This is a genomic window from Vibrio profundi (assembly GCF_005281835.1).
In the GTDB taxonomy this organism is placed as follows: Bacteria; Pseudomonadota; Gammaproteobacteria; order Enterobacterales; family Vibrionaceae; genus Vibrio; species Vibrio profundi.
Genome location: NZ_RZIS01000005.1, coordinates 1 through 230,686, shown reverse-complemented (window position 1 = coordinate 230,686; position 230,686 = coordinate 1). Strand labels below are relative to the sequence as shown.

Here is a 230,686-nt window from a genome sequence, read left to right as displayed (position 1 = left end):
AAGGGCTACCCGACTCCCTCAGTTATGAAAATATCCCTTTGGAAGCCCGGATTGTTACCCTAGCGGATGTGTTTGATGCCCTATTGAGCCAGCGGGCTTATAAGCAAGCTTGGCCTACATCGAAAGTAATGAACTACGTGGAAGAAAACTCAGGGCTTTTGTTTGACCCTGATTGCGTGAAAGCATTACAAGATAATTTACCGATGTTCTTAGATATTCGTAGCCAATACCTTGATGCGGAAGATAAACCAAACTCAATGGCGTGCTAGCTATTAAGATAGTTTTCCAGCACTAAAACTAAAAGTGACTTTTAACATCAAGATTGTATACAATAGTAAAAACAATCATAAGTAAGGATACACAATGCTCTGGAAAGTTTATTTAAGTGGTGAGATTCACACAGATTGGCGCGACCAAATTATTCAAGGTTCTAAACGCCTTGGTTTGAATATTGAATTTTACTCGGCTAACACCGACCATGAATCAAGTGATGCTGCTGGTGACTTATTGCGTGAAAACAGTGAGAGTTTTTGGCGAGATCACCAATCTTCAAAAGTGAATGCCATTCGCACTAAAACTCTGATTAAACAGTGTGATATCGGGGTGGTACGCTTCGGAGAGAAGTACCGCCAATGGAATGCTGCGTTCGATGCCGGTGTTCTATCAGCTATGGATAAACCTTTCATCTCTCTACACGATGAAACCCTGATTCACCCGCTTAAAGAAGTCGATGCTGCAGCAATGGCTTGGGCAGAAACACCGCAGCAGGTGGTTGAGCTGCTAAGCTACGTTGTCAATAAATAGGCGACATCGCGAATAAGTCAGTACGTCTTATAGCGAAGCCTTTCAGGCGCACCTTTCAATACCCACATTACGGCGTATTTAAGGTGCGTTTTTTATTTCCATACTGCCTAAAGCTAACTAAATCGACTGAATTTCTTCCGATACTGGCTCGGAGTTTGACGCTTATAATCTTTGAACAGACGATTGAAGTTAGCCTGATTCCGGTAGCCTACTTTCTCTGCCACTATATTGATGGGTAAACTTGTATTGGTCAGTAAATCTGACGCATGATTCAGCCTCAGTTTTTTAAGGTATTGGCTAAAACTCTCACTAAAATGTAACTCAAATAATCGGTGGATCGAACTTTCACTGATGCACATTTCTTGAGCCAGTTCAGCTAAGGTCAGCGGCAGGTGATAATTGGACTCAATATAATGAGTCAGCTTATCGATCTTCTCCACCTCAACCCGATTATTCACATCCCCACTATGACGAGCATAAGATTGTAGTGTATGGCTGTTTTTATCCATCGCCACCAATGAAAACGCCTTAAGTAGATCCGCTAAGTGTAAAATCGACGATTGATGTTGGAACTGGCCGCCAAACATATGTTTTATCAGTGTAAAAAGCTGTTCTCCGGTTTCAGAGGAGAACGCAACGCCTTTTTCAGCCTTTTTAAGAAGCTCTTCTAGTTTCCTTAGCTCAATGCAGGTAAACATCATGTTGGCAATCCAGTCCTTTTTGAACCAGATACTATGACGCTGGGCTTGCTCCCCTTCTGCAACTTTTTCCACTTCAAAAGCATGAGGGGTATTTGGCGCAATTAACCAAAGGGTGTTGTGCTCGACTGGACCTTCATAGTGGCCAATATATCCTTTGCCGCTGTAATGACGATGAAGCACCAATTCAAATTCATGATGGTAATGCCAATCCGCTTCAACAGTGCAATTCAATTCCTTTAAATAGCGCCAAGATGAGCCTAGTCGCTGAGGAACTTTTTCGAGTGTTGCCGTAATCATCATTCCCCTAAGTTCTGTGTCTAACTTGAAAAGCATTATTAATTGACAGGATAGTACTATAAATATGCACAAGTCCTACAAAATGATGGGAAAGTACTAAAAGTCGACGAATCAGTATTAAAAACTCCGGCTAGTAAACTTAATCTACCCCTGTCGCCAAAGAGGGTTAAGTCATGAAAACACTAACGAAACCAATCAAACAACTTATTATCCGAAATCGAATCGATTGGGTTGCTTTAATGACCCAAGGCTACGGCGTTAACTATGCTGGGTTATGGAAAACGTTAGGCTACCAATGCCAACAAGAGTTTGAGTCCGACTATCAAGCAAGCCTTTTACACTTACCCAACGCTGATATCAAAAAGTAAGGCACCACCACTTCCCCTATCTAGTGGCTCTGTCTAGTCAACAGAGTCGCTAGAACCTCAAACTTCTTAGTTAAAACCCTAATTCTCCGCTTCAAGAATCGCTTAAACATTAACTTTTAAAACTATCGTTAAATCACGAAAGAAGAGTAATGAAGATCACCGAATCAGTTTTTTTGATATCAATTTAGGTTAATTTTTAACCCGTAATGAGATACTAAAAACGTTGAAGGAAGACACCGTTTAGGGGGCAATATGAACACCAAATTAGGTCATGTTATGTCATCAAGTCGGCTCATCTGCTTTGTCGCTTTTCTTGCCGCTACCTTTGCGTGGGTACTCAGCATGCCAGCGCTCTTTTCTGTATCGGTACTGTTTCTCATCGTTAGTGCTGTAGTCTACGTGATGGACATAGTGAAAAATAACGCAAAAGAAAAAGACGCCTAAACTACCCTATTTCGATGAACTAACCACAGGTACAAAAAAAGGATGCCAATTGGCATCCTTTTTAATATTTAATACTGAATCGAACGAACGATTATACGTCGTAAGTTGTCGAAGCCGTATCGCCGCCTGTACCAGTCCAGTTTGTGTGGAAGAATTCACCACGTGGACGGTCAGTACGCTCATAAGTATGAGCACCGAAGTAGTCACGCTGAGCTTGAAGCAGGTTAGCTGGTAGACGAGCAGTTGTGTAACCGTCTAGGAAAGATAGCGCAGAAATCGTACATGGCATTGGGATACCAGACTCTAGAGATTTCGCTGCTACTTTACGCCATGCTACTAGGCTGCTTTGTAGGATGTTTTTGAAGTAATCATCAGAACCTAAGAATGCGATTTCAGGGTTCGCTTCATATGCATCACGGATGTTGCCTAGGAAAGCAGAACGGATGATACAACCGCCACGCCACATTAGAGCAACGTTACCGTAGTTTAGATCCCAACCGTTTTCGTTTGACGCTTCACGCATTAGCATGAAACCTTGAGCGTAAGAGATGATCTTAGAAGCTAGTAGAGCTTGACGTAGTGCGTCAACCCACTCTTGCTTGTCACCTTCAACTGGCGTGATTGTCTTCTCAAACAACGCTTCCGCTTCAACACGTTGGTCTTTAAGTGCAGACAAGCAACGAGAGAATACAGACTCAGAGATAAGCGTTAGAGGAATGCCTAGGTCTAGTGCGTTGATACCCGTCCACTTACCAGTACCTTTTTGGCCTGCAGTGTCTAGGATTTTCTCAACTAGCGCTTCACCGTCTTCATCTTTGTAGCCAAGGATGTCAGCAGTGATTTCAACAAGGTAGCTGTCTAGCTCTGTCTTGTTCCAATCAGCGAATACTGCTTGCATCTCATCTGCAGACATACCAAGACCATCTTTCATGAACTGGTAAGCTTCAGTGATAAGCTGCATGTCACCGTATTCGATGCCGTTGTGTACCATCTTAACGAAGTGACCCGCACCGTCGTTACCAACCCAGTCACAACAAGGTTCGCCAGCGTCAGTTTTTGCAGAGATACCTTGGAATATTGGCTTAACCGCTTCCCAAGCTTCTGGAGCGCCACCTGGCATGATTGAAGGACCGAAACGAGCACCTTCTTCACCACCAGATACACCAGTACCGATGAAGTGGATGCCTTTTTCACGGCAATGTACCACACGACGGTTAGTATCTGGGTAGTTAGTGTTACCACCATCAATGATAATGTCGCCTTCGTCTAGAAGTGGGATTAGGTTGTCGATGAACGTATCTACAACGTCACCAGCACGAACCATAAGCATCACTTTACGTGGCGCTTCTAGCTTCTCAACTAGCTCTTCTAGAGAGTAAGCACCAACAATGTTAGTACCTTTAGCTGGGCCTTCTAGGAACTCGTCTACTTTTGCAGCAGTACGGTTGTGAGCAACAACTTTGAAGCCGTTGTCGTTCATGTTTAGGATAAGGTTTTGACCCATTACTGCTAGGCCAATTACACCGATATCACCTTTCATTATTTATATCTCCTTGCGGCTATTCGCACTTATGCGATAGCACTTGCTGCATTTGAATCTAGGAACCACTCTGTTTCACCAGTTTTAGACTGGATCTTCGCTGCCGGGTAAGGCAACTCTGAAGCAGGAGTAGTGTGAATTTCTTTAACGATTTCAACTTTACCCGCGCCTAGCACTAGGTAGCTGATTCGTTTTGCTGCCTCTAAAACTTTTGCTGTTTTAGAAACGCGGATCTGACCTGACTCAGGGTGAGAAGCTAATACTGATAGGTTCTCATCTTGGTAGTTCGTTGCACCTGGGAATAGAGAAGCCGTGTGGCCATCAGCGCCAACACCAAGCAAGATCCAATCGAAAACAGGCGTGCCATTTTCAGATGGGATTACGTCAGCCATCTCTTTAGCGAAACGCTCCGCTTCTGCTTTCGGCTCATCTTCACCACGAATACGGTGAATGTTTTCTGCTGGTAAGTTTACCTGGCTGAAAAGAAGTGCGTTTGCTTCACCATAGTTGCTTTCTGCATCATCCGGTGCAACACAACGCTCATCACCCCACCAAAAGTGAAGGTTGTTCCATTGAATGCCTTCTGCATATGGTGCCTGAGCTAGTAGCTTGAAAAGCATTTTTGGCGTGCTGCCACCAGACAATGAAATATGAACGGGTTTGCCCTGCTCACTGTACGCTTTCATTTCGTTAGCAAGGTTTTCAACAACTAACTCTGGTGTCTCAAAGATCTTGTGGTTGATCATAATTCGCAGTAATCCGTGTCTGTTAAGTTTTTGCATGGGAAACGCCATGCGCGGCCATCACGTTGAAGCAGTTCGTCCGCTTCTTGTGGGCCCCAAGTACCACAAGCATAACCAAACAGCGCTTGAGGATCTTGTTTGAAATCTAAAATTGGTTGGACGTACTTCCAACATGCTTCTACTGCATCAGTACGTGCAAACAGAGTTGCGTCACCGTTTAGTGCATCAAGAAGAAGACGCTCATAAGCGGTTAGCATTTGAGTTTCTGGCAAGTCAGAGTAAGAGAAGTTCATTTTCACTTCTTTTGCTTTGAAGCCTGCACCTGGCTCTTTAAGGCCAAAGCTCATCTGAATACCTTCATCCGGTTGGATACGGATGATCAGTTTATTTTCTGGCGCGTCTTGGCCGAAAACAGGATGAGGCGTGTTCTTAAAGTGAATCACAATTTCTGTTACGCGAGTCGGCAAACGCTTACCAGTACGTACGTAGAACGGCACGCCATTCCAACGCCAGTTATTGATGTGCGCTTTTAAGCCAATGTAAGTTTCAGTACGAGAGTCATCAGCTACACCGTTCTCTTCACGGTAACCTAAAAGATGTTGACCGCGAACATCAGACGCCGTGTACTGACCTAACACTAGGTCTTTACGTAGGTCATCTTCTTCAAGAGGCTTCAGACATTGAAGTACTTTAACCACTTCATCACGGATTGAATCCGCATTGATTTGTGCAGGCGGCTCCATACCAACCATTGCCAATACTTGTAGCAAGTGGTTTTGGAACATATCTCGCACTGCGCCAGAACCGTCGTAGTAGCCGCCGCGTTCTTCAACGCCTAGGAATTCAGCACCTGTGATTTCAACGTAATCAATAAAGTTACGGTTCCACAGTGGTTCAAACATCGCGTTAGAGAAACGAAGCACAAGAAGGTTTTGTACAGTTTCTTTACCTAGGTAATGGTCGATACGGTAGATTTGGTGTTCTTGGAAGTGATGATGGATTTCTTCATCTAACTGCTGAGCTGAAGCTAAATCGTAGCCGAACGGCTTTTCGATGATAAGGCGACGCCAACCGTTTGATTCATCATTCAATCCATGGGCAGCAAGGTTTGCCGGGATAACGCCATATAGGCTCGGCGGTGTTGCTAGATAGAATAACGTGTTGTGGTTTTCAAATTGATAATCTTTTTCAATTTTATCCAAACGAGTAGCTAAACGAGCGTAATCATCGACATCAGACGTATTGATTGCCTGGTAATGCAGGTGGTCAATAAAAGCATTCAGAATCTCAGGTTCAGTTTTTTCCATATCCTGAAGTGATTGCTTTAATTTTTCGCGGTAAGACTCGTCACTGTAATCAGTACGACTCACACCCAAAATCGCGAAGGATTTTGGCATCTGATTGTTCGCGTATAGGTGATATAAAGCAGGGATCAGCTTACGGTAGGTTAAATCTCCCGATGCACCGAAGATTACGATGCTGCTGTTTTCAGGTATTACCATCATCTTTCCTATAAAAACAAGGTCTTTAGTATCCGCCAACGGTATCAGCGAGATACAAAAATAGATAATAGGTCTTAACTATTACATTAATAGTTAACCCCTATAACTCTAGAAATGTGTTTGGTAAATGAAAGTGATCAATATCACTTTCGATACGGGTGCGTATTGTCTATGACAATTTGATTGACATCAACCACTGTGAAGGCAATCGATTAAATATTGACTAATTTATTCACTAAAAAGGGAATATTTTAAGAGAAAAAGTGAAGTGATTATGAAAGGAGGTGAGCAGAACTCGCTGCTCACTAATAAGTATACTATCTGGTCAGCTTAGCGTAACAGCGTTCAGGTCGACCGACCGTGCCGTAATTCAGATCCGCTTCTAATTCACCAGCGGTAATGAGGTACTCAAGATAGCGCCTCGCGGTTGTTCGACTGGCGCCAATTTTCTCACCCGCTTCATCAGCGGTGATCCGTAAATCACCTTGAAACAAGGCTCGAATCTTATCTAAGGTTACGCCATCAATCCCTTTAGGCAGTCGATTTGAGGCTGGCGTGTCTGAGTTGCTCGATGCTTGCAGCATTTTGTCGACCAAGCCCTGGTCTAGATCCGAAACATTATCGATTTCTTCTCGTTGTGACTGATACTTTTTCAGTGCCGTTTCTAAACGAGGGAACATCACCGGCTTTAACAGGTAGTCAACTACCCCGCCACGCATGGCTTGCTGTAGCGTATCCACATCTCGCGCGGCAGTGATAAGAATCACATCGCAACCTTGATTGCTTCCACGAACTTTGGTCAAAATATCCAGCCCGGAGCCATCCGGCAAATAGACATCAAGCAGCACCAAGTCTGGTTTGAGGACATCTAATTGCATTTCAGCCTCGCTCTGCGTCGTGGCTATTCCTATTACTTCAAACCCGCCCATTTGAGTTAAGTAGCGATGATGAAGCTCTGCGATTGCAATATCATCTTCGATTATCATAACTCGGGTTAGCGTGCTCATTCTGATTTATCCTTCAACACATCTTTTCCCTTTAATACAAGCTCTTCCTTCGGTAGGTATACCGTCATTCTTGTTCCATAGTCCTTATTACCAACCATTTCTAATTGGCCATGGTAGCGATCGGCAAGCTGTTTAATCAGATAAAGCCCGACTCCTCGGTTAGCTTTAGCTTTGCTCGACACCCCTTTTTCCGTCAGGGACTCAATAGCCAAGTTTTGTGGTAAACCACAGCCTTTATCGTCAACTTCCAGAATGATCTCGTTCCCGTAATCACTCACCGAAACCTCAATAATACGACGTGATTGAGCGATATGGCCTTCCTGTTTAATCGAAGACATAATCGCGTCAAATGCATTATCAATAAGGTTGCCTAAAATGGTCACTACATCATCAGAGTTTAGCCACTCTGGCAAAGGTTCTAAACGTGAGCCTTCTTCGACTTTCAGTTCCAGTCCAATTTCACGAGCGCGCTCTGTTTTCCCCAACAGCATGCCTGCAATCAACGGATCTTTTACGGTTTCACGTAAGAACTCAATCAGTACTTGATAGTGCGCGGTTTCTTGTCCAATCAGCTGTTGTACTGATTCCAATTCACCCATTTGAACCAAGCCACTGATCGTATTGAGCTTATTTCTGTGCTCATGAGTCTGAGAACGTAGTAAGTCTGCATACTCACGAGTTTGAGACAATTGCTCGGTAAGATCATTGATCTCATCACGTAATCTAAAACTCGACACCGCTCCAACCACTTCACCATTGACCACGATCGGGCTTCGGTTAGCAATTAAACGCTTATTATTTAGGAACAATTCAATATCATGATCGGATTCACCACTACTCAGTAGCTCTTCCAAATCACTCCCAGGCAGTACATCCACCAAGCGATTATTCAGTGCTTTGTCTCGGTCTATGGCTAATATTTGGCAAGCACTTTTATTGATTGAACGAAGTAACCCGTTCGAGTCTATACTGAGTATCCCTTCTTTAATGGTACTCATGGTGACGTCTAGCTCAACGTACAAACGGCCAATTTCTTCAGGTTCAAAACCCAAAATCGCTTTTTGAAATCGGCGCGAGGCATAATTGGAAATCACCGCATTAACGCCAACCACCAGCAATGCCATCAAAATCAAGAACGCCAAATAAGGTTCAATGCGATCTTGCAAGCGCTCCAGTAGATAGCCAACGGAAACTACGCCAATGATTTCACCTTGAGCATTTTTAACTGCGGTTTTTCCTCGAACAGAAATACCCAGTGAGCCCTGCGCCACAGACACATAGGACTCACCATAAACCAAGGCTTTTTGGTTATCTCCACCTCGCATCGGTTTACCAATGCGCTTATCAATCGGGTGAACGATACGGATACCGTTTTCATCACCGATCACAATAAAGGCAGCGCCGATAAGTTCGGTTAAGTTGCGAAAGCGTACTTGTATATTTTCGGTATCATTACCTTCAATAATGTTAATTACAGCAGGTGAAGACGCTAAAAACTCGGCAACGCCAAGTGCCTTCAAGCCCATTTCTTTTTCTTGAGAATCTTTTATATACGCAAAACCAGCAGCTGACAGAATCAACAACTCGACCAATCCGGTCACTGTCATAATGATCAGTAATCGCTTACGAAAACTGATATTGCGCCATCTCATAAAAATATCCCTTAGAATCAACGCGTTTAAATTAACACTTAGTTAACAGGCGTACCTTAAACCCGTTAGATATTTGTGAACCCTATATTGAAATATAACTGAGTGATATGTAATTAGCGCGGTAAGTGAGCAAATGAGTAGCAGACAACAGGAAGATCTGACAACTAGACTTTTAGAGTTTATGAGTATTGAAGCATAATAATTTGTCTATTTATTGACCTAGATCACTCCGTTTTTAGGTTAAATTTAGGCCAATTTTTTGATTTCACTTTATACTAAATTCAGTCTTTGAAATTAGTGTTTCAGTGGTTAGCGAGGCTAACGGCAACAAAGCTCTACCCTCGCTTCAAGACTGCTTTGAAAAACTTACGAATGCTATCTAACAACGTCAGGCATAAAAATAGGCTCTATATAAACTGAGCAGGCATCTAAAGCCTGTTACTCCATAACTCTAATAGCCACATAACAATCCATCTCTTGTAATGATACATAGCTAAGTTTCCGTACCAAATTGCTTCAATTTACGTATTAACATTGTTAATAAGGAAACCAACAATGGAACGCGACGCTTTCGGAATCTGCCTTTCTAAGGCCATGCTGTTTGACAACTTACACTCCACCTTTACTCATGTTCGGGCATACGAGAAAAGTGAAGCCTCTACACCAGACTTGAAAGTGCTACTCGCCTTTCCACAAATGTCTGGCAGGGACTTACTTCAAACGATGCAAGGCTCTCGTCAATTGGTTTGGCGTGCAGACCATCATTGCCCTAGCCTAAAGTAAACAGAGTTAACTGATAAAAGAGCGCCTCGGCGCTCTTTTTATTTTGCTCACACTTCTTCGATACCATTCCAACCTGTCTTATTTTTGAACAAACACTAATCTATTAAAGACAAGGGTATTCGCATGCGTTAACATTAGAGTTAATACTCTAATGTTAATTATGTGCTCATGAAATTTTCAAGATCGACTGTCTCAAAACACATAGCGGTTTGCCTAGTTGCTGGTTTCAGCGCCTTTTCTAGTGTTGCTGCGCCAATCTCATTTAACGATGCGTGGCAGCTACTACAAGAAAACAACAATTCATTGGCCGCTCAACAAGCCAATCTGGACCGCTACCAACACTTACAAAGTGCCACTAGCAGTCTTAATTTACCGGCGGTAACCATTGGAGCTAATTACACACGTTTAGATACTGATGTAACAGTTAGCGGAGAGCAGCTTGTAGAAAGCACTGGCAGTTCGATTACTGTTCCACCAGCCTTTGCGGGCATCGTTGATGGATTGCTTTCTACGACCTCAACCATCACAGAGCGCGATGTGTTCTCTTCTTCAATTCGAGCAATTTGGCCAATATTTACTGGTGGACGCATCACCGCGGCACAAACTGCTGCTGAAGGGAAAACCGAGGAAGCGAAAAGCCAATTTGCGATGGAAAGACAAGCTCGCTATGAAGACCTCAGCAAATACTACTTTTCGGTATTACTTGCTAAAGACGTATTAGAAACTCGCCAAGCGGTTGAAGCTGGCTTGACTCAGCATCGCGACTTTTCCTTAAAGCTTGAGCAACAAGGGCAGATTGCAAAAGTAGAAAGACTACAGGCTGAAGCCTCTTTAGATAAAGCGCGCGTAGAGCGCAACAAAGCACAACGCGACCTCAATATCGCGCAACTCGCCCTGAGCGAGATTTTGGGTCAGTCGAGCAGTGTTGAACCATCAGAGCATTTGTTTATTAATCAAAACCTGCCACAAATGCAGACGTTTATTGATCAAACACTCTCAACCTACCCAGGGTTAGATCTGCTTACCGCAAAGGAAAAGCAAGCAAGTAGCCTGATAAAGGCGGAAAAAGGCAAATACTACCCAGAGGTGTATTTATACGGCGACTACAGCCTACATGAAGACGATTCGTTGGCGAGCCAAATGAAACCAGATTGGCTAGTAGGAATCGGTGTCAATATTCCGCTTGTCGATACATCAGGCAGATCGGAAAAAGTATCTGCAGCGCACAGCGCAGTCTCACAGGTTCAATTCCTTAAGGCTCAAGCAAAACAAGATCTTACTGTCTTAGTACAGAAAACTTATTTAGAAGCCCAACAATCTGTGGAAGAAGTGATCGGTCTCGATTCCAGTATTTCTCTGGCACAAGAAAACTTATCGCTTCGTAAAAAGGCGTTTAACCAAGGTTTATCAAACTCGTTAGAAGTCGTCGACGCTGAACTGTATCTTGCGAGTATCAAAACCCAACAGTCAGTCGCTCGTTTCCAATATCTAATTTCACTGAACAAGTTGCTAGCGCTAAGCAGCGAGATGGACACATTTCCAAGCTACAAAAACAACGCCATCACAGCTCAAAATCTGCCAGTTCAACACCAGCAAAAGGATCCATCATGAAATCCATCAAACCAATTTTACTTTCGACTTTAGCCATAAGCGCAATTGGTTGGGTGGGCTACAGCTTTTACCAAGCTTATCAACCTCAACCAATCAAGCTACAAGGCCAAATTGAAGCACAGCAGTACAGCATTTCATCCAAGGTGCCGGGCCGAATTGACCAAGTATTGGTCCGCAAAGGCGATACGATTGAAAAAGGTGATTTGATTTTCACTCTACATAGCCCAGAGATCGACGCTAAGTTAGAGCAAGCGATGGCTGGGCAAGTTGCCGCTGGAGCATTAGCTCAAGAGGCCGAAAAAGGCGCACGCGTACAGCAAATTCAAGCAGCCAAAGACCAATGGCAAAAAGCAAAAGCTGCTGCTGATCTAATGGAAAAGACGTATAAACGTGTGAACAACCTTTACAACGATGGTGTTGTTGCCGAGCAGAAACGCGACGAAGCGAACACGCAGTGGCAAGCGGCCAAATATACAGAAAGCGCTGCATTTCAAATGTACCAAATGGCTAAAGAAGGCGTAAGAGATGAAACTAAACTCGCAGCTGCCCAAAAAGCTAGAATGGCTGCAGGCGCTGTAGCAGAAGTGGAAGCTTATGCAGCAGATACTCAAATCGAGAGTTGGTTTAACGGAGAAGTTGCACAAGTTTTACTGAACAGCGGCGAACTTGCTCCACAAGGCTTCCCTGTTGTTACGGTCGTTGATACCAAAGACTCATGGGCGATTCTAAATGTACGTGAAGACCTGCTTAGCCACTTTGAAAAAGGCAGTGTATTTAAAGCCTACGTTCCAGCATTAGACAAAAGCGTTGAATTCAAAGTCAGCCATATTGCGGTCATGGGAGACTTTGCAACGTGGCGTTCAACCGATGCGGCTCAAGGCTTTGATTTACGCACATTTGAAGTAGAAGCACGTCCAACTCAACAAACTGACAAGCTACGTATGGGCATGAGTTTAGTGGTTGAACTATAGGACACATTAATGAGTTCAATCTATAAACAACAATGGCAACTTATAAAGCATGACAAGTGGTTATTGTCTTGCCTCACTTGGTTGCCAGTCATATTTGCACTATCGATATGGTGGATTTTTTCGCAAGGCATTGCGCGCGATCTACCGATTGGCGTGGTAGACCTACAACATAGTCAGCTTTCTCGGACACTGACGCAAAACTTAGATGCCTCACCCACCCTTGCGGTAGTCAATACATTCAGTGATGTCAGCGAAGCAAAGCGTGCCATGATCAAACAAGATATCTACGGTTACGTTATTATCCCTACAGGGTTTGATAAAGCTATCTATCAAAAGCTTAACCCTCAGGTGTCCGCTTTTTACAACAGCCAATTTATTTTAATCGGTAAGCTTTTCCACTCAGCCGTACTTCAAGTTCAAGGCACCTTTGCCGCTGAGTTAGAAGTCATGAAAGTGCTAAGCCATGGTGATACCACAACTCTTTCTGCACTTGGGCAAGCAGTGACGGTTCAAAGCCAAATTACCCCTTTATTCAATAAGAACACCAATTACGCTCAATTTTTAATTTCAGCAGTCGTCCCTGCACTTTGGCAAATAATGATGGTAGTCAGCACCATTCTAGTGCTCAATGCCAACCATAAATCACTAGGCCTAAGCCTTTGGCTTGGTCACAAGCCTCTCACTTCACTTTGTCGCACAATGCTTCCCTATATCGGCCTGTTTAGCCTGTTAGGTACCAGTTTTTTACTTTGGTTTTATCTCGCACTGCAATGGCCAATGAATGGTAGTTTTACGGTGTTGATCATAGCTCAAATTATTACGGCTATCGCGTGTGTCATTATGGGAAGCTTGTTCTTTTTCCTTACTTTAGACCCAGCTAGAGCAATGAGTTTCGCAGGAGCATTCACCGCACCTAGCTTCGCATTTATGGGGATCACTTTCCCTGTTAGCCAAATGAATGAACTGGCTCAAATGTGGCGAAGTTTACTGCCCATTAGTCATTACATTGAAGTGCAGGTCGAACAATCAAGTTACGGCGTAACTGCTATTCATTCACTGCACCATATGATTCCTATGCTGGGCTACCTGTTTCCCGTATTTGTCGTGCTGCTTTTAACCCGGAAACACTTACGAATTGAACAAGGAGGGCAAATATGAAAACTCCTTCGCTACTTTCTTTGATCAAGCACGAGTTACTTGCCGTTCTTACCAACCCCGTTGTTAACCTAACTGTGTTTGGCGGCGTGCTGTTTTATTCGTTCCTTTATCCATTACCCTATGCTAATCAGGTTTCGCAAGAGCTACCTATCTCTATCGTCAATTTAGATAACAGTAAAACTAGCTATCAACTAGAGCGAATGGTGGATGCAACACCGCAAGTACGTGTGATTCAACGAGATCACAGTATCGCAGTAGCTAAAGATGCGTTATTGAAGCAAACCATCGGGGGCTTTTTGGTCATACCTGAACATTTCTATAAAGATTTGTTATTGGGGAAAAGCCCAACCTTATCGTATGCGGGTGATGCCTCTTATTTTCTGGTCTACGGAACAGTTGTTGAAGGGCTAGCAAAAGCTGGAGGAACTCTCGCAGCACAAGCTAAGATCACGCACTTACTTACGGAAGGCAGCCCACTGTCTTTGGCATCGAACCAATACAGCGCATTTACTGCCAACATGAAACCGACATTCAATAGCAGAATGGGCTACGTCGATTATGTCGTACCAGCGGTTTTTGTTTTAATTTTGCAGCAAACTCTCGTTATGGCAGCAGGCCTGATTGGGGGTACGCAAAAACAATCATCTGGCTATTGGGAGCATACGCCAACCTTGACTCTGCTATTAGTTAGGCTCTCCGTTCTCATTGCGATTTATTACTTGTTGTCGATGTATTATTTCGGTGCGAGTTTTGAAATGCATGATATCAATCGCCTTGCATCCATCAGTACTTTACTGACCTTACTGTTGCCATTTCTTTTAACAAGCGGGTTGATCGGCGCTGTATTGGGCCAAGTTCTACCGAGAAGAGAACTAGTCACCGTCGTGGTACTGATCAGCTCAATGCCACTGATCTTTTCAGCGGGATTTATTTGGCCAGTACAAATGATTCCTGAACCTCTAGTGATGCTTTCTAAGCTCTTTCCAAGTACACCGGCTATTCAAGCTTTCCTTGCAACCAATCAAATGGGGGCTGGCTGGGCAGATATAGCAGATAAATGGAGTCTAATGTGGGGGCAAGTTTTGCTGTGGAGCGGAGTTTGTTGGCTAGTATTTAGAAAACGCATCGATTAGATACAACAAAGGCTCCCAATAGGAGCCTTTTTTCTCAAACACGAACAACGTCGTTACAAAGAGAATGGAATCAACTACAGCCCCATATCTTCGATCAAGGCTTTAATCTGTTTTAGATCCATACGATGAACGGCAATCATTTGTCGAATATCGCTGAGTCGAGAATTAGCCGCATCATGTTTGTCACACGCGTCTGACTTCGCATCCCATGACGTGCCTTCTAAGAACACATCACACTCTTTTTTCAATGGTTCTAAGTTTGGCAAAATTGAGTCACGTTCTTGTTCTAATTTCTCTAGCGCTTGAGAAATCTCTAGTTCTTTACGGAAAAGCTCTCTAGAACGTTCAAACATTGTCGCTTGCATGTCTGCCTGGCGATTCAACTTAGTGTTAGTTTGTTGAGATTCAGTGAGCACTTTCTTTTGTTCACTCAACTGATGTTCAAGTGACAAATTCGCTTTCTCAAGTTCTATTGAGGCATCTTGCAGCGCGTCGAGTTCTTGTTTATGAACTTCCGCCTGTTTATTCAAAGCCTCTTCAATTTTAGCGTCGATTTCGGTATCGACTTTGGCAACCTTCTCTTCTACACGCGTAACCAATTGCTTTTTGCTATCACTCAGTTCTTGGTAACGCTGTTCCAGTACATTGTAAGACGATTCCCACTTGCTCGCAGTTACGGTAGAGCCGACCAAACCACCTAACGCCAATCCGATTACGGCGGCGATACCAATGTAAAGCTGACTTCGCTTATCGCGTTCTTCAATCACGACAACTTCATCTTGCTCGCTCTGTTCTGGGTTTTGGTTCACTGTAAGAAACTCCCATCAAATATGTAGTTAGGTTTATTCAAAAGGCTACCGAGATAGTTCAGAGATCATTAAGCTAGCGGTATAAACTAAAAAGCTCCCCACTACTGCAATCACTACCCCTTTTTGAACTTTTTCATTAGTCCTATAGCGAAAAAGAAAAAAAGCCAGCGCAATCAAAAAGACAATTGCTATCAATCGAGTCATAAATCCTCCTTGTTACTCCTATTTTATACCATTTAAATCGGTTATTTACGTCAGAGTTTGGTTGTTTAATCGTTTACATGAACAAGATTTACACAAACAGTTTTTTTGGGGCTGACATCACATTTTCATTTCTATAGGATACACATACAGATTATCTATAAATTAGATAATTGTTCCGATGAAGACTGCAGGAGAGTGGTTTTTAACCAAATATTAGCATTTGGTTAGATTGACCCGCCGAAGAAGTAAATCTTTCAGGTGCTTTATGCTGATGAAAATCAGAAAAGCGAGGACTGTTGTTGGAGGAACCTCTGGAGAGAGCCGTACTACTTTGTTGTAGAAAGCGGCCGCCGAAGGAGCAAGCTTAGTCAATTTTACGTACCTATACGCAAACCGCTAAGTGAAACTCTCAGGCAAAAGGACAGAGGAGTGAAAAGCTACAACCTTAATTACCAAAAGAGTTCTATCTAGAAATCCGTATGTATTAAGTAGTGCTATCGATCTTATGATCGCACTGCCCTTTCACTCTTCTCCTTAAATTTTTTATTTATTAAGGGGAAATCAATGTTTGACCTATACACCACATTACAAGCCATCGACAGCCTAGTTTGGGGACCACCACTCCTAATTTTACTCGTCGGTACAGGTATCTACTTCACTTTTCGCTTAGGCCTACCTCAGTTTAGACACCTACCGACAGCACTAAAAATGGTATTTCGCAAAGACAAGTCAGGCGCAGGTGATGTGTCGAGCTTTGCTGCGTTGTGTACAGCCCTATCTGCAACTATCGGTACAGGTAATATCGTTGGTGTTGCAACCGCTATAAAGCTGGGTGGCCCAGGTGCGTTATTTTGGATGTGGTTAGCGGCCGTGTTTGGCATGGCAACCAAATACGCAGAATGCTTACTTGCCGTAAAGTATCGAAAGCTCGACAGCAATGGCCAAATGGTAGGTGGGCCGATGTACTACCTGCAATATGGCGTTGGTTCCAAGGTACTCGCGGTCGTGTTTGCTGTCTTCGCACTTGGTGTGGCTTGCTTTGGTATCGGAACCTTCCCGCAAGTTAATGCCATCATTGATGCAACCGAAATTTCGTTCGGCGTATCTCGTGAGATCTCAGCAGTAGTACTCACAGCTTTAGTCGCTTTCGTGACCTTAGGTGGAATTCAATCTATCGCGAAAGTTGCGGGTAAAGTCGTCCCTACCATGGCTTTATTCTATGTTGTTGCTTGTTTAAGTGTGCTGATTAGTAATGCAGACCAACTCGTAAATGCGCTGGAACTGGTGATCAGTTCAGCCTTCACCAATACTGCTGCTTCTGGTGGCTTCTTAGGTGCAAGCATGATGCTAGCGATCCAATCAGGTATCGCCCGAGGTGTATTCTCTAACGAGTCTGGCTTAGGCAGTGCGCCTATGGCAGCCGCCGCGGCAAAAACGGACTCGTGCGTTAAACAAGGTCTGGTTTCGATGACGGGCACGTTCTTTGACACCATCATCATTTGTACGATGACGGGTCTGGCCTTAATCCTAACGGGTGCATGGCAAACCGATTTAGCGGGCGCAGCGATGACGACTCACGCATTCGCAGTTGGACTAAATGCCGATACGCTTGGCCCTATGCTCGTTTCTATCGGGCTTATCTTCTTCGCATTTACCACGATTTTAGGCTGGAACTATTACGGCGAACGCTGCGTAGTATTCCTATTTGGAACAAAAGGTGTGCTGCCGTACAAAATCGTTTTCTTAGTGTTGGTTTCATCAGGCGCTTTCCTTAAACTCGACATGATTTGGCTAATTGCCGATATCGTGAATGGCTTAATGGCTTTCCCTAACCTCATCGGTTTGATCTTGTTGCGACACGTCGTTATTGAAGAAACTAAGCTTTTCTTTAATAGCGCCACTCAAACCACTTCGAAAGACACGGTTAGTGCTTAATAGTCTGTGAACGTGAATATTCAGCTGTTTTCGTTTGAACAGGCGCTAACTGCTTAGCGAATCAAGCTCAGTTCACTTAATATCTTCAATTCATGCCCTTAGTTTTTAACTGAGGGCATTTTCGTTTTGGCCTGCCCTAGAGTCCCAAAGATAAAAAAACCATCAATAATGTCCTATGCTAATACTTGACCCCGCTACAAGGATATTACGACATGCCGAGTAATAATCATGAGCACACTTCTCTTCGACTGCTCTTGCTGTTCCTTGCCTTTATATTGATGTCTTGGCCTACCGTAATGGCCACCAGCTTTACGGTTACAACGATCACATTTACGATTTTGTCCATCTGGCTAGTTGTCATTATTGCCTTGGTCATACTGGCGCGGTAACCACACATGATCAGTGCCACCACACTCATCATCCTCATTCTCGCCTATATCGGGATGCTATTTTTCATTGCGAATTGGGCGGAATCCAAAAGCCCGACGGCAAAAAAGATCTCCTCCAGTTCAATGGTGTACGTTCTGTCACTGGCGGTGTTTTGTACGAGTTGGACATTTTATGGAAGTGTTGGGCTGGCTTCTCGGGCGGGCGTACTGGTTTACACCATCTACTTAGGGCCAACATTATTGATGCTTGTATTATGGCCGTTGATGAAACGGATCTTGTTGGTTAAGCAAACCTATCACGTAAACAGCATCGCTGATTTTCTTTCTGCACGATATAACCGAAGCCTTTACTTAGCAGGCATCACTTCCGTTGTGGCGATGATCGGCATCGTTCCATATTTGGCCTTGCAGCTTAAAGCCATTAACAATTCATTCGCAGTGGTCATGAGCGCCGAGTCGTCCAACGATATGGTCACGTGGGTTATTTGGTTTGGTGTTGCGATGTTCACCATTGCATTTGGTATTCGGCATATTGATCCCACTGAGCGCCACCCTGGCATGATGCTCGCTCTCGCAGTTGAAGGCGTAGTGAAGTTAGTGGCGATGTTATGTGTGGGAATTTTCGTATGCTTTTTTATGTTCGATAGCCCGCAAGCCATATTGCAAGAACTAACTGAAAAACTCCCTGATACAGCCAAAACAATGGCGAAAACACCAAACGTCATGACTTGGGTGAGCTTCCTACTGCTAGCTGGTTCTGCCTTTTTTATGTTGCCTCGTCAATTCCACGTGATGGTAGTTGAAAACCCGCAAACCAGCTACATCAAAAAAGCTCAGTGGCAACTGCCCATTTACCTCATTTTAATGACGGTGTTTGTTATGCCTATTTCTGCAGCTGGCGTGTTAGTGATGGGCCCCGATAAACCGGACACCTACATGCTTACGTTGCCGCTAAGTGCCGAACAATTTTCACTAACATTGCTTGTATTCATTGGAGGATTTTCTGCTTCGATGGCGATGTTAATGGTATCTGGGATGACTCTCGCCACGATGTTCAGTAACCATTTAGCGCTGCCTGTATTAAGGAAAGTGATTCCTGATAAGAATTTTGGTCAACACCTACTACAAATACGCTGGCTTGCAATTTTCTTGGTGTTTGGTGCGGGGCAAGCGTTCTACATGTTTTTGGGCGACTCCTATATGCTCGTCAATATGGGGATGATTTCGTTCTGCGCCGTATTGCAGTTTTTACCTTTGGTAGTCTTAGGCTTGTATTGGAAAAACGTAACGGCACGCGGCGCTATTTTAGGCATCTCCTTTGGCTTCTTTATTTGGGCTTACTGTTTATTCTTACCTGCCATCATGAAAAGTGGCTGGATTGACGACAGCATTCTAATTGCAGGACCTTGGGCCATCGAGTGGTTACACCCTGAACGCTTATTTGGCTCAAACATGGATAAAGTCAGCCACGGTGCTTTTTGGTCTTTAATCGCGAACTTATCTGGCATCGTTTTAGGTAGCTTATTTTCCAAAGAGTCGGATAACGAGTCACGCTATAACGCTGAGTTCATCGATATCATGACTCAAAGCTCCTCATCAGATTACGAAGGCTCACTAGACTTACCTTGTAACATTGTTCTTGCGAGTAAACTGCCAATCTTACATGACCTCTTTAATTCGTATTTCTCCGCCAAAGAAACCGAAGATAAAGTCGACTTATGCTTAAAAGAAACCAACCTTGCCGATCGTGAACATATCAATACGCAAGAATTAGCCAACCTCGAAAAAGCAGCGGAAAGGCGTTTAAGTGGTGCGACTGGAGCAGCAATGGCCCATGTACTCATCATGGATTCAGGGCTGTTTACTCAGGAGGAGACGCAAGCGCTTGAACAAAGCTATAGTCAAATTCTCAGCCAACTCAAAATTAGCCCTACTCAACTTCGTAAACAACTTAACTACGCCAAAGAGAAAGAAAACCTTGCGCAGCAATACAGTGAGCAATTAGAAGGTTTAGTCGACAACCGTACTCAAGAGCTTCAAGAAACCATGGAGCAACTTAAAAACGCTCAGCACCAACTCATCGAAACCGAGAAGCAAGCTTCATTAAGTAAGCTCGTCGCAGGTGTTGCGCATGAAATCAATACACCTATTGGTGTATGTGTGACAGCTGTCTCTAACCTCAAAGATGAGGTGAAGTTCGTGCGTGACGCTTATGACACTGAAAAATTAAGCGAAAAAGATTTAGAAGAGTTTTTCGACCTGTGTGACGAGTCTTCGCAAATCATACTTAAAAATAATGAGCGAGCCTCTAGCTTGATTCGCAGTTTCAAACGTATCGCCGTCGATCAAACATCTGACGACCTCCGTCAAATCAATATTCGCGAATATCTTGATGAAATTCTGTTATCACTTCGCCCTGAGCTCAAACGGGTTCAGCATCAGGTGGAAATTGAGTGTGACGACTCTCTGACTTGTACCTGTTATGCAGGATCGCTTTCTCAAATACTAACGAACTTGATCATGAATAGCCTTATTCATGCATTTGAACCCGAGCAGAAGGGAAAGATGCTCATCAAAGTCGAATCACATAGAGGCTCTATCATCATCACTTATAAAGATGACGGCGTTGGATTGGATGAAGAGAGTGCGAAGTGCATTTTCGACCCTTTTTATACAACCAAACGAAACCTAGGCGGGAGCGGTTTAGGCGCGCACCTTATTCATAATTTGGTCACGCAAAACCTAGCGGGGACGATAAAAATTGATACCGCCGTTGGGCAAGGGCTCACGTATACCATCGCCTTCCCTAGCAAGCCGAAAGAAGCATAGTACCAAATGTTCAGGCTTAATTAGGCACTTGTGAACCTTTAAGGTCCACATAATCAGAATGTGCAATAACTTGTATAGCTGAGCATTTGAACCTATACCCTATATACAACTATGAAAATCGTCAGTCGCTAAGGATCCAATTTTTCGATAGGGAGATACTCTAATGCCGCTAAAACTTCTTCGGGAATTAGACGAAGCTGCGCCACCACCTTGGAAGATCCTGATCGTTGACGATGAACCCGATGTCCATCAAGTCACAGTACTCGTACTCAAGCGCTTCAAACTCGATGACCGTTCGCTAGAATTTATTCATGCCCATTCGGGTGCAGAAGCGAAAGAAAAACTCTCCACCATTCCAGATATCGCCCTGATTTTTCTTGATGTCGTAATGGAAACCGATGACGCAGGGTTAGAGGTCGCACGCTGGGTAAGGCAAGATCTGGGGAATCACTACTCGCGTATCGTCTTGAGAACTGGTCAGCCAGGGCAAGCCCCAGAACAAGATGTAATTACCCAATACGACATCAACGACTACAAAGAAAAAACCGAACTAAATAGCCAGAAATTGTTCACTACCGTTTATTCAGCAATCCGCTCTTATCGCGATATCATGAACATTGAAAGTAGCCGTGAAATCGAGAAAAACTACCGCCAAGGGTTAGAACGGGTTATTCAATCAACATCCATCATTTTCCAAAAACACACCTTGAATGCTTTTTCTGACGGTATTTTGCAGCAAGTGCTTTCTCTACTGCGTATGAATGATCAAAGCATGTTGGTCAGTGTACGTGGATTAACCACGCTTCAAGAGCCCCACAACGATTATCGCGTACTCGCCCAAATTGGCGATACTGGCGATAAAACTGAAGTCGATGAGAGCATAAAACGCTATTTACAAAAGGCCATTGATGCCAAGACCAGTATTATCGAAGACGATATCTTCGTTGGGTACTTTTCTACCAGTTCTGGGGCGGTTAGCCTTTTGTATTTAAAAGGTGTAAGAAAGATCACCGAACTGGAAAGCCAACTCCTAACCATATTTTCTTACAGTGTCAGCTTAGCTTTCGAGAATCTATTTCTCAGCCAAGAGATCATTGATACGCAAGGCGAACTCATTTATCGCTTGGGCGACGTGGTAGAGTCACGTTCGCATGAAGCTGGTAACCACGTTCGTCGAATCTCTGAACTGAGCTATCAACTTTGTATTCTAATGGGGCACTCAGAAGAGCAAGCAGAGTTGATCCGACAAGCAGCACCTATGCATGACATTGGTAAAATCGCTACCCCCGACTCCGTATTATTGAAGCCCGGAAAGCTCGACGCCGAAGAATGGGAAGTAATGAAGCAGCACTCCGAAATCGGTCACAATATTTTGGCCGGTTCCAAGCGCCAAATTTTGCAAACCGCAGCCACCATTGCGCATGAGCATCATGAAAAAGTCGACGGTTCCGGATACCCGCAAGGGCTTAAAGGGGACGAAATTAGCTTAGAAGCTCGGATTATCGCAGTGGCTGATGTGTTCGATGCGCTCACTCATGAACGTTGCTACAAACCAGCTTGGCCTTTAGAAGATGTGATTAAATTGATGAAAGAATCGAGTGGTACTCATCTCGATGCGCACATTGTTGATACTTTATTAGATAACATTGACGTTGCTTTGCAGATCAATCAAACCTACAGCCAAGAAAGTTGAGCGAAATAAAAAAGCCGTTAGCAATTTCATTACTAACGGCTTTAGCATGTCTACACTCGTTGTCCTCAATTACTCAGGTAAATTTGAGTACTCGCAACGTCTTAAGCAGCGCTTGTCGGTGGTTCTTCCAGTAACAACTTAATACCAAGTGAAATCAGTACCGCACCGGTAACCCCTTCCATCCAGCTTACCACTGAAGAATTCTTAAATAGCTGTTTAGCCGAGTTAATCGCCCCAGCAATACCACACTGCCATACCATCGCAATAATAAAATGAACGCTCGCCATAAACATCGATTGCCAAAACGGCGAACCGTTCGGATCAATAAATTGAGGAAGAAAAGCCAAATAGAAAACAGCGGTTTTAGGGTTCAATACATTCGATAAAAAGCCTTCTCTCAACGAACGCTTAGAATCAAACTGGGCAGTTACCGTTCCTTCTAACTGAATTCCTTGCTGGCCTTTCAGCAATCCATACAAGCTCGAAGCGCCAAGCCAAATTAGATAAGCTGCACCGATCATTTTGACGAATTGAAATAGCTCTGCAGATTGAAGTAACAACGCAGAAATACCAATCGCCGAGAAAGTCGCATGGACGAACAGCCCTAAACACACTCCGATACTTGTAACGTAACCATCCTTAACGCCAGCTCTGGTGGTGTTACGAATAACCAAGGCAGTATCGAGCCCAGGTGTCAGGGTGAGGATCACAATCGCCACCAGAAACGCTTCAAAATTTAGGATGTCCATATTTTCCTAACTCCATTTTTATAATTAACGTCGAAAACTCGTAAAAATTGCGAGCCACCGCACTCTAGCTACTTTCTCATAAAATGAGAAAGGATTTGAGCCTCAAACTAAATTATTTACATAGTAAAAAATATAAATTCTGCATCTCTTATAACACCTGAGTATTTAAAGCATGAAATTTATAACTATCGAATACAAGATTATGGGCATTGGTAATTGGATTTCAGCTCAAGTTAGCCCTGAAGTGGCTAAACAACTCGCCACTGAGTACCAAGGCTACGGGTGGCCAGTAAAAGTCTCTTAGCTCAGTAATGAGTGGTTACTTTAAATATTAGAATTAGCAATATTATGCGACTAAAACTCCATATCTGATAACACTTTCAGATATTTGCCCTATGCAACAACATTAGACGTTTGTTGAATCATTAATCGGTTGTTAGACTTAACCTTTTACGATCAGGGAAGTCGCATGAGCGCATTCAAAAAACTAGTCGAACATTCTCAAAAGTGTTCCCACTTTAAACACTTAGGCTCCATTTGTGGTTGGGACCAAGCTTCAATGATGCCAGCGGGCGGTAACCAAGCTCGAAGCGAAGCAATGGCAGAATTATCTGTTCATATCCATAATTTGATGACTCAGCCACAGTTAGCCGAATGGTTCGATAGCGCAGAAAACGAATCGTTAACCGTTGACGAACAATCTAGCCTACGTGAGTTAAAACGTCAGTGGCAGCAATCTAACCTACTACCTGAAAAGCTTGTTCAAGCAAAATCTTTGGCAGGATCTAAGTGTGAGCATGCTTGGCGTACTCAACGCGGAAACGACGATTGGCAAGGCTTCGAAAAAAACTGGCGTGAGGTAGTAGAGCTATCTAAAGAAGAAGCGCAGATTCGTGCCGAGGCCGCTAATTTAACACCCTACGATGCCATGCTGGATATCTATGAACCAGGTACCAGTTCAGCTTCACTAGATACTCTATTTTCTGATGTAAAAACTTGGCTACCAGATCTCATCAATAGCGCGATTGAAAAACAATCAAGCGAAAGCTTTACGGCACCATCAGGCACCTACTCTACCGACAAGCAAAAAGCGCTTGGCCTTGAAGTCATGAAGTTACTTCAGTTTGATTTTGAGCATGGTCGCCTAGATGAAAGTGTTCACCCATTCTGTGGGGGTGTGCCTTCTGACGTTCGTATTACCACTCGCTACGATGAAAATGAGTTCGTTCAATCCTTAATGGGGATCGTTCATGAAACAGGCCATGCCCGTTACGAACAAGGTTTGCCTAAGTCATTAGCTGGCTTACCAGCTGGCGAAGCCCGCTCAATGGGTATTCATGAGTCTCAATCTCTTTTCTTTGAAATGCAGGTTGGCCGCAGCGACCCATTTATTGGCCACCTTGCTCGTCTCGCTGGACAGCAATTTACTGGCCCAGAGTTCGAGAAAGACAATTTCCAGAAGATCTATACTCGCGTTGAAAAAGGGTTCATTCGCGTAGATGCCGATGAGTTAACCTACCCTGCTCACGTTATCTTACGTTACGAAATTGAACGTGATTTGATCAATGGAAAAATCAAACATACTGACGTTCCAGAGCTTTGGAATCAAAAAATGCAGCAGTATCTTGGCCTACGGACTGAAGGTAATTTCAAGAATGGTTGTATGCAAGACATCCACTGGACGGACGGCGCATTTGGCTACTTCCCTAGCTATACACTCGGCGCGATGTACGCCGCGCAATTCATGGCTGCAATGAAGCAAACAGTAGATGTGGATAGCGCGATCGAATCTGGTGATCTAACGCCAATCTTTAACTGGCTTGGTGATAAAATTTGGAGCAAAGGTAGCTTATTGACCACTGATGAATTAGTGAAACAAGCAACCGGTGACATCTTAAACCCAGAGCACTTCAAAAAGCACCTAATCGAACGTTATCTTTAATTAGCTAGCGGCCTCACTTCTAATCTCGATTAGGAGTGAGGTAATTCTTACCCATCACAACACAAACGTTTCACACCAGCACCTAACCTCTAGCACAACTCTCGCTCGACAAACAATATCAACCAAGTACCACTTTTCGCCAACGAGCAAAAGCACCCATTGATGCTAAATAGTCTATTATGTTTTGAAATTATACGTGATGACGGTCACATTTATTTTGTTGATAATCTCTTCGTCGAATGATGAGGGAGTGTTGATTCCTCTGACTACATTCATTTTTAAACGTATTTTGAGAGAATTATTATGAAAAAATTAACTATCCTTGCCGCTACTTTACTAATCAGTTCAACAGCATTCGCTGGTAACCAAACTAGCTATAACAGCACAAGCCAAACAACAGGCACATTTGCTACTAAAGCAGAAGCTTATGATGCGGGCTTTAACTACGTAGACTCACTCGCTAACGCGACAAATGCACAGCTTAATTTTCAACTGCTGCCAGTATCTGCGAATCCAATTTCAAAAATCACTGTAGACAACACTCAGGTGACTATCGAAGAGTTTGCAAAAACACGTGGCGAGATCGCTTATCGCGCAGTCGTTAATGTTGATTACCACTTCGTTGAACGTACTAAGCGTAACGACTAATTTGAATATTTGAATCTAAGCCAACAATAGTTTGTTGGCTTTTTAGTATGGTTTCTTCACCTCGATTTCGCCCGACACCGCCAAAAGAACGCAATCCAATCTCATTGTTGTCTAAATCGCAATAATGAAATGACATATCGTATGTTTTTTCTATTTCTGCGATGACCTACAATCCTTGCTAATTTTCCTTTGCTAACGTTCTCCCGCCTGCTTCGTTATCCCATTATTAACGGGAGCTGGTAACTGACGACTTTCTTTGTGATACCTATGATAAATTTTTTAAAACAATACACCTCTTGCCTGATCACTAAAGAACTCGCCAGAAAAACTGTTCCTATGATTGGCGGCATGATAGCAATCATGAGTTTTCAGCTTATCGACAGCGCCTTCATCAGCCAGCTTGGCGTCGTGCCACTTGCCGCACAAGCAGTCACCATCCCTTTTACTATGGTGACAATTGGCATCCAAGTTGGGCTTGGTATCGCTTGCACGGCTTTGATTTCCCGTAACTTGGGTGCGAAGCAACACCGTCACGCCAAACAAACGGCCACTATTACCCTGTTGTTAGGTATGGTGAGCATGGCGTTGATAAGCGTATTGCTGTGGATTTTTCGGTTCCCGCTTCTCGGACTTTTCGATATTTCAGAGCCTGTCGCAGAAATGGCAAACAGTTATTGGCCAATGTGGCTAGTAAGCAACTGGTTTGGGGCTACTCTGTATTTTCTTTCAAGCGTATTCAGAGCAAATGGCAACACCAAACACCCTGGTTTGGCATTAATTTTTTCCAGTTTGATTAACATCGTGCTCGATCCTATTTTCATCTTCACGTTTGATTTAGGTTTGGTTGGTGCCGCCCTAGCAACATTAATCTCTTTCGCTATTTGCTTATTTTGGTTGGGTTACTGTACCAACAATGAAAATTGGTTTGAGATACCTAAAGCATGGGCGCAATGGCGCAACAGTTTTCAATCACTCATGAAAATTATGCTTCCAGCGACACTCAACCAACTGTTACCACCTGTCGTTGCTGTACTTACAACCATGCTGATGGCGAAGTTTGGTACCGAAGCGGTTGCATCATGGGCACTAATCTCTAGATTTGAGATGTTTAGCTTGCTGGTCATTTTATCTTTAACCATGTCCATGCCTCCTATGATTGGTCATTTCCTCGGCGCTAAAGAACTGGAGAAAGTTGATCGCTTAGTTAAAAGTGCAATAGTCTTTGTTCTAGGGTTCCAAATGCTTATCGCACTCGCATCACTGATGTTAGCCACCCCTTTAAGCACTCTGATGTCTAACGATGTTCAAGTACAATTCACCCTTCTAACCTTCTTGCAGTTCGTGCCCTTTTGCTATGGTGCATTAGGCGTGTGCATGATCATTGTCTCAGTGTCCAACGCTTTAGGTCAGCCCAAGATCGCATTATTGCTATCAATCTGTCGGTTGTTCGTGCTGTATTTACCAGCAGTATGGATTGGAGCTCAAGTGGGCAATATTGAAGCCGTATTCGCGGCTATCTTTATCGCTAATACACTTACAGGAGTAGTTGCATGGCAGATGTATCTTAAGTGCATGCGCGCTACTAAGGGGGCTTTAGTCCTACAGCTGTCAAATTAGAAGCTCTATATATGACTTCGAGCATTACATTTAAAGCGTGATTTACATCAATTCATTAATGCCAAAAATGCACGATTCAAAACCATGACATTCGTTATACTGCGCTATATTCAAGAAAAGATACACCAAGTGTATATATGATTAGCAAAGGAAAATGAGATGGATATCGCGACAAGACTTGAGCTTCTATTAGAGGTATCTGAGCACGGATCTTTTGCGAAAGCCGCAGATGCGAGAAATATCGATCGCTCAGTGTTGTCGAAGCAAATAAAGAACCTCGAAGACACATTAGGGCTTAGACTCCTGAATCGATCCACTCGTTCTTTATCTCTAACGACCGCAGGCTATGAAATCGTAAAGCAAGCTGAAAAAGTACGTGACGTATTGGATCAAACTCGCCGTTTGGCCGATACGTTTCACCATGAGCCTAAAGGTCACCTAAGAATATCTAGCTCTACCATGTTTGGTCGCTACTACATTCAAAAAGCGATTAATGTTTTCATGCAAAAGTATCCACAAGTAAGCGTCGAGCTAGTGCTTGATGATCGCAAAGTGGACATTATTGGCGAGCGTTTCGATGTCGTGTTTCGTATCGGCCCGCCAAAGGACTCAAATCTGATTGCACGAAAACTAGCAGACAATCACTTTGCACTTTTAGCGTCTGAAGACTTTATCAGTCAGCATGGGTACCCGGAAACACCAGAGCAACTTGCGGCGCTACCTTCGGTGATCTACTCAAATGGCGCGTTTACTACCAACAAACTAAACATAGCCACCTCACCTGCAGATAATGAGATTAAAACGCTGTCCACTTCGGGGCGCTATAAAGTCAATGAAGCAGAACTAATTTTAGATGGCGTTCAACAGGGCTTGGGCTGGGCTCAAGTTGCCATGTTCATGTTGACAAAAAACATCAAAGAAATGGGACTAGTACCGCTGCTAACCGATCATATGCTTCCACTGAGCCATGGCGGTGTATATGCAGTTTACTCTCATCGTAACCAACCACCGTTAACTAAATTCTTTATTGATACCGTTCAACAAGTCATAGGTACCCCACCAGTATGGGAAAGCTATATTGATGATTTCTTTTCTTTGTATCAGTAACTTGGGGAAAACTACCCGCTAAATAGCCTAACCATAAAAATTGAATTTCCCCTACAATTTGTCCTTGCCTTAATGATTCGTGAGCGATTCATTCAAGGCATTGGCTCTCTTCTACAAAGACTTTCTGATTGTAAACTTCCCCATACAATTAATTTCTATTTTTAAATCTTATAGGGAACGGTGAGTCACCTCTGCATACCTTTGCTATATTTCATTGTCTAAAAAACAATCTGACCAATACAGAGTAAATAACGAAATGTAAACCTAACGTAGTTTGACCAACTATTTTTTTAAGAAAAGCAAGTCAGAAAATTATTACAACAACTACCCTAGTATAATTTTACACCACATAAAGTTATAAGTTAGAACAAATAACACTCGTGCAAAAACAACATTTATAAATGGGTAATTAGCAACTTTTTCAACACATTGTAAATTTGTATATTTACCACCTCAACAACACACAGTGGTAATAAAAATGAAAAAAAGCACAATTGCTCTATCTATATTCTCTGCACTTCTAGTCAATACAACTAACGCAGCGGAAGTCTTTAATGATGGTGAAAATACACTAAACGTTCACGGTCGAGTACAAGGTATGTACTACGTATCAGACGACAAAGAAATAGACGGCGATAACAGTTACCTTCGTGTTGGCCTGGATGGTGAGTCTAAAATCAATGACGATGTATACGCCTTCGGCCTCTACGAATTACAACTAAAATCAAACACACACCGCGATGAAGCAGGCCGTGAGGATGATGACCTAGACGTGCGTAAAGCCTATGTAGGGCTTGGTTCTGACATGGGCACAGTAAGTTACGGGCGTCAATTTGGCGCAGTTACCTTAGTGTCTGATTACACAGATATTTTTCCAGAATTCGGAAATGAAGCCGCAGGTGTAAGCGCAGATCTATTCGGAACAGGCCGTTCTGACAGCGTATTAAAAGTAACAAGTAAATTCAGTGAATTGAATGTACACGCGAACTATCAAGCCGAAAATGAAGAAGTCAGTACGGACGCTCGTTCTTACGGTATCGCGGCGGATTACGCATTCCCTATGGGATTCAAACTTGCTGCTGGCTATAACGAAGGTGAAGGCGCGACTGGTGGTGACGACGCTAAGTTACTGACAACTGCATTGTCTTACCAATTTGAAAAGTTCTACGCTGCAGCTCTTTACAGTACAGGTGAGAACTTTGTTAAAGCAGATGGTACTGAAAGTGGTACGGATTACGTAGGTATCGAAGCCGTTGCAACTTACAAATTTACTGACAACCTACTCGTACTCGCAGGTTACAACAATCTTGAGCAGGACAAACAGTCTGAGGTAGATGTTGTCGATTCTTACTCTTTAGGTGTTGAATATAATCTAAACGATAATTTCAAAACACTGGCGGAATATAAATTCACTGATATCGATTCAGAAGAAGATATTCTAGCTCTAGCGATACGATACGCGTTCTAAACGTTATCACCCACTCTACTGCCTTTTGAATCGATTTTTTCGTGCCTGTAGCAAGAGTACTACAGGCCTTTTTTTCATTTGAATTTTTGGTTATAAAAGCAATGGAGATACAAGGTTTATCGGGCACCTCATAAATACACTAAACATACAAAGATTCATTAATTAAAATTAGGTTAACATTAAAGGTTTATATATAAACCGCACATATAACCCCGTTATTTGTGGATATAGCCCTTGCGTGGTCAACTCGATATTCGTCTAATAGAACGAAGCATTTATTTTTTAATAACAAATTTGTATCGGGCAACTGCTCTACACATTTGTCTGCCCCGAAATCATGCTATCAAACTCAATAATCCGAGTAAGAAACGACGCTTTATCCTCTTCCGGAATCGATGTGGCTAAGGGTAGGTCTGCTTTCATCGCATCCACCGCTCTGTTTCTAACTAGCACCTCAAAGTGCAAGTGCGGCCCTGTTAACCTACCCGTTGCACCAGAAATCGCAATTTTCTGACCACGTTTAACGTAATCCCCTTTCTTAACTAAGAACCGATCTAAGTGCAAATAGCGTGTTTTATAAACGCTGTTATGCTCTATGACTAAGTATTTCCCCGCATAAGGGTGGTTTCTTACCCCGATAACCTTGCCATCTCCAGTCGAATAGACGGCTGCTCCAACAGGGGTAGCGAAGTCCGTACCGTTATGTGGTGTCACTCTCCCTGTAACTGGATGTTTTCGCTTTGGATTAAACGGAGAAGTAATGCGGCGATATTTCTCGTCGACTGGATACCGATTAAATGCTCGCTCTAGGCTATTGCCATCTCGATCATAAAACCGACCATCACTAGCCAAGAAAGCCGCAACTTCTCCTGTCACTAATTTAAACGAAATCCCTTGAATTTCACTGTTCCCTGTCGCGTGTTCACCGAGAAATTGGTGATTAACCAATACATCAAAACGGTCACCAGCCCTAAGTGAACGCGAGAAGTCGAGTTTGTCTCGTAAGATTCGAGTGATTTGAGCGATCTGTTTCGAAGATAAGCCCAACTGATGTGCCGACATCGAAAAACTGCCATTGATAGTGCCGGAGTACAATTCTTCTCGCCACTCCCCTTGCTCTTCTTTGAATTCATAGTGAAACTTCTCATCGCTTTCTTTCGTATAAATCGCTTTCTCGACCAAGCTGATATGGAAAGTCAGGCTCAACAGTTCTCTATCACGATCTACCATCAGTTCAAGATGGTCGCCAGGCTTAAGTGTATCTAACTGCAGTGGTATCTGGTCTGCACCCAGGATTTCATTCAAGGCTTTATATGAGAGCCCCAAAGATGAAAAAATCCCGCTTAGCGTGTCACCAACTTTAACGATGTAGTCAACTCGGGTAACTAATGGTTCCGGTTGCGGTAAAGGCTCAGATGGAAGTGGTTTTAAAACAATGTGACTTTTTGGCGGATGCTCTAACTCAATTTTGTTGGCCGACAAATCAGAGGCTTGTTCAGTTGGAATTAGGATAGCTAACGTAAAAGCGAGGACTGCAATTACAAATACGATAGGTCTAAAAGATTTCATGTTCACATATGTAGACTAAAGAGTAATGTTATAACATAACAATTTAAGAGCGAAATCTCTAGTGAATACTAATATGCGGTGTTACATAACGCGTGTAGCTAGGGTTTCTCAGGAGGTTATGTCAGGTATTAATCGATAAAATCAGTATGTCTCTTTGCCAACTGTGCCGCGCGTCTATAAGAGGTTTGTATACGATAGCTGGTCTAGGAGCATCACCATAAAGATTCAACCATAGTGATGTCAGCACCCACAAACGGTGTGATTTTTCAGCCGCACTGCAACGTTTAAAGCCAATGTCTATGCAATACATTGATACACTGTACAGACTCTTCCAGCGAGTAAACAGCCTAAGCCCCCTTCCTGTACTGAACTTCTACATGACCTTTAGAACATGTCGTAAAAGCAATGAACCTTATTTCTTTTCGATGTAGAGGATTATCTCACCAACTTTAAAGCCAAACTTCGACATCTCGGTTTTATTGAATAAGCGTTTCTCGTCCAGCAAATACATCCAGTCATCCAATGTAACGTTATAGAGGGTTCCATCAACGTCGATTTCCAGCTCATACTGCCAATAAAGCGCTGAGCCTTCAGTACGCCCTTTAGCAACCCCGATGACATCAGCCGCTTGACCTTGGTATTGGTTATCTCCGGTCTTTTCTAGCGCCCAGATTCGAGTCGATTTCTCCCCATCATTAAACCGAAACCATTCTGAGATCTCTCCACGATCTCCTTGCCAAGAAGCAACAAGGTCGACTTCAAAACGACGAAGTAGATTTCCAGAACGATCTAAAACCATTCCATAAGCAACCAATTCGCCGTTGAAAAATGTTTCCAGTTTTAACTCAGGCAAAGTTCCTTTATGTTGTTCAAGGCTTGCTGAACCACATGCCGTTAGCAATACCAATATTAAAGCCGCGAAAATTTTCATTGTTTTAGCCCTAGAAGTTGGTTGCGAAGCGCTGGTTCTGACGTCTGTTCAGACAACCAAATAGACAAAAACGCCGGCCCAAACGTCGGGTCTTTGATTTTCCCTATAAGTGCATCACCATAGTAGAACTCGCTATTCGCTTCTGATGTCACCAAAAGTGTTAACTGATCGCCTGATTCCACATCGGGCCATATTTTTTGCAATGGCTGTAGCCAGCGCTGAATGTTTTCTGGGTTATACCCTAACTGTTGCCATTGCTCAGAAGTCGCTTCAATTAAAGCTTGGCTGGAGATCGATTTATAATAAGTTATCTTGAGTGCCGTATTCCGTTGAAAATCACCCACGTTGCCCTGTGGTAGCTGATAGAGCTCAGCTAAATACAGATTCCAAAATAGGTAATTCATCTCCCCTTCCCCAGTTTTGGTTAGGTGAGCAATAGGGGCAGCATTAACAGAAAACCCGAGGAAAACTAGTAATAGATATTTAGACATCTTCTAACTCGATAAACTCATGTTAAAAGTTCTCTTTATATAACGGCAACAGAACATCAATACAGGGAAAAGAATGGCCCAAGATAACGCTAGGCTAATTACAAGCTGACTTGTTGGTAACGCAGAGCCTAACGCCCCAGCTTTTATTCCCCCCAAATAACTTAACGTGCCACCCACACCACCAAAGCCAATTAATACGATTAAGTGCTTCTCATAGAACCAGCTTAAGCTATGGTTGAAGCTCACAACGAACATCAACCACAATAGAACTAACCACAATGGGAAAGCGCCTGAATCCGCCGAAAAAGTTCCGAACAACAGGTGTGTTTGGTCGACAACAATTCCAATAAGCGCCAACGGCATAATTTTTAAGTCTTCACTTCGGCTTGGCGAAAGGTAAAAGTGCAAAACCAGTAAACATGCAATCACAAGGCTGGCGTATTCAGTAGCAAAAGCTGCACAAAACCAGCTAGCCTGAAACAGCACTAGGTTAATAAGCCAAAACGCTTTCATCTTCTGGCCCTCTATAACGAGGTTTTCTTGCAACAATATGATGAGTGCTAATCACTCGCTCTAGGAACGCCCCTTCGCAGTAGCAAAAGTAAAACAGCCATAGTCGTTTAAACTCATCGTTGTAACCGAGCGCTTTCAAACTGTTCCAATTGTTTTCAAAACCATCTCGCCAATCTTTCAGTGTTCGCGCGTAATGAAGACCAATATCATGAACTTGATGAACAACCATGTCTGTACTTGCCGAAAAATGTTTAGACATTTCAGCAATAGAAGGTAGGCAGCCGCCTGGGAAAATATGCTTTTGGATAAAGTCCGTCCCTTTTCGGTACTGCTCATAGCGCTGGTCAGCAATCGTGATGGACTGTATCAACATCTTGCCATCTTCCTTCAACAAGCCTGAACAAACCGTAAAGAAGGTAGACAAATATTCATGCCCGACAGCCTCTATCATCTCGATTGAAACGAGCTTGTCATATTCTCCAGTGAGCGTTCGGTAATCCTTTTTGAGCAACGTAATTTGATCTTGTAATCCAAGTTCAGACACTCGGTTATGGGCAAATTCGTACTGAGCATCTGAAATGGTTGTGGTGGTCACTTTACAGCCATAATTCTGCGCCATAAAAATCGCTAACCCACCCCAACCGGTTCCGATTTCAACAACATGATCATCTTCAGACAAACTAAGTCGTTCACAAATTGTGCGCATTTTGTTTTGCTGAGCTTGCGCAAGACTTTGGGAATCTGAGCCATAAATCGCAGATGAATACTGCATTGAATCGTCAAGGAACCTTTGATACAACTCGTTGCCGATATCGTAATGAGCCAGAATGTTTTTCTTTGCCCCTTTGGCGGTGTTCAAGTTTGATCTACGTATAAAGGCATTTTTTAACTTGGATAACCACTGCGTTTTACGTTCAATTTTATCCAGCTGAGACTGATTTCTGGCCATAATTTGAATAACACAAGTAAGATTAGGGCTTCCCCACTTGCCCGCAATAAATGCCTCGGATGCTCCAATGCTGCCTTCTAAAACGATGTCCTTATAAAAACTCTGATCGTGAACGACAATCTGCCCCGTGAGGTCCGCTTCTTTGTCACCAAACCACGTAGACTGATTTCCTTCTTTTATCTCTAGAGCGCCTCCTTCAATTTGTGAAAGGATATTGAAGGTAAGATGACGATATTGACTGAAGCTCTTAGTGACTGAAGTAATGGCATCATAGCTTTCGGTATTGGTCAGAATGTCCTTGGCGATATGTCCCATGTAAACCTCTCTGTATTACGTCCTATAAGTTTTTAGAATTGGATCCCGGATGAGCAACAAACGGTACTCGTTTAAGAAATAGTTTTAATGCCTCCCAATAAATCCCTAGGACAATTTTAACTGTCATCATGGGAATAGAAGTCAACGTTCTAGCGAGTTGACGAGTCCCGATAACGTGTTTTTTTAGCGCTAATGTCGCGTCAAAAACTTTGCTCGTATTGTGGTTTTCTATATGAACCATTAATGAGGTATCAGGTGGCGAAATTTTCCAGTTATACATCATGTCCATGTTCATAAAAGGCGACACATGGAACTCCTTTTTCACTTCCATTTTGTCGCCGATAGTGATCAGGTAATAATGCTTTTCTTGCCAAGGGGTATTGCTCACTTCCGCCAACATGTATTGGCACTCTTGCGCTTGGTCGTAGCAAAAATAGAAATTAACCGGACTAAAATAAACCCCTAAACAACGGCACTGAGCAACTAACATGACTTTACCTGTCTCATCCCAACTACCGCCCAACGTCTTTACTTTCTTACTTATACGTTCGCGCAGCGTTCCTGGTTCACTTTTAATGTAATCTTTTTCGTAAAAGCGAATTGGGTTAAACCATTTCTGACCAAATAGCAGGCTACGGGCGGTCACATCGTTAACTTCATCGATGTCTATCCCCATCATAAATAAGGCATAGCTAAAATGATGCGGTACGTCACCGTATCTTCGGTGCCGGACTACGCCTCGATATATTCCGCTGTTGGTCGTCATAAATCTTCACCAAATCGACGAGTGACATCCAAGGCACTTCTGACTCCATCTTCATGAAAACCGTTGTACCAATATGCCCCTGCAAAATGAGTATGATTCTTGCCGCAGATAAGTGTTCTACAATTTTGTGCCGCTACGCTGTCTGAATTTAAGACAGGATGATGATAAACGAAGGATCTTAGAATCTTGCTTGGATCGATTTCTCCGCTTTGATTCAGCGTCACGCAGAAAGTTGTCGGGCTGTTTAGCCCTTGTAGAATATTCATGTTGTACGTAACGCAAGCTGGACGTGAGTTATTTCCATCCAACCTGTAATTCCAACTCGCCCATGCTAGCTTTCGGTCTGGCAAAAGGCTGATATCGGTATGTAACACCACTTCGTTTCTACTGTATGGTATTTTCCCAAGTACATCGGATTCAGCCTGTGTAGCATCACCAAGGAGCTTAAGCGCCTGATCTGAATGGCAAGCAAATATAACTTCATCAAAACAATGCGACTCTCCATTGGCTAGTTCTATCGTCGCGCCTTCACTATTCCTCGTCACTTGTTCAATTGTGCAGTTGGTAACAACGGGCTTTTTCAGAGTGTCTGTAATTTTTCTCACGTAGCTGCGCGAGCCTTTTTCGACTACATACCATTGCGGCCTATCGACGATGTTCAAAAGTCCATGGTTGTAAAAGAACTGAATAAAAAACTTAAGTTCGAACTCTTGCATGTCTTCCAAACTGGTAGACCAAATAGCCGCCCCCATTGGGAGAATGTAGTGTTCACGGAAAAATGCTGAAAAGCGGTGAGTTTCTAAGAACTCGCCAAGCGTGTGGCGCTCTTCGAACCGTTCTTGGCGGTAAAGTGTTTTACACAAGCGATTGAATTTGACTATCTCGATGATGAGTCGCCAAAACCTTGCGCTTAATAGATTTCTTCTTTGGGCAAAGAGCGCATTGATGCCATGGCCGTTGTACTCAAACGCAGTAAGTCGGTTATGTACACTGAAACTCATTTCTGTTTTTTGACGTGCGATACCGAGCTTGGACAGTAGCTTAATAAAATTGGGATAAGTACGGTCGTTGAACACAATAAACCCCGTGTCTATGACCCACGACTGGTTATCATGTTCGACATCAACGGTTGCTGTGTGCCCGCCAACATAATCATTTTTCTCAAAGACCGTCACATCGTGCTTGGGATCTAAAAGGTGCGCACACGTTAGCCCCGAAATCCCCGAACCGATAATGGCTATTTTTTTCATTATGAGGTCATCCTTGTCGCGATTTTTAACCAGAGTGAATTTGGTAACCAGCTTAAACATTTCAACACAGCGACAAACGACATCGGAAAGCTTATCTCTGATTTACCTTTAGCAATTCCTCTCTGCATCTTTTCTGCAGCTTGCTTTGCGCTGATGAGCATAGGCATCGGAAAATTATTGCGCTGAGTTAAAGGCGTATCGACAAAGCCAGGGTGCACCACTGTCACGCCAATTCCGTATTGATGTAAAGTGACCGACAACGTTTTAGCTAGGTAAGTGACGGCCGATTTTGACGCGCCATAAGCTTCCGCTCTTGGGAGAGGTAATAAGCTCGCACTCGAACTTACAAACACCACTCTTCCACCTTTTCTTATGCTCTTAAGCCAACGCTCAAGGCCATGCCCTATAGAGATAAGGTTAATATTGATGATTTTTTCAAACAGAGAGCCATCGAATTCAACCGGGTTATCGATATATTGGCAATCGCCGGCGTTAAAAATCAGAAGGTCAATGTCATCGTCAACCTCGGGGTATTGAGAGAAGTCAGTCAGTTCGAAGCAGAGAGGAGAAATCTTGCTACTTTGGCTGGCCAATTGGGTCAATTTTTCCGTATTTCTGCCACAAGCAATAACTTCGGCTCCGCTGTCTGCATAGAGCAATGAAAGCTCCTTACCAATCCCTGAAGTTGCTCCAGTAATCATCACTTTCATACTTGGCTCGCTCTTCGTTTAATTGTCTTAACAACGGAGCCAATAAGCGGTATGTGTTCATATAACATAGCGCCCACATCAAGATAATCGCGATGAAACACTACTCTGTCATCTTTCATTCTGATGTGAGAATGCCCCTGAACCTCAATGGGTTGCTTGCCATTTAATCGCTCATGTTCATAGGTCATTGTCCAGTAAACAGCGGCTTGATCGCCATCATGAAAGACACGCTCAATATCAAAATCACAACGTGTAACGTGGCTATACATATGGTCGAAATAATCAAGAAGCGCCCAAATACCCTCTACTCGATGCATTGGATCGCAAAATACGACGTTTGCGTGATAGACATCTTTTAGTAAGTGCAGATTATCTGTTCCTAGCTGGCTGTAGGCTTGAACAAATCTCTCTACCCAAAATGCATCTTTCATATTTTCCTCTCTATTTATAGAAATCTAGAGCCCTCAAACGCGCGAACTTGTGCTCAACTATCGGAGGCCAGTAACTCGCAGTACTGGGGTGCTGAACCAGATAGTCATGAGGGAAGTGAATATCTTTGTCGGGCACATTCTTAAGCTCTGGTATATATCTACGTATGAAGTCGCCATTTGGATCAAACTTTTTACTCTGAGTGATGGGATTAAATATTCGAAAGTAAGGTTGAGCGTCACAACCAGTGCCAGATGCCCACTGCCACCCGCCGTTATTGGCACTCAAATCTCCATCGATCAGGTGCGACATAAAAAACTGTTCTCCCCATCTCCAGTCAATCAATAAATGCTTGGTTAAGAAACTGGCTACAATCATCCGTAATCGATTGTGCATCCAGCCTGTTGTTTTCAGCTGTCTCATTGCAGCATCGACAATTGGGTAACCTGTTGTTCCATTGCACCAAGCTTGAAAGCTGTCTTTATCATTGAACCACTGTAAACGCTGGTATTTTTTATGATAATCAACACCTTTTGAAAGCTCAGGAAAATGATGCAATTGGTGCTTATAGAAATCTCGCCATATCAATTCATTGAGCCAGCTAAAAGCCGGATGAGTCATATCAAAAATCACATTAGGGTATTGCTGAATAAGCTGAGTGGCCAACCACCGCGAACTGATGGCACCAATAGCCAAATAAGGTGAGAGCCCCGACGTTCCTTTTACTGAAGGTATATCCCTGCAATCACTGTAATCGTTGATTTTTTCATTCAAAAAATGAGGAATAACGTTAGTCATTACCTCATCGCTCAAAGGCCATTTGGACGAGTCAGATTTGGGGTAGTGAAAGTTAAACGCTTGCCGTGACTGTGCTTCGCTCTTTTCATCGTTCTGGTGATTTGCATGGCTTTCAACACTAGGTTTGGGGGTGGCGTAGCACTCGACCCCAAACTGTCTTACATAATCTAGCCACTTAGCCTTAAATGGCGTGAAGACTTGGAACATCGACCCCTGCTTATTGAGCAGCGCGCCTTTAGGCACTACCGTATCAGCGTGGAACAGATGCAAATTGATCCCAGACTCTATCAAAGCTTTGTCGCGACGTATTTCATTCAGCTCGGGCTCGCTGTTAGCAAATATATGCTTGCAGTCATATCGCTTTAAGATTTCGATTTGATCAGAAAACCGCTCTGAACGCACATGCTCTAAGTGGATTCCTAACTCTGCAAGCCATTGTTTCATTGCAAATAAATGTCTTTCTAACAGATCCACTTGCCAAGGCGAAACATGATGTTCACTCCACTGATGTGGAGTGGAAATATATACGGCGTCTTTAACGCCAACTTTCATTGCCTCTGCCAAGGCTGGATTATCATGAATTCTAAGATCGCGCCTTAGCCATAATAATGTTTTCAATATCCGTACCTTAATCGAAGTGATTTTGGATGAGGGTTTAAATACACCTGAGTATTTAAGTATTCATTCGGAAACTCTCTCAAATGATGGTTAATAAGGGTCAGTGGTACGAGCAATGGTGTTAACCCCGAACGATAAGCGGATATCTCACTGGTTAGCTCCTCTCGCATACTCTTAGTCAGGTTGCGCTTAAAATAGCCCTGGATATGTTGCAGAGTATTTGTGTGAGAACGGCGCGTCGCCAAGTGCTGCAAAGCCTGCATTAAGCCGTTAATGTACTGCTCACCAAGCTCATCAATAGTAAGTTGGTTAGTTTCCCCTAATAATTTACCTAACGCTTTATAGCTTTCTACATGATGGCTCATTACGAGGTACTTATTGGCACTGTGAAACTGAATTAGCGCGTGTTTTGTTAATCCTTTTTCTTTTAACACCAGCCATTTATGGTACGTAAATACCCGCGTAATAAAGTTTTCCCTGAGAATGGGATCATTAAGCCGACCGCTCTCTTCGACGGGTAGGCACGGATTACCTTCCATGATCTGCTTAGCGAACAAACCGACACCGTTGGATATCGATCCTTTGCCATGCTCGTAATGCACTTTAACTCGCTCCATTCCACAACTTGGGCTCATGGCACAAAAGATAAAGCCACTTAAGTCAGTTTCAGTTTGGGATATCTTTTTGCCGAAATCCGTTAATGCTTGGGTTACATCACCTGTTCCGTCGGGTCTTGATACGGTAATAACATCGCCTGTTTTTATTTGGCGTATCGTTGGTCTTGGTACCGGCAACCCAACACCAACTTCAGGGCAAATTGGTTTAAAATCAGCAAACTCTTGAAGTTCTTCAGTACAAAACCCTGACCTTTTGTGTCCCCCGTCAAATCGAACCTTTTGTCCGAGTACACATGCGCTAATCCCTATTTTTAGTTTTTGTTCCATGAGGACTCCTCATCATCTTTCTAATCGAATCTCATCCATTAGTAGATAAACTTCCCCAACGGGTTAAGTATTTGCGTAAGGCCTTGTGTAAATTGCATCGCATCACTAGAAACCGTAAGGCAAACACAACCTTCATGGCTGACAGGTTGATGGGTATGCTCGTTATCCAGCCACAAGAAGTCGCCCGCTGAATAATGGCCTAACTCGTCTTCAAAGCTTCCTTGAAGCAACAAGGTAATTTCAAAGCCTTTATGGGTATGAGTAGGAACACTTCCCCCTTCAGCAATATGCAGTAAACTCATTTTTCGCTGTTCATCTTGGAAATCGAGACGCGATCGCGAGATTTTCCCCATGCGCTGCCACTCTTTCAACGATATAGATTTCATCGCCCTTGGTAGTGAGATCCTCTCTCCCCCCAAGTCAATTTCAGTAATCGTTTGTGGGGACACAAATTCTGGCTCGCTTGGCTGTGAGGTAATGGCATCAATCATGGCTAAATCCGAGTCTTGGCTAGAATAGTCATATGTGTTTTCAAACCAATCTGGATCATCAATTTGATTACCCTCACTAAAGCAATGCGTAGAAGCAACCTCTGTGAGCTCTTCAACCCTTTTCTGACATTCGCTACACATTTCAATATGGCTAGACACCAGAATCGAAACGGATGGGCTTAATTCACCGTCTACAAAGTCTTTTAATACAGCCGGATCAGGATGGTATTTAATCATGACGTAGCCCTCCCATTTGTTGCTGTAAGTGTTTCAGGGCTAATCTAAGGCGAGACTTAACCGTTCCTATTGGAATATTAAGCTGCTTAGCAAGCTGTTCTTGAGATAGGTCTTGAAAGTAGATGCCTTTAACGATCGTTTGTTGAGCCCTAGATAACCTTTCAATATGCTGTAAAACAGCCTTATTCATCAGGTGATCTTTAAAATCTTCATCTTGAATTGCTGCCTCTGTACAACTGCCTTCCACTGGCCAAATGTCATCCGCTAGTAGCGTAGGGTTTGAGCTACTTTTTCTCAGCATGTCAAAACAAGTATTTCTCATTACGGTATAAACCCAAGTCGTGGCAGCTCCCTTGCTCGGGTTATAAAGGTGCGCCTTTTTCCAAACGCTGGCCATGGTTTCTTGAACCAACTCGTTGGCCATCGCTTCATCATTCAGTTTTTTCACACCAAAACGTCTGATTTTGGGAGCAAAAAACTTAAACAGCTGAGTAAAAGCGTGTTTGTCTCGATCACTGGCAACTAAGAAAAGCCAGTCAGATAGTTCTAAGGGTACTTGTGGGTCAACTCGAATTGGGCCGCACTTGCCATCCCCAAAATTATTCATGCTTACCTGCATATCAAACCAACCATATTTATTACTTATAGCCCAATACGCCTACAGATAAAAAATGGATCACTCTTTCTGATAAATAGTTTATGGTTCAAATAACAAAGTACTTTGGTGAACCACTTAGTAAGAAAGGAAAAGCCTAACAAAACGAACCATTCCAGCGTCTGCTCTATGCTAGAGCACGATAAATCATGACAAAGCTAAATTGGAAAACGTAATTACGCTAGTTGATAGGAAGACGGAGAACCAGGCCCCACCAATAAGCTAGAATGATACTTTACAGATATTTATTGACGCATTAGATTTGGCATTTGGCTCAATCGATATGATTGCCATTTTTAGAAAGGAATGATTTTGAAGTCGATACTTATTCGCATATTTTACACCGCTGTCATTTTGGCACTCTTCGCCCTACTACTTTTCCTCATAATTACAAATATCCATGAGACTATATCTGGTGAAGCATGGCACGAAACCGGTATTCGTTTATTGCTGATAGTGACAGTTGTTGTGACGACCCTAATTTATGCAAAATGTCTATTCACAATTCCGACCAAGCATTTCAATTCTGCCATCGGAGCAGGCGTAGTGATCATTAGCGCGTCAGCCATACTGGTTGTGGCAAGTCACTGGCATGCGCTTGGAGAAGGAAATCGTAGTCAACTTGCAAGCACAACTGGTAGCACACTTACCTTTGACAATGGCTATGTGACGCTTACCACTGTGGTATCCATGGAATATCAACTCGCGACACAAACAATTGACGAAGTACGGGTAACAGGCCCAGGAGGAAACACGACTTCGGCCGCTTACATAAAGTGGCGACTTCAAGATAAAGGCTTAACGACTACCGCTTATGGGCAATATTGCTACTCCGCTTGTACCATTATTTGGACGGCTGGAGAAAATAAAGTGGTAGAACCTAAAACCCTTTTAGGTTTTCATCGTTCTTGTCTAACGGAAAACCTGTGTGAGGTTAATGCTTACCTTTATGACGGTTTTCTAACACCCTCGTTAATCAAGACAATCGCCAACCCAGGAAATGACGCGGCATGCCCTCTATTCGATAGAGATGTCGAAATACTAAGTCGCCCAACTCACACTGCGTATTCAGCGTTGGTTAAAGAAGTTCAAACGGTTTGTAAAGACGGGGTGAAGTGGAAAAGCGATTTTCTACAGTTTGGCGGTTATGAAGCGAGCAATTCAGTCAGGGAAAGTCAGGAGAAAACGATTCTTTCTAATGAGTTGAAGCAGGACACCACGGGCTAGCGATATAACGGCACCACGCATGGGCTGTCGCAGCACATAGATTTAAGGCTGACCACTTAGCGAATATTGTTTAGCTACTCGTTAAGTTATCAGCCTTAAATTTTATTAAGAATATTCTTACATGATGCGTTACGCGATCAGGTTAATTATAAGCCCTCGCGAGCATCCCCTTCCCTTGATATTTGTACATACCAGCATCGTTGCTAATAAATACCGACTCCCCAGAACGAAGTACTAACTCACGCTCATTGGTAGAGATCGTTACCTCACCATCGACACAGAACAAGATCTCTGCACTGCGCAAATATTGCTGGTTGCTGAACTCATCAACTGACAAGATATCAAATCCGAAATCGTCCACCGGGATCGGGAAACTCAGTTTATCTTCTTTCACGATGGGCTTGAGCTTAATGCCTTCTATATCCGTGGTTTCAAAACGAGTATTATCAATTAACTCAGGGACATCGATAAATTTTGGAGTCAGGCCAGCGCGTAATACGTTGTCCGAATTCGCCATAATTTCCAGTCCAGTTCCCTCAATATAAGCATGTGGCGTTTCAGCGTGTAAAAACATCGCTTCTCCCGGAGCAAGCTCGACCGTATTTAGCATCAGTGGCGAAAACAAACCGATGTCATCCGCGTAGTGCTGTTTAAAACCTTTGCTGTACTGCAACGCTTCTCGCCCCATCGCGGTTTTTGGCCTACGTTCATGAGCAGAATACAACTGCTCAAGGGCCAACTGCTTACGTTCACCTTCAAGAGTCATTACTGCGGTAAAAAACGTTTTCAAGCCTTTGCGGTTTGGGTTGCTTTCCAAAGCTGAAATTTCTGTATCTATAACCGTAATTTCGGCTTCTTTAAACAGCTCAACAATTTGAGATACCGGACGAAAGCCATTCATCGCTTTGTAAAAAGTAAGCGCGTAAACAAGCTCAGGCTTATGGTTTGGATCTTTATAGTTACGATTAGACGCATCAAGACTAATGCCTAATTGGTTTTCTCGTTCAAAGCCAAGTTGAGCTTTCTTCTTACTAGGGTGCACTTGTATCGATAGCGGAGTTTCTGCAGCCAACACTTTAAACAAGTATGGCAATTCTCCAAACCTTGCTTGTGTGTACTCCCCAAACATTCCTTTGCTGTTCTGACTTAATACGTCAGAAAGCAACTGCCCGGTTTCCGCCACTCTTGAGCAGCCTCTCGGGTGTGCGCCCATCCAAATTTCTGCTTGAGGTTGAGCATCAGGGTTTTGAATACCAAACAGTTCAGAAATAGACTGCTTGCTGCCCCATGGGTAATGTTGAATCACATTATCTAATTTAAATAACGACATAATATTTCTTTGCATTACTGACAAGTAACTAAACGCTGTAATCACCAGACACGGCAACCACCAGATGCGGTCAGCTACTTGGTATTAATGGTGGCACCCAACTTAAGGGTCGCGGCGATGTTTCTAGCGGTTCGAGTCACGTTGCTATTGGCTTCGCTCAGCACCTGTTCAAGGCTTTGTGGGGAGCGAACAGTGGCAAAAGTGCTATCAATTGTGTTGTACAAGTCTTCAACTTCCGTCCCTAACGAGCCTGCTATACCAATGACTGGAATCGACTTCGCCTTGGCACGTTTTGCAATGCCAAATGGGGTTTTGCCTTGCAAGGTTTGATTGTCCATTTGACCTTCACCTGTGATCACCAAATCCGCTTGTTCAATGACTTTGTCGGCATCTAACGCATCTAAAATCATCTCAATGCCCGGCTTAATTTGAACATCAAATAACAGCGATAGTCCCAGCGGAGTTCCGCCAGCCGCGCCAAAGCCAATGCTCTCGCTGCGGTCGAAACCTGTGGTTAAGCAAGCCACCTTGGCAAAGTGAGCTAAACAGCGATCCAGCTCTGTAACTAAGCTTGGGGACGCGCCTTTCTGAGGTCCAAAAATCGCGCTTGCTCCGTTTTCACCAATCAAAGGATTCGCAACATCGCACGCTACTATGAACTCCACTTGCATGCAACGCGGGTGAATTTGTGACAAGTCGATACGATCTAGGCAGGAAAGTGCAGCTCCACCTTTCGGCAGCTCATTACCCTCTCGGTCCAGCAACCGTCCTCCCAAAGCTTGGACAATACCTGCCCCGCCATCGTTGGTTGCACTGCCACCTAAACCCAGAAGAATCTTACTTACGCCCAGATCTAACGCTTCTCGGATCAACTCGCCAGTTCCATAGGTGGTCGTCACCGCAGGATCGCGCTCACCAGAATCAAGCAAATCTAGGCCCGATGCTGCCGCCACTTCAATCAGAGCGGTATTCCCGTTATCGAGCAGCGCCCACTGTGCACTAGCCCTAGAATCGACATCGATTCGCTCTAATGGGCCAGTGACAGGCGAGATTCGCATCTCACCATCTAACCCTTGCATCAGCACCTCAACGGTTCCCTCGCCACCATCGGCGAGAGGAAGATGCACATATTCTGCGTTGGGGAAAACTTGAGAGAAGCCTTGCTCAATGCACTCGCAAACCTGTTTGGCTGTCAGCGACTCTTTAAATGAATCAGGAGCAATCACTATTTTCATCGACGATATTCACTCTAAAGCAGTAAGAACAAAAACGCTGAAATAAGTAAGCCGACTCCAAGTACCACTGGATAAGCTATTTGACTGATGTCTTTAGCCATTTCTGGTTCTTCTTGCTGTGGTTTCGCATCTGAAGCCGTGTCGCTTTCCGTATTGTTACCTTCATTGGTCTCTGCTTGCTGGGCATTCGCACTTTGAGCACTGTCGTCGTCCGCACCAAACAATGTCATGATTTGTTGAGTCGAATTCGCGGCTAATAGTTCATCACGGAAATCATCGTCAACAAGTGATGACGTGAGCGTCGTCAATACTTCCATATGCGTTGAACCGGCTTCTGCTGGCGGGATCGCTATCAAGAAGATCATATTGACGGGCTCATCTCCGTCGATGCCTTGCCACATCAGTTCGTCTTTTACAAAAGCGCAAGCAAACACAGGCTCAATGACCGCTGGAGATTTACCATGAGGTACCGCTAAATATTCACCTAAAGCCGTCGGGCCCTCTTCTTCGCGCAGTAATACAGCATCTAAGAACTGCTGTTTATTGGTCAATTTTCCTGCTTGGTCGATCTTGTCTGTCAGTGCATTAATTGCTGCAAATCGGTCGTCGAACACTGCATCTAACAGGATTAAGTTTTCAGACGTTAAGTTAGATAATTTCATGTGTGATTCCTTATTGCGCTTTAGCGATCTGACTTTGCTCTTGAGAAGAACAAGCTTGCTGCTTCAGCCAAACAAATTGATACGGTTTTAATGTAAATACGTTCTCTAGTGGCTCATTACTGATCAGGTCATGTCCGCTCTCTTCTAGACGCACGGTTTGCGAAGATTCACTTAAGTTCACTGCAAATCGAATCGACTCCGCGCCTTCGCCGCGCTGGAGTGCAAATACCTTATCGCCAAGATCTAAGATCGCTTGGCTAGAAAGCGGTGAAAACGCGGATTGAGTCTTACGCAGCTTCACCAATTCATTCATCTGGCTATACACTTGTTGACGTAACGAACCTGCCTCAGCCAGCTCAGCTTCCAACTCATCTAGGTCGAACTTCTCGCGGTTTATTCTGCGGTTAATGCCCGACTCCAGCATGCCCTGAATGTAGTTTTCACTCCCCAATAGGCTGTGATAATAAATCGCTGGTACGCCAATAAACGACAGCAAAATAGATTGCGCTGCTAAGAACTTCTTCGCTTTAAAATCATCGCTGTCTTCTGCATCAGTTAGAGCACTTAAGTAATTGATGTTCAATTCATAAGGCGATTGCGTACCGTCACCATTATTCTTGTAATTTACACGTCCGCCTTTTCGCTCAACTTGCTCACACATCAATAGGCGATCTTCGTTGCTAAGAATGCCTTCTGTTGGGCGAACCCCCACGCCATCGTGGCTGGCAAGGAAGTTAAAGTAGGTCGTCTTGCTTCCTTGATTTAACGACGTCATAGCTTCTTCAGTTAAACCTTTCGCCCATTTGGTTAGTACAGAGCTGTTCTGGCTCATGAAAGCGTGCAGAGTTAAAGGCGGTAGCGGGAACTGATACACCATGTGCGCTTCATTTCCCTGACCAAAGTACGAAATATTTTCTTTGTGTGGCACGTTCGTTTCAGTGATCAGCAGCGCCCCTGGGATCGTTTCATCAAAGATGATTCTCCACAGTTGAATAATTTGGTGCGCTTCAGGAAGGTGGATACAAGTGCTATTAAGCACTTTCCAAATAAAGCCAATCGCATCCAAACGAATTGAACGACCACCGTTTGCGGCGTACATCAGCAAGATATCAATACTTTCCAACAGCACTTTAGGGCTACGGAAATTGATATCAATTTGATCATCCGAGAACGTCGTCCATACATGTGTGGTCTCACCCGAAGCCTTACTAAACGGTGTCAGGAGCGGTAATGCGCGGGGGCGCGTAACACTCGAGTAGTCTAGGCTTGGGTCAGACTCAACAAAGTAATCTTGGTATTGCTCATCCCCAGCTAAATACGCTTGAAACCAATCACTGCTTTTAGAGATATGATTGATAACGCAGTCGTACATCAAATCGAAGTTTTCAGACAAGGCGTTGAGATGCTCCCAATCACCGAGTTTTTCGTCGACTTTACGGTAATCCACCACGCTGAACCCATCATCAGAGGTATAGGGAAACATTGGCAGAATATGAATATTGCTGATTGAGTCTTTCAGGTATTTATCCGCGAACGACTTCATGCTACTCAAGGTTTTTTCGCCACTACGAGAAAAGCTGTCACCGTAAGTGATCAAGTATGACGTCGTCTCATCGACCCACTGCGAATACTGCGGTGCACTTGGCTTCCATTTCTCAATCAAGACTAAGATTTCTTGAGTAATCGAATGCGCATCCTCTTCGCCATAAATATCGGCAACTTTATTGAAGATTGTTTTTTCAATCATGTCTCTGTCCTTATTGAGCAACGGAAAACGTTACACGTAAATCGATGCTGTTGTTTGGCTTAACCACAGCGTTAGCGGAGCTCTCATCATTTGTTGACTCGGCGTACACTTTCGGTTGTTCTCTGTAGTCCACCAGCTCGACTTGAGAAAATTGTTTGAACGCAGCCAGATCGAGCTCGATAGTTGAAAGCGTTGGGTTGAACAATCGAACGATCACGGCGTCTTTGTTGTAGAAAGAGTGCCCGATACTTGATAGCTCAAGCGGCTGCTCTAGCGAAAGCAGGCTGAATGACGCCAAACGCTCACGTAAATCAAATCGAACTTGGAAGCGCTCTAATCGGTTTTCAAAACTATTTAGCGTTTGCTTTTGGTAACTGAACGGCGCATCGAGGTACTCTCGCTCTAGCTGACGAACTGTGTCGTGCTTAGCATCCTCTGTTAACGCTAAAGCAAAGCTAAATTGCATAGACTTTTGCAGCTGCGCATCTGGAGTGTGTACTACGGTATTGTTAATGCCAGAAGCTCGGCCCGGTCGCCACTCTAAGTCATCTTTACCCAGCACTCCGGTTGACTTGAATAGAGTTAATGCCACCTTATCTGAGTGCTCACCTTTGATGATTTGGAATTCTTTAAGGCCACTACCGTTAATCACTAACGCTTTATTTGGCTCAGCTAGCGCTACAGCCCCTTCAGTGGTTTCGATATCGATTGGACATTCACGGAACTTCTGCTGCCAACCTTCAATTGACGGCTCAATTGGGCGTTCCATCAATGCAAATGGCTGAGTACTGATTGAAGTATTGGATTGAACGTCAGAGTTAACCAGAACACGCACTCGGTGATCTTTAGCTTGGTTGATCGTTGCGATGTTCACTACTAGCTGCTCACGACCTTGGCTAAGCGTTAGACTTACCTCAAATACCGCCTGATGATCGTTCTGGTTTGTTGTACGAGCGCTGAGATCGACAGGAATATCGAGCGTCGCACGTACCGTCATCACTTGCTCTGTTTCACCAACCTGAGTTTCGACAAGCTCGATAGATTGGTTATATACTGGAGTGTCACCTTGTAACGGTGAGAAATCATACGAGTCGCCATCATCTGCTTGTTCTTCAAACGTAAGAAGTTGAGGAATAATACGGCTAGCCTTTTTATCAACTAACTGAAGCTGGCCGCCTTCGCACGTCAACATAAGCGATTCGTTTTCAATCGCGGTTTGCTTACGCACTTCCATTTGACGATTGCTCACATCGCTTGGCTGCACTTCAAATACCTGATAGCCCATTGCAGGTAAGTCGTTCACTGAAATGTTCAGTTCAAAACGGTAGTACGGCGGAACCGCAACCTCTTTTTCACCATCTTTCGTGACTTCAATGACTTTACCGCCATCTAACGTTTCACGCGTAATCACTTCGATAGCGCAGTGTTCATTGCCATCTGAGATTGTAATGTTTTCATGTGAACTGAATACCACAGCCTTCACTAGGCCGGTGTAAGGTTGAAGTTGACCATTGAACAACATTAGCTCGTCGTCATGACAGCTACTCGCGATTTCTTTGATCACAAGGTTATACAAACCATGACAGATTTCTTGGGCTTGCTTTAGACGATGCATAATATCGGCGTTAGTGGCATCGCTATTACAACCACCAATGCTATCGTGAGCATGACATTCAAGGATCTTCTTCCAAGCGATATCAATAAGTTCGATGTGCACGGTAATGCCTTGCGCTTTAGCAATTGCAATCACCACTTCAAGCTTCTTAATCAAGAACTGTTCTATATCGAAGTTGAGCTTTTTGATGTCGTATCGGACTGAGCCAATCGTCTTATGAATTCGTGCGTAACGCGGCGCTTTAAATTCACCGTGATAAGTTTCAAAGCTATCGCTGTTGTCGCGCAATACATCCACAAACGCTTCCATCGATGAAATGGCGTACACGTCTTGTTCAGGTGAACGCTGGGTTGCGGTTTGGAGTGTTTTTGGAAGCTCGGGATCAATATTCACTTGATCGCCACCCGATGGAATAAGCACCTCATCTAAGCCAGAAAGCGCTTTGATCTTCTCGACCATAGGGAAGATTTTCTTATCCAAATGGGCCGCTGTCGCTACCATGTTTTTAGCAGCGCCATAACCGTGAACAAGGTTATATGCGTAAATCTCGTCTCCGCCTGCCGAGCACCAATTAAAGTTAGATCGCTCTACCTGTTGGTCGTAATCAATCCCGCGCCAGAAGATGATGTTGTCGATCCCCATGCCTTTAAATAGAGTTGGCATTTGTGCGTTATGACCAAATGTATCGGGTAAGTAACCCACTTTCATACTGTGGCCCAAACCTTCAGCAATGTGCATACCGTACTTAAGGTTTCGGATGATCGACTCGCCCGCAACATTGTAAGTATCGGTTTGAGTGTACCAAGGGCCAATAAACAACTTCTTATCAGAAACCAGCGCTGCTAGACGTTCACGCATATGTGGTAGGACTTTGAGATAATCCTCAACGATGGATGATTGTCCATCTAGGTGATAGCAGCTGTACTCTGGTTGAGTTTCCAACGTTTCGATAACTTTGGTGAAGTTATACGTCGCTAAGACGTCACTGTCTTGTTGGGTAAAATACCACTCACGATCCCAGTGTGTATGTGGAATTACATGAACTTTAGCCATTGATTTATCTCGACTTGTCTTAATTTTTTGATCAAGGGGAAGTAATCACTCCCCCCTATAATTTTCGAATAAAGCGCTAACCTAATTAGGCATTGCTCGGTTGAGGTTTAGTGCATAGCAGTAGTGCGACTGCGATAAACCCTGAACCAACGAACACAGATAAGGTGTAGCTAATTGGGTCTGATGATAGGAACCAACCCCAAACGGCTGGGAGCGGTAGACTTTGGAAAACGTTCAGGACAACCGCAAGTTGAGTACCAATGATTGAACCAAGGATCATAATTGGGATCATCTTAGGGTTCTTTAGAATGAACGGGATTGCACCTTCTGAAATACCAATCATGCCAAGCATCAAAGAAGTTTTACCTACGGTTTGCTCTTCTGGTGTAAATACGCGCTTACGGAATTTGCCGTCTAACATTGCCGCCAAACCAACACCAATTGGTGGAATAACAATACCCAGTTCACGTGCAATAAGATCGAAGCCTTCGCTCATGCCGTTAAGACCCAACGCTACCGAGCCAGCTGCTTTGTTAATTGGGCCACCCAAGTCAAAAGCGGTACCCGCAGCAATCACCATCGAATAGATGCCTCGGCCTGCGTCGCCTGCTTCAGTGAACAAGTTGATCATCGCAAGGTTCAAAGCGCCAAAGAACGGGTTAATCACGTACTCCATGGTCAGTACCATCACCACACCGGTTACGGCTGGTACTAGCAACATGGTTTTTAGAGTCGTCAGATCGGTTCTTACACGAATCACATCGTTGAGATAGCGAACCAAGTAACCTACGAGGAAACCAATCGCGATAGCGCCGAAGAACCCAGATGGTGCCCACCCTTCTAAATCGAAAAACCTCTTGTACGGCTCGTCTGTCATCAAACCGCCGATAAAGGCTGGAATTAGAGCAGGTTTGCCCGCAATAGAATAAGCTAGGTATCCGGCGAAGATTGGATACATAAACTTGATTGTCATGAAACCAAGCTTATCGAGGGTTTCAATTGGCGTGCCCGAAATATCAATAAACTCGCCAGTAATTTTTGCCACCGCCATTAGCAAGCCACCAAGAACAACCACGGGCAGCATATAGCTGATACCTGTCATGATGTGGCCGATCGCAACTTGGTAAGCGGAGCGCTTTTCGTCATGTACTTCAACATCAGAGTCAGACTTTTCTTTACCGCGCAGAAAAACCGTCGGAAGCAAATCGTCGACTCGTTTAATCAATTCTTGGGTACGAACTTGCAGTGGGTTCGCGTTGTCAAAACGTTCCATGTCCATAATTGGTACGTCGACGGCCAATACGACGCCGTCTGCAGTAGCGATATCGTGCGCAGTAAGTTTATTCTTAACACCATCACTACCTTGTGTTTCAACCTTAACTTCATAGCCTTGCTTTTCAGCCCAGCTTTGAATTTTTTTAGCTGCCATGAAGGTGTGCGCAATGCCTGTAGGGCAGGCGGTCACTGCAACCAGTTTTTTCTTACTCATGGTTTGGTACCTTGTTATTATCAACTGCGGCTAGTATATGAAGCGTGAATGTGTGCCGACACAGTTTCATCGTACAACTTACGTATCACGGTACATCTGTGATTGAGGTCATGGTAATTAGCCTCATTTTCGCGCGTAATATTGATAGTTTCTTCAATAATAGCTGAGAGCAATGAACACATTTCAAGGTATAGAACGCGCGATTTACGAATATTTGATCGGCCACGCCAGTGAGCTTCACGATATTTCCGCTAAGACCATTGCAAATAAGGCTTTAACAACAACGACATCGGTAAACCGAGTCTGTAAAAAGATGGGCTATGCGAGCTATACAGAGCTACGCTACAAATTAGCAAATGAGCTAAAACAACAAGTTAGCGCCCCATCTAACGAAACGAACCTGCAACAAATCATTGGTGTCGCGAATACTTTGAAGTCTTCACCTGTGGTGTATTTGTACTCTCGCGGCGCATCCATCGTGAGCGTGAACTACCTATCTCGTTTCTTATCACTGGCTAACGTCCCTCACTTAGTGATCACAGATATTCACCAGCTCACACGTGCTGAGCTCGGTACTCTGCTATTAATCAGTAAATCAGGTGAAACCAACGCTGTCATTGAAATGGCACAAAATGCGAAACGTAAAGGACTCAAGGTACTCGGAATAAGCCACAAAGGCTCGACGCTCGATCAAGTTTGTCACTTAAACGTCGCGTTAGAAGAACAAGTGGATGGTATCTCTTTGTATGGCAGGGAATCTCAAATTCACACATTGCAAATCGTCGACCAAATTGGCAAAGAACTGCTGACCTTTTAAATCCCCTCTTTTCAGTTCTACAAATAAGAAAGAGCAGCGAATAACGCTGCTCTTTTATTTGCTACTATATTATGGACAAGTAATACGTAGTGAATTCATACCGTTAAAGATTCATCACGAACCCTAAACGCACTGCATAATCGTTTTCTCGATTGCCATTGGCGTCCACGTAAGTTTCATCGACAGATACGAGCTCCATGTATGGCGTCCAAGTCTCATTAATCTTGTAGTTAACCATCACTGTGTGTTCCCAGTAGTCGTCACGACCTGTACCTTGATCGACACCATCTTGGTAACGGTATCTCGGGTTATACATCAAACCTACATCACCAAAGCTTTTCGATAACCAAATATCAAATTGATTAGAGGCACCACGCGTGGTTCCACTGCCGTCTAAATAGTCTTTTCCATTCGCATCGTTAGACCAGTTATAACGGTAGCGACCCGTTAGAGATACACCATTTTCAAAGCTGGTACCAAGTTTCAAATAAGGACGGTATTCCGTCCAATTTGGAGCTGTTACCGTCACAAGACCTGGTGCCCAATACCATTGTTCATTGATGTCGAACTTGTACGTGGCTTCAAACTCTTGAGCTGCCGCTTTTAGGCCATTCTTGTCTTCATCGTTCGAATCGTTACCTGCAAAGTAACCATCGTTGTGAATCTGAGCGGCCTCGGCACTAAAGTAGAAACCTGTATCAAATGTATGCATAAACTTAACTCGGCTATCACGAATATCCGATGCCGTGTTATGTCCAAAACGCACGTCTAGCTTAGTTTCTCCAGCAAAAGTGGGCATAGAAGAAAGGGCAATAAGAGTAGAACAAAGTAGAACTTGGCTTTTCATTTTTTACCTTTTTATATTTTATTAGGACAGGAGCTTTCGCTTCGCCGCCACTATAAAACTCAGGCATTTCGCCAGTAAAAAGTATCGTGATACTTTCGCTGTTTCTACATACGAGTTGAACATTAGTCACACTAAACGCATGGTTAATAAATAAACCTCATTAATCCTTATTGAGAAACCATACAACCCAGTTACTCACCTGCTCCACCGCACGATCATTAACGGTTTGCTACACTTAACCACAACCTTTTTGAGTCAATTATCATTAAAGAGTTTTCGGTTTGAGAAACACAATACTTGGCGTATGTTTCGCCTTAATCACCTCTTATTCTTGGCCCAGCTATGCTGAAGCGTTGAAAGCGTGTTTTACCCGCTGGGAGCCATATTCTTATGCCGACACCAACAACATCGCCCAAGGGTTTTCGATTGATATTTACAAAGAAGCGCTTAAACGTGCGGGGCTAACAGCGACCTTTACAGAAATGCCATGGGAACGCTGTTTACGTAACCTTGAGCAAGGAGTTAACGACATCGCGGTTGATGGGAATGAAAGCATTAAAAACTCTATCGTAAGTCAGCTAAAACCGATCCCTTGGGTGCTCGCAATATGGACCAATCAGCCTTCGAACGATAAAACGTTTACCCATTACAGTCAGTTAGAGGGAGAAGTCGTAGGGCACGTCAGAGGGTTTGCTTACCCTAAGGAGTTTACCGACAATCCAAGAATCAAATTTCACGCCGTTATTGACGATACACAAGGGCTGAGAATGCTTCACCACAAGCGCTATGATTATTACTTTGGCGATTTGGTCAATAATCAGTATTTAAGAAAGAAATACGATTATTCTGTTTCCCCTATGCTTCCCCCAGCGAAAATCGAATATCTAGACCTGACTTTCCATCAATCGCTACCTGAGGAGCAAAAGAGATATGAGATCGCTCTAAAGTCCCTTTTTGAAGATGGCACCGTGCAAGCAGCGTACAAACGCTACCTTGGTGTAGAGTTTGAGCAGTTCATCAGTAATAACGAACTGGCCAAACAAACTGATCCATAGACCACATTTCCAAAGTGCCACACACACTTACGTCACAGGTATCATCGCTCTACTGCAATAACAGTGAGTATCCGCTGCTATACTTGAAAAAAACCAGCATTTGAGCCTTGCCTATGAAGACTCCCATAAGACTGTTTGTTTGCTTTTTTTTATCATTCCAAGTTTTTGCTACTGAAATTGCGCTATTTGTTCCGCGTAGTGAAACAGCCGCATGGCAATCACAAATACAGTTTGCCCAAGCAGCGGCAGATGATTTGGGGATTACGCTTACTATTTATGATGCGGATGACAACTCCAAAACCATGCTTCGCCAAGTCAAGAAGGCCTGTAAACAAGGAGTAGATGGCATTGTCTTCATGAACTATGAACAAATTGGTGAACAGGTTTTAACGATAGCGGAGCACTACAAAACGCCGAGCATTTTGTACAACACTGGTTTTGTGGCAAGCGACATGCTTCCCCGCTCTAAGTTCCGATACTGGATAGGCAGCATCACCCCTAACGATAAAAAAGCTGGCGCATTACTGGCTGAACAACTGTTGATAAAGGCTGAAAAGCGACAAGTCAACGACATAAAAATGTTGGTCATTAATGGCAACATAAAAGAACTATCTGCGCAGCACCGTAATGAAGGGCTCTATCAGTTCATCAAACACCATCCCGATGTAACCGTGGTAGCAGAAGGTGATTCCGGAGTACATTGGAGCCGTGACGAAGCAAAAGAAATTTTCAAAACGCAATTCCAGCAACACCCGGATATCAATATGGTTTGGGGCGCTTCTGACTCTGTCGCCTTAGGGGCAAGGGATGCAATGAAAGAGCTCTCATTACCCATGGACTCGATTATTGTTGGTGGGATAGATTGGTTACCTGAGGCCCTACAAGTTATCAAAAGCGATGAGCCTTATATCTCTATCGGCGGTCATTTTACTGAAGCCGCATGGGCACTGATTTTGTTGGCTGACTACATAAAGGGTAACGATTTCGCGGCGGAATCGACGCAGTTTCATTCCAAAATGTATTCAATCAACCATCAAAATATAAAGATGTTTCAAAGCTTTATTGGTGACAATTGGCAACGCATCGATTTCGAGGCGCTTTCCAAAGCTCAGAATAGTGAAGATTTTTACAATTTCAGCATCAAGTACCTACTCGATAGTTATTATCAAAATACCAAGGCCATACAGTTAACCGATGAAGAAGCAGATTGGCTCAAGCAAAACCAAACGCTCAAGCTTGCTATCGATATCGACTGGCCGCCCTTCGAATACGTAGACGATAACGATATCTACCAGGGCATTGCTGCAGACTACATAAAGCTGATCGCTAATCGCCTTGGGATAGATTTAATACCGAGTATTGATATGGGCTGGGCGGATGTCGTAGAAGCATCGAAGCGACGAGAGCTGGATATCTACCCTGCTTTAGCGATTACTCCCAACCGAAAAGAATACCTCAACTTTACCCGCCCTTATCTAAGCTTCCCGATGATGATCATCACCAATCAAGAACTGCCCTATGTTTCTGATCTCAATTCGTTAAACGGTAAAGAAGTCGCTGTAGTTAAGGGCTACGCATCCCACGAATTATTGCTTGTTAACCACCCTAAAATACAACTATTTGAAGCACAAAATGTATCCGATGCGTTGCAAGCCGTATCATCTGGCAGAGTGACCGCTTACGTCGGCAATATTGCGACTGCCAACTATGTTATGACGCGCGAAGGGTTAACCAATTTGAAAGTGTCTGGTGCCACACCTTATCGCTTTGAACTGAGTATGGCGGTACGTAGCGATTGGCCTATATTCCACAGCATCTTACAAAAGTCGCTAGACTCACTCACCGAGGAAGAAAAGAACGCGATCTACTCTCGCTGGGTTACCCTGCGCTATGAACATGGCGTCGACTACAACTTAGTATGGAAAATCGTCTTGGTGTCATTTCTAGTGCTAGCGTTACTCAGCTACTGGACTCGCAAGCTATCGAACCTAAACGGTAAGCTGAACAATGAAGTGTCTGAGCGGAAACAAATAGAACAAGAGTTACGCCAAGAGAAAAATAAGATAGAAAAACTCTCGATCACAGATCCACTCACAGGGTTATTTAATCGACGTCATTACAATGAAGTACTGCCCAATGAAATGCGCCGAGCACAACGCAGCAAAGATTGGCTGAGTTTCGTTATTCTCGACGTCGACTACTTTAAACAATATAACGACAATTACGGCCACCATAATGGCGACCATCAACTGATTTCTCTTGCCAACACCTTAAAGTTACATTGTCACCGAGCATCGGATTACTGCTTCCGTTTAGGTGGTGAAGAATTCGGTATTATCTTTTCAGGTTTGTCTCCTGACGAAGCCACTGCCTTTGTAGAAGAATTCAGGCAGGCCATTGAAGACTTACAACTAGAGCACAAATATAGCCTCGCCGCTCCCGTTCTAACCGCATCGTTTGGGTTAGTCACCACCAACAAGGCCAAGTATAAAATGGAACAGCTTTATGAAGCGGCTGACGAAGCCCTATATCTAGCCAAAGAGCAAGGCCGTAATCGTGTTGAGTCAGTGACATTGGGATAGAAACTCGCAATCGAGTTTGGGCGTAAACCAGCTAGCTAAGTCAAAGGTTGGCATATTTCCGTATTGCTGTTCGGTTTACATTCTGGATCTTTAGCACTTTCTTTCGCTCATTTATCGACTTAACACTTTTCCATTCTAGGAGTTCGCTCATATTGATTTATCTGGTTTGACCAGTTAATGTTAATTTACAATTCGATAACAAATTTCAACTATGCATATTGATCAACTCCTCAAACAAGCAGAAGAATGCGTCAACAATGATACGACAATGACATTCCCAGAAAGCTGGGCACAAGGCCGCACTGCTTTTGGCGGCATCTCGGCGGCGCTTCTGTACACTGCGATGAAAGCCAAGGTTGCCGCGAATCGCCCCCTGAGATCACTGACGACTAATTTTGTTGGCCCATTACTCTCTGATACCCCTTTTTCTTTTGAAGTTGAGATTCTTCGCGAAGGTAAAAACGCCTCTCAGTTAACCGCGAGGCTCATCCAAAACGGCGATGTTGCGGTTATCCAACAAGCCAGCTTTGGCGTCGATCGATTTTCAGATATCGAAGTAACTAACTTAGATCAACACGGGCTGCGTGAACCTGAAGCACTGCCACTTGTACCGTTCGTTCCCTCTGTAACTCCGAGCTTTATTGGCAATATGGATTTGGCAATTGAAGAAGGCGCCATGCCCTACACTGCTCAGCCACAATCCCACTTAAATGGTTGGATGCGATTTAAAGAGGCTCCCTCGCACATTTCCGATGCGCACCTTATTTGTTTGGTAGACGCATGGCCACCAGCCGTATTACAGATGATGAAAGGTCCAGCTCCTGCAAGCACTATGATGTGGAACCTCGAGTTTATTCACCCTCATAAACCCGTCGACCCAACAAGCTGGTTCGCTTACAAGGCCATTACACGACAAGCCGGTAACGGTTACGCCCACTTAGAAGCTGATATTTGGAACGATGCAGGTGAGCTGGTCGCGATTAGCCGCCAAAGCGTCGCCGTATTTAGCTAGTCGATTGGCATAAATGAATTTTTCGGCGAGCCCTCCTCGCCGAATATGGCAACAAGAGTAACGTAGACCTGCCCTAAGCCTAGACCGCTTGAACTCTCTAGCGTATTCCCACACTCGCTCACCACTTCGTATGACCTGTCCATTCTCGGTTCCTTGAACTATGGTTTATTTGGTTGTTTATAAAGCCCGCACTATGTTGCTAAGCTCAGCAACATTACGATAGCCGGCAGAACAAGCCACTTAACGTCATGGTGAATTAAACCTTTTAAGTTTTACAAAGGACATTCTATGAACTGGATGGGGAATGGCGTTAAGTTCGTACAGCTAGTCTTCACTGTTGTTCTATCAACTGGATTTGCGTCAGCGGAGGACGACAGAATACACGTAGTTCTGTTAAACCCTGATAAACCTAATACTTGGTTTTGGGAAATGACCACAGACTTTATGCACTCTGCCGCCAAAGATTTAGACATTGAACTAGAGATTCTTTACTCGAACCGCAATCATATGTTGACCGTACGTCAGGCAGTGGAAGTTACCAGTCGTGAAACCCCTCCAGATTACATACTGACAGGAAACGAAAAAGGCAGCGCAGGAGGCGTCATTCAGGCCGCCCAACACGCAGGTGTAAAAGTGTTTTTGTTCAACAATGCGTTCGTTAATGATCAGGACATTATGCATTTTGGAAAGCCTCGAACCACATACCCTATGTGGATAGGGCAATACCTTCCCGATAACTTTTCTGCTGGCTACAAAATGGGAAAAGTTTTAATAGAACAAGGCAAAGCTAAAGGCCTGGCTGCACCAGATGGAACTTTGCAAATTTTAGCTATAGCCGGTGCTTTTAATACTCACGCTTCCTCAGCCAGAGTAGAAGGCTTAAAAGCAGCCGTGAATGAACATTCTGACCAGGCCACGTTAATCCAAGTTGTTTCAGGTGATTGGTCTGAACAAACTGCCTATGAAAAATCTCTTGGATTAATCGCTCGTTATGAGCATCTCGGAGCAATTTGGGGAGCGAACGATAGCACAGCATTTGGTGCCATGAGAGTCGCGCAAGAAATCGGGAAAATACCAGGAAAAGACATTCTATTCGCAGGATGCGGATGGTCATCTCTAGGAATAAATAAGGTTAAGGATGGTACGCTGGCAACAACCGTCGGCGGTCACTTTATGGACGGCGCTTGGTCACTCGTCATGCTATATGACTATCACCATGGTAAAGATTTCAATAATGACTCATATACACCAGCAATGTACTCGATTGACCGTCACAATATTGATCAATATATGAATAACTTAGGCCCTATGGAGTGGGACGCTATCGACTTTACTCAGTTCTCTAAAACGCTCAACCCTTCTCTAGAGTCATACGATTTCAGTTTGGATGCGGTACTAAAACAGTTTGAATAACCTTAAGGGTTAACCAAATGCTTCACATTACCAACCCGTGACGTTTTCGTAGCTGGAGTTTGAACTGACTTTTACACCCAGAATCTACTACCGCCCATGAAAATCCCAGTAGCCACTGAATCTGTTATTGCAGGGGTTTGCCAATGAACGATACTATATAACCTCTGTTACCCGTAAAGATCTTAATATGTCAGATGAAGAACTGGCGCTAGAGTGGATGCGCCAACAAGCTTGTAAAATTGATCCATACCTCGAAGAACCAACATTTGATGAATGCGTTGAACTGCTTAACCCTGCTTTTAAAAAGGGAAAGAGTATGTCTCAACTAAGATTTCTACTGGGTGAAGCCGACCGCCGTGCAGGAGCCGCTGAACGCAAGCATGCCGCTTTAAAGTACGCGAAGGAAAAGAGCCCCAATGCTGGTCAAATCCTGCGCCTGCAAAGTAAACTTCAGCAAGTTCAGTTGGCGCTGAAGTTGGCCACTGGCGACAACAACATGACTATCTCTCAGTTTTGTTCCGAATATGAAGTTACCAAGCGCGATGGCAATGCTGCATGGAACGAGAAATTAGTACAACAGGGTAAAAGAAAGTAACACTCAACTATCATTTCAAATGATGTTCATCTTTCAGCGTGAAAGATGAACATCCCCTACTGTGTTTACGTCGCGTTGCAATATTAGTGATGTAAAAGCTATCCTCAACCCATTGGGTTCTAACCATATACCTCAACTTTTAGAAAACACCATTTGAATTTGCAATATCGCCACCGGTAAGCAACGAGTACATTCTCATCGAAAAATCAAGCGCTTGAATTGAGTCCCAATGCTCGACAATCCTTCCATCTTCAATACGCCAAGTATCAATAATATTCATGCCTTTTTGGTCATTCCCTCTATCCAATATATCTAAAGTGGCGTGTGAATGAAAAATCACATAATCACCATCAGCATAAATATGTTTTACGTCATAAGTGTAATCTGGGTAGTCCTCTACAAACTCCGTGAGAAAACCAACCAACCCCGACACTTTGTCGGGTAAGTTACGATTGTGCTGTATATAAGAACTATCGTTATAGTGTTCAAGTACATAGTCAAAGTTGTGGTTATTCATTAAATTTTGAACAAAATCAGTGATTAACTCAACATTATCTAGCTCTTGTTCCGTCCAGTTTTCTTTTTTGTGGGCGTCTAAGTTAATAACAAGTATATCGTCAGATTGTGCGAATACCGTAGTGCTAGCTAACAGTAGAACAAACGCGGTAAGTGCTTTGAACATAGGGAATCCTTTCAGTTACGTTTAACAATTAAGTATCAATTGATAACCATAGTAATTAATAGTAACTTACATCACAAGAAGGCACCAAATGCTTAGCTAGGCACCTTTTGGTAACTAGAGTGCCGATATTAAGTTAAGAAGGAACCCTTAAATGGCAGTAGAAACCAAATCAGAAAGACGTACTTTTCACAATAATGAAGATTGTCCCGTACGCAACGTTGTGGCACAAATTGGTGACAAGTGGTCAATGCTTATCCTCTTCGCTCTTGTCGATGGCCCAGAGCGATTTAATGCATTGAAATCAAGAATTGAGGGAATTTCACAACGAATGTTAACCCAAACCCTGCGCGATCTAGAGCGTGATGGTTACGTTAATAGAACTGTATTCCCTGAGGTTCCGGTGCGCGTCGAGTATGCTTTGACAAACTTGGGGACAGATCTGGTTAAGCCTTTATACGATCTCGTTTGTTGGGCGGATAACCACCAAGTTGAAATTAATAGTGCTCGTAAGAAGTATGACAAAAGCCGTTAGTGCTCTTGGGCTTGTAGCATGTCAAACTGATTCTAGTTACAACCCCTGACAAGCTTATTGGCTATTAGCTCATTAGAACACCGTATTTTGTGGTAGAATGCCGCGCTTGGGATTGAGCAAAAGCCATTATTCATACCTTTATCAGGTTTGTTTATATGTTGCGAATCGCTAATCAATTTATCAATGGATATGGAGTTGGTCCTTATACTCGTTTGTACGAGTATGTGAACATCATAATTTATGAGTTTTAAATCAAAGAAGTACAGTATTGAATCTACTGATTATCAAGTTGGTCAAGATAACGTCAGTAAATGGGGCATGGATGTCCATAACACAGTTTTTCTAGCCTCCGTTGGCTTATCTCTTCTCTTCATCGTCACTCTTCTTGTTCTTCCTCCCGCAGACGCTAAAGCTGCAATTGATTCTATTAAAGGTGCTGTTTTATCAAAGTTTGACTTCCTGTTTATGTGGGGAGCCAACATCATGCTAATTCTTGCTATTGCTCTAGCGTTTTCGCCGTTAGGTAAAATTCGTTTAGGCGGTGAACAAGCGACACCGGATTATTCAAAAGCATCTTGGATTGCGATGTTATTCGCAGCGGGTATGGGTATTGGACTTATTTTCTGGGGTGTTGCTGAGCCAACCGCGTTCTTTACCAACTGGTTTGGTACTCCGTTGAACGCAGAACCTTTTACAGAAGCGGGTCGTGAGTTAGCGCTGGGTGCAACCGTATTCCACTGGGGCTTCCATGCGTGGGCTATCTACGGCATGACTGCACTTTGCCTAGCGTATTTTGTTTACAACAAAGGTCTACCGCTATCTATGCGCTCAGTGTTTTACCCAATCTTGGGCGACCGCGTTTGGGGTAAAACTGGTGATGTGATCGATGTACTAACGGTACTGGTGACTTTGTTTGGTTTGGCAACTTCGTTAGGCTTAGGTGGTACACAAGCAGCAAGTGGTATTAGCCACGTGTTTGGCTTGGAAAACAATATCCTACTTCAGCAATCTATTATTGTTCTGATCATGGGCCTAGCGATCATCTCTGTACTTCGTGGTATGGACGGTGGTGTTAAGTTCCTAAGTAACCTAAACATGGTTATTGCGTTCGTATTCCTTGGCCTGATTGCTCTGCTGAACTTCACAACCGTGCTTGATTCTGTGGCGACTGCAGCAACGGGTTATGTAAAGAACATCGTAGCATTGAGCCAGAGTTCTGGTCGTGAAGACACCACATGGTTGCATGGCTGGACTGTGTTCTACTGGGCATGGTGGGTAGCGTATGCACCTTTCTTCGGCATGTTCGTAGCGCGTATTTCTAAAGGCCGTACGGTTCGCGAGTTTTTGTTCTGCGTGCTCATCATTCCGACGCTAGTAACGTCAGCATGGATGTCTGTCTTTGGTGGCGTAGCCATTGAACAAGTGATTGATAAGGTTGGCCAGCTTGGCCTCGACCAAGGCATTGCCGATGTTTCTTTGAGCTTGTTCCATATGTTAGATGCTTACTCATTTGGCAGTATTCTGTCTGTTATTGCAGTAGCACTGATCATCGTATTCTTCGTGACTACATTGGATTCTGGTTCTATCGTAATCGATGGAATGACAGCGGGCGGTAAACTTGAAGTGCCAGTGAAGCAGAAAGTTGTTTGGGCAGTTATCTCAGGTGCAATCGCAATGGTGATGCTATGGATTGGCGGAACCCAATCTATTCAAGCACTGCAATCCATCACTATTATTGCCGCAATGCCGTTTACCATTATTCTTCTACTTGGTTGCGTGAGCTTAATTAAAGGCTTGTTGACTGAGGTGAATACAATACAAGTATCGACTAGCCAACCTCGATAGTAAGCTAGAAGAGCAACGCTAAATTCAAACTCCCTAGTACTGAGTGCTAGGGAGTTTTTGTTTTTGGGAGAGTGCAAATGGCTGATTTATCTCGGAAACAGCGCTCACTGCAAGCGAATTTAGCGGCAACACATCCAACTTTCCACTTTCCACTTTCCACTTTCCACGATGAAATCAAGATTTCGTATATAGAAGATCAACGCTACAAATCATTTACTTCTGATCAGCTCAAGCATATAGCGCTCCCACAAACCATCTAGCTCACCTTCTTTTTGCATCGTTTCCATCACTTTCGTTAACTTAGGCACCAATGCTTTGTGTTTTATATTAATGTAGTGATAGAGGAGTTTTTTACTCAAAGGTTGGCCAAACGGCACCACATTTTCAATGTTTTCACTTTTTATGAGATACATCCCGCTCGCCCTATCGGTAATTGCCGTGTCCGCTCGGCCTAACCTAACAAAATGAAGCAATTGGCTGGCATTGGTTAGCTCCGTTACGTGTGGATAACCTTTCCCTTTTGTCAGATCATGAGATATTTTTATGCCCCTTCCGATGACAATCGAATAGTCCCCGAGCTTATCCAAAGATAAGTCTCTCCCAGGTTGGGTAAAAATTTGCGATTCTACATAGCCAATCGGTATCGGTATCAAAACAAGGTTCGGGTGCATTTTTCCGTAAGATTCAATCCGAACTAATTCACCATCCAGTTGGCCTTGATCGGCTTTATAAGACGCTCTAGATGCAGGCATGTCCTCTATCGAAATTTCTATTTCCGCCCGGAAATAAACTTCTCGAAGAATTCTCGCTCCTACGGTTTGGTTGGGTAAACCTTCGATGCTCGCGAAATGCAATTTCTCATAAGCCGATACGAATGTAGGCATCAAGCAAAGACATAAACTAAGCAACAAACGGCGAACATGTACCCTACTCTTCAGCATAGTTTCGCCTCTCGTTTAAGATTTAAGTCCGTTGTCATAAGTCAGCAGCGCCACTCACGCATCTTTTTTATAAGCTTGAAAACCCAGTCGCGCTCAATGTTTTGGTTCTTCCCAGAATCATTGAGTGACGATTTTCGTAGTGCTCATTTGAAGTGTAGGATCAATTACAGCGTAGAGAGGTGCTCAACACTCATGATGTGTTGAGCTCTACTCGCATCATGAAATTGAGATTAACCATTTACTACAAAGCTTTACAACAATCCAAGGCTAAAGACTTGTTATTAAACAGTAGAATAGTGATGATAGCTCTAGCAAGATTCTGGGGAGATAGCTCAGGGGTTAAAGGACAGTTTTCCTGTGAGTACCTACTACAAATAAATACGGAAAAGCCACAAATAGGAAATTATGAAAATATCTGAGCTGCAAAACCATATTAAAGAATTTGATTATGCTCCTGAACTACCAGAGCACTACTTTCTCAAATTAATTGAAGAGGTTGGTGAACTATCTGAATCAATTCGAGACGGAAAAAGTGGCCAGCCACCTTTAGAAGAACTCAAAGGCTCTATCGCCGAGGAGTTATACGACGTTCTCTACTATGTTTGTGCTTTAGCGAATATTCATAACGTGGACTTAGAAAAAACTCATGAGCTTAAAGAAATATTAAACAAGGCCAAATACAACCGTTAGTCCCCTTTTCTCTACATTCAAATTAGATAGGAAACTAAAATGATGACTCCTGTAGCCGTTCTTGTTCATGTCCCGGATATGGCAAAAGGTTTAGAGTGGTATCAAAAGGCCTTTCCTGATGCTATTCCTACCTATCATCCAGAGTTCGACTTTACGGTTCTAAACCTAAATGGGTTCTCGTTAGAAATCGTTCAGGCTGATACAAAGGTGGGTACAGGCAAGAAAGGGACCGTCATCTATTGGTCTGTCAGTAGCCTTTCGATGGCGTTAGCTCATTTTGAAAGCATTGGAGCATTTCTTTATCGAGGCCCAATGGAAATCGAAAATGAGTTATACATGTGCCAGGTGGAAGACCCATTTGGAAATCTAATAGGCCTACGCGGAGCTATGGGGTAAGTCATGAGCAACATAAATTAAGCTTAGACGCCACTTGTTCGTATCCCTCAAATCCCCCTGCTCGGTCTCCCAAAAACTTAGAGAAGAACTGAGGCCATAGCGAACATCTTCTCGATTCAATGTTCGTTTCGGTAGGCTGGATGAACCAACCTCTACGAACCCTTTAATCTTCAGAAATAAAGCAATTTGCGATTTGGGCTTCTTGCTTAATCATCAATTGATGAGCCGTTAGCATGTGCTGCTGCATAATCTGTTTCGCCTTGACGGCATCGCCTTGCCTTAAGGCTTCAATCAAGCTGCGCTGACTTTCTATTCCGGTATGCCATAGCTTATGATTCTCTGGTTCATAAAGTTTGCGATAGATAGTCAATTCAGTCAGCATTTGCGCAGTAAAACGTACGACAAACTTCAATAACTGATTTTGAGAATAACTCGCCAACAAGCTATGAAACTCTAAGGAAGCAATATGGTGATCTCGCTCTTGATAAATATCTTCTGGGGGCTGCTGATATTTATCTATCTGCTGAGAAAGCGCTTCTAACTGCGATTCATCTAATGTGCCCGCCAACGACGCTGCAATCTCAGGCTCCAGCGACAAACGCATCTGGTACAGATCAGATATTGAAATATCTTTAAAGAACAAATAATTACTTAGCAATGATTGAGCTTTATTTTCACTCATCTCACTAACAAACACACCACCGTTGGGGCCTGTCTTTGTGGAAAGAATGCCTTGCGCTTCCAAAATACGCATGCTCTCGCGAACCGTTCCTTTCGAAACATCAAACGTCTCTATTACTTCTAATTCATTTGGTAAACGATCCCCCGGTTGAAGAGCTTGCTCGACGATCCAGTTCTTAATCGATTCCGCCAATTGTTGAGTTCTTCGTCTTTTCGCGCTTTTTGTCACATTATCCTCGCTGCATCATTACCCTAGCCTTTGAATTTTGACGGAATTCTATCGAATGTCACTCATTTTTTGTGCTCGGAAGATCCAAAGATCAATTCCATTTTGTTATGAAACCATCCGATTATCGATCAAATAGCGCTCACATAAGTGGCAATTTATCATGATAAATAGGTTAATTTTTATATTTATCATGATAAATTGATTTAACACATGGTCAAAATAGAGCTAATGTAGGATGAACAAAATTGCAGAAACTGCCAGCCTAGCCTGGGAATGGCTTGAATCAATTGCTCAGTGCAGCCAAACAACAGACCCTGATAAAGAAGGAGTCACCCGTTTATGCGCGTCTAAAGAACACGCACAGGCAAACGAAAAATTACGCGGTTGGATGACAGAGTCTGGTATGGAAGTACGTATGGACAATGCGGCAAACCTGATTGGACGTTACCAAAGCGGAAAACCAGATGCGCCGACCCTCATTTTTGGCTCACATCAAGATACGGTTCCAAACGGTGGGAAATACGATGGAATCTTGGGCGTTATATTGCCCGTCGCACTGATTAACTATTTCAATCAGAATCAAATAGAGTTTCCATTCAATATTGATGTCATTGCTTTTAGTGACGAAGAAGGAACACGCTTTCAATCTACCCTACTAGGCTCTAAATCGGTTTCTGGCACCTTTGATCCGACAATGCTCAATGCCCAAGATGCAAACGGCGTTAGTATGCGGGAAGCCTTAATCTCTTTTGGTTGTGACCCAGATTTAATTAGCCAAGACGCGTACAACAAAGACAATGTGATTGGATTTGTTGAATTGCACATTGAACAAGGCCCTCAGCTTGAGCAAGCCGAATTACCTGTTGGCGTAGTCACTGCGATAACAGGAATAGAGCGTCATAGTTTGTCAATTCTAGGTAAAGCAAGCCACGCTGGTACTGTACCAATGAACTCTCGTCAAGATGCGTTAGTTGGAGCAGCTCAAATCATTCATATGTTCGATCAGCTATGTAAACGCGAAGAGGATTTGGTTGGCGTTGTAGGGAAAATTGCTAACTACCCAAATGGCGTAAACGTCATTCCTCAGCAAACAGATATTACTATCGAATTGCGCTCACCCAATGATGCATCGCGAATTGCAGCCCGCCAAGAAATGCTAGCGGGCATTCAAAAGATAATGAATGAATACAACTTAGCGTACCGCCACGAACAAACCTATGAACAGTCGGCTGTGCAATGTTCAGATAAATTGTCATCCGTCTTAAGCAATGCAATTCATGGTTCTGGTATTGAACCAAAACACATCTTTAGTGGTGCAGGACATGATGGCCTCGCCATGTGCAAGCTCACTGACATAGCCATGCTGTTTATGCGTTGTACCGATGGTATCAGTCACCATCCAGATGAAGCCATCCTACAACAAGATTTGATTGCCGTTGTAGAGGTGCTCAACCACTTCTGCTTGCTAATGAAAGAACAACACTGACAGTAACCCGTCACTGTTATTGGTTAGATCGTAGTTTGTGATTAAGAATGCTCAACTCGCTGACCATCATCCCTATACTAAGGAGAGACGTTATTATGGATATAACAAAGAAAATGGATTCAGCCCAAAAAAGGCCATGGTACAAGAACATGCCAGATCCAATGGTATTGATCTTTATGATCTTGGTTGCGACCTACGTATTAACTTTTATTGTGCCTGCCGGGGAATTCGAGCGTGTGATGACGAATGGGCGTACATCTGTTGTCGCTGACTCGTTTACCTATCTAAACGATGTGCCTTCGGTACATATGTTCGATATTTTCGTAGCAATCCCTAAAGGCCTAATTAGTGCCGCACCCTACTTGTTTATCGTATTCATAGCCGGAGGTTTATTCCACATTTTGCAGCGTACAGGCGCTCTGGAAAATGCTATCGGTGTTGCAGTTAACAAGGCTGGCGTGAAAAACCGAAACCTTATCATTACTGTCGGTACATTTATTTACGGATTTTTTGGGGTAGCCGTTGGCTTTGAAAATAACATCGCTTTAGTACCTGTTGCGGTTCTTATCTCCGCTGCGGTAGGTTATTCCAGCCTAGTTGGCACGGTAATGGCCGTAGGTGGAATCGGTGTTGGCTTTGCTTTGTCACCAATTAACCCATATACCGTTGGTGTCGCACAGGGTATAGCTGAACTGCCAACCTTTTCTGGCGCCTGGCTACGTACGGCTATGGTGGTCGCCTCTTTAGCACTGCTTGCTTATTACATTTGTACGCGTGTGACCAAGATGGAATTTAAAGAGCCAGATTCAGCTGATGGCCTAAGTAAAGACTTGTCTGAATATCAACTAGATCGCAAGGACAAACTAACACTAGGTGTATTTTTAGCTGGCCTAGTTGGAATGCTCTATGGCGTGTTTGCGAATGGTTGGTACATCAATGAAATTGCCGGATTGTTCTTATTGATGGCAATTGTGATTGGTGCAGTAAATGGATTAAATGCCAACGGCATCGTAAAACAGATGATGGAAGGCGCTTCTGGAGTGACCGCTGGAGCATTAATCATCGGTGTTGCAGCATCAATCCAAGTAATTTTAGATCAAGCCCAAATCATCGACACCATCGTTCATGCGCTCAGCGCACTCATTCAAGACATGCCAATTGCCATTTCTGCGATTGTTGCCAGCTTAGTTCAAGGCGTGATCAACCTATTTGTACCATCAGGTTCTGGCCAAGCGATGGTGACCATGCCTATCTTAATTCCAGTAGCAGATTTAGTCGGAATGAGCCGACAGCTTATGATTACCGCTTTCCAAGTCGGTGACGGCCTAACCAACCTAATTGTCCCAACGTCTGGTGGCACTTTGGCGATGTTAGCGCTTGGCCGAGTCTCTTACGAGCAATGGTTAAAAGCTATCATGCCATTCATGTTGTTTGTTTACGCGCTATGCTGGTTTGCGTTGTTCGTTGGACAAATGGTCGGCTACTAATTCGATTTTACATTGAGAATCTATGACGATTTCACTTATTCACTTTAATCCAGAAACTGGATTATCAGCATCTATCTCGGCAACTGGAGGCGTAGCCGTCGGTGGCTACGTCAATCACAGCTGGCGAGGTATCGGTGCATGTGCAACCCAAGGATTGTTTACTAACCCTTGGTATGCTGAAAAATCAAAGCTGAGCCTTGAACAAGGGATGACCGCAGCGCAAGCTGTTGAATCCCTAGAACTTAACGACGAGCACTACTCTAAACGACAATGTGTAGTAATGGATCGCTTTGGTGACTGCGCGTTTATTCAAGGCGATGAGAATATTCCGATTGTCGGGTCTATTGCATACCCTACGATTGCGGTTACAGGCAACATGCTAGAAAGTCATGAAGTATTAGATGCATTTTCAAGTAGCTTTATAAGACAAACCGTCTTAAACCCAGAGTCTCTATTAGATGGCAAAAAGCCACTCTACAAAGAAGACTATGAAAATACGCTACCCGAAACATTGGTCAATGCACTGGAAGAAGCTTTGAATGCTGGCGGAGACAAAAGAGGAACATTCTCAGCTTCTTTACGCGTAGAAAGCCTTACTCAAGCGCCCATAGACATTCGAGTCGATTGGGCTGAGGAGAACCTTATCCTTGCATTAAGAAAGGTTCTCAGCCGGGTAAGGGAAGCTGAGTTTCAAGATTTTCTCAATCAACTACCTAATCAATAATTACAAATTAACTAAGCCACAAAATACCACAAGCCACCTACAACTTAGGTGGCTTGAAGTCCCCAAATCATCCACCAAAAACGAATACGTCTCTACCTATTGGTGCAATCACACACTTCGCTAAATTAATCGCTACTTACGATTACAAATACATTTTCCAGATTACAAATTTGACCAAATGTTTCGTTATTTAATGCAGCCCTCTCAAACTAGGGTACATTATATCTCGTTTAACTTTCTCTGAACTGAAGTGATATTATTTAGTAACACACGAAAATAAATAGAACACCACTTAGATTTCACACATAAATAAATCAAATACCACCATCCACATTATTTGCCAGGCAAATAAATAACTAATAGCTATTAGGTTAGAATCTTCTCCATTTACATCCTGTTACTATGCGTTTTAACTACCAGAATTCACCTATAAACGGCATTCATAGTAAATCAAATCTTCATTCGAATATTTCTATAGTCATAGTAACTGCTTAATAAAATAATATTTTAAAACTCCTGTTTAGGCATGCCAAATTCCTTAAACTATTGGTAACATCTCGTCACCTTTAATATGAAACAGAACACTCATGAGATATAAATCAGCGCCAGTTAGTCCAGAAGAAAGACAAGAAACAGCAAGAGAGCGTTCAGCACGTCAACGCCAAGAACGTAGAACAGAATTAAAGTACTCTGAAACCGATGAGCAACGGTGGGCTTACTACCGAGAGTGTACTGTTGCAAATCGCCAGCTAGAAAATAACCCGGCTACTGATGATTCACAAATTAGCGAATTAACAAACAAACCCACCGCTAATGATTCGAAGAACAGCGAATTAGAAAACAACCCCGCTACTAATGATCCTAAGACTAGCGAGTTAAAGAACAAACCCACCATTAATTATTCGAAGATTCGCGAATTACAGGCATCTAAAATAAAACTAGAATGTACTCGGTGCGCTGTTAGAACAATGAAATATCTTGTATCTGGAAAAACAAAATATCTATCACTGCCCATTTTTTCAAAAAAAGAAGGTCGAAGTACAAATGAGGTCATTATCGACTGTAACAAGGACAACTTTTTATCTAAACATAATAAGAAAGTGGAAATCATTAATAGTGGATACTTTAGCATTAAAGCGTTTGAGAGTAAGTTTAGTGCCTCTTCGGTAGGAACAATTGCCTTTTTATTTGGAGGACTGAGAATAGAGGGAGAACGTGACCTTGTGGGTCATACTTTGATTGCATATCAAACTGAAGAAGGAATTAAGTATTTGGATTCGACGACTCCAGATCATTTTGATTTAGCTTTTAACTCTCCCCAAATTTACTTTAAAGATGGATTTTTTAGCGTATCAAGGCAAAAGCAAGCAGTGTGGGTAGAATCGGGCTTTGAGGGAATGATTGTTAGTGATCAAGTCTAAAAGAACTAAGTGTACTAAGGCACAATTCCAAGCTACCGACTATCCAGAACCGTCATAAATCTCTCACTGGTAATGTTTCACCTCCGGAACCATTTACTACCTTGTAACCAATTAGACGACAAAGCCCATTCGCCAGAAGGCTTCGTAATGACAAGGCCTATGTAACACTAGGCCTTTTTTAATCGACATTCCCAAACCAACACAATCCGCGCTAGGTTCTACTCGGTAACGATGCCTACCCTCTTTAGCAATAAACTTATTTGACTCAAGCCCTCATTCGTCCGGATATCACTCACTTTGGTATAAAGACTATGCTCATATAAGTTGATCGTTGTAACTATCTTGGAAGTGCAGATCGCTGCACGTGTCACAAAACAACCTCAATGGTATTGTATTGGTATTATCATTTGAAATACCATCGTTCGCGTACCCTACAGTACTAAAGGACATAATAATGAAATCGAATAACTTCAAACTGTCTTCAATGATGTTCATTGAATGGTTTATCTGGGGAGCCTGGTTCGTTCCCTTGTGGCAAATACTCAATACTAATGGTTTTACACCCACTGAGATCGCTTGGTCTTACGCATGTAGTGCTATTGCTGCGATCATTTCACCGATCCTAGTTGGATCCATTACCGACCGATTCTTTGCAGCGCAGAAGGTACTTTCTGTAATACTTTTAGCAGGTGCAGGCTTAATGTACCTAGCGGCTCAGCAAACCGAATTTTCGACCTTTTTCCCTCTACTGTTACTTTACTGCCTGACTTACATGCCGACGATCGCTCTGACTAACAGCATTGCTTTCTCGAACGTAGAAGACGTAGAACGCGACTTCCCACGTATCCGCGTAATGGGCACTATCGGTTGGATTGCTTCAGGTATTGCTATTGGTTTCTTACCAGGTTGGTTGGGCTACGGCGATATTTCATCAAGTAATATCCCACTAATCCTAACTGCTTTAGCATCAGCAGCATTAGGTATCTTCGCACTGACTTTGCCAGACACACCACCAAAGAGCACTGGTAAATTAAGCTTAAAAGTAATGCTTGGCCTAGACGCTATCGTGTTATTGAAAGACAAAAACTTCTTAGCATTCTTCGTGTGTTCTTTCATGTTCAGTATGCCATTGGCGTTCTACTACATCTTTGCAAACGGCTACCTAACCGAAGTGGGTATGAGCAATGCGACAGGCTGGATGACGCTGGGTCAGTTCTCTGAAATCTTCTTTATGTTAGCACTGCCTTTCTTTACCAAACGATTTGGTATTAAGAAGGTATTACTACTTGGTCTGTTTACAGCAGCTGTTCGTTACGGTTTCTTCGTCTACGGTAGTGCTGAGACTTGGTACCTATACTCGCTACTATTCGCAGGTATCTTGTTACACGGTGTGAGCTACGACTTCTACTTCGTAACGGCATATATCTACGTAGACAAAAAAGCCCCTAAACACATGCGTACCGCAGCGCAAGGTCTGATCACTCTGGGTTGTCAAGGTATTGGTAGCTTGCTGGGTTACCGTTTAGGTGGTGTGTTAATGGAGAAGATGTTCGCTTATGACGAGCCACAAAATGGCCTGACATTTGACTGGGCTGGTATGTGGGGCTTTGGCGCCATCATGATTGCCGTCATCTTAGCGATTTTCATGTACTTCTTCCGTGAGCCTGACGGCGAGATTAAAGAGATTCAAATCGATAACAAACACGATGGAAACCCATCAGAGCAGACTCAAGCAGAAAAAGCTCAAGCGTAATTTTATACCTGCTCAGTCTTTCTCCTAATTTCTGACTGAGCAGCTTTTAGATAACCTATTTTTGGTGAAGTAAGATGAACATTTCAAAACAAGACAGAATTTTAGGCACGTTTTATGGTCAAGCACTGGGTGATTCAATGGGGATGCCTTCTGAGCTTTGGCCAAGAAGCCGAGTGAAAGCACACTTCGGTTGGATTGACTCTTTCCTACCAGGGCCTGCTGAAAACAACGCCGCTTGTTACTTCGATGCTTGCCAGTTTACGGATGACACCTCAATGGCACTGGCTCTGGCAGACGCTATCATTGAGTGCGACGGTGAAATCTCGCCTAAGATCATCGCTCGTAACGTATTAAGTTGGGCTGAAGGTTTTGATGCATTCAATAAAAATATTTTCGGTCCAAGCTCAAAAGCCGCGATGCGCGCCATTAAAGAAGGCACGTCGATTGATGAGCTTGAAAACAACGGGGTAACTAATGGCGCTGCAATGCGTGTATCACCAATGGGCTGCCTTGTACCAACCAACAACCTAGACACGTTCATCGACCAAGTCGCGCTGGCTTCTAGCCCTACACACAAATCCGATGTAGCGATCGCGGGTGCCGTTGCGATTGCATGGTCGGTGTCCAAAGCGATTGAAGGACACAGCTGGAACGCAATCAAAGACCAACTTCCTGCGATTGCTAACGCCGCGCAAACCAAGAACATTACGACGTTCAGTGCTTCGATGGGAGCTCGTATTGAGCTCGCACTGATGGTGGCATCGGAAAACAGCGGCATTGAAGAGCGCATGGAAAAGATCTACAACTTAGTAGGTGCTGGCGTAAGTACGATTGAGTCGGTTCCGGCTGCAATCGCAATGGTAGAACTGGCACAGACCGACCCTAACCGCTGCGCGATTTTGTGCGCAAACTTGGGTGGAGATACCGATACAATTGGCGCTATGGCTACGGCTATTTGTGGTGCGCTAAATGGCATTCAATCCATTGATTCTGAGTTGAAAAAGCAGCTTGATGATGAAAACCAACTGGACTTTGCTGGTTATGCAGCAACCTTCCTTCGCTTAAGAGAGATTAAGGAGCAAGGCCATGCCTCATAGTTCTTTGATAACACTGATCCCAAGCCTGAAAAACAAGCGACAGTTATGCCTAATTGGTGCGGCTGTGGTTGATATTGTGACCGAAACGCCCTCCCTACCAAAGCGTGGTACCGATGTGGAGCTGACCGAAAAAGGTATTCACGTTGGTGGCTGTGCATTAAATATCGCTATTGCGTTGAAAAGGCTCGGCGTTGAATCTGTTAACGCCCTACCAATTGGTCAGGGTAAATGGGCTGACATCATCACGGCTGCGATGGCTGAGAAAGGCCTTTCAAGTAACCTAAAAGATCCCAGTGGCGATAATGGCTGGTGTTTAGCATTAGTAGAACCAGATGGCGAACGCACATTCCTTTCAGTGAGCGGTGTAGAGAACAATTGGAATCAACAAGCACTAGAGCAGTTGGATCTTCAAGACGATGCGATCATCTACCTATCAGGATATCAATTGTCTTCAAATTGTGGAGAACAGATCGTCAGCTGGCTTGAAACACTACCCACTGGAATTGAACTGTTCATCGATTTTGGCCCTCGCATTGGTGATATTCCCAAACCAGTGTTTGACCGCCTAATCAAGCTAAAGCCAATCGTATCTTTAAATCGTCAAGAAGCCGAAGTGCTGGGCATGCAAGACATCAACACCTTTGTTGAGCAATGGTATAACCGTTATGCCTGTCCACTTATTTTACGTATCGATAGCGATGGCGCCTTGTTCGCGACTCAAGATGGCTACGGAAATATCGCACCATTTAAAGCGACTGTGGTTGACACTATTGGCGCTGGTGATACTCACGCAGGCGGTGTATTAGCGGGCTTAGCTTCTGGCTGGGAACTGCCTGATGCGATCTTGCTAGGCAATGCGGTGGCTTCTTATGTGGTTAGCCATGTAGGCGGCGACTGCGCTCCGAATGTTAATGAGATAACTCACTACCTCAACCAATACTAACCCTTACCAATCTTGGACACACTAGGCTCAGTATTACTGGGCCTTTTTGTTACGCCTATCTTTCTTTTACCTAGCTTTTTGGCCTTTCGATTATGAATAATTCTTCTGCTGTGAACAGGTTTTCTGCTTCAAACAATAAAGCGACCAAGATTCTGCTTGCGAGCTGTGGCATCAACCTCTGCATCGGTGTTCTCTATACCTGGAGCGTATTTAAAAACGCGCTTCTAGAGATAGGCTGGAACAATACTCAGGCTTCAATGCCCTACACTATTACCATTATCACTCTTTCATTGGCGCTACTTATTGCAGGCCGTATACAAGACAAAATTGGCCCGCAAAAAGTATTGATGGTTGGCTCCTTGATGGCTGGTTTAGGGATGATACTAGCGAGCCTCTCCTTAACCCCTTGGAATCTTAATGTCAGCTTTGGTTTAGTCACCGGCGCCGGTATCGGATTCGCTTATGCCTGCTTAAATCCAACCGCAATGAAATGGTTTCACTCTTCACAAAAAGGGATGGTGAATGGCTTACTCGCCACTGCATTCGGTCTTGCTGCTATCTACTTAGCCCCACTTACTAGCTATTTAATATCTGCTATTGGGCTGGAGCAAAGCTTACGCGCTTTAGGGACTGGATTAGTACTGATTGCTTTCCCATTAGCGTGTTCTATCAAAAACCCACCCGCAGGATATGAACCTAAAGCTAGCTCATCAGAATCGGATTCCTCCAAGCCTGTGTCAAAGCCAATCCGCGACTATATGTGGAAAGAGATGCTTGCAACCAAACAGTTCTACTTGCTGTGGTTTACATACGCTTTTGGTGCGGCCGCTGGTTTGATGATCATCGCCAACATCACTTCAATTGCCGCTGAACAAGCCAATATCCTAGAGGGGGCTTATTTGATCGTGACCTTATCGATATTTAACTCCGCAGGTCGACTGGTATCTGGGTTATTGAGTGACAAGATTGGTGCCTTAAAAACGTTAGCTATCTCCCTAGGGCTACAAACCATCAATATGTTGTTGTTCAGTCAGTTCGTTTCTAGCCCTACTCTGATGGTTGGTGCGGCGTTGGCTGGTATTGGATACGGCACATTATTAGCCGTGTTTCCTTCTATCATGGCGGACTTATACGGTCTCAAAAACTTCGGAGCCAACTACGGCGTGCTTTACACGGCTTGGGGCATTGGAGGCTTTATCGGCCCTATCCTTGCGGCAATATCGGTCGATTGGTATGGCAATTACTCCATTGCCTATTGGATATGTGCTTTACTGGTCAGCATAGCAACTGTACTGACCTTTCGAGTTAAACCCGTAGCAACAGAACCATGCTGCAGCAAGAGCACAGCACAACCTCAAGGTCTCAGTTAAAACGTTCAAACTGGCTCAATGAAATATCTGAGTGGTGGAATCTTTGTTTCACCCTCAGATTTCACATTTCTATTAAGTGTGGGCTTAGACTTCGGGTATACTTCGGTTAAATATAAAAGCTAAAACAGACCTTTATGAGCGCTTATCAACCACTGCTTACTCTGATTCAAGAGCGAATCGACCAGAAAGATAAATCACCTCTATATCTCAAGATTGCTGATTCAGTAAAGTTAGCAACCGAGCAACAAATGCTCAAAGGTGGGGATTTCATTCCTACCGAGCGCGAATTCAGTGACAAGCTTGGCGTCTCTCGCATTACGGTTCGTAAGGCGTTGGATATATTAGATAAAGAAGGAGTGATTGTACGTTCTCGTGGTTTAGGGACAATGATCAGTGACACGGTAGAATACTCAAGTAAAGAGGCGACAGGCTTCTCTCAACAGGTGGTTCTAAAAGGTAAAAAGCCCGACACACTGTGGATTAAGAAAGATGTGGTGGCTTGTTCTTTAGAAATCGCCAAGATGCTCAAAATCGCAGAAAGCGATCAGGTTTTTCTGTTAAAGCGCGTTCGATACATCGACGAGCAAGCCGTTTCGATTGAAGAGTCTTACGTCCCGGCGCATTTGATCCATGACCCAGATGAAATTCAGCTGTCCCTTTATGACTACTTCCGCAGCCAAGATATCTCGCCGACAAAAACCCAGAGTCGAGTGTCCGCTAAGATGCCAACAGAAGAGTTTCTAGAGAAACTCAACATCGACGAAACTGTGCCAGTTCTGTTGATCGAACAAACGGCTTACGACAAAAAAGGCGTGCCGATTGAATACAGCATCAACCACTGTCGTGGGGATATGTATGTTTTCGTAAGTGAGGATTAGTTCAGACCTAAACGGTGAATCTAAATTTGTCCCCTCAACAAAAAAATAACGTTAACGATCCCAATTGCTCCTAACACCTTCAAGAATCTAAGGTCTGGTTAGCTCCAGACCTTGTCTAATTAACTGGCATCTTTACGTTCTAATATAATGTTTTTATTGAAAAATGTTAGAAGCACACTAAAGAGCGCATAGATTTGTCAATTCACCTTTACACAGCTTTACCATTCATCGTATCGAAAACAACATTCTTCTTGGCTATATTATGACCATTCATTCGGCACGGTTATAAAATAATGAACAACAAGCTATCGAAACCAACCATTGCTCTACACTGGGTCACAGGGCTGCTATTTCTTGGCGTATTAGTATTAGGGCTATACCTAGAAGGGTTACCTAGATCGCCAGAAAAATCCGAACTTATTGGCCTACACAAATCTTTTGGTTTCATCATTTTATTTGTAGCCTGCATTCGACTGTTTTGGCGCATCAAAGAAGGCGCAATATCAAGTATTTCTAAGCTTACAAGACTTCAAGAAATCATGGCAAAGAGTGTCCACCACCTGCTTCTAGTTGGAACATTATTAATGCCAATATCTGGTTTGATGATGAGCATTGGTGGTGGCAGAGCAATCGAGGTTTTCGGTTTAGTAGTATTCGCTGCTGGTGAAAAAGTTGAATGGTTAAGCGCACTAGGTAGTAACATTCACGGCATTGCGGCAGATGTACTTATCGTTGTATTAGTTTTACACGTTGCCGGTGCAATCAAGCACCAAATCATAGATAAAGACCGAACCTTAAGTAGAATGCTTGGCCGCTAATTTCTAAAACGACCAACCCTACATAAGCAAAAGTTGAGCGCTTGGCATCACCACTTTCAAAAGTGTATAGTCAAGCGCTCACGCTATTTACTGAACAGTAAGGAAAGTCTCATGCTATTGGTCGGCAGCTTCCTATTAGTATTTATAGGCTTAGTCCATTCTTACCTTGGAGAGAAATATCTCCTAATCCGTTTATTCAAACGAACTAACCTTCCGAAATTGTTAGGGAGCGATTGGTTTACCAAACGAGTTTTACGGTTTGCTTGGCATTTAACCACCATAGCGTGGTGGGGGTTTGCTGGCATTTTATACGTGTTGTACCAACCCAGCGCCAATATCAGAGCAGAGATACTCACCACCATTGCCATCGTATTTGTACTCAGTGGGATCACTTCATTGTATTTTTCTCGTGGTAAACATTTATCGTGGTTGTTCTTTTTCCTAATTGCGGGCATTAGTCTAGCCGCCGCGGTATAGGCGCAATAGATTAGAAATAACCTAAACCACTTGGGTACACCTTTGAAAGTACTCATGACACGGCAAAAAAACTTCCCCCAGCCTACATTATTGCTCCTGTATTTCTAACCCACACCGCTATCGCTATCCCGCATACTATTCCTAAGAAAGGTCGCTTGATGACAATAGCACCAAACGCGGTAATGGTAAGCGCGACTTTTGCACCAATATCCCCCCAAATGAACATTGGCGTTATCATCGCTATCAGCACCGAACCAGACATAGCTTGAATAAACCGTCGAACATGAGGATTCAGTGGCACGTAAGACATGACAAAGATCCCTCCCCAACGAGTAATAACGGTAACAGCGACCATAATCGCAATCAGCACTAGGGTTCCGGATTCACTGGTACTAATGTTCATCATCAGCCTCCCCTAAAATCACGCCCATGGTTCCTCCCACCAGCGTCCCTACAATCACATGACTATTTTCTGGCAGAAATTGATAAGCTAGCAGAGAGGCTACCGCTGCCGATCCCCAAATAATCGCAACGTTATTTTCCTTACTGCCTCCCAATACCATAGTGAGTAAGAAGCAGCCCATCACAAGATCTAAGCCGACTTCCTTCGGGTTATGAATAGCGTTCGCGAAGTTGAAACCAATCCAAGTTCCGATCCCCCAAAACAACCAAATAGCGACTCCACCACCAAATAACAGCCCTACACCTTTTACCGACGACTCTCTTACATTGAACTCCCGCATGGATAACGCCCAATTAGCATCAGATGCCACCAGCATAATACTGTAACGCTTAGCAGGACTTAGGTGCTGAATATGGGGAAAAAGCGTTGCGCCAATAAGTAAATGACGCGCGTTAATGGCAAATACCGTGACCACCAAAGGTAAGATCGGTACTTCTGCTCCCCATAGATCCAACGCACCAAACTGAGCAGCACCAGCAAACACCAACACGCTCATTAACACCGTTGAAGTTTGGTTAAGCCCTTGTTCAAAAGCCGCCAGGCCAAAAGCTGCGCCAAACGCGATAATAAATAGCGCTAATGGAAAAATGCTAGTAAAGCCATCTTTTAGCGCTATGCGTTCCAATTTCATATCACTGGTACTCATTCCTACACCATGATTAAGATTCAAAAGATGTCGAAACAATAGACTGGCAAGTTCAAATCGAAAAGCGCATAATTTGATAAATCACCATTCGAAAATCGAATACATGAATTATCAAGATCTCCAAATTGATTGGCTAAAAAGCTTTGTCGCTATCGTCGATTGTGGCTCGCTCTCCAATGCCACGGTATCGGTTCACCGTTCGCAATCTGCTGTCAGCATGCATTTGAAAAAGCTCGAGTCCGCTATTGGGCATAAACTGCTTGTTCGTGGCGCTCGACATCTTGAGCTGACTTCAGAAGGACAAGTCCTACTGGGATACGCACGTCGCTTACTCGATTTACATTCAGAGGCGCAAGCCGCGTTTCACGGAGAAGAATTAGCTGGGCAAATCAGGCTGGGCGTTCCAGAAGATTACGCAGCCAAGTACCTGACGCCAGTGTTAAGGAACTTCGCCTCTCGATTCAGTGGTGTGAAAATCGAGCTAACTTGCGAACAGTCCACTTCTTTGATCCCCAAAGTCGAAAACAACGAGTTAGATTTAGCCTTAGTTTCTAGAGATCACCCAAACCAAGGCACGTTTCTGTTCCATGAACCTATGGTTTGGGTTGGAACACCACAGTTTGAAGTGTGGCGACGCGATACCTTGCCAATAGCGGTGTATGAAAGCAGCAGCTTAGCGCGTAAAGGGGCGATTCGATCATTAGCACTACAAGGTAAGCCATACACGGTTGTTTATCACAGCTCTAGCTTAGCAGGGCAAATAGCGGCTGTTGAAAGCGGTCTAGCTGTCGCTGTGTTCACTCAATGCAGTGTCCCGCCTCAACTGGAGATTTTGGGCAGAGAACAAGGACTCGGGCCATTAGAACCGATGGAAGTAACGGTTTATCGAGGCTCTGAATCAAAAACATCGAAAGCGGCAGAGTACCTTCACGATCTATTAATCAAAACTCTGAGAAGTTCTTCAATCCAATAAAGGCACATGAGATAAGGTGGAGTTTCTGATAACGCACGTTTTCCACGATGCCGTTACGCCCAACTAACTTCTAACATTTTGGTTTTTGATCACCAAAGGCCTTATCACACAAAACACCCTATTAAGGGCTAAACAGTAGGTAAGCAATTTTTATCGATAACGACTCTGCTTTTAACCTGAACAATGCTCATGGTTTCCTATGAAAGTGACAGACATGTTCATTATCTAAGCGTGTGAGTTACAGATATTTGGAATGGCTACGGTATTCCTTGACACAAGCGGTAGTTATTAGTAATTCATAGGTAAACAAAAATGTAAGGAAACTCCATGAACTCACCAACCATTCTCTCCAACGATCTGATCGTTAGTGGGCGCGACATTCCTTTGAAAGAACTTTTATTCGCTAAAAAAGTCGTTCACAACTACATGTTAGTAGCGAAATCAGGTAGCCCTGTTGAATTGCTGCCTGAAATTAACAGCGCTATTGAGGGAATTGAATACTTCAAAACCGAAGCCGACCCGTGCCAAGCAAGAAACGTTATTTCTACAATGCTTAGCAAGGTAGACACTGGCTCATTCGAGCAATTTCATGGTTCAGCATCTACGCCTTCTCAAGCACTAGATGAGTTGATTGAAGATAGAGTTCAGTTGATTAAGAAAGAACGCCAGATCCTATTTGAAGCAGGCTACGACGTATCTAAGATCTAGTTAGCCCCAATCGCCATCGAGTGTTTCAGCTACGCATTAGATCCAAACGATATCCTACGGGCAACTTTACGATTTGCCCGTTTTCTTTACCTGGCGCAGTGACTTCCTGAATTTCGCTCACCTCATTAAACTCGCACTCACATAAGGCATATCATGGACAGAACAAGCAACACTGAAGAGCTATTTCTTGCTGGCGGATGCCTATGGGGAGTTCAAGAGTTTATTAAATATGTACCGGGTGTATTGTCCACAGAGGCAGGGCGAGCCAACGGAACATCCAATACAACCGCTTGTGATTATGATGGCTATGCAGAATGTGTTCGAATCGAATTCAATCCAGAGCTGGCGTCGGTGGCTAAACTTCTTGACCATTTATTTGAGATCATCGATCCGTATAGCGTCAACCAACAAGGGATGGATATTGGCACTAAATATCGCACTGGGCTCTACAGCCAAATACCCGCCCACTTAAACGCCGCAAAGCAATACATTTCAGCTCGACCTGATGCAGACAAGATAGCGCTGGAGGTTTTACCGTTAACCAATTTTGTCGCAAGTGATGACGAGCATCAACACCACCTCTCTCGCTTCCCAGAAGACCATCATTTGTGTCATATCCCATGGGATCTTCTAAAAAAATACAAAAGCAATCACGATCAATAAGAGCACTCAGCCAATAAGGCGGCATACTTTGGCTTACTTGCTAAATGCTCGATACTAACCTGCGCCAATAGCTCACTAAACGGAGATTCATTTAAAAAGTCGACAATCTTGCTATGCTCCACTTCGTCAAATAACGAACCATGCCGAAACTGAACGTAATCTAATGCAACATGAAGATATAAAGTCGCTAGATTTTCCGCCAGATAGCTTTCTATCCCATCGTTTCTAAGCTGTTGATTAAGTTGCTGTAACGCTTCAATAATCCCTTCCTTGCCTCTTTTTATGAGCTCATTATCTTTTTCGGTATAACGCGCCAACGCTGCGCTGCGAAATGCAATTTCCATAAGAGTTTTAGCAAACCCCAATTGCTGGGTTTCTTTAGTTCGACTATTCGCAACTTGAGATATGGCCTGAGGTTGATAGGTGTCGATTAGATACTGACAAATACACAAGCTTTCGGTCAACGAACTACCATCTTCTAACTCTATCGTAGGAATCAAACAAAACGGATTCACCTTCTTTAGGTTTGTAGGAGAGCTCCAAGGATCAACCCACACCAATGTCAGTGGCGCGCAACGAGACAACAAAGCCGTCGCCACCACCACCCGAGAAAAAGGAGAAGTATCGTTAAGGTACAAATGCATAGTCGTGTTCCTTTCTTTTATTAGGCCGATTGAGAGACAGGTTCAGAAGCTTGATGATTCGATGTCAATGCAATACAAATCACTGAGAGAATTAGTGCCAACGCACTTAATGCAAACACAAAATTATACGAAGCATAGCTGCTCAGAGCATAAGCCATCAGAAAGCCCATCGCTCCTTGGGAAACAGCAAAAGACAGAGTCATCGCACTCCACGCCTTGGTATGCAGTTCATACCCCACACACTCTAAGGTATATGTCGATACCAACGTCACTACTCCGGGTGTGAAAATGCCAACCAACAAGGAAGATATCAATAAGACCGGTATAGAAGAACTTATAAGGGGTAAAACTACTCCTATAGCTTTAAAACTGAACGCTATACAAAGTGAACGCTTGACCCCAAACCTATCCCCTAAACTACCCGTGATTAAAGGGCCGATCGCGGCACCAATACCAAAAACCGCCCAAAATAGACCACCATTGGAAAGTGACATGCCAAGCTCACGAACTATGTAATCCACCCAAAATAAGGTATGTGGTAAGTAGCCAATAGCATCTAATGTATACGCCAATAAAATCAGAATCATACTGCGAGATTGAAGTTTAGATAACTGAGAAAAGGAGGCCTTGATATAAGAAGCATGAGACGTACGAGAAGCGCTACCCCATGCATTCCACGTGAGTATCGTGGTCAATATTGCGATAGCCCCCATACCGAGCCAAGCAGACACCACACTAAAATAGATAAGAACCGGTATCAAAGTGCCCGATAACATAGCACCCAGCCCTATTCCAGAGAAAATCACCCCGCTGATCCTCGCTTTTACATCGGCGCTATATTTACGAACAATCACCGGAGGCGCGACGACCATTAGCAACGCACCCGCAGCGCCAGCAAGCGTGCGCCAAGTGTAGAACCAGATAAGTGGCGCATCTTGCCAAGCGCACCCCAGATAACTAAAACTGCTTAGCAACATTGCTGCACGTATTAATTGGCCCGCACTAAAATAACGTAATAAAACATTTGCAGCTGGTGCACCCAATATATAGCCCAATAGAGTGGCTACCCCTAAATACGATGCATCGCTTTCACTAAACCATCCACTTTGAATGAGCGCGGGCATCAGAGCTATGTAAGCAAACCGCCCTATGCCATTACCAATCAGTGTCGCACCTAAACCAGCAAGACTATCTTGATTAAATAATTGCGTGTTCTTCATGGAACATTCTCTGACTGAATGGTTTGCGTTAATAGTCAGCCTAATTAATCACCTCTATTTATAAAAGCATTTAAGCGTTAAATTGAGATACTGACACCAAGGAGAAATAGTCTAATTAGTTCTTTAGTAACATGAACTTAAATTATCTCAATGTATTCCTTTAGGAGACTATGTTTGAATATCATCACTACGAATAGAGCGGGTAGAGTCCTACCGGAAACTAAACTGTTTGAATTAAGATAAGCTGCTCAATAAAGCTAATAGGCACAAATTGAATCAGAAGTGTTGAGCCATAAAACAGCTGAGCTATCAAAACGGATATCGCCCAATACATTTCAACTCACAAATAAACTTAATCGTTTCCACCGCTCCATAAACAAAAAGGCCAGCTCACATGGCTGGCTATCGATAGCACCTATCATTCAAAAACCTTTGCTGATGGGTTGCCAAATAAAATTGTTTAAAATAAAGCTGGCATTTTGCGCAATTAGGCGTATAGTCCGCTTCCTGGCTCGATTATTGAGCTGTTAATGTTACATTTAGTCCAAGTTCCACAAAGAAAGTCTCGATATCCTCGTTACACCCTCTCTGCGTTAGCTTTACCTCAATCTGTTCATTCAATAGTTTCACAATCATCGCCAATTCTATCAGTGCCTCTGCGTTTCTGTATTTCTATACATAGGCTCAATAAGCGCTGCAATTAAATCAAACTGTAATAAAACTAAGGCACATTTATGTCACGTAGAACAACACGACAAATTCACTGGTACCAATTATCACGCGAAAAAACACTGACCAAAACACAAGGTAATAAATGCTTAAAATTGAAATAAATCTATTAAAAGAAGACCTTTCATGGGTCGCAGAAATACGCCAGCTTAATAGCGACATATTACATCGCCACATTTTGCCAAAGCTTCAACATTCCAGCTATCTCATCGACTTCGAATTTAGCGAACGCGAAAACTCTGGAATTATCTTATCGGAAACCGGTGGCAAATTAGGACATTTCACAATCCTATAGCGATAGAGACCACGCCACGTCTCACATGAACACAATCAAAGAATCAAACCTAGTCACCTGCATTTCACTTCGCGGATCACGCTAACTAGGTTGTACTTCTCTTGCGTTTCTTCCTACGTTGCAATAAGCACAATAGTGCACATTTCCGCATCTAAAGATTAGATAATTTCTAAGCTCATTACTTATCGGTTTCTACAATTCTGACACGTCGGCAAAGATTTTATATTGATGGATCAAACCACTTTTAAACGTTAGAAATGTGGCAAATTTGGCATTGCAAGTACTGCCGTTTAACCTTACGTAATCCACTTGTCCTTCACACGCTACGGTTTGCCCAAGTTCGTAGATCCCAGAAAAGCTGTGCTTCATAGATTCAATCGAATTAAAGAAGCTTTGATTCACTGCTTCAACCGCTGATTTACCGACGATCGGCTCAGCATTTGAAAAATGAAACGATACCTCATCGTGAAGCAGTTCCATTAAAGCGAATGTATCCTTGCGATCAACAATTTCATACAAATGTTTAGTCGTTTGAGTTAATGATGACATTGATTTGATTCCTTTTGGTTTGAAGCTAACAAAGTTAAGAGTGACGACGATTAAACAAATAGAGGCTGACTAAGAGTAAAAAAACGGCGCCCATTAATTGCCCAGTTACAGGATCCCCATACCAAGCAACACCAATCGAGACTCCGACCACAGTGACGACATTACCTACTTGGCTAAACCCAACCCCATCCGTCATTTTTTGAAAACGAAAAGTCAGTAAATAACTCAATGCGGATAAACTGGCCATCCCGATAAATATCGTTAAAGCATCCACAGTCAGCGTCCCACCAGCCTGTATTGAAAGTGGCAACCAGATAACGCTTTGAAGAGTTAACATACCTGCTGCTAATACTTCTGGGTTCGCTCCTGATGGGTAAGCCTGACTCCGATACACATTACCTGCAGCTAAGCATATTGGGACCAGCAGCGCGATGATTAGCGAAAAAAGCGGGAAAGAGATATCGAGTTCGGGAGACAAGGTAACAAGTAAGGCAGCCCCCACTCCCATCAATATCCCGAGGACTTTGCTCCCATTGAGCGGTTCACCTTGAAAGGGACGATTAAAAATCAGCGTAAAGATAGGTGACAGCGTCACTAAAACACTAAATGTGCTCGCGGTGAGATATTGAAGCGCGTAAGTAGACGCTAAGTTAGGCAACGCGACTCCCAATAAGCCAGCCCAAAAATAATAGCGATAATGTTTAAAAACAATTCGGTTTAACTGTCCGCTAAACAGTAGTTTGCCGACTAGCAATAAAGCCGCACCAACCATTGGCAAGATTGCAGCATCAATTGGTGAGGCCCCACCCGACACCACATGTTTGCTAAGCGCGAAATTCACAGCCACTAAACTACCAATGCTGATAACGTAAAAAGGTGACTGGAGGTGTGCCCCTAAACGGCTCCATCTTTCCTTGCCTACACTAGGGCTTACAAGTGTTTTCATCTGCTGTCCCACCTCATATAAATTCGATGTAAAACAGCATAAGTGACCTCGATTGATTATAGAATAGACTCTATACTCACCACACTGTATCCAATTAGGCGACAATCATGCAGCATTTAGATGCTATCCCTTACTTCCTCGCGGTAGTGAAACACTCTAGTTTTGCAGGAGCGGCGCGAGAGCTTGGCGTGTCACGTTCCGCAGTAAACAAACGCGTAATACAGTTGGAATCGAGCTTAGGCGTTCGCCTACTCCACCGCACCACTCGTCAAGTATCACTCACTGAACCAGGTGAGCAATTTAATGAGCACCTAACCAAAGCCAACTATTGGTTAACTAAAGCGGAAGACGCAGCCACCAGCCAGCAAAATGAAGCTATTGGCACATTACGTGTCAACGCGCCAATGTCGTTTGGCCGTATTGTCTTAGCACCACTTATTCCACAATTTCTTAAGCGCTACCCTCATATTCATGTTGATATGACAATGGATGATAGCTATGTCGATATTGTTCAAGGTGGATACGACGTTGCGATTCGTGCTGGAGATTTAAATGATTCCAGCTTAGTCGCAAAAAGGCTGGCCAGCGTGCGCAGCATAGTTTGTGCTTCACCAGATTATTTCAAAGACAACCAGCTCCCAATGCCAACCACCCCCTTTGACTTAGCAAGCTACAACGCTTTGCTTTATCGACATATGTCAGAAAGTAGCGAATGGTTTTTTGCCAAACACGATCAGTTATCAAGCGTAGTAGTGAAAGGGAACTATCGTGTCAATAATAGTGAAGCTTTATTGACGGCAACTGTAGCAGGGGCTGGTGTCGCTAGATTGCCAGATTTTGTCGCTAACGAACCAATTCGCTTGGGTAAGCTAATTTCCTTACTTGATGACTACCAAATGCCAGAAAAAAACGTCTACGCTCTATTTCCAAAGAGAGAGCAAATGCCACTCAAGCTTAGGCTGTTCATTGATTTTCTTGCGCAGTCACTTAATGCAGAAAGCGGTAATGAGTAAATAGGTAAACCCGTTCAGTCCAAACAACGCAAAAATATCAGTTCTAAGTGAACGCCCTCCGCACTCACTTGGCACTGATTCGATGACGGTACGGCATTAACATCGTCAGCCTACATTAGAATGTAAAAAGTTAGCTCACGATCCTCACCTCTTAAAGCGCCCACCTTCGTACCATGGCCATACAAAACCACTCTTCTCTGATCATATATCGGCCTAAACTTAATGATTCGACAATTCTAGTTAAACCTTATCTCGCTTAAAACTCAGCGAGTTATCCGCCACTCCAACAAGCCTAATTAGCCCAGCAAAATCACAATAAACAGCTGATTTATTTAAATTTATTATGTCATTCCACAAAAGAAATCATCATATTGATAGCGCGAAACACCTGCTAACAAATACAGTAAGATAACCAATGAAATATGAAACAAGTTTCAATATTATCCAGAGGTTGTTGAGCGTCAGCTTCGCTTGCGCTTACAGTGATAACAAGAAAACTCAAAGAGGTATTCGTGAAAAGATTAACTGAAAAAGATATGGAATCTTACAACGCCTGTATGACCTTAGCCTTTGTGGCTGATCCTACAGTGCGCTTTATGTGGCCCTGTTCAAAAGAGTATCAGCGATTTTTCCCTAAGTTCGCGGATTTGTTCCAAGGAAACGCAATTGCCAACGGCACTTCTTGGGGAACCGAAGATATGAAAGGGATAATTACTTGGGTTGCTCCGGGTGAAACCCACGAATCTGATGAACTACTGGATTATTGTTTAACTAACTGCGAGCCAGGCATCAGGGATGAGCTAGCCACAATATTCGAGCAAATGGCCAAATACTTCCCAGAAACTCCATGCTGGTACTTACCAATGTTTGGTGTCGACCTAGCGCATTCAAACCAAGGGATCGGGAGTAATCTCATGAAGCATAGCTTAGAGATTATCGATGCCAAAAACGAAGCAGCTTACCTGACCTCTTCTAACCCTAAAAATGTCACCATATACGAATCGTTTGGCTTTAAAGCGCTAGGGAGAATCCATTTCGGAAAAGATAGCTTCGTAACTCCTATGTATCGTGAACCAGTAAATGGTTAATCACTGCAACCCAAGGTAATAAAAAACACATGGGTACAAAAAAAGCGAATACGGACCACGTGCAACTGACTTATAGCCCTCACTCTTAACTGGTTCTGTTCGTTTTTTTCACCAAGCTTGTATCACTATACAGTGTTGTTTAACAGCCGACATTCGTACGTCGGCTTCATGCCTTTCCGACCGCAATTTCTCTTTCCATTCGATTTCATAGCGTTGGAGTAACATCGCTACCCGCCACTATTTCCTACTACCAAATAACATTGTTGACAGATAGGTTACAAACCTTAGGAAAAACTCGCTACTATTCAAAGTAACTCGCGTATTTCTATCTGACACATTATATGTATTTCCGTCGCTTCATTTTTTTACTGTTAAGCGTTACCTCTTGGCACTTATATGCAGCCCAAGTGCAAGACCAATGGCAGCAACTCTACCAACAAAGTTGGGAAGCCGTTCCACTCATTTTATCGCAGCAAGAGTTATCCAAGTACCCTACTGAGCTCATCCAATCTAATGTGCAATTCCCAGGTTTTGAGCGCTATAGTTGGCAAGACATCAAGCAGTTGCATCAAGTGCGTATTGCATGTGCTCTCCCTAGCGAGCCGATTGCCCATTTAAAAGATGCGATAGAGTTCGAGCTCAAGCTGTGTCGGCAACAACCTATCAATGATTCGTGGTTTTTAAACAAAGACAACCGCCATCCTGCTGGTGGCAGCTTTGTAGAACGGTATCTGTCAGAAAGCTACGTCAAACAATCCGAGCTGGTTAACGTTTCACCTGAAGTTCTGGCCCGGCTCACTGCAGGACATTCCCAGCACCCTTTATCTGATGTATTTAGTCAGCTTTCGAATACTGGCCGTGACGCTTTGATTTCTGGCTACCGAGCTTGGTTAACATCCGACGCTTTATGGCTAAACGGTGAACAGGGTTGGAAAAGGGTCTCTAACGGCATTTGGCAGCCTCTTGCAAAGCAGTTAGAAATCGACCTAAACGCCGAACAATGTGATTTTCGCTACAGCAACCTATGCATCGCACAACAAACAAGACGGACAGAAATCGCATTCATCGCACTCATAATACTGTCGACGACACTCTTGTTTTTGTTCACAAGAGCTCTATATCAAAAACGCCAGCAAAGCCAATCTAAACGCTTTGTATTACAGCTATTAACTCATGAACTTCGAACGCCTATTGCTAGCCTTGGCTTAACCGTAGAACAGTTTAAAGCAGAGTTTGACCACTTAAATGAAAACTCAAAGCTCGCTATGTGGCGACTCCTAGAAGACTACCAGCGTCTCACTCGACTCACAGAGGCAAGCAAAGGATATTTGAACAATGATCAACGACGTCAATACCAATCTGCAAAACTAGAAGATTGGCTCGATCATATTTGCACCCCACATGATGTAAGTTTCGAATTAGACCAAAACCAAGAGCTAAAACTGCCTTACTACTGGTTGTCTATTTGCGTGAACAATTTAATCATCAACGCCAAACGACACGGAGCTGAGCCCATTCATATCAAAGTCACCACCAAGAAAGCTCTAATCATCCGAGTTTACGACGATGGGCACTTTCCGACGTTGATTCAAAGGTGGAGACAAGATAAGACATCACCTAACCACGATAATATGGGGATAGGATTAAACATCGTTAGACATTTAATGCACCAGCTTGGTGGCAAATTAAAAATACAAAAGCGCCCTACTTGCTTAACTCTGGAGCTACCACTTTGAACTCGATCTTAATCATTGAAGACGACCAACTCGTTGGGCAAGGGCTACACAACTTTCTAACCGAAAGTGGATACAAATGCCACTGGGTCACTAAAGTCGACGAGGTTGAAAAGAATTGGTTTAACGCTGACCTCGCAGTGCTTGATCGCCAACTTCAAGAGCACGATAGCCTGACATTTTTACCAGATTGGCTATTACTTAAAGCAATTCCTGTGATTGTTCTAACCGCGAAAGTCGATATCGAGCAGCGCGTTGAAGGCTTGATGTGTGGTGCAAAAGACTACATGACAAAACCGTTCGCTCAAGAAGAGCTACTTGCGCGCATCATTACTCACTTAAGACCGCTTGGCTCCAATCGCCTTGAATACAAATCTGTCACTATTGACGTGTCTAAACGTACTATTGAAAGCGAAGACCAAGCCATAACCTTGAAGCCCAAAGAGTTTCAATTACTGCTACTCCTTATACAAAACCAAGGGCGTGTGTTTCATCGCGAAGAGCTACTCAATAAAATTTGGGGCTACCAAGCTTTCCCAACCACCCGAACCGTAGACAACCATATCTTAAGGCTTCGACAGGCATTACCTTGCCTGAATATCGAAACCCACCGCGGTATTGGCTATCGACTTCTGGAGGATAACTAATGCGCGCTCTACTCATACTTTTGGCCGCGAGTACGTCCTTTAGTGTTCAGGCTCTTGATTCGTCAACTAGCTCAACGTGGTTCCCTCAAACAGCTTTACAAGCAACACTAGCTGCTCTAATAAATGAACAACCTCAACAGGCGTGGCAAGAGCTAGAACTGGCTTTGCGTGAGCAACCAATCTCTGCACAGCATTGGCAACCACTTAAGAGTGAAATATTGTCGGCATTAGACTGCGGACAAGCCCTAGATATTGGCTCCGATACAGGCTTAGCGCCTTTCACGCTATCTATCATTAGCCGAACTGGTCTCTCAAATAGTGGCTATCAACTCAAGCTATCAACTGAACGACGTCAATTGCAAGGTGTCGTGACGCTTCTATCACCGAATAATAAAGTCTTGCTCACGGGAAAATTAAGCGAAGGGAAAGCCTACCAAGAATGGGAATTAAGTGAGTTACTTTCTAAGCCTGAATCAGGCTTCTACACCTTAAAAATCGGTGATAATGAATGGCCAATCTTGGTGTCGGATTACAATAGTAAAAGTTGGTTACAACGAAAAAGCACTACGATAAACGAACTGAAATCCGACTTACCAGATTTAACTGAAACTTGTGGTTTCCCAAACTACAGTCTGCAATGGTTTGATAGCGACTACCAACAAATTGGAGCTAAACAAGCGATCGCGTCTAACGGTAATTCAATCCATTTAGGCACTTTAAATCCACCGAAAAATGCAGAGTTTTTGAGCGCTTCCGTCGCTATTTTTGAGTATCAAGCAAAAATTCGAGTGGAATACATTCATCGGGTCTCCATTCCCTTCTCCCCCAATAAATAAACCACAGCGATAGAGACATATAGGTGACAAACCCAGTTAGCTTTAAAGTTGTAATTAGGACATTGTTAAAAATCAGGAAAGTACAATGTCCGCTCGACCAATATCAACCTTAATACCTCTGTCTACCTTACTGGGAACGCTCGCGATCGCAGCTTCCCCCGCAAGTGCCGAAACCGTTTCATTAAGCAACAATGATAACCACCAACTAAAAATCGACCTTTCAACGCTTAACATGCATTGGAATGAAATGGAGTTCAATCAAGCCGCCTTAAAAGTAGATGGCCAGCTTCAACATACAAGTCATGTTAAACGCGTCTCCCCATCCACTATCACTTGGCGCTTAACACCAAGTAATATTCAAGTTAAAGCAACATTTGACAGGGCTCTTGTCCTAGATTTCACCCTGCTTCAGCCAAGTAGCGTTAGCCGTTCACAACCTAAGACGCTGACATGGTTTAATCTGCAAGAGCAGAACACGCAAGAGCTTTATCTACCGTATAGTGAAGGAATGCGTGTACCTACCGATCATCCTCAATGGATTGATTACCTAATCGAAAGTCGTAATAACAGCAACACAACGCAAGATCTAAAAATGCCTTTCTGGACCGCAAAACAAGGCCAAAAGTTTGTTAGTTGGCAACTCCTTACTCCAACAAACAATTCGCTGCGCTACACTGAATCTAACTCCAAACTAGACATGTTCGCCTCACATCAGTTCACTCAGTTAAATGCTAGACAACCCTTTTCAGTCTCTATCAGCTTAGGGAAAGATATGCTTGATGGCGCAAAACAGTATCGCCAATGGCGAATCGATAATGGCTATGCGACACCTTTAACGACCAAGTTGAAGCACAACCCGAATATCACCAAATTAATAGGTGCTAGTCAGGTCTATCTATTTGGTTCTGATGGTATTAGCCCTCAAGACGTGCGTAATTGGTGGGGGTTACACCGTTGGTATTTCAATCACTCAGGTCTATCGATTAGCAAGCAAGCACGAAAAGAACTCGCCTCTTTAATAAAAGGTGAAGATTGGCTAACTAAGTATCATAAACAGGTTCTTGTTGATGCGATTAACCAATCCCTAAATAGTAAGTTTCCCGCTCCTACGCCTTCATTAGCCAACAACGGGATTGAAACACAATATCTGGCTGCTCAAAACAAGAAAAACTGGCTAGAGCAACAAGCTTCCTCCTATCTCATCGATTCTTCATTGTGGGGGCAGGCTATATCGAAACCATTAATTGATAGCCTTCAATCTGCAGGGATTAGTAGATTATGGTTAGGGTTGGACAACTGGATGCCCGCTTTCTATCAACCTGATGCCGTAAAGCAAGCAAAACAAGCCGGTTACTTAGTCGGTACCTACGATTCATACAATACTGCTATCCCAGTGGGCGTTAATGACAATTGGCTCACCGCTCAATTACCAGAAGAGCTAAGAACGAGCTGCGCGATTGAGCAAGCCGATGGCTCCAAGAAAAAAGGGTTTCGAAATAATGGCTTTTATCTAAACCCTGAATGCCACCAAGATTACGTACAGGAAAGGATTGCAGACATTGTGAAATTCGGTGGTTTCGATAGCCTGTTTCTTGATGTTGACGCAACGGCAATGGCCCGTGAAGACTACCATTTAGGCAGTAATGAATCACAAATGCTGGCTAGCTTTAATCACCGAATGAACAAAACAGCAGCGAGCAACGGTATTGTGCTTGGCTCTGAAGATGGAAACTCGCTCACCACTGCTGGTATCGCTTTCGCGCACGGTTTGGAAACCATAGGTTTTGGTTGGAGCGACAAAGAGATGAAATCAGATACCTCTTCACCTTATTTCTTAGGTCGTTGGTATCCAGACCACAAACCAGACTTTTTCTTTAAATCAGCACAGGTCAAAGAGCCATACAAAACCTTACTCTTTTCGCCAGAGTTTCGTGTGCCTTTATATCAAACCGTTTTTCACGATGAAGTCATCAATAGTCACCATTGGCATTCCGATAGCCTTAAGTTCAGTGACGTAAAAGTCGCGCGAGATTTGACTGCAATGCTTTACAACGTACCGGCTATGGTTCACCTAAGTCGTGATGAGGCCGAAACACCAAATAGCCCAAGAATCAAAGAACTGAAACATTATGAATTAGGATACAAACCGATACACCAACAACTATGGGATAAGCAGTTGGTCGGCTTTACTTGGCTTGATACTAAGGGAGAAGTGCAGCGTACAGAATTCAGTGATGGTAGCAAGATCATCGCTAATTTTTCGGCAACCCCATACCAATACACCAGCCAGACTATTGCGCCCCATTCGATTCTGGGATTAATGGAAGGCCAAGAAACGCTGATATGGAAACCACTTGCAGCCCAAAATTAATAGAGCGCAAGTCCACATCGCCCACAATACTACTCGGATTGCGGGCGATGAATCCAATAACTACTGGTTTTCCAATTCGTAGCAGCGTTTTAAAGCATGATTGAATTCAGGCAACAGCTGCGGCATTTTTGCAAGCGAACGTTTCGTCAGATAAAGATACAAAGGTTTGTCTTTCACTAAAGCAGAGTCAATCATGTCTGACATCCCGTGAGTTTCAATCAGCTTGGCGGCAACTAAATTGTTGGCTATGAAGACATCGATCCGGTTGTTTTTAAGCTGCAAAAGCAACTGCTCTGTTGTAGTTGGTCGACTATAGATAGGATAACCATTGTCTTCTAACCACTTAGACATATTTGAACCTTGAAAGGCACCTATGCGAGTCATAGAGTCAAAATTTTCGACATTCTGCGGGTTCGACTTTAGCCAGTACCATTGCCATTTTTGCTCTGCAATCACATCCGTTTTACTGGCATAAGTATCACGGTACTTATTTTGTGAACCAGCAAAGAAGCCATCAACCTCATCACTTTCTGCCATGATTTGCGCTCTAGACCAAGGAACGACCAATATTTGTACTCCGACCTCCATCGTTTTAAATGCGCAGCGAACCCTGTCTACCGCAAAACCAGTAAAATCTTCAGTGGCTATTTTCTTTACGGGTGATCCCACAGGAAAGCTGCCATAAGGTGAGAGATTGTGGGTAGCAATCACAACTTGTTGGCTATAGGTAAAGGTAGAAAAGAAGATAAACAATGCATAACAAAGAAGCTTCATCATAAAACCATTTAGTAACAAACGTATCTAATCACTATAGACGCATACTGATAGTTCTATCGATTTACTCACCTAAACCCATCTCTTTTTCGTCGAATATTAAGCACATTACACAATATGCACTACAATTCATAAAATATATAATAAATGGCTAGGCTTACTCTATGAATGAACAACTCAACGATTACCTAAGGGCAGTGTCTCTAAGAAGAAACTTAGAACATGAATATTCGATCCTAGACAGTAATGTTCAGCTACTCAATCATAACTGTTTTGAAAACTTACGATTGGCAGTCGCGGATTTAGTGAATTACGGTGTCGCAATTAATGGATGGACGAATCAACACCACTCCTTGTATTTGCTCGAAGCCTCCTTTCAATTCGACCAAGAGAAGTTCCATTTTCTGACATCCGTTTCGAAGTATCTAGCTGGTGAGTTTGATGCTTGTGTGCTTGAAGAAGCCTACGACAAACATCATGAGTCGATTTTATTGGACAAAGAATCAGCAGCAAAATACGTGCGAATTACACTCAGGGTTGTAGAAGAATTAGTTAACCGTCAAAGCTCTGATTTTAAGAAAATCTTGGGGATCACAGGCAATTGCGATCTATTCAGCTCCCACCACCAAGAGGCAATCAAAGCATTTCTGAAAGCAGAAGTTAAAGACGCTATTAATACCTGTAAGCACTTTGAAGAGGTATTGAATACCAACTTCTTAGTTAATGATCGCAAGATTGCAATGACAGAGATGCTTGATCAAGTCGACCAAGCTGCCAATGCATATTAGAAATAAAGTCGGTCGAATTTTGTCTTGTTTAAGGCAAACTAAGTGCGAATATCCATCCTAATACTCCTTGTATTAATGGTTATTCGTGCTGTTTAGCTAGCACTTAAGTTATCGACCTATGTATTAACAGCACGAAGAAAAAATTAAACCAGAATCACTTCTTCAATAAAAAAACAATTAAATCATAGCCATACCGATAACTTATCACTATAGTTAAAATACTTGATAACATACGATTAAAGAGAGCCTGTTTGGATAATTCACTCTATTCTAAATACGGTGGCTTTGCATGCGTACATCAAATAGTTGAACGTTTTCATGACAAGGTCTTAGAATCAAAAATTTTAGCGCCCTACTTTTCTGGCATCAACTTTGACGCCTTAGTGGATCACCAAGTGAATTTCGTCACCACTATTATGGGTGGCCCAAATTGCTATGACGACAATTTGTTGCTCGCGGCTCACCAACACCTATCTATTGACCAAGATGCATGGAACGAAGTGGTTCGCATCCTAAGTGAAGTATTGAACGAATTTAATGTGGAAAGTACAGACATTGAATATTTGATGAATGTCATCGCCAGTAAAAAGCAGTTAATTTTTGACTAGGTCGCGTGAGAATCATGGAAAAAGACTTCGAGCTATTCAACCTAATCTCTGAACCTATCGCGGTAATATCTGCTGATAATAACTTATTGTTTTCTAATGAAAGCTTTAATGAATTATTCGGTTTGGATTACAGCCCTTATGACGTATCTAAACACTATCAAGATTTCTTTTCATCTTTCGAAAAGCATCAGGCTTCAAGCTCCACTTTTGTTCTTGAGATCGCACTAGACCACCGCCGTTATTTGTATGAATTTAAGTGGAAAAGCTCTACGCAAGCGAACATTGCAGTGATTCATGGACAAGACATTACGCAGCTAAGAAAGACGCAGCAACTTCTTCGTAGTTCAACTTCCAACCTAGAAAAATACAGCCAAAAAATGCATGAACTCGCGCATTTAGACCAGCTAACCGGAATCGCTAACCGCCGTTCACTCTTCAGCCAATTTAACGAGATAAGCATCAAACAACCCAATGGAAATTGGGCTGTCAGCATTTTGGACATCGATTACTTTAAACGGTGTAATGACCACTACGGCCACAGTTTTGGTGATGATGTATTAAGAGTATTCAGTGAAGAGATTCAAAGCCGTCTACCTGACGCTTGTATTTTTGCTCGATTGGGTGGTGAGGAATTCTGTTTATTGCAGCCTGATGCAAATTCCGAGGTTTTTACAGAGTTACTTACCCAACTGCTCAATTCAATTCAAAAACTGGAGATTGGCACGCCTTGCCAATCAAGCCTAACGCTTTCTTTTAGTGCTGGATTCACGCAAAGTGGTACTCAGCACCAACCACTAGATGAGCTGCTAAAACAAGCGGATCGAGCTCTGTATTTTGCTAAAGAAAACGGCCGATCACGAATCGTACCGTTTACAGAGTTGCAGTCTCAATACCGAGCTAATTGCCCAACCACGCATTTTACTCTATAAGCCAAACGGCTCGTTTAATGTGTGATTGATTGAAACTAAGCTTAATTACCGTTAACTAAGCCTTGAATGACTCTAATTTCTTCATCTAGGTCAATCCCATTATATTGAGGCGCAATGGTGAGGTCATCAATGGAAACCGTTGTAGCACACTGGGTTTGATCAAGCTCTACTAACACTTCGCCTTGGGGGGTGAACACTTTACTTAAGCCGCAATATTGAGCGGTAAACTCTTCGGTCACGTCTTGACCAACACGGTTGCATGTCACGATATGGCAACCAGTCTCCATTGCCCGCGCTTGGGCTATGCTGAAACTGTGCTGCCCGCCAAAGTTCGCAGGATGAAGCAAAACGTCAACTCCTTGATATTCTCTAGTCAATTCAGGGAACCAAATATCGAAACATACAGCAACGCCGAACTTCAAGCCGCCTTGCTCAAAGATAAGAGGTTGTGTACCTCTTGAAAAATAACGCTTATCAATTTTATTTTGGCTGATTTTACGATATTGGTGGCGAACGCCATCACCATCAATTACAGCAACACTATTGTAATACTGCTCTTGGTCTCGCTCCGCGATACCTGCGACAATCACTGTATTATAAGTTGTTGCGAGCTCTGTAAGTGCACGAACCGTTTCACTTTGATCAAACTCTTCGCTCAAGCTGTGTATTTCGTCAGGATCATCAAAAATGTAACCTGTCGAGAACATTTCAGGGAGTATAGTTACTTCACCAACACAATCGACTTTCGCTAGTAGCTCAGATACTGCTGCTATATTTTGGGCTTTATTTTTGTACTCTACGCTCAGCTGAACAATCGTAATATTCATGCAAACCTACTTATTCGACATTAAGTTCAACAGCTTACTTTAAATATTCGCTTACTTGTATCATTTAGCCTTAATGATGGTAAGAACAAAAACCGCTGAACAATCAAGAACAGATACTCGCAATAACCGAAGATTGAGTAGTCCAACACCACCGATACAGAACTGGTAGCTGTAGCGCTTAGTTTGCCACCCTCTGTGACCTCTTATGTCGTATTCAATAACAGAAATGACAGTTTTCGCTGTCTAGTCCTGCCAAATTTCGCAACGCAAGTAAGTGGTTTTCACCAGCTTCAACACCCAAATCATAACCAGTGAACAGTTTATTTTTGTCCATGGTAAGCCTTTTCACTGAGTAGTTTTCAGGCGGCGCAATTACTCGAATAGTCGCATCTTTAGGTGGATGACGAATGAATTCAATAGACGCGTTGTATATCTTTGCTCTTAGCAACATAGCTTGAACCAACCTCGGATTTTTCTTAAATATCGCTTTGACCAATCTAGGGTATTTGACCGATTTCATTTCAAAGCTCAGTGGGCGTGAAAGTACCACAGTGATATCTCGGTAGCCTTGTCGATAGGCTTCAGCAACAGGGATCGAATCCGCAACCCCACCATCGGTATAGCAACTATTGTCGAAGCAAGGCGTATCTTTATAGAACAATGGAAGTGCCGTCGTTGCTTCAATGACGTTATCAATATTCTCTGGTGTCACTTGATGGTATTCAGCCTGACCATTTGTGATATTGGTAATCGATACAAAAAATGGTACTGAAGAAAATAGCTGATCAAAGTCAATTGGGTATTTCTCTTTAGACTTTTCCCATAACCACTTTACGTCTGCTAGATTACCACCTGATAGCGCTCGCTTAATATTAAAGAAATCTGAAGTCGTAGCCATCTGAGTGATCACGTCAATACTTCGCCCTGGTTGCTTAGCCAAATAGCCAATTAAATTGCTCGCTCCTGCTGATACACCAAATACCGCTTGATAAGGTTGGTGGTCTTTCTCTATAAATGCATCCAATACGCCACTTGCAAACACACCACGCATCGCACCACCTTCAACCACCAATGCTTTTCTATTATTCATACTATTCTCCTGTTACGAAGGAGAATACTGGCTTTGGCTAACTGTTTTAAATTGGTTATATCTCTTTATCAAATAGGAAAAAGCTATCGAAAAGGCCAACGCTCCCCATTTACTCGCCTTTATCGCTAAGTAAACGTAGAATGCGCTCGTCATTCGATTTTTAGGAAGGTAAAAGCTTGCACACTCTAGAACAACTTCGCTCTGGTCAACTCCAAGGCATTAAACGTGTTCAAATTTCTGAGCAATTGACTGAATTTCCAATGGAAATTTTGGACTTAGCCGAGTCACTAGAAATTTTGGACTTGTCGAATAACTTGCTAACGGATATTCCAAGTGACATTACCAAGCTTACAAACCTAAAAATCCTCTTTGCTTCAAGCAACAAGTTTACTCACCTACCACGCTCAATTGGTGCATGTAAAAACCTCGAAATGGTTGGCTTCAAAAGTAATCAGATCGTTGATGTGGCGGAAGATTCACTACCAGAACAATTACGCTGGCTTATTCTGACTGATAACGACATTGTGAAACTGCCGGACTCATTAGGGGAAAGGCCGCGACTGCAAAAATTAGCGCTAGCAGGCAACAAAATACAAGAGCTGCCAGAATCTATGGCAAAGCTCGGTAATCTAGAGCTTATTCGCTTGTCAGCAAACCAACTGACCAAGTTTCCAAGCCTGTTGTTAGAGCTCCCAAAACTCGCATGGTTAGCCTTTGCGGGGAACCCTTTCTGCCAACACACGACGACTGAAGATGGTGTACCAAAAGTATCTTCGACTGATTACTCGCTGAATCATGTTCTCGGACAAGGCGCATCTGGCGTTATTTCTCACGCAAACTGGAATAACACCCATTACTCTTTCCCTAATGAGGTAGCGGTAAAAGTGTTCAAAGGTGAAGTCACGAGCGACGGCTACCCGCATGATGAGTTGGAAGCGTGTCTGCAAGCCGGGTTACACAACAATCTTGTAAAGTCGATTGCTCAGGTAGATGAACCAGACTATTTATCGTTAGTCATGGAGCTTATCCCCTCTCACTATTTCAACTTAGGCCTGCCGCCAACATTGGAAAGCTGTACTCGCGATACGTTTAAAGACGGCTTCAGTTTATCCATTGAAGAAATTGAAAATATCGTTACCCAGATGATCGATGTATTCGAACACTTACATTCACACAAAGTGTGTCACGGTGATTTGTACGCCCACAACGTACTGGTGAATATCGAAAGCGATATGATTTTTGGAGATTTTGGCGCTGCGTCTATTTACGGTTACTTGCCGACACAACAGCAAGAAAAGATAAAAGCGATTGAAGCTCGTGCATTACGCTACTTCATCGACGATCTATTATCGGTATGCCAACCAAGTGATATTGAAAGCGAGCAGTACCTTAAGTTAAAAGCGCTATCTGTTTAACTAGGCCTACCGTTTCAAGTACAAGCATCACTATCAATGCCTAGCATTTTACTAGGCATTTTTACTAAGAAACTAAGCCTTAACTTGCGCTAACTTTAAGTAAGAGTGCAATTCATCGTTTTTGTATTCGATGGCTGAGTGAATATTTAGATCAGCATTGCCTACAACATTAAAGCGATACTGATTGTCGCCTTTCACAATACTGACTTTTAAAACCCCATTTTGAAGTTCCCAACTTCCGGTTGTTTCAAACCTGTCAAACAATCGAAATTCCGTTAGGCTACCACCCGCATCAAAATGCACTTCAGTAATGTAGCCACCAGTACAGGTTTTGAGCCAAGTTGTATTAACAACATCCGAATTCACAAGTGATCGCTTTGATTCTCGCCACATCAAATAAGCATCGTTGAGCTCTACAGAAGCATCAATGTCTCCAATCTCAACAAGCTGTTGTTTTCCGCTCTCTCTAACGTAAAGCTGTAACATGATGTTTTTATTCACCCGCTTTCTACTCCTATCGATCAATACTCACATAAGAAGGAAAAACGAAAAGCCTTCGCTTCAATCTGTATACTTTCCTTATAGCATTGTGATTCAACCCTTTCATCAAACAGGCGTTATGATTTGGACTCAGGCTTCATTTATCTCGATGAGGTTCAATTAAGGTAGTTCTATATCGTATTTATCGGCAGAAAGGATTCTAATAGTTGCAAGAGTTAACGATTTGAATTTATCTGTCATCACTAACGCGTCTAGCAGCGCAGCGTTGAAGTATTTTTTCTTTCTCTACTATGGTGGAGGCATTCCAGACCAAAATTTCATCATAAGTCCGAAAACACCCTAAACAAACATCGTTATCATCCAAGCAGCAATTTCTAATACAGGGATTAGGAACTGACTTAGATCCAATATCAGAAAACTCAGTATCGCGACTATCCATTTTTAATACCTCTATAAAAAGGCTAGAAGCTATACGCACTAGAGTCTAGGTGTACCTACATAGTAGATTACAGAAAACAAGTTTGCCGTTTTGATTACAAACCACCAGTTGTATCGATAAAGCTGCCAGTGACAAATGAAGATTTACCAGATGCGAGCCAAACTATGGCTTCAGCCACCTCGATTGCTTGACCACCTCTCTGTAATGGGATTTTAGAGCTTAATCGCGTAACACGCTCAGCTTCCCCACCCGACGCGTGCATATCCGTGTATATAAGCGCAGGCCTAACCCCATTAACTCTGATCCCTTCTACTGCGACCTCTAAAGCTAAACCACGTGTAAGTGTGTCCATTGCCCCCTTAGACGCGGCATAATCTACGTATTCGTTAGGAGAGCCACTTTTAGCGGCACCAGAAGAAACATTGACAATAGTGCCGCCAAAACCGCCCAACTTAGTCGACATACGTTTCACTGCGGCTTTACTGCATAAGAAACAGCTCATCACGTTCACTTGTAGAATAGTTGAGAAGCGCTCTGCTGATATATCGACCATTCGTGATTGCTGTTTCAGGATCCCTGCATTATTCACCAAAAGGCTAATGCGCCCTAAACTCTCATCAATCGTGTTAAAGAGTCGCTCTACATCTTCTTCAACTGAAACATCAGCTTGAACAGCAATACACTTTGTACCGATAGATTCCACTTCATGCTCTAAAGCCTCGGCTGAAGCCCTATCTGAGACATAATTGATACATATCGAGTAACCTTCGCGAGCCAATAGTCTTACAGTCTCGGCTCCAATTCCTCTTCCTCCACCAGTAACTAAAGCCACTCTGGTTTCATTCATATTACATCCTTAATTTTCAGTTTAGGGCGAGTGCCGCTCATCCTTTATAAAATAACCTTAACGAGTCAAAACATGCAACGCATTGATCATGTCAATCTCTGTAAATCGTCGAATATTCAGATACATATTCACTATTGGCGTAGCTTAATCTCTCAATAATAATCGAATCAAAGTTAACGTAAGGATCCATTATGTATCGTCTAAAACAAGTAATTTTGAGCACGCTAGCGCTTTTTAGTGCTGTCACTTATGCAGCTAATCAGCAGCAAGTTGACAAAATCTTAGATCTAAATTCTGCCCCGGCCGGAGTCGCTTTCGAAATCATGGAAGGTTCACAAGATACTCTGGCGCCTCTACTAAAAGAAGTGGAGTTGTATAATCAACAACTCAAAGAAAAGTTTCCAGAAATCAAAACTGCGGTATTAACACATGGAAGTGAACAGTTCGCACTATTAAAGGAACAGCCAAATCAGCAAGCCGTAGAGCAATCTTTGTCATTAACCAATAACGATATTGAGGTTCATGTTTGTGGAACTCATGCTTCCTGGTATGGCAAAACTGAAGATGACTTTTTAGGACACGTAAATGTTGCTAAGTCTGCAGTAGAGCAGGTTGCTGAGTTTAAAGCGCTGGGATATGAAGTGATCAGGCTGAGATATAACTATTGATATCAAGTGAAAGAGTTTTCTGAGAGTTTCCGTCCTTACGAACAACTAGTAGGACAAATTTCGGATATAAAAAAGGAGAGCCGAAGCTCTCCTTTTCTTAAACCTTGTAAAGCTTTAATCTCCGAAGAGAATCTCTAATTAAAGAGCAGCTTTCGCTTTTTCAACTAGAACTGCGAATGCAGCCTTGTCGAATACTGCGATGTCAGCAAGAATCTTACGATCGATCTCGATAGATGCTTTCTTAAGACCGTTGATGAAACGGCTGTAAGATAGACCATTTTGACGAGATGCCGCGTTGATACGTGCAATCCAAAGTTGACGGAATTGACGTTTCTTGTTACGACGGTCACGGTAAGCGTATTGACCAGCTTTGGTAACTGCTTGGAAAGCTACGCGGTAAACACGTGAACGTGCTCCGTAGTAACCTTTAGCTTGTTTTAGAACTTTCTTATGACGTGCACGAGCTTGTACACCACGTTTTACGCGAGGCATTATGCTTCTCCTAAACTAAACGATTATTAAACTAAAAAGAATTAAGCGTATGGCATCATACGTAGAACTTGAGCCACTTCACATTTAGGAAGGATCGCGTTCGGACGTAGTTGACGCTTGTTCTTAGTAGTACGCTTAGTCAGGATGTGACGTTTACCAGCGTGCTTAAACTTAATACCACCAGCAGTTTTCTTGAAACGCTTAGCAGCACCTTTGTTGGTTTTCATCTTAGGCATGATGAATAACTCCGCATTGTTGAGTTGTTAATAAACATAGTAATTAGGGCGAATAAAACGCCTCTGCTGTAAAACAGCAGAGGCGCTATTATTACTTGTAAAGCCTTTAATTACTTCTTCTTCGGCGCCAATACCATGATCATCTGGCGACCTTCAATTCTCGTTGGGAAAGATTCGACTACTGCAAATTCTTCAGTATCCGCTTTCAAACGATTTAGAACGTCAACACCGATGCTCTGGTGGGCCATTTCGCGGCCACGGAAGCGAATTGTTACCTTCACTTTGTTGCCGTCTTCTAGGAAACCTGTCAGGTTGCGTAGTTTTACCTGATAGTCACCAATATCAGTTCCAGGACGGAATTTAATTTCCTTAATCTGAACCTGTTTTTGCTTCTTCTTCTGCTCTTTCGCAGCTTTGCTCTTCTCGAAGAGGAACTTACCGTAGTCCATCACACGACAAACTGGCGGCTCGGCGTTAGGGCTGATCTCTACAAGATCCATACCAGCTTCATTAGCTGCTTCTAGTGCTTCATTGATTGAAACAACACCAACAGCTTCACCATCAGCGCCAGTTAGACGAACTTCACGTACGCCACGAATATCACCGTTTAAACGGTGCTGGTTTTGTTTGGCCGGTTGTTGGCCACGTCTTCCGCCTTTAATAGCTATTCCTCCAGATTGAGCTTACGGCTTGAAACCTCAGCTTGGATGTATGAGATAAAGTCATCCACTTTAAACTTGCCAAGGTCTTTACCTTTACGTGTACGTACTGCAATTTCGCCGGCTTCCATTTCTTGGTCACCACATACGAGCATAAACGGTACACGTTTCAAAGTATGTTCGCGGATTTTAAAGCCTATCTTCTCATTTCTCAAGTCCGCTTTGACTCTAAATCCACTTTTTTGCAGTTTTTTTGTAATTTCTTGAACATATTCAGACTGTTTGTCGGTAATGCCCATTACAACTGCTTGTTCTGGCGCCAACCACGTTGGGAAGAAGCCAGCATATTCTTCAATTAGAATGCCGATAAAGCGCTCTAATGAACCTAAAATCGCACGGTGAATCATCACTGGCGTGTGACGCTCGTTATTTTCGCCTACATAAGTAGCACCTAAACGCTCAGGTAGTGCAAAGTCTAGCTGAACTGTACCACATTGCCACGCACGATCTAAGCAATCATGTAGAGTGAACTCAATCTTAGGGCCGTAGAATGCGCCCTCGCCTTCTTGAACTTCATATGGGATGTCCATAGATTCAAGCGCTAACTTAAGGTCAGCTTCAGCGCGATCCCACATCTCATCAGAACCAACACGTTGCTCTGGACGAGTAGATAGCTTAACAACAATATTTTCGAAACCGAATGTTGTGTAAGTATCGTAAACCATTTCAATACAAGCTTTTACTTCTTGCTGAACTTGGTCTTCAGTACAGAATACGTGAGCATCATCTTGAGTGAAGCCACGAACACGCATGATACCGTGAAGTGCACCTGATGGCTCGTTACGGTGACATGAGCCGAACTCAGCCATACGTAGTGGTAAATCACGGTAAGATTTCAGACCTTGGTTGAAGATCTGTACGTGACCTGGGCAGTTCATTGGTTTAATCGCGTATTCACGGTTCTCTGAAGACGTAGTGAACATCGCTTCAGCGTACTTGTCCCAGTGACCAGAACGTTCCCAAAGTACGCGGTCCATCATTAATGGGCCTTTTACTTCTTGGTAATCGTACTGAGTAAGTTTCTCACGAACGAATACTTCAAGTTCACGGAAGATAGTCCAGCCATTGTGGTGCCAGAACACCATGCCCGGAGCTTCTTGCTGCATGTGGAACAAATCTAAATGCTTACCGATTTTACGGTGATCACGCTTAGCCGCTTCTTCAAGACGAGTTAAGTGAGCCTTAAGCGCTTTCTTATCATGGAAAGCTGTACCGTAGATACGTTGAAGCATCTTATTGTCGCTGTTACCACGCCAGTAAGCACCTGCTACGTTTAGTAGAGTAAAGTGCTGACAGAAACCCATATGAGGTACGTGAGGGCCACGACACATATCGATGTATTCTTCATGGTGGTAAAGACCTGGACGATCGTCTTTAGAAACATTTTCGTCTAGGATTTCCATTTTGTATGTTTCGCCACGAGCTTCGAATGCGTCGCGCGCTTCCTGCCAGCTAACTTTCTTCTTAACAACCTGATATTTGGTTTTCGCTAGCTCTTTCATACGCTTTTCGATTTTTTCGATATCTTCTTGCGTTAAAGAGTGCTCTAGATCGATGTCGTAGTAGAAACCGTTATCGATTGTTGGGCCAATCGCCATTTTTGCTTCTGGGTAAAGCTGTTTAATCGCATGACCAAGTAAGTGCGCACATGAGTGACGAACGATCTCAAGGCCATCAACTTCATCTTTAGCTGTGATGATTTCTAGGCTTGCATCATTTTCAATCAGGTCACATGCATCTACACGGTTACCATCAACGCGGCCAGCGATGGTTGCTTTTGCAAGACCAGGACCGATAGATAAAGCTACGTCTAGAGTAGAAACTGGGTTGTCAAATTGACGCTGACTGCCGTCAGGAAGAGTAATAATTGGCATTATTTGTCCTTTACAGTGGTGTTGCATACCAAGCAACACATGAAAATTATTTAATATATTAAGTTCAATCGGTTAGAGAACCGATTGGGATATATCTAAGATTTTGCTCAAATTCGGGTACAAATACAGATGCACCTTATTAAGTACCGGCACATTGTAACGAATTAGTATGAAATAACAATGATGAAGGGAATCTGACAATTATTACGTGTCTTCTTCGCACTTATCGGCTCTCAAATCACCTTTCTAGAGAACAAATTCAACATAGCTATTTCGATTTAGTCATTTAGAGCTAAGCTATAGATAAGTAATGGAATTTGAACGAGGTGCATATGGCGAAACGAGGGACTTTTCTATCATTCATACCCGCTTTTCTGTTTATCATAACTACTTTAGTTTCTTCACCAGCTTCGTATGCCAATAAAGATTACGGCCCTTTGATCAGCTATACCCAAGCACCATTACAATCCATTCGCCTCACACCATCGCTCCGTTCAGGTTTTCCACTCGAAGAAGATAAAATTGAGCTATTCACCACTTATAGCGCCGCAAGTATCTGGGCCCATTCCCACGACTATCACGTGGATTATTATCAGAACCAACTCCAAACAGGATTTCGATGGCAATTAGATACAGCCTGGTTAGTAGAATTTAATTACAGGTGGTTATACGCCACCAACAATCACCTCGACAAAATCACCATCAACTTTCATGATCTATTCAACATCGACCAAGCAGGACGAGACCTTAAAGACAGACACCAATTTGACATCTATGCACCTGCTCATGACATCAACATTAGATTCTTCGCTGGCGACACCCTGACTAGCGCTTTCACACTCTATACTCAATATCAGCTCATAGACCTAGAGGAACACGGATTATCTTTCGGTGTTTCCCTTTATCACAACAACGTCAATAGTGGTGCATTTGAAGGAAGCAGCACGGAACAAAGCGCTCAATTCAACTATGCATACCAACTCGACATCAATACCTTTTATACAAGCTTAGGGTTAGCGAATCAGTCTAATCGAGAGGTAGATAGTGGCTTTCTACACAAGAAAACAACATGGTCATGGATGGGCGGCTATCAACTCACCTTGATTGAAAACCATGAGTTGCACATTGAATACCGTTGGTATGAAGGCGCTGAAGTTGGTGACACCGAGTTTTCACAAGCGGCTAATGAAATAATGTTAGGCTACCGCTACCAGATGGAAAGTTCAGCCATCGAACTATCAATCTTCGAGAATATTTTCAATATGGACAACTCTACCGACGTCGCATTTCAATTAGCCTATCGACACCAATGGTAGAAAACAAAAAAGCTGAACCAAAGTTCAGCTTAGCCTTGTTAATAACAGCATTAACTACACATTCATGATTCTTGAAACTGCATTGCGGATGTCTGAATCAGCGGCATTAGCAGGTAAACTGAATGAGATATATTGGTCACCGCGGAAGCTCATTGAACGGTCGATTTCAGCCAAACAATGAATCATCGAGCCATCGACGATAAATGACAGTTCAATCTCTTTTTTATTCATGAAGCCACCGCTGCGAAACTCTATCTCTTGGTAACAACCCGAACGCGAAGCGAAGTTATTGCCTTTCAAAAAACCCTTTTCTACGTCTGCTTTCACCATAGTCATGCCTGAATCTTCAATCCCTTGAATGACCTTCTGAACAACTGGTAACGGCTTAATAATTACAAAATCTCGGTCTTTAGGATCAATCGCGAAGTCTATATCCAGCGTTGTTTCTAGCCATACATGACACTGATTTTTCTTGGTATTAAGTGCTGTTACCGGAGTCTCATCGTGCAGTTTAAGTCGAAAAGGGATTTGCTTAACTTCCCCAGGCTGAATGACGAAAGGTTCAACTGCTTGAATGTTTCCAAGCGAAAAGTTCTGATAACTTACGCTGTCTTCTGATTCCACTTTAACTTCAGTGTTTAGTACGATATTGATGGCATCAATTTGTTGTTCAACATCACCGCCTAATATATGAACTTGACCCGTTATTTCTTCGCCCTGAAAAACTTCAACATTATCCAAAACAGTATCGACTTTCGCAGCTCCAATACCTAACGACGCTTTTAGTTTGTTTAACATAACTTTCCCTTTGAACATTCTTTATGTGTCATTTTCATAATCAATATAACGAATCAACTTGTGTTAAGCAGCCTAATATCCACGTTTACCCATAAAATACGAATCAAATATCAATAAATCGGCATGAAAGAAGGAAAAATACGTCACATATTGAATTCGATTTCAAATAGGTTAAGCTATTTGTATAGTCAATTTAAGGATTTGTCATGCCTAGCTCTCCACTTTACCTCCAAATTAAGCAATATATTGATGATAAGATCACGAGCGGCTTATGGCCTGTAGGGCATCGAATTTCAACTGAATTAGAACTGACAGAACAATTTCAAGTCAGCCGAATGACCGTTAACAAAGCAATTCGAGATCTAGTTTCTGAAGGTAAGTTGGTGAGGAAACCACGACTCGGTACATTTGTTTCCAATACTAAAGACAAAGCTGAATCTCCTCTTCTCGATATACGAAATATTGCTCAAGAAGTAAAAGGTCGAGGCCAAGAATACAAAAGCAAAGTTATTGAGCAAAAAAAGTTACTTGCCGATGAAAGTGTCGCGACACGCTTAGGTATTATGCTGGGAGCACAAGTCTTTTACAGTGAGATTATTCACTACGCCGATAACCATGCTATTCAGCGTGAAGTTCGCTGGGTAAATAGCCTCAGCGTACCCAATTACTTAAACCAAGATTTTACTAAAATCACGCCAAACCAATACTTATCAGAAAGCTGTCCGCTCAGTGCAATTGAGCATACGGTAGAGGCAATTGTGCCTGATGCTAAGACAACTAAAATCCTTTCACTCAAAGAATCTGAGCCTTGTTTGCTACTAAATAGACGAACATGGAGTCAAGATAAGCTGATCAGCTTCGCATTGCTCTACCACCCTGGTTCTAAATACAAATTAAGCTCTAAGGTTTTGCTTTAATAGAGCATTTCATCCTATTTACTGATCACATTTTCGCAACATCAACTTGCTAACTTCCATTTTATGCTCTATTTATTTGTATATACATTTAAATGTAATTGTCGAATAAGTAGAGAACACAATGGATTTAGTACTGACAAATGCTCGATTAGTGACCATGGAAACTGGCGAAATAGGTTACACACCTAGCGCCCCTAAGAGTGTTGCGATTCGAGCGGGAAAAATCGTTTCTATCACTGATGCCAACGAGCCAATTAACCAAGATACTGCTGTTCTAGACTGCTTAGGGAAATTGGTATCTCCTGGCCTTATCGACTGCCACACTCATCTTATTTACGCTGGGAATCGAGCCAACGAATTTGAAATGCGACTTCAAGGCGTGCCATACCAAGATATTGCCAAGCAAGGTGGCGGCATTTTATCGACGGTTGGTTCTACTCGTCAGGCAAGCGAAGAGCAGCTGATTGAGCTGGCATTACCACGACTTGAAGGTTTGATTAAAAGTGGCGTTACAAGCATCGAAGTGAAATCTGGCTATGGCTTGACACTGGATGACGAACTAAAAATGTTACGTGCAGCAAAAGCACTCGAAAGTCACCGCCGTATCAAGGTATCGACAACCCTACTGGCCGCGCACGCTTTACCCCCTGAATACGCAGGCAAAGCTGACAGTTACATTGACTTTGTATGTCAAGAGATTATCCCAGCGGCAGCTGAGCAAAACCTCGCAGACGCGGTAGATGTCTTCTGCGAATCCATTGGTTTTGATTTGAAGCAAACTGAACAAGTATTTGCCACCGCACAGCAATACGGCTTGCAGATCAAAGGTCACACAGAACAGCTGTCTAATATGGGGGGCAGTGCACTTGCTGCTAAATATGGTGCTCTATCTGTCGACCATATTGAATATTTGGATGCAGAAGGCGTTAAACAACTCGCTAAGTCCAATACAGTCGCGACCTTGTTACCAGGCGCTTTTTACTTCTTAAAAGAGACACAAGTACCACCAATTCATATGCTGCGCGACGCAGGTGTTCCGATGGCAATCGCGACAGATTTAAACCCAGGTACGTCCCCATTTGCCGACCTTACGTTAATGATGAATATGGGTTGCACCTTGTTCGGTCTAACACCAGAAGAAGCCCTTCGCGGCGTAACCTCTCATGCAGCTCAGGCTATTGGTCAATCTCACTGCAGAGGTGTGATTGCTACGGGCATGGACGCCGACTTTGCAATTTGGAACATAGAGCATCCTGCTGATCTAAGCTATCAGGTAGGAGTTCCACGTTTATCCAACCGCATAGTAAATGGAGAGATCTGCCATGACTGATTTTACTCTACCAAACACTTCTCACGACTTTCATTGGCAAGGTCGCCACGACGCTGAAGATGGTGAATTCGGTAAAAGAGTTCACCACGCGATTAAGTCCAAACAAGTTTCTGAATTAAAATCGACACAGAAAGGCGTATCGATTTTAGGCTACGCTTCGGATGCTGGTGTAGCACGTAATAAGGGACGTATTGGCGCTAAAAGAGCACCAGATTTGATTAGGCGCGCGTTAGCCAATATGGCTTGGCATCAAACGACACCCATCTTTGATTTGGGTAACGTTACCTGTGAAGATGATTTACTAGAAGCCAGCCAAACGCAATGTTCAGATGTGATTAGTCATGCCCTACCTTGCACAAAAGTCATTACTCTTGGCGGGGGGCATGAAGTCGCTTGGGCATCGTTTCAAGGGCTAGCAAAGTATTTCAAACAGCAAGACCCCGATTACAAACCTAAAATTGGCATCATCAACTTCGATGCTCATTTCGATTTGAGAGCGTTTGACAGCCATCTCGCTGATGTCAAACCAAGTTCGGGAACACCGTTTAACCAAATTCACCAATATTGCGAACAGAATGAATGGATGTTCCATTACGCCTGTTTAGGCGTTAGCCGTGCCAGTAATACTGCCGCTCTATTCCAGCGTGCCGACGAGTTGGGGGTATGGTATGTAGAAGACAACGAACTCTCGCATATCAATCACATATACCACCTCACGCAACTGCAGCACTTCATCGACAACTGCGACTACATCTATCTCACGATTGACTTAGATGTATTCCCAGCCGCAACCGCTCCCGGTGTAAGCGCACCAGCAGCGCGTGGTGTGAGCTATGACTCACTCGCTTTATTCTTAGACAGAATTCTACATTACAACAGTAAATTGCTAATCGCAGACATTGCCGAATATAACCCTACTTACGACGTAGATGGCCAAACCGCTCGGTTAGCCGCTCGTTTATGCTGGGACATAGCCAATGCCATGGTGAAAGAGTAATTTACATTTCCTAACAACGATAAAAACATAACCCTACGTGAACTAAAGGAGTCTCAACATGACGGATCATCACTCAAGTGACCCTCGTCTCGATACCACTCGTGAAATTCGTGCCCCACACGGTACAACATTACGTGCTAAATCTTGGTTAACAGAAGCACCACTACGCATGTTAATGAACAACCTTGACCCAGACGTTGCTGAGCATCCTCACTCGTTGGTGGTTTACGGTGGAATTGGCCGCGCCGCTCGCGATTGGAAGTGTTACGACAAGATTGTTGAAGTGCTTGAGCGTCTTGAGGATGACCAAACCTTACTGGTGCAATCTGGCAAACCTGTAGGCGTATTTCCGACTCATAAAAATGCACCTCGCGTTCTGATTGCAAACTCTAACTTGGTTCCACACTGGGCAAACTGGGAACACTTTAACGAGCTCGATAAAGAAGGCTTGATGATGTACGGCCAAATGACAGCAGGCAGCTGGATTTACATTGGCTCGCAAGGCATTGTCCAAGGCACTTATGAAACCTTTGTCGCTATCGCGAAAAAGCACTTCCAAGGTGAAGCGAAAGGCAAATGGGTTCTAACTGGCGGTCTTGGTGGCATGGGTGGCGCTCAGCCTCTTGCAGCAACCATGGCTGGTTTCTCTATGATTGCCGTTGAGTGTGATGAGTCTCGAATCGACTACCGTTTACGCACCGGTTACGTAGATAAGAAAGCCACCAGCTTAGACGAAGCAATGGCGATCATTAAAGAATCTGACACGCCTATTTCCGTTGGCCTACTAGGTAATGCAGCCGACGTATTCCCAGAGCTTGTTGAACGCAATATCACTCCGGATGTCGTAACTGACCAAACTTCTGCGCACGATCCACTGAATGGATACTTGCCACAAGGCTGGAGCATGGAAAAGGCCGCACAAGAGCGCCTAACCGACGAAGCTAAAGTTGTAAAAGCGGCAAAACAATCGATGGCAATCCAAGTTCAAGCGATGCTAGACCTACAATACCGCGGTGCTGCGACTGTAGATTATGGCAACAACATCCGCCAAATGGCATTGGAAGAAGGCGTAAAAAACGCATTCGATTTCCCAGGTTTTGTTCCAGCATATATCCGTCCATTATTCTGTGAAGGTATCGGGCCATTCCGCTGGGCTGCATTGTCTGGCGATCCTGAAGATATCTATAAAACAGACCAGAAAGTAAAAGAGCTGATCCCTGATAACCCACACCTACACAACTGGCTAGACATGGCTCGTGAGCGTATTCAGTTCCAAGGTTTACCTGCTCGTATCTGTTGGGTTGGATTGAAAGACCGCGAACGTCTAGGCCAAGCTTTCAATGAAATGGTCAAAAACGGCGAGCTAAAAGCACCAGTGGTTATCGGTCGCGATCACCTAGATTCAGGTTCTGTAGCCAGCCCTAACCGCGAAACTGAAGGCATGATGGATGGTTCAGATGCCGTTTCAGATTGGCCACTACTCAATGCCCTGCTAAATACTGCAGGTGGTGCAACGTGGGTTTCACTTCACCACGGTGGTGGTGTCGGAATGGGCTTCTCACAGCACTCTGGCATGGTCATCTGTTGCGATGGTAGTGAGGATGCGTCACAGCGTATCGCTCGCGTGCTTCATAACGATCCAGCAACAGGTGTTATGCGCCACGCCGATGCAGGTTATGACATTGCAAAACAATTTGCGAAAAAACAAAAGCTCGATCTACCTATGCTTAACGAAGAACTGAAAAACCTTTAATGTCTGGAGAAAACATGCTGAATTTATTACTAAAACCTGGACAACTAGGCCTATCGGAACTGCGTAAGATCAGCCGTAGCCCTGTAAATCTATCGCTAGATCCTGAAGCCATTCCAGACATTGAAGCGAGCATGCAAGTTGTAGAACAAGTGATCGCAGAGGATCGCACGGTTTATGGTATCAATACTGGTTTTGGCTTGTTAGCTAACACCAAGATTGCACCAGAAGATTTAGAGGTTCTACAAAAGAGTATTGTACTGTCCCATGCTGCTGGTATCGGCGAGTTCATGTCAGACGAAACCGTTCGACTCATGATGGTACTTAAAATCAACAGCTTAGCGCGCGGTTATTCAGGTATTCGCCTTAAAGTGATCAACGCGTTAATCGATCTAGTAAACGCTCAGGTTTACCCATGCGTTCCTCAAAAAGGCTCGGTAGGCGCTTCTGGTGACTTAGCGCCATTGGCTCACATGAGTACTGTATTATTAGGTGAAGGCCAAGCGCGACATAACGGCAAAATCATTACTGGCTTAGAAGCGATGCAAATTGCAGGTTTAGAGCCAATCACACTTGCGCCGAAAGAAGGTTTGGCCCTACTAAACGGCACTCAAGCGTCAACTGCGTTTGCTCTTGAAGGTTTATTTGTCGCAGAAGACTTATTTGCATCAGCAACCGTATGTGGTGCAATGTCAGTGGAAGCTGCCCTAGGTAGCCGTCGTCCATTTGACCCTCGAATCCACCGCGTACGTGGCCACAGGGCACAAATGGACGCAGCAATGGCGTACCGTCATATGCTAGATCAAAGTAGTGAGATTGGTGATTCCCATACTGGATGCGAAAAGGTACAGGATCCTTACTCATTACGCTGTCAGCCTCAAGTCATGGGGGCATGCTTGCAACAAATCCGTAATTCCGCAGACATTTTACAAGTAGAAGCGAATTCAGTATCGGATAACCCACTGGTCTTTGCTGATGATGGCGACATCATTTCTGGTGGTAATTTCCACGCAGAACCAGTAGCGATGGCCGCGGATAATTTGGCGCTAGCAATTGCTGAAATTGGTAGCCTGTCTGAAAGACGTATGGCGCTACTGATCGACAGCGCGTTGAGTAAGCTTCCTCCGTTCCTTGTCGATAACGGCGGTGTAAACTCTGGCTTTATGATTGCTCAAGTAACCTCAGCTGCACTTGCGAGTGAGAACAAGACACTGGCGCACCCAGCCTCAGTAGATAGTTTACCAACTTCAGCGAACCAAGAAGATCACGTATCGATGGCAACGTTTGCGGGCAGACGCTTACGTGAAATGGGCGAAAATACTCGTGGTATCTTGGCAGTAGAATACCTTTCAGCCGCTCAAGGTATCGACTTTAGAGCACCTCACAAGTCTTCAGTACGCGTTGAAGAAGCTAAGCAAATCCTGCGTGAGAAAGTATCCTTCTACGACAAAGATCGCTACTTCGCACCAGATATCGAACAAGCAAACTTGTTGCTCAAGCTTTCTGTGCACAACCACCTAATGCCAGAAGGTCTGCTACGAAGCTTCTAACTATAAGACCGATCAACAACGTTTGATTGCAGGAAACAACATAGGGCTTACTCAGGTAAGCCCTTTTTTAAAAACTAAACGACGCTTGTATTCCAACACTTTCATCAGTAAAGGTTGGATAAACCAACAACTCATTATCTTGCTTTGCCTCGTTAGAAGAAAATGACTGAATACCCGCGGCTACCAAAGAGGCAATCGCCATATTGCTCCAATCATTATTTCCACTATCAATGCTTGAATAACCTAAAGCGCCCAAATAAGCAGTTTCGTGCAAGCGAATATCAGCATTGCTTTGAATAAAATCCGCCCCTTCCAGTGCAGCATTAAAGTAAGAGTCCGAAGGAAACATCGCCTTTGCAGGCTCTCCCTTCAAATTCGATGAGTACTCGAAATGAGGAATGCTCTTTATATCAACATCGTTATTTGCCATCACGTTACTAGTCAGCAAAAGTCCCAGTAACGCCAACCAAGGCTTAGTTTCCCTAACCCACGCCATTCGTTCTTACCTCTCATTGTCGTGGCGACAATACTAGCGATAGAGCAGTCGAAAAAACGTCAAATAGCGGTAAAGCTCTGTAAAGTTTTGTCAATTTTAACTGGATAGACCATTAGTTTCGTCATAGTTGGATATAATCGCGGCCAGATTTGATTACTAAAAGCGTATTATGTTTCTGACACCGTATTTTTCTACTGACCAAGACCAATTTCAATTCACTCGTGAACAAGCAAGCCACTTCGCAAAAAAAGTTGCTGGTGACTTCAACCCAATTCACGATGAAGACAACAAACGCTTCTGTGTTCCTGGCGATTTATTGTTTGCCGTTCTTCTACAAAAAGAAGGCATTAGCCAAAAAATGCGTTTTGATTTCTCTGGTATGGTTAGTGACGGTATCGCGCTTAATGTCGAAAACAAATGTGATAAAGAAAGCGCACTTGTAGACACAAATGGTAAAGAATACCTACACATGACATGTGAAGGTGAGCGCAGCCACAATCAAGCATTCATTGAGCACGTAGTAACAAACTACGTTCAATTCTCTGGTATGAACTTCCCACACATCATGGTTCCTCTTATGGAAGAGCAGCAAATGATGATTAACTGCCAACGCCCATTGGTTATCTACGAAAGCATGGAAGTAGAGTTCACTCGTCTAGACCTATCTCACCCTGAAGTAGCATTCTCAGGTGCCACTTTTGATGTTGAAGGTAAACGTGGCGTTGTGACGCTAAACTTCGATTTCAAAGAAGACGGTGAAGTCGTAGGTAAAGGCATTAAGCGCATGGTTGCTAGCGGCCTTAAGCCATACAGCCAAGAAGCGGTTGATGACTTAGTTAATCGCTTCAACGAGCGCAAAGACATGTTCTTAGCCAAATTTGCCGCAGCAGCATAACCAAGTAAGCTAACGTACATTAAAAAGCCCCGACAACGAAAGTTATCGGGGCTTTTTGTTATCGAGAAGCCTATTTCATTTAGACACTGATCTCATCGCTAAACCCACCTGCGTACACGTTGCTTATAATCCACGTAACTAGCACCGAACAAAGCTTCTAGTGCTCGCTCTTCTGGTTTGATCTGAAATTGATTCATATAGAGAACAAACATACAGCTTAAACTGATACTGAAAAAATTCTGCAGATAGTAGCCAAAACCAAACAGTACCAAAAATAACCCTAAGTACATTGGATTACGTGTATAAGCGAAGATCCCTGAATCCACGACGAGCGATGCTTGTTCTGGTTTGATTGGGTTAACCGTTGTCTTTCTTTTCTTGAACTCATACACACCAGCTAGCCCAATATAAGTGCTAATCAACACCAAGCCACTGAAGACTTGAAGAGGGAATGGGAATTCCACCAACACATTGACAAACTGCTTACTCATGTAATACGACAACACAAACATCAAAACGAAAAGAGCTACCGGCGGGACTTTTAACTCAAGGTATTTCATGGGGAACATTCATCCTATTACTAATGACAAAAAGCCCAGTAAAATACTGGGCTTTATGAATTACACTAAATTGACTAGGGCTTGTAATGGGTGAGCGAGCTTCTCTCCCTCAAAGCGCTTCACTTGGCTTCGGCAAGAATACCCCGTCGCCAAGCATCTCTCTTTCGGCAGAGATTCCATTTGTGGCTTCCAACTCAAACCATAAATATCTTTGGACGTTTGAAGTTTATCTACTTCATGACCAAATGTTCCCGCCATGCCACAGCAACCCACTGGAACCGTATTTAACTTAGCACCAAAATGCGTGAAGATAGCACCCCACTCTTTTTCAGCATTCGGCATCTTGGTTTTTTCAGTACAGTGGGCAAATAGATACCACGCTTCGTCGGATGCGCTTTGCTTCGGTGTGAATTCAGCCAGTAGAGGACTCATCCATTCATGCACGGTAAGAACCTCAAACTCACCACGCTTATCCCCTAACACTTCAGCGTATTCATCGCGATAGCAAAGCACTAAAGCTGGGTCGACCCCCACTAAAGGTATTTCAAGCTCTGCCACCATAGATAAAAAGTCAGCGGTAGATTTAGCATTCTTAGCGAATCGACTTAAAAAGCCTTTCACATGCTGGGCTTTACCGTTTGGCTTAAACGGAAGAATGACCGGAGTTTTCCCAAGCTTAGTGGCTAAGGTCGCAAAATCTTCGACGACCTCAGCATCATAAAAGCTGGTAAATGGGTCTTGAACTATAACGACATGTTGTTTTCTGTCTTCTAAAGAAAGTCCCGCTAACGCTTGCAGATCAAACTCTTTCACGGAATTATCTTTTAATCTTTTTTCTAACGTCGGGACAGACATCAATGGGGTATCAACATAGCCAACCGTTGAAGCCGTTAAATTTTGTACCCATTTTTGAGAGATAGCAGCATTAACCACCTTCGGCGCTTTAGCCATTAACGGCAGCACTGTCTCGATATTCGCGACTAGATAATCTTTTGCCGGGCGCTGATAACGAGAATAATAAATATTTAAGAAGCGAGAGCGGAAACTTGGAACATCAACTTTAATTGGGCATTGGCTTGCACAAGCTTTACACGCTAAACAGCCGTTCATAGCATCGTACACTTCGTGTGAAAAATCATATTCGTGACGCTTATTTAAGCTGTTACGAACACGTTCAATCATGGTCTTAATTGGAGTGTTGTCTTTTAGCGCTTGTTGCTCTAGGTCAAGGATATCGACACCTTGCTCAGTAAGCTGACGTAACCATTCACGAACTAACCCAGCTCTCCCCTTTGGAGAATGTCGGCGGTCTGCGGTCACTTTCATGGATGGACACATCGGTGAGCTTGTATCGTAATTGAAACACAAGCCGTTGCCGTTACATTCCATCGCTTGTTTGAAGCTATCACGCACTTGAACATCAATCTGACGATCGTAGTAACCACGCTTAGTATCACTGACTTTAACCAGCTCAGCATCGCTCTCTAACGGCGTACAGATCTTGCCAGGGTTCATTTTATTATGCGGATCGAACGCAGATTTAATTCTTCGTAGTTCAGTAAATAGTTCTTCACCGAAAAAGTCTGGCCCGTATTCTGAGCGGAAGCCTTTACCATGCTCTCCCCACATTAAGCCGCCATATTTTGCCACCAACTTAACCACTTCGTCAGAGACTTGGTGCATCAAAGCTTCTTGTTGCGGATCACATAGATCTAACGCAGGGCGAACATGAAGTACCCCAGCATCAACGTGACCAAACATACCGTAATTGAGCTCTTTGGAATCAAGCAGCTCGCGGAACTCAGCAATAAAATCAGCAAGATTCTCTGGCGGCACACAAGTATCTTCTGCAAATGCAACGGGCTTCGCGCGGCCTTTCGCTGCACCTAATAAGCCCACGGCCTTTTTACGCATATTGTAGATACGGCCAATACTCGCGAGATCACTACAAACTTGGAAACCGATAACGCCAGCTTCTTCCGTTTCAACCATAGTGGCGAGCTTATCTGTCAGCGCTTGTACTTGCTGCTCTACTTCCTGCTCATTTTGACCGGCAAACTCGACCATGTTAATGCCAAGCATTTCTTTATTTGGAACATCGGCCAGTAAATCGCTCACGGTATGCCAAACAATGTCTTGCTTAGCTAAATTGAGAACGCGGGAATCGATGGTCTCAACAGATAATGCACTTGCTTCCACCATAAAAGGTGCATTACGTAATGCTGAATCAAAGGTGTTGTATTTCACGTTCACCAAAGTACGAGCCTTCGGAATCGGTGTTAGGTTCAACTTAGCTTCAGTAATGAAAGCCAATGAACCTTCTGCGCCGCACAACACACGTGTTAAATCAAAAGCATCATCTTCTTCATTAATTGCATTCTTGAGATCATAACCGGTTAAAAATCGGTTCAACGGTGGGAATTTTTCCACAATCTGCGCACGTTTTTCACGACACACGCTTTCTGCCACTTCCAATGCCTTCGCAGCATATTCACCTTCTACAGGTAAGCCATGAGACAAATCAGATTCTAAACATGAACCATCCGCAAACACAGCTTGTAACGACAACACATGGTCAGACGTTTTTCCGTATTTAAGAGAACCTTGACCTGAAGCGTCGGTGTTGATCATGCCACCTAAGGTCGCACGATTACTGGTTGAAAGGTCTGGAGAGAAAAAATAACCAAAAGGACGAACAGCATCGTTTAGCTGATCTTTAACAATGCCAGACTGAACCCTAACCCAACCCTCTTTCTCATTAATTTCAAGAACCTGGTTCATGTGTCGAGATAAGTCGACCACTACGCCTTTGGTTAGAGATTGTCCGTTTGTACCAGTACCGCCACCACGAGGGGAGAAGGTAATTCTCTCAAAATCAGATTTTGAGCTAACCTTTCCTATAAGGGACACGTCTTTTGTTGTTCTAGGGTGAACAACAGCTTGAGGTAATTGCTGGTATACGCTGTTGTCAGTCGCAACTGCCAAACGGCTTGAATATTGAGATTCGATGTCGCCAGTGAAACCTGCAGCTTTTAGTTCATTTAAAAAGCTAACAACCACCGGATCGACATCCGCATTGAGTTGAAGTCTTGGTAACATTTGCTTCCTGCCCCTACTTCGCTGATCCAATCAGCAATGGGTTAATGGTAATTTTGATTATATTTTTGAATTTCGTCACTTTACTACTAATAACTTCATATAAAAAGGTGATCAAATAAGAATCTCAGTGCGAAAATGAATCTAACGCTTTCTTTTTCCTCAATTCTGTTCAATATATATTGGATAACATTCGTTTAATGGATACATCAAGAGCACATGACAATGAAAAAAAATAAAACAGTGACAACAGAAGATATTTTATTGAAGCTGTGCCAATCGGTATCAGGTGTTTTAACATCAGCAACAGCTTCTCAAGTTACCTATTCAGCAATGGTTCAAAAGATCAACAAGACTAGCCTAAAGCCCGATTTTGGTTGCTTTGTTTTGTTTGATGGTGGCTTCTCTGGCCTTGTAGTGATCAACTTTACTTCTAAAGCTGCACTAGAGCTATATACAAACTACATGCGTAATATGGGCATGCCTGAAGAAGAGTTAGCGGTATTGCACACCTCAGATGAAGTGGGTGATGTACTTGGTGAGCTAATGAACCAACTAGTTGGTGACTTCACAAACAAGATCCGTAAAGAGCTTCAAACCAACATTACTCAAAACCAACCAAAAATGTTGGCACTGAACAAACAAGTTAACCTTTCGGTCGATACCAATTTAGATCGCCCTCAAGCACGTCGTGTGACCTTCTCAACCGAAGGCAACAACATCTTCTACTTAGAGCTTGCGATGGATAAAACTGAGTTCATTCAATTAGAAGAATTTGAGGTTTCTGAAGACGAGAGTCCAGATTCAATTCTTGAGGCGACCCAGCAAAAAATGCAAACACCTAAGAACGCACCTGAAGCGAAAGGCGCAGACTCTGCAACCGACTTGTTAGATGAGTTAGGTATCTAACGCTTCAGCTTCGCTAAGATCGGACACATGCGTTAAAGCTAGCAGCTTATCTTTAAACGCCACTGAACCTCTTCGGTGGCGTTTTGCTATATACAAACTGCTATCAGCCAATGAAATGGCATGCGATTGGAGTATCTCTTTGTCTACCATATCCAACCGAGCGTGGTGCATACCAAGCGTTAGTGTCACGCGATCAGAAGCTTTCGATTTTTTATGCTCGATAGCAAGGCCATGCATCCCCTGAACCAACTTAGCGGCGAGTTCGACTAAATCGCTTTCAGCACAGTCTTCTAACAAAATAAAGAACTCGTCACCACCATAACGAAATAAGTGCGATTGCTCTTGTGGAAAAACATGTTTAAGCAAACCACTGATCGCTTTAAGAACGTAATCGCCCGAATCGTGCCCGTAGGTGTCGTTGTATTCCTTATAATAATCCACATCAATCATCATCAATCCAACCCGCTTTGGCGATGTACCCAAGCGCTGGACGAGCTCTTCAAGCTGAAGGCGATTCAACAACCCAGTTAATGGATCCGTCATCGCTAGTTCATTAAGCTTGATGTTGCTGCGCTGGAGCTGCTTTTGTTGCTCCAATAATACTTGCTGCTGACGATGGTTTTGTAATGCAATGGCAATGTACTGAGCAAACTGCTCTAACAATTGGCGATGGTAAGCTTTGTATTTATACGCTTCATAATGCTGAACGGTAACGACACCAAGTAATTCATCTTTGAGTACGATTGGCGTAAACAGCGTTGAGTTGGTGTTTCGGCTTGAATCTGTTCGATATATGAACTTTCGCGTAATGGAGGTTTTCAATGCAGCTGCAACTTCTTCATCTGACCCTGTATTAATGAGCACCGTTTCTTGGGTTCGACAACAATAAGCGCCAATACCATTGTTGCTTTCACATTTAACCCGCTTAGGCTCTACTACTTGCCCTTCATCTACCGTGAATCGGTAATCAAGCTCATTATTAATTGCATCGTATAGGCCTATACTAAAAAAGGAAGTGGGAAACAGCTGCTGAACGTCTTCAAATATTTCGACGATGTCGCGCGTTAAATCGGTTGAGGTAGCAATTTTCTGCCCCAGTAATGTAATGGCGCTCAAGTGACCTAAAAGCTCTTCATGATTCACTTTCTCACGATATTCACGAACCCGCTTTATATTTGACTGAAAGTACTGGCTTTCTTGGTTCTTAAATCGCGTAAGCTCCCCTTCTGCGTAATCGATTTGTTCACAGTAGACTCGTTCAATATCATCCCACTCTTTCAAACTGCGGTGACACGATTTTAATATTGCGTACAAACCAAATAGCAGTTTGGGATGATCTTTAATTTGATTGCGTTCGATAACAAGTTCACAAAGTTCGATAGCTTCATGATAACGATGGCTCTGATGCAAAAATTGCGCATATAAACTAGCAGATTCTGCGACACCATAAGCATCACATTGCTCTACAAAGCTGTGATAAGACGAACTGAAAAGATGATCAGCATGGGACAAGTTGCCACGATCTTGTTCAACTAACCCCAAGTACATACGGGCAAAGCCTAAATTACGCGAGAATGAGCATTTAACATTGAGTTCAACGCTTTTGTTAAGCCAAGTTTCCGCTTCATCGAGCAGGCCTAGCTCCCTTTGCGAGCGTCCGTAATTCAAATAGCACAGGCTTAACGAAGATTGGTCGTGAGTTTGATGAAGTGTCGTGATTGCGGTTTTGGCAATATCAGCACACGTTTCGTAATCACCGAGTTGGCTGTAAATCGCAGCTAAGTTGGTATACAAGAGCGAATCAAAGTATAGATCTTCGATCTCTTGCTTAGATTGAGCATCAAGCAGATAAGCAAGCGCCTGGTGATAGTCGCCAACCAAAGAAGATAACGTACCAAGATGTACTCTTAGATACTGCGCTAATACACTTTCATCATTGCGCTCACACACCGCTAATAAATCGAGGAACTCAACGGCCGCGAGCTCGAATTGATGAGAACGATAGCGATGATAGATATCTAAGAAGGTAAGATAAATCTGATTCGCGGATAACGAATGCGTTTCGTAAATCGCGCTAATTTCGTCCTTTAAATCTAGGACGGCATTGGGCGTTCGATCCATATAGATTCGCGTGATTTTCTTCAAACAGATCTGGTTGACTTCTACACTCATCGGCAAATCAACTTTACTTAACAACATACTGAATATACTACCACACGCACTTTATCGATAGCCATATCAATTGTTCGAATAACTACCCCTTTCTGTTATCAATGAAAACAGGTAAAATGTCGGACTTTTCTAAATTTGCGGAAGATATCAAGTTAGTCGATGGATAAGAAAAAAGCCCTAAAGAAGATTGCCAAATGTCTAGAACTTGGTAATTCAGCAAACGTAAATGAAGCCGCTAATGCAATAAAAATGGCTCATAATTTAATGCTCAAATATGGTCTTGAGAAAGACGATATCGAGTTCATTAAAATGGGAAAAACCCAATCGACTCACCTACTTCCTGCAAATATCAGTTCAACGCTTCTGCGTGTTATTCGTGGCATCAACACCAAATTTGGTGTGGAAGCGGTTCTCCTAAATCACAAAGGTTTGAAACGAGTTGAATTTATTGGTGAAGCCGACCGCGCTATTTTTGCCGCATTCGCATTCGATATCATCTACCGTGAAATGAATGAGCACACTGGCCAATTCCGTAACAGTTTTGCGGGTTCAGGCACTAGCTCATTAGAAGTCACTCGCCGAGTAAATTCTTTTGTTTCTGGCTGGGTTGAAGGCGCACTAGAAAAACTGCCTGTTATCACTCCAGACGACGAGTCAAATAACAAGATCAATAACTACATTGATAAAGAGTTTAAGAACATAGATCGCGAAACCTTTAAGCAACAGCTTAAAGAAGCAATGAAAAACCTAACTGCGGATTATGAAGTAGGCTTAAAGAAAGGCAGGAAGCTATCCGTTAACCGCCCTGTTGCCGGTGCTCAAGCAGCTAAACGCATTCAAAAAGCGTAATGCCTGATCTTTACAAGATTCGACTCTATTGTTATACAGAACAATATATTTAATTAGGAATCTGTCTTCCTTATTCAACACAGTAGTAACGTTATATACGGAGATTCAACTTGAAAAAAATTACATTGGCCTTGGCTCTAACTATCGCCTTAACTGGTTGTCAGGCAACACAACGTCAAAATGCTACTACCGGTGAATCTGAAACTAACTCTGCAACACAAGGCGCTCTGATTGGTGCTATCGCAGGTGCTGTAGCTGGCGCAGCTACAGGTGATAACTCAAAAGATCGCCGTAAACGTGCACTTATTGGTGCCGCTGGTGGCGCTGCTGTAGGTGGCGGTATCGGTTATTACTTCGACCAACAAGAAAAAGCATTACGCGAAGAGCTGCTAAACTCTGGTGTGCAAGTAGAACGTGTTGGTGAAAACCAACTTCTGCTTCGTTTAGAAAATGGAATTGGCTTCGCGTCAGGCTCTTACGCATTGGAATCTAGTATCCACAACACACTTCGTGGTGTAGCACGCATTTTAGTAGAGTACCCAGACACAAGCTTGGTTATTGATGGACACACCGACAGCACAGGTAGCGAGTCAAGCAACCAAGTGCTTTCTGAGCGCCGCGCAGAGTCTGTTCGTTCATTCTTGATTTCTCAAGATGTTGCGGCGGGCCGCGCAATTGCACGTGGTAACGGCGAACGTTACCCAATATGCGATAACAAGACATCTGAAGGTCGCGCATGTAACCGCCGCGTAGAAATTCAGATTCTTCCTCTGAAATAATAAACGCTAAGGCTCTGTCTATTAAGGCAGAGCCTTTTTCGTTAGGGATAACTTTTGTTTAAATTCATCGTATCGACACTGTTTCTAATATCAGCAACGTTAGCTCATGCTGATACTATTGCCAGCCTGACAGAACAAGCACAACAACAGGATCCAGAATCCCAATACCTGCTTGCCCAGTCTTATGATTTGGGTGTCGATATTGAAGAAAATAAAGAGAACGCGTTTTATTGGTATTCTCAGGCAGCGCAAAATGGCCAATTAAACGCCCAGAGTAAGTTAGCCTATTTCTTGGCAAAAGGGATTGGTACCGAAAAAGACATCGACGAAGCTATTCGTTGGTACTCTCAGCTCGCCGCTCAAGGAAACACCCAGGCCCCACTTCAGTTAGCTAGGCTTTATGAAACCTACCAAGGCTCCATCAAACCTTTGGATATGGCAGAGATATGGTATCAAATCGCTAACCAATCAAATCCTGACGCCGAAGAAGGCTACAGCAGAGTATTAGAGGCAAAGTTCAATGCGAGGCGTGCAAAACAAATATCGTCAATCGAACAGCTGGATGTCGCTTTTACCGAAATCGATGAGCCAGAACTGAACGATGCTGCACCCAAGCCTGCCGAGCCTAAGCCACAATTTGCTACCAGCGATTACCTTTCAGTCGCCGTATTGGTGCTACTTACCTCGGCTTTGATAGTAGTAGTCAAACGCACTCGTAGAAAGAAATCCACTCAGAAGCTTGCTCACCAGCAACAAATTGAAGCACAGTTGAAAAGTAGTCAATTCACCATAAAACAGCAAAAACGCCAATTAGAAGCCATGTTTCGCGAAGTCAAAAAGCAGCAAGCAAGCTCGAAAACACAAAAATTAAAAGTGGCATGCGCTTTATTTGGCTATACACCCAGCTCTATCCCTGCACCTAAACAAATTAAAATTCGTTACAAGCAGCTATCGAAACTTTACCACCCAGATCTTCATGGTAGCGACGAGGAAATGAAACGCTTGAACGCTGCGTTGAAGACGATTTCACAAAATGTTACAACTAAGTAAACAAGAGATTGAGTAAAAGAATGAAAAATCACTGAAGTTCGGTAGTTATTAAGCTCGCAATCGATATCGCTCTCAAAAACACGTAACAAATAGTTAACTTCCACCCCGTATTTATGTCATAATCTGTGCCGACAATAACACCTGATTCATACAGGTGGGGAGAAATAGAATGTTCACAATTGAAGGCACATGTGATTGGTGCAAACAACCAAACTTAGTGATGAAGCACGATTATGTCGATGGTAAATTCCACCATGCATGTAAAGAGTGTAACGACCTAGCAGTACTGGATGTACGTCAATTCAATATTGGCGAAATGGAAATGAGAGCGAAATTATCTCAAGCGACACTGCGATAGTCACAACACCAAGTTTGTATAAACTAGAAAAAGCGCCCATGGCGCTTTTTTGCTTTCTGACTTATAGCGCTACCATTTAGCCATCTTCTATGAGTCTCCTCTATTTTACTTACTACTGTATGAACAGTGAAAGTACTGTATAGATTATAAAAAACACTGTATGAACCTGCTCTTCCTCACAAAACCTTCAAATTCACACCAATTTCAGACAATACAATTAGTCATTATATTTCAATAGTTTAAATGGGTTTCTCTCATTCCAATTCAAATGACGCACATAAAACCATCAAAAAGTTCTTGAATTTCTGAGCCACGAAAACTACTGTATACACATACAGCATGTATATAAGGACAGCAAAGATGATTCATACACAAGTTCAGCCTCAAGGTACACATACTCCATTCCATAGCTCTATTGCTCATAATGTGAATACGTATCAACAATCGCAAACTGTTATTAATCGCTTAGCCACTTTATCGAATCAAAACCAATGGGTATTGTTTACGGCACAGACTCCTCGCCCATCGGCCGCAGAGCTACAATCGCATGCTGTATGTTGCGATCGAGTCATCCATATGAAAGCTTCGGCTAACCAAACTGAAGAAATGATCGTAATGAAGGCTATCCAGTCAGGGAACGCTAGCGCAGTCGTCGCAAGCGATTCGATCAGCCAATTCAACCAAATTCAGCTTAAGAGCCTAGCAAAACAATACCGCTGCGAAGTTTTTTTCATCGCTGCTTCTACAAGTAAACTGCACTAAATTCAAATTCTAATACTGTCTATTCTCCTCCAGTTAGGTTGTCCCTCTCTGGAGGTTTTTTATATCTAAAAAACCATAGCAAACGTTTGCTTTTTATCTGGCGACAAAAAATAGTTCTGGTATGATGCCCCTCTAACTACCGTGCACCTGTGCACTCTCTGTATGACGTTTGATAAAAGATAGGAATGTCTAAATGAGCCTCGCTGATCAAGTTCTTGCCGTAAATGATGATCTACCAATTCGTACCGATAAACCCGTTCATAGTGGTAAAGTCCGCTCCGTTTATTGGCTAACAGAAGAAGACAGTCAACGACTGATCAAGGAAAAGGGATACGACGTAGCTGCTGATGCACCATTAGCAATCATGGTTATTAGTGACCGTATTTCAGCTTTCGACTGTATTTGGCGCGGTGAAGGCGGTCTGAAAGGTGTGCCGGGGAAAGGCGCTGCTCTTAACGCAATTTCAAACCATTGGTTCAAGCTTTTCCAAGAAAATGGACTCGCAGACAGCCATATTCTAGATATCCCTCACCCATTCGTGTGGATTGTTCAAAAAGCTAAACCAGTTATGATCGAAGCAATCTGTCGCCAATACATTACCGGTTCAATGTGGCGCGCATACGCAAATGGCGAGCGTGAGTTCTGTGGCATTGAAATGCCAGAAGGGCTTGAGAAAGATAAGAAGCTACCTGAGTTACTGATCACGCCTTCAACAAAGGGCATCTTAAACGGTATTCCTGGAGTACCTGAAGCAGACGACGTTAATATCACTCGTAAGAATATTGAAGATAATTTCCAATCGTTCAATTTCAGCAAAGCGTCTGATATTTCTCATTACGAAAAGCTACTCAAAGAAGGCTTTAACGTTATTAGTCAAGCACTTGATTCTGTAGGCCAAACCTTCGTTGATACTAAATTTGAATTTGGTTACGTCCATGATGCGAAAGGCAACGAAAAACTCATCTACATGGATGAAGTTGGCACTCCTGACTCTTCACGCATTTGGGACACAAAAGAATACCAATCAGGAAACATTGTCGAGAACTCTAAAGAGGGATTCCGCCAATTCTTACTCAATCACTTCCCTGACCCAGATATTCTTTTAAATAAAGAACGTATGCCGGAGCGCGAAGCTTTGGCTAAAGACAATGAACTGCCTCTTGATGCGCTCATGTCTGTATCCCATACGTACACAGGTATTGCAGAGAAGATCACGGGCAAGAAAATCACTCTAAGCGCTAACCCGAAACAAGAAATCATTGATGTACTTCGCTCTGAGTATAATTTGATCGATTAAGCCACAGTCTAAATCTTTGCTATAAAAAACGGCCTCTTGAAGAGGCCGTTTTTTATTCGATATTCTGAAGCTATTATAAGCGAATCGTAAATTCTTCCTGCGAGTTACCTGAGATAACTAAATGGCTTTTCGATTCAATATACTCGATTTGCTCTTCTTCAAGAGAATACGGCATCACGACTTTTAATTCATGAATGCCTTCTAACTTGGCTAACTTAAGCAAAGTGACAATGTTTGATTCATCACTTTTACGTGAAGACATTGATTTCAGGGCCATTTCCCACAATCTGTCTTCTGGAGTAGAAAGCTCCTTAATACTATCGCGCCAAACTGTACCAAATACCGGAGCAAAGGTAGTCAGTGCTTCTAAAAACGTCCATTTTTTACTACATGAGGCTCCAAGAAAGGTCGTGTAATCAAATTCTACACTAGTCATCTCTTGCTTATCCATAATGTCCCCCGACACATTGGCAACACAATGTCCCAAATATCTACGAACTCGTTCTATATAGCAATAGGATATAAGAGATCGGTCTTTTATACCCCAATATGAGCACAAAAAGAAATATCAAATTCAAAGTCGTAACAAACTATGAACTCAAAATACATATATGTGCTTAATTGATTAATATTTTAAAGACTGAATAAAATCTACTTAATATCAACAATACGGCTGGCTTTCTTATACTGAATTTTCCAGCCTTGCCATGTTGGTAACTCCCATCGCTTAGGTACTGTCTTTCGTAAACCGCTTTGATGGACAACGTAAATCAGCTTACGCTTGGCGTAGTATTCAACCGAAAGTTGCAAATCACCCAAATTTAACTCGAACGGGTACTTTTCCGCAAAATCATCATATTCCCAGTAAGGAATACCCTCAAACTCAAAATCATCATTGGCAAACATGACTAAATCATCAAGCGTTTCAACGCCCAACATTTCTAATTGTTCAATAAACCAGCTTTCAAAAGTCATCGTGTCATAGCCTTCGACGGAAGTTTCCGATAAACCTAACGCCACATGCATCTGCCAATGCTTTATTTCGGCGCTTCTTTCGTTCACTAGCCCCGGAAGTACGTGATTATCGAGTACCATATCAACAATCGGCTTCAAAGCGAGCTGCCCTTCAGGAGTGACACACTTTTCTGCAATGGCTCTTCCCGCATACATAAGATGAAGCTGGGTAGCAACTTCACCTTCAGCCGCTATTGTTTCACCCTGTTGCCATTCACCAAACTCTAGCTCAACGAGTAGCCTCAGTGGAACCGGCATATTAACGGTAGCCAGCGTCAAGGTTTGTTTGATTCCTCGACCAGGCAAACTATGGGTATCCAGCACAAGTGCGGCCTCTGCCCTTTCATTCAACAAACTTTGCCTACCAGCTTGCACTTCTAATTTGCCATTACTTAAAGCATCTCGACGTTTGACTCGACGCACAAACACTAGTTGCGGTTGCAAAGTCATCATAGCGGTAAGTAAATCATCTCTTTGATAGCGCGATGCAACTTCCAACATAGGCAACTCAAACAGCTCGCGCATTTGACGAGCAAGACCTTGAGCTTCTTTGATTGCCTCGATATCTATTGATAAATGCGGTAACTCATAGCCTCTCACCAATTTAATTAGGATTGTCGCATCACATTGCTCTGGGATTGATTTTACGAGCTCTTCTATCGACTCCGATGATTTAGGAAGTTGGTATAACGCAGCAGGCACTGACAAGGCAGCAGCCAAATCAATCATGGCTTCTTTCAATGCTTTAGGTTGGACTCGAGTCACCAAATCGGCGTATAGAGCATCGACTGGTAAGGGATATAAAGCTTTGCCATGTTCAGTAATTATTCCGTCTTGGTCGATCGCTTCCATCAACAACAATTTTTCTTTAGCCGAATCTAAGGATTTAGTAGGTAGCAGATCAAGAAATTCCAGCTGCTCTATCGGATAACCACTGCTCGCACTCGCTAACATAGGTTCGATTAGCTCTTCTCGTTGTAATTCTGGAGGCGTAACCAGCTCAAGTGCCGCATGCTGGCCATATAGCCTCACGCACTTACCTTCCATGACTCGCCCAGCACGACCAGCGCGCTGTTTGGCACTTGCGAGCGAGATAGCTTTCAGTGCTAATGCCGTTCTACCATTGCGCTGCACCGTTCGTCGCTCTAACCCCGTGTCTATCACCACCTCTATATTCGGGATAGTTAAGGACGTTTCGGCAACATTAGTAGCAAGCACCACTTTTCTTTCCGATTGAACCGTTAACGCTAATTGACGTTCTTCATCGGTTACCGAACCGTGCAATTTAACGACTTTAATACCATCTAGCTTATTGAGTGCTTGAGCGCATAACGTGATTTCTTTGCGTCCTGGTAAAAACACCAGAATGTCATGTGAGGATTGAGCTAGCTGCAACTCAACTTCCTGAGCAACTTTTCGTTCTATATCGCGGCTGTCCGGTAGGTCTCTAGAATCACGACAGCGATAATGCAACTCAACATCGAATCTCCTACCTTCACTTTGTAAGCGAGAACCATTGATGTAACGAGCAAGTTTGTCACCTTCAATCGTTGCAGATGTGATCACCAATCGATGAGAAGCTTTCTTTTTTAGTAAGGCCACCAGCACATCGATGTCCCAGCGCCTTTCATGAAACTCATCCACAATGATGGTATCGAAGCCCACTAGGCCATCTTCAGCTAGCCATCTTAGGGCGACTCCGGGAGTAACAAACACAACGTTCGTATCGTCGCTAAATTTAGAATCGAGCTTGATGGCATATCCGATAGCCTGTCCAAGTGGCTCCCCTGACTCTTGAGCGAGAAATCCTGCAAGCGAAGTACACGCAATTCTGCGTGGCTCTATCACCAGTACTCGGCCATAGTTTGCGGCCCACACAGGCAATCGCGTCGATTTACCAGAGCCAGTCTCTGCTTCAACGACTAAATGTTCATTTTGAATGAGGGACTCGAACTGAGCTTTAAGAGAATCGATAGGAAGTGAAAGCATAACGAAGAAGTGAACTTATAAAATACGTTAAGATTGAAGCGCCGATTATAACCAAATTTACTGTCAAATTGCGTAAACGTTCAGATTAACGAAAGTTTCACACGTTATTGCATCATATCGACATAGAAATTGTTTACAATTGAATAACTAAACCGTTATCATTTTTCGCGACTTCTTTCACCCCTACATAGGCAACCAATGAACAACGATAAACGCCCTCTTTATATCCAATATGCGGGTCCAGCCCTTCTTGCCACTCCACTTCTAAATAAAGGCAGTGCATTCTCTGCTGAAGAGCGTAGCTCTTTCAATCTAGAAGGCTTATTGCCAGAAACGACTGAGACAATCCAAGAGCAAGTCGAACGTGCTTACAAGCAATATTGTAACTTCGACAACGATATGGACAAACATATCTACCTGCGAAACATTCAGGATACTAATGAGACGTTATTTTATCGTTTAGTTCAGAATCATATTTCTGAAATGATGCCTATCATCTACACCCCGACTGTAGGTGCTGCGTGTGAAAACTTCTCTAATATCTACCGTCGTGGCCGTGGCCTATTCATCTCTTACCCGAACCGCGACCGTATTGATGACCTACTGAATAACGCAACTAACCACAACGTTAAAGTTATCGTTGTAACAGATGGCGAACGTATTTTGGGCCTAGGTGACCAAGGTATCGGTGGCATGGGTATTCCAATTGGTAAGCTTTCTCTGTACACAGCTTGTGGCGGTATCAGCCCAGCTTACATGCTTCCAATCGTTTTAGATGTCGGTACGAATAACCCACAACGTCTAGCTGATCCAATGTACATGGGCTGGCGTCACCCTCGAATTACAGGTGCTGAATATGACGCATTTGTAGAAGAGTTTATCCAAGCTGTTCAGCGTCGTTGGCCAAATGCTCTTGTGCAATTTGAAGATTTCGCACAGAAGAACGCAATGCCACTTCTTGAGCGTTACAAGGATCGTATCTGCTGCTTCAACGATGACATCCAAGGTACTGCTGCAGTAACCGTGGGTTCTTTGATTGCAGCTTGTAAAGCGGCGGGTAGCCAACTTTCTGACCAACGTGTGACTTTCTTAGGCGCAGGTTCTGCTGGTTGTGGTATTGCTGAAGCTATCATTGCACAAATGGTATCGGAAGGTATCAGCGACGAACAAGCTCGTTCACAAGTTTACATGGTTGACCGTTGGGGCTTACTACAAGAAGGCATGCAAAACCTTCTAGACTTCCAACAGCGCCTAGTTCAAAGCAACTCAAACACAAAAGATTGGCAAAGTGAAGGTACTGGTTTCTCACTACACGACGTTGTCCGTAATGCAAAACCAACCGTTCTAATTGGTGTATCTGGCGCTCCTGGTCTGTTTAGTAAAGAAGTAATTCAAGAGATGCATCAGCACTGTGAGCGTCCGATTGTATTCCCACTTTCGAACCCAACTAGCCGTGTTGAAGCAACGCCAAACGATATCCTTCGTTGGACTGATGGCCAAGCTCTTGTAGCAACAGGTAGCCCATTTGAGCCTGTAGTGCATAACGGTAAGACGTACCCGATCGCACAATGTAACAACAGCTACATCTTCCCAGGTATTGGCTTAGGTGTATTAGCGGCTAACGCATCACGCGTAACTGACGAAATGCTAATGGAATCAAGCCGAGCGTTGGCAACCTGCTCTCCGCTAGCGATTAATGGCACTGGTGCACTACTGCCACCTTTGGAAGAAATCCACTCAGTTTCTAAAAAGATCGCATACGCGGTGGCGAAGAAAGCTATCGAACAAGGTGTTGCACTAGAAATTACTGACGAAGCGCTACAACAAGCGATCGATCAGCACTTCTGGCAACCTGTGTACCGTCGCTATAAGCGCACTGCATTCTAATAAAGTTGTTATTCTAAGCCTCTGCAATGCAGGGGCTTTTTTCTATCTATCGCATAATTAATGCTCACTTCAACAAACAAGCCACTCATTAATATTGAATCAAGATCACACCTTGCAATAAGTTAACAAGTTTCAAACAGGTGATGCTATTTGGCGGTGTGATTTGCTATTATCATTCTTCTCTTCAACGATTCCACGCAGGCAATAAGAGACAGTGAGACTTAAGCAGATTACCAATCTTTCCGTTGTTCATAAGGTTCGCAATTCTTTGCGTACCGGAATTACTGCAATTGGAATCTTGCTACTTGCTACCATTGTCAGCGTTATTGTTATCGACCGATGGGTTTCTTGGCAGGCGACAGAAAGAATCATCACCTCCATCGATGATGTACCAGAATTTGATGTCGCTGTTGTACTAGGGACTAGCAAATACCTTGGGCGCACCCTCAACGAGTATTACACGCACCGCATTGACGCCGCCATTGAGCTCTACCAACACGATAGAATCCATCACTTCTTGTTAAGCGGAGACAATGCTCACCGCTCCTACAATGAACCTTGGACGATGAAGCGTGATCTCTTGAATTCTGGCGTTCCTGAAGAAGCTATCAATCTCGATTACGCAGGCTTTCGTACATTAGATTCCATCGTTCGCGCTAAAGAGATTTTCGATACTGATAACTTTTTGATCATTACTCAAAAATTCCATTGTGAGCGTGCTTTATTCATCGCCCGCTCATTTGATATTCAAGCGCAATGTCTTGCGGTATCTGGGCCAACTCGCCATTCAGGTATAACAATTAGACTGCGTGAAGTGTTCGCTCGCAGTAAAGCGTTTTTGGACTTATACATCATAGGCACTATGCCTAAATTCCTAGGCCCAAAGGAGCCAATCGGCACTAAACCTCTCCAGCCTGAACCTATTTTGGATCCGAATGTGTAGATTTCTACACATTTTGAATTCGTTTCCTCACACTTTCTTCATACCGCTCTAATTCCGCCGCACGCGCAGTTATTAACTTAAGTAACATCTCGTCAACAAAGTCTAAGCCTGACATTAAGTCAATAACGGTAAGCCTCGCATAACAATAGGCCAGTAATGGTACTTAAGAGGCCAAGCAAAAGGAGCGTCTTATGACTGCACTTGTAGCAACAATGAAAAATTGGCTGTTTACCCGAAACAGCATGATCTTGATTGGAAACTTTATTCTTTTCGCGACACTTTTATCCACTCTACCCTTTGAAAACAGCGTTAACACTGGCCTAAGTATGTTGGTCTTTATCGCTATTCTTTGGTTAACGGAAGCAATTCACGTCAGTATCACCGCTTTATTAGTGCCTCTTCTGGCGGTTTTATTAGGTGTATTCAATACCCAAACCGCTTTGGGCAATTTCTCAAACCCTATCATTTTCTTGTTTCTTGGTGGATTCGCCTTAGCAGCCGCTTTGAATAAGCAGGAACTCGATAAAGCCATCGCTGACAAAGTATTACTATTAGCAAAAGGCAAAATGTCAGTTGCTATCTTCATGCTGTTTGGTGTGAGCGCTGGGCTTTCGATGTGGATTTCGAACACTGCAACAACCGCTATGATGTTGCCGTTAGTATTAGGTGTGATGAGCAAAGTCGACCAACGAGAGAATCGTAATACCTACGTATTCGTTCTGCTGGGTATCGCTTACTGTGCATCGATTGGTGGTATTGCAACCTTAGTCGGTAGTCCACCTAACGCTATTGCAGCAGCAGAAGTTGGGTTGAGCTTTACAGAATGGATGGCACTTGGTCTGCCTATCTCATTAATCCTCATGCCTATCGCGATGCTGATTCTATATGTCATGACCAAACCAAATCTTAACCACACATTCGAACTTGACCATAAACCCGTTGAGTGGACCAACGGTAAGAAGATCACTTTAGGCATCTTTCTACTGACTGTGACCTTATGGATCTTCGGTAAGCCAATCAACGCCATGATCGGCGGGTTCTCTAAGTTTGATAGCCTAGTTGCGATTGGAGCTATTGTTCTTTTAGGTGCTTCACGTGCCGTTCAATGGAAAGATGTAGAAAAAACAACTGACTGGGGTGTGCTAATTTTATTCGGCGGTGGTATTTGTCTGAGTAACGTCCTAAAAACAACGGGCACTAGCGTATTTTTGGCTCACTCTTTAAGCGGGTTCCTAGAGCAAGCAGGCGTACTTCTGACCATTTTGGCTGTCGTTGCGTTCGTAGTATTCCTTACTGAATTCGCAAGTAACACTGCAAGTGCAGCATTGTTAGTACCTGTTTTCGCAACGATCGCAGAAGCGCTAGGTATGTCTCCAGTTATTCTTTCTGCACTTATCGCTGTCGCGGCATCGTGTGCCTTTATGTTACCAGTCGCTACTCCACCGAATGCCATCGTATTTGCCTCAGGCCATATCAAACAAAATGAAATGATGCGTATTGGTATGGTATTGAACTTGGTATGTATCTCAGTTCTAACCTTGTTCGCATGGCTGTTCTGGTAATCCAAATACAAAAACGCCACTTATTCAAAGTGGCGTCATAACCTAGCACTACGTAGTTGGTCAAGGTTAGCAAGTAATCCCCCGATAACTTGAACTCGCTAACTTTCATCAGCTTTTCCCTTTTGGTGGCTTTACGCCACCTTTTTTAGTTTTCAGGTTCAGAGGTCTCAGCGTCCACACTGACTTCAACCCGATTGCGTCCTAAATGCTTCGCCTGATACAACGCTTCATCAGCACGAACTATAGTCTCAGTAACGCGCTCTTTACCCAACTCAGCTATACCAATACTGCATGTCATGGCATCACCATGAACCCAAAAATGTTGAGAGACTTGACTACGGATCCTTTCGCCTAGTTTTCTAGCTTGTTCGATATCGCTGCCTGGGCAGAAAACGATAAACTCTTCACCACCCCAGCGAACCAGTCGATCCTTTCCATCAATCACGCTAGAAACAACCATACAAAACTCTCTAAGTATGTCGTCACCGACTTGATGTCCATACTTGTCATTCACCGCTTTGAAAAAGTCGATGTCGATATATAGCATCGTCAATTTTTCTTTTCCTAGACGAACGTGTTTCGACTGAACTTTGAGCCAATCTCGAATTGCATGTCGATTCATCGCTCCTGTCAACGCATCTCGGTGAGCCAGCTCAGCAAACTCAAAATTTTGTGCGCGAAGCGCTTGGTTCACATGTTTTAAGTGAGCGTGACGCTTATCGGACAACGCAATCTGACGCCTCGATTTGTGTAGTTCAGTGATCACAAAGATCACGGCGATCATTAACCAAATCGCTAACAACAGCAGAAATAGGTTTTCGCCTTCAATATAAGAACCTTCGAACTCTATGTTCTTAATAACGATATGGTGGTTGCCTAGTGTGGAAGCCGAACCCGTTGCAAACTCAATCTTATTCACATTCGAGAACTCAGGTGCAGAGTATTCAACGTCGATTTTATTGTCTGCTAGCCACCAGGTCATCACTTGCAGATTATCAATCGGAATTTCTAGTACGCCATTACCGACCCCAGGTGCGAATTCCATCCCATTGTATTTGTGGGTGTATTCGTTATCTATGGTCGAGTATGCGGGGTTAAAATTTCTTAGGTAGGTTCTTAAACGGGCGTCAGTACGCCCTTGCTGCGTATAATCGATATTAATACGAAATGTATGGAACTTGGATAGGTCGAGGCCAACCGCTGGGTCATCACTAATATGAATAGACAGTCCACAATATGGCCAAGGGTACTCAGATTCAATGAGCTCACAATCTAGAACGTATTCTCCATCCACCAATTCGAGCGTTGACGTGCTAAGCCCACCACTCGCTTGATCGTTGGTCACCAAAAACGTGTATCGTTCTGGAGATATTGTCGCTATTCGCCGATCACCTTTAACTCGATATACCTGAACGACAATGATCGTTAGCATTATCAAGACAAATATAGCCTTATGAATCCATTTCACTTTGAAGCTTCCTGCTTAATCTCTGTTGAATGCAGAGGGTAAAAATCGTGGTTATTCAAAATTCGACACATCATTAACTATAGTCAATCCGGACATTAGCATGATGATCGATAACCTTCTCAATTATAGGACAATTTTAAACGACGATTGATAGCAAAGTCATGTTCTAAATTAGACATCCCTGAAATAACATTTCATTAAATAAACGTTACTTTATACAGCCTTGCTTTAAACAAAGAATTTGGGACAAAGGCTTGGAGAGATTTGCTATTATAAGTGCACAAAGTACGGTGTGAGTGCGCCTTCGCATTCCGACTAAACCGTCGAACACAAAAATATAAAGAGTAATGTCATGTCTGTATTAGCAACTGGAACACTTAAGAAAATGAGTGCTTCATTGGATGGGAACGTAAGTTATCGCTTACCTGTTGGAGATGAATTGGTTGAGTTAAATCCACTTATTGGTAAAACAATCAAATTAACGCACACAGGCAATATCTTTTGTAGCGCTTGCGGTAAAAAGACGAAAAAAAGCTACTCTCAAGGTCACTGCTTTGTTTGCATGAAGAAGCTCGCGAGTTGCGATATGTGCATCATGAAGCCTGAAACTTGTCATTATGCAGAAGGCACTTGTCGCGAACCGCAGTGGGGCGAAGAAAACTGCATGGTCGACCACTTTGTATATTTGTCTAATACTTCCAGCTTAAAAGTCGGTATCACTCGCCATACTCAAATCCCAACTCGTTGGATCGACCAAGGCGCAACACAAGGCTTACCTATTTTGAAAGTAAAGACCCGTCAAATTTCCGGGTTGATTGAAGTAGAACTCGCCAAACACATTTCAGACAAGACTAACTGGCGAACGCTTCTAAAAGAAGACGGTGAAGACATGGATCTTGTGCAACGAGCATCCGAACTGTTGCCTTTAGTTGAACCTGTCATCCAAAAAATGAAAGAACAATTTGGTGACGACGCGGTAGAAGTCTTACACGAAAACATTACTCCACTAAGTTACCCTGTTGAACAGCACCCAACGAAGATCACTTCGCACAACTTTGATAAAAACCCTGAAGTCACTGGCGTTCTTCAAGGGATCAAAGGTCAATATCTAATTTTCGATACTGGTGTGATCAACATCCGCAAGTTCAGCTCTTACGAAGTAGAAGTCTCTGCTTAGCGTCCAAAATGCTCTACAAAAAAGGCTCTTTTAATAAAGAGCCTTTCGTTTATCTATTAAAGGTTAACCTTGGTTTAACAAGCTTTCTATCACATTAAACAGCAAGTCAATTTCTTCAATTGAGTTGTAATGCATACAACCAATTCTAACCACACCTTTCTCTTCTATGCCTAATTGCTTCACCAAACCTAGTGCATAGAAATGTCCATTCCAAACGCAGATGTTATGCTCACCTAAAGTGCGCGCAACCAGTTCAGGCTCTAAATCATCAAAGGTCAAAGCGAACGTCGGAGTCCTCAATTCTGAATCAAAGTCGGTACGCCCATAAAGACGAACACCTTCCAACTCATTCAAACGACTCAGGAAGTACTTACTAAGACCTGCTTCATGCTTATTGAATAGTTGATAACTTTGCTCTAGTCGCCTTCTTAACGGCAATCCCGATTCACCACACTGCGCCAAATATTCCACGGCAGCGATCAAGCCTGCCAGTGCTTCAAAACTTTGTGTTCCAGTTTCAAACCTTCCCGGGCCAATGTTCGTAGCTGGTTCCACTTTGTATGGTTTCAAAGTATGCAGCCATTCGGAACTTATATAGGCGATCCCTACATGTGGACCAAAAAACTTATACGCTGAACAAACTAAGAAGTCACATTGCAATGCTTGCACATCAACCAAATGATGAGGGGCATAGTGAACGGCATCAACATATACTTGAGCGCCTACACTATGTGCAAGCTCAACGACTTTAGGTACATCAACGATAGAGCCGGTCGTGTTAGATGCGTAAGTCGTCGCGACCAGCTGCGTATTCTCATTAATCAAAGACTCAAGATGCGCCATATCTAGGCTGCAGTCCGCCTCATTAACTCTGACTTGATGAACGATGACCCCTTTATCTTCCGCTGCTTGCTGCCAGCTCGAGACATTGGAGTAATGATCCAGTGCGGTAACAATGATCTCGTCTCCAGCTTTCCAATCTCTGCTTATTGCTCGACTCAGCTGGAAAGTGAGTGAAGTCATATTGGCACCAAACACCATATTTCCGGAAGACTCTGCATTCACTAATGCTTGAGCAGATTCACGTGCGCTTTGCATTAAACTTGTAGTCTTCTGGCTAGAAAAGTAGTGCCCTCCCAAATTGGAATTAAAGTGCCCTAAATATTCCTGCATTGAAGACAGCACTGACATCGGGACTTGCGATCCTCCCGGCCCATCAAAGAAAGTAACAGGCTTGCCATTATGGTATTGGCTTAACGCGGTAAACTGATCACGAATTTGATTAAGAATGAAAGCCATGTGACCCCGCCTTTGCCGTCAGTACAAACACGTCCATGTACCCTTCCTCAGAGTTCTGCACGCTGCGGATTGGTTGAGCGTTATGCCAAAGCTTACTATCAGCTAGCATGGCAACTTCGCCGTCTTGCAGAATTTTGGTGAAAAACGGTGCTTCCTTATTCGTGGCATAAAGCATAATGTCACCACCAACGATATTGTGGCGGCCTACCCCCACTATCGCAATATGGTCAAATCCATCTTGATGCACGCCTTCAGGAGCGACTTCAGTTTCATCATAAATCGCAGTAATGCGAATTTGGTGAATTTCTATTTCTTGCCCATTCGGTAAATGGTTACTTTGGGTAAAGACATTGCACATCTCCAACATGCCTTCACTTTGCAGTATTTCTGGCTCAATTGGTTCAAACTGCCTTACAACATTGCCTTGAAAATGATTAATATCATCGGACTGCATAAACTCATGTTTCCCCTGTTCAACGATATTCCCATCTAGAACGCGAATCACAGAGTAACGACGCAACCGAAACTTGCCATCCGCATGTTCAGTGCTCGGTAAATCAAAGAAGGATGGAGAAAGTTGAGAAATAGCGTTATTGCTGAGGCTAGTTAATTGTAAGGTATTTCCATTTGAATGTAACAACATCGACTCCTTAATGAATGTGCAATACTTGTAAATATTTAACATTTATTTCACAAACAAGAATACGCATAAACTCTAAAAACTCAACGATATATAGCAACAAAAACCACCAGAATACAAAAAACAGAATATATAACTTAAAAATTAACAAAAGTTAGTTTAAGAGACCAGATTACAAGTAAGGCAACTTTAAAAACTAGAATAGTTCGCTACAAAAGAATCTTATAGCTTTAAAATTCAAATAGTTAGAATATATAACTAAATAGAATACCACCCTCTATGAAGTAACTTTTGGGCTTTTTCTTCTATTCTATAACCATTAATTACAATTCACGCCTCGTTAAATCTTTTATTGAAACAATATTTTCCATACAATCGAAGCTAACTAATATAAGAAAGTATTCGATTCTCGGAGTCCTAATGAGCGACGTAAAGCATTGTAATTTATTAATTCTTGGTTCAGGCCCTGCCGGCTATACCGCAGCTGTATATGCTGCTCGTGCAAACTTAAATCCTGTAATGATCACAGGCATGCAGCAAGGTGGTCAGCTTACGACCACAACTGAAGTGGAAAACTGGCCAGGTGACGCCGAAGGTCTAACTGGTCCAGCTCTTATGGAACGAATGAAAGAACACGCCGAGCGTTTCGAAACAGAAATCGTTTTCGATCACATCAATGAAGTTGATCTTTCTAAACGCCCGTTTTCTCTTAAAGGCGATTCTGGCGAATACACATGTGACGCGCTCATTATTTCGACTGGCGCTTCTGCTAAATACCTTGGACTTGAATCCGAGGAAGCATTTAAAGGCCGCGGAGTTTCTGCATGTGCAACCTGTGATGGGTTCTTCTACCGTAACCAGAAAGTGGCGGTTGTAGGCGGCGGTAACACAGCGGTTGAAGAAGCGCTTTACCTGTCAAACATCGCTTCAGAAGTTCACCTGATTCACCGTCGTGATACGTTCCGCGCTGAAAAAATCCTTGTTAAACGTCTGATGGACAAAGTAGAAAATGGCAACATAGTTTTACATACCGATCGTACGCTAGATGAAGTTCTTGGTGACGACATGGGCGTAACTGGTGTTCGCATTAAAGATACGCAATCAGATAAGACAGAAGACATTGACGTAATGGGTGCATTTATCGCGATTGGCCACCAACCAAATACGGGTATTTTTAAAGGCCAAGTAGACATGAAAGATGACTACATCATCGTACAGTCAGGGCTTGAAGGAAATGCTACTCAAACCAGCATTGAAGGTGTGTTCGCAGCGGGTGATGTAATGGATCATAACTACCGTCAAGCAATCACCTCTGCAGGTACTGGTTGCATGGCAGCACTGGATGCGGAACGTTTTCTTGACAGTTTAAATGATAAATAAAATGTGATTTTTCACTTTTGTTTCAAATCCCTAAAGCCCGGCGGTATATCCACCGGGCTTTCTTTTGTATACTACACGCCTCCAAATCAAAAATAATTCTCATTAAGCCTTCATAATGGATAAGAAAAAACAACGCAGCTTGAATAAGTGGCTTAAGCAACAAAGTAGCCTAGCAAAACGCTGGCTCATGATTGCTATTGGCCTAGGCGTACTTTCAAGTGTTTTTTTGCTGGCACAAGCCGCTCTTCTCGCCTCTATCCTCCACCAGCTTATTATTGAAAATGTAGACAAGTCTGAACTTGTAATGCATTTCGGTGGCCTTGCAGCTTCTGTGATTGGTCGTGCCGCGTGTACTTGGGGTCGTGAGATCGCGGGCTATCGCTGCGGAGAACAAATTCGGGTTTATATCCGACAGCTCATCTTAGATAAACTCCGAGAGCTTGGGCCTGCCTACATCAAAGGCAAGCCTGCGGGAAGCTGGGCTACTCTACTTCTCGAGCAAGTAGAGGACATGCAAGATTTCTTCTCGCGTTACCTTCCGCAAATGTCTCTCTCAGTATTGATTCCTTTCATTATTCTTGTGGTTGTATTCCCGATTAACTGGGCTGCTGGTCTGATTTTCCTAATTACTGCCCCATTAGTTCCAATATTTATGGCACTAGTCGGAATGAAAGCGGCCGATGCAAACCGTAAAAACTTTAAAGCTTTACAGCGCTTATCCGGTCATTTCTACGATCGTCTGCAGTCAATGACAACGATTCGCTTGTTTAACCGCACAGACGCAGAAACAGAAGTATTAAAAGGAGCATCTGAAGTCTTTAGAACTCGTACGATGGACGTATTGAAGATAGCCTTCCTCTCTTCAGCCGTGCTTGAGTTCTTTACGTCCCTTTCTATCGCGATGACCGCGGTTTACTTTGGTTTCAGTTACATTGGCGAATTGAATTTCGGTCACTACGGTGTAGGCGTAACCCTGTTCGCTGGTTTGTTTATCCTGATATTGGCACCTGAGTTCTATCAACCACTTCGTGATCTGGGCACCTTTTATCATGCCAAGCAGCAAGCCGTTGGCGCAGCAGAAAGCATCGTAGAGTTCTTGGAAACCGACATCACGAAAGTGCAATCGGGTGATACCCCACTTTCAGTTGGATCCGGAGTTTCAATTCAGGCCGACAACCTCACTGTGTTTAGCCCTGAAGGTGCCAAGCTTGTGGGCCCAGTGTCGTTTGATATTCAAGCAAACCAATCTGCGGCTTTAGTCGGCCCGAGTGGCGCGGGTAAAACCAGCTTGATCAACGCTATTCTTGGATTCATGCCGTATGAAGGAAGCCTCAAGGTTAACGGTATTGAACTTAGAGAATTAGAATTAGCGTCTTGGCGCCAACAGATCAGTTGGGTTGGCCAAAACCCGTTACTGCTTCACGGCAGCATTCGCGACAATGTTACCTTAGGAAAATCAGACATCAACGACGAGACCATCAACCAAGCACTGGCTCAGTCTTATGCCGATGAGTTTGTGAATGAACATGGCTTAGATTATATGATTTCCGATCGTTCTGGAGGCTTGTCCGTAGGTCAATCTCAGCGCTTAGCGCTTGCAAGAGCGATGATCCAAAACGGAAAATTTTGGTTGCTCGACGAACCAACGGCAAGCCTTGATGCTCGCAGCGAAAAACTTGTAATGAAAGGTATTCATATCAACATTGCTTCAAATACTGCGCTATTAGTCACTCACCAATTAGCTCCTCTCCAATCAGTCGACAATATCATAGTAATGAAAGCTGGCTTGATAGAAGAGCAAGGAAACTACCAAACACTTGCGCATGCAGGTGGGTTATTCGAAGAAATGCTAAATGCTAACCTAGCTCAGCAACACAACGATAAGGGGAACTTAGATGCGTGATTTACTCCCTTACCTAAAGCTTTATAAAAAACATTGGTTCGGCCTTTCTCTAGGCATGTTGCTGGCGTTCGCAACGCTTGCCGCATCAATCGGATTGCTTACGCTATCTGGTTGGTTTATTTCAGCGTCTGCGGTAGCTGGCTTAACGATCGCGCGTGAAACCTTTAACTATATGCTGCCAGGCGGTGGTGTACGCGGCTTAGCAATGGCAAGAACGGCTGGACGCTGGGGTGAACGCGTCGTCAGTCACAACGCAACATTTAAATTACTGACTGATTTACGTATCTTCTTTTTCAAGAAACTGGCTCCATTAATTCCAGGACGTATTTCTAGTCTTCGCGATGCTGACCTTCTTAACCGACTGGTCGCTGACGTTGACGCGATGGACCATGTCTACTTGCGTTTAATTAGCCCAGTAACCGTGGGAGTGCTCGGCATCGCTTGTCTTACTGCTTTCTTAATGTGGTTCGACAGCTCGCTGGGCCTATTACTTGGTGGGATTTTGGCGGTAATGCTGTTGATATGGCCAATTCTATTTTACAAGCTTGGTAAAAAGAATGGCGGCGAACTGACTCAGAATAAAGCCGACTTAAGGGTAACAACTCTTGATTGGCTTGAAGGATACAGCGAGCTCACTTTATTCGGTGCTGAAGATCGTTACCGCAATGCGATTTTAGAATCTCAGAAAAAGCTAATGGCTAACCAGTTCGTCAATGCCAACTTAACAGGCATGGCATCGGCTATCTTAATGCTGTTGAACGGTTGGACTTTGGTGCTGATCCTGTGGCTTTCTGCTGATGGTGTTGGCGGCAACGCCCCAGATCCTTTCATTGCACTCATGGCCTTTGCCACAATGGCAAGCTTCGAACTCTTAATGCCAATCGCCGGCGCATTCCAGTACTTAGGGCAAACTCTGTCTTCTGCTCGTCGTTTGAATGAAATCACCTTGGCAGAGCCTGATGTAGTGTTTAATGGCGCAGACAGCGAATTACCAGATAGCCTAAACATCAAGTTCGAAAACGTTACTTTCCGTTATCCAGACAGTGACCGAGACGTCGTAAACAATATCGACCTTGATATCCCAGCTAACAGCAAACTTGCCGTTGTAGGGCAAACTGGTTCGGGTAAATCGACATTAATTCAGCTTCTTACTCGCTACTGGGATGTGAATGAAGGCTCTATCTCCATCGCAGGTAAGAACATTACTCAATGGAGTGAGGCTCAATTACGCGATTCAATCAGTGTCGTTAGCCAACGTGTCGATGTTCTAAACGGCTCGTTACGAGATAACTTGTTGATCGCAGCGCCTGAAGCTTCCGATTCACTATTAGGTGAAACGCTTACCAAAGTTGGCCTAGAAAAGTTACTGGAAGACACCGGGCTAGACACTTGGTTAGGTGATGGTGGTAGACACTTATCTGGTGGTGAGAAACGACGTATTGGTATTGCTCGTGCTCTCTTGCACAACGCGCCAATATTGCTACTGGATGAGCCAACTGAAGGTTTAGATAAACAAACTGAAAAGACCATCATGGCATTATTCCAAGAGCACTTCGCCAATAAAACGGTTATCTTTATTACACACCGTTTGGTCGAATTAGACTCTATGGATTCCATTTGCTTGATTGAGCAAGGTGAGATAGTCGAATATGGCAGCCATGCTGACCTTATCTCGCAGAAAGGTCGCTACTATCAACTGAACCAATCTCTATAAAACAAAAAGCGCCGCATATTTGCGGCGTTTTTATTTTGTTTCTTAGCCAGATTAAGCGTGGGCTTCTTCAAACTCTTTCATGAAGTTAACTAAGGCTTGAACACCTTCTAACGGCATTGCATTGTAAATAGAAGCGCGCATGCCCCCTACTGCTCGGTGACCTTTCAGCGATTTCAATCCAGCTTCATCTGCCAGCTCTAAGAACTTGGCGTCTAAGTCAGGTTTAGCCAATTGGAAAGGCACATTCATGCGAGAACGGTTATCGCTGTGGACTTCGTTCTTATAAAAATCTGATTGGTCGATATGGTTATATAGCAGTTGCGCCTTTTCAGCATTAATACGCTCTACCGCTTCTACGCCACCCTGCTCCTTTAACCATTTAAAAACCAAACCAGACAAGTACCATGCGAAAGTAGGCGGAGTGTTAAACATTGATTCTTTTTCCGCTAACACTTTGTAGTTCAAGACGCTTGGAAGCACCTCATTTGCCAGCTCCAATAAGTCATCACGTACGATAGCAATACAGATCCCCGCCGGGCCAATATTCTTTTGAGCGCCTGCGTAAATAACACCGTACTTAGACACATCAATCTTTTTAGACAGAATATTCGATGACATATCCGCTACAATAGGCTTATCCGTTTCAGGTAGCTCATTGATTTCTACACCATCGATGGTTTCATTTGGGCAGAAATGGACATAAGCAGACTCTGAATCAACCTTCCATTCAGAAGCCGGAAGCACTGCTAACTTGCCATCAATGGTTGTTTTCGCTTCAAATGAATCTATTTCACAGTATTTTTTCGCTTCAGCGACAGCACTTTCGGCCCAGTAGCCAGCATTAATGTATGTTGCTTTCTTAGCATCGCCCAGCAAGTTCAATGGTACTGCCGCAAACTGAGCACGCGCACCACCTTGGCAGAAAAGGACTTTGTAGTTATCTGGAATATTTAATAGCTCGCGTAGGTCTTGCTCCGCTTCATCCGCAACTTTTAAGAATTCTTTGCTGCGATGACTAATCTCCATTACCGACGTGCCTAACCCATTCCAATCAATAAGATCGGCTTGAGCTTGCTTCATCACTGGTTTAGGTAATGCAGCGGGGCCTGCACTAAAATTAAATACATTATCTAGGGTCGGTTCCATGGTGGTAATTGCTCCTGCTTAATAATAACTACGCAAGTAATACCATGTTTTTCGACTCATAAAAAGCAAGAAAAGAGGTCTTAAGACCTCTTTTCTGTTGTACGACGCGAAATCGTCAATCTAATTAGGGAGTATCTTTAAAACGCTCCCCTCTAGGACGTAGCTATTGCAGTAACATTGGCATCATTAAAGCTAGAAGCGGAACTTGTTGGCCATTTTCAAACACCAAGTTTCCTTTTTCCAATTGTGCTTTGATTTCATAGCCCTTAGTTGTCTTAGTGATCATTTCCATGACAAGAAGCTCATCAATACCTTCTTTGATAAACGGGTATTCATCCACCAATTCATCTGAAAAGTATGTATCTAGGCTCCCTTCTAATGCAGGAAGAATCGTCGCCGGATCTTGGCTTACATTATCTGTGCCTTCTGGAACGCTAACCAACCACTTCGATTCAAACTCACCAGCGCCAAGGTTCATTGACATGTTGTTCATTGAAAGGTCAAAACCTTTCGAAAATAGAATATCGATATAAGGAACAATACTCTCAATATCTTGTTCAGTCATAACCGGAGCATCTTGGTAAACCGAAAAAATATTCTCAAACGATTCACTATCTAACTTAGATAACTCAAAATCCACATTTAAGTTATTTACTTCGCCGTCAGTAGACTTCATTGTTGCTATATCTAGCATCATATTGCTACGTAAACGCTTTGTGGTTTCATCTAATTCTGACTCGAACTTATACGTCGAATTGTCAATCGCTAGGTAAGGTTCGGTCATTGCATCCGTTACTAGAAATGAATCCATTGAAAACACCTGATTGCCTAACCAATACCCGTTAGCTTGTTTACCTTCACCACTGCCCTTCAAACTTGTGAATACTACTTCTTCACCAGATTCGAAATCTACTTGAATAGAAGGTATCGACAGTTCGTAATTGATTTGGCCTAACACCGTAGCGTGCCCGGTTAACGAAGATTTTGTTACTGAAATCGAAACGCCTTCTTCATTTAAGCTTTGGTGATTAAGTTGGCTCAACTCAAAATTAAAGTCGGTATTACCATTCAATTGAGTTTTTGTCGTTAGAGTTAACGGTAACGCTTCTAGCCCTTCAAGCGTGGATACCGCATTCAAGCTAATTAGGCCATGTCCGATTTCACTATTAACAACGAACTCCGTCGGCAGTCCATCTATTTCCAACTGCTCTTTTAATGTTTCGTCCATTACTGTAAAGCGAGTTTTAACACTTGAAGACAAGTAGCCACGGTCAAACTCGACTAATTCTGCTTTTACGCTTGAATTATCGATGCTTGCTACGCCATCAGTTACGACGTTTTGACCAATCTGACCAACAGCTAGCGGCCAACATAATGCCAAGGAAATCGCACCACCAATTGCGCCAATTTTTTTAAGTTGTTCCATGAATACTCTTTTAGCAATGAATTGTCTTTAAGACAGTCTAACGTATCCTTTAGCAACAGGAAACATTGAGATAAATCAGGCTATTGGTTGATATGTTTATTGACTCACTGATTTAATACTCAGCTCTCATCGGAACATCATAATTATTGATAGATTGTCTTCGGTATTCATTTTGATGAGAAGGTGCAGTGAACCGATACGCTGTTATATGTCTAGACAACAACCCAATCAGCATTGAGCAGATCCGTGCTGAATTAGCCTCTTTTGCTCCGCTCTTTGATATCCATACAGTGGAGGATTTAGATGAAGCGCATCAAGCATTAGAGTTTCTTCGCAACCAAAACCAGACCGTGGCTTTGGTTATTACTCATCACCATTCACATTTCAATGGCGTGCAATTTTTAGTTGAGCTAGACCAGCTGCCACACACTAAACAAGCTCGTACGATACTCGTCAGCCACTCTTCTGATGTTCAAGCAATCCTAACCGCAGTCAATGATGGACGCCTCGATCACTGCTTAACCAAGCCGCTTCAAAATAAGGTGCTACTAAAATCAGCGATGAAAGAGCTCACCACTTTTATCATCCAACACGAATCCGAAGATCTTCTCAAGTACAGCCACGTTCTCGATCAGCAACGCCTATTAAGAGCACATATCGAATTCAAAATGCGTTCTTACCAATCCGGCTTCATTCACGACTTTCACGACATGTCAGACAGCGAGCTTGCCGACAGCGTAGCGTCTGCATTACTTGAGTTTTTTAGCCATACCGATGAAACCAAGGCCATTAGACACTACTCAGCGGAGCACTTGCTAACACAAGAAGGAGAGCCTAATCGTTTTCTATGGCTGATCACCAAAGGCGAAGTCGCGCTCTACAAAAAAGACGATATCGGCCAGCAGCGAGAAGTGGTGCGTCACTCTCAAGGAAACCTTGTGGGCGGTATGTCTTTTGTCACTGGAGAACGATCTTTTTCCACGGCTGTCACGCTCACTCCAACTGATGTGATTAAGCTAGACCGAGAGGTGTTCACTCAAGTCATGCACTCCAACAGCAGATTGCTGCCTCTATTTACGAACCTTCTGCTACGCCACTTTAATCGCCGATTACAAAGAAGTATTAATACGAAGCTACAACTACAAAAAACCTTAGAGTCACTTGAGTCCGCCCATCAACAGCTTATCGAGAAAGAAAAAATGGCAATGCTTGGGCAATTGGTCGCGGGAGTTGCTCATGAGTTAAACAACCCAATAGCAGCCATACTGCGTAGCGCTGATACGCTATCAGCGGCTCTCGAACAGCTGCTAACACAGCCTGAATCACAGCTAAGTGCTAACCTAGGCTTATCGGTTTTTAATAATGGGCGCCTGTCTAACCCTCTATCTACATCTATTGAACGGGAACGCGTTAAGAAGCTTCTGCCTCTCGTTGATAACCGCACAACCGCCAAAAAACTGGTCAAATTAAAACTCGATGATGACCAGCCGTTGATAAGCACCCTTTCAACGTCTTCGAGTCCTACCCACAATGAAATCGAGCAACTAGAGCGATACTATCTCACTGGCAATGCGATTCGTTCTATTACAGTTTGTGGGGAGCGCATTGCTGACATGGTGAAGAGCCTCAAAGGCTATGCCCGCGAGGACGATGAAAAATTACATATAGTGGATATCCATGAAGGTATTGAAGACACCTTAGTCATTTTTGAAAATCGACTTAAACTCCACCGCGTCGAAAAATGCTACGACCCAAACTTGCCTCAATTATGTTGTCAGCCACTCGCATTGCAACAAGTGTGGACGAACTTATTGTCGAACGCATTAGACGCCATGAATAGCGATGGAAGGTTATGCCTTTCGACTAGCCTACAAACTCACCAAGATTGCCAATTTGTTGTGGTTCAAATTGAAGATGATGGGCATGGGATCGAAGCTGATAAGATTACATCAATCTTTACGCCTAACTTTACCACAAAAAAGGAAGGCAATTTTGGATTGGGTATAGGCTTATCCATTTGCCAGCAAATCGTAACATCACACCAAGGCCGTATTACCGTTGAGTCAAAAGTCGGTCAATATACTCGTATGCAAGTGTGGCTCCCCCTAACAGCAAAAGGAAACTCAAATGAATAAATACCTGATTTTGTGTGTCGATGATGAAATCGAAATTTTAGAAAGCGTATTACAAGATTTAGCTCCTTTTGAAGACCATTTTATTGTTGAAGGAGCAGAGTCGGTTCAAGAAGCCAAACAAGTCATCCAAGAATTAGCAGAGGACAATGTTCCATTAGCTCTGATTCTTTGCGATCACATAATGCCAGAGCAAACAGGCATAGAGTTTTTGATTGAACTGAATCAAAGCCCTTCAACTTCTATGGCTCGAAAAGTACTTTTAACCGGACAAGCTGGGTTAGAAGACACTGTGAATGCGGTGAACAACGCGGCTCTAGATTTTTATATCGCAAAACCATGGTACGGAGAGGAGCTGAGAAGTGCGCTGCGCTCCCAGTTGACTGAATACATGATTCAGAATGACAACCAGATTCTGTCTTGGTCTTCAATTTTAGATACAGAAAAGATTTTTGATGCAATGGCCGCAAAACGGAATAATTTTGGCGAATAAACGAACGACAAGCATTCAATATACGTTAGAGTATGGCACTTAATTTGCTTGTTTTTTGTCTAAACGACAAAGGAATGACATTTTAATTGATTACTTTTTCTGTAGATACATTAAACTGTCTCCAAGTTAATGGTTTAGCCTAAAGAGCTAAAACCTAAGGGATTAACATAAATTAAGGTTTACTGTAATTATGCGTAAAATACTTCTAACAGCAGCAATGTTACTTGCATCTAACCAAGCACTAGCAGCAGATGATCCAAACCAGCCTCAAGTAATGAGTAACTTTAGCTACGACTATATAGAAGCTCGTATTGGTGCTAGCCCTGTGACTTTTGGTGCCGCAATGAGTAAATCTATCCACCCGAATGCGCACGCTGTCGCTCGCATTGACTCTGAGTTTGAAGGCGACTTCGATTCTGCAGTAGGTCTTGGTTTCCACTCTCCTATTAATAACTGGGCAGACCTAACTGGTGAGATGCTAATGCGCATCGTTGATGGCCAAGGCTCAAGCAGTTCATCAGACGTTGGTATGGAGCTAAACCTTGGCGTACGTCAATGGCTTGGTCCACAACTAGAAGTTGGTGGTAAAGGTGCATACGTTTCAATTGACGATAACGACGATTGGACAGGTTCTGTATACGCGCGCTTCCACTCTACTGAGTTGTTTTCTCTAGGTGCTGAAGCTCGTATTAACGACACTTACGGTGATCAAGTAATGTTTACTACACGCTTTAAGTTCTAAGCTGAGTCAACATACTCTAGATACAAAAAAACCGAGGGAAAGCCTCGGTTTTTTTATTCAACATTCAATACAACTTTATGTTTACTGACAACTTTCTAGCAATTGCTGCTTACGTGGCTCTTGAAGAAGTTTCCAATGAATACCATCGATAGCCCCTGCAAATTTCCAAAGCAGTTTGACATCAACGTCATTTCCATACGCTTGTCTTACTTTACTAAATACTTCTGGAGCACCAAGCTGCATGAAAGTAGCCACATCTTCAACGCCAGCTTTTTTAACCATTCGTTCTAATGTTAACTGCATATTAGGAAGATCTCTCAAACGACGACTCGCAGACGACTTTTGAAAGCTACGTTGTTGAATCGAGTTATCGATAGACAAACGAATAATCGTATCCAGTTCAGGACTTTCGCTATGGAATAACTCTGTAATATCGTAGTAATTAACGGTAGCGGTTGTCTGTTTCTTAACATGGCGATATTTTTCGCAATTAAGACCCGACAATTTTTTGTCTAGTGTATTACCACCGCGAATAAATAAGTGTTCCTCACTTACTAAGGCGAACATTGCATCGTTTTGAAACAGTCCTATACCACCAAACATAGAACGCTTCTGATACTCTCCAAATTTACCTACATAGTTGTAAAAGGCTTGCTCTATCATATCCATTGATCCTTAATCTATAACCCCGATTAGTTTGATCACCAGATAGCAGCTTGTTTTATGCGAAAAATTGAGAACTTCGAGCCAACTGTAATATTATTTTTTGTTCGTTGACCTTTTAAATAATCATACTTCACTCTAAAAATTAAGTCTGGATGTAAATCACATCAATTGATTCGGACTCATCAATTTTCATGATTGATATCACATACAAACAATTGAAATGTTATTTTCTTGACGTTGGCAATACTGTAAATGCCGTTTTTTGGCAGCCCCTCGTTCTTGTTACATCTTTTTTCATTACAGTGTATTGCTAGTCACGTAGGCTACTAGTAAACTGGTAGGATAAGCATGCCACTTAGTATTTATATGAATCATTTATCGTTTTTCTGGCTTCCCCATAATAAAGAACTCCTTATCCAAGGTTTAGAAACAGAGTTCGCTCAGTTAGTTGAGCACTCAATTTCAACAGGCAAAATTTCCTTACCTCCTATTCCCGACGTCGTCCTCAAGATTCAACAACTATGCACTCTAGAAACAACCGGAATTCCTGAAGTTGCTGATTGTTTATTGGAAGATCCTGGCCTCGCAGCCATTGTTATCCGAGTTGCAAACTCCGTAGTATTTAATCGCCGCAACATCACATGTACTGATTTAGTTACCGCCGTTTCACGTTTAGGCATTCTTCGCGTACGTGACATCGTGACAGCGCAAGCCATTGAGCAACTAAAACATTCTGTAAATTTAAATAAGCAATGTAATAGCTTGTTGGTACAAAGCGCTTCGGTTTCACGCGAACTTGGTGCGACTATGGTGCTAGTAACCAATGAGTTCAAAAACTTAAACCCAACGGATTACAAACATCTAGAGCATGAAAAAGCGCTTCTCGTCGGTTTACTGGCTGATATTGGACTGTTTTGTTTAGTCAATGAATACCACCTTTATTTAGATAAAGGTAACTACCTTGATCACGACATCGCATTGCAAATTTTCCAGTCTCAATGTTCTGCTACTAGTAAATTAGTACTTGGGCACTGGGGGTTTGATACAGACTTTATTGACGTATGTTCAAACACACAAAATAAGAAAAGTGATGTTGAAGTCGCGTACCTAGATATCGCCCGTATTGCTAATCACCTTTTAATGTTCCGAAACCAAGATGAACGTATCGATGAACATGAAGTTGAATTCAATGCTACTGGCGCTGAAGTTTTATATAAACTAAGCAATTTGAGTGAACTTGACTTCAGCAATCAAGTCAATGACGTGATAAACGCCAGCGGTTTATAAACAGACTCATCTTATGAAAGCTTAATTCGATTAAGCTTTCACTATCCTCTTTTAAACGTTCACCTTTCTAGCTGACTGCCTGCACCCACACCTTGTAATTAATTTCCTTGTTCTAGCTCACAACTATAGCTCTATGCTGTTGTTTTCTATATGCTATCTACCTGCCGAACATCACTTAGTGTTGTTTGCAATACGCTTAATAAACAGGCGTATATGGCCAGTGGATAATCTCAATGCTGCGCATATATTCCATGGCTGAATGAATTCTACCGTTTTAATTGTTATCTATCGTACGCACATCTGCGCTTTCATGGATTGAAGGGATTTTGTTATGTTTTCAGGAATGATCTTTATCTTCGCCCCCCTCATTGTTGGCTACTTATTCTCTATTTCTAACAAGAAGATATTAGATCAGATTAACAAATCGACCTCACACCTAATTTACGTAATTCTTGCCTTAATGGGACTGAGCTTAGCGGCGTTAGATAACCTAGGCAGTAACTTACAAACCATTCTGCTCTATACCATCACTTTCTTTGTGTGTCTTAGTGTTTGTAACCTTGCAGCTCTCCCCCTAATTGACAAGTTTATGCCATTAAAAACTGAAGGTAGCCAAAACAAGCTTCCTTTGTCTTCTATGGCATTAGAATCCGCCAAATTGATCTTAGTGGTAGGCTCTGGTCTAGTTATTGGCTTAATGCTTCCTTTTGATTTGAGCTGGGTCGACACAGCCAGTGAATGGATACTCTTCCTGCTACTGTTCTTTATTGGCATCCAGCTTAGAAACAGTGGCCTTACACTGCGTCAAATATTACTTAATAAACACGGTATGGTGATTGCGTCTACAATCATCGTCACCTCTATGATTGGCGGCTTACTCGCAGCATTCGCTCTTAATATTCCGGTATACCGAGCGTTGGCAATGGCATCTGGTTTTGGTTGGTATTCTTTGGCTGGGATATTAATGGGTGATGCATTTGGCCCAGTATATGGCGGTACGTCATTTATGTTAGAGCTTTTACGAGAGCTAGTCGCATTGGTCGTGATCCCTTTACTGATTCGGACTAGGCCTTGTACGTCCATTGGCTATGCTGGCGCTACCGCTATGGACTTCACGCTACCTGTGATTCAAACCACTGGCGGTGTACGCTGTGTTCCTATTGCAATTGTTAGTGGCTTCATTCTGAGCTTACTAGTACCTATTTTGATGCTTTTCTTTGTATCTCTTGCTAACTAGATCGCAGGAATTAGCGTTAACTTAGATTAGAATGCCCCCCTAAATACAATTACCGCAATAAAAACTGACTAACTGTCATTGCTCAACAACAAGAAGTCGCGATAATCTGCTATTTAGTAATTTGATTTATAAGAATAAACCTATAAAAGGAACCGTTATGAAACGCCTTTGTGTCGCTTTACTGCTAGCTTCAACTTCTACTGTATCTCTAGCTGCTGACAATCAATGCCTATCGGGTAAATATGATGCATACATCGATGCTTCATTAAATTGGTATTCTGACTTGGTTCAACTCACTTCTGATCAATACCCAGAACTCACTGAAGTGAGCGACTGGTTTTTAGAAGGTCGCAAACATCACTTCGAACTAAATCGCGCAGCAGTTCGTTACTTTTTAGACAACGACGCAAGCAAAGTCGCAACAGAGCAACCGATTGAAGGTTGGCTTCAACTAGAACAACACGACATCAAACAGCTGGCTACTCGCGACGATGAGTTGGGCAAGATTGCTAAAACAACATTTGATGATCGTCAATCGGTTCCTCACGAGAAGAATTACGAGCTACGTTCAGCATTTGCAGAACTTCTAAGCCACCCAAAACAGATCGATACCGCTCTTCAACGCTACAATCAAGCGATCAAAAAGGTTGAAGCGACTAACTGCAAATAGTCGATATCAAATTTTCATATCGTGAACTTGGATTTCATAATTAAGACGGGACTTTGTTCCCGTTTTCGTTTAGATTGTTCCGCTCGCGTCAATATTAGAAAAATAAATCGCTTGCTATGGTAACGGAACAAAAAACAGCTGATGTCAATTTCGAAAGCCTTCTAAAAATCTTCACAGTCCCGGAAGGCCCAGACTCAACACTGACCCAAATCGAAGACAAACTTTCGCAGAACCTAAATCAGTTTTTGCGCGAGCATATTGTTGCTGAAGAAAAGCCTCTCAAAGAGATCGAAAAAGACTTTTCAAATGCTCAAATCCCAGAGCAGCCTGAATTTGTATCTGAACACACAGAACATCTCCTCGATTCTTTGGTGTCTCACTCCGTCCATACGTCAGCGCCGAGTTTTATTGGTCATATGACCTCGGCTCTGCCTTACTTCTTGATGCCATTATCTAAGATCATGATTGCCCTCAATCAGAACTTAGTAAAGATTGAAACCTCAAAGGCTTTCACTCCTCTTGAGCGCCAAGTGCTCGGCATGCTTCATCGCTTAATCTACCAACAAGACGACACCTTTTACTCTAAATGGATGCACAGCGCTAACCACTCACTTGGTGCGTTTTGTTCCGGTGGTACCATTGCGAACATCACTGCACTATGGGTTGCTCGAAATAACGCACTGAAAGCACAAGGTGACTTTAAAGGGGTAGAAAAAGAAGGCCTCTTCAAAGCAATGAAGCACTATGGCTACGAAGGCCTAGCTATTCTTGTGTCTGAACGTGGGCATTACTCACTTAAAAAAGCAGCTGACGTACTTGGAATTGGCCAAGAAGGTTTGGTGTCGGTTAAAACCGATAGTAACAACCGAATCTGCCCTGCCGATCTTAAAGTAAAAATCCAACAGTTGAATGAGCAACGCATCAAACCGTTTGCGGTGATTGGTGTGGCTGGCACAACTGAAACTGGTAATATCGACCCTCTAGCGGATATCGCTAAGATCTGCCAAGAATTCAATTGCCATTTCCATGTCGATGCAGCATGGGGTGGTGCGACTTTAATGTCGAACAATCACCGTCATTTACTTGATGGGATCGAGCTTGCCGACTCAGTAACTATCGATGCACATAAACAGCTGTATATCCCTATGGGAGCAGGCATGGTGTTATTCAAGCAACCAGACGCCATGACAGCTATTGAACACCACGCACAATACATTTTGAGAAAAGGCTCGAAAGATCTTGGTAGTCATACACTTGAAGGTTCGCGCTCTGGAATGGCAATGCTGGTTTACGCAAGTATGCATATCATTAGCCGTCCAGGTTACGAGCTTCTTATCGACCAGAGCATTAATAAAGCGCGCTACTTTGCCGACTTAATCGAGCAACAACAAGATTTCGAGTTAGTAAGCGAGCCTGAACTTTGTTTACTGACTTACCGCTATGTTCCTGAAGTGGTAAAAGCAGCGTTAAACCAAGCGGACAAAGTACAAAAAGAAGAGCTAAACGAACTTTTGAACGAGCTAACCAAGTTTATTCAAAAGAAGCAGCGTGAAACTGGTAAATCATTTGTTTCCCGTACTCGCCTGAATCCTGATAGATGGAATCGTCAAAACATCATCGTATTCCGTGTGGTTCTTGCCAACCCACTTACTGGCCACGATATTTTGGATTCCGTTCTTGCGGAGCAAAGAGAGGTTGCTCAGCTGGCACCAAAATTGATGAAGAAAATCCATCAACTTGTAGACAATATCACGTCCAAATAACTCAAATTTAGTTGCACCATACTGAAAATTTATTTCGTTTTGGTGTAACTAACCCGTCATTCCTGCGCTAGTTTTAACCAATAGTTTAGATTTTAACCTTCAGTTCTGTAGTTTTCTAAAATTTTGTTGAGGCTTGTCATATTCTCACGCATTCTTCTAGGCTTTTAGTATTAGCGAACCTTTAGTTAGGTTTATACTAACCTTATGGTGCTGATTAGCTTATATCTTTTGGGAATCGATAGTTTTCTCTACTATTTTTATTCCTCCCTCCCCCGGTAGGTTTGATATTAATTAGCAAGTTGTTCTCTATACCCTCGTGAACACTATGAATACATTAGAAAAAATACAAAAAAACCTAGAAAACTTTAGTAAGTCAGAGCGCAAAGTCGCGGAAGTGATTATGGCGTCTCCTCAGACTGCTATCCATTCTAGCATTGCTACGCTAGCCAAAATGGCAGATGTAAGTGAGCCAACTGTTAACCGCTTTTGCCGCCGTTTGGATACTAAAGGTTTTCCAGACTTTAAATTACACTTAGCACAGAGCTTGGCCAACGGTACACCTTATGTGAACCGTAACGTTGAAGAAGACGATGGCCCAGACGCGTACACCCACAAGATTTTCGAATCAACAATGGCGTGTTTGGATGTGGCTAAAAATAGCTTAGATGCAATGCAAATCAATCGTGCTGTTGATTTGTTAACACAAGCAAAACGTATCTCTTTCTTCGGATTAGGTGCATCTTCAGCTGTCGCAAAAGATGCGCAGAATAAGTTTATTCGATTTAATATTCCAATTACTTGTTTTGAAGATATCGTGATGCAGCGTATGAGTTGTATCAATTGTAGTGATAACGACGTGATTGTATTGATCTCTCATACAGGTCGTACAAAGAGCCAAGTAGAAGTGGCTAACTTAGCCCGTGAAAACGGTGCAACGGTTATCGCGATCACTGCAAAAGATTCGCCTCTTGATAAAGCAAGTTCCTTATCAATCTCTTTAGATGTCCCTGAAGATACTGATGTGTATATGCCGATGGCAAGCCGCGTGGTTCAGATGACCGTTATTGATGTGCTGGCAACAGGCTTTACTCTTCGCCGTGGTTCTGGCTTCAGAGAAAACTTGAAACGTGTGAAGGAATCATTAAAAGATTCTCGATACGAAAAGTACTCGCAATTCTAATAAAAAACGGAGCTATTCAGCTCCGTTTTTTATTGTCTTTCTTTGTACGCTTAAGATTCATTACAACGCTAAATTGTCCAACTATTACCTTTCTCGGTGACAACATTCTCTGCCGCATAAGAATTGATGACGGAAAGCTTAGACTCTGAAGGCTCTTTAACTTCCGTTTGCTCGCCCACCTCACTCGTCACTTGTTCTAATATATGCGTCAATCTCTGAAACGTTAACGGCAACGGGTTTCCTTTTATCGCTACCGACTTCAATGCGTCTTCGGCCACCTCATCAAACATTGCATGATTTAACCCATAACTGGTCAAAGTAGGTATCGATAAGCAATCGAGTGTTTTAATAATCCAAGTAACTCCATCCATAATGGATGCATTGAGGTCATTGGTTACTATCTGTGACACCTTTCGGTAACGCGCAAGTATTTCGCTCTGTTGTGCTTCCGATGCTGCATTAATATTTTCCTGCATAACATAAGGTGCTAATCGGCCTGTAATTACACTATGCGGTGCATTCAGTTTGCCCCCTAGCGCTGACGCTAAACCATGCGCAGCTCCTAATTTAGCATTTGTGATTGCCATGCCGCCCAACATCGCTGCAAATGATAAATCAGCTCTCGCTTGATGGTCATCATCAAGACATGCTGAGATGACTGAACGACTGAGTCGACGCAAACCTTCTTCACAGATCATATCCGTCAGTGGGTTCGGGTCACCGCAAACATATGCTTCCATCAAATGGGTAAACGCATCCATAGCGCCTCTACCAGAAGTGGCTGCGTCGGTTGCGTAAGTCAATTCAGGGTCAACGATAGCTAAATCAGCCAACATTTCTGGGCTACGCAAACTCACTTTAACTTGGTCTTGCCCCGATTTCAGAACCGCATTTTTTGTCACTTCTGCGCCTGTGCTAGCCGTGGTCGGAATCGCGATAAAAGGAAGCGGTTTAGTTTTCAGCGGAACATTACGCCCAACGACTTCAACGTAATCATATACATCGCCTTGATTCGGAATAATTGCGGCCAATGCTTTACCCGTGTCTATGGCACTCCCACCTCCAAATGCGACCACCATATCCGGGTTAAAACGCCGACCAGAAATGGCGGCTTCCTCGATAATTTTGATGTTTGGTTCACCGCTTATCACCATATGTTGATAGCGCATTGACTGAGCCTCTAAAAACTCGATCACTTTCGTTGCTCTATCTAAGTTTTGCCCTGTCACTAGCAACACACTGTAACCAAACTGGTTAAGTGCGGTTAGCGATGGTATTAGCGAACCCTCACCAAACACTATCCGTGTTGAAGTCATAAACTGAAACATGAAAGCCCCTCCCTTACCCGTCTAAACTAAACGGTACAACTGACTCTTCGGTTGAAATCAAAATACTCAATAACAAATTGCCCTATCCTACGATTTAATACTTCGACAGAGTGCAACTTGTAACATACTAATTTGACAGTCTTTTAATACTACGTGTTGATTCACATTTTTGTCGAAAGTCGCGTCACAACTTCTGTAATCATCGTGAAATCATTCTATCGTTTAGCCAAATGTTTAATATTTCAACTGATAGGTTTTCTCTATTGGATTAAGAGGCAAATCCTACTTTATTTCCGAAACTCATTGAGGCATAGTTGGTTTCAAGAAAGTTTGGGGCTGATAAAGTGATACCACATCGAGTTCCCTCATCATGTATTTTGGAGAAATAAAATGTTTGTAGTTATCTTTGGTCGTCCTGCTTGCCCATTCTGTGTTCGTGCAAAAGAACACGCTGAAACTCTTAAAGCTAAGCGTGATGATTTCAACTACCGTTACGTAGACATCCATGCTGAAGGCATCAGCAAAGCTGATCTAGAAAAAACAGTTGGTAAGCCAGTTGAAACTGTTCCTCAAATCTTCGTAGACCAAGACCATATCGGCGGCTGTGATGATTTCGAAGCTTACGCGAAAGAAAACCTAGGTTTATTCGATTAATTTATCGATTAAATAGCAAATTTAACGGCCTGCATTTTGAATGCAGGCCGTTTTGTTTGGGCCGCAAAAAATAAAAGTCAATTCCTAGTAAAAAGCCAAAATAACGCTTATCTTTTTGTAAGATTCCGATACAATTCACCACTCATCCTTTCTGTCCTTCGCACAATATATTGAGCCACAGTTGTGAACATCGACGTTGTATTTTTGCTTGAGCAAAACCCTATTCTTCTTATTTTCGTAGTCCTCGCTATTGGCCTCGCTATCGGTAAAATCCGCTTTGGTAGCCTCCAACTTGGAAATTCAATTGGTGTCTTAATCACTTCTCTTGTTATGGGGCACTTAGGTTTCTCGTTCAACGCAGATGCACTGACGATTGGCTTCATGCTGTTCATTTATTGTGTCGGAATAGAAGCTGGCCCTAACTTTTTCGGGATCTTTTTCCGCGATGGCAAGCACTATCTCATCTTAAGCTTAGTAGTTCTCACCACTGCAATCGCGCTAACGTATTTCAGCAGTCACTACTTAGGGTTAGACTTTGGTTTATCCGCAGGGATGATGGCAGGAGCATTAACCGCAACGCCAATCTTAGTTGGTGCGCAAGACGCTTTGAACTCAGGGCTTGCAAGCGTTCCACGCAATATGGATATCAGCCTAGTAATCGAAAACCTTTCTGTTGGTTACGCAATGGCTTATTTGGTTGGCCTGATCAGCATGATTATGTTCGCCCGTTTACTGCCTAAACTGCAGAAGGTAAACCTGCATGATTCAGCCGAACAAATTGCACAAGAACGTGGTTTAGGAACATCTAGTCAGCGTAAAGTCTACTTGCCGATAATCCGTGCTTACCGTGTTGGGCAAGAGCTTATCGACTGGACTGATGGCAAAAACCTTCGAGAACTAGGCATTTATCGTCAAACAGGTTGTTATATTGAACGTATTCGTCGTAACGGTATCCTAGCCCATCCGGATGGGGATGCCATTCTTCAAGAAGGCGACGAAATAGCGCTAGTTGGCTTTCCAGATAGCCACGCACGTCTAGATCCAAGCTTTAGAAACGGTAAAGAAGTATTCGACCGTAATTTGCTCGACTTGCGTATCGTTGAAGAAGAAATCGTAGTAAAGAGCGATAACATTGCGGGCAAACGCCTTTCAGACCTAAACCTATCTGAATACGGCTGTTTCCTAAACCGTGTAGTCCGAGCCCAAATTGAAATGCCGATGGATCTCAACATTGTATTGGCGAAAGGTGATGTACTACAGGTAAGTGGCGAGAAGAGTCGTGTACACGGGCTTGCTGAAAAAATCGGTTTCATTTCGATTCACAGTCAAATGGCCGACTTAATGGCGTTCTGTAGTTTCTTTATCTTAGGTATTCTTTTTGGTTTGATCACCATGACCTTTGGCCAAGTATCATTTGGTCTAGGTAATGCTGTCGGCCTGCTGCTGTCTGGCATTACCCTTGGCTTCTTAAGAGCGAACCACCCAACATTTGGCTACGTCCCTCAAGGTGCCCTCAACATGGTTAAGGATCTTGGCTTGATGTTCTTTATGGTTGGTATCGGCTTAAGTGCAGGTGGCAAGATGTTCGAGCACCTCACACAAGTCGGCCCTCAAGTTCTGGGCATAGCATTAGTGGTCAGTGTGCTTCCTGTAATGTTTGCGTATCTTGTAGGCGCTTACGTGCTTAAAATGAACCGTGCGTTACTGTTTGGCGCCATCATTGGTGCACGTACTTGTGCTCCGGCTATGGACATAGTAAACGACTATGCGAAATCAACCATTCCCGCTCTCGGTTACGCGGGGACTTATGCGATAGCCAATATATTGATGACCCTAGCGGGTACCTTCATCATTATTTTAAACTGACAAACTTAAAGCCAATTAATATAGAAATTCAGATAAAAAAATAGGCGCTCAATGAGCGCCTATTTTGTATCAAGTGTCTGTGTTTAGTATTAGATGTCTGCTACATCAAACTCAACAGCTGGGTTTACGTCTGCTTCGTAATCCACACCTTCAACACCGAAACCAAATAGCTTCAAGAACTCTTCTTTGTACTCTACGTAGTCAGTCAGTTCTTTCAGGTTTTCAGTAGTAATTTGAGGCCATAGGTTACGACAATGCTCTTGAATGTCGTCGCGTAGCTCTAAATCATCAAGACGTAGACGGTTAACATCATCTACTTCTGCTGCGCTGCCGTCTTCTTTGTATAGACGTTGGCTGAACATGCGGTAGATTTGTTCCATACAACCTTCGTGGATGCCTTCTTCACGCATTTTCTTGAACACCATTGCGATGTAAAGCGGCATTACAGGAATTGCAGAACTCGCCTGAGTAACAACAGACTTAAGAACAGCGACGTTAGCAGTACCGCCAGTTTGGCCTAGCTTCTCGTTCAACGCTGCTGCTGCACGGTCTAAGTCCATCTTAGCTTTACCTAGCGCGCCATCCCAGTAGATAGGCCACGTTAGCTCAGTACCGATGTAGCTGTAAGCTACAGTTTTACAGCCTTCAGCAAGTACGCCAGCTTCAGAAAGTGCGTTGATCCAAAGTTCCCAATCTTCACCGCCCATAACTGTGACAGTGTCTTTGATTTCTTCTTCTGTCGCAGGCTCTACGCTTGCTTCGATGATCGCATCTTTGTTTGTGTCTACAGCGGTAGATGTGTAAGTTTCGCCGATTGGCTTAAGAGAAGAACGAATTACTTCGCCTGTCTCTGGCATTTTACGAACTGGAGACGCCAGTGAGTAAACCACCATATCGATTTGACCTAAGTCTTCTTTGATAAGGTCAATCGTTTTTTGCTTAGCTTCGTTAGAGAAAGCGTCGCCATTCAAGCTCTTTGAATATAGGCCTTCTTCTTTTGCTAGCTTATCGAAAGCCGCTGAGTTGTAGTAACCAGCTGTGCCTGGTTTTTTCTCAGTGCCAGCTTTCTCGAAGAAAACACCGATTGTCGAAGCGCCGCCACCAAATGCAGCCGCGATACGAGAAGACAAACCATAGCCACTTGAAGAACCAACCACTAGCACGCGTTTTGGTGCGTTAGCAATTGGGCCTTGAGCTTTGGTGTAAGCAATTTGTTCTTTTACGTTCGCTTCACAACCAACAGGGTGTGTTGTAGTACAGATGAATCCGCGAATTCGAGGTTTGATGATCATATTCAACTTCCTTAAAAAATCTTTCGTAGGATAAAAGTTTCATCTACAAATGGCATCTAATTTCTTCAAAATAGTCGTGTTTTTGCAAGTGGTTGGAGCACTATTCGTCTTTTTAGTTTCATTCTTTGCATTTTCACTTTAGTTAAGTCACTTTTCTAAGCCTAAAAAATAGAAAAGGCACCGATTATCGGTGCCTTTTTAGTCTGTCATTGAGAGTTAGATTAGTTCGTAGTGAGCTAAGCGACACTATCTAACTTTGGCTTTAGCTCTTTACGAGTCAGAGTTTCACTGAAATCGTGGCTAAAGTGGTCAACCTGAATCGCGGTGTAGCGAAGCTTGTCAGCTTCAACAATTTGGTCAACTTCAGATTGAGTCAGTACACCTGCTTCTAATGCTTGAGCCAATTTGTCTTCAAGAAGCCCTTTTCTCGCCACTTTGCCTTCTTTAGCTGCGCGCATAAGCTTTCTTTCTAGGCCTTTAATCTCGTACATTGCCACAAATGCTTTTTCCATAATGCCGACGCTATCATCATCCTCTTGGCCTACATAACATAGGTGAGTCAGACGTTCACGGTGAGCACCTGGAGTCATAATGCTTTCTGCAATCTTCATCGTTAGGTTGTCACTTGGTTTCTCGAAGTGATTACCAACAGGGAAGATTAGGCCTTTCAATAGACCGCCAACCGCTTTGCTTGGGAAGTTTCTGTACGCTTCTTGAAGCGATTTCGCTCCGTGGTGCAAACAGTGTTGAACAGCGTAATGTACGTAATCTAGGTCAGACTGTTGACGACCTTCATCTTCGTATTTCTTAAGCGCTGCAGAAGCCATGTATAGGTAGCTTAAGCCATCACCTAAACGCGCAGAGATAAGCTCTTTACGTTTCAACTCACCACCAAGTGTAAGCATTGCAAAGTCCGCACTTACGGCTAATGCACGGCTTAAACGAGTAAGGTCTTTGTAGTAGCGTTGAGTTGGCCCACTCATTTCGGCTTTGATAAAGCGAGAACCAGTTAATGCCGCACCAAATGCTCCGAAGGTATTTTTCGTTGCATGAGAGATATGTTTGAACAACAGCTTATCGAACTCTTTCGCGCCCTCTTTCTCATCAGGGTTAGCTGCCGCTTCCATTTCTTTCAGTACGTACGGGTGACAACGAGTTGCACCTTGACCAAAGATCATCAGGTTACGAGTAAGAATATTCGCGCCTTCTACTGTAATGGCTACCGGAATACCTAGGTAAGGAGCCACAAGGTAGTTCATAGGTCCATCTTGAATCGCACGACCAGAGTGGATATCCATCGAGTCATTAAGAATGGTACGCGCCATTTCAGTCATGTGATATTTAGCGATTGCCGTTACGATGCCCGGTTTCTCTTTCATATCCAGTGAAGTTGTCGTAAGTGTGCGAGTCGCTTCAAGTAGATAAGTTAAACCACCAATACGACCTAAGCTTTCTGCCACGCCTTCAAACTTACCAATCGACATGCCAAACTGCTTACGAACATAAGCATATGCGCCCGTTGTACGCGCTGTTAGATGCCCCATTGCAGTGCCAAGTGCTGGTAATGAAATACCACGACCTGCTGATAGACATTCAACTAGCATACGCCAGCCTTTACCTGCGTAATCTTGTCCACCAATTAGCCATTCCATTGGAATGAATACATCGTTACCACGTGTCGGACCATTCATGAATGCTAGTCCTAGCGGGTCATGACGCTCTCCAATAACCACACCTTCGTGATCAGCTGGGATTAACGCACATGTAATGCCGATGTCTTCTTTATCCCCAAGTAGCTTGTCTGGATCTTGAAGTTTGAATGCTAAACCAAGAACCGTTGCGACTGGTGCCAACGTAATGTAGCGCTTGTTCCAGTTTAGACGGATACCGAGTACTTCTTTGCCTTCGTGCATACCGTGACAAACTGTACCGATGTCAGGAATGCCACCCGCATCTGAACCCGCTTCTGGGCCCGTTAGTGCGAAACATGGAATGTCTGTGCCGTCAGCTAAGCGAGGCAGCCAGTAATCTTTTTGTTCTTGAGTACCGTAGTGAGAAAGAAGCTCACCAGGGCCTAAAGAGTTAGGAACCATAACCGAAACTGCAGTGCTGATACTGCGAGTTGCAATCTTAGTTACAATGGTCGAGTTAGCTAAAGACGAGAAGTTACGACCACCGTACTCTTTTGAGATTATTAACGAGAAGAAACGTTCTTTACGTAAATATTCCCAAACCTCTGGTGGAAGATCGCGGTCTTCTTTCACGATCTTATGATCGTCTAACATTGCCAGTAAGGTTTCCAGCTCATTATCCATAAACGACTGTTCTTCTGCCGTTAATTGTGGAGCCGGATATTGGTGTAGCTTCGTAAAATCTGGTTTACCTGAGAAAAGCTCACCATCCCACCATACGCTACCTGCTTCCATCGCTTCTTTTTCTGTACTAGAAAGCGGTGGTAATACTTTTTTAAAGAATTTAAAAGCAGGGTCGCTTACCCATTTTTGTCGTAGAGAGCTCATAGTTCAGATCCTTTTGTTCACTATTTTGGTTGTGACAATTTTGTATTTATTATTGATATTTTTAAGTTTAGTCGCCTGCTGATACACCGGCAGACAAATAAGGGATGAGTAGGTCGACCACTGCTTTTGCGTCTACTTTTTTCCCATAATCATTTTCTGCGATTTCTGCTAATGCTTGGCTTGAAGCCATAGTGAAAACGCAAGTTCCTAAGGTGAAGTGAAGCCTCCAGAATAGAAGCTCAGGCGTCAGCTTAGGGTTAGCCTTTAGAACAGAATCCGTAAACAGCTTGAGTACATCACTGTAACGAGTCGTTATGAACCAGCGTAAGTGACCTTGAACATCGGTATACCCTCGGCCAATTAACAACATAAAACGACTCGTTCCGTTCGGTCTCACATCGTTAAGTGAGCGAAGCGGTGCACGTAGCGATTCGAATACGTCTTCCATTTGATAGTCTTCGTTCAAATTGAGTGTGACTAGCGCATCTTGAAGAGCTGGCATAAACGCTTCTAGGTAGCGATCAAGTACCGCTCTTACCAACGTCTTTTTATCGCCGAAATGATAATTAACAGAGGCAAGGTTCACATTCGCTTTGCTTGTAATCGTTCTTAAGGATGTGTCATTGAAGCCATGCTCTGCGAACAAGCCTTCCGCGACATCTAGAATCTTTTCCTTAGTGCTACTTCTTGGTGCCATTTTAATCACTCGTATTAAACAACTGTTTGAAATATACGCATAGAACATTTAATTAACAAGCAATTAACATCACACTTTTGAACATTGGTCGTACCAGTTAACAGTTGTACGCCATAAACATTTGAATTGTATGAATTTGAAATTAAATACGAAAAAAGTTTATTTTCGATGGAACTGAATGGATAAACGTAAGTCTCACTTAGTGTAGAGAGCAGAGCATTTAGAGGTTTAACAGGCCGTCAAACTTGTTTCTATCTGTCTCTCCAACGCTGCTTTTTCTAAATTAACTCCTATGTTTGTATCCGCCCAAACCGACTTGGTTTGGGCTTTTTTTTGCCACTTTTTGGGCTAACACGTGTATTTAATCAACAATTGAAAAGATGTTTTAAAACACTAGAGAATGCTGAATTGAATGTTCCATGAACACACAATTAAGTTGTCTAGCCCAAGCTAAAGAGGACTGACCCATAAGGTTAATTCCGCCTCACCTCAGTTCGAATACTTAACTCAAACAGGTATTGCCACTTTCATTCAATGAATGGGGCTTCGATTGCGAGCCCGAAAATTTGACTTTCACTCGTATCGCTTTAGCCAACAAAAAAACGTTACCTGCTAGCCCAGCGTTGAAGAAAACGCTCACTAGCAAAAACTGCCCATTGGAGAATTAAGGATTGGAAAGTGTCTGGTGATGAACTTTCACTTCGCAGCCGAAGCGAAGGTAACGTAGGTATCTCAATGTCACGACACTGACACAGAGAGCTGAGAACTAAATACAGCGAATTTGTGCTGATTGTTCAAAAGTAAATGATGCTGGTTGCGCTGTTCGAAATGGTCACAGAATTAAAAATGGTTAATAGCGATTGAAATTCATAGCTTACCGTGACTGACACTTCACTCCCTAACGAGTTGTCTGGAGACCAGGTCACCGTTGTTGTCACGCTTTGAAGCGGTATGCTTTGATTCACGTAATTGCCCACACTGGTCTCTGTCGCCGGGGCATCGCTTTTTCTTAATGTATCCGTTGCCGCTTGTGCCCCTCTGACGGAAGCATATCGAGCGCCTTCTCGGGCATAATGAGTCACTACGCCATTGGAATAGATAAAGCGTGCACCTTCTACAATCGCAAACAATACAAATAAAAAGACGGTTGCCACGATGGTAAATTCAACAATCGCTAAGCCACGATTTTTTGAGCGCTTTTGCCTAAAGCCAAAATGAAAAGGTTTCATTGTGCACGGTACCTCGCCAACCTAGTGATGGTCACTTGATCAGGTATGTGTAAGTAATTACTGGTACTGTAAAAATTCCTTGTAACGGAAGTTTGGATATAAACTTCTTTTTCTCCACTGCATGTCTGGGAACACACTGCAGCCGTTGGTTCACCTAAGGAACCACCGCCGTTAAACACGCTGGAGTCATAACAACGGCACAGCCTTTCAGTCACGATTGTAATTGCATCGGTTTGCCCACTCTTCACATTCAAACTGGCGGAATCTTTTTTAGCGATGGTAGACATAGCAGTTTGATCCATTGTTTTTTCCACATCACTGGCATAAAAGAAGCCATATCCCGTAGATGATGCGGCGGCACTCGTCGTCACTATTGATTCGTACATTACTCGCCCAAAATCAACCGCGAGCAGTGAGAGCACAAGCAAAATTGGAGTAACAACGGTTAACTCAACCGCTGCAAAACCTGATTGATTGTTTGCCTTCCTAGCCATAACAACTCCTTTGTTCTATTCGACTAAACTAATTCGGCTATATGGTGATGAACCACTTAAACCTGGTGAGTTCGAATCGTGTGTCACAGACAATGAGGAATCACTCGCCACCAACAAATACTTGGTAATAAACACGCCATTAGATGCTGTAACATCAGTATTACTGGAAATATCTAAGTACTGACTCGGCGCATAAAATACACCTGAAAATTCAGCGCTTGCACTACTGTTTATCGAATTGACAGGGTCATCTTGAGGCTTAGATGTTTCTGGAGCATCTTGATCTGTGTACCAAAAGATATCTTCAAAATCGTCTTCGATTAAGCTTTCGCAGCTCGTTGAGCTTGCTTGACTACATGCCGCTAGTTCTAAAGTCCCTGAGGACTTCACCTCCAACGGGTTAAACTCTTCTTTGTCATAGCTACTTCCATAGTTACTGCATGCTTTTTTAGCACAAGTGTTATAGATGAATATCCCATCACCAGTAAGCTCTGCATCACTGCCATCAACAACCAACCCTCCACCTTGTAATATATAGGTGCCTGGTTCCATTGTGACTTCAGCATCACCTTTAACGAAAATGCCTCCACAATAATTTCCGGGGTATATCGTCTTTTTCTGTGAGTCAACCTCATATGGCTCATAAATACCACCACCTTTACTACTTCCATGATAGTCGCAGTCGCCATAGGTGAAGCTTGGTGCAGCCAAACTGCCTAACGGATCGCTAACCGAGGCGGCTCCTTCGTTGGCTTCAGGAGAAATCGTACTGCCACTTTTATGAGCGCCGCCCACCACATCCACACTCGAACCCTCAACCTTGGAACCACTATCAACATACAATCCGCTATTGTTAGTGGAATTGGCGTGGATACCGCAATTTGCTACAAGTTCAGAGCCACTGGAAACGTGAAGCGCTTTTTCATGACTATTACCCAGTGCATACACACAAGCACTACTCGGGATTACCCCATTGGCAACAGCACGTGCTGAATAATTGATTTGATTATGACCGAGAAGTTTAATAAAGACGGTAGAGATATCGTGAGTGATCACGACTTCAACAAAACCACTATCACCGGAGTAGTAGCCACTAGTGGGGGGAGAATTAACCGAAACTTTCACGTTGTCGACGCCATCTTCAAAGCCATGCTGTTCGGCTTCATACAAAGCGTATCCTTGAACATCTGCATCAGTATGACCATAGTAGCGTTCAAACGCACCAGCTAGCGCTGCTGAGTCGGCAGCAGTTTGCGCTTGGCGTACACCTGAAAATGCCAGACCTGTATCAATCGCCAGTCCAACCATGCCAATTAAAAACAGAAAGGCAACGGTAAAGAATACGCTTATAAGTCCCTTTTGATTCGATATCTTTGGTTGCATAGAGCAGCTTAGTAAAAATTAGCCTAATACAAACTTAGTCCAAAAAGGCCATATTTTCCTCCAGTCCTTTGAACAGAAAGCCCCCTTCTACGGAGGCTCTTCCTTAGCTTGCTATGCCATCAAGCGGCATCATTTTTCAAGATTTCACTTAATGCCGCGAGGTTATCCAAACTATCGTCAACGATATGATCGCTAAGCTGATCTCTGACGTCTTCTAGTACTATGGTTTGCTCACCACCATCATGCTCAAAGCTCATTACTAAATTATCATCTTGTAGTTCAGCGTCTATTTCAGGAATCAGGTCATCTATCGAGTCGCTATCGGTTGAATCTAGAATTTCTGTTAAATCAATAAGATCTTCGCCAACTGAAAATTCCTTCACAACATCAACGCTATTATCAATAGAAGAGTCCAACCACTCAAAAATGTTATCTTCTGCGTTACCTATAAGAAGGTCGTTACCCAGCGTCGCTTCAAAGTCTGACGATTCCGGATCGCTAATGACTTGATAAGGGATAGCGTCTTCTACATCTAAGGTCACCGTCTCGACGCTACTCACTTCACCCGTAGAATCAACGACTTGATAATCAAAGCTATCTTCTGTTACTTCTAAATCACCAGCGATGTATCTGAGCTCCCAATTTCCTCCTTTAGAATTCGAAAACTCCACTTTTTCAATGAGTTGCCCTGGTGATGAAAAGGTAAACTCATAGAAAATATTAGTATTACCAACATCTCCTACTGGTTTCTCATACTCTACCTCTTCAGAACTTCCATCAACGAAATAAAACGTCGCTACAATCTCATTCGCTTTATTGGCATTAAAGGCACCGCCAACGCCATCTAAACCGAATCTTACCTCTGCGGTAGGGTTCTCTTCGAAATCAACAATTAAAGTTTCCTTGGCGTTAATCCCATTGCCATCCGCATCCCCGATTCCGTATCCAACGTGCGGTTTACCTCCTTCATATTGTTTAAGAGGTTTGCTATTGGAGTTTTCAATTTCAACAAAGACCGAGTTACCATTTGTCAGCTCAATTTCTCGCTTCATACCACCGGTACCTAATACCGCTTCACCCCAGTTGTAGAAACCATCGTCCGACATTGGAGTGTCTTCACTAGGCTCTTCTTTAATACCTAATACAAATTCGTCCCCTGCTCCCGCTACATAGCTAATACCAGAGTGGTCAAACTGCGTTGCATCTGTTACGTCACTTTCCACAACCTCTCGCGTGACACCGTCACTATTTGTATATAGTAATGTACCCGTCGCAGGGAGTTCCTTAATCACAATATGTAGGTCTAATCCATTGTGATCATCTTCAATATCTGAGATGCGGTCTTGCGCTGCTATTGAAGAATTAAACGTAATGGCTGTCTCAACGCCACAATAGTGGATGTTTTCGTCGTCGTCGTCGTCGTCGTCATCGTCGTCATCGTCATCGTCATCGTCATCGTCATCGTCATCGTCATCGTCATCGTCATCGTCATCGTCATCGTCATCGTCATCGTCGTCGTCATCGTCATCGTCATCGTCATCGTCGTCGTCGTCGTCATCGTCGTCGTCGTCATCGTCGTCGTCATCGTCGTCGTCATCGTCGTCGTCATCGTCGTCGTCATCGTCGTCGTCATCGTCGTCGTCATCGTCGTCGTCGTCGTCGTCGTCATCGTCGTCGTCATCGTCGTCATCGTCGTCGTCATCGTCGTCTAAGGCGTCTACGATCACATCATCTTCTTCATCCTCACAAATATGTGTATCTCCCGATGCATCAACGCTGAAGCTTGTTGCAACCGGAGCATCGTTGGTACCGTTTATCGTAATTTCGATTACGTGCTCTACGCCATCTGTGGAAGTCACTGTAAACAACTCAGTAATTGTTTCTCCAGTATTAAGATGTTGTACTAAATCGTTGTTGACCGTGTATGTCCAAGCACCGTTAGCCGTGATCAAAAGCGCCCCCAACGCACTGCCATTGGTTGAACCATCGGCTTTAAAGACGCCTGTTGGATTAAACGCCGGGGTATCGCTGGTATCGGGATCGGTGATGGTCAGTGAACCTGTGGTTTCAAGGTTATTGGACTCTTCATCGACACCCACATCTTCGGTGACGCTACCGGTATCGCTGTCCCCTTCTCCGACGCTGATTTCAGAAGGATCATCCGCCCCGTTAATCGTAATCGTCACTTCACTGGTGGTGCCATCGGTGGCACTCACGGTATAAATTTCAGTGACGGTTTCATCGTCGTCTAGGTATTGCACCAAGTCGTTATCGACTGTGTACGTCCAATCACCATCGGCGGTAATGGTCAAGGCACCCAACGCGCTGCCATTGGTTGATCCATCGGCTTTGAAGACACCCGTTGGATTAAACGCAGGCGTATCGCTGGTATCGGGATCGGTGATGGTGAGTGAGCCTGTGGTCTCAAGGTGATTGGACTCTTCATCGACACCGACATCTTCGGTGACGCTACCAGTATCGCTGTCCCCTTCCCCGACGCTGATTTCAGAAGGATCATCCGCCCCATTTATCGTGATGGTCACTTCACTGGTGGTGCCATCGGTGGCACTCACGGTATAAATTTCAGTGACGGTTTCATCGTCGTCTAGGTATTGAACTGCATCGTTATCAACTGTGTACGTCCAATCGCCATCGGCGGTAATGGTCAAGGCACCCAACGCACTGCCATTGGTTGAGCCATCGGCTTTAAAGACACCTGTTGGATTAAACGCAGGCGTATCGCTGGTATCGGGATCGGTGATGGTCAGTGAACCTGTGGTTTCAAGGTTATTGGACTCTTCATCGACACCCACATCTTCGGTGACGCTACCGGTATCGCTATCCCCTTCTCCGACGCTGATTTCAGAAGGATCATCGGCCCCATTTATCGTGATGGTCACTTCACTAGTGGTGCCATCGGTAGCACTCACGGTGTAGATTTCAGTGACGGTTTCATCGTCGTCTAGGTATTGAACTGCATCGTTATCGACTGTGTACGTCCAATCGCCATCGGCGGTAATGGTCAACGCACCCAGCGCGCTACCATTGGTTGAGCCATCGGATTTAAAGACGCCTGTTGGATTAAACGCTGGCGTATCACTGGTATCGGGATCTGTGATGGTGAGTGAGCCTGTGGTCTCAAGGTTATTGGACTCTTCATCGACACCGACATCTTCGGTGACGCTACCAGTATCGCTGTCCCCTTCTCCGACGCTGATTTCCGAAGGATCGTCAGCCCCGTTAATCGTGATGGTCACTTCACTGGTGGTGCCATCGGTGGCACTTACGGTATAAATTTCAGTGACGGTTTCATCGTCATCCAGGTATTGAACCAAGTCATTATCAACTGTGTACGTCCAATCGCCATCGGCGGTAATGGTCAGTGCACCCAACGCGCTACCATTGGTTGAACCATCAACTTTAAAGACACCCGTTGGATTAAACGCCGGGGTATCGCTGGTATCGGGATCTGTGATGGTGAGCGAGCCAGTGGTCTCAAGGTTATTGGACTCTTCATCGACACCCACATCTTCAGTGACGCTACCAGTATCGCTGTCTCCTTCTCCGACGCTGATTTCCGAAGGATCATCCGCCCCGTTGATCGTGATGGTCACTTCACTGGTGGTGCCATCGGTGGCACTCACGGTATAAATTTCAGTAACGGTTTCATCGTCATCTAGGTATTGCACCAAATCGTTATCGACTGTGTACGTCCAATCGCCATCGGCGGTAATGGTCAACGCACCCAGCGCGCTGCCATTGGTTGAGCCATCGGCTTTAAAGACGCCTGTTGGATTAAACGCAGGCGTATCGCTGGTATCGGGATCGGTGATGGTCAGTGAGCCAGTGGTCTCAAGGTTATTGGACTCTTCATCGACACCGACATCTTCGGTCACGCTACCGGTATCACTGTCCCCTTCCCCGACGCTGATTTCAGAAGGATCGTCAGCCCCATTTATCGTGATCGTCACTTCACTGGTGGTGCCATCGGTAGCACTCACGGTATAAATTTCAGTGACGGTTTCATCGTCATCTAGGTATTGAACTGCATCGTTATCAACTGTGTACGTCCAATCACCATCCGCGGTAATGGTCAAGGCACCCAACGCGCTGCCATTGGTTGATCCATCGGCTTTGAAGACGCCTGTTGGATTAAACGCCGGCGTATCGCTGGTATCGGGATCAGTGATGGTGAGTGAGCCAGTGGCCTCAAGGTTATTGGACTCTTCATCGACACCCACATCTTCAGTGACGCTACCAGTATCGCTGTCTCCTTCTCCGACGCTGATTTCCGAAGGATCATCCGCCCCGTTGATCGTGATGGTCACTTCACTGGTGGTGCCATCGGTGGCACTCACGGTATAAATTTCAGTGACGGTTTCATCGTCATCCAGGTATTGCACCAAATCGTTATCGACTGTGTACGTCCAATCGCCATCGGCGGTAATGGTCAACGCACCCAGCGCGCTGCCATTGGTTGAGCCATCGGCTTTAAAGACGCCCGTTGGATTAAACGCCGGGGTATCGCTGGTATCGGGATCGGTGATGGTCAGCGAGCCTGTGGTTTCAAGGTTATTGGACTCTTCATCAACTCCAACATCTTCGGTGACGCTACCAGTATCGCTGTCCCCTTCTCCAACGCTGATTTCAGAAGGATCATCCGTCCCGTTAATCGTGATGGTCACTTCACTGGTGGTGCCATCAGTGGCGCTCACGGTGTAGATTTCAGTGACGGTTTCATCGTCGTCTAGGTATTGCACCAAGTCGTTATCGACTGTGTACGTCCAATCGCCATCGGCGGTAATGGTCAACGCACCCAGCGCACTACCATTGGTTGAACCCTCGGCTTTAAAGACGCCCGTTGGATTAAACGCTGGCGTGTCGCTGGTATCGGGATCGGTGATGGTGAGTGAGCCTGTGGTCTCAAGGTTATTGGACTCTTCATCGACACCGACATCTTCGGTGACGCTACCAGTATCGCTGTCCCCTTCTCCAGCGCTGATTTCAGAAGGATCATCCGCCCCATTAATCGTGATGGTCACCGTGGTTTCGGTTACTCCATCCGCACTTACAACAGTAAATACATCGTCAATGGATTCCCCATCATCGAGGGATTGTATGTCTGACTGTTGATTATCCGCAATGTACTCCCAGTCGCCCGTTGAGTTAACAGTTAGTGTTCCGAACTCTCCCTCGATAACGTCAGCAGTAAACAACTCATCTCCGGCATCCCCGCCTACTCCGGGAGCTAACGTTCCATTTATGATTAAGTTATTACCATTTAGATCAGAGTCTTCTTGCACTTCACCAGAATCAGGCTGCAGTGTCGGCACGTCATCAGTACCATTAATGTTAACGGTAATGACTTGAGTGGTACCATCCGACGTAGTGACTTCAATAGAATCCGTATTGGTATCTCCGACCCTTAATTCGTCAAAAGCTTCATTCGCGGTGAAAGTCCAGTTACCATCTGCATCAATTGAGAAAGTACCAAAACCATTGTCACCTGGTGCATCGATTATCGGAATAAAAGTCACATCGGGATCATCAACCGTTAGCACCCCGCCAGTAACAATAGGCGCATCAGTTTCATCTTCACTGACTATTGTCACCCCTGAAATCAATGCCTGAGCAATAATCGCGACCAATGCTAGACTTTGCGTACTTGAAAGCCCTTGAGACTCCAAGCCTTGTGTTTCAAAATCTGTTGATGCCTGCGTTTCCGCTCCTGTCCTTTCAATATCTCCAGACCCAGTTAGACTAGACCCGTTTTGCCCACCAGCAGCTGTCGCGAAATCTTCACCTTGTTGAGTAGGATCGACACCTTGTTCTATTTGTTCTATTAGCTGGCCAATCACATCATCCAATACGATGTCTGTCGATTGCTGTTGATCATCAAATAGTTGGGCGCTGATATCAGTTTCACCAGCCGCGCCTTCCCCAAGATCCACCAATAGATCACCTGGCCCAGGCTGTTCACCTGGTTCAAGTCGTCGCATGTTCCCTTGTGAATCGAGAACCACTGCACCATTTGCATGGGCAAGAATTGTTAGGTTTGTGAGCTTCATAATCTTTTTCCCTATAACCCATACGACAACCCCTTTCTGTAGGGCGCACGCAAGGCGCTGACTACATTTGTCGCATCTGTTAAATCTAGCTCACACCTACTGACAATCAACTCATTAGCAAAATAAAAATCAATGTGAATGTCATTTTGTCAAATAAAACACCAATTTATATAAAAAACATTTGATATGGTTCTCAATTTTATTTTTTTAAACTAAGCTTCGATTAGTGAAAGTTTACTTATGTAACCTATCAATAAGTGTGAGGCTGGCAACATATCGATGCGTAGTAAGTGGAAGGAGTACTACTTTGAAATTGATAAAACTAACGTTGATTGGGTACTTAGTTTCGTGTGCTAGTTCATTGTCGGCTCAAACTCTTGAGCAGTCAGTGGCTATTACTCTGGCGACTAACCCACAAATCAAAAGTATTTTTAATGAATTCGTAAGTACCAAAAAACAAAGTGAAGCAGCAAGCGGCGCCTATCGCCCAAGCATAGATCTAGATGCGGGCATAGGTTACGAAGGCATTCGCCCTGTACCGGCAAACGGGGATGATACGGATCTTACGAGAAAGGAAGCCAGTGTTACGCTCACCCAATTACTTTGGGATGGATCTGCAACATTCAACGACATTGATCGGGCTGCAGCAAATGCTGAATCGGTACGATTACAACTATTAGCAGATGCAGAAGATAAGGCACTAGAAGTCACTCAAATCTATCTAGATGCGGTCAAAGCATCCGAAGTGCTTGCCCTATCTGAAAGTAACTTGTCAGTCCATAAACGCATATTTAAAGACATCCAACGTAGAGCAGAGTCTGGATTAGGGTCTACAGCCGATTTGTCGCAAGTGGAAGCTCGTATCGCAAAAGCGCATGGTAATTTACTGGCCGCTCAAAATAACTTGGTCGATACCCACACTCAGTTCCGCCGTATTGTTGGGCAAGAACCTCTTGGTTTAGTCTATCCGAGAGCCGATATATCGAAACTACCTTTATCTTTGACCGACGCCGTCGTATTTGCATTTGATAATCACCCAGTCATTAAAATCTCTGCTGCTGATGTGGATTCAGCACATTATCAATATAAACAATCTAAAGGTGTTAACTACCCAACTATCTCCATCGAAGCTTCTCAAACCTGGCGAGATGACGCCGCTGGCGACGAAGGTTCGAGTCAAGAAACGTTAGCTATGCTACGTATGCGCTACAACCTATACAACGGTGGTTCTGATAGTGCTCGTAGTGAAAGTGCGGCTTACCAATTGAACAAAGCAAAAGACTTACGAGACAGAGCCTACCGTCAAGTTGAAGAAGGGCTTCGCCTTTCATGGAGTGCATTAGATCTCACGCTACAACAAAAGAACTTCTTAGCCGACCATGTAGATTCTGCAGCCGAAACCGTTATTGCTTATGAAAAACAATATCGCATTGGTCAACGGACATTACTGGATTTACTCAATACTGAAAATGAGCTCTTTGAGGCGAGGAAAGACTATTTGGATGCTCACTACTCTGAGCAATACGCGAAATATAGAGTGCTCAATGCCACAGGTAGTTTACTTGATGCCCTACTGGTCGACATTCCAGAAGAGTGGACTGAAAGAGTGGAGTACTGAACATGAAATACTTTATCGCACAATCAATGATTCTCACGTTACTTATCAGCGGCTCAGCTTTGGGTTACGATGAAGTAGCTTATATTGAAACACCCGTCGCAGACCAAATCTCCGACCTCACGGATGACGATAATGACGGCGTCGTCAATGCTAGAGACATTTGCCCCGGAACCCCATCTAGCTCGCAAGTAGATAATGATGGCTGCGGAGAGTTATTACGTTCCGAAGAAGTGAAGCAACTTAAAGTCCTTTTCGCACATGACTCCTATGAAATTAACCCTATCTTTGCTGATCAAATTCAGACCATGTCCGAGTTCTTGAAAACCTACAATTCTGCGTCAATAGAGATTCAGGGCTATGCCAGTAAAGTCGGCGCACCAGAATACAACTTAGAACTCTCTAAAAAACGAGCTCACGCCGTTGAAGACAGACTCTTATCTTATGATATATCTTCCAACCGAGTCCGTATCGTTGGGTATGGGGAAAGCCGATTAGAAGATCAGGGCGACGATGATATTGCTCATGCCGTCAACAGAAAAGTCACCGCGACAGTTGTTGGCTTAAATGAAGAGGTATTAGAAGAGTGGACTATTTTCACTACATTAGAGAAATGATATTAACGTTTAACAAAACTAAAAAGCCCATGCAGATAACTGCAGGGGCTTTGTTCTATTTACTTCGTTAAGATCTAGCTTGTTTTCTTCGGTAATGAGAAATGCAGTAATGCGTAACCGATGATCGCTGCAGTTGTTGATCCCATTAAGATACCTAAGCGAGCGAATGTATCGAATTCTACATTGGCAGAACCAAACGCTAGCGATGAAATGAAGATAGACATCGTAAAGCCGATACCACACAACACCGACACTGCAAAGATATGGATGAAGTTCACCCCTTCTGGCAGCTTAGCCACACCTAACTTAACCGCAGCCCAGCTAAAGCTAAAGATACCTAATGGCTTACCAATCAACAGGCCTAATGCAATACCTAGCGGTAGCATGTCTGTCAGGCTTGATAAAGAGATACCTTCAAGAGAGATACCCGCGTTAGCAAATGCGAAGATAGGTAGTATTGCGAATGCTACATAAGGGTGCAATGCGTGCTCTAAGTGCTTCAGCGGTGAATGCTCACCTTTGTTACCTTTCAGCGGGATTGCAAAACCTAGTACTACACCAGCTAACGTTGCGTGTACGCCAGACTTAAGAACCGCAAACCAAAGAATCACACCTGCGATGATATAAACGCTAAGTTTGGTTACTTTCTTGGCATTCAACATAAACAGGACACCTGTCATGATAAAGCCAACGGTAAGTGCCATCGTAGATAGATCGCCTGAGTAGAACAGCGCAATAATAACCACAACACCTAAATCATCGATGATCGCTAGTGCAAGTAAGAACACTTTCAAACTAACCGGAACACGAGGGCCTAGTAACGCCATGATACCTAATGCGAATGCAATATCTGTCGCAGCTGGAATTGCCCAGCCTTGAATTGCTTCAGGGTTGTCCATGTTGAAGAACACGTAAACCAATGCTGGCGCTAACATACCACCAACAGCGGCAATCGCTGGGAAGATAGCGGTTTCTTTAGATTTGAGCGCACCTTCCAAAAGTTCGCGTTTCACTTCTAAGCCGATAAGCAAGAAGAAGATAACCATTAGACCGTCGTTGATCCAATGAGAGATAGACATACCTGCTACGTAGGTATGTAGAGTATCCTGATAAATTCCGTTTAGCGGAGAGTTTGCAACAGTCATAGCAATCGCAGCTGCGATTACAAGAATAATCCCGCCTGCAGATTCCATTTTAAAGAAGTCACGAATGACATCGTTCATGATTTCGCCCTTATATTTATTATTTAAATAAACGAACAACAAAGAATAGCCCTGAGTGTATAGCTAACCAAAACTAAGCAGTAATCACTTCTTTGGAGGTTTAACTTCGGTTTTTCCTACAAATACTAAACAATACGACGTATATTCCATTAGTCAACTGGGTTCTTTTCTAATTATAGAAGACATCGTTAAATCTAGTATGCATATGTTTTAAAAAGATAAAACCTACAGATAAAAAAAAGGCCTCAAATTGAGGCCTTGTATATCATTAGTATCCGGTGAGCTGCATAAAACCTTTGGCTTCATGGCTTCCGCTTGCTGTTATGGGTCCTTCCCAGTAAGGAATTACAAATGGTAACCACATATCTCGGCGAACGATACGTGTTGTCAGGTTAATATCGTGCTCTTTGACATTAATAATCCACTGTAACGGCAATCTTCTACCATTCATCAAGGTCGAATTTTGCAATGGAGTAATTTCTATATCATCTTCAGTTAACTGAATGACTTTTCCAGAACGAGTTGCCAATGTACCGAAGACATAAGGTAACTGCTGATTATGCCGGTAGCGGTTGATACTCAACGATTTACCATCGTCTAGATTAAAGACAAACCAATCCCAGCCTTGTTGCCCCTCACCTAACAGCCCGCTTCCCCACTCTTTGTGAAGCCAAGCATTACCTTTCACTCGAATCGTTCGACCGTCTAACTTCAATACCCCAGATACCGCTAGGAAAGGCGCACTAAAGTTGTAAGATGCCACAGGCAATAAATCATGTTTTTGCTGGTAGCCTTTGTCGCCATTAAGCACGTAAGGCCCTTTAGCCGTTGTATTAAGCGCTAAACCGAAAGTATCGGTATTCGCTTTAAGTTGCCCTGGGAAAGGTGTGCTGCTCAGAGAGCGCCAATTCCAGTTATCAATCCAAATTCTAAATGGGCGATTACTCATGCCCGCTTGGCCGATTCCACCGCGAGCCAAACGCTGCTCTTTCCACACTCTAGATTTGGAGGTAATGACAACATTAGCAATATACAATTGCGGGCTTTGCCAACCAGTGGTTTCTCTTTCATCTGTTGCGATACGGAAAAAGCTCCATTGGATGAAGTACTTTTCGCCAGATTCACTTTCTACAGAAGCAAAGTAATGCCACCACTCGTGCTGAAAATCAGGGTGGAATTGGAAATCATTAGGTAAAGAGATATTGCGGTCCGGCAGGACAGGTTCAAATACCTTCTTATTCTCGCTCACCAAAATGGCATTAACTTCATTGACGCCCTTACCACCGACATCTTTCAAAAATGAAAAATACACTCCGGTAGCAATTAAGGCGACAAAAATGCCGATTGCAAATAATGAGGAAACCACTCGAAGCAGTGAACGCTTAGACATTTACAGAGCATCCCTTAACGATTTCATTGGTGTGTTTCGAATCATTCTTAGCACTGGTAGCGCACCTGCCAACATTAATGCCGCCATAGCCCAACTGAAGGTGACCAAATAATCCCAAGGGATCACTTGTAAGCCTAACGACCAGCCGAATGACTGCTTAATCACGATATCTACAATAAGGCTTGCTAGCGCTAAGCCTAAAGGTATAGCAATTAATGATGAGATAAGTCCAAAAACAAAAAGCTGCAGGCTACCAATCAATATCAACTCTTTTCCGGACATTCCCAAACATCGCAGCAGGGAGATATGACGCTGCCGTGAGACCTCGCCTGCGACTGTCGCGAAGAAAATACCAAACACTGCAATCACTAATGTAATGTTGCCTAACGTATCTGCTATCGCAAACGTACGGTCAAACACACGCATCGCTTGGCTATGAATATTATTGTTATCAAAAATACGTTCAGAATTTAACCTAAAGACGGTTTCTAACCTTTGTCTTAAGCCTTGAGGATTTACATTGTCTTCCAGCAGCACACCAAGCCCAACATTACCCGTACCGGCAAAACCAAAGAGCCAATTGCGGTGAGACATCATGACTTGATGATAAGGATTACCGTAATCGTAATAAACACCAACGACTTGCCAACCAGAGCCTAAGTTATCGTAAAGATCGATGTAATCACCCGGGCGTAAATCCAGCTTCAAGGACATAGATTCGCTGATCATCACGCCTTTTGAATGGTGTAAGTGATACCAATAATTTGGAATACCAAGCTTAATGGTAAGCGCATCTAACTCACCTTCAGAGGCCCCCGTGCTGACCACTTGAATATTGCCCTTTGGCGTCGCGATATCTTTTTCCCAGCGCCACCAAACCGAATCAACTTCAGGCTGCTCTGAAAGCCAATTGCTCATTCGGGCAGCTGCATTGTTGGTTGGGTAAATATACAAATCGGCCGCAAGCCTTTGGGTGAGCCACTTATCCGTAGTATCCCTAAAGCTTCCGACCATAGTTTCCACGCCAATGTTGGCACTTAATGCCAACATAAATGCCATGGTTGCAACGCCGCGGTAACTCATACTTGCAGCTGCATCAGCAAAGAACCAACGAGCGCGCACCCATTTAAGCGAATAGGATAAGCTGTTAAATAGCTTCCACATCACGAATGGTGTAAACAGAGCCACACTCACGAGCATTAAAGCGATGATGGCAAAACCAGATTCTTGCGTTTGCGGTGCTTGATAAACGGCCACTGCCGCCACGCAAAATGCACAACCGATCAGCGCTTGCCACGTGAACTCAGTACCTGCAAATCGAACAAGAGATAGACGAGAAGATAACCGAATCGGCTGTGATTTTAGTAAGCGAATCAACGGCCACGCACAAGCTAAGAATGCACCAGCTAATGTCATGACTAAGCTATAACCACTCCACTTCCAGCTCCACTCAATTGTTAAACCAACATCGGCGTCGTAGAGATCGCCTAAACTCGACGACACTGCTGGCAATAACTGATTGGCTAAAGCTAAACCAAAAACATTGCCGCATAACCAACTGATGATCACCAGTAGGAATAATTCAAAACACAGAGCTTTAGTTAACTGCCAACCAGACACACCCGTTTGTCGCAAGATACCTACCAACGGCTGGCGTTGAATAAACGACAAAGACATTGCTTGATAGAAAATAAATAAACCGACTACGAACGACAGCATGCCCATCGCGCTCAAATTCATGTGGAATGCATTAGTTAACGACTCCAACTCTGTTTTCGAACTACGCGAAATGCTCATTCCGTTAGGAAGCATATTTTTTAAGCGTTGGAATTTCTCTGGAGGCATGTCGCCACAGGCAATCACTGACAAACCAGAACTGCGTTTTAACATTCGAAGAAGAGAAATATCGGCCATTAAGCGCGTGCCATTGATCAAGCCTCGCTCATCAACAACAATCGGCCCCAATTGGGAGCCGTCTTCAAGCGGAATATAGTCGCCACTGCTCCATCCCATATGTTGGGAAAGATCTTGGCTGACGAGTATCGGGTATGGGGGGCGCATTAAACCTAGTGTTGTCAGCTCTTTTAAAGCGACACCAGGCTGAAGTTGTAGCATTGCAACCGGATCAAGCCCCACCAACATTAGGCTATCGCCTTCATCAGTGTTTACACGGTGATTATCAAAAGGAGCGCACTGCTGAAAGCCTTCACGCCTAAGCTGAATATAGAAACCTTGCGGAATTTTATTAGCGTTATGCTTAGGACGAATACGATAAGGAAGCGGATTCGAAAATAATCGTTCACCATTGGTATAACTTTGTTTCGCATGCTGGTTAATAGCAGTTACGCCAACCAACAGAGAAACACCAAGGGTTAATCCAAGCCAAACGAGGATAATTTGTAGCGGGTAACGACGGTAGTGACCAAGTAGCGCTTTAACTACGGGCCATAACATGCAGTTGCCCTCCTTGTAGTCGAATTCTGCCATCCATATGCAAAGCAACTTTCTCACTGTGCGTCACTAGAAGTAACGTACATTCTAATTCGCGAGCCAATGACGTTAATAGACGCATCACTGCTTCTGCATTACGCTCATCTAGACTACCAGTAGGCTCATCGGCTAATAGAACTTTAGGCTCCATATAAAGAGCGCGAGCAATCGCAGCACGTTGCTGTTGTCCACCAGACACTTCTTCAGGGTAACGACCTAATAAAGGCATAAGATCTAATGCAGATAGAATTTGGCGCCATAAGCCTTTGTCTTCAGGTAAACCTTTCAGTTGTCTACAAAAGCGGATGTTGTCGGCGATATTCAACGTCGGCAGCAAATTAAACTGCTGGAAGATATGACCGATATTATTGCGACGATAAGCAGTACGCTTGAGCTCAGGAGAATTGTGCATTTCGAAGTTAGGGAAAGAGATTTCCCCTGAGTCTGCAAGGTCCAAACCTGCAATCAGGTTAAGCAATGTGCTTTTTCCGGAACCGCTTTCTCCCATTAACGCTAACTGATCACCTTGATTTAATGTTAGTTCTGCTCCTTGTAAAACAGGGTGGAATTCTCCCCCATCAACATAGCCTTTACATAGGTCGGACAGCTTTAACATTAAACAGCTCACGAAAGTTAGAATTTGGAATGAGAATCTACACTAATTCACTGTTAGTAGGAAGCATTTTGAAAGATAGATCACAGCATGCGCATAAAGTTGCACCCTTTCTACGTTTGATGTCTAACTTTCGATCAAGTTATTGATCCACTTTTTACTCTTCATTCTATAAATTGACCCACCCCATTTCACTGCTTCTTCTGTTAAAAACAGTAGATAAATCCACTCGGGTTCCAAGCCTAAATAAATCGCAGCGAATGCTGCCAATGGAATGCCAATAACCCATTGAGCAATTAAGTCTTGATAGAGGCAGAATTTTACGTCACCGCCCGCCCTTAAAACGCCAACAATGACTGTCATTGGAATGGAACGAAGAACGATTCCAACACTAAGAACGAGAATGAACTTTTCCGCTAACTCTCGCGTCTCACTGGTTAAGGCGCTGAACGCATTTAAGATTGGAGTTTGAACAAAATAAAGTGCGATTGCGACTACAATTCCCACTAGAAAACAAACAATACTTATCCCGATCGCTTGATAGTACACCGCTTCATTTTCCTTGGCACCGAGCTGATTCCCAACAAGTACCGCCGCCGCTGTCGACATCCCAATGAGTAAGCTTAATGAAATCGATTCAACAGGCGTCATCACTGATAATGCCGCTAGCCCCTGTACACCCGACTGGCCCATGATGGCGTGATACGCGAACAAACCACCAGCCCAAGCAAGAAAGTTAAAAGTTGTTGGCATGGACAATTTAAGAAAGCGAGAAATCTTCGCGATTGAAGCAGCAGCGGTAATGTCAGCAAAGCGGAAAGCCAACAAGTGTTGTTTGACATACAAGTAGCCAAAGAGCGTCAAGATCTCAATCGCACCACTCAACACCGTTGCTATTGCCGCACCTTTGATTCCCATCGCCGGAAATCCAAAGTGACCAAAAATTAATACCCAATTCAAAAACACGTTAGAGAGAATCCCGATACCACTAAAGAATGTACTGAGTCCGGGCTTGTGCATAGCGCGTAAACCAACGGCCATACTACTCACGCATGCTACCGCGAACATACTAAGTGAAGTGATCACTATGTATTCCACACCTAGCTCGATAACTAGCGTCGAATCTGTCGTCAAAGACATGATCTGGCTTGGGAACGAAACGAACACCACTACTGTGAGTGCCGCAAAGAACATAGATACTAACCAGGTTAATGCTGTGCTTTCCCTTACCCCCTGCTTATCACCGGCCCCCCAGAATTGAGCAGTCAGTAACGCACCTCCTGTTGTCACACCAACTAACATTATGGTCGTCACAAACATAGCCCGGCTCGCGACGCCCACCGCAGCGATATCAGCTTCGCCCAACTGCCCTAGCATCAAGACATCAACTAGCCCACGACTAGAGAACATGATGCTCTGTAGCGTGATTGGCAAAGCTATGGCTATCAAACGGCGAAGGAAATCACCGCGGGTATGGTGCAAAACATTTGAAAGTAGCACTGGCACGTCACCTTACTGGAAGACATTGATGGATAAAGAAAAATTACGCGCTATTATATCAGGGGTTGATTTTTAACCATATACAGGAATGGCATATCAATGAAAAAAGTATTGGTTTTAGGTGCATCTGGCTATGTGGGTTCCCAGCTACTCCCATTATTACTCGAGCAAGGTTACCAAGTAACCGCTGCCGCTCGCCATATCGACTACCTAAAAGCACGTACGTCCACTCATCCAAATTTGCAGTTAACCTATTTAGATTTAGCAGATGCTGAAGCCACAAAAGCATTACTGCCCGATTTTGATTTGATCTTTTTCTTGGTACACGGGATGGCGCATGGACATGATTTTATCGATTACGAAATCAGCCTCGCGACCAACTTTGTCTCAGCTCTCACTCCAAAGAATCAACACGTTATTTACCTCAGCTCGCTTCAGCCTCAAACTGGCTACTCTGAACATTTAGAAGCAAGGCGAAAAACAGGCGATATTCTACGTTCTAGCCCTGTTCCAATCACCGAGCTGCGTGCAGGTGTCATCATTGGTCCCGGCTCTGCTGCCTTCGAAATCATGAGAGATTTCGTTTATAACCTACCCATTATGATTGCGCCGAAATGGGTAGATTCCAAAGCCAACCCAATTGCGCTAGAAAACTTAAACCACTACCTCATATCGATCGCAAAAGAAACGCCCGACGAAAATCGCATCTACGAAGTTGGCGGCCCAGAAATTATAAGTTATCGCCAACAATTTGAATTTATCGCCACCATCGCCAACCGCCCGCTTCGATTATGGGCAACATCACTATTAACGCCTAAGATGGCATCATATTGGTTAGGCGTGGTCACATCCGTACCATCCAGTATTGGGCGTGCTTTACTCGCTGGCTTGCAACACGACTTCGTTGCTCAATCGCAGCTCATCCAAAAACGTTACCCACAGCCGTTAGTCAGTTACGAACAAATGGTTCGCTCAACCATCGAAACAGAAGGGAACTTCGTAAAAAGTAACATCTGGGGATTTGATAAAGCCGCGTTCAAACGCTGGCAAGCCGGTTTCGGCTATTATCCGAAAAAAACAGGGGCGAGTATCACAAGTCACGCTTCAGCCGAACAGCTTTGGCAAGTAGTCCAACAAATTGGTAGCCCACAAAAAGGATATTTCTTTGCTAATGCGTTGTGGCGTACGAGAGAATGGCTCGACCTATTCTTTGGAGGCGGCTTTCCAACCAGACGTCGTCCGCAAGGCAATGAATTGGCTGTTGGTGATTTTATTGATTCTTGGAAAGTCATTCGCTGCGAGAAACCAAACTTTCTCTCGCTATTGTTTGGGATGAAAGGGCCGGGATTAGGCCGACTGGAATTTACGATAACCGATCATGGCGACACTAGAGAACTAAATGTCACCGCTTGGTGGCACCCAAAAGGATTTCTTGGATTGCTGTATTGGTTCGCCATGATGCCAGCTCACCTCTTTATATTTAAGGGGATGGTGAAAGCCATCACCAAAGAAGCAGCGAATAAAAAAACGGACAGCCATGAGTAAAATGGGATACTCACTACTGACCGTTTTTTCGAAAAGCGACTAATCAGCGATAAAACTAATCGGGATCTCAGCGAGCTGATTACCTTGGTTACTCGGATACACAATGTACTCACCGTGATACTTCACCGCCGATTTGTAATCCGTTACTTTATGAAGCATAAAACCCGCTTCCATTGCAGCTTCGACAAACTCGGCGTGATTTCCGCGCACAAACCAGTTCATCGGCTGAGTCATCAATTCACCTTCGAATGAGTCATCACATTGCTTAGCGCATAACGCAAACGAATGGTCACCATCTGTGAAAAATTGAATTTTTCCGCCAGTGGTTAGCTCGTCTTCGCTCGATACGCTCCAGCCTTTCTGGTACATCACTTCCATGAAAGCTTCTACATCGCTGTCTTTTAGCTCTCTTGGCGTTTCGCCTTGTGGGAAGAACTTTCCGTAAAAGGCTGAAATACGCTTGAAGGTAAACATCAAATCGGCTTTGTTGCCTTTAGATCGCCCCTGCTTTTGCCAGCGAGTCAAATCCGCGACCACACTGCGGTCGTACGCTTGAGATTTCAGCGCTTTTGTTACCCAACGAACTAAGTAATGGTTGTTACTAACTGGCGCATCCACCACTTTTCTCGTTTTGTGCAATGCAGTAATTTCTTCTAAAGCCGTGTTAACCAGCTTCTGAATTTCAATGTAGTAGTTTGACATTATGCCTTCTTTCCTAATGTCCAATATAATAATGCCGATAGCACTGAGCATATCGTCATAACAACAATCATAGGCCACGCTGTATCACTTGGTAACATAGCAACAATAAGCCCGACCACTGAACCAGTACCAAACCTTAGGGTTCCAGCCAGTGATGATGCAGTGCCAGCCATGTTCGGATAGCCACTTAATAATAAACCCATAGAGTTACTGCCAATTGTGGAGAGTGTTCCGATAAACAGCATCACAAATGGTACGATTCCCCATAGTCCAACATCCGCCAACCAACCGAAGAACAGCCCCACGCCGGCTAATAGCTGAACCGCTAGTCCAAACCTAAGCATAGTGTGCGAGCCAACTTTCTTAACCAACCTACCATTAATACTGGTCATGATGATCATGGCTACGATGTTCAAACCAAATAGGTAGCCAAATAGATCCGGCCTAACACCGTAAATATCGATGTAAACAAATGCGCCTGCGGTTAAAAATGCAAACATGCCCGCAAACGAAAACGCCCCGGAGAATATCAAACCCATTACGACGGGGTTCTTACATAGTCTTAAATAGTTTCGTAATGTGGTTCTTAATCTTAATGGTTGTCGGTTTTCAACTGGTAGCGTTTCTGGGATTTTCCATAGAACCGCTGCGATCACGAGTACCCCAAAAATAGCCAACACCCAAAAGATCGAACGCCAACCAAACCATAGCGCTAAATAACCACCAATCATCGGCGCTACTAGTGGCGCGACTGTCATCACCAAGGTCACAAACGACATGGTGCGAGCGAAATCTTCACGATCGAACATATCGCGCACTAAAGCTTGAATAACCACGGCTGCCGCTGCACCTGCAAAGCCCTGCGCGGTACGCACGTAAGTTAACGCTTGAATGCCGTCGGTCGTAGCACTTACCACTGCCGCTACCGAAAACAGAAACACACCTATTAACAAGACGGGCCTACGACCAAAACTATCGGCCAGCGGGCCATGCAGCAACTGGCCTAAAGCAAAGCCCATGGTATAAGCGGTAAGCGTAATTTGAACTTCACCTGCGGTCACACCAAGATCTTTGGCGATCGTTGGCATCGCAGGTAAATACATATCGATGGCTAAAGGTGTTAGAGCACCAATGGCACCCAATATCAAAAATAGCAATAACCCCAACTGGGGGGCTTCAACACGTTGAGTCGTAGTGGTGTTCATAATTCTCCGAACTAGTCATGTTGCTGCCTGATAAAAGCAACAAACAGAAACAATGGCTGAGACTTTCCTAGTACCAGTCAAAGAATTCAGCCGACGCTATCCTTGGTCGGCTATACAGAGTTGGAAGTGATTACTTCCAGATAGAATCGATTTCTTCTTGCGTTAGATAACGATATTCACCGAGCTCCAAAGATTCATCCATTTCGATGTCACCAATCTTTTCACGGTGTAACGCTTCTACTTTGTTACCTAGCGCCGCAAACATGCGCTTCACTTGGTGGTATTTACCTTCGTGAATGGTCAGCAGTACTTCTTTTTCAGCACGTACTTCTAAGTGAGCAGGCAACGTTAGGCCAGTTTCGCTCTTCAGCTGGATCCCTTCTTTGAATTTCTCGACATAGTCATCTTCAACAGGTTCAACCAACCAAACGCGGTAAGTCTTTTGACACTTGTGCTTTGGCGAAGTAATACGGTGTGACCATTGGCCATCGTCTGTAATTAAAACTAAGCCCGTCGTGTCCACATCAAGACGACCAGCAAAGTGCAGTTTGTCCATCTTGATTTCGTCTAGCAAATCAAATGCGGTTTGGTTTGAGCTATCTTCATGCGAACACACAAAGCCTTCCGGTTTGTATAACATGATATAACGAGGCCCTTGAACACGTAGTTCATTTCCCTGCCATTCAACAACGCAATCTTCTGTGATTTTCGTTGCTCCGCTTTTCACCATTACGTCGTTAACCGTAACCGTTTTAGTTTTTAATATTTGAGTGGCTTCTTTACGTGTTGCACCAAGTGCATCACACAAAAATTTATCTAAACGCATGAATACCTCATCTGATTTAAGTCAGGTATTATAGTCACCTTTGCACAATTAGTTGAGCTATTTCACACTATTTATTGCGTGCTTCTCCTTCAATGACACAAGATACTGTATGTACTCACTTCGTCCTTACCAAGCAGACTCTGTAAAGTCCGTTATTCACTACTTCAGAAAGCACCAAACACCCGCCGTATTGGTACTGCCGACGGGAGCCGGAAAAAGCTTAGTCATCGCCGAACTCGCGCGACTTGCAAAAGGGCGCGTACTGGTGCTTGCTCATGTAAAAGAACTGGTCGAGCAAAACCACGCCAAGTATGAAGGCTACGATTTAAAAGGCTCAATTTTTTCGGCCGGATTAGGACGTAAAGAAACCGACCAACAAGTCGTATTCGCTTCTGTGCAATCTGTCGTGCGTAATTTGGATTTGTTTGCCAACCAGTTTTCATTGCTTGTCATTGATGAATGCCACCGGGTACCAGACGAAAAGAACAGCAGCTACCAGAAAGTCATTTCCCATTTACGAGAAATAAACCCTGGTATCAAAGTACTTGGGCTAACGGCTACCCCATACCGATTAGGCATGGGCTGGATCTATCAATACCACACTCGCGGACAAGTACGTTCAGAAGAACCGAGATTCTTTCGCGATTGTATCTTCGAGCTTCCGATTCGCTACCTACTCGACGAAGGCTTCCTTACACCAGCAAGAATGATCGACGCCCCAGTCTTAAGCTACGACTTTTCGAAGTTGAAGCCTGCAAACACAGGTCGTTACAAAGAGGCAGAGCTCGATATGGTGATCGAGCAATCGAAGCGCGCCACCCCTCAAATTGTCGACCAGATTGTCCACTTAGCCCAAGATAAACAAGGTATTATGGTCTTCGCAGCTACCGTTCGCCACGCCCAAGAGATACTTGGTTTGTTGCCAGCAGGAGAGGCGTCAATTGTTATTGGTGACACGCCAACTTTAGAGCGCGACCAAATCATCAACGACTTCAAGCAACGCAAAATCAAATTTTTAGTCAACGTATCCGTTTTGACCACCGGATTTGATGCACCTCACGTAGACTTGATAGCCATTTTACGCCCAACAGAATCCATTAGCTTATATCAGCAAATTGTCGGGCGCGGTTTACGATTGTCTGAAGGGAAAACGGAGTGCTTGGTGCTTGATTACGCGGGCAATAGCTACGACTTGTACCAACCTGAAGTCGGTGATCCGAAACCAGATTCGGACAGCGAAATCATTACCATCCCCTGCCCCGCGTGCGGCTTTAATAACAATTTTTGGGGAAAGCTAGACAGTAACGGATTTTTATTGGAACACTTCGGTCGTCGATGCCAAGGCTATTTTACCGATGAAGATACAGGTGAGCGCGAACATTGCGGGTATCGCTTTCGAGCCAAGTATTGCAACGAATGCGGTGCAGATAACGATATTGCAGCACGCATTTGTCACGAGTGCGATGCAACGCTTGTCGACCCAGATAAAAAGCTCAAAGAAGCGCTGAATCTTAAAGACGCATTAGTCTTCGAGTGCTTAGAAATGGATTTGAATGTACTTAAAGATGACAAAGGTAAATCACAATTGAAAGTAACTTATCGCGGCGAGAATCAAGCGCAAGTGCATGAGTTTTGGTCTTTAACAACAAAGAAACAAAAGCAAACCTTTAAAGATCAGTTTGTTAGGCCACATTTAGCAGACAGACACAGACCGTTTGAAGAAGCGTCGCCAACCAAAGTTGTTGCTAATCAACACAGGTTCCGCCCCCCTCAGTTTGTCATTGCACGTAAATCTGGACGTTTTTGGAAAATGAGAGACAAAATTTTTGAAGATGAGCTTCAAGATCGTTAAGGCGATTGGGTTCACTTTCTATTCATATTCACTCATTTATACTGTCCGATATCTATCGAATCTAGGAACAGCTATGTTAAGTAAAGCTTTCATAACTAAACTCACCTTACTGTGTGCTCTTGTTTTACCCAATATTGCACTCGCAGACGATCATCCGAATGGTCACGACCTTATACAAGATGTTCACAGGGAAGGAACTAGAATTGAATTTGATGAAGACCAAGATGAAGTCTTCGATGCGGTTCAAGATGGGTTAATCCAACCATTTTCTGAATTGTATGCCGCTATTGAAGCTCAACTAAATGGCCGAGTGATCAAAGTCGAACTCGAAGAAGACGATGATGAGTGGATTTACGAGCTTAAGCTTGTACACGATAACAACGTCATCAAAGTGGAATATAACGCTACCACGCTCGAAATGATCGAGATTAAAGGCCGTAACCTTCACGACGTGATTAAAAAGTAACGCCAAACTAAAAAATTAAGAATCTATAATAATCAGTAGCAAAAATTATCAGTGGTAATGAAATGAAAATACTTGTAGTGGAAGACGACCCTCGTCTTGGCGAACAAATTATCGAAACACTTGAATCTGCTGGCTGGGTACCTGAACTCTCACAAGATGGTATCGATGCACTATATCGCGCAACATCTGAAGAATGGGATGCTATCGTACTGGATTTAGGCTTACCTAAACTTGATGGGCTGACCGTTTTAAAAGGGATCCGAGACGAAAACATTAATACTCCAGTCGTTATTCTCAGCGCTCGTGATACCTTGACTCAACGCGTAGAAGGCTTAAATGCAGGGGCCGATGATTACCTAACTAAACCATTTGAAATGGTGGAATTAATTGCTCGCATCCGTGCCCAACTAAGACGCGCATCGGGCAACGCTTCTCCTATTCTACAAATCGGTGACTTAAGCCTAGATACTCGTAGCTCGAAAGTCTTGTGGCAAGGCCAAGCTGTCAGCCTAACCGCGCTGGAATACAAAGTTGTCGCGTACTTTATGCATAATTCCGACAAGGTCATCTCGCGAACTGAGCTAGTTGAACACATATATAAGCAAGACTTTGATCGCGACTCGAATACAGTAGAAGTTTTCATTGGTCGTATCCGTAAGAAAATCGCGCCGAAAGTGATTAAAACCGTTCGTGGTTTAGGTTACCAACTTAATTCGGAGTAAGTACCCAGCGTACTTTTCTCAATGTATTGTTCTTTTATTGATGATTAACAGGCGAGTTTATTGTGCCCAAAAACGTACACCTCTCTAAGAAGAATCTAAAGAACATCAGTCTTAAAAGCCGCTTGCTTCTCGCTGCGGCTTTTTGGCTTGGTGCAATGATATTGGCCGCAGGGCTTGGAATACCGAAACTGGTACACGACTATTTGGTTGACGATGTAAAACAACAACTTAGCTTGGCCATGGACGAGTTAACCGCCAATATCGAAACTGATAAGAATGGTGAGCTGGTCATGCTGGGTCGCTTGTCTGATCCAAGGTTTTATCAACCTTATAGTGGGCTTTATTGGACCGCAATGACTAGCGAGCAAACGCTTCGCTCTCGTTCGCTATGGGACAAGAACTTAACGGTGAAAAAAAAACCGCTGAAAGTTCAAATCTACGGAGCCAAAAACGAAAAGCTCATTTACATTAGCCAATCGGTGTATCTACCTGATTTAAAAAATCCGGTTACGATTACTATTGGTTTGGATGAAGACCCACTAGAGTCCACACTCAACCAAATTACAGGCCAAATATGGCTGATTCTTTCCCTATTGTTTGCCGGTGTTCTGCTACTAATTGGAATTCAGGTCAGTTGGTCATTACTACCTCTGAACCGGATGCAACGTGAGTTAGCCTTACTTCGTAAAGGTGAACAACAATCACTGGGCGATAATTATCCAAAAGAAGTGTCTCCGTTAGTATCCGACCTAAACGCGTTGTTGTTCCACTATCAGGAGCTGCTGGAACGTGCCAGAAACCACGCGGGTAATCTTTCCCATGCTTTAAAAACACCGCTATCTGTTCTTAAGAATGAAGTCGAAGCTTTGCCACTACAAGATGCGGACAAATTCAGGCAACCAATCAATCAAATTCAAAGCCAAATTGATTATCATCTTGGCCGCGCACGTATGGCTGGTTCGATGAATATTCTCTCGGTAAAATCATCACCAAGTGAACGAGTAGACGCAATATCGATGGCATTCGACAAGGTATATGCCCACAATGACATCACTCTGATTAACGAATTAGATTCAGAACTAGAAGTCGCTGTCGACCAAACCGACCTTGATGAAATGGTGGGTAACTTATTAGAAAACGGATACAAATGGGCAGGCAGCATTATTCGTGTTCATGCTGAGTCTGTTGAAAATGGGAATGTCGCGCTCACGATTGAAGACGATGGGCCGGGTATCCCAGAAGAAAAGCTGTCTCAGGTAACGAAGCGTGGAGTCCGTTTAGACGAAACCACTCCAGGCACAGGATTAGGACTGAATATTGTGAGTGAAATGGCCCACAGCTATCGCGGCGGGCTGACTTTATCGAAGAGCTCGATGGGAGGCTTAAAAGCAACACTTACACTGAACGTCTCTCAGCAGTAACCTCCCTAATCAAAAATGGCAGCTCATTGAGCTGCCATTTTTTACAAATTGACTAATTCTTGTGAGAAGTCGATTTCTGAGTTAATGACTAACACACGACCATCGCTGTAATAATCATGAGCTGAGTCTAGCGCCACCGGTAAGGTTAAAGGCTCCATAGTCACAGATAGTTCGGGAAACGTTTGTTCGATATTCTTAGCCAGCCTATCGCGCTCTTCATCGACATCAGGGTTAATACTGTGAAGTACCGTAATAATGCCGGAATACGGGGTGATTTTTAATCCATTGTCATAACTGATCGCCCCCATCCACACTGGCTGGCCAGATTCATGGACTAAAGAAGACTTCCACCATCGAATATGACTGCGCTTCATCAGGCTACCCGGCAATTGAAACGCCATGTCTTGCGGGCGCTCCTGCCAAAATAAATCAGAGACTGGCGGAGTCTTATCTTTAAGCAAGTTTAAATAATCTTTCAGCTCAATCTCATTTCTGGAAAATGTTTGGTTCTCTATCCAACCAAGATTTTTCATCATGTTTAAAGGGGTGTCACCTACATACATTACATTCATCGCTTGAGCGTCAAAGAATGCGGACTTCCCTGCATACGCTTTGTAGCTTTCATTAGGCATACTTGGCTTTTTAGGCGTTACTGCTGCAACCGATTCGCCGCTTTTGAAGTCGTCAGATAGCCAGAAGAAGTGTCCGTAATTTGTCCACAATTGAAACGCTAAAAACAGTGATGCGACTTTAACAGCCAGTAAACGCCATTTTTGCTTGTAGCCCACATAAGCGAATACGATTGTGACCAATAAGCTGATCAGCGTGTACTGATGTTCAATAACAAAAATACGGGCTTCATTTAGCAACGGAATTTGCTCAACGCCATATGCCAATAAATAGCCCCAGAAGATAAACTGACTACCGCCAATAATCAGCCCAACACTTGCAAGCACACTAAATCGAGCCCAAGGTGTTTTGTTCGTACCCGCGATAAACGGAACAACCCAAGCTACAGGCCCTAACAGACGTGCAAACGCAATAACGTAATTGCCCTTTTTGGCCATTAAGTATCGACAACGAGCTATCGCCCTTCTTGATTTCGGCTGATAGTGCATCAATTTTCTTTGAGCTTTGGCGCCAACTTTATACCCGATCAGATAGCTTAGTTGGTCGCCCAATAACCCGCCTAGCAATACCGCAGCCACTCCCAACCACACCCCATTGTGTAGTTGGTATCCTGCCGCAATAAAGAAAGGCTCGCCTGGTACGAATAAATTAGGCCCGATTAACGCATCCAGCAACGCTCCCCAGAACAACCCTATTCCTTCAAACATTCCCTTACCTACTATCGTTGCTCGTTATAATGACCAAATTTATATTCCATTTCGTTGTTACGCATTTCACCAAAAAACACTCGTCGAACGTTTGCTTTAAGGTAGGTGAAACCCATTTTGAATATCCCGTCTTGGTCCAACCTTCTAGGGTCAAAACCGAAGGTTAGATTTAGGAATCGGAATCGCCACGTTTTGCTCGCACGGTTCACATAATCACAGTCTTCACATAGGGTAATGCTTTCATCAAAACCTGCTATTTCTTTGTGCACTCTTTTAGTTGAAAAGATGCAAGCGCCGACAGCAGTTGGGAACACAAATTGAGTGGTAAACAGTCCAATATTGAACAGTCCGTATCCTAGCTTGTGTGCCAAAGGTAAATCTTTTGCCCCCATGTACACACCAGCAACTTCTAGCCTTTTGTCTTTCAATTGCCCCAACGCATTGGCAAGGAAATTGGGTGCTAGTTGCACATCTGCATCTAAGAACAAGATTCTTTCGTATTTTGCTAAACTCGCTCCAGTGTTGCGGCCTAGACTCACACCGCGAGTTTCCATCTTATGAACGGTGAGTTCCGGGAACGAGCTTTGATACGCTTGTACCACTTCACAAGTGTTATCGTCGCTATTTGAGTCGACAACAATGACTTCAAACTCACGATGAGTTTGCTTGCTTAAATCGTCCATTAAACGCCCAACGCGTTTCTCTTCATTCAATGTAATAATGACAATGCTGACTGGTTCCATGACTTCACCTTAGTTATCTGATTAGCTTGAATACAAAGATAAACCAGGTGTTATTAACCATTACTTAGCCAACCGTTCATTTTCAATTCACAATATCAATCCGTTAAGTATTCAAAGAAGTAATTGATAGTAAACGCTGGCGGAAGGCGCCCATAGACAAGGAATTCTGGCAATGGGTGAGACAATTGAATAAGATCCAATCAAACAGTACTCATCAGCCTGATAATTGAGTGAAAACTGCAGGTGACTATTGCTCGAAACATAAGAGGATGTTAGTATCCGCGCTCGCTTGAACATGAACTTGTTTATGTCTGAGCATTAGCACACTGACAAGGTCGCATTGTCGTGTGAAATTAAACTTTTACTAATTTGAGAGTAAAACTATGAAATTCGAAGCAGTAGTACGTACTGAACTAGGTAAAGGTGCGAGCCGCCGCCTACGTCACGCTGGCAAATTCCCAGCAGTTGTTTACGGTGGTGAAGCAGCACCAGTATCTATCGAACTTGTTCACGGTGACGTGATCAACCAGATGGATAAGCCTGAATTCTACGAAGCAATCACTCTAGTGATCGACGGCGCAGAAGTTAAGGTTAAGCCGCAAGACGTTCAACGTCACGCGTTCAAGCCAAAAGTTGAGCACATGGACTTCATCCGCATCTAATTCCCTACCAAGGAACTAGTTGGATAAATCCAACCTTTTGCATAAAAAGATGATCGACCTTACCAATCGAGAAGTCTAGAAATTCGAAACCCCGATGCTACCAACATCGGGGTTTCACCGTTTTTTAGCTCTCAAAAACGTCCAAAATCTCACGCAATATACTGAAACCAATCAACTTTCCTCCCCAAAAAAAACTTTACCCTACTTTATCTGGGTGGATTAAGGGTGGACTTATACATTAATTTCCCTCTCAATATCTTAGACCTATTTTCGTCACTACATAAATTATTACCTCCCTCCTCTATTCTTTGACTCAAGAACACATCTGAAAATTCCCTCTAGAGTCTCTCTAACTTCCAAGTAGTTATCCCATCAAAGTTATACTTTCCAGTAAATCGCTAACAAATGAGGCTATATGAATGGATAAGAAGCTCTTTACAGAACAGGTATACTTGAACGATTAGATGCTCATACCGCACATGCTGAAGAATTGCCGGAGCTAGTTACAACAGAAGGGATTCGGATCAAGCCGAAGAAGACGGCAGCCATGAATACGATTAATCACCGCTGCTTGCCTTTTATGTTGAACTGAGAGGCTAAGTCGTTTCTGGACAAAAATGAGTTATAGCTTTTGCAAAATTAGTAGAACGTGAATTAGGTAAAGTATCGTAAACCAGCTAGAAGAAGGGAAGCTACCTCAAAAACCGAATGAATCAGCAAGCAGTATTGGGACACTTCTATAGCTGTCGCCAATTTTAAACTTATCCAAATAATCTTCACAGCATCAAATAGGCACCGGACTAGGGTTACCTATGTCACGCAAACTTACGAGCATCACGGGAGGAAACCCTCTCTACAAAGAGAGCTCAGAGAAAGTCCGAGATTTATCTTTCCATCCCACTCATCCTAGAATGAGTTTACGTCTCAAGCAAGGCATTATTGAATCACCTGAAAATTGCACTATCCCCATAAAGAACTCGCTAAGTTTGCTTTAGGTAGAAGGACTCAAGAGTTATTGAACCGAGTCAAATCATCAAAGGACGACGCTGCTGTTTCCCCGATCAATAACACTTTTTCCGCGAAATCAATTAGACTAGTTTGTTCCAAGAAGGTTTAGTGAATAGTTATCGTACCAAGCTTTGTCATACTCGTTCACTCTTATGTTACAGCCTTTGTCAGTTGCAAGATCAAGCAGTGATTGATAAATAGCTCGAACGTAACTTGTGTACTCACGAACCCTCACAAGATCTTGTTGTGTGAACAATTGCTCATCCACTCGAACAATTCTCATATCAATTATACCGTATCTCTTCACGCCGTTAACTATGATACCAGCGGGAGACCTGATGGAATGATTGACGTAAGCCATTTGATGACCTTTTTGCCGATGGCTAACCCTAAAGTCAAAATCTGCCATTTTGGGAGGATAATAAAAGTGACGACCTTCAGGTATTCTGTCCTGAGGACACTGTCCAGGCGTGTAGTGCCAGGAATTAAAACACATTCGACTCGCGACGGCGTTTAGGATTCTTGATAAAATCTTAGGGCTTTTTTGAAAGTAAGCCTCAAACTTTTTACTAGAGAACACCGCAGTAAAATATTCCGAGATGGGTAAATCACAAAGCTGCGCATAGTCACCAGTGTGGAGAAGAGTAGAATACGAGTGCAAGTCCCTTGGAGCGCGTGTCATACCGTAGTCAGCATTGAGCTCGTCAACACATTCCAAGACAATGTCTCGGATTAGGTTTAAGGTTTCACTCGCAGCCACCTCTGGATTTGCAGAGTGAATATTGTGTACAACTTGTCGGAAATAACTGTCCACACTATCAGCGTCTTTATAGTCGCAGCCGTATTTTTGTAAAATTGCAGCAGTCAGCCCTTTTGGTAATCGTTGCATAGAAATATCTATCGTGTTTCGTGGCATGACATGTTCTGTCTTGTTGACATTAAGACCGTTGACTATTCGATACGAGAAGTAGTCGCTTCTCAATAGTTGTTTTAATTCAAACAAGTACTTTGCTCTTTCTAGCAAAGTGTTTGGTTTTGTACTTTCCGTTAGAGCAAGTAACTCTAGTCTGGAAGCGATTTTTTCATCTAACCAACGCGCTAAGGTTGAAGGCGTCAGCTGAATACCGCTGAATTCCTCACATTTAAAGCCACTATTAGCTATACAATAAAGACAATAGATGAAAGTTCTGTGCGTTTGTGCCCATTCATCTGTAGTTTGGTTCTGCAATAGCTCAATTAGGTACTTTTCATCTTTGTTCCCTGTACGGGAAAAAAGGTTATTGTAAGGAGGGTAATTTGCTATTAGTTGTTGATCAAAAATATACATAGCTGGATCAGTATGGTCGATAAGATCGATAACCTTGTCAACGATATCGTTTTTGTCACTGTTGGCATAAAACGAATCCACCTCTTGAGCATAATTGACATTTACTGCATCAATAAGTGACAACTCCCCCTTTATGGCGTCAAATTCATCGTTTGATATAAATATCGTGGAATATAAAAAGTTATCGCCTAAATCAGTATTCGACTCAACAATATTCAAGATGCCGAGCTTTGTTAAACAGATATTTAACGACGTAGTATTCGAATTAGCTATCGACTGTTTTTTTGCCAACGGCGTATTACCAAACTTGCTGATGATAATAGAGGTGAGCTGAGATATAGCTTTCTCTCCATACCAACTGTCCTGGCGTCCATTGAAAGTAAACACCAGCTCAGATAGTTCGAGTAAAGTCAGGTCATTCAAATTAAAAAGTGTGAGTTCTTCTATAATTTTCTCGAACATTAGGGGTGTTAAAGGGTAATTGTCAGCGATCGGTGAGGCGCTCATCATAATATTCTCCATAATATTTATAAAATTAACTCTTTTAATTTTGGTCGATTGACCTTACCGCTACCGGTCCTTGGTATATTGTCTATAACTTCAAATCGATTAGGCAATTTTGAACTACCGATAACCTCTGATATGTATTTGATTAACTCGCTCTTCCATGTATCCACTACCCCGTCTTTTAACACAATAAATGAGGCTATTTTCTCATCAAACTCGTCATTTCGATCAGTAAATTGAACAGAGCAGGCATCTTCTATATTCTTGTGTGATTGCAAAAGTTCGTCGATGTCTTCGAGGAAAATCTTGTTACCTCCCTTGATCACCATGTTCTTTTTTCTACCTGATATAAATAACATTCCGTCATCATCTAAATAACCAACGTCCCCTGTGTCGAGCCAATTATCTGATTTTTCTAGATATGCTTGTCTTTTATCTTTATAGTATCCACCCCGGATGACACTCGGTCCACAAATCACGATATTCCCGACTTGGCCAGCACGTAATTCACTACCACCATCGTCAACAATTTTTAGCTCGTTACATATTGGCAAACCGCAACTTTTTTCTTTTACCTTCTTCCACGATATAGTTGTGAAACAAGTTCCTTCTGACATTCCATATGCAGGAATAGTTTTTGCGTTAGAGTAGGCGTTAAAATCTACTCTCAATGACTCAGGCAAAGGCGCCCCACCAGTCACACAATAAACAAAGCTATTTGGCAACGTTATTTTTGCATTCATAATTAATTGAATTACGACTGGTACGGCACTAAATGAATGGAATTGATACTTACTAAATATCGTTCTTATCTTAAATAAGTTCTCTAGTTTACATTGTGGGGAAATAACACATGTTCCGCCTTTGATCAGAGTGACACAAACATCACTAATAATCCCGAATGTATGGAAGAGAGGCAATAGACACAATGATAAATGGTTGTCTTGTATATTTAAGACTTCTGCAGCAGCCTCTGCATTAGAAATAATATTTTCCGAAGAAAGAAGAACTCCCTTAGGGGATCCCGAACTACCGGAAGTGTATATCAAGAGCCCACCTTGTTTTTCGTTTTCAAGGGTTTCAGCAGGTGAATAATCCAAATAGTCGTCTATGAAGGAGTCTTGAACATTCTTCAAACAAGGAAAGGGATCGGAATTTCTATCAACAATAACTAGCTTTGGTTCCGAATGATCCTTTATATTTGCTACTTCGACATTTCTGTATGCTGGGCTAATCGGCAAGATTATGCAGCCATGGCAGATCGAACCAAAAATACTGACGACCATATCAACACTGTTGTCCGCTAACAACATAATAACATCACCTGGGGTAACGCTTTTTTCGGTGAGAAAGGTTGAAAAACGTTTCAATCTATTTTCGAACTCTTTGTATGTCGTTTCTTGACCAGTCATTGAATCGATCAATGCAACGGCATTATCGACCCCACCGAACAACGCCTTTAGAGGGTGCTCAATCATGTTTACAATCCTTTCGATTAATTGACTTGCTTGGCGTAAGTGAAGGGGCCTGAAAACGTAGAATAGAATGTTTTTGAATCATTATTCGCGTGTTCTTCGTAATCACCACAGAGTGCTTCCTCCACTGGTATCCCCGAACATAAATGTCTTAGAATTGGTATGGTTTCATTATGACCAACTATTAGTAACGTTTTGTTTGGGTGTATTTCAGTCAATCTATCAAGTGTATCTTGATATCTAAGAACCATATCCAGAAAGCTCTCACCGTTAGGGTAGCGCTTAACAATATAATCAAGTTGATTCGCATGAAGCTCTTTTGAAGTTTTATCTTCGTAATCTCCGTAATCTATAGCTGTTAGCCCTGACTCCACTAACAGAGGTAAACCTGTGTCAGAAAAACATAGGTTTACGGTCTCTATGCAACGAGGAAGATCCGATGAGACAATGGCAGTTATATCTCCATGAACCTCATAGTTAAGAGCTATATTTTTGGTAAAAAGGTACCCAAATTTAGACACTCCTTCGAGCGTTCTTCCACCACATAAACCCTTAAGGTTTCTGTCACATGGTAAATGGGGAAGAACAAAGAATGTTGTTTTATTCATAGCCATATTGCTCTAAAACAGGGAGATACTTGTTGTTGAACAACGCTGTCAATTCTGGAGTGAAATCGCCGCCCCATGCATTGGCTTTTCCTCGTTGGAATGTTCTCGATTGCGTGCTGTACAATGATTCTGCTAGGTCATCTACTCTGTGTTCTTCTTGCAAAACGCTAATGATCGACTTGATGGTAAGATGCTGTTTTTGTTCACAACCACCACCTTGGTCCCCAACTAGATCTTCATATGTGATTTTTAGAATATTAGGTTGATCTAATAACCATGCATTAGATTGGAAAACACCAGTAATATAATTAGGTATTTTTGTGATCACGAAACTTAAACGCTGCTCCATGGTTGGTAGACGCTTCAATATGCTTGATAATTCAATGTAACCCGAAACTTGAGTGAAATCCTCTTTAGCCTTGGAAGACAAATAATTAACGAAAGACACTAAAACTGCACGAGGATCTCTATAATTAAATATAATTTCCACATCAAGTTCAGACACTATTCTTTCATATGTTTCCTTATTAAGACTATGAAGCACTAAACATTTTTTATTGTCTAAACGATATTTAGTCAGCTCATACAACTTATCCGATTCAGCGAGAATACTCGAAGGGTCTTCCTGATAAGCATCAAACATACTTAGATGCTTGTTCGCCTTTAGGTCTTGATATATCCCTTCATAACTATGTTTAATCCCGGAACCAAAACAATCATACCCCATATTTTCAAGAAGCTTTGTAACTAAGTTTGTACCTGACTTATGTAAAGAAACTATAATTACCGGACCATTATTCCCTTTTGTCATTTATTTATTTCCATTATTTACAACGATTTTAAAGAACCAATAGCGCCAATATAATCGCTATTTTCGAAGAATACTGCCTGCTTGCCATTTAGAAACATATTCTTTTTTATCTCTGAGCATAAATAGCTATTATTTTTCAGAATGGAACCGCCAAAACAAATAGTATTGACTCCATGATTTTGTGCCAAGGCGGTACAAAGAGTTGAAACGTTCTCAGAAAACATAGTCAATAGCGATGCAATAACATCAGCATCTGATGGCTTTGCTGTTCTTTTATTCGGTACAATCTTACCTAAGCTCTGAGCGGTTATTTTCCCCGGCACTTCAAAGCCACCTTGGGGATAAACATCAGATACAAAAAGATCAATATTTTCTCTATTCCCCTCGTTAGCGATTTCACAGTACTCTGAGTATTCATCTACGCCAGTAGAAAGCGAAATAAGTGCAGAGAGTGTCGAGCCACCAAAACTGGAACCACCAATACGCTGAGAAACATCATCTTCAACTTTTACAATTAGAACGCCAGAACCAAGAGAGGCGACGATATAGGGTTGTTTTACACAACTTCCAGAAAGTGCCGCTAATTCAAGACTACCTATACCCCAGGCAGAACTTTCTGGAACAAGTAGACACTCATGAGATAGCATTTCACTAAGATTTCTAGCTCCTCCTCCAGTAAGAGCAATTCTGGCAAACACAAATTTATTAATGTAATTAGACACGGCCTCAAGATCTAGGGAAGACCACTTTCTATATTCATAGTTCCCATCGTCCAAAACAACCACTTTACAAAACGTTGAGCCAGCATCTACTCCTATGTATGTTTCTTTCATTGAATTCACCTGTAATAAATAAAATCATGAAAATTTATTTGAGATACTCTTTATTGTTTCGAAGTTGCTAATATCCATGTCATTGGCATCAATAGCACTACCGCGTAATTCCTCTACAAATAACACAAGCCTGACAAAGCCCAGAGAGTCAATTAATCCCTCTTCAAACAAATTTGTATCCAAATTAATAGTGATACCCTTCTCTTTCGTTTCATTTTTTAGATAATTAATAATTTCAACTTCCATTTTTACACCTATAAATCAATTAAAATATAAAATATAAAATATAAACTTGATCTGTGGGGTTTGTTAAACGACAGAACAATACATAACAATATTCGCTTAAGCTAAACTTCTAAGTACTGTATTTTATTAGAAATACCATCCCATTCATTTGCATCAGATAATGAGTCTTTTCTCTCGGTAATAACCGGCCATACGTCAGACAGTTCCGAATTAAGTTGTTTAAACATTTCTTGTTCATTTGGCAAATCGTTTTCTGAGTAAATAGCTCCAGCTGGACATTCGGTTTCACACAATGCGCAATCAATACAATTATCAGGATGGATAACTAAAAAATTTGAACCTTCGTGAAAGCAATCGGCTGGACATACAGCAACGCAATCTGTGTACTTGCACTTAATACAATTCTCTCCTACCACATAGGCCATATCCAAAAGTTCCTTTTATTTAAATTTTCGAGTTGTTTGGTAGTCAATTAAATTGTTGACTGATCTCAATTTACGTTGAGTAACTTTGCTGGGTTGTCATACATTATTAACTTAAGCTCATCTTCCGTGATAAGACCTTCCTCCACCAATTGTTTAAAGGCAGATACATCTTGCTCCATAGAAGAGTGTCTTCTGTGAATAGGCCAATCAGTGCCAAACACCAACTTGTCTAATGTTTGGTTTTCTTTATGCCAATGTATAATCTTCCTAAATGTGCCTTTGCTGTAAGCATCTTGGAATCCGGAAACATCTAAATACACATTAGGTCTGAACTGAGCAATCAGAGCCGCCTCTTGATATTGAGTGAATCCAGCATGCCCAAGAATAAAATTCACATCAGGAAAGTTGAGTGATGCACCATCGATGTATCCTGGAGCGGTAAATTCAAATGGTAAATTACTACTCGAGGGACCAACATGTGTTAATACTGGCAGTTTGTGATCAGAACATATCGAAAAATAATCAAAAAAATCATCACTGCTTGGAGAATAACCGCACGGTGGGTAAAGTTTTAAACCGCCGAACCCATATTCTCTAATCGATTTTTCAAACAACTCTAAACCTATGGGACCTTTGCGCCTATCGATTGTCGAAAAAACAATAAAACGATCAGGATGTCGACTTAGCACATCTCTATGTAGCGCATACGTATCTTCTAAGTTTGGAAAGTCATAACCCTTTGCCATACCCCAATCAACAGTTAATAGTACCGTCTTAGATATGTTGCATTTGTCCATTTCAGCGACAAGTTTGTCGCAAAGAGGGTCATCATCAACCGATGCCTTTAAGATATTATGTACAGAATTCGCCGCCAACTCTGAATACTCGACCCTAGCTTTACTTAAAATGGTTCGAACCCAACCATCATAAAATTGTTTTGGAATTGAACGATAAGACGCAATATGAGAGTGTATATTGATTATCTTTTCCATTTTAATCGTTATTCCTGGTCAACTGCGCATTTAACGCCTTTAAAGATTGTCCGCCTTTATACCAAGCTAAATAGTTTTCGCGAATAACTGGCCATTCAACATCAATAATCGAAAACCATGCTGTATCTCTCGTACGACCTTTGTAAACAAGATGATTCTTAAAAACACCTTCTGGTGAGAATCCAAGGCGTACTGCTGCATTTTTTGACTTATCGTTTAAGCTATCGCATTTCCATTCAATTCTGCGAGCTTTGCACGTGTTAAATCCATGCTCCAGTAAAGTAAAAATAACATCGGTATTTATGTTACTTCCATGGTACTCTCGTCCGTACCAGATGTTGCCCAACTCAAATCTACCCATGGTTAGATCGATACTCATAATACTGATCATGCCAACATATTTATCAGTCTCAATATCTTTTATCGAGTAATAATAATATTCGGATGAATCTTCAATGGAATTCAGCCAGGCAAGCATACTCGACTTTGAGTCGAAAGGACCATATCCCATATAAGTCCAAACAGACTCTTTATCACCCTGACCATGAGAAATTAAATAAAGGTCATCGATTACTGAGCTAGGTTCAATTCTATGAAGTTCGACATAGTGACCGAAAAACTTATCTTGTATTAGAGTGCCTAGAACAATAGGAGGATTATTGACTTGCTTACCTACATTCTGGCCATACTTATTTTTAATTACATTCATAAACTTACTCGTTGAACTACTATCTTAAATTATTTAACAACATTCACTAACCATTTATCGGTTCTCATTCGTGATAGACAGAGGATGTTTTTCACTAATTCTTCCAAACCAACAATAATGATGATGATAGGGAGTGATAAAGTGGTGTATTTTACAAGGAATATCGCGATTGGTACCCCTATCAACCACACACCAAAGAAATCTGAGTACATAATAAATTTAGTATCTCCACCGCTTCTTAGTACTCCCATATTCGTAACAATATTTATTGACTTAAAAAGCATAATGATACATATACTTATAAGAATACTTTGAACAAATTCCATAGTACTTTGCTCAAATCCATAGTGAGAAACGAATATCGAACCAGAAACAATAATGAAAAGACTAATGATTAACGAAAATACTATGGATGTAATAAGAAAAATCTTAGACACATCTTTCGCTTTAGCAAATTCATTTTCTCCAAGCATTTTACCTATAATTATTCCAGCCGTCTGTCCGAGGGATGAAATAAGCACTAAGCCTACCTTTTCAAAGGACAATGCAATATTGAGGGCTGCAAATGATTCTACTCCTTTTTGAGCATACATGATCATATATACATTCGTACCCAACACCCATAAAATAGTGCTTGAAAGAATGTGGCGCGATACCGATATAAATTTTGGAACTAGATAAATTGACTCGTTAAGAACAAAAAGCTTTTTCATCGGCAATGCCGCTTGATTCCGCTCTTTATAAGTCAGTATTATTGTGATTAACAACTCTAACGTTCGTGAGATAAGCGTTGCATATGCAGCCCCGATAAAACCATATTCTTCAAAACCCAGTTTACCGAAGATCATGCCATAGTTAAGGACGGTATTAAGCGACAATGCTAATACAGATGCCACAAGCGGAAGTTTAACCTTAGTTACACTTCGTAATACTTGGAAGTATACATTAGTGATAAAGTAGAACGCATAAATAGGCAATGTTACCTGTAAAAACTCCAGTGCTTTAGCCAATACCTGCGCATCATCTGTATATAAACCTAGAATTTTTTCTGGCATTGAACTCAATACAACGATAAATATCACTGAAATTAAGAATCCAAGCTGTAACCCAAGTGCATGATAGCTGTGTATTTTGTTTGGTTCTTTCGCACCATGTGATTGTGCTACAAATACTGCTACACCTGACGATACGCTGAACACCACCATTAGGTAGACAAAGAAAACCTGGAAGTTAATGGACGCAGCTGCTAACGATGCTTCTCCTAGCTTTGCTAACATAAATACGTCGACAAAGCTCAGCAGTACTGTCACCATTCCCTGAAGAAATATTGGTATAAGAATCACTGATACAGAACGAATAAATGTCAAATTAATAGATTTCATTTTAGCTAACCTTTTAACCTATTCTTTCTATGATATTCTGAAGTTTCTCAGTGCTTTTTTCTTCGTAGTCATAGATTTCTTTCAAAAGTGTATTGATCGTCTCGTTAAGCCTACCAGTTCCGAGAGCTAAGCTCATTTCACATCTAATATCCAATTGGAACCATCGATTATGTAGAATATTGAGAGTTTCTATATATTCATCAATTTCATTTACTCTCTGACCTAAGAAGAGGTCTTCTTTGACTTTTTCAAGCCAATTAATTGAAGCTATACGTTCATGAGAAAAAACCCAGCTGCCAGGTATAAAGACAGAATTACCATCCTTATAGAAGTTCTCAAATTGGTCTACAAAACATTTTAAGCCGCGAAGACCCAGGTGATCAGAATTTGTAGTTAGATTTGCCAATGACCGGTTAAGTTTGTTGACGACTCTTTCTATATCAAACTTGGCTGGCAAACCATTTTTTTCCATATAAACGATTCTGACAACACCGTATTGACCAAGCAAATATTCAAAACACTCTTTGAAATCCGAAATAGACAAAACATACTTTGGTTTAAGACTTTGCTCAATACAACTATAACCTTCTTTTGATTTACCATTAATAATAGTAAAATGCCGACCAAAAACCTTCTTATAATGTCTTCTAGTATTGATATAACCTAAACTAGACTCTGTAAGAACAGGTTCACCCTTAGACAACTGTTCTTCAACATATGATTTATAAGAAGTGAAATCTCTAAATTCTAAACACTTGATTCCAATTCCATAGAAGTAACAAATTTCACTCGCTATTTTACCTTTATCAGAATTTTCAATAAAATCTGTCAGTCCATCAAACTTCCTATAAAGATTTACATCTAATTGAACTCCAGAATATTTAATCACACCATTGTTATTATTTTGGTATTCAATGGTATGATTAAAATAACTCCTATCAATATCTTTAAAGTAGCCTTTATATTTACCAATTGCTTCCACGAGAGAATACTGACAATGTGGGTAAAAAGCGAATGGTTCAGGTATACCATTTATTATCTCTAACATAATTAGTCTAATGCCTAAATAGGAGGTAATTTTTACTTTCTATATGATTAATTTAGTAGATATAAATTTCTGGTTTATACTGCTTCTAATTCTTTTCTGGACTCAATCTCTTTCAAGGTTAGATCAGTAATTCGATCGAGTAGTAGAGTCATGATATCCCATGCTTGGTTTGATAAAGATACTAGATTTTGGCATGTGGCATTATCTATGTTTTCCAGCAACTCACTACCTAAATCGGCATGATCATGATCTAGTTCAGCGTGCGCTCCAATATATTGGTCTTCATTACTGGAGTGATTCATGGCCATTATGTGGAAAATGTCTGCACATTTTTCCAAAACTAAATGCACTATCACTAACTTTTCTATGTTGTCTGCCTGTACCATTTGTTGAATAAACCAACTGCTATACGAAGCTACCTGTGGATCCCAAACAACCTCATCAGATTCTAACATTTTGTCATGACCTAGCTCGTCTTCAAAATGTTCTAAAAATATATTTTTATACTCTTTATTTTGTGTTGTTGCCTGCCTCATAAACATAATAGTTTGAAACGCAGAGGACCACTGGTGAAGGTATTTTTTAAATACAGATAAGTTTTTTTGTCTTTCATCAGTCCGCTTTTAAACATTGTGAAAACTTTGCTATTTTCTGCGTCTTGGGCTAACTGTTCATTCGTCTCATACAATGAGTTTACAGGGCGATAGAGTTGGTTACTCAAGAAGTTTATGTCATTTTTTTCGGAAAACAGCGATTCACTTTCGAACTGAATTGATATACATTCAATTTCTTCCCCAGCCTCACATGAAAACCCGTGCTTGCAGCCTTCAGGGATAAAAATTACATCTCCTTCACAGACGTTCTTTTCTTTATCACCAATTAACTTCGCACTACCCTTTGTCACTATTACCATCGAGTCTGTTGAATGAGAGTGAATATTGTGAGTGTTACTACCTGTGAGCTTAGTAAACGCAAAAGATATAGGACTTTGTTTTCCTATTTTTTCTTTGAGCAGGTCTGAGGAATTAAATGGCATAAATGAACCAATATCATGAATTTTACCATCAACCTCTGCTTGTTTTATTTCAGTAAGTTTTTCTTTGTTAACTACAAGAACCATCTTTATTCCCTTATAAATTTCGCTAATAAAACGAATGATAATTTGCATGGATAGCGTTAATCTTCAACTCGACGTCACTTTTTAGCTATCCCTATTCAATCGCACTATGAACTATTAGAAAGCAGCATTATTGAGTCATCGAAAAAGAATGAAAACACCTATATTGATTCAATAAAAACAACTGATGGTTAATATTAAATAATTGTTGAACATTCTCTTTATCGAGTTCTCCCTTGCCTGATGCGTGATGATTATGCATTCATAGTAATTAATAGCGAATAAAAACTTAAATTTTATGGGTAGATATAAAATTACCTAGAGAAAGATCATGATTTTTTAATTGTTATTTTTATAAATTACAATTTATTTACGACACAAATGGACAATTATTAAATTTCAAAATTATCATTAATTCATCTCCATTTTTTCCTAAAAACTTTATTCATTATTAATAAAATAATTGTTGATGCGCATATATGCAGACTACATAACTACTAAATAGATTCAAACCAGCTCAATATATAAAGTAATCATATTTTTAACAGGTTAAAATGCTTATTTCATTACCACCATTCTAAGCATCACAAAGGGTTAGGTCTCGGGACGTGAAAAAGGTTTCCACAGATATAGGCAACAACGCCCTGCTGTAGTAACTGGGTGGCCAGTTCTTTGGGTCTGAGAAGGTTTGAGGCATTACTAAGTTAAGAGTTTCTAGTAATTCTGTACCGTTTTAGTAATAATAAACCCCGTTCTAATGTAAAAATCATAGGACTAACTTCTGATAATATTCGATTCCTAACTCGGAACCCGAGCTAAACTTACAGGGCTTTATCGGCCTAGGTAAACGGCGGGCACCTCTTCTTGTCCATGCCTTAGCTCTTCGCTAATGATCACCCTCGCTTCATTCATAATCGAACAGCTTACTTTCCCCCGTTAGACCTCTTGTGGACGGCCAGTCCGCAGCAGAAGCGTTAAAAGCCGTCAATTCAAGGTATCGCTGATGCGAATGCCTTAAGCCATTCGCTCGGTCTAAACCCATCTTAATACACTCTCTTTCATGCCTTTTCATTTGGGTAACGTACATAGCGTTATCTGGGATCAGTGAGCCATCCCCTACCCACTTTTTCACTTCATCGATTAATTCGCATCAAGGTACTTATCATTAAGTGCGGCCAATTTTGAGTTTGATCGGAATCTGGCTTTGTTCTGGTTGGTTACATATCTAATGTTTTATATCCCAAAGGAAGGGTTACTTTTAGGGACTAGACCTGGCTTGCCTATTTTTTCAGAGAGCCAACGGAGATGAGTCATATGAGTCTTGATGGCGCCTGCAGCCAAGCCTTGAGATTGCCAATGTTATGTGTTTTGGCCCCAAACTCCTTAGCTCAAGCTTTTTAACGTTAAGCCCTCTTAACTGTTTATCGGCTAGTTTGAGTATTTTTTTCGCTCTGCTTGACTTGCTTTAGATCCATCAGGGTTGCGATGCAGTACACGTGTGATTTGATAATAAAAGTTCGTTGCCATATTGCTACCTTAAAATGTTAGTTCTGAAAAATAGAAGAGCCAATCTTGTCGGCTCATATCTAAGTCATTCAAGGTTCTTATTTCATGGGTGCTGTAATCGTATCAATGCGAGTTTAGATTAGTGTTATTGCTTCCGTTCATTTCGAATGAACGCCTGTCACTTAAATCAAGTGAATAGGTAATGAAGCGAGACTACTGCGCGGTTCAGAAATTCCGAACAATTGAATGACTGTAAGCCATGTGCAATTGCTAATTCCCAGAAGCCCGTAAGGCGTTTGAGATAAGAATACGCTGGTAATCAAAGGTTTTTCTTCATCTAGTAGTCTTTGCAGCAACGGCTGCTTTTTAGTTCTCTTTTATTATTGTCTCAACTTAATCTGCTCGCAACTTTCGGGGCGCTCTCAGCGCCATAGATTCTCGCCGTCATTCTTTTCCAATTCTCGTTTTTCATTCGTAGCTCCTTATTGGAGTGACAGGACTAGAGTAAGCGAGGGTCGATATAACAATTCGAACTCCGAATTGTTATATCGACTTGAATTCAAATGACACAGACCTTTCTACGTTCTTAGGAAATCATGGACAGAACAATGGCCCATACGATAGAGCGGCTATACAGGTAGGAGTGGCTTCCTAATAGAATTCACTAGAAGAGACAATTCACAATTTCTACCTAGCGATTGATTTGAGAAAGAACAGAGCTCTCAAAAACATACACACTATCAATATAATACAGAGTGAATGGTAAACTAATTTCATAGCAGAGGCAGGAAGAAAAATGATTACCAAAGATAGAGATTCAAAAGTTTACAGCAGCCTTCAACAAAGAACTGGGGTAAAAGTAGAGCAAGACGTTGCCTTTTATTTACGTAGAGAGTTTGGAGATGCGAGTGACGTATTCATTATCAATGATCTACGTATACACTTCAAAAATGAGATAGCTCAGATCGATCACTTAATCGTGTATAACAAAGGGTTTATCATCATAGAATCTAAGTCAATTCGCGGCGAGGTCAAAGTAAATAGTCAACTAGAGTGGAGCAGAACCGTCAGAGGAAATTGGACAGGAATGCCCTCTCCCATCGAGCAAGCTAAATTACAAACGAAGCTTCTAAAAGGACTACTTAATGACAATGCTAAGTCATTACTGGACCGCATTGCATTTGTACAGGCGTACTTTGGTGGGCGTTGTTGGGATCAACTGTGTGCTACTTCAAATGATGCGTTAATTGACCGAAATTTCATCCCTAAAAGCATCTCGAAAAAGCTTATTAAAGCGGAATCTGTTGGAAGCAGCGTTAAAAATCTAATCAAGCAGCACCGCGTAGGTTCTATTTTAAATACGAACCCTACATTTAATCGTGATGAGTTGTATCGACTAGTTCACTTTTTAAACGAACAGCACTTACCGACTCAATCATCTACTTCCAATGAGCTTGACTCTACGCTTAGTAATCCAGAGCAAGCCAACTCTCCGGTTACAGTATCCGAAATTCAAGAAAGTAAAGAGCACAAAACTAGGTATGGCTTTAATTGTAAGAAATGCCTAAGAGCTGAAACCATACCTAGATCTGGGAAATATGGATATTACGTCTACTGCCCAGATTGTAAGATCAATACTTCTATGCGTATTAGCTGCCAGACATGTCAATCTAAGTCCACCAAAGTTAGTAAGAATAAAAATACTTACACTATTTCGTGTTCTTGTGGTGAAAGACGCGAAGTCGTATTCCCTGAGACATATAATTCGGCCCCTGATTGAAACAGACAAAATAAAAGATAAGACTAAAATTCTGACTCCGAATTTACCAAATAAATTATGTAGTTTAACTAGATGGTACTTACCACCAGTAATAGCGCTTTCATATTCAGCTTTGCGTCATGTAAGCACTCGCTGCATAGAAATCACCTCTATTGCATGTTTTCTTTTGATCGGATGTTTGTAAGGACTTTCCCATCCCTTTCAAACATTGAATTAAGTATCTAGAATACTTTCAATGATGCTTTCAAAGGCAAACTCATTACTCCTGATCTCGTCAAATACTTTCAAATATTCTTGTTCCTTCATTCTATAAAGCAAATCGTGGCACGTTTTTAACGTGAGCTCAATAGAAGTTCAATCTTCCAAAAAGTCATTCATAGATTGTCGATTGCCGCTCTCTAAAGCAAGTAGTAAACATGTGCAGCCTGTATCGCTTCTTGCTCGATAGTCCCGATTGGGAATGGTTTCTTCACACCATCCACGGTCGTAAACCGAAATCGAGTTTGCCCCCCTATGGCTCACTTTAACCAAGAATAGAGGGTAATAAGCCGTTTCTTTACTTCTAGCTCTACCAACCATTTATGACTCCAAGAATCTTAGGAGTTCACTTACCCTCTCTGCAGGGTTACCTATCTCGTCATCACACAGACTAAATATCGCCCTGTTGGAGTTCTTGTCCCCTCAAGCTTGCCGTGTTTAATCCAGTTTATAATGGTGGTATTGCACATCCCAGAATCAGGGTAAAACTCGTCAATAGATTGTCTAGGTCTGATTTTACGCATTATCATGTCGTTCTCCTTACCTTCCTCATAAAGTGAGAATGAAGATTTCCATCTCAGTAAGAGAAACTGTCCATGAAATTTTTAGCAGTAGTCTGTTAGCGCAGCAATGGATAAAAAATAGCCTCACCACCAAAAACCTTAGTTCCAAATAGGGTAGACTAATACAGTAGTAGGCAACTGCTAATAGGTTGATTTAGTTCACTTATTTATTTTGGCTTTTGGAGCATTTTTTAGGTCTATGACTTCCAGAACATAAAACCTAAGCAACTGAAATTTAGACAAATAATAACCACATCACCAAGCTTGCTACCAACATCGGGGTTTCACCGTTTTTGAACTCTCAAAAACGTCGTAAATCTCGCACAATACACTGAAAACAACCTGCCTACCCACAATGTTTTTAGGTGGATAAAGGGTGACCTTTAATTCACACATAATTGAATTACTTTGCTTTCAGATCCTGGAGCTTCTGACGTTGGTTTAAAACATACTCTTAAGGATTAAGATACAAGTTCTTTTTTACTAATACGTTGCACAAAATAGCGTAGATCAACCGCGCTCAACTTACTAAACTCAATCTAACCACTCTTGAATCTGTTTGATAACGGTTTGTTTCTCACTTTCACCTTGCTGGTTTTCAAACGAATGATTTAAGCCATCAATTAACACAAAAGACACGTTCGATCGCGATCCCATCAGTTGCTTTGCTTGTCGTTCAGCTAGCTCGGGGGAAACATTAACATCCAACTCAGATTGCAAAATTAGCGTGTCCGCACTTACTTTACCAAGTATCTCAGTCTGGTCTAACGTGAACATATCTTTCCACCAAGCAAAGCCATGACCGCTCATGTTGATATCCATATACTCAGCGTTCATAACAGCCTGCTGAAAGCCCAAGAAACCGTTTTTTGCTTCTGAAAACGCTTCTGGTGGCATGGTTTGCTCCATATTGTAGAGAACGTCATCAACGAAGAAACGTCCACCTGCGTTCAAAGACACTAAGGTATCAACTGATGGAACTTGTGAAGCAACCATCGAAGAGACCAATCCCCCTTCACTACCGCCAAGCACAATAATATTCTCGTAACTACTATCAAGGCTCTCAATGACTTGTTGATAGTCAGCAGTTCGCTGCGTTGGCGAGTCCTTTTGAATATACGCAGTTGGGCAATCGGGGCTGTCGCCGTTCGGATTCCAACTCATATCTTGGTTTAGCCCGTACTTCTCTACCGTGAGTAAGTCAGCATCTGGAAAAACTTGAGAAAACTGGTCATTAATTGAAGAACTGTGTGAAACGCTATTACAATCGGAGCCCTGCATAATGACTAACAAGGTGTTACTCTGACTTTGCGAAGAACGCGTTAAGTAATAGGTTAGCGATGAGCCATCTTGTCGCTCTACAATGTGAGTAGTGGAAGAAGCATTTGCTACTCCAATAATGAACAGTGGTGTGAATAGTGTTATCCGAATTAAGCTCATTGCAAGACCTTGAAACTAAGATGAAAGCTAAAACTCGAAGTTTTAGTGGACTCCTAAGCCATAAAGTTCATTTTATATTCAAAATACTACTTAGAACAACACACTGAATCCTCCTCGTGCTATATCCAACCAATGTGTTCCAAGTTCATATTTCGGCTATCGGAGTTTCCCATATTTGAATTAATCTATCTTTTTCTAATTTAGCAAAATCACTTAATCAATCATTCTTTACCAAGTTAGATAAGATGCAACTTAGAGCGGTTAAAAATCTTAATAGGCCGATGTTTTATACGTGGCACTTTTGGGCTCAAAAGTGCCCTATTTAATTTTAGTTAGATGTATCAGTATATTATTAATTAACGAGTAAACGCTTGTGGAGTTTTACCACCACCTTCTTGAGTTTTTTAGACTGAGTAATTTCGCAGCCTGGTTTATGAGGTTCTCCCGGGAAGAACACCGCAAACATGCCAGGTTGTAGAACCACTTCGCTTGCGTTGGTCATGTTGCCAACTAAGTAAAAGTCGTTCTCGGCATCGTAGTCGGTCGCTGGAAGGTTATTTGGTGATTCGTTACAAAATTGAATGCGTTCTTCACCATAGATAAGACACTGAATATCAATATAGTCTTGATGGACTTCAGCTTGTTTATCTCCTGCTGGAGCCGTGTTGAATTCCAAGACGTTAGCGAAGATATCGTCGCCATCAATGATGTGTTGACCCACTTCTAGTTCCATCAAGTCGATGGTTTGCAAGTAGTCTAAGCAACGTAAGATTGCTTGGGGTAAGTATTGGTTAACGTTATGGTGTTGAATATGACCGTAAATCACAATGGGGATCTCCAAATTCTAGAACAGATTAAAAGGGCTCTGTAACGAGCCCTTGTACAATTAGTTACGCTTTAGCGAGCTTTCCCACGGTCAATTGCTCTTTATCTGCGTCGCTCAACTTGTTTTTAAATAGTGGCGCAGTTAGGTACCCCACAATGACCACCATTAATGTGCCAACCACACCGTAGAAGAAGAAGTTCAGGTCAGTGAAGTAGCGAACACACACGACTGTCGAGATACTTGAAACTACACCAAGCAATGCACTAGTAGCGTTAGCTTTACGTACGAAGATACCTAGCATGAATAGGCCTGTCATTGGGCCGCCCATTAGGCCAAGTAGGCTGTTGAACGCATCCCATATTTCACTCTCGTTAGACAAGATGAGGTAGGTTGATGCGACAACTCCTAAGATACCTGCTGTCACTGTCAGTAAACGCCCTACTTTTAGTTTTTGCTCTGGAGACGGGTTATTGCTAACTTTTTCGTAGATATCAGAAGTAAAGCAAGCGGCGATACTATTCAAACTACTTGAGATACTAGATTGCGATGCTGCAAAAATAGCGGCGATTATCAGGCCAGCAACACCAGCAGGCATTTGCGAGATGACGTAAAACGGTAAGATACCACCAGTATTGAAGTCTTCTGGTAACAACGCAGGGTTTTGCGAGTAATAAGCGTATAGACCCGCACCAACAGCGAAGAAGAAGATAGGCACACACGCAACCAGTTTAGCGTTAGTGATCAGGGCCTTTTTGGTTTCTTCAATGTTGTCTGTAACAATATAGCGCTGCACCACGTCTTGGCTAGCTGTGAACTGCTGTAGAGTGGCGAAGAAGAACCCAATCATCAATACAGGAATGGTACTTTCGCTCCAGCTCCAACGGAATTGGTCTGCCGGGAAGTATTTATCCTCACGTGCTGACATACTGAAAATCTCGCTGAGACCGCCATCAACATTGAAACAGATCACAATGAAGATCAGGATCGCGGCACCAGACAGCATTACGCCTTGAATAACATCAGTCCAAATTACGCCTTCAATCCCCCCTAAGAAGGTATACACAATACAAAGCACGCCAATCAGGAACACTATCATCAGTGGGCTCATGTCGATAAACGGCATGAGAGCAAGGGCGGTCAAATAGGTAACGATTGCTATTCGGCCAACGTGGAACAACATGAAGGAGATACTACCAAATAGACGCATTTTCACGTCAAAACGGCGTTCTAGGTATTCATAAACAGAGGTGAGATTCAGCTTTCTGAAGAAAGGAATATAGAACCAAAAGACAATAGGTAGAATAGCGATCGCGATATATTGACCGATTAAGAATGTCCAGTCGTCAGTATAAGCCTTAGCTGGAATCGACATAAATGTAATGGAGCTGAGTGTGGTTGCAAAAACACTAAAGCCAGCAGCCCACCCGGGAATCCTCCCTCCTGCTTTAAAATAATCATCCGCTGATTTTTGGCGCTTCGCGAAGTAAACGCCGACTCCCATAATTGCACCTAAATAGACTATTAAAGCTAAATAGTTTAGTGTGCCAAATGAACTTGCTTCCATAAGGGTAGACCTTTTCTGTAGGATTAAAATAGACACGCTTGTGTCTAATAAAAGAAATATTGTTATCTCGATATAAGAGCTTCTGCTTTACATCTTCTTTAATGGTGATTGCGTTTCTATCTTGGCAAAGCTTTATTGTTGTATTTATGCTCCGCCCAAGATGCAACACCTAGTAGGCCAGCATTCGACCCACCATGAGCATGAATCACTTCAACCTGATGAGCTGTAGGTAAAAGACTGATGTAATGACGAACCAATGGTAAGAAACCGGATGCGAGCCCTACACTCCCCCCAAGGCATATCACTTGAAGATCTAGGGTAATTTTTAGATCCGCAATCAAATTGGCAACGGTTCTGGCCGCATTTTCCACAATGTCTTTCGCTTCAGAATGACCATTCTGATATTGCTCAAAAACCGTTTTTCCTGTGCATTCATTACCGAAAAAAGCTTGGCCTGCTTTTCCTATAGCCGTACCAGATGCAATACTTTCAACGCACCCCTGACGACCACAGCCGCACATAGGCCCATTAGGATCCGCTAGAGTATGCCCCGCATGCCCTGCTATACCATGCTGACCAGTCAGTAATGAGCCATTAATTACAAACCCAGCACCTACACCTGTTGAAACAGTGATGAATCCCATCGCGTTAGGGGTTAACTCAAGGGCTTTATACTCAGCCCAAGCCGCTGCTTGAGCATCGTTAATCACCATGACTGGCTTTTGGTAGATATTCTCAAGAGTGTCCGCTAAGCGGTATTGATCTAAACCACCAAGGTTGTCAGGGTTAAGCGCGGTCAGTACACCTTGATTGATGATTCCGGTAGACGCGACCGCGACAAAGTCAGCCTGCTCTTTGAAAGATGAAACCAATTCCCTTAGTGACTGCGTCATGTTTTTAGGGTCATTAGACGATGGCGTTTCGCGCTGCTCGAGCTTTAGGATGTGGCCCGATTGAATAAGCGCAGCCGCAATCTTTGTTCCGCCGATGTCGATAGCTAGACAGGTGTTCATGCGATAGCCTCCACTTTATCGCTTTTTGCGCTGCGAACTGCGTGTTCGAACCATTGGCAAATGTGTTCAATACGCGTGATAGCAGAGCCAACGGTGACACAAGACGCGCCAGCTTTAATAGCTTGATGAGCAAGCTCAGGCGAATTGAAACGGCCTTCTGCCATCACGAAACAACCTTGTTCCGCCAAGCGAGTAATGAATGGGAAATCCGGCTCGCTAGGGACTGGGCCCGATACATAACCGGACATAGTTGTGCCAATGATCTCGGCGCCTAATTTGTATGCAGCCATACCTTCATCATAGTCAGAACAGTCGGCCATTACTAAACAGCCTAGTTGGTGGATCTTCTCAACAAGCTCTACCACCTCAGTTGGCCTTGCGCGGTTGGTCGCATCAATCGCAATGATATCGGCTCCAGCTTCTTTCAACGCAATAACATCTTCTATAAATGGTGTGATACGAACATCTGAATCCGGAAGGTCGCGCTTAACAATGCCAATGATTGGTACCGTAACGAGCGGTCGAACCGCTTTAAGGTTTTCAATGCCCTCGATTCGTAAACCTACCGCCCCACCATCAACGCTGGCAGCTGCCATAGCCGCGACAATAGAGGGTTTATCCATTGGGCCACCATCAACAGGTTGGCATGAAGACACAAATCCGTGTGCTAGCTTATCAAGAAGAGGGGAATCGTTGTGAACCATATGAGTTAAACTCCAAAAATTAAACCTAGCAACTTAGTATTACTCCATCATCTTTATTTTGGAGTAATACTTCAAACAACTTTATCTAAAATGGCGATCTTGCTCTCACTTTATCGCTTACAAATCCAGTAACTACCGACAACCCAGCAAATACCATCTTGTAATCGGCGAATACAGCTTGCTCACAGAAAAAATCTATGAGAGCTTAAATGGAGTATAACTTCACAAAACAAGTAAGGTGCCGCATGGATATAGAGTCCAAAAATACAATTTCGACCAACTCATCTCCTATATATGCAATAAAAAATGTGAGTTTCTATCGAGATGGTGAGCGATTGCAAAATCAGGTAATTGTGATTGAAGGTGACACTATTACTGAGGTGTGCGACATGGGAGAAGTAAACTCACTTCCGATTGACATCATTGATGGAAAGAACCAGTTGGTTAGCCCAGGATTTATCGATCTGCAACTCAATGGGTGTGGTGGCGTGTTGTTTAATACAGACATATCGAGAGACACCTTGAACACCATGAACGAGACCAACGTTCAATACGGCGTAACACAATTTTTACCCACCCTGATCACCAGCAAGGAGCAATCTCTTAAACAGGCGGTTGATCTAATGGCTAATATCGAAAACGCTGAAAAAATGGGGGTCTTAGGATTGCACTTAGAAGGCCCGTTTATCAGTGTTGAAAGAAAAGGCGCTCACCAGCCGCAGTTTATCCGTGAACTAGATATTGATACTGCTAATTATCTTGTTGAAAACCAGAAACACATATCGGTGCTAACGGTCGCTCCAGAAAACGTCAGTCAAAAGGTGTTAGATAGACTTAGTGAATCATCGATTACTATATCGATGGGACATACCGATGCCACGTATAGCCAACTTAATGAGAAAGACGGCATCAAGATGGCGACGCATTTATACAACGCTATGTCACCACTCACCAACCGAGAACCAGGTGCGGTAGGTTATGTATTCAATAAAAAGCCACACGCGGGTATTATTGCGGATGGGATTCATGTTGATTACACATCCTTAAAAATAGCCCGTGAGCTATTGGCCGAGAAACTCTTTCTGATAACGGATGCCGTGACACCTGCGGGTACAGACTTAACTCAATTTGATATGGCAGGAATGCAAGCGTTTGTGACTAACGGAAAGTGCCATTATGCGGATGGAACCATTGCCGGCGCAGCGATCACCATGAGTCAGAGTATTCGTAACTTGATTGAATACGCGGATGTGCCACTGCCCGAAGCGTTGAATATGGCAGCGCTATATCCTGCGGAGTCGATTGGGGTGGATGATAGCTATGGGAAACTAGAGAAAGGTTATAAAGCTAACCTGGTCTTTTTAGATGAAGAGCTAAGAGTCACTCGCACTATTCAAATGGGTGAGTCAGTGTACCGGCGAGCAAGCTAGAAATAGAATAGACGCTCTTACCATAAAGCTTGAGCGTCTAATGCCAAGGTAACAAGCCAATATCATCGATATTGGCTTTCTTTATTGTTTGCTAATAAACAAGGAACCTACCCTAACGCTTCGGTGGTCTTTAGTTTGATGTCGTGAGTACCAGACATGTCCTTTTGAACTAATAGAGCATACATAAGATCAAGCACAAACAGCTGCGATATCTTAGTACCTATCGAGTCACCTTGTAGCTGCCCTTGACGGTTACCATTAACCAACACGTTTTCGGCGTATTTAGTAATAGCTGAACGGGGGTTGTGCGTAATAGCAATTGTGGTTGCTCCGTTCTCTTTTGCTAGTTTCAATGCCTTAGTCGTTTCCTCTGAATCACCAGAATGACTGATACCAATCGCAACATCTCCTGGCTGTAGCAAAGAGGCTTTGATGTACATGAAGTGATTGTTGGTATAAGCATCAACATTGAGCCCGATACGCATAAACTTATATTTGGCACTTTCCGCTGAGATGCCAGAAGAACCCACACCAAAGAAATAGATGGCCTTTGCTTCCTTTACTACCTCTGAGGCTTTCTCCAATTGCTCGAAATTGAGCAAGTTTAATGTCTCTGATAGAACCTGATCGATAGATGATTGTAGCTTTTTGCCAATAATCTCCGCACTGTCATCTTCCGTTACGTCAGTATCGAGTATCGTTGGTTCAGAGGCTTGAGTCGTTGAAACTTCAATTGCCAACTGCAATTTAAAGTCTTGGTATCCGCTAAACCCGAGAGTGCGACAGAAGCGAATAATGGTCGCGTCTCCAGCATTGACTTCAACAGAGAGCTCCGCAATCGATAGTTTACTGATTTGCTCGGGGTTAGATGCAACATAGTCTGCAATACGCTTTGCTGATGGGGTAAGGCTGTTATAAAGGCTCCCCATAGTATCTATGATATTGCCTGCTCGAATTTGTGCCATATAGAGTGTACTCGACGTTAAGCGTTGATTAGATGCATTCTCACACAATAAGTATTTGATTTGAAGTTAAGCTCCAATATTTATTGTGATAATTAAGCCTTTATTTGATAAAGGCTCAGAAGGGTTACTCAAACATTAATCTAAACCGATATCACACTTTCAGTCTTTCTCATCACGATTTTTATTGAATAGTGAAACTTCACTCCATACTATGAGTATTACTCCATCAAATTACGCTATAATGAAGTTATTCTTCACTTAAGCACCATGTACGTTGGTACAAACTGAGGCAACCATGAAAAAATTATCGGGTCTAATTGCAGCACCGCACACACCGTTTAACGCAGACAACCAAGTTAACTATGCAGAGATTGATAAGATTGCTGCGCATCTAATTCAGGATGGCGTTAAAGGTATCTACATTTGTGGAACGACAGGCGAAGGGATCCACTGTAGCGTTGAAGAACGAAAAATGATTGCTGAGCGTTGGGTGTCTGCAACTGATGGAAAAATGGACATCATTGTACACACTGGTGCATTAAGCATTGTTGATACGCTAGAGTTAACTAAGCATGCAGATACGCTTGATATTTTAGCGACATCTGCGATTGGCCCTTGTTTCTTTAAACCTGGTAGCGTAAATGAACTTGTTCAATATTGCGCGACCGTTGCAGCCGCTGCGCCTTCTAAAGGTTTCTACTATTACCACTCAGGTATGTCAGGCGTAAGCGTTAATATGGAAGAGTTTCTGATCGCAGCTGATAAACGCATCCCTAACCTATCGGGCTTGAAATTCAATAGTGGTGATTTGTATGAATATCAGCGCTGTTTACGTGCATGCGATGGTAAGTTTGATATTCCATGGGGTGTTGACGAATTCTTGCCTGGAGCGCTTGCTGTTGGAGCAAAAAGTGCGGTAGGCAGTACTTATAATTACGCTGCAAAGCACTTTAATTCAATTATTGAAGCGTTTGAAGCTGGTCAGCACGATGTCGTGATAAACAAAATGGATAGCGTTATTGCATTGATTCGAGTACTTGTTGAATTTGGCGGCGTATCAGCAGGTAAAGCAGCGATGGCACTTCATGATATTGATGCGGGCGATGCCCGTTTACCATTATTGCCACTAACACCAGAACAAAAAGAAATCGTTGTGCGTAAGATGAATGATGCAGGTTTCAAGTAAATAAATTCATTCCCCTTGTCTGATTTTTACCGGAGATTTAATCTCCGGTTTTTTGGTTTTGGATCTAAAATGACTACGTTAGCTAATCAACATCCTCGTTATGAAGCTTCACTTCAATTTGAGTTCTTGCCGTACCTATCATGTCCTCTGAGACCATCACGCCCCACTACTAAGAGGTGAATAACGCCGATACCGAAGCCATCTTAAACACTAAACCACAACGCATAGTACAAATGCCAAGTGTTGCGAATCACTCTTGAACAGTTTGTTAGCAGACAGCCTACAACGCGAGTTTAAAGCCTTCATGTGTTGCTTTGAATCCAAGTTTTTCATAGAACCTGATTGCATCAGGGCGCTGCTTATCACTTGTTAACTGAACGATTGTACAGCCTTTATTTTTTGCCAGCTCGATAGCATGTGCGAACATTTGCTCACCGAAACCCTGTCCACGATGGTCACTATGGATTCGAACACCTTCAATAAGACAACGCCAACTACCAATATGCGTCAGGTAAGGAATAAAGGTAATTTGAAGCATCCCTACTAGAGAGTTTTCCTGCTCAACAACAAGTAACTCGTTGTTTGGGTCTCGTACAATTGCTTCGAACGCTTCAAGATACGCATTATTCAACGGAACAGACGCATCTTCTCTTTTACTACCAAGTGGGTCATTTGAAAGCAAAGCAACAAGGCTTTCCAAATCTTCAAAACCAGCTGAACGATACTTTAATTCCATCTATAGTTCCTTATTACTTCTGACTGCTAACACCTTGTTAAGTGGTGAACTACACTACCATTACACTTAGCGTATTGTACCGTAAGCACAACACACAACGATGGGATGAAAAATGCCAAGCGTTGGGAATCACTCTTAAATGCTTTGTTCACTTGCTTTTCCAACGCTCTCTAAGTAGTACTTTCCACTACCTTTCACCTGTGTCCACCTCGGCCTATATTGAGATGAGATATACACGCTAGTGTCTTTTTTGCCTGTAGGCTTCACTATACTGCCAGTTAGCAACTCTTCATTACGAAAGTATCGATATATCCCTTTAGATTCGCCTTGATAGAAGCTTTTATCTTCGCAATAAACTAAAAAGTATGTCTCATTAAATGTGGATGACTTAAGCTGTTCAAGAAACTGAATGTCTTTGCAAAAGGAAAACATTTGTTCAGGAACTTGCCCATTTCTTGGAAACTTAAGCTCAATAGCAGCATAGCATTGACTTTCATCATAAATGCAAATATCGATTTCACGCTTTGCAAAGCTTGATTTATCCAAGCCGAAGAAAGATACATTACGTTCAAACTGAACTTTTCTATCAGGGAACTTAGCTCTCAAGAAAATACCTAGCTCATGTTGAAAACTAAATTCGTTATAAATTTCAACTTCCTCTTGAGCTACTTTAACCATAAATTCTTCTAGAAGTTCTCTCATTGTTTTCCTTGCCAGTTAACGCCGCATTAAGTGGTGAGCAACGCTACCACCCTACCTAAACCATTGTGCCGTAAAAACTGAAGCTGATTCAAAGCAAAAATGCCAAGTGTTACGAATCTGATTAAATTCATTGTTAAGAATTTGAACCCAGCAATACTTTGAGTTCTTCGACTGATAGAGTCTGAGCTTTTTTCCTATGAACCATTGCGTGACAATTTGCGCATAAAGGGACTAGATCTTTTTCTGGGTCTACTAACGTTGAAATACCTAATTGCGACACTGGAACTTTATGGTGGATATGAATGTAACCCTCGCCGATGCTGCCATAAACTTTACCGTAGTCGAAACCACACGCAGCGCAGACAGCCCCATGAATTGCTATTGCTTGGCGCCTTAATTTTGGATTTCTCTCATAAGTAGTAACGTACTTCTTATTGAAGTTACCCTCATAAAATGACTCAACATGTTTGATTGGTCACTATTCTCTTCAACTCCGTACTTAGGCTTGGCAGTTTGCAAGGCATCTTTAGTAAGGTGCCCTAATATCAGGTCGAAGTTTTCTTTGGATATCGGCCTAACACCGTTTCGCCAATAATTTGATATTAGGTTAAAGGGAATACTTTCTAAATACTTACCATCTATTTTGGCAAGGATTGGCTTAGAGAATGTTTCAAAACTATCGATAGTGCCGAAGTAGTCACTTTTAGTACTATTTCTATCGGGAAATACTTTGCCTATCGTTCCAATACCAAAATAGTGAGGTTCGTTTGACAATCTACTTACTTGATACGCTTTATCTTTAAACGTCCCTTGTAGTCTTGTAGTAAATAACTTGAGTTCCTTGCTCTAGATACTTTAAGTACCTCTTCGGAAAATGATACAAAACGCCTATATCATCATCCCATTGAGAAACATCATTTTCTACTTGTTATAACTGCCGAATTTTTGTTCGCTTAATTGACTTTTCTTGCTAGATTTCTAACGTAGATGAACAACCAAATCCCGAATGGTAACGATACAATAAATACCAAAGCAGCCCACCAAGAAAAAACCGCAACCAGTGATGATGTGGCGAGCAGAAAAGACAAGTATGCCAGCCACGTAACATAGTTAAATACTTCAATTTTCCGAAGTTTGGCAAGAAAAATACGGTCAAAACCAAAAACAACATTTATCGCCATAAAAACTGAGTTTAACCCTAAGCTCAAGGCAAACAAAATAGTGGCAATATTTAATGACACCAAAGGTTCAAGATTAGAAATTGAACTTAAATATGCTAGAAAAAAAGCATATGAAAGCGCAGCCATTCCTGAGTGGGCCCAAACTTGGTTTTTGTGAAACATCTCACTTTCATTAATTTTGTCTATAAGTGAACGATCCAATCATTCCTCCTTAAGTTATAACGAATGACATGGATTCCCCCTTCCGAGGATCTGCCACACTCATGTGGTACTAAAATGCACTGGAGGCACCATGTCTGATTATTCTTATTTCTGCGGTATCGACCTAGCTAAAAACCACTTCAGTCTTCATGCAGTAGACCAAAACGGTAAGGTCATACTCCACAAGTCGCTCACTCGTTCTAAACTACTGACTACAATAGCAAATATGCCACTCATGCGTATAGGTGTGGAAGCGTGTGGTGGTGCACACTATTGGGCTAGAACACTCAATAAGCTTGGCCACGATACCCGCATTATGGCCGCAAAATATGTCGCACCTTACCGCACTAAAGGCAAGAATGACCTCAATGATGCCGTCGCTATCTGCGAAGCCGTTCAACGTCCTTCCACTCGCTTTGTGCCTGTAAAATCTCCCGAGCAGCAAGCCATCTTGTCTGTACACCGAATGAGAGAGCATTGGGTTCGCGAACGTACCGCACTTATGAATCGCATGCGTGCGCTCCTTTCTGAGTTTGGGCTGATAATTCCTGTTGGACGATCTTCACTACTCAAACAAGTCCCTTTAATGCTAGAAGACCCAAAAAATGAGCTGCCGCAACTAGCCAAAACGGTTATTGCTGACGCTTACCATCATCTCGATGAGTTGAACCAACGTATTGCTGATACAGAGCAAGTTTTCGACTCCTTTGCCAAAATCAGCAACGATGTCCAACGTGTTATCAAGGTTCGAGGTATTAGCCCGCAAACCGCCACAGCGATACTGGCTTCCATTGGCAATGGCTCTCAATTTGATAAAAGCCGAGACTTCTCTGCATGGTTAGGCTTAGTGCCAAAACAGTATTCTACTGGAGGTAAACCCCGACTGGGTCGAATAACCAAGCACGGTGATAAGTATCTCCGAACGCTTTTAGTTCATGGTGCTAGAGCTGTCATCACCAACCTTGGCGACAAGCAAGATAGGTTAAGTCAGTGGTGTCGAGGGGTTCTGGAGCGAAGAGGAATGAATCGAGCGATAGTGGCACTTGCTGCGAAGAACGCTCGAATAATATGGGCGCTTTTACACAACCAAACAGACTATGAAAACTATGCTGCTTAAGTAAACACTTAAGCAGCATAACAAGTTACACCCACCGGGTCATTGCAGACGCTAATGATGGAGATAGGTTAAGACCACTTGCGGAGAGCCTGTTAATGCGGCGGACACACTAGATGTCATCTAACGAATAAGGCACCGCAGTCGCGCAAAGTCATCAGGGCCACGACGTATGCGAATCGTCGACAAGTAGGCCGAATGTAGAGCGGCAGTCCAAAACCCATCAACATAAGTTTAGCGGATGTTTGACAACCGGGGGAATCCATGTAGCCCTGTTAAGGTGTGAGCAACGCAATACCAAAGCCTCCGCAGAACACCTTAAACACAAAAACGCAACGCATAGTAAAAATGCCACGCGTTGCGAATCACTCTTAAACAGTTTGTTATACGCTTTTCTCACAATCTAATTTGAAGCGTATATCAAGCAAGCTAAAGCTCACAATAAATGCGGCTCATACCACGATCACCGCGCTTATAGCCTTCGGCAGCTGAATCAAAGTGCGTGGTAGCCTTTAGACCAACCATTTTGTTTACTGTCATCAAATGCCACCCCGGAACTGTACCCGAAGCACTGCCGCCAGAAATCTGATAACACCGAACGGCATCATTACTAGCAGTAGTCATGCCATAACAATGTGGTAAAACTTCTCTCGGGTATCCGTCGTAAGTAAACTCAAGTTTTAACTTCTCTTGAATTGCACGAACAATTAGCTCATTCATAACTATACACTCATATTTAAATAACTAGAGAGCAAGAACATACTCACTCTAATGCATAAACTATGACCTACTCGGAATCCATACAACAAAATTCAAACTTTAGTTGCAAATTGTGCTTACGGTGCTGGCAGAATAAGAAAAATGTTTTCTAAAAGAACTGGAATATTGATATTAGTCATTGATATAAATGACTTAATTAGGCGTATAACGCCGCCTTAAGCTGTGAGTGAACGTGTGCCATGTCTGAGCGAAGCGAGTTCGGCACACGTTTACGAATCAGACTTGAAGGCTTTGTTATGCGCCTATTTACAACTAACACCTTCAGGTAATTTGACACTGTACTTATAATCTACCGGCTTGGTGAAGTCTGTACGTGAAATAGTTTCATCAATCAAAAAATTGTATAAGAAGTCTGTATTACATGATTTATCAAAGCTAGAGCCTAAGGTGAAAAGTACTTTTTCCTTAGTTGTCAGGTCATAATAGTGCAGAGCGAAAGACGTATAAATTGATGTGCCAGTTTTTGTCGAACTTCCTGTCACACCGAATGTTTTCTGGTTTGTTGTGTTGCAGGTTGCGGAGTACCCATAACCAGAGCAAGTTGTCGTTGAGTAACCACTATCGACCATGCCATAGTCTGCCGACTCATAAGTATAAGTGTCATACTCTTGCTTTACAGAGATATACGCAGCACCAATAGGTGTAATATTTTTTTGATTCAGTTCTCTTTCCGAGTAAACAGAGGTAAAGCCTCTTGCTTTCATAGCTTCAATTACAGACCGGACATAAAATTTTGATTTCAAGTCATTTTCATCAAAAGTTGCGACAACTATTGGAGCATCAGAGTAAAAGTTAACATCTGGATCCAAGACCGTATATTGATTCGCTTCAATAGTAGTTTGGCAGCCAGTCAAAATAGCAGCTGCACTGAAAATCATAATTAATTGTTTCATTTAAGAATCTTATTTCTGGTGACTATTTAAATGATCTCATATTTCACTTGCTAGGTAGTTGATATCGGTCAAGCCTATTTGGCGCATAACGCCCTGTTAAGGTGTGAGCAACACAATACCGAAGCTCCCGCATACCACCTTAAACACTAAAACCAACGCATAATAAAAATGCCACGCGTTGCGAATCACTCTTAAACAGTTTGTATGGATAATAAGCACTCCAATCGGGTAAGGTGAGACCCAGACTTTAGCTGCAACTAAAGTTCTTCTATCTGGTAGTTCGATTAAACGCTGGTTCCTCTATCGAGAGACCGATAACAAGTACGAACGCCAGATAGAACTCCAAGCACCACACTCGAATAGTCTTCTGGGTCTCGAGCCCGCATTTGCAAGCAAGAGTTAGCTTATTATGAATACAAACACACTTCAAAACATTAATGTTGGCGTTGATACGGGCAAGTCACAATTAGACATTTACATCCGCCCTCTCGATATTTACTTCACTGTTCCTAACAACGAAAAAGGTATCAAGGAAGCGATAAGAGCTATCGCCAAACACAGACCTAATCGCGTTGTTATCGAAGCAACTGGACGACTCGAAATGCCCTTCATATTTGCCTGCGATAAAGCAAAGTTACCCTATGTTATTGCCAACCCATTGCACGTTAAAAGGTTCGCAGGTGCCATTGGACGAAGAGCTAAAAATGATCGTCTAGATGCCGCCCTTATTGCACACTTTGGTGAAGCTATACAACCTAAATTGACACAATTAAAGAGCGAAAACATAAGATTAATGAGCGACTTAGTTACAAGACGTAATCAGCTGCTTTCTATGCAGACTATGGAGAAAAACCGACTACAGATTTTGCCTCAGAGCCTCGCTTCTTCAATCAAACCAATTTTAACCGCCCTTAAAAATCAAATCGTTAAAGTAGAAGAAAAGATATCCAAGCTCATCGATACCAGCCCTGAATACCAAGCTAAAAATGAGATACTACAAAGTATGCCTGGAATAGGAAAAATAGCGTCAGCATCAATCATCAGTAATGTTCCTGAACTCGGTTTTATCACCAATAAACAAGCCTCTTCTCTTATCGGTGTTGCCCCAATAACCAGAGAAAGTGGACGTCTCAAAGGCAAGCGGATGATCCAAGGTGGTCGTGCTCAAGTTCGCACAGTTTTATACATGGCGATGATGTCTGCCATCCAATGTAACCCTGTTTTTAAAGCGACTTATGAACGATTACTTGCGGCAGGTAAACCCAAAAAAGTAGCAATCGTTGCCTGTATGAAAAAGATGGTTGTGATACTCAATTCGATGCTAAGAGATGGTGTTATGTGGGATAAGGATAGCGCCAAAAAATAACTATTGACGCCATAGTCTCTTGTTATGTGAATTTTTACTCGTACTTTTTACCGTTGTGCTTTAACCAACCATGCGGGTGTCTATTGTTGGGATCGTGGTGTGTCCAGTGCATTACACCACCCTTTTTGTTCCATTCGTATTCACCGTAAAACTGAACTCGATCGCCGACTTTTAGATTGGGAATTCTTGGTGCCAAATCGATGTTATGAGCAACTAGTAAAGTCTGCTTACTATCTAATTTGAGTATGAATTTTTGATGTCGACTTCCTTTGTTGTCATCTGGCAATAGGCGAATTACTGTTCCTGAACCACGAACTTGAAGGTCACTTTGATGATTTTCAAACGCCTGCCCGAGCTTGTAGTCATTCGCTAGAGCACCGACTGAAACTAAGCAAAAAGCTGCTATAAATATTGCGAAGAACTTCTTCATATACTCAATTTCTCCAATTCACATAACGCCGCGCTAAGTAGTGAGCAACGCTACCACCTAACCAAACCATTGCACCGTAAACACCAAAACTCGACCTGAACTGAAAATGTCGAGCGTTGGGAATCTGTCTTAAGCGCTTTGTTATGTTTCATTTGCAACGAATAAGTCAAATGAGTACCTAGCAAAAATAGAAAGCATAGCGGCGACACCTAGAAAGTAAACGCTAGAAAATAGTCTTTCATAAGATCCAACCAAGCCAAATTCTGGATAAAACTGTATTAGCCATAATCCGAACAGCAAACCAGAGATTGTTCGAATTACATTGAGTGGTTGATTTACAATAAACATGTAAATTTTACGAAGCCTAGAACGTTCAACACGCTTGAATTTGTATGCTTTTGCGACAATCCAAACGAAAGCAATCAAAGGTGCAAATAACACGAACCACATGTTCATTTCATCCATGTCGACTAGTGCGTTATATATGAACCACTCAACCGAAGCCGGCATAGCACTATCGAGAGTGATATAACCAACTTCATAAGAAACTAGAAAAATGCACACAAGCGCGGGAAATAACAACCATGTATACGTGATCTTAAATAGCTCTTTTTTAAGGTGTAGCCTTATGATTTTGTTCACTTTACCCTCCTTGAAACATAACGCCGCATTAAGGTGTGAGCGACGCTTGGCTATACTTGAGCGAAGCGAAAACGCCAAGCGTTGCGAATCACTCTTAAATGCTTTGTATGGATAATAAGCACTCCAATCGGGTAAGGTGAGACCCAGACTTTAGCTGCAACTAAAGTTCTTCTATCTGGTAGTTCGATTAAATGATGGCTCCTCTATCGAGAGACCGGTAACAAGTACGA

209 protein-coding genes, 2 pseudogenes and 1 riboswitch (1 of these 212 cut by a window edge) are annotated in these 230,686 nt (G+C 43.0%); of the genes and pseudogenes, 100 read left to right on the top strand and 111 right to left on the bottom strand.

Annotation, left to right across the window (positions count from 1 at the left end):
* Both ELZ11_RS14610 and ELZ11_RS14605 read left to right on the top strand, forming a co-directional pair.
* Positions 1-269, top strand: the 3' portion of a protein-coding gene (locus ELZ11_RS14610; RefSeq protein ID WP_137358157.1) for an HD-GYP domain-containing protein. The gene continues 883 nt to the left of window position 1, outside the view; the window shows 269 of its 1,152 coding nt (coding positions 884-1,152); the start codon falls outside the window, past its left edge; its stop codon occupies positions 267-269.
* Positions 270-363: 94 nt separating this feature from the next.
* On the top strand, positions 364-804 hold the full coding sequence (locus ELZ11_RS14605; RefSeq protein WP_137358156.1) for a YtoQ family protein: 441 nt from the start codon (positions 364-366) through the stop codon (positions 802-804).
* A gap of 113 nt (positions 805-917) precedes the next feature.
* On the opposite strand, the gene ELZ11_RS14600 is transcribed toward ELZ11_RS14605, so the two are convergent.
* Positions 918-1,805, bottom strand: a complete 888-nt coding sequence (locus tag ELZ11_RS14600; RefSeq protein WP_244291663.1) for a helix-turn-helix domain-containing protein — start codon at positions 1,803-1,805, stop codon at positions 918-920.
* A gap of 170 nt (positions 1,806-1,975) precedes the next feature.
* Between ELZ11_RS14600 and ELZ11_RS14595 the strand changes: the two genes are divergently transcribed.
* On the top strand, positions 1,976-2,170 hold the full coding sequence (locus tag ELZ11_RS14595) for a hypothetical protein (protein ID WP_137358155.1): 195 nt from the start codon (positions 1,976-1,978) through the stop codon (positions 2,168-2,170).
* 252 nt (positions 2,171-2,422) lie between these two features.
* Positions 2,423-2,614, top strand: a complete 192-nt coding sequence (locus ELZ11_RS14590) for a hypothetical protein (protein ID WP_137358154.1) — start codon at positions 2,423-2,425, stop codon at positions 2,612-2,614.
* Positions 2,615-2,705: 91 nt separating this feature from the next.
* On the opposite strand, the gene gnd is transcribed toward ELZ11_RS14590, so the two are convergent.
* The 5 genes from gnd to ELZ11_RS14565 form a co-directional block, all read right to left on the bottom strand.
* Positions 2,706-4,154: a decarboxylating NADP(+)-dependent phosphogluconate dehydrogenase gene (gene gnd, locus ELZ11_RS14585; protein ID WP_137358153.1), complete on the bottom strand. Its 1,449-nt coding sequence runs from the start codon at positions 4,152-4,154 to the stop codon at positions 2,706-2,708.
* A gap of 29 nt (positions 4,155-4,183) precedes the next feature.
* Entirely contained in the window at positions 4,184-4,900 is a 717-nt protein-coding gene (gene pgl, locus ELZ11_RS14580; protein WP_137358260.1) for a 6-phosphogluconolactonase, read from the bottom strand.
* Positions 4,897-6,399: a glucose-6-phosphate dehydrogenase gene (zwf, locus tag ELZ11_RS14575; RefSeq protein WP_167494703.1), complete on the bottom strand. Its 1,503-nt coding sequence runs from the start codon at positions 6,397-6,399 to the stop codon at positions 4,897-4,899. The genes pgl and zwf overlap by 4 nt, the downstream gene beginning before the upstream one ends.
* Positions 6,400-6,716: 317 nt before the next feature.
* Entirely contained in the window at positions 6,717-7,406 is a 690-nt protein-coding gene (locus tag ELZ11_RS14570) for a response regulator (RefSeq protein ID WP_137358151.1), read from the bottom strand.
* Positions 7,403-9,058 carry an ATP-binding protein gene (locus ELZ11_RS14565; RefSeq protein WP_137358150.1) on the bottom strand — a complete coding sequence of 552 codons (1,656 nt, stop codon included), beginning with the start codon at positions 9,056-9,058 and terminating at the stop codon, positions 7,403-7,405. The genes ELZ11_RS14570 and ELZ11_RS14565 overlap by 4 nt, the downstream gene beginning before the upstream one ends.
* 555 nt (positions 9,059-9,613) lie before the next feature.
* Between ELZ11_RS14565 and ELZ11_RS14560 the strand changes: the two genes are divergently transcribed.
* From ELZ11_RS14560 to ELZ11_RS14540, 5 genes are all read left to right on the top strand, one after another.
* The gene (locus ELZ11_RS14560) at positions 9,614-9,841 is read left to right on the top strand and encodes a hypothetical protein (protein WP_137358149.1); all 228 of its coding nucleotides are present in this window, start codon (positions 9,614-9,616) and stop codon (positions 9,839-9,841) included.
* Positions 9,842-10,009: 168 nt separating this feature from the next.
* Positions 10,010-11,452 (top strand): TolC family protein, encoded by a 1,443-nt coding sequence (locus ELZ11_RS14555; protein WP_137358148.1) that lies wholly within the window; start codon positions 10,010-10,012, stop codon positions 11,450-11,452.
* Positions 11,449-12,423 (top strand): HlyD family secretion protein, encoded by a 975-nt coding sequence (locus tag ELZ11_RS14550; protein ID WP_137358147.1) that lies wholly within the window; start codon positions 11,449-11,451, stop codon positions 12,421-12,423. Before ELZ11_RS14555 ends, ELZ11_RS14550 begins: the two co-directional genes overlap by 4 nt.
* A 9-nt stretch (positions 12,424-12,432) precedes the next feature.
* Positions 12,433-13,581, top strand: a complete 1,149-nt coding sequence (locus tag ELZ11_RS14545; protein WP_137358146.1) for an ABC transporter permease — start codon at positions 12,433-12,435, stop codon at positions 13,579-13,581.
* Entirely contained in the window at positions 13,578-14,714 is a 1,137-nt protein-coding gene (locus ELZ11_RS14540) for an ABC transporter permease (RefSeq protein ID WP_137358145.1), read from the top strand. The genes ELZ11_RS14545 and ELZ11_RS14540 overlap by 4 nt, the downstream gene beginning before the upstream one ends.
* A 74-nt stretch (positions 14,715-14,788) precedes the next feature.
* On the opposite strand, the gene ELZ11_RS14535 is transcribed toward ELZ11_RS14540, so the two are convergent.
* Both ELZ11_RS14535 and ELZ11_RS23845 read right to left on the bottom strand, forming a co-directional pair.
* Positions 14,789-15,523 (bottom strand): chromosome partitioning protein ParA, encoded by a 735-nt coding sequence (locus ELZ11_RS14535; RefSeq protein ID WP_137358144.1) that lies wholly within the window; start codon positions 15,521-15,523, stop codon positions 14,789-14,791.
* Between the two features lie 45 nt (positions 15,524-15,568).
* A complete protein-coding gene (locus ELZ11_RS23845; protein WP_167494699.1) occupies positions 15,569-15,727 on the bottom strand; it encodes a hypothetical protein in 159 nt (52 codons plus the stop codon).
* Between the two features lie 301 nt (positions 15,728-16,028).
* A riboswitch (glycine riboswitch) is annotated at positions 16,029-16,162 on the top strand.
* A gap of 129 nt (positions 16,163-16,291) precedes the next feature.
* On the opposite strand from ELZ11_RS23845, the gene ELZ11_RS14530 reads away from it, so the two are divergent.
* The 4 genes from ELZ11_RS14530 to ELZ11_RS14520 all read left to right on the top strand — a co-directional run bounded on the left by ELZ11_RS14530 (position 16,292) and on the right by ELZ11_RS14520 (position 22,573).
* Complete coding sequence (locus tag ELZ11_RS14530) at positions 16,292-17,662, top strand: alanine/glycine:cation symporter family protein (RefSeq protein WP_137358143.1); 1,371 nt, start codon at positions 16,292-16,294, stop codon at positions 17,660-17,662.
* Between the two features lie 212 nt (positions 17,663-17,874).
* Positions 17,875-18,051, top strand: a complete 177-nt coding sequence (locus ELZ11_RS23840; protein ID WP_167494698.1) for a hypothetical protein — start codon at positions 17,875-17,877, stop codon at positions 18,049-18,051.
* 6 nt (positions 18,052-18,057) lie between these two features.
* The gene (locus tag ELZ11_RS14525; RefSeq protein WP_137358142.1) at positions 18,058-20,880 is read left to right on the top strand and encodes an ATP-binding protein; all 2,823 of its coding nucleotides are present in this window, start codon (positions 18,058-18,060) and stop codon (positions 20,878-20,880) included.
* 163 nt (positions 20,881-21,043) lie between these two features.
* Positions 21,044-22,573, top strand: coding sequence for a DUF3369 domain-containing protein (locus tag ELZ11_RS14520; protein ID WP_137358141.1), 1,530 nt, complete (start codon positions 21,044-21,046; stop codon positions 22,571-22,573).
* 101 nt (positions 22,574-22,674) lie between these two features.
* Here the strand turns inward: ELZ11_RS14520 and ELZ11_RS14515 are convergent, their stop codons facing one another.
* Positions 22,675-23,322, bottom strand: coding sequence for a LysE family translocator (locus tag ELZ11_RS14515; protein WP_137358140.1), 648 nt, complete (start codon positions 23,320-23,322; stop codon positions 22,675-22,677).
* A 172-nt stretch (positions 23,323-23,494) separates the two neighbouring features.
* Here ELZ11_RS14515 and ELZ11_RS24020 point away from each other — a divergent pair, with 172 nt between their 5' ends.
* The 6 genes from ELZ11_RS24020 (at position 23,495) to ELZ11_RS14490 (ending at position 30,104) form a co-directional block, all read left to right on the top strand.
* Positions 23,495-23,626 (top strand): hypothetical protein, encoded by a 132-nt coding sequence (locus ELZ11_RS24020; RefSeq protein ID WP_257619089.1) that lies wholly within the window; start codon positions 23,495-23,497, stop codon positions 23,624-23,626.
* A 165-nt stretch (positions 23,627-23,791) separates the two neighbouring features.
* Positions 23,792-25,264, top strand: coding sequence for a carboxypeptidase M32 (locus ELZ11_RS14510; RefSeq protein ID WP_137358139.1), 1,473 nt, complete (start codon positions 23,792-23,794; stop codon positions 25,262-25,264).
* A 303-nt stretch (positions 25,265-25,567) separates the two neighbouring features.
* Positions 25,568-25,912 carry a DUF3316 domain-containing protein gene (locus ELZ11_RS14505; protein ID WP_137358138.1) on the top strand — a complete coding sequence of 115 codons (345 nt, stop codon included), beginning with the start codon at positions 25,568-25,570 and terminating at the stop codon, positions 25,910-25,912.
* A 267-nt stretch (positions 25,913-26,179) separates the two neighbouring features.
* Positions 26,180-27,529, top strand: a complete 1,350-nt coding sequence (locus tag ELZ11_RS14500) for an MATE family efflux transporter (RefSeq protein WP_137358137.1) — start codon at positions 26,180-26,182, stop codon at positions 27,527-27,529.
* 159 nt (positions 27,530-27,688) lie between these two features.
* Positions 27,689-28,636 (top strand): LysR family transcriptional regulator, encoded by a 948-nt coding sequence (locus ELZ11_RS14495; protein ID WP_137358136.1) that lies wholly within the window; start codon positions 27,689-27,691, stop codon positions 28,634-28,636.
* Between the two features lie 478 nt (positions 28,637-29,114).
* The gene (locus tag ELZ11_RS14490; RefSeq protein WP_137358135.1) at positions 29,115-30,104 is read left to right on the top strand and encodes a porin; all 990 of its coding nucleotides are present in this window, start codon (positions 29,115-29,117) and stop codon (positions 30,102-30,104) included.
* A 312-nt stretch (positions 30,105-30,416) separates the two neighbouring features.
* On the opposite strand, the gene ELZ11_RS14485 is transcribed toward ELZ11_RS14490, so the two are convergent.
* The 13 genes from ELZ11_RS14485 to ELZ11_RS14425 form a co-directional block, all read right to left on the bottom strand.
* Positions 30,417-31,673, bottom strand: a complete 1,257-nt coding sequence (locus ELZ11_RS14485; RefSeq protein WP_137358134.1) for a peptidoglycan DD-metalloendopeptidase family protein — start codon at positions 31,671-31,673, stop codon at positions 30,417-30,419.
* Positions 31,674-32,085: 412 nt separating this feature from the next.
* The gene (locus ELZ11_RS14480; protein ID WP_137358133.1) at positions 32,086-32,604 is read right to left on the bottom strand and encodes a DUF3833 domain-containing protein; all 519 of its coding nucleotides are present in this window, start codon (positions 32,602-32,604) and stop codon (positions 32,086-32,088) included.
* Complete coding sequence (locus tag ELZ11_RS14475) at positions 32,601-33,095, bottom strand: chalcone isomerase family protein (protein ID WP_137358132.1); 495 nt, start codon at positions 33,093-33,095, stop codon at positions 32,601-32,603. Before ELZ11_RS14475 ends, ELZ11_RS14480 begins: the two co-directional genes overlap by 4 nt.
* A 3-nt stretch (positions 33,096-33,098) precedes the next feature.
* Positions 33,099-33,608: a DUF2878 domain-containing protein gene (locus tag ELZ11_RS14470; RefSeq protein WP_137358131.1), complete on the bottom strand. Its 510-nt coding sequence runs from the start codon at positions 33,606-33,608 to the stop codon at positions 33,099-33,101.
* Positions 33,586-34,872 carry an SAM-dependent methyltransferase gene (locus tag ELZ11_RS14465; protein WP_137358130.1) on the bottom strand — a complete coding sequence of 429 codons (1,287 nt, stop codon included), beginning with the start codon at positions 34,870-34,872 and terminating at the stop codon, positions 33,586-33,588. Before ELZ11_RS14465 ends, ELZ11_RS14470 begins: the two co-directional genes overlap by 23 nt.
* A 22-nt stretch (positions 34,873-34,894) precedes the next feature.
* Positions 34,895-35,638 carry a DUF1365 domain-containing protein gene (locus tag ELZ11_RS14460; RefSeq protein ID WP_137358129.1) on the bottom strand — a complete coding sequence of 248 codons (744 nt, stop codon included), beginning with the start codon at positions 35,636-35,638 and terminating at the stop codon, positions 34,895-34,897.
* The gene (locus ELZ11_RS14455) at positions 35,635-36,888 is read right to left on the bottom strand and encodes an NAD(P)/FAD-dependent oxidoreductase (RefSeq protein ID WP_137358128.1); all 1,254 of its coding nucleotides are present in this window, start codon (positions 36,886-36,888) and stop codon (positions 35,635-35,637) included. The genes ELZ11_RS14460 and ELZ11_RS14455 overlap by 4 nt, the downstream gene beginning before the upstream one ends.
* A complete protein-coding gene (locus ELZ11_RS14450) occupies positions 36,888-37,598 on the bottom strand; it encodes an SDR family NAD(P)-dependent oxidoreductase (RefSeq protein WP_137358127.1) in 711 nt (236 codons plus the stop codon). Before ELZ11_RS14450 ends, ELZ11_RS14455 begins: the two co-directional genes overlap by 1 nt.
* Positions 37,595-38,029 carry a nuclear transport factor 2 family protein gene (locus ELZ11_RS14445; RefSeq protein WP_137358126.1) on the bottom strand — a complete coding sequence of 145 codons (435 nt, stop codon included), beginning with the start codon at positions 38,027-38,029 and terminating at the stop codon, positions 37,595-37,597. The genes ELZ11_RS14450 and ELZ11_RS14445 overlap by 4 nt, the downstream gene beginning before the upstream one ends.
* A 10-nt stretch (positions 38,030-38,039) precedes the next feature.
* A complete protein-coding gene (locus ELZ11_RS14440; RefSeq protein ID WP_137358125.1) occupies positions 38,040-39,443 on the bottom strand; it encodes a cryptochrome/photolyase family protein in 1,404 nt (467 codons plus the stop codon).
* Complete coding sequence (locus tag ELZ11_RS14435) at positions 39,440-40,387, bottom strand: YbgA family protein (protein WP_137358124.1); 948 nt, start codon at positions 40,385-40,387, stop codon at positions 39,440-39,442. Before ELZ11_RS14435 ends, ELZ11_RS14440 begins: the two co-directional genes overlap by 4 nt.
* A gap of 38 nt (positions 40,388-40,425) precedes the next feature.
* Positions 40,426-41,115, bottom strand: a complete 690-nt coding sequence (locus tag ELZ11_RS14430; RefSeq protein WP_137358123.1) for a ChrR family anti-sigma-E factor — start codon at positions 41,113-41,115, stop codon at positions 40,426-40,428.
* A complete protein-coding gene (locus ELZ11_RS14425; protein WP_137358122.1) occupies positions 41,108-41,734 on the bottom strand; it encodes a sigma-70 family RNA polymerase sigma factor in 627 nt (208 codons plus the stop codon). Before ELZ11_RS14425 ends, ELZ11_RS14430 begins: the two co-directional genes overlap by 8 nt.
* A gap of 348 nt (positions 41,735-42,082) precedes the next feature.
* Between ELZ11_RS14425 and ELZ11_RS14420 the strand changes: the two genes are divergently transcribed.
* The gene (locus tag ELZ11_RS14420; protein ID WP_137358121.1) at positions 42,083-42,997 is read left to right on the top strand and encodes a hypothetical protein; all 915 of its coding nucleotides are present in this window, start codon (positions 42,083-42,085) and stop codon (positions 42,995-42,997) included.
* Between the two features lie 142 nt (positions 42,998-43,139).
* On the opposite strand, the gene manA is transcribed toward ELZ11_RS14420, so the two are convergent.
* The 6 genes from manA to ELZ11_RS14390 form a co-directional block, all read right to left on the bottom strand.
* Positions 43,140-44,327, bottom strand: a complete 1,188-nt coding sequence (gene manA / locus ELZ11_RS14415) for a mannose-6-phosphate isomerase, class I (RefSeq protein WP_137358120.1) — start codon at positions 44,325-44,327, stop codon at positions 43,140-43,142.
* A gap of 74 nt (positions 44,328-44,401) precedes the next feature.
* A complete protein-coding gene (locus tag ELZ11_RS14410) occupies positions 44,402-45,562 on the bottom strand; it encodes a glycerate kinase (protein ID WP_137358119.1) in 1,161 nt (386 codons plus the stop codon).
* A 14-nt stretch (positions 45,563-45,576) separates the two neighbouring features.
* The gene (locus tag ELZ11_RS14405) at positions 45,577-46,224 is read right to left on the bottom strand and encodes a fructose PTS transporter subunit IIA (RefSeq protein WP_137358118.1); all 648 of its coding nucleotides are present in this window, start codon (positions 46,222-46,224) and stop codon (positions 45,577-45,579) included.
* 10 nt (positions 46,225-46,234) lie between these two features.
* Complete coding sequence (locus tag ELZ11_RS14400; RefSeq protein ID WP_137358117.1) at positions 46,235-47,971, bottom strand: alpha-amylase family glycosyl hydrolase; 1,737 nt, start codon at positions 47,969-47,971, stop codon at positions 46,235-46,237.
* A gap of 10 nt (positions 47,972-47,981) precedes the next feature.
* Positions 47,982-50,639, bottom strand: a complete 2,658-nt coding sequence (locus ELZ11_RS14395) for a glycoside hydrolase family 38 N-terminal domain-containing protein (RefSeq protein ID WP_137358116.1) — start codon at positions 50,637-50,639, stop codon at positions 47,982-47,984.
* 85 nt (positions 50,640-50,724) lie between these two features.
* Positions 50,725-52,128 (bottom strand): PTS fructose transporter subunit IIC, encoded by a 1,404-nt coding sequence (locus tag ELZ11_RS14390; protein ID WP_137358115.1) that lies wholly within the window; start codon positions 52,126-52,128, stop codon positions 50,725-50,727.
* 172 nt (positions 52,129-52,300) lie between these two features.
* Between ELZ11_RS14390 and ELZ11_RS14385 the strand changes: the two genes are divergently transcribed.
* Positions 52,301-52,945 carry a MurR/RpiR family transcriptional regulator gene (locus ELZ11_RS14385; RefSeq protein WP_137358114.1) on the top strand — a complete coding sequence of 215 codons (645 nt, stop codon included), beginning with the start codon at positions 52,301-52,303 and terminating at the stop codon, positions 52,943-52,945.
* A gap of 103 nt (positions 52,946-53,048) precedes the next feature.
* Here the strand turns inward: ELZ11_RS14385 and ELZ11_RS14380 are convergent, their stop codons facing one another.
* Positions 53,049-53,792 carry an oligogalacturonate-specific porin KdgM family protein gene (locus ELZ11_RS14380; RefSeq protein ID WP_137358113.1) on the bottom strand — a complete coding sequence of 248 codons (744 nt, stop codon included), beginning with the start codon at positions 53,790-53,792 and terminating at the stop codon, positions 53,049-53,051.
* A gap of 281 nt (positions 53,793-54,073) precedes the next feature.
* Between ELZ11_RS14380 and ELZ11_RS14375 the strand changes: the two genes are divergently transcribed.
* The 3 genes from ELZ11_RS14375 (at position 54,074) to ELZ11_RS14365 (ending at position 58,441) form a co-directional block, all read left to right on the top strand.
* The gene (locus tag ELZ11_RS14375; protein ID WP_137358112.1) at positions 54,074-54,847 is read left to right on the top strand and encodes a substrate-binding periplasmic protein; all 774 of its coding nucleotides are present in this window, start codon (positions 54,074-54,076) and stop codon (positions 54,845-54,847) included.
* A 113-nt stretch (positions 54,848-54,960) separates the two neighbouring features.
* Entirely contained in the window at positions 54,961-57,429 is a 2,469-nt protein-coding gene (locus ELZ11_RS14370; RefSeq protein WP_137358111.1) for a diguanylate cyclase, read from the top strand.
* Between the two features lie 211 nt (positions 57,430-57,640).
* Positions 57,641-58,441: an acyl-CoA thioesterase gene (locus tag ELZ11_RS14365; RefSeq protein WP_137358110.1), complete on the top strand. Its 801-nt coding sequence runs from the start codon at positions 57,641-57,643 to the stop codon at positions 58,439-58,441.
* Here ELZ11_RS14365 and ELZ11_RS23835 read toward each other — a convergent pair.
* Positions 58,438-58,584 carry a hypothetical protein gene (locus ELZ11_RS23835; protein ID WP_167494697.1) on the bottom strand — a complete coding sequence of 49 codons (147 nt, stop codon included), beginning with the start codon at positions 58,582-58,584 and terminating at the stop codon, positions 58,438-58,440. The two genes, ELZ11_RS14365 and ELZ11_RS23835, sit on opposite strands and share 4 nt — an antisense overlap.
* A 145-nt stretch (positions 58,585-58,729) precedes the next feature.
* Between ELZ11_RS23835 and ELZ11_RS14360 the strand changes: the two genes are divergently transcribed.
* Positions 58,730-59,854 carry an ABC transporter substrate-binding protein gene (locus tag ELZ11_RS14360; RefSeq protein ID WP_137358109.1) on the top strand — a complete coding sequence of 375 codons (1,125 nt, stop codon included), beginning with the start codon at positions 58,730-58,732 and terminating at the stop codon, positions 59,852-59,854.
* Positions 59,855-60,041: 187 nt separating this feature from the next.
* The gene (locus ELZ11_RS14355) at positions 60,042-60,449 is read left to right on the top strand and encodes a hypothetical protein (RefSeq protein WP_137358108.1); all 408 of its coding nucleotides are present in this window, start codon (positions 60,042-60,044) and stop codon (positions 60,447-60,449) included.
* Positions 60,450-60,588: 139 nt separating this feature from the next.
* Here ELZ11_RS14355 and ELZ11_RS14350 read toward each other — a convergent pair whose 3' ends face one another.
* Positions 60,589-61,131 carry a nuclear transport factor 2 family protein gene (locus ELZ11_RS14350; RefSeq protein WP_137358107.1) on the bottom strand — a complete coding sequence of 181 codons (543 nt, stop codon included), beginning with the start codon at positions 61,129-61,131 and terminating at the stop codon, positions 60,589-60,591.
* Between the two features lie 151 nt (positions 61,132-61,282).
* Between ELZ11_RS14350 and ELZ11_RS14345 the strand changes: the two genes are divergently transcribed.
* Together ELZ11_RS14345 and ELZ11_RS14340 are read left to right on the top strand one after the other, a co-directional pair.
* Entirely contained in the window at positions 61,283-61,663 is a 381-nt protein-coding gene (locus tag ELZ11_RS14345) for a winged helix-turn-helix transcriptional regulator (protein ID WP_137358106.1), read from the top strand.
* A gap of 240 nt (positions 61,664-61,903) precedes the next feature.
* Complete coding sequence (locus ELZ11_RS14340) at positions 61,904-63,508, top strand: BCCT family transporter (protein ID WP_137358105.1); 1,605 nt, start codon at positions 61,904-61,906, stop codon at positions 63,506-63,508.
* A 209-nt stretch (positions 63,509-63,717) separates the two neighbouring features.
* Here the strand turns inward: ELZ11_RS14340 and ELZ11_RS14335 are convergent, their stop codons facing one another.
* Entirely contained in the window at positions 63,718-64,449 is a 732-nt protein-coding gene (locus ELZ11_RS14335; RefSeq protein ID WP_137358104.1) for a substrate-binding periplasmic protein, read from the bottom strand.
* Positions 64,450-64,854: 405 nt separating this feature from the next.
* Between ELZ11_RS14335 and ELZ11_RS14330 the strand changes: the two genes are divergently transcribed.
* Complete coding sequence (locus tag ELZ11_RS14330) at positions 64,855-65,139, top strand: MazG nucleotide pyrophosphohydrolase domain-containing protein (protein ID WP_137358103.1); 285 nt, start codon at positions 64,855-64,857, stop codon at positions 65,137-65,139.
* A 42-nt stretch (positions 65,140-65,181) separates the two neighbouring features.
* Entirely contained in the window at positions 65,182-65,535 is a 354-nt protein-coding gene (locus ELZ11_RS14325; protein ID WP_137358259.1) for a VOC family protein, read from the top strand.
* Positions 65,536-65,698: 163 nt separating this feature from the next.
* Here the strand turns inward: ELZ11_RS14325 and ELZ11_RS14320 are convergent, their stop codons facing one another.
* Positions 65,699-66,445, bottom strand: coding sequence for a FadR/GntR family transcriptional regulator (locus tag ELZ11_RS14320; protein ID WP_137358102.1), 747 nt, complete (start codon positions 66,443-66,445; stop codon positions 65,699-65,701).
* A gap of 235 nt (positions 66,446-66,680) precedes the next feature.
* On the opposite strand from ELZ11_RS14320, the gene ELZ11_RS14315 reads away from it, so the two are divergent.
* From ELZ11_RS14315 to ELZ11_RS14265, 11 genes are all read left to right on the top strand, one after another.
* Positions 66,681-67,931 carry a M20 family metallo-hydrolase gene (locus ELZ11_RS14315; RefSeq protein WP_137358101.1) on the top strand — a complete coding sequence of 417 codons (1,251 nt, stop codon included), beginning with the start codon at positions 66,681-66,683 and terminating at the stop codon, positions 67,929-67,931.
* A gap of 95 nt (positions 67,932-68,026) precedes the next feature.
* Positions 68,027-69,418, top strand: coding sequence for a YfcC family protein (locus ELZ11_RS14310; protein WP_137358100.1), 1,392 nt, complete (start codon positions 68,027-68,029; stop codon positions 69,416-69,418).
* A 22-nt stretch (positions 69,419-69,440) separates the two neighbouring features.
* On the top strand, positions 69,441-70,142 hold the full coding sequence (locus ELZ11_RS14305; protein ID WP_137358099.1) for a DUF1028 domain-containing protein: 702 nt from the start codon (positions 69,441-69,443) through the stop codon (positions 70,140-70,142).
* 587 nt (positions 70,143-70,729) lie between these two features.
* Positions 70,730-71,563, top strand: coding sequence for a hypothetical protein (locus ELZ11_RS14300; protein ID WP_137358098.1), 834 nt, complete (start codon positions 70,730-70,732; stop codon positions 71,561-71,563).
* Between the two features lie 454 nt (positions 71,564-72,017).
* Entirely contained in the window at positions 72,018-73,316 is a 1,299-nt protein-coding gene (locus tag ELZ11_RS14295; protein WP_137358097.1) for a nucleoside permease, read from the top strand.
* Between the two features lie 74 nt (positions 73,317-73,390).
* Entirely contained in the window at positions 73,391-74,413 is a 1,023-nt protein-coding gene (locus tag ELZ11_RS14290) for an ADP-ribosylglycohydrolase family protein (RefSeq protein ID WP_137358096.1), read from the top strand.
* Positions 74,403-75,356, top strand: a complete 954-nt coding sequence (locus ELZ11_RS14285) for a PfkB family carbohydrate kinase (RefSeq protein WP_137358095.1) — start codon at positions 74,403-74,405, stop codon at positions 75,354-75,356. The genes ELZ11_RS14290 and ELZ11_RS14285 overlap by 11 nt, the downstream gene beginning before the upstream one ends.
* A 92-nt stretch (positions 75,357-75,448) precedes the next feature.
* Complete coding sequence (locus tag ELZ11_RS14280; protein WP_137358094.1) at positions 75,449-76,726, top strand: L-lactate MFS transporter; 1,278 nt, start codon at positions 75,449-75,451, stop codon at positions 76,724-76,726.
* A 134-nt stretch (positions 76,727-76,860) separates the two neighbouring features.
* Positions 76,861-77,604 carry a GntR family transcriptional regulator gene (locus ELZ11_RS14275; RefSeq protein ID WP_137358093.1) on the top strand — a complete coding sequence of 248 codons (744 nt, stop codon included), beginning with the start codon at positions 76,861-76,863 and terminating at the stop codon, positions 77,602-77,604.
* A 293-nt stretch (positions 77,605-77,897) separates the two neighbouring features.
* Positions 77,898-78,422: a cytochrome b gene (locus ELZ11_RS14270; RefSeq protein ID WP_137358092.1), complete on the top strand. Its 525-nt coding sequence runs from the start codon at positions 77,898-77,900 to the stop codon at positions 78,420-78,422.
* Between the two features lie 111 nt (positions 78,423-78,533).
* Positions 78,534-78,899: a hypothetical protein gene (locus tag ELZ11_RS14265; RefSeq protein ID WP_137358091.1), complete on the top strand. Its 366-nt coding sequence runs from the start codon at positions 78,534-78,536 to the stop codon at positions 78,897-78,899.
* Positions 78,900-78,981: 82 nt separating this feature from the next.
* Here the strand turns inward: ELZ11_RS14265 and ELZ11_RS14260 are convergent, their stop codons facing one another.
* Together ELZ11_RS14260 and ELZ11_RS14255 are read right to left on the bottom strand one after the other, a co-directional pair.
* Positions 78,982-79,302: an AzlD family protein gene (locus ELZ11_RS14260; protein WP_137358258.1), complete on the bottom strand. Its 321-nt coding sequence runs from the start codon at positions 79,300-79,302 to the stop codon at positions 78,982-78,984.
* Complete coding sequence (locus ELZ11_RS14255; RefSeq protein ID WP_137358090.1) at positions 79,292-80,008, bottom strand: AzlC family ABC transporter permease; 717 nt, start codon at positions 80,006-80,008, stop codon at positions 79,292-79,294. Before ELZ11_RS14255 ends, ELZ11_RS14260 begins: the two co-directional genes overlap by 11 nt.
* A gap of 103 nt (positions 80,009-80,111) precedes the next feature.
* Between ELZ11_RS14255 and ELZ11_RS14250 the strand changes: the two genes are divergently transcribed.
* The 3 genes from ELZ11_RS14250 (at position 80,112) to ELZ11_RS14240 (ending at position 82,352) form a co-directional block, all read left to right on the top strand.
* On the top strand, positions 80,112-80,981 hold the full coding sequence (locus ELZ11_RS14250; RefSeq protein WP_137358089.1) for a LysR family transcriptional regulator: 870 nt from the start codon (positions 80,112-80,114) through the stop codon (positions 80,979-80,981).
* A 327-nt stretch (positions 80,982-81,308) separates the two neighbouring features.
* Positions 81,309-81,689, top strand: a complete 381-nt coding sequence (locus tag ELZ11_RS14245) for a hypothetical protein (RefSeq protein WP_137358088.1) — start codon at positions 81,309-81,311, stop codon at positions 81,687-81,689.
* Positions 81,690-81,842: 153 nt separating this feature from the next.
* Positions 81,843-82,352, top strand: coding sequence for a peptide-methionine (S)-S-oxide reductase (locus tag ELZ11_RS14240; protein ID WP_137358087.1), 510 nt, complete (start codon positions 81,843-81,845; stop codon positions 82,350-82,352).
* Here the strand turns inward: ELZ11_RS14240 and ELZ11_RS14235 are convergent.
* Both ELZ11_RS14235 and ELZ11_RS14230 read right to left on the bottom strand, forming a co-directional pair.
* Positions 82,346-82,996, bottom strand: a complete 651-nt coding sequence (locus tag ELZ11_RS14235; protein WP_137358086.1) for a glutathione S-transferase family protein — start codon at positions 82,994-82,996, stop codon at positions 82,346-82,348. The genes ELZ11_RS14240 and ELZ11_RS14235 overlap by 7 nt on opposite strands.
* 20 nt (positions 82,997-83,016) lie before the next feature.
* Positions 83,017-84,216, bottom strand: a complete 1,200-nt coding sequence (locus tag ELZ11_RS14230; RefSeq protein WP_137358085.1) for a YbfB/YjiJ family MFS transporter — start codon at positions 84,214-84,216, stop codon at positions 83,017-83,019.
* Positions 84,217-85,030: 814 nt separating this feature from the next.
* Between ELZ11_RS14230 and ELZ11_RS14225 the strand changes: the two genes are divergently transcribed.
* On the top strand, positions 85,031-85,240 hold the full coding sequence (locus ELZ11_RS14225) for a hypothetical protein (RefSeq protein ID WP_137358084.1): 210 nt from the start codon (positions 85,031-85,033) through the stop codon (positions 85,238-85,240).
* Between the two features lie 192 nt (positions 85,241-85,432).
* On the opposite strand, the gene ELZ11_RS14220 is transcribed toward ELZ11_RS14225, so the two are convergent.
* A complete protein-coding gene (locus ELZ11_RS14220) occupies positions 85,433-85,789 on the bottom strand; it encodes a nuclear transport factor 2 family protein (RefSeq protein WP_137358083.1) in 357 nt (118 codons plus the stop codon).
* Between the two features lie 34 nt (positions 85,790-85,823).
* Positions 85,824-86,735 carry a DMT family transporter gene (locus ELZ11_RS14215; RefSeq protein ID WP_137358082.1) on the bottom strand — a complete coding sequence of 304 codons (912 nt, stop codon included), beginning with the start codon at positions 86,733-86,735 and terminating at the stop codon, positions 85,824-85,826.
* A 107-nt stretch (positions 86,736-86,842) separates the two neighbouring features.
* On the opposite strand from ELZ11_RS14215, the gene ELZ11_RS14210 reads away from it, so the two are divergent.
* The 6 genes from ELZ11_RS14210 to ELZ11_RS14185 all read left to right on the top strand — a co-directional run bounded on the left by ELZ11_RS14210 (position 86,843) and on the right by ELZ11_RS14185 (position 94,423).
* Positions 86,843-87,748, top strand: coding sequence for a LysR family transcriptional regulator (locus tag ELZ11_RS14210; RefSeq protein ID WP_137358081.1), 906 nt, complete (start codon positions 86,843-86,845; stop codon positions 87,746-87,748).
* Positions 87,749-88,260: 512 nt separating this feature from the next.
* Positions 88,261-88,836 (top strand): GNAT family N-acetyltransferase, encoded by a 576-nt coding sequence (locus ELZ11_RS14205; protein ID WP_137358080.1) that lies wholly within the window; start codon positions 88,261-88,263, stop codon positions 88,834-88,836.
* A gap of 407 nt (positions 88,837-89,243) precedes the next feature.
* On the top strand, positions 89,244-90,572 hold the full coding sequence (locus tag ELZ11_RS14200; protein WP_244291661.1) for an ATP-binding protein: 1,329 nt from the start codon (positions 89,244-89,246) through the stop codon (positions 90,570-90,572).
* A complete protein-coding gene (locus tag ELZ11_RS14195) occupies positions 90,569-91,216 on the top strand; it encodes a response regulator transcription factor (RefSeq protein WP_137358078.1) in 648 nt (215 codons plus the stop codon). Before ELZ11_RS14200 ends, ELZ11_RS14195 begins: the two co-directional genes overlap by 4 nt.
* Entirely contained in the window at positions 91,216-92,052 is an 837-nt protein-coding gene (locus ELZ11_RS14190; RefSeq protein WP_137358077.1) for a DUF2861 family protein, read from the top strand. The genes ELZ11_RS14195 and ELZ11_RS14190 overlap by 1 nt, the downstream gene beginning before the upstream one ends.
* Positions 92,053-92,137: 85 nt before the next feature.
* The gene (locus tag ELZ11_RS14185) at positions 92,138-94,423 is read left to right on the top strand and encodes a glycoside hydrolase (protein ID WP_137358076.1); all 2,286 of its coding nucleotides are present in this window, start codon (positions 92,138-92,140) and stop codon (positions 94,421-94,423) included.
* Positions 94,424-94,483: 60 nt separating this feature from the next.
* Here the strand turns inward: ELZ11_RS14185 and ELZ11_RS14180 are convergent, their stop codons facing one another.
* Positions 94,484-95,200 (bottom strand): substrate-binding periplasmic protein, encoded by a 717-nt coding sequence (locus tag ELZ11_RS14180; protein ID WP_137358075.1) that lies wholly within the window; start codon positions 95,198-95,200, stop codon positions 94,484-94,486.
* Between the two features lie 161 nt (positions 95,201-95,361).
* On the opposite strand from ELZ11_RS14180, the gene ELZ11_RS14175 reads away from it, so the two are divergent.
* The 3 genes from ELZ11_RS14175 (at position 95,362) to ELZ11_RS14165 (ending at position 97,522) form a co-directional block, all read left to right on the top strand.
* The gene (locus ELZ11_RS14175; protein WP_137358074.1) at positions 95,362-95,985 is read left to right on the top strand and encodes a hypothetical protein; all 624 of its coding nucleotides are present in this window, start codon (positions 95,362-95,364) and stop codon (positions 95,983-95,985) included.
* 251 nt (positions 95,986-96,236) lie between these two features.
* Entirely contained in the window at positions 96,237-96,593 is a 357-nt protein-coding gene (locus tag ELZ11_RS14170; RefSeq protein WP_167494696.1) for a truncated hemoglobin, read from the top strand.
* Positions 96,594-96,607: 14 nt separating this feature from the next.
* On the top strand, positions 96,608-97,522 hold the full coding sequence (locus tag ELZ11_RS14165; protein ID WP_137358072.1) for a GGDEF domain-containing protein: 915 nt from the start codon (positions 96,608-96,610) through the stop codon (positions 97,520-97,522).
* Positions 97,523-97,563: 41 nt separating this feature from the next.
* Here ELZ11_RS14165 and ELZ11_RS14160 read toward each other — a convergent pair whose 3' ends face one another.
* Complete coding sequence (locus ELZ11_RS14160; protein ID WP_167494695.1) at positions 97,564-98,349, bottom strand: carbon-nitrogen hydrolase family protein; 786 nt, start codon at positions 98,347-98,349, stop codon at positions 97,564-97,566.
* 214 nt (positions 98,350-98,563) lie between these two features.
* Positions 98,564-99,439, bottom strand: coding sequence for a patatin-like phospholipase family protein (locus tag ELZ11_RS14155; RefSeq protein ID WP_137358071.1), 876 nt, complete (start codon positions 99,437-99,439; stop codon positions 98,564-98,566).
* 176 nt (positions 99,440-99,615) lie between these two features.
* Here ELZ11_RS14155 and ELZ11_RS14150 point away from each other — a divergent pair, with 176 nt between their 5' ends.
* Complete coding sequence (locus tag ELZ11_RS14150; protein WP_137358070.1) at positions 99,616-100,854, top strand: leucine-rich repeat-containing protein kinase family protein; 1,239 nt, start codon at positions 99,616-99,618, stop codon at positions 100,852-100,854.
* A 72-nt stretch (positions 100,855-100,926) separates the two neighbouring features.
* Here ELZ11_RS14150 and ELZ11_RS14145 read toward each other — a convergent pair whose 3' ends face one another.
* From ELZ11_RS14145 to ELZ11_RS14135, 3 genes are all read right to left on the bottom strand, one after another.
* A complete protein-coding gene (locus ELZ11_RS14145) occupies positions 100,927-101,340 on the bottom strand; it encodes a hypothetical protein (RefSeq protein WP_137358257.1) in 414 nt (137 codons plus the stop codon).
* A 244-nt stretch (positions 101,341-101,584) separates the two neighbouring features.
* On the bottom strand, positions 101,585-101,794 hold the full coding sequence (locus ELZ11_RS14140) for a DUF1289 domain-containing protein (protein WP_137358069.1): 210 nt from the start codon (positions 101,792-101,794) through the stop codon (positions 101,585-101,587).
* 94 nt (positions 101,795-101,888) lie between these two features.
* Complete coding sequence (locus ELZ11_RS14135; protein WP_137358068.1) at positions 101,889-102,641, bottom strand: SDR family oxidoreductase; 753 nt, start codon at positions 102,639-102,641, stop codon at positions 101,889-101,891.
* 191 nt (positions 102,642-102,832) lie between these two features.
* Between ELZ11_RS14135 and ELZ11_RS14130 the strand changes: the two genes are divergently transcribed.
* Positions 102,833-103,309, top strand: a complete 477-nt coding sequence (locus ELZ11_RS14130; protein WP_137358067.1) for a DsrE family protein — start codon at positions 102,833-102,835, stop codon at positions 103,307-103,309.
* Positions 103,310-103,447: 138 nt separating this feature from the next.
* On the opposite strand, the gene rplT is transcribed toward ELZ11_RS14130, so the two are convergent.
* The 4 genes from rplT to thrS all read right to left on the bottom strand — a co-directional run bounded on the left by rplT (position 103,448) and on the right by thrS (position 106,630).
* Positions 103,448-103,801 (bottom strand): 50S ribosomal protein L20, encoded by a 354-nt coding sequence (gene rplT / locus ELZ11_RS14125; RefSeq protein ID WP_004401084.1) that lies wholly within the window; start codon positions 103,799-103,801, stop codon positions 103,448-103,450.
* 41 nt (positions 103,802-103,842) lie between these two features.
* Positions 103,843-104,037, bottom strand: coding sequence for a 50S ribosomal protein L35 (gene rpmI / locus ELZ11_RS14120; protein ID WP_137358066.1), 195 nt, complete (start codon positions 104,035-104,037; stop codon positions 103,843-103,845).
* Positions 104,038-104,147: 110 nt separating this feature from the next.
* On the bottom strand, positions 104,148-104,699 hold the full coding sequence (gene infC / locus ELZ11_RS14115; protein ID WP_137358065.1) for a translation initiation factor IF-3: 552 nt from the start codon (positions 104,697-104,699) through the stop codon (positions 104,148-104,150).
* A 2-nt stretch (positions 104,700-104,701) separates the two neighbouring features.
* Entirely contained in the window at positions 104,702-106,630 is a 1,929-nt protein-coding gene (gene thrS / locus ELZ11_RS14110; RefSeq protein WP_137358064.1) for a threonine--tRNA ligase, read from the bottom strand.
* A 332-nt stretch (positions 106,631-106,962) separates the two neighbouring features.
* On the opposite strand from thrS, the gene ELZ11_RS14105 reads away from it, so the two are divergent.
* Positions 106,963-107,946 (top strand): DUF3187 family protein, encoded by a 984-nt coding sequence (locus tag ELZ11_RS14105; protein ID WP_137358063.1) that lies wholly within the window; start codon positions 106,963-106,965, stop codon positions 107,944-107,946.
* A 54-nt stretch (positions 107,947-108,000) separates the two neighbouring features.
* Here ELZ11_RS14105 and ELZ11_RS14100 read toward each other — a convergent pair whose 3' ends face one another.
* Complete coding sequence (locus ELZ11_RS14100; protein ID WP_137358062.1) at positions 108,001-108,744, bottom strand: sporulation protein; 744 nt, start codon at positions 108,742-108,744, stop codon at positions 108,001-108,003.
* A 206-nt stretch (positions 108,745-108,950) separates the two neighbouring features.
* Between ELZ11_RS14100 and hutC the strand changes: the two genes are divergently transcribed.
* The 5 genes from hutC (at position 108,951) to hutH (ending at position 115,288) form a co-directional block, all read left to right on the top strand.
* On the top strand, positions 108,951-109,661 hold the full coding sequence (gene hutC / locus ELZ11_RS14095; RefSeq protein ID WP_137358061.1) for a histidine utilization repressor: 711 nt from the start codon (positions 108,951-108,953) through the stop codon (positions 109,659-109,661).
* 121 nt (positions 109,662-109,782) lie between these two features.
* Positions 109,783-110,991 (top strand): imidazolonepropionase, encoded by a 1,209-nt coding sequence (gene hutI / locus ELZ11_RS14090; protein WP_137358060.1) that lies wholly within the window; start codon positions 109,783-109,785, stop codon positions 110,989-110,991.
* Positions 110,984-111,988 (top strand): formimidoylglutamase, encoded by a 1,005-nt coding sequence (gene hutG, locus ELZ11_RS14085; protein ID WP_137358059.1) that lies wholly within the window; start codon positions 110,984-110,986, stop codon positions 111,986-111,988. Before hutI ends, hutG begins: the two co-directional genes overlap by 8 nt.
* A 58-nt stretch (positions 111,989-112,046) precedes the next feature.
* Positions 112,047-113,741 (top strand): urocanate hydratase, encoded by a 1,695-nt coding sequence (hutU, locus tag ELZ11_RS14080; protein WP_137358058.1) that lies wholly within the window; start codon positions 112,047-112,049, stop codon positions 113,739-113,741.
* A 14-nt stretch (positions 113,742-113,755) separates the two neighbouring features.
* Positions 113,756-115,288, top strand: a complete 1,533-nt coding sequence (gene hutH / locus ELZ11_RS14075; protein ID WP_137358057.1) for a histidine ammonia-lyase — start codon at positions 113,756-113,758, stop codon at positions 115,286-115,288.
* A 67-nt stretch (positions 115,289-115,355) separates the two neighbouring features.
* On the opposite strand, the gene ELZ11_RS14070 is transcribed toward hutH, so the two are convergent.
* Positions 115,356-115,784, bottom strand: coding sequence for a hypothetical protein (locus ELZ11_RS14070; protein WP_137358056.1), 429 nt, complete (start codon positions 115,782-115,784; stop codon positions 115,356-115,358).
* Between the two features lie 169 nt (positions 115,785-115,953).
* Here ELZ11_RS14070 and ELZ11_RS14065 point away from each other — a divergent pair, with 169 nt between their 5' ends.
* Positions 115,954-116,679 (top strand): DUF3581 domain-containing protein, encoded by a 726-nt coding sequence (locus ELZ11_RS14065; protein ID WP_137358055.1) that lies wholly within the window; start codon positions 115,954-115,956, stop codon positions 116,677-116,679.
* Between the two features lie 98 nt (positions 116,680-116,777).
* On the opposite strand, the gene ELZ11_RS14060 is transcribed toward ELZ11_RS14065, so the two are convergent.
* Both ELZ11_RS14060 and ydiJ read right to left on the bottom strand, forming a co-directional pair.
* The gene (locus ELZ11_RS14060) at positions 116,778-117,239 is read right to left on the bottom strand and encodes a methyltransferase family protein (protein WP_137358054.1); all 462 of its coding nucleotides are present in this window, start codon (positions 117,237-117,239) and stop codon (positions 116,778-116,780) included.
* Between the two features lie 60 nt (positions 117,240-117,299).
* Positions 117,300-120,338, bottom strand: coding sequence for a D-2-hydroxyglutarate dehydrogenase YdiJ (gene ydiJ, locus ELZ11_RS14055; protein WP_137358053.1), 3,039 nt, complete (start codon positions 120,336-120,338; stop codon positions 117,300-117,302).
* A 222-nt stretch (positions 120,339-120,560) separates the two neighbouring features.
* Between ydiJ and ELZ11_RS14050 the strand changes: the two genes are divergently transcribed.
* Positions 120,561-121,244, top strand: coding sequence for a DUF3334 family protein (locus tag ELZ11_RS14050; RefSeq protein ID WP_137358052.1), 684 nt, complete (start codon positions 120,561-120,563; stop codon positions 121,242-121,244).
* Here the strand turns inward: ELZ11_RS14050 and ELZ11_RS14045 are convergent.
* Complete coding sequence (locus ELZ11_RS14045; protein WP_137358051.1) at positions 121,233-123,443, bottom strand: diguanylate cyclase; 2,211 nt, start codon at positions 123,441-123,443, stop codon at positions 121,233-121,235. The two genes, ELZ11_RS14050 and ELZ11_RS14045, sit on opposite strands and share 12 nt — an antisense overlap.
* Positions 123,444-123,575: 132 nt before the next feature.
* On the opposite strand from ELZ11_RS14045, the gene ELZ11_RS14040 reads away from it, so the two are divergent.
* The 6 genes from ELZ11_RS14040 (at position 123,576) to ELZ11_RS14015 (ending at position 128,511) form a co-directional block, all read left to right on the top strand.
* Positions 123,576-124,265: a DUF2786 domain-containing protein gene (locus ELZ11_RS14040; protein ID WP_137358050.1), complete on the top strand. Its 690-nt coding sequence runs from the start codon at positions 123,576-123,578 to the stop codon at positions 124,263-124,265.
* A gap of 110 nt (positions 124,266-124,375) precedes the next feature.
* Positions 124,376-125,044, top strand: a complete 669-nt coding sequence (locus ELZ11_RS14035) for a YiaD family glycine zipper/OmpA-like lipoprotein (protein WP_137358049.1) — start codon at positions 124,376-124,378, stop codon at positions 125,042-125,044.
* A 54-nt stretch (positions 125,045-125,098) separates the two neighbouring features.
* The gene (locus ELZ11_RS14030) at positions 125,099-126,094 is read left to right on the top strand and encodes a J domain-containing protein (RefSeq protein ID WP_137358048.1); all 996 of its coding nucleotides are present in this window, start codon (positions 125,099-125,101) and stop codon (positions 126,092-126,094) included.
* Positions 126,095-126,263: 169 nt separating this feature from the next.
* Positions 126,264-126,452: a hypothetical protein gene (locus ELZ11_RS14025; protein WP_137358047.1), complete on the top strand. Its 189-nt coding sequence runs from the start codon at positions 126,264-126,266 to the stop codon at positions 126,450-126,452.
* Between the two features lie 360 nt (positions 126,453-126,812).
* Positions 126,813-127,214: a SulA-like leucine-rich domain-containing protein gene (locus ELZ11_RS14020; RefSeq protein WP_137358046.1), complete on the top strand. Its 402-nt coding sequence runs from the start codon at positions 126,813-126,815 to the stop codon at positions 127,212-127,214.
* A gap of 193 nt (positions 127,215-127,407) precedes the next feature.
* Positions 127,408-128,511 (top strand): phosphoribosylaminoimidazolesuccinocarboxamide synthase, encoded by a 1,104-nt coding sequence (locus tag ELZ11_RS14015; protein ID WP_137358045.1) that lies wholly within the window; start codon positions 127,408-127,410, stop codon positions 128,509-128,511.
* Between the two features lie 73 nt (positions 128,512-128,584).
* On the opposite strand, the gene ELZ11_RS14010 is transcribed toward ELZ11_RS14015, so the two are convergent.
* Entirely contained in the window at positions 128,585-128,962 is a 378-nt protein-coding gene (locus ELZ11_RS14010; RefSeq protein WP_137358044.1) for a transporter, read from the bottom strand.
* A 200-nt stretch (positions 128,963-129,162) separates the two neighbouring features.
* The gene (locus tag ELZ11_RS14005) at positions 129,163-131,514 is read right to left on the bottom strand and encodes a helicase-related protein (protein ID WP_137358043.1); all 2,352 of its coding nucleotides are present in this window, start codon (positions 131,512-131,514) and stop codon (positions 129,163-129,165) included.
* A 198-nt stretch (positions 131,515-131,712) separates the two neighbouring features.
* On the opposite strand from ELZ11_RS14005, the gene ELZ11_RS14000 reads away from it, so the two are divergent.
* The 3 genes from ELZ11_RS14000 to ELZ11_RS13990 all read left to right on the top strand — a co-directional run bounded on the left by ELZ11_RS14000 (position 131,713) and on the right by ELZ11_RS13990 (position 135,906).
* Positions 131,713-133,401 carry an NAD-dependent malic enzyme gene (locus tag ELZ11_RS14000; RefSeq protein WP_137358042.1) on the top strand — a complete coding sequence of 563 codons (1,689 nt, stop codon included), beginning with the start codon at positions 131,713-131,715 and terminating at the stop codon, positions 133,399-133,401.
* A 268-nt stretch (positions 133,402-133,669) separates the two neighbouring features.
* Entirely contained in the window at positions 133,670-134,344 is a 675-nt protein-coding gene (locus tag ELZ11_RS13995) for a SanA/YdcF family protein (RefSeq protein ID WP_244291669.1), read from the top strand.
* A gap of 191 nt (positions 134,345-134,535) precedes the next feature.
* Positions 134,536-135,906, top strand: a complete 1,371-nt coding sequence (locus ELZ11_RS13990; RefSeq protein ID WP_137358040.1) for an SLC13 family permease — start codon at positions 134,536-134,538, stop codon at positions 135,904-135,906.
* Between the two features lie 145 nt (positions 135,907-136,051).
* On the opposite strand, the gene ELZ11_RS13985 is transcribed toward ELZ11_RS13990, so the two are convergent.
* Positions 136,052-137,374: a GGDEF domain-containing protein gene (locus ELZ11_RS13985; protein WP_137358039.1), complete on the bottom strand. Its 1,323-nt coding sequence runs from the start codon at positions 137,372-137,374 to the stop codon at positions 136,052-136,054.
* Positions 137,375-137,726: 352 nt separating this feature from the next.
* Here ELZ11_RS13985 and ELZ11_RS13980 point away from each other — a divergent pair, with 352 nt between their 5' ends.
* Positions 137,727-138,551, top strand: coding sequence for a DUF2797 domain-containing protein (locus ELZ11_RS13980; RefSeq protein WP_137358038.1), 825 nt, complete (start codon positions 137,727-137,729; stop codon positions 138,549-138,551).
* Positions 138,552-138,614: 63 nt separating this feature from the next.
* Here the strand turns inward: ELZ11_RS13980 and ELZ11_RS13975 are convergent, their stop codons facing one another.
* Both ELZ11_RS13975 and ELZ11_RS13970 read right to left on the bottom strand, forming a co-directional pair.
* On the bottom strand, positions 138,615-139,850 hold the full coding sequence (locus ELZ11_RS13975) for a cysteine desulfurase-like protein (RefSeq protein ID WP_137358037.1): 1,236 nt from the start codon (positions 139,848-139,850) through the stop codon (positions 138,615-138,617).
* Positions 139,834-140,490, bottom strand: coding sequence for a 2OG-Fe dioxygenase family protein (locus ELZ11_RS13970; protein WP_167494701.1), 657 nt, complete (start codon positions 140,488-140,490; stop codon positions 139,834-139,836). The genes ELZ11_RS13975 and ELZ11_RS13970 overlap by 17 nt, the downstream gene beginning before the upstream one ends.
* 420 nt (positions 140,491-140,910) lie before the next feature.
* On the opposite strand from ELZ11_RS13970, the gene trxB reads away from it, so the two are divergent.
* The 3 genes from trxB (at position 140,911) to cydC (ending at position 145,487) form a co-directional block, all read left to right on the top strand.
* Positions 140,911-141,870, top strand: coding sequence for a thioredoxin-disulfide reductase (gene trxB, locus ELZ11_RS13965; protein WP_137358035.1), 960 nt, complete (start codon positions 140,911-140,913; stop codon positions 141,868-141,870).
* Between the two features lie 115 nt (positions 141,871-141,985).
* Positions 141,986-143,773 carry a heme ABC transporter permease/ATP-binding protein CydD gene (gene cydD, locus ELZ11_RS13960; RefSeq protein ID WP_137358034.1) on the top strand — a complete coding sequence of 596 codons (1,788 nt, stop codon included), beginning with the start codon at positions 141,986-141,988 and terminating at the stop codon, positions 143,771-143,773.
* On the top strand, positions 143,766-145,487 hold the full coding sequence (gene cydC / locus ELZ11_RS13955; protein ID WP_137358033.1) for a heme ABC transporter ATP-binding protein/permease CydC: 1,722 nt from the start codon (positions 143,766-143,768) through the stop codon (positions 145,485-145,487). Before cydD ends, cydC begins: the two co-directional genes overlap by 8 nt.
* Before the next feature lie 51 nt (positions 145,488-145,538).
* Here cydC and serC read toward each other — a convergent pair whose 3' ends face one another.
* Together serC and ELZ11_RS13945 are read right to left on the bottom strand one after the other, a co-directional pair.
* On the bottom strand, positions 145,539-146,633 hold the full coding sequence (gene serC / locus ELZ11_RS13950; protein WP_167494694.1) for a 3-phosphoserine/phosphohydroxythreonine transaminase: 1,095 nt from the start codon (positions 146,631-146,633) through the stop codon (positions 145,539-145,541).
* 163 nt (positions 146,634-146,796) lie between these two features.
* Positions 146,797-148,059, bottom strand: coding sequence for a DUF945 family protein (locus tag ELZ11_RS13945; RefSeq protein ID WP_137358031.1), 1,263 nt, complete (start codon positions 148,057-148,059; stop codon positions 146,797-146,799).
* A gap of 188 nt (positions 148,060-148,247) precedes the next feature.
* Between ELZ11_RS13945 and ELZ11_RS13940 the strand changes: the two genes are divergently transcribed.
* The 3 genes from ELZ11_RS13940 (at position 148,248) to ELZ11_RS13930 (ending at position 151,426) form a co-directional block, all read left to right on the top strand.
* Entirely contained in the window at positions 148,248-150,194 is a 1,947-nt protein-coding gene (locus ELZ11_RS13940; RefSeq protein WP_137358030.1) for an ATP-binding protein, read from the top strand.
* Positions 150,187-150,684: a response regulator gene (locus ELZ11_RS13935; protein ID WP_137358029.1), complete on the top strand. Its 498-nt coding sequence runs from the start codon at positions 150,187-150,189 to the stop codon at positions 150,682-150,684. Before ELZ11_RS13940 ends, ELZ11_RS13935 begins: the two co-directional genes overlap by 8 nt.
* Positions 150,685-150,874: 190 nt before the next feature.
* The gene (locus tag ELZ11_RS13930; protein WP_137358028.1) at positions 150,875-151,426 is read left to right on the top strand and encodes a hypothetical protein; all 552 of its coding nucleotides are present in this window, start codon (positions 150,875-150,877) and stop codon (positions 151,424-151,426) included.
* Between the two features lie 81 nt (positions 151,427-151,507).
* Here the strand turns inward: ELZ11_RS13930 and ELZ11_RS13925 are convergent, their stop codons facing one another.
* Positions 151,508-152,089 (bottom strand): TfoX/Sxy family DNA transformation protein, encoded by a 582-nt coding sequence (locus ELZ11_RS13925; RefSeq protein WP_137358027.1) that lies wholly within the window; start codon positions 152,087-152,089, stop codon positions 151,508-151,510.
* Between the two features lie 369 nt (positions 152,090-152,458).
* On the opposite strand from ELZ11_RS13925, the gene ELZ11_RS13920 reads away from it, so the two are divergent.
* The 5 genes from ELZ11_RS13920 to ELZ11_RS13900 all read left to right on the top strand — a co-directional run bounded on the left by ELZ11_RS13920 (position 152,459) and on the right by ELZ11_RS13900 (position 158,229).
* Positions 152,459-153,379, top strand: a complete 921-nt coding sequence (locus ELZ11_RS13920; protein WP_137358256.1) for an HDOD domain-containing protein — start codon at positions 152,459-152,461, stop codon at positions 153,377-153,379.
* Between the two features lie 331 nt (positions 153,380-153,710).
* Entirely contained in the window at positions 153,711-154,616 is a 906-nt protein-coding gene (locus ELZ11_RS13915) for a LysO family transporter (protein ID WP_137358026.1), read from the top strand.
* Positions 154,617-154,773: 157 nt separating this feature from the next.
* Entirely contained in the window at positions 154,774-155,286 is a 513-nt protein-coding gene (locus tag ELZ11_RS13910) for a hypothetical protein (protein WP_137358025.1), read from the top strand.
* Positions 155,287-155,402: 116 nt separating this feature from the next.
* The gene (panP, locus tag ELZ11_RS13905; protein ID WP_137358024.1) at positions 155,403-157,049 is read left to right on the top strand and encodes a pyridoxal-dependent aspartate 1-decarboxylase PanP; all 1,647 of its coding nucleotides are present in this window, start codon (positions 155,403-155,405) and stop codon (positions 157,047-157,049) included.
* 325 nt (positions 157,050-157,374) lie between these two features.
* Positions 157,375-158,229, top strand: coding sequence for a MurR/RpiR family transcriptional regulator (locus tag ELZ11_RS13900; RefSeq protein WP_137358023.1), 855 nt, complete (start codon positions 157,375-157,377; stop codon positions 158,227-158,229).
* Between the two features lie 68 nt (positions 158,230-158,297).
* Here ELZ11_RS13900 and ELZ11_RS13895 read toward each other — a convergent pair whose 3' ends face one another.
* Positions 158,298-159,557: an iron-containing alcohol dehydrogenase gene (locus ELZ11_RS13895; protein WP_137358022.1), complete on the bottom strand. Its 1,260-nt coding sequence runs from the start codon at positions 159,555-159,557 to the stop codon at positions 158,298-158,300.
* A gap of 390 nt (positions 159,558-159,947) precedes the next feature.
* Here ELZ11_RS13895 and ELZ11_RS13890 point away from each other — a divergent pair, with 390 nt between their 5' ends.
* On the top strand, positions 159,948-160,211 hold the full coding sequence (locus ELZ11_RS13890) for a GrxA family glutaredoxin (protein WP_137358021.1): 264 nt from the start codon (positions 159,948-159,950) through the stop codon (positions 160,209-160,211).
* Between the two features lie 183 nt (positions 160,212-160,394).
* Entirely contained in the window at positions 160,395-162,077 is a 1,683-nt protein-coding gene (locus ELZ11_RS13885; RefSeq protein WP_137358020.1) for an aspartate:alanine antiporter, read from the top strand.
* Positions 162,078-162,166: 89 nt separating this feature from the next.
* Here the strand turns inward: ELZ11_RS13885 and fabV are convergent, their stop codons facing one another.
* The 7 genes from fabV to ELZ11_RS23890 form a co-directional block, all read right to left on the bottom strand.
* Positions 162,167-163,369 (bottom strand): enoyl-ACP reductase FabV, encoded by a 1,203-nt coding sequence (gene fabV / locus ELZ11_RS13880; protein ID WP_137358019.1) that lies wholly within the window; start codon positions 163,367-163,369, stop codon positions 162,167-162,169.
* 236 nt (positions 163,370-163,605) lie between these two features.
* Positions 163,606-165,888, bottom strand: coding sequence for an acyl-CoA dehydrogenase (locus ELZ11_RS13875; protein WP_137358018.1), 2,283 nt, complete (start codon positions 165,886-165,888; stop codon positions 163,606-163,608).
* 67 nt (positions 165,889-165,955) lie between these two features.
* Positions 165,956-166,585, bottom strand: a complete 630-nt coding sequence (gene psrA / locus ELZ11_RS13870; protein ID WP_167494693.1) for a TetR family transcriptional repressor PsrA — start codon at positions 166,583-166,585, stop codon at positions 165,956-165,958.
* Between the two features lie 794 nt (positions 166,586-167,379).
* Entirely contained in the window at positions 167,380-167,814 is a 435-nt protein-coding gene (locus ELZ11_RS13865) for a TadE/TadG family type IV pilus assembly protein (protein WP_137358016.1), read from the bottom strand.
* Positions 167,811-168,308, bottom strand: coding sequence for a TadE family protein (locus ELZ11_RS13860; RefSeq protein WP_137358015.1), 498 nt, complete (start codon positions 168,306-168,308; stop codon positions 167,811-167,813). Before ELZ11_RS13860 ends, ELZ11_RS13865 begins: the two co-directional genes overlap by 4 nt.
* Positions 168,309-168,323: 15 nt before the next feature.
* On the bottom strand, positions 168,324-169,691 hold the full coding sequence (locus ELZ11_RS13855) for a pilus assembly protein TadG-related protein (RefSeq protein WP_137358014.1): 1,368 nt from the start codon (positions 169,689-169,691) through the stop codon (positions 168,324-168,326).
* A 119-nt stretch (positions 169,692-169,810) separates the two neighbouring features.
* Entirely contained in the window at positions 169,811-175,759 is a 5,949-nt protein-coding gene (locus ELZ11_RS23890) for a beta strand repeat-containing protein (RefSeq protein WP_137358013.1), read from the bottom strand.
* Positions 175,760-176,066: 307 nt separating this feature from the next.
* Between ELZ11_RS23890 and ELZ11_RS13845 the strand changes: the two genes are divergently transcribed.
* Both ELZ11_RS13845 and ELZ11_RS13840 read left to right on the top strand, forming a co-directional pair.
* The gene (locus ELZ11_RS13845) at positions 176,067-177,377 is read left to right on the top strand and encodes a TolC family outer membrane protein (RefSeq protein ID WP_137358012.1); all 1,311 of its coding nucleotides are present in this window, start codon (positions 176,067-176,069) and stop codon (positions 177,375-177,377) included.
* 26 nt (positions 177,378-177,403) lie between these two features.
* Positions 177,404-177,991, top strand: coding sequence for an OmpA family protein (locus ELZ11_RS13840; protein ID WP_244291668.1), 588 nt, complete (start codon positions 177,404-177,406; stop codon positions 177,989-177,991).
* 74 nt (positions 177,992-178,065) lie between these two features.
* Here ELZ11_RS13840 and nhaA read toward each other — a convergent pair whose 3' ends face one another.
* From nhaA to ELZ11_RS13815, 5 genes are all read right to left on the bottom strand, one after another.
* The gene (nhaA, locus tag ELZ11_RS13835; protein WP_137358010.1) at positions 178,066-179,214 is read right to left on the bottom strand and encodes a Na+/H+ antiporter NhaA; all 1,149 of its coding nucleotides are present in this window, start codon (positions 179,212-179,214) and stop codon (positions 178,066-178,068) included.
* A 268-nt stretch (positions 179,215-179,482) separates the two neighbouring features.
* A complete protein-coding gene (locus ELZ11_RS13830; protein WP_137358009.1) occupies positions 179,483-180,604 on the bottom strand; it encodes a lipocalin-like domain-containing protein in 1,122 nt (373 codons plus the stop codon).
* Positions 180,605-183,058, bottom strand: coding sequence for an ABC transporter permease (locus ELZ11_RS13825; RefSeq protein ID WP_167494692.1), 2,454 nt, complete (start codon positions 183,056-183,058; stop codon positions 180,605-180,607).
* Positions 183,039-183,710 carry an ABC transporter ATP-binding protein gene (locus ELZ11_RS13820; RefSeq protein ID WP_137358007.1) on the bottom strand — a complete coding sequence of 224 codons (672 nt, stop codon included), beginning with the start codon at positions 183,708-183,710 and terminating at the stop codon, positions 183,039-183,041. The genes ELZ11_RS13825 and ELZ11_RS13820 overlap by 20 nt, the downstream gene beginning before the upstream one ends.
* Positions 183,711-183,833: 123 nt before the next feature.
* A complete protein-coding gene (locus ELZ11_RS13815) occupies positions 183,834-185,207 on the bottom strand; it encodes an MATE family efflux transporter (protein ID WP_137358006.1) in 1,374 nt (457 codons plus the stop codon).
* A gap of 99 nt (positions 185,208-185,306) precedes the next feature.
* Between ELZ11_RS13815 and ELZ11_RS13810 the strand changes: the two genes are divergently transcribed.
* Positions 185,307-186,752: a DUF2867 domain-containing protein gene (locus tag ELZ11_RS13810; RefSeq protein WP_137358005.1), complete on the top strand. Its 1,446-nt coding sequence runs from the start codon at positions 185,307-185,309 to the stop codon at positions 186,750-186,752.
* Between the two features lie 39 nt (positions 186,753-186,791).
* Here the strand turns inward: ELZ11_RS13810 and ELZ11_RS13805 are convergent, their stop codons facing one another.
* The 3 genes from ELZ11_RS13805 to rsuA all read right to left on the bottom strand — a co-directional run bounded on the left by ELZ11_RS13805 (position 186,792) and on the right by rsuA (position 189,485).
* On the bottom strand, positions 186,792-187,454 hold the full coding sequence (locus ELZ11_RS13805; protein WP_137358004.1) for a DUF2913 family protein: 663 nt from the start codon (positions 187,452-187,454) through the stop codon (positions 186,792-186,794).
* Positions 187,454-188,659: a Bcr/CflA family multidrug efflux MFS transporter gene (locus tag ELZ11_RS13800; RefSeq protein WP_137358003.1), complete on the bottom strand. Its 1,206-nt coding sequence runs from the start codon at positions 188,657-188,659 to the stop codon at positions 187,454-187,456. The genes ELZ11_RS13805 and ELZ11_RS13800 overlap by 1 nt, the downstream gene beginning before the upstream one ends.
* 130 nt (positions 188,660-188,789) lie before the next feature.
* Positions 188,790-189,485 carry a 16S rRNA pseudouridine(516) synthase RsuA gene (rsuA, locus tag ELZ11_RS13795; RefSeq protein WP_137358002.1) on the bottom strand — a complete coding sequence of 232 codons (696 nt, stop codon included), beginning with the start codon at positions 189,483-189,485 and terminating at the stop codon, positions 188,790-188,792.
* A 109-nt stretch (positions 189,486-189,594) separates the two neighbouring features.
* On the opposite strand from rsuA, the gene radD reads away from it, so the two are divergent.
* From radD to ELZ11_RS13775, 4 genes are all read left to right on the top strand, one after another.
* Complete coding sequence (gene radD / locus ELZ11_RS13790; protein ID WP_137358001.1) at positions 189,595-191,337, top strand: DNA repair helicase RadD; 1,743 nt, start codon at positions 189,595-189,597, stop codon at positions 191,335-191,337.
* Between the two features lie 73 nt (positions 191,338-191,410).
* The gene (locus ELZ11_RS13785) at positions 191,411-191,803 is read left to right on the top strand and encodes a PepSY domain-containing protein (RefSeq protein ID WP_137358000.1); all 393 of its coding nucleotides are present in this window, start codon (positions 191,411-191,413) and stop codon (positions 191,801-191,803) included.
* A gap of 62 nt (positions 191,804-191,865) precedes the next feature.
* The gene (locus tag ELZ11_RS13780; protein WP_137357999.1) at positions 191,866-192,525 is read left to right on the top strand and encodes a response regulator transcription factor; all 660 of its coding nucleotides are present in this window, start codon (positions 191,866-191,868) and stop codon (positions 192,523-192,525) included.
* A 62-nt stretch (positions 192,526-192,587) separates the two neighbouring features.
* Positions 192,588-193,946: an ATP-binding protein gene (locus ELZ11_RS13775; RefSeq protein ID WP_137357998.1), complete on the top strand. Its 1,359-nt coding sequence runs from the start codon at positions 192,588-192,590 to the stop codon at positions 193,944-193,946.
* A gap of 41 nt (positions 193,947-193,987) precedes the next feature.
* Here ELZ11_RS13775 and ELZ11_RS13770 read toward each other — a convergent pair whose 3' ends face one another.
* Positions 193,988-195,283: an LssY C-terminal domain-containing protein gene (locus tag ELZ11_RS13770; protein WP_137357997.1), complete on the bottom strand. Its 1,296-nt coding sequence runs from the start codon at positions 195,281-195,283 to the stop codon at positions 193,988-193,990.
* An 11-nt stretch (positions 195,284-195,294) separates the two neighbouring features.
* Positions 195,295-196,026, bottom strand: coding sequence for a glycosyltransferase family 2 protein (locus ELZ11_RS13765; RefSeq protein WP_137357996.1), 732 nt, complete (start codon positions 196,024-196,026; stop codon positions 195,295-195,297).
* A 383-nt stretch (positions 196,027-196,409) separates the two neighbouring features.
* Between ELZ11_RS13765 and rplY the strand changes: the two genes are divergently transcribed.
* A complete protein-coding gene (gene rplY / locus ELZ11_RS13760) occupies positions 196,410-196,688 on the top strand; it encodes a 50S ribosomal protein L25 (protein WP_137357995.1) in 279 nt (92 codons plus the stop codon).
* A gap of 1,093 nt (positions 196,689-197,781) precedes the next feature.
* Here rplY and ELZ11_RS13755 read toward each other — a convergent pair.
* From ELZ11_RS13755 to ELZ11_RS24105, 14 genes and pseudogenes are all read right to left on the bottom strand, one after another.
* Positions 197,782-199,533 carry a hypothetical protein gene (locus tag ELZ11_RS13755; protein WP_137357994.1) on the bottom strand — a complete coding sequence of 584 codons (1,752 nt, stop codon included), beginning with the start codon at positions 199,531-199,533 and terminating at the stop codon, positions 197,782-197,784.
* A 17-nt stretch (positions 199,534-199,550) separates the two neighbouring features.
* Positions 199,551-201,008 (bottom strand): class I adenylate-forming enzyme family protein, encoded by a 1,458-nt coding sequence (locus ELZ11_RS13750; RefSeq protein ID WP_137357993.1) that lies wholly within the window; start codon positions 201,006-201,008, stop codon positions 199,551-199,553.
* 17 nt (positions 201,009-201,025) lie between these two features.
* Complete coding sequence (locus ELZ11_RS13745) at positions 201,026-201,613, bottom strand: histidine phosphatase family protein (RefSeq protein WP_167494691.1); 588 nt, start codon at positions 201,611-201,613, stop codon at positions 201,026-201,028.
* Complete coding sequence (locus ELZ11_RS13740) at positions 201,606-202,424, bottom strand: sulfotransferase domain-containing protein (RefSeq protein WP_137357991.1); 819 nt, start codon at positions 202,422-202,424, stop codon at positions 201,606-201,608. The genes ELZ11_RS13745 and ELZ11_RS13740 overlap by 8 nt, the downstream gene beginning before the upstream one ends.
* 17 nt (positions 202,425-202,441) lie before the next feature.
* Positions 202,442-203,257 (bottom strand): acetate and sugar kinases/Hsc70/actin family protein, encoded by an 816-nt coding sequence (locus tag ELZ11_RS13735; protein ID WP_137357990.1) that lies wholly within the window; start codon positions 203,255-203,257, stop codon positions 202,442-202,444.
* 24 nt (positions 203,258-203,281) lie between these two features.
* A complete protein-coding gene (locus tag ELZ11_RS13730) occupies positions 203,282-203,503 on the bottom strand; it encodes a phosphopantetheine-binding protein (protein WP_137357989.1) in 222 nt (73 codons plus the stop codon).
* A gap of 101 nt (positions 203,504-203,604) precedes the next feature.
* Positions 203,605-203,928, bottom strand: a complete 324-nt coding sequence (fdxA, locus tag ELZ11_RS13725) for a ferredoxin FdxA (protein ID WP_137357988.1) — start codon at positions 203,926-203,928, stop codon at positions 203,605-203,607.
* Positions 203,929-203,993: 65 nt separating this feature from the next.
* Positions 203,994-204,920, bottom strand: coding sequence for an amidohydrolase family protein (locus ELZ11_RS13720; protein ID WP_137357987.1), 927 nt, complete (start codon positions 204,918-204,920; stop codon positions 203,994-203,996).
* Position 204,921: 1 nt separating this feature from the next.
* Complete coding sequence (locus tag ELZ11_RS13715) at positions 204,922-205,629, bottom strand: GNAT family N-acetyltransferase (protein ID WP_137357986.1); 708 nt, start codon at positions 205,627-205,629, stop codon at positions 204,922-204,924.
* A 29-nt stretch (positions 205,630-205,658) separates the two neighbouring features.
* Positions 205,659-207,011 carry an MATE family efflux transporter gene (locus ELZ11_RS13710; protein ID WP_137357985.1) on the bottom strand — a complete coding sequence of 451 codons (1,353 nt, stop codon included), beginning with the start codon at positions 207,009-207,011 and terminating at the stop codon, positions 205,659-205,661.
* 13 nt (positions 207,012-207,024) lie between these two features.
* Positions 207,025-208,059 (bottom strand): hypothetical protein, encoded by a 1,035-nt coding sequence (locus ELZ11_RS13705; protein WP_137357984.1) that lies wholly within the window; start codon positions 208,057-208,059, stop codon positions 207,025-207,027.
* 74 nt (positions 208,060-208,133) lie between these two features.
* Positions 208,134-208,514 carry a hypothetical protein gene (locus tag ELZ11_RS13700; RefSeq protein ID WP_137357983.1) on the bottom strand — a complete coding sequence of 127 codons (381 nt, stop codon included), beginning with the start codon at positions 208,512-208,514 and terminating at the stop codon, positions 208,134-208,136.
* Positions 208,515-208,591: 77 nt separating this feature from the next.
* Positions 208,592-209,179 (bottom strand): cupin domain-containing protein, encoded by a 588-nt coding sequence (locus tag ELZ11_RS13695; protein ID WP_167494690.1) that lies wholly within the window; start codon positions 209,177-209,179, stop codon positions 208,592-208,594.
* An 828-nt stretch (positions 209,180-210,007) separates the two neighbouring features.
* Positions 210,008-210,703: pseudogene (locus ELZ11_RS24105) on the bottom strand (phage integrase N-terminal domain-containing protein).
* 775 nt (positions 210,704-211,478) lie between these two features.
* On the opposite strand from ELZ11_RS24105, the gene ELZ11_RS13685 reads away from it, so the two are divergent.
* Complete coding sequence (locus ELZ11_RS13685) at positions 211,479-212,462, top strand: nuclease-related domain-containing protein (protein ID WP_137357981.1); 984 nt, start codon at positions 211,479-211,481, stop codon at positions 212,460-212,462.
* Positions 212,463-212,816: 354 nt separating this feature from the next.
* Here ELZ11_RS13685 and ELZ11_RS23820 read toward each other — a convergent pair whose 3' ends face one another.
* The 7 genes and pseudogenes from ELZ11_RS23820 to ELZ11_RS13655 all read right to left on the bottom strand — a co-directional run bounded on the left by ELZ11_RS23820 (position 212,817) and on the right by ELZ11_RS13655 (position 218,830).
* A complete protein-coding gene (locus tag ELZ11_RS23820; protein WP_167494688.1) occupies positions 212,817-213,041 on the bottom strand; it encodes a hypothetical protein in 225 nt (74 codons plus the stop codon).
* Positions 213,042-213,250, bottom strand: a pseudogene (locus tag ELZ11_RS23940) (MerR family transcriptional regulator).
* Positions 213,251-213,817: 567 nt separating this feature from the next.
* Positions 213,818-214,723 carry an alpha/beta fold hydrolase gene (locus ELZ11_RS13675; protein WP_137357980.1) on the bottom strand — a complete coding sequence of 302 codons (906 nt, stop codon included), beginning with the start codon at positions 214,721-214,723 and terminating at the stop codon, positions 213,818-213,820.
* A gap of 352 nt (positions 214,724-215,075) precedes the next feature.
* Positions 215,076-215,549: an N-acetylneuraminate anomerase gene (nanQ, locus tag ELZ11_RS13670; protein ID WP_137357979.1), complete on the bottom strand. Its 474-nt coding sequence runs from the start codon at positions 215,547-215,549 to the stop codon at positions 215,076-215,078.
* Positions 215,550-215,613: 64 nt separating this feature from the next.
* Positions 215,614-217,113, bottom strand: a complete 1,500-nt coding sequence (locus ELZ11_RS13665; RefSeq protein ID WP_137357978.1) for a sodium:solute symporter family protein — start codon at positions 217,111-217,113, stop codon at positions 215,614-215,616.
* 116 nt (positions 217,114-217,229) lie between these two features.
* Positions 217,230-218,126, bottom strand: coding sequence for an N-acetylmannosamine kinase (locus tag ELZ11_RS13660; protein WP_137357977.1), 897 nt, complete (start codon positions 218,124-218,126; stop codon positions 217,230-217,232).
* Complete coding sequence (locus ELZ11_RS13655) at positions 218,123-218,830, bottom strand: N-acetylmannosamine-6-phosphate 2-epimerase (protein WP_137357976.1); 708 nt, start codon at positions 218,828-218,830, stop codon at positions 218,123-218,125. The genes ELZ11_RS13660 and ELZ11_RS13655 overlap by 4 nt, the downstream gene beginning before the upstream one ends.
* A gap of 245 nt (positions 218,831-219,075) precedes the next feature.
* On the opposite strand from ELZ11_RS13655, the gene nagA reads away from it, so the two are divergent.
* Positions 219,076-220,260: an N-acetylglucosamine-6-phosphate deacetylase gene (gene nagA / locus ELZ11_RS13650; RefSeq protein ID WP_137357975.1), complete on the top strand. Its 1,185-nt coding sequence runs from the start codon at positions 219,076-219,078 to the stop codon at positions 220,258-220,260.
* Between the two features lie 107 nt (positions 220,261-220,367).
* On the opposite strand, the gene ELZ11_RS13645 is transcribed toward nagA, so the two are convergent.
* Positions 220,368-221,225 carry a MurR/RpiR family transcriptional regulator gene (locus tag ELZ11_RS13645; RefSeq protein ID WP_137357974.1) on the bottom strand — a complete coding sequence of 286 codons (858 nt, stop codon included), beginning with the start codon at positions 221,223-221,225 and terminating at the stop codon, positions 220,368-220,370.
* A gap of 295 nt (positions 221,226-221,520) precedes the next feature.
* On the opposite strand from ELZ11_RS13645, the gene ELZ11_RS13640 reads away from it, so the two are divergent.
* Positions 221,521-222,411: a dihydrodipicolinate synthase family protein gene (locus tag ELZ11_RS13640; protein ID WP_137357973.1), complete on the top strand. Its 891-nt coding sequence runs from the start codon at positions 221,521-221,523 to the stop codon at positions 222,409-222,411.
* Positions 222,412-222,691: 280 nt separating this feature from the next.
* Here the strand turns inward: ELZ11_RS13640 and ELZ11_RS13635 are convergent, their stop codons facing one another.
* The 5 genes from ELZ11_RS13635 to ELZ11_RS13620 form a co-directional block, all read right to left on the bottom strand.
* Positions 222,692-223,147, bottom strand: coding sequence for a GNAT family N-acetyltransferase (locus ELZ11_RS13635; RefSeq protein WP_137357972.1), 456 nt, complete (start codon positions 223,145-223,147; stop codon positions 222,692-222,694).
* Between the two features lie 135 nt (positions 223,148-223,282).
* The gene (locus ELZ11_RS13630) at positions 223,283-223,849 is read right to left on the bottom strand and encodes a hypothetical protein (RefSeq protein ID WP_208746713.1); all 567 of its coding nucleotides are present in this window, start codon (positions 223,847-223,849) and stop codon (positions 223,283-223,285) included.
* Between the two features lie 133 nt (positions 223,850-223,982).
* Positions 223,983-224,225, bottom strand: a complete 243-nt coding sequence (locus tag ELZ11_RS23935; RefSeq protein ID WP_279631085.1) for an HNH endonuclease — start codon at positions 224,223-224,225, stop codon at positions 223,983-223,985.
* A gap of 17 nt (positions 224,226-224,242) precedes the next feature.
* Positions 224,243-224,623 (bottom strand): hypothetical protein, encoded by a 381-nt coding sequence (locus ELZ11_RS23930; RefSeq protein ID WP_244291659.1) that lies wholly within the window; start codon positions 224,621-224,623, stop codon positions 224,243-224,245.
* A 179-nt stretch (positions 224,624-224,802) separates the two neighbouring features.
* Complete coding sequence (locus ELZ11_RS13620) at positions 224,803-225,231, bottom strand: hypothetical protein (protein ID WP_137357971.1); 429 nt, start codon at positions 225,229-225,231, stop codon at positions 224,803-224,805.
* Between the two features lie 91 nt (positions 225,232-225,322).
* Here ELZ11_RS13620 and ELZ11_RS13615 point away from each other — a divergent pair, with 91 nt between their 5' ends.
* Positions 225,323-226,348 (top strand): IS110 family RNA-guided transposase, encoded by a 1,026-nt coding sequence (locus ELZ11_RS13615; protein ID WP_137357970.1) that lies wholly within the window; start codon positions 225,323-225,325, stop codon positions 226,346-226,348.
* 426 nt (positions 226,349-226,774) lie between these two features.
* On the opposite strand, the gene ELZ11_RS13600 is transcribed toward ELZ11_RS13615, so the two are convergent.
* Together ELZ11_RS13600 and ELZ11_RS13595 are read right to left on the bottom strand one after the other, a co-directional pair.
* Positions 226,775-227,065: a hypothetical protein gene (locus ELZ11_RS13600; RefSeq protein WP_137357969.1), complete on the bottom strand. Its 291-nt coding sequence runs from the start codon at positions 227,063-227,065 to the stop codon at positions 226,775-226,777.
* A 302-nt stretch (positions 227,066-227,367) separates the two neighbouring features.
* On the bottom strand, positions 227,368-228,018 hold the full coding sequence (locus ELZ11_RS13595) for a lipoprotein (RefSeq protein ID WP_137357968.1): 651 nt from the start codon (positions 228,016-228,018) through the stop codon (positions 227,368-227,370).
* 409 nt (positions 228,019-228,427) lie between these two features.
* On the opposite strand from ELZ11_RS13595, the gene ELZ11_RS13585 reads away from it, so the two are divergent.
* A complete protein-coding gene (locus tag ELZ11_RS13585) occupies positions 228,428-229,384 on the top strand; it encodes an IS110 family RNA-guided transposase (RefSeq protein WP_137357967.1) in 957 nt (318 codons plus the stop codon).
* Positions 229,385-229,418: 34 nt separating this feature from the next.
* On the opposite strand, the gene ELZ11_RS13580 is transcribed toward ELZ11_RS13585, so the two are convergent.
* Together ELZ11_RS13580 and ELZ11_RS23815 are read right to left on the bottom strand one after the other, a co-directional pair.
* On the bottom strand, positions 229,419-229,814 hold the full coding sequence (locus ELZ11_RS13580; protein ID WP_020198238.1) for a DUF3465 domain-containing protein: 396 nt from the start codon (positions 229,812-229,814) through the stop codon (positions 229,419-229,421).
* Positions 229,815-229,955: 141 nt separating this feature from the next.
* Positions 229,956-230,456, bottom strand: coding sequence for a hypothetical protein (locus ELZ11_RS23815; protein ID WP_167494689.1), 501 nt, complete (start codon positions 230,454-230,456; stop codon positions 229,956-229,958).
* Between the last annotated feature and the right edge of the window lie 230 nt (positions 230,457-230,686).

Bases quoted from the DNA above. Each gene is read 5' to 3' on its own strand.
- ELZ11_RS14390 (WP_137358115.1), bottom strand. From the start codon at position 52,128: ATGAGTAAGAAAAAACTGGTTGCAGTGACCGCCTGCCCTACAGGCATT.
- trxB (WP_137358035.1), top strand. From the start codon at position 140,911: ATGAGCGACGTAAAGCATTGTAATTTATTAATTCTTGGTTCAGGCCCT.
- ELZ11_RS14510 (WP_137358139.1), top strand. From the start codon at position 23,792: ATGAGCGCATTCAAAAAACTAGTCGAACATTCTCAAAAGTGTTCCCAC.
- ELZ11_RS14100 (WP_137358062.1), bottom strand. From the start codon at position 108,744: ATGTTAAACAAACTAAAAGCGTCGTTAGGTATTGGAGCTGCGAAAGTC.
- radD (WP_137358001.1), top strand. From the start codon at position 189,595: ATGTACTCACTTCGTCCTTACCAAGCAGACTCTGTAAAGTCCGTTATT.
- ELZ11_RS14190 (WP_137358077.1), top strand. From the start codon at position 91,216: ATGCGCGCTCTACTCATACTTTTGGCCGCGAGTACGTCCTTTAGTGTT.
- ELZ11_RS14310 (WP_137358100.1), top strand. From the start codon at position 68,027: ATGGATATAACAAAGAAAATGGATTCAGCCCAAAAAAGGCCATGGTAC.
- ELZ11_RS23890 (WP_137358013.1), bottom strand. From the start codon at position 175,759: ATGAAGCTCACAAACCTAACAATTCTTGCCCATGCAAATGGTGCAGTG.
- ELZ11_RS14000 (WP_137358042.1), top strand. From the start codon at position 131,713: ATGAACAACGATAAACGCCCTCTTTATATCCAATATGCGGGTCCAGCC.
- ELZ11_RS13865 (WP_137358016.1), bottom strand. From the start codon at position 167,814: ATGAAACCTTTTCATTTTGGCTTTAGGCAAAAGCGCTCAAAAAATCGT.
- ELZ11_RS14140 (WP_137358069.1), bottom strand. From the start codon at position 101,794: ATGGATAGTCGCGATACTGAGTTTTCTGATATTGGATCTAAGTCAGTT.
- ELZ11_RS13830 (WP_137358009.1), bottom strand. From the start codon at position 180,604: ATGTCTAAGCGTTCACTGCTTCGAGTGGTTTCCTCATTATTTGCAATC.
- ELZ11_RS13660 (WP_137357977.1), bottom strand. From the start codon at position 218,126: ATGAACACCTGTCTAGCTATCGACATCGGCGGAACAAAGATTGCGGCT.
- fabV (WP_137358019.1), bottom strand. From the start codon at position 163,369: ATGATCATCAAACCTCGAATTCGCGGATTCATCTGTACTACAACACAC.
- ELZ11_RS14540 (WP_137358145.1), top strand. From the start codon at position 13,578: ATGAAAACTCCTTCGCTACTTTCTTTGATCAAGCACGAGTTACTTGCC.
- ELZ11_RS14220 (WP_137358083.1), bottom strand. From the start codon at position 85,789: ATGTCATCATTAACTCAAACGACTAAACATTTGTATGAAATTGTTGAT.
- ELZ11_RS13890 (WP_137358021.1), top strand. From the start codon at position 159,948: ATGTTTGTAGTTATCTTTGGTCGTCCTGCTTGCCCATTCTGTGTTCGT.
- ELZ11_RS14570 (WP_137358151.1), bottom strand. From the start codon at position 7,406: ATGAGCACGCTAACCCGAGTTATGATAATCGAAGATGATATTGCAATC.
- rsuA (WP_137358002.1), bottom strand. From the start codon at position 189,485: ATGCGTTTAGATAAATTTTTGTGTGATGCACTTGGTGCAACACGTAAA.
- ELZ11_RS14360 (WP_137358109.1), top strand. From the start codon at position 58,730: ATGAACTGGATGGGGAATGGCGTTAAGTTCGTACAGCTAGTCTTCACT.
- ELZ11_RS14335 (WP_137358104.1), bottom strand. From the start codon at position 64,449: ATGCTGAAGAGTAGGGTACATGTTCGCCGTTTGTTGCTTAGTTTATGT.
- ELZ11_RS14525 (WP_137358142.1), top strand. From the start codon at position 18,058: ATGATCAGTGCCACCACACTCATCATCCTCATTCTCGCCTATATCGGG.
- manA (WP_137358120.1), bottom strand. From the start codon at position 44,327: ATGTCGTTATTTAAATTAGATAATGTGATTCAACATTACCCATGGGGC.
- ELZ11_RS14255 (WP_137358090.1), bottom strand. From the start codon at position 80,008: ATGAGTACCAGTGATATGAAATTGGAACGCATAGCGCTAAAAGATGGC.
- ELZ11_RS13925 (WP_137358027.1), bottom strand. From the start codon at position 152,089: ATGATAGAGCAAGCCTTTTACAACTATGTAGGTAAATTTGGAGAGTAT.
- ELZ11_RS14345 (WP_137358106.1), top strand. From the start codon at position 61,283: ATGGCAGTAGAAACCAAATCAGAAAGACGTACTTTTCACAATAATGAA.
- ELZ11_RS23840 (WP_167494698.1), top strand. From the start codon at position 17,875: ATGCCGAGTAATAATCATGAGCACACTTCTCTTCGACTGCTCTTGCTG.
- ELZ11_RS13770 (WP_137357997.1), bottom strand. From the start codon at position 195,283: ATGTTTGAAGGAATAGGGTTGTTCTGGGGAGCGTTGCTGGATGCGTTA.
- ELZ11_RS14215 (WP_137358082.1), bottom strand. From the start codon at position 86,735: ATGAAAACACTTGTAAGCCCTAGTGTAGGCAAGGAAAGATGGAGCCGT.
- ELZ11_RS14550 (WP_137358147.1), top strand. From the start codon at position 11,449: ATGAAATCCATCAAACCAATTTTACTTTCGACTTTAGCCATAAGCGCA.
- ELZ11_RS13585 (WP_137357967.1), top strand. From the start codon at position 228,428: ATGAATACAAACACACTTCAAAACATTAATGTTGGCGTTGATACGGGC.
- ELZ11_RS13715 (WP_137357986.1), bottom strand. From the start codon at position 205,629: ATGAATGTAATTAAAAATAAGTATGGCCAGAATGTAGGTAAGCAAGTC.
- ELZ11_RS14450 (WP_137358127.1), bottom strand. From the start codon at position 37,598: ATGAAAGTGATGATTACTGGAGCAACTTCAGGGATTGGTAAGGAGCTT.
- ELZ11_RS13740 (WP_137357991.1), bottom strand. From the start codon at position 202,424: ATGACAAAAGGGAATAATGGTCCGGTAATTATAGTTTCTTTACATAAG.
- ELZ11_RS14355 (WP_137358108.1), top strand. From the start codon at position 60,042: ATGTCAGATGAAGAACTGGCGCTAGAGTGGATGCGCCAACAAGCTTGT.
- ELZ11_RS13825 (WP_167494692.1), bottom strand. From the start codon at position 183,058: ATGTTATGGCCCGTAGTTAAAGCGCTACTTGGTCACTACCGTCGTTAC.
- ELZ11_RS14445 (WP_137358126.1), bottom strand. From the start codon at position 38,029: ATGAAAGATGCATTTTGGGTAGAGAGATTTGTTCAAGCCTACAGCCAG.
- hutH (WP_137358057.1), top strand. From the start codon at position 113,756: ATGCTGAATTTATTACTAAAACCTGGACAACTAGGCCTATCGGAACTG.
- ELZ11_RS14005 (WP_137358043.1), bottom strand. From the start codon at position 131,514: ATGCTTTCACTTCCTATCGATTCTCTTAAAGCTCAGTTCGAGTCCCTC.
- ELZ11_RS13900 (WP_137358023.1), top strand. From the start codon at position 157,375: ATGAATACATTAGAAAAAATACAAAAAAACCTAGAAAACTTTAGTAAG.
- ELZ11_RS14025 (WP_137358047.1), top strand. From the start codon at position 126,264: ATGTTCACAATTGAAGGCACATGTGATTGGTGCAAACAACCAAACTTA.
- ELZ11_RS14465 (WP_137358130.1), bottom strand. From the start codon at position 34,872: ATGGGACATATCGCCAAGGACATTCTGACCAATACCGAAAGCTATGAT.
- ELZ11_RS14325 (WP_137358259.1), top strand. From the start codon at position 65,182: ATGACTCCTGTAGCCGTTCTTGTTCATGTCCCGGATATGGCAAAAGGT.
- cydC (WP_137358033.1), top strand. From the start codon at position 143,766: ATGCGTGATTTACTCCCTTACCTAAAGCTTTATAAAAAACATTGGTTC.
- ELZ11_RS13810 (WP_137358005.1), top strand. From the start codon at position 185,307: ATGAAAAAAGTATTGGTTTTAGGTGCATCTGGCTATGTGGGTTCCCAG.
- ELZ11_RS13800 (WP_137358003.1), bottom strand. From the start codon at position 188,659: ATGAACACCACTACGACTCAACGTGTTGAAGCCCCCCAGTTGGGGTTA.
- psrA (WP_167494693.1), bottom strand. From the start codon at position 166,585: ATGGCACCAAGAAGTAGCACTAAGGAAAAGATTCTAGATGTCGCGGAA.
- serC (WP_167494694.1), bottom strand. From the start codon at position 146,633: ATGGAACCGACCCTAGATAATGTATTTAATTTTAGTGCAGGCCCCGCT.
- ELZ11_RS14010 (WP_137358044.1), bottom strand. From the start codon at position 128,962: ATGGATAAGCAAGAGATGACTAGTGTAGAATTTGATTACACGACCTTT.
- ELZ11_RS14370 (WP_137358111.1), top strand. From the start codon at position 54,961: ATGAAGACTCCCATAAGACTGTTTGTTTGCTTTTTTTTATCATTCCAA.
- ELZ11_RS14285 (WP_137358095.1), top strand. From the start codon at position 74,403: ATGCCTCATAGTTCTTTGATAACACTGATCCCAAGCCTGAAAAACAAG.
- ELZ11_RS13580 (WP_020198238.1), bottom strand. From the start codon at position 229,814: ATGAAGAAGTTCTTCGCAATATTTATAGCAGCTTTTTGCTTAGTTTCA.
- ELZ11_RS14185 (WP_137358076.1), top strand. From the start codon at position 92,138: ATGTCCGCTCGACCAATATCAACCTTAATACCTCTGTCTACCTTACTG.
- ELZ11_RS14165 (WP_137358072.1), top strand. From the start codon at position 96,608: ATGGAAAAAGACTTCGAGCTATTCAACCTAATCTCTGAACCTATCGCG.
- ELZ11_RS13675 (WP_137357980.1), bottom strand. From the start codon at position 214,723: ATGAGCTTAATTCGGATAACACTATTCACACCACTGTTCATTATTGGA.
- ELZ11_RS14300 (WP_137358098.1), top strand. From the start codon at position 70,730: ATGAGATATAAATCAGCGCCAGTTAGTCCAGAAGAAAGACAAGAAACA.
- ELZ11_RS14045 (WP_137358051.1), bottom strand. From the start codon at position 123,443: ATGTTGTTAAGTAAAGTTGATTTGCCGATGAGTGTAGAAGTCAACCAG.
- nhaA (WP_137358010.1), bottom strand. From the start codon at position 179,214: ATGAACGATGTCATTCGTGACTTCTTTAAAATGGAATCTGCAGGCGGG.
- ELZ11_RS14600 (WP_244291663.1), bottom strand. From the start codon at position 1,805: ATGATGATTACGGCAACACTCGAAAAAGTTCCTCAGCGACTAGGCTCA.
- hutG (WP_137358059.1), top strand. From the start codon at position 110,984: ATGACTGATTTTACTCTACCAAACACTTCTCACGACTTTCATTGGCAA.
- ELZ11_RS14225 (WP_137358084.1), top strand. From the start codon at position 85,031: ATGCTTAAAATTGAAATAAATCTATTAAAAGAAGACCTTTCATGGGTC.
- ELZ11_RS13855 (WP_137358014.1), bottom strand. From the start codon at position 169,691: ATGCAACCAAAGATATCGAATCAAAAGGGACTTATAAGCGTATTCTTT.
- ELZ11_RS14495 (WP_137358136.1), top strand. From the start codon at position 27,689: ATGGATATCGCGACAAGACTTGAGCTTCTATTAGAGGTATCTGAGCAC.
- ELZ11_RS13635 (WP_137357972.1), bottom strand. From the start codon at position 223,147: ATGGAATTAAAGTATCGTTCAGCTGGTTTTGAAGATTTGGAAAGCCTT.
- ELZ11_RS14050 (WP_137358052.1), top strand. From the start codon at position 120,561: ATGAAAAAAAATAAAACAGTGACAACAGAAGATATTTTATTGAAGCTG.
- ELZ11_RS24020 (WP_257619089.1), top strand. From the start codon at position 23,495: ATGAAATTTATAACTATCGAATACAAGATTATGGGCATTGGTAATTGG.
- ELZ11_RS14105 (WP_137358063.1), top strand. From the start codon at position 106,963: ATGGCGAAACGAGGGACTTTTCTATCATTCATACCCGCTTTTCTGTTT.
- ELZ11_RS13600 (WP_137357969.1), bottom strand. From the start codon at position 227,065: ATGAATGAGCTAATTGTTCGTGCAATTCAAGAGAAGTTAAAACTTGAG.
- ELZ11_RS14560 (WP_137358149.1), top strand. From the start codon at position 9,614: ATGGAACGCGACGCTTTCGGAATCTGCCTTTCTAAGGCCATGCTGTTT.
- ELZ11_RS14265 (WP_137358091.1), top strand. From the start codon at position 78,534: ATGCTATTGGTCGGCAGCTTCCTATTAGTATTTATAGGCTTAGTCCAT.
- ELZ11_RS14060 (WP_137358054.1), bottom strand. From the start codon at position 117,239: ATGAAATACCTTGAGTTAAAAGTCCCGCCGGTAGCTCTTTTCGTTTTG.
- ELZ11_RS13945 (WP_137358031.1), bottom strand. From the start codon at position 148,059: ATGGAACAACTTAAAAAAATTGGCGCAATTGGTGGTGCGATTTCCTTG.
- ELZ11_RS14070 (WP_137358056.1), bottom strand. From the start codon at position 115,784: ATGGCGTGGGTTAGGGAAACTAAGCCTTGGTTGGCGTTACTGGGACTT.
- ELZ11_RS14365 (WP_137358110.1), top strand. From the start codon at position 57,641: ATGCATATTGATCAACTCCTCAAACAAGCAGAAGAATGCGTCAACAAT.
- ELZ11_RS14180 (WP_137358075.1), bottom strand. From the start codon at position 95,200: ATGATGAAGCTTCTTTGTTATGCATTGTTTATCTTCTTTTCTACCTTT.
- ELZ11_RS13860 (WP_137358015.1), bottom strand. From the start codon at position 168,308: ATGGCTAGGAAGGCAAACAATCAATCAGGTTTTGCAGCGGTTGAGTTA.
- ELZ11_RS14430 (WP_137358123.1), bottom strand. From the start codon at position 41,115: ATGATTAAATACCATCCTGATCCGGCTGTATTAAAAGACTTTGTAGAC.
- thrS (WP_137358064.1), bottom strand. From the start codon at position 106,630: ATGCCAATTATTACTCTTCCTGACGGCAGTCAGCGTCAATTTGACAAC.
- ELZ11_RS13710 (WP_137357985.1), bottom strand. From the start codon at position 207,011: ATGAAATCTATTAATTTGACATTTATTCGTTCTGTATCAGTGATTCTT.
- nagA (WP_137357975.1), top strand. From the start codon at position 219,076: ATGGATATAGAGTCCAAAAATACAATTTCGACCAACTCATCTCCTATA.
- ELZ11_RS13840 (WP_244291668.1), top strand. From the start codon at position 177,404: ATGATTCTCACGTTACTTATCAGCGGCTCAGCTTTGGGTTACGATGAA.
- hutC (WP_137358061.1), top strand. From the start codon at position 108,951: ATGCCTAGCTCTCCACTTTACCTCCAAATTAAGCAATATATTGATGAT.
- ELZ11_RS14380 (WP_137358113.1), bottom strand. From the start codon at position 53,792: ATGAAAAGCCAAGTTCTACTTTGTTCTACTCTTATTGCCCTTTCTTCT.
- ELZ11_RS13915 (WP_137358026.1), top strand. From the start codon at position 153,711: ATGTTTTCAGGAATGATCTTTATCTTCGCCCCCCTCATTGTTGGCTAC.
- ELZ11_RS13640 (WP_137357973.1), top strand. From the start codon at position 221,521: ATGAAAAAATTATCGGGTCTAATTGCAGCACCGCACACACCGTTTAAC.
- ELZ11_RS14020 (WP_137358046.1), top strand. From the start codon at position 126,813: ATGATTCATACACAAGTTCAGCCTCAAGGTACACATACTCCATTCCAT.
- ELZ11_RS14330 (WP_137358103.1), top strand. From the start codon at position 64,855: ATGAAAATATCTGAGCTGCAAAACCATATTAAAGAATTTGATTATGCT.
- ELZ11_RS14555 (WP_137358148.1), top strand. From the start codon at position 10,010: ATGAAATTTTCAAGATCGACTGTCTCAAAACACATAGCGGTTTGCCTA.
- ELZ11_RS23835 (WP_167494697.1), bottom strand. From the start codon at position 58,584: ATGGACAGGTCATACGAAGTGGTGAGCGAGTGTGGGAATACGCTAGAG.
- zwf (WP_167494703.1), bottom strand. From the start codon at position 6,399: ATGGTAATACCTGAAAACAGCAGCATCGTAATCTTCGGTGCATCGGGA.
- ELZ11_RS13735 (WP_137357990.1), bottom strand. From the start codon at position 203,257: ATGAAAGAAACATACATAGGAGTAGATGCTGGCTCAACGTTTTGTAAA.
- ELZ11_RS14210 (WP_137358081.1), top strand. From the start codon at position 86,843: ATGCAGCATTTAGATGCTATCCCTTACTTCCTCGCGGTAGTGAAACAC.
- ELZ11_RS13785 (WP_137358000.1), top strand. From the start codon at position 191,411: ATGTTAAGTAAAGCTTTCATAACTAAACTCACCTTACTGTGTGCTCTT.
- fdxA (WP_137357988.1), bottom strand. From the start codon at position 203,928: ATGGCCTATGTGGTAGGAGAGAATTGTATTAAGTGCAAGTACACAGAT.
- hutU (WP_137358058.1), top strand. From the start codon at position 112,047: ATGACGGATCATCACTCAAGTGACCCTCGTCTCGATACCACTCGTGAA.
- ELZ11_RS14385 (WP_137358114.1), top strand. From the start codon at position 52,301: ATGAACACATTTCAAGGTATAGAACGCGCGATTTACGAATATTTGATC.
- ELZ11_RS23820 (WP_167494688.1), bottom strand. From the start codon at position 213,041: ATGGTTGGTAGAGCTAGAAGTAAAGAAACGGCTTATTACCCTCTATTC.
- ELZ11_RS13750 (WP_137357993.1), bottom strand. From the start codon at position 201,008: ATGATTGAGCACCCTCTAAAGGCGTTGTTCGGTGGGGTCGATAATGCC.
- ELZ11_RS13630 (WP_208746713.1), bottom strand. From the start codon at position 223,849: ATGAGAGAACTTCTAGAAGAATTTATGGTTAAAGTAGCTCAAGAGGAA.
- ELZ11_RS13935 (WP_137358029.1), top strand. From the start codon at position 150,187: ATGAATAAATACCTGATTTTGTGTGTCGATGATGAAATCGAAATTTTA.
- ELZ11_RS14400 (WP_137358117.1), bottom strand. From the start codon at position 47,971: ATGATTGAAAAAACAATCTTCAATAAAGTTGCCGATATTTATGGCGAA.
- hutI (WP_137358060.1), top strand. From the start codon at position 109,783: ATGGATTTAGTACTGACAAATGCTCGATTAGTGACCATGGAAACTGGC.
- ELZ11_RS14295 (WP_137358097.1), top strand. From the start codon at position 72,018: ATGAAATCGAATAACTTCAAACTGTCTTCAATGATGTTCATTGAATGG.
- ELZ11_RS14230 (WP_137358085.1), bottom strand. From the start codon at position 84,216: ATGAAGAACACGCAATTATTTAATCAAGATAGTCTTGCTGGTTTAGGT.
- ELZ11_RS23845 (WP_167494699.1), bottom strand. From the start codon at position 15,727: ATGACTCGATTGATAGCAATTGTCTTTTTGATTGCGCTGGCTTTTTTT.
- ELZ11_RS14565 (WP_137358150.1), bottom strand. From the start codon at position 9,058: ATGAGATGGCGCAATATCAGTTTTCGTAAGCGATTACTGATCATTATG.
- ELZ11_RS13990 (WP_137358040.1), top strand. From the start codon at position 134,536: ATGACTGCACTTGTAGCAACAATGAAAAATTGGCTGTTTACCCGAAAC.
- ELZ11_RS13705 (WP_137357984.1), bottom strand. From the start codon at position 208,059: ATGTTAGAGATAATAAATGGTATACCTGAACCATTCGCTTTTTACCCA.
- ELZ11_RS14235 (WP_137358086.1), bottom strand. From the start codon at position 82,996: ATGCATTTGTACCTTAACGATACTTCTCCTTTTTCTCGGGTGGTGGTG.
- ELZ11_RS14515 (WP_137358140.1), bottom strand. From the start codon at position 23,322: ATGGACATCCTAAATTTTGAAGCGTTTCTGGTGGCGATTGTGATCCTC.
- ELZ11_RS14175 (WP_137358074.1), top strand. From the start codon at position 95,362: ATGAATGAACAACTCAACGATTACCTAAGGGCAGTGTCTCTAAGAAGA.
- ELZ11_RS13920 (WP_137358256.1), top strand. From the start codon at position 152,459: ATGAATCATTTATCGTTTTTCTGGCTTCCCCATAATAAAGAACTCCTT.
- ELZ11_RS14245 (WP_137358088.1), top strand. From the start codon at position 81,309: ATGAACTCACCAACCATTCTCTCCAACGATCTGATCGTTAGTGGGCGC.
- ELZ11_RS14280 (WP_137358094.1), top strand. From the start codon at position 75,449: ATGAATAATTCTTCTGCTGTGAACAGGTTTTCTGCTTCAAACAATAAA.
- ELZ11_RS14520 (WP_137358141.1), top strand. From the start codon at position 21,044: ATGCCGCTAAAACTTCTTCGGGAATTAGACGAAGCTGCGCCACCACCT.
- pgl (WP_137358260.1), bottom strand. From the start codon at position 4,900: ATGATCAACCACAAGATCTTTGAGACACCAGAGTTAGTTGTTGAAAAC.
- rplT (WP_004401084.1), bottom strand. From the start codon at position 103,801: ATGCCTCGCGTAAAACGTGGTGTACAAGCTCGTGCACGTCATAAGAAA.
- ELZ11_RS13745 (WP_167494691.1), bottom strand. From the start codon at position 201,613: ATGAATAAAACAACATTCTTTGTTCTTCCCCATTTACCATGTGACAGA.
- ELZ11_RS13595 (WP_137357968.1), bottom strand. From the start codon at position 228,018: ATGAAACAATTAATTATGATTTTCAGTGCAGCTGCTATTTTGACTGGC.
- ELZ11_RS14470 (WP_137358131.1), bottom strand. From the start codon at position 33,608: ATGAAAGCGTTTTGGCTTATTAACCTAGTGCTGTTTCAGGCTAGCTGG.
- ELZ11_RS14250 (WP_137358089.1), top strand. From the start codon at position 80,112: ATGAATTATCAAGATCTCCAAATTGATTGGCTAAAAAGCTTTGTCGCT.
- ELZ11_RS14605 (WP_137358156.1), top strand. From the start codon at position 364: ATGCTCTGGAAAGTTTATTTAAGTGGTGAGATTCACACAGATTGGCGC.
- ELZ11_RS14595 (WP_137358155.1), top strand. From the start codon at position 1,976: ATGAAAACACTAACGAAACCAATCAAACAACTTATTATCCGAAATCGA.
- ELZ11_RS14485 (WP_137358134.1), bottom strand. From the start codon at position 31,673: ATGAAATCTTTTAGACCTATCGTATTTGTAATTGCAGTCCTCGCTTTT.
- ELZ11_RS14405 (WP_137358118.1), bottom strand. From the start codon at position 46,224: ATGAAATTATCTAACTTAACGTCTGAAAACTTAATCCTGTTAGATGCA.
- ELZ11_RS14260 (WP_137358258.1), bottom strand. From the start codon at position 79,302: ATGAACATTAGTACCAGTGAATCCGGAACCCTAGTGCTGATTGCGATT.
- ELZ11_RS14475 (WP_137358132.1), bottom strand. From the start codon at position 33,095: ATGTCTAAATATCTATTACTAGTTTTCCTCGGGTTTTCTGTTAATGCT.
- ELZ11_RS14500 (WP_137358137.1), top strand. From the start codon at position 26,180: ATGATAAATTTTTTAAAACAATACACCTCTTGCCTGATCACTAAAGAA.
- cydD (WP_137358034.1), top strand. From the start codon at position 141,986: ATGGATAAGAAAAAACAACGCAGCTTGAATAAGTGGCTTAAGCAACAA.
- ELZ11_RS14460 (WP_137358129.1), bottom strand. From the start codon at position 35,638: ATGACGACCAACAGCGGAATATATCGAGGCGTAGTCCGGCACCGAAGA.
- ELZ11_RS13665 (WP_137357978.1), bottom strand. From the start codon at position 217,113: ATGGAAGCAAGTTCATTTGGCACACTAAACTATTTAGCTTTAATAGTC.
- ELZ11_RS14315 (WP_137358101.1), top strand. From the start codon at position 66,681: ATGAACAAAATTGCAGAAACTGCCAGCCTAGCCTGGGAATGGCTTGAA.
- panP (WP_137358024.1), top strand. From the start codon at position 155,403: ATGGTAACGGAACAAAAAACAGCTGATGTCAATTTCGAAAGCCTTCTA.
- ELZ11_RS13695 (WP_167494690.1), bottom strand. From the start codon at position 209,179: ATGGTTCTTGTAGTTAACAAAGAAAAACTTACTGAAATAAAACAAGCA.
- ELZ11_RS14290 (WP_137358096.1), top strand. From the start codon at position 73,391: ATGAACATTTCAAAACAAGACAGAATTTTAGGCACGTTTTATGGTCAA.
- ELZ11_RS14425 (WP_137358122.1), bottom strand. From the start codon at position 41,734: ATGCAGGTAAGCATGAATAATTTTGGGGATGGCAAGTGCGGCCCAATT.
- ELZ11_RS13980 (WP_137358038.1), top strand. From the start codon at position 137,727: ATGTCTGTATTAGCAACTGGAACACTTAAGAAAATGAGTGCTTCATTG.
- ELZ11_RS14040 (WP_137358050.1), top strand. From the start codon at position 123,576: ATGGATAAGAAAAAAGCCCTAAAGAAGATTGCCAAATGTCTAGAACTT.
- rpmI (WP_137358066.1), bottom strand. From the start codon at position 104,037: ATGCCTAAGATGAAAACCAACAAAGGTGCTGCTAAGCGTTTCAAGAAA.
- ELZ11_RS13805 (WP_137358004.1), bottom strand. From the start codon at position 187,454: ATGTCAAACTACTACATTGAAATTCAGAAGCTGGTTAACACGGCTTTA.
- ELZ11_RS14340 (WP_137358105.1), top strand. From the start codon at position 61,904: ATGAGTTTTAAATCAAAGAAGTACAGTATTGAATCTACTGATTATCAA.
- ELZ11_RS13645 (WP_137357974.1), bottom strand. From the start codon at position 221,225: ATGGCACAAATTCGAGCAGGCAATATCATAGATACTATGGGGAGCCTT.
- ELZ11_RS14590 (WP_137358154.1), top strand. From the start codon at position 2,423: ATGAACACCAAATTAGGTCATGTTATGTCATCAAGTCGGCTCATCTGC.
- ELZ11_RS13820 (WP_137358007.1), bottom strand. From the start codon at position 183,710: ATGTTAAAGCTGTCCGACCTATGTAAAGGCTATGTTGATGGGGGAGAA.
- ELZ11_RS13755 (WP_137357994.1), bottom strand. From the start codon at position 199,533: ATGATGAGCGCCTCACCGATCGCTGACAATTACCCTTTAACACCCCTA.
- ELZ11_RS14275 (WP_137358093.1), top strand. From the start codon at position 76,861: ATGAGCGCTTATCAACCACTGCTTACTCTGATTCAAGAGCGAATCGAC.
- ELZ11_RS14435 (WP_137358124.1), bottom strand. From the start codon at position 40,387: ATGGAACAAAAACTAAAAATAGGGATTAGCGCATGTGTACTCGGACAA.
- ELZ11_RS14305 (WP_137358099.1), top strand. From the start codon at position 69,441: ATGACGATTTCACTTATTCACTTTAATCCAGAAACTGGATTATCAGCA.
- ELZ11_RS13720 (WP_137357987.1), bottom strand. From the start codon at position 204,920: ATGGAAAAGATAATCAATATACACTCTCATATTGCGTCTTATCGTTCA.
- ELZ11_RS13685 (WP_137357981.1), top strand. From the start codon at position 211,479: ATGATTACCAAAGATAGAGATTCAAAAGTTTACAGCAGCCTTCAACAA.
- ELZ11_RS13730 (WP_137357989.1), bottom strand. From the start codon at position 203,503: ATGGAAGTTGAAATTATTAATTATCTAAAAAATGAAACGAAAGAGAAG.
- ELZ11_RS14135 (WP_137358068.1), bottom strand. From the start codon at position 102,641: ATGAATGAAACCAGAGTGGCTTTAGTTACTGGTGGAGGAAGAGGAATT.
- ELZ11_RS14145 (WP_137358257.1), bottom strand. From the start codon at position 101,340: ATGTTACAGCTTTACGTTAGAGAGAGCGGAAAACAACAGCTTGTTGAG.
- gnd (WP_137358153.1), bottom strand. From the start codon at position 4,154: ATGAAAGGTGATATCGGTGTAATTGGCCTAGCAGTAATGGGTCAAAAC.
- ELZ11_RS13615 (WP_137357970.1), top strand. From the start codon at position 225,323: ATGTCTGATTATTCTTATTTCTGCGGTATCGACCTAGCTAAAAACCAC.
- ELZ11_RS13780 (WP_137357999.1), top strand. From the start codon at position 191,866: ATGAAAATACTTGTAGTGGAAGACGACCCTCGTCTTGGCGAACAAATT.
- ELZ11_RS14130 (WP_137358067.1), top strand. From the start codon at position 102,833: ATGTATCGTCTAAAACAAGTAATTTTGAGCACGCTAGCGCTTTTTAGT.
- ELZ11_RS14545 (WP_137358146.1), top strand. From the start codon at position 12,433: ATGAGTTCAATCTATAAACAACAATGGCAACTTATAAAGCATGACAAG.
- rplY (WP_137357995.1), top strand. From the start codon at position 196,410: ATGAAATTCGAAGCAGTAGTACGTACTGAACTAGGTAAAGGTGCGAGC.
- ELZ11_RS13655 (WP_137357976.1), bottom strand. From the start codon at position 218,830: ATGGTTCACAACGATTCCCCTCTTCTTGATAAGCTAGCACACGGATTT.
- ELZ11_RS14395 (WP_137358116.1), bottom strand. From the start codon at position 50,639: ATGGCTAAAGTTCATGTAATTCCACATACACACTGGGATCGTGAGTGG.
- ELZ11_RS13700 (WP_137357983.1), bottom strand. From the start codon at position 208,514: ATGTTAGAATCTGATGAGGTTGTTTGGGATCCACAGGTAGCTTCGTAT.
- ELZ11_RS14505 (WP_137358138.1), top strand. From the start codon at position 25,568: ATGAAAAAATTAACTATCCTTGCCGCTACTTTACTAATCAGTTCAACA.
- ELZ11_RS14530 (WP_137358143.1), top strand. From the start codon at position 16,292: ATGTTTGACCTATACACCACATTACAAGCCATCGACAGCCTAGTTTGG.
- ELZ11_RS14455 (WP_137358128.1), bottom strand. From the start codon at position 36,888: ATGAAAAAAATAGCCATTATCGGTTCGGGGATTTCGGGGCTAACGTGT.
- ELZ11_RS13765 (WP_137357996.1), bottom strand. From the start codon at position 196,026: ATGGAACCAGTCAGCATTGTCATTATTACATTGAATGAAGAGAAACGC.
- ELZ11_RS13975 (WP_137358037.1), bottom strand. From the start codon at position 139,850: ATGGCTTTCATTCTTAATCAAATTCGTGATCAGTTTACCGCGTTAAGC.
- ELZ11_RS14065 (WP_137358055.1), top strand. From the start codon at position 115,954: ATGTTTCTGACACCGTATTTTTCTACTGACCAAGACCAATTTCAATTC.
- ELZ11_RS13910 (WP_137358025.1), top strand. From the start codon at position 154,774: ATGAAACGCCTTTGTGTCGCTTTACTGCTAGCTTCAACTTCTACTGTA.
- ELZ11_RS14270 (WP_137358092.1), top strand. From the start codon at position 77,898: ATGAACAACAAGCTATCGAAACCAACCATTGCTCTACACTGGGTCACA.
- ELZ11_RS14490 (WP_137358135.1), top strand. From the start codon at position 29,115: ATGAAAAAAAGCACAATTGCTCTATCTATATTCTCTGCACTTCTAGTC.
- ELZ11_RS14155 (WP_137358071.1), bottom strand. From the start codon at position 99,439: ATGAATAATAGAAAAGCATTGGTGGTTGAAGGTGGTGCGATGCGTGGT.
- ELZ11_RS14410 (WP_137358119.1), bottom strand. From the start codon at position 45,562: ATGAAAATAGTGATTGCTCCTGATTCATTTAAAGAGTCGCTGACAGCC.
- ELZ11_RS14480 (WP_137358133.1), bottom strand. From the start codon at position 32,604: ATGAAAATTTTCGCGGCTTTAATATTGGTATTGCTAACGGCATGTGGT.
- ELZ11_RS13930 (WP_137358028.1), top strand. From the start codon at position 150,875: ATGCGTAAAATACTTCTAACAGCAGCAATGTTACTTGCATCTAACCAA.
- ELZ11_RS13895 (WP_137358022.1), bottom strand. From the start codon at position 159,557: ATGTTTCAGTTTATGACTTCAACACGGATAGTGTTTGGTGAGGGTTCG.
- ELZ11_RS13875 (WP_137358018.1), bottom strand. From the start codon at position 165,888: ATGAGCTCTCTACGACAAAAATGGGTAAGCGACCCTGCTTTTAAATTC.
- ELZ11_RS14015 (WP_137358045.1), top strand. From the start codon at position 127,408: ATGAGCCTCGCTGATCAAGTTCTTGCCGTAAATGATGATCTACCAATT.
- ELZ11_RS14160 (WP_167494695.1), bottom strand. From the start codon at position 98,349: ATGAATATTACGATTGTTCAGCTGAGCGTAGAGTACAAAAATAAAGCC.
- ELZ11_RS14350 (WP_137358107.1), bottom strand. From the start codon at position 61,131: ATGTTCAAAGCACTTACCGCGTTTGTTCTACTGTTAGCTAGCACTACG.
- ELZ11_RS14240 (WP_137358087.1), top strand. From the start codon at position 81,843: ATGGACAGAACAAGCAACACTGAAGAGCTATTTCTTGCTGGCGGATGC.
- ydiJ (WP_137358053.1), bottom strand. From the start codon at position 120,338: ATGTTACCAAGACTTCAACTCAATGCGGATGTCGATCCGGTGGTTGTT.